203 protein-coding genes and 3 pseudogenes (1 of these 206 running past the window's edge) are annotated in these 224795 nt (G+C 73.4%); 99 read left to right on the top strand and 107 right to left on the bottom strand.

The annotated features are described in order from the left end of the window. From ACIRPX_RS01030 to ACIRPX_RS01010, 5 genes are all read left to right on the top strand, one after another. A protein-coding gene (locus tag ACIRPX_RS01030; RefSeq protein ID WP_404187142.1) for a hypothetical protein crosses the window boundary here: on the top strand, nt 1-454 show its 3' portion. It extends 131 nt beyond the left edge of the window; only the last 454 of its 585 coding nucleotides appear in the window; its start codon lies beyond the left edge, outside the window; its stop codon occupies nt 452-454. Nucleotides 455-560: 106 nt separating this feature from the next. Next, a complete protein-coding gene (locus tag ACIRPX_RS01025) occupies nt 561-1529 on the top strand; it encodes an acetylxylan esterase (protein ID WP_404187141.1) in 969 nt (322 codons plus the stop codon). A 12-nt stretch (nt 1530-1541) separates the two neighbouring features. Further along, on the top strand, nt 1542-1946 hold the full coding sequence (locus ACIRPX_RS01020; RefSeq protein ID WP_404187140.1) for a nuclear transport factor 2 family protein: 405 nt from the start codon (nt 1542-1544) through the stop codon (nt 1944-1946). 90 nt (nt 1947-2036) lie between these two features. Then, nucleotides 2037-3203 carry a serine hydrolase domain-containing protein gene (locus ACIRPX_RS01015; protein ID WP_404187139.1) on the top strand — a complete coding sequence of 389 codons (1167 nt, stop codon included), beginning with the start codon at nt 2037-2039 and terminating at the stop codon, nt 3201-3203. Nucleotides 3204-3333: 130 nt separating this feature from the next. Further along, nucleotides 3334-4077, top strand: a complete 744-nt coding sequence (locus ACIRPX_RS01010; RefSeq protein ID WP_404187138.1) for a GntR family transcriptional regulator — start codon at nt 3334-3336, stop codon at nt 4075-4077. Here the strand turns inward: ACIRPX_RS01010 and ACIRPX_RS01005 are convergent. After that, on the bottom strand, nt 4047-5012 hold the full coding sequence (locus ACIRPX_RS01005) for an anti-sigma factor RsbA family regulatory protein (protein ID WP_404187137.1): 966 nt from the start codon (nt 5010-5012) through the stop codon (nt 4047-4049). The two genes, ACIRPX_RS01010 and ACIRPX_RS01005, sit on opposite strands and share 31 nt — an antisense overlap. Continuing rightward, nucleotides 5009-5914, bottom strand: a complete 906-nt coding sequence (locus ACIRPX_RS01000) for an MEDS domain-containing protein (RefSeq protein ID WP_404187136.1) — start codon at nt 5912-5914, stop codon at nt 5009-5011. The genes ACIRPX_RS01005 and ACIRPX_RS01000 overlap by 4 nt, the downstream gene beginning before the upstream one ends. A gap of 105 nt (nt 5915-6019) precedes the next feature. Between ACIRPX_RS01000 and ACIRPX_RS00995 the strand changes: the two genes are divergently transcribed. Next, nucleotides 6020-8095 (top strand): ATP-binding protein, encoded by a 2076-nt coding sequence (locus ACIRPX_RS00995; RefSeq protein WP_404187135.1) that lies wholly within the window; start codon nt 6020-6022, stop codon nt 8093-8095. A gap of 131 nt (nt 8096-8226) precedes the next feature. On the opposite strand, the gene ACIRPX_RS00990 is transcribed toward ACIRPX_RS00995, so the two are convergent. Beyond that, complete coding sequence (locus ACIRPX_RS00990) at nt 8227-8973, bottom strand: methyltransferase domain-containing protein (RefSeq protein ID WP_404187134.1); 747 nt, start codon at nt 8971-8973, stop codon at nt 8227-8229. Between the two features lie 106 nt (nt 8974-9079). Between ACIRPX_RS00990 and ACIRPX_RS00985 the strand changes: the two genes are divergently transcribed. Continuing rightward, complete coding sequence (locus ACIRPX_RS00985; RefSeq protein WP_404187133.1) at nt 9080-9487, top strand: nuclear transport factor 2 family protein; 408 nt, start codon at nt 9080-9082, stop codon at nt 9485-9487. 31 nt (nt 9488-9518) lie between these two features. Here the strand turns inward: ACIRPX_RS00985 and ACIRPX_RS00980 are convergent, their stop codons facing one another. From ACIRPX_RS00980 to ACIRPX_RS00960, 5 genes are all read right to left on the bottom strand, one after another. Beyond that, nucleotides 9519-11438 carry a hypothetical protein gene (locus ACIRPX_RS00980; protein ID WP_404187132.1) on the bottom strand — a complete coding sequence of 640 codons (1920 nt, stop codon included), beginning with the start codon at nt 11436-11438 and terminating at the stop codon, nt 9519-9521. Between the two features lie 281 nt (nt 11439-11719). Beyond that, on the bottom strand, nt 11720-12481 hold the full coding sequence (locus ACIRPX_RS00975; RefSeq protein ID WP_404187131.1) for an SDR family NAD(P)-dependent oxidoreductase: 762 nt from the start codon (nt 12479-12481) through the stop codon (nt 11720-11722). Further along, the gene (gene hisD / locus ACIRPX_RS00970; RefSeq protein ID WP_404187130.1) at nt 12478-13779 is read right to left on the bottom strand and encodes a histidinol dehydrogenase; all 1302 of its coding nucleotides are present in this window, start codon (nt 13777-13779) and stop codon (nt 12478-12480) included. Before hisD ends, ACIRPX_RS00975 begins: the two co-directional genes overlap by 4 nt. A 28-nt stretch (nt 13780-13807) precedes the next feature. Continuing rightward, a complete protein-coding gene (locus ACIRPX_RS00965) occupies nt 13808-14743 on the bottom strand; it encodes a VOC family protein (protein ID WP_404187129.1) in 936 nt (311 codons plus the stop codon). Further along, nucleotides 14740-15705 (bottom strand): fumarylacetoacetate hydrolase family protein, encoded by a 966-nt coding sequence (locus ACIRPX_RS00960; RefSeq protein WP_404187128.1) that lies wholly within the window; start codon nt 15703-15705, stop codon nt 14740-14742. Before ACIRPX_RS00960 ends, ACIRPX_RS00965 begins: the two co-directional genes overlap by 4 nt. Nucleotides 15706-15960: 255 nt before the next feature. On the opposite strand from ACIRPX_RS00960, the gene ACIRPX_RS00955 reads away from it, so the two are divergent. The 8 genes from ACIRPX_RS00955 (at nt 15961) to ACIRPX_RS00920 (ending at nt 23723) form a co-directional block, all read left to right on the top strand. Beyond that, complete coding sequence (locus ACIRPX_RS00955) at nt 15961-16266, top strand: antibiotic biosynthesis monooxygenase family protein (protein WP_404187127.1); 306 nt, start codon at nt 15961-15963, stop codon at nt 16264-16266. A 78-nt stretch (nt 16267-16344) separates the two neighbouring features. Continuing rightward, nucleotides 16345-17469, top strand: a complete 1125-nt coding sequence (locus ACIRPX_RS00950; protein ID WP_404187126.1) for an FAD-dependent monooxygenase — start codon at nt 16345-16347, stop codon at nt 17467-17469. After that, nucleotides 17466-18470 (top strand): amidohydrolase family protein, encoded by a 1005-nt coding sequence (locus ACIRPX_RS00945; RefSeq protein ID WP_404187125.1) that lies wholly within the window; start codon nt 17466-17468, stop codon nt 18468-18470. Before ACIRPX_RS00950 ends, ACIRPX_RS00945 begins: the two co-directional genes overlap by 4 nt. Further along, nucleotides 18467-19435 (top strand): cyclase family protein, encoded by a 969-nt coding sequence (locus tag ACIRPX_RS00940; protein ID WP_404187124.1) that lies wholly within the window; start codon nt 18467-18469, stop codon nt 19433-19435. Before ACIRPX_RS00945 ends, ACIRPX_RS00940 begins: the two co-directional genes overlap by 4 nt. A gap of 11 nt (nt 19436-19446) precedes the next feature. Next, complete coding sequence (locus ACIRPX_RS00935; protein WP_404187489.1) at nt 19447-20817, top strand: FAD-binding oxidoreductase; 1371 nt, start codon at nt 19447-19449, stop codon at nt 20815-20817. Between the two features lie 3 nt (nt 20818-20820). After that, complete coding sequence (locus ACIRPX_RS00930; RefSeq protein ID WP_404187123.1) at nt 20821-21777, top strand: fumarylacetoacetate hydrolase family protein; 957 nt, start codon at nt 20821-20823, stop codon at nt 21775-21777. A gap of 153 nt (nt 21778-21930) precedes the next feature. Beyond that, nucleotides 21931-22911: a LysR family transcriptional regulator gene (locus tag ACIRPX_RS00925; protein ID WP_404187122.1), complete on the top strand. Its 981-nt coding sequence runs from the start codon at nt 21931-21933 to the stop codon at nt 22909-22911. Between the two features lie 38 nt (nt 22912-22949). Beyond that, entirely contained in the window at nt 22950-23723 is a 774-nt protein-coding gene (locus ACIRPX_RS00920) for an SDR family NAD(P)-dependent oxidoreductase (protein WP_404187121.1), read from the top strand. On the opposite strand, the gene ACIRPX_RS00915 is transcribed toward ACIRPX_RS00920, so the two are convergent. The 9 genes from ACIRPX_RS00915 to ACIRPX_RS00875 all read right to left on the bottom strand — a co-directional run bounded on the left by ACIRPX_RS00915 (nt 23695) and on the right by ACIRPX_RS00875 (nt 30589). Next, complete coding sequence (locus ACIRPX_RS00915; protein ID WP_404187120.1) at nt 23695-25179, bottom strand: MFS transporter; 1485 nt, start codon at nt 25177-25179, stop codon at nt 23695-23697. The genes ACIRPX_RS00920 and ACIRPX_RS00915 overlap by 29 nt on opposite strands. 2 nt (nt 25180-25181) lie before the next feature. Further along, nucleotides 25182-25307 carry a hypothetical protein gene (locus tag ACIRPX_RS00910; protein ID WP_404187119.1) on the bottom strand — a complete coding sequence of 42 codons (126 nt, stop codon included), beginning with the start codon at nt 25305-25307 and terminating at the stop codon, nt 25182-25184. A gap of 51 nt (nt 25308-25358) precedes the next feature. Beyond that, nucleotides 25359-26615 carry an RNA polymerase sigma factor gene (locus ACIRPX_RS00905; protein WP_404187118.1) on the bottom strand — a complete coding sequence of 419 codons (1257 nt, stop codon included), beginning with the start codon at nt 26613-26615 and terminating at the stop codon, nt 25359-25361. Then, nucleotides 26612-26950 (bottom strand): YciI family protein, encoded by a 339-nt coding sequence (locus ACIRPX_RS00900; protein ID WP_404187117.1) that lies wholly within the window; start codon nt 26948-26950, stop codon nt 26612-26614. The genes ACIRPX_RS00905 and ACIRPX_RS00900 overlap by 4 nt, the downstream gene beginning before the upstream one ends. Further along, nucleotides 26950-27672, bottom strand: coding sequence for a YciI family protein (locus ACIRPX_RS00895; RefSeq protein ID WP_404187116.1), 723 nt, complete (start codon nt 27670-27672; stop codon nt 26950-26952). The genes ACIRPX_RS00900 and ACIRPX_RS00895 overlap by 1 nt, the downstream gene beginning before the upstream one ends. A 93-nt stretch (nt 27673-27765) precedes the next feature. Continuing rightward, nucleotides 27766-28824 carry an LLM class flavin-dependent oxidoreductase gene (locus ACIRPX_RS00890; RefSeq protein ID WP_404187115.1) on the bottom strand — a complete coding sequence of 353 codons (1059 nt, stop codon included), beginning with the start codon at nt 28822-28824 and terminating at the stop codon, nt 27766-27768. Continuing rightward, the gene (locus ACIRPX_RS00885) at nt 28824-29333 is read right to left on the bottom strand and encodes an SRPBCC family protein (protein ID WP_404187114.1); all 510 of its coding nucleotides are present in this window, start codon (nt 29331-29333) and stop codon (nt 28824-28826) included. The genes ACIRPX_RS00890 and ACIRPX_RS00885 overlap by 1 nt, the downstream gene beginning before the upstream one ends. 94 nt (nt 29334-29427) lie before the next feature. After that, on the bottom strand, nt 29428-29928 hold the full coding sequence (locus ACIRPX_RS00880; RefSeq protein WP_404187113.1) for a winged helix-turn-helix transcriptional regulator: 501 nt from the start codon (nt 29926-29928) through the stop codon (nt 29428-29430). A 73-nt stretch (nt 29929-30001) separates the two neighbouring features. Then, the gene (locus ACIRPX_RS00875; RefSeq protein WP_404187112.1) at nt 30002-30589 is read right to left on the bottom strand and encodes an RNA polymerase sigma factor; all 588 of its coding nucleotides are present in this window, start codon (nt 30587-30589) and stop codon (nt 30002-30004) included. A 258-nt stretch (nt 30590-30847) separates the two neighbouring features. Between ACIRPX_RS00875 and ACIRPX_RS00870 the strand changes: the two genes are divergently transcribed. Together ACIRPX_RS00870 and ACIRPX_RS00865 are read left to right on the top strand one after the other, a co-directional pair. Then, nucleotides 30848-31315 carry an SRPBCC family protein gene (locus ACIRPX_RS00870; RefSeq protein WP_404187111.1) on the top strand — a complete coding sequence of 156 codons (468 nt, stop codon included), beginning with the start codon at nt 30848-30850 and terminating at the stop codon, nt 31313-31315. Nucleotides 31316-31391: 76 nt separating this feature from the next. Further along, nucleotides 31392-32468 carry a MerR family transcriptional regulator gene (locus ACIRPX_RS00865; RefSeq protein WP_404187488.1) on the top strand — a complete coding sequence of 359 codons (1077 nt, stop codon included), beginning with the start codon at nt 31392-31394 and terminating at the stop codon, nt 32466-32468. 119 nt (nt 32469-32587) lie between these two features. Here the strand turns inward: ACIRPX_RS00865 and ACIRPX_RS00860 are convergent, their stop codons facing one another. The 5 genes from ACIRPX_RS00860 to ACIRPX_RS00840 all read right to left on the bottom strand — a co-directional run bounded on the left by ACIRPX_RS00860 (nt 32588) and on the right by ACIRPX_RS00840 (nt 37042). Beyond that, nucleotides 32588-33166: a DUF4383 domain-containing protein gene (locus ACIRPX_RS00860; protein WP_404187110.1), complete on the bottom strand. Its 579-nt coding sequence runs from the start codon at nt 33164-33166 to the stop codon at nt 32588-32590. Nucleotides 33167-33278: 112 nt separating this feature from the next. Further along, complete coding sequence (locus tag ACIRPX_RS00855; protein WP_404187109.1) at nt 33279-34178, bottom strand: AfsA-related hotdog domain-containing protein; 900 nt, start codon at nt 34176-34178, stop codon at nt 33279-33281. A 130-nt stretch (nt 34179-34308) separates the two neighbouring features. Next, nucleotides 34309-35808 carry an MFS transporter gene (locus ACIRPX_RS00850; protein WP_404187108.1) on the bottom strand — a complete coding sequence of 500 codons (1500 nt, stop codon included), beginning with the start codon at nt 35806-35808 and terminating at the stop codon, nt 34309-34311. A gap of 44 nt (nt 35809-35852) precedes the next feature. Further along, complete coding sequence (locus tag ACIRPX_RS00845; RefSeq protein WP_404187107.1) at nt 35853-36266, bottom strand: VOC family protein; 414 nt, start codon at nt 36264-36266, stop codon at nt 35853-35855. Between the two features lie 5 nt (nt 36267-36271). Further along, entirely contained in the window at nt 36272-37042 is a 771-nt protein-coding gene (locus ACIRPX_RS00840; RefSeq protein ID WP_404187106.1) for an SDR family NAD(P)-dependent oxidoreductase, read from the bottom strand. A 325-nt stretch (nt 37043-37367) separates the two neighbouring features. On the opposite strand from ACIRPX_RS00840, the gene ACIRPX_RS00835 reads away from it, so the two are divergent. The 3 genes from ACIRPX_RS00835 to ACIRPX_RS00825 all read left to right on the top strand — a co-directional run bounded on the left by ACIRPX_RS00835 (nt 37368) and on the right by ACIRPX_RS00825 (nt 40152). Continuing rightward, nucleotides 37368-38195, top strand: coding sequence for a class I SAM-dependent methyltransferase (locus tag ACIRPX_RS00835; protein ID WP_404187105.1), 828 nt, complete (start codon nt 37368-37370; stop codon nt 38193-38195). Between the two features lie 277 nt (nt 38196-38472). Further along, complete coding sequence (gene rho / locus ACIRPX_RS00830) at nt 38473-39615, top strand: transcription termination factor Rho (protein WP_404187104.1); 1143 nt, start codon at nt 38473-38475, stop codon at nt 39613-39615. 102 nt (nt 39616-39717) lie between these two features. Continuing rightward, nucleotides 39718-40152, top strand: coding sequence for a PaaI family thioesterase (locus ACIRPX_RS00825; protein WP_404187103.1), 435 nt, complete (start codon nt 39718-39720; stop codon nt 40150-40152). 302 nt (nt 40153-40454) lie between these two features. On the opposite strand, the gene ACIRPX_RS00820 is transcribed toward ACIRPX_RS00825, so the two are convergent. Then, nucleotides 40455-40907 (bottom strand): CGNR zinc finger domain-containing protein, encoded by a 453-nt coding sequence (locus tag ACIRPX_RS00820; protein WP_404187102.1) that lies wholly within the window; start codon nt 40905-40907, stop codon nt 40455-40457. A 100-nt stretch (nt 40908-41007) separates the two neighbouring features. Between ACIRPX_RS00820 and ACIRPX_RS00815 the strand changes: the two genes are divergently transcribed. The 3 genes from ACIRPX_RS00815 to ACIRPX_RS00805 are packed head-to-tail and all read left to right on the top strand — an operon-like array spanning nt 41008 to nt 44745. Continuing rightward, entirely contained in the window at nt 41008-42924 is a 1917-nt protein-coding gene (locus tag ACIRPX_RS00815) for a Na+/H+ antiporter NhaA (protein ID WP_404187101.1), read from the top strand. 58 nt (nt 42925-42982) lie between these two features. Continuing rightward, a complete protein-coding gene (locus ACIRPX_RS00810; RefSeq protein WP_404187100.1) occupies nt 42983-43855 on the top strand; it encodes an alpha/beta fold hydrolase in 873 nt (290 codons plus the stop codon). 29 nt (nt 43856-43884) lie between these two features. Next, nucleotides 43885-44745: a DUF427 domain-containing protein gene (locus ACIRPX_RS00805; protein WP_404187099.1), complete on the top strand. Its 861-nt coding sequence runs from the start codon at nt 43885-43887 to the stop codon at nt 44743-44745. Nucleotides 44746-44835: 90 nt separating this feature from the next. On the opposite strand, the gene ACIRPX_RS00800 is transcribed toward ACIRPX_RS00805, so the two are convergent. Beyond that, nucleotides 44836-46590, bottom strand: a complete 1755-nt coding sequence (locus tag ACIRPX_RS00800; protein ID WP_404187098.1) for an MOSC domain-containing protein — start codon at nt 46588-46590, stop codon at nt 44836-44838. A gap of 226 nt (nt 46591-46816) precedes the next feature. Beyond that, nucleotides 46817-47683 carry an alpha/beta fold hydrolase gene (locus ACIRPX_RS00795; RefSeq protein ID WP_404187097.1) on the bottom strand — a complete coding sequence of 289 codons (867 nt, stop codon included), beginning with the start codon at nt 47681-47683 and terminating at the stop codon, nt 46817-46819. A gap of 134 nt (nt 47684-47817) precedes the next feature. Here ACIRPX_RS00795 and ACIRPX_RS00790 point away from each other — a divergent pair, with 134 nt between their 5' ends. Beyond that, complete coding sequence (locus ACIRPX_RS00790; protein ID WP_404187096.1) at nt 47818-50595, top strand: AAA family ATPase; 2778 nt, start codon at nt 47818-47820, stop codon at nt 50593-50595. A 137-nt stretch (nt 50596-50732) separates the two neighbouring features. Next, nucleotides 50733-51563: pseudogene (locus ACIRPX_RS00785) on the top strand (D-alanyl-D-alanine carboxypeptidase family protein); the annotation flags it as partial. A gap of 83 nt (nt 51564-51646) precedes the next feature. Here the strand turns inward: ACIRPX_RS00785 and ACIRPX_RS00780 are convergent. Next, on the bottom strand, nt 51647-53017 hold the full coding sequence (locus ACIRPX_RS00780) for a glycosyltransferase 87 family protein (RefSeq protein ID WP_404187095.1): 1371 nt from the start codon (nt 53015-53017) through the stop codon (nt 51647-51649). Then, a complete protein-coding gene (gene mptB, locus ACIRPX_RS00775; RefSeq protein WP_404187094.1) occupies nt 53014-54408 on the bottom strand; it encodes a polyprenol phosphomannose-dependent alpha 1,6 mannosyltransferase MptB in 1395 nt (464 codons plus the stop codon). The genes ACIRPX_RS00780 and mptB overlap by 4 nt, the downstream gene beginning before the upstream one ends. A gap of 196 nt (nt 54409-54604) precedes the next feature. On the opposite strand from mptB, the gene ACIRPX_RS00770 reads away from it, so the two are divergent. Beyond that, on the top strand, nt 54605-55369 hold the full coding sequence (locus ACIRPX_RS00770) for an alpha/beta fold hydrolase (protein ID WP_404187487.1): 765 nt from the start codon (nt 54605-54607) through the stop codon (nt 55367-55369). A gap of 19 nt (nt 55370-55388) precedes the next feature. On the opposite strand, the gene ACIRPX_RS00765 is transcribed toward ACIRPX_RS00770, so the two are convergent. The 7 genes from ACIRPX_RS00765 to ACIRPX_RS00735 form a co-directional block, all read right to left on the bottom strand. Next, a complete protein-coding gene (locus tag ACIRPX_RS00765) occupies nt 55389-56327 on the bottom strand; it encodes a glutaminase (RefSeq protein WP_404187093.1) in 939 nt (312 codons plus the stop codon). A 195-nt stretch (nt 56328-56522) separates the two neighbouring features. Continuing rightward, nucleotides 56523-57539, bottom strand: a complete 1017-nt coding sequence (locus ACIRPX_RS00760; protein WP_404187092.1) for an asparaginase — start codon at nt 57537-57539, stop codon at nt 56523-56525. A gap of 201 nt (nt 57540-57740) precedes the next feature. Beyond that, nucleotides 57741-58418: a FadR/GntR family transcriptional regulator gene (locus ACIRPX_RS00755; protein ID WP_404187091.1), complete on the bottom strand. Its 678-nt coding sequence runs from the start codon at nt 58416-58418 to the stop codon at nt 57741-57743. A 299-nt stretch (nt 58419-58717) separates the two neighbouring features. Then, nucleotides 58718-59554, bottom strand: a complete 837-nt coding sequence (locus ACIRPX_RS00750) for an undecaprenyl-diphosphate phosphatase (RefSeq protein ID WP_404187090.1) — start codon at nt 59552-59554, stop codon at nt 58718-58720. 199 nt (nt 59555-59753) lie between these two features. Further along, the gene (locus ACIRPX_RS00745; protein ID WP_404187089.1) at nt 59754-60128 is read right to left on the bottom strand and encodes a DUF190 domain-containing protein; all 375 of its coding nucleotides are present in this window, start codon (nt 60126-60128) and stop codon (nt 59754-59756) included. Then, the gene (locus ACIRPX_RS00740; protein ID WP_404187088.1) at nt 60125-60361 is read right to left on the bottom strand and encodes a hypothetical protein; all 237 of its coding nucleotides are present in this window, start codon (nt 60359-60361) and stop codon (nt 60125-60127) included. The genes ACIRPX_RS00745 and ACIRPX_RS00740 overlap by 4 nt, the downstream gene beginning before the upstream one ends. A 170-nt stretch (nt 60362-60531) precedes the next feature. Next, complete coding sequence (locus ACIRPX_RS00735; protein WP_404187087.1) at nt 60532-61494, bottom strand: SMP-30/gluconolactonase/LRE family protein; 963 nt, start codon at nt 61492-61494, stop codon at nt 60532-60534. Between the two features lie 155 nt (nt 61495-61649). Between ACIRPX_RS00735 and ACIRPX_RS00730 the strand changes: the two genes are divergently transcribed. The 3 genes from ACIRPX_RS00730 (at nt 61650) to ACIRPX_RS00720 (ending at nt 63814) form a co-directional block, all read left to right on the top strand. After that, the gene (locus ACIRPX_RS00730) at nt 61650-62546 is read left to right on the top strand and encodes a ribonuclease BN (RefSeq protein WP_404187086.1); all 897 of its coding nucleotides are present in this window, start codon (nt 61650-61652) and stop codon (nt 62544-62546) included. A 427-nt stretch (nt 62547-62973) separates the two neighbouring features. Next, entirely contained in the window at nt 62974-63324 is a 351-nt protein-coding gene (locus ACIRPX_RS00725; RefSeq protein ID WP_404187085.1) for a VOC family protein, read from the top strand. A 76-nt stretch (nt 63325-63400) separates the two neighbouring features. Continuing rightward, complete coding sequence (locus ACIRPX_RS00720) at nt 63401-63814, top strand: MarR family winged helix-turn-helix transcriptional regulator (RefSeq protein ID WP_404187084.1); 414 nt, start codon at nt 63401-63403, stop codon at nt 63812-63814. A 55-nt stretch (nt 63815-63869) separates the two neighbouring features. Here the strand turns inward: ACIRPX_RS00720 and ACIRPX_RS00715 are convergent, their stop codons facing one another. Together ACIRPX_RS00715 and ACIRPX_RS00710 are read right to left on the bottom strand one after the other, a co-directional pair. After that, complete coding sequence (locus ACIRPX_RS00715) at nt 63870-64634, bottom strand: alpha/beta hydrolase (RefSeq protein ID WP_404187083.1); 765 nt, start codon at nt 64632-64634, stop codon at nt 63870-63872. A gap of 211 nt (nt 64635-64845) precedes the next feature. Next, a complete protein-coding gene (locus tag ACIRPX_RS00710; protein WP_404187082.1) occupies nt 64846-65442 on the bottom strand; it encodes a TetR/AcrR family transcriptional regulator in 597 nt (198 codons plus the stop codon). A 100-nt stretch (nt 65443-65542) separates the two neighbouring features. Here ACIRPX_RS00710 and ACIRPX_RS00705 point away from each other — a divergent pair, with 100 nt between their 5' ends. Beyond that, nucleotides 65543-66460, top strand: a complete 918-nt coding sequence (locus ACIRPX_RS00705; RefSeq protein WP_404187081.1) for an oxidoreductase — start codon at nt 65543-65545, stop codon at nt 66458-66460. A 152-nt stretch (nt 66461-66612) separates the two neighbouring features. Here ACIRPX_RS00705 and ACIRPX_RS00700 read toward each other — a convergent pair whose 3' ends face one another. From ACIRPX_RS00700 to gndA, 7 genes are all read right to left on the bottom strand, one after another. Next, nucleotides 66613-67026, bottom strand: coding sequence for a nitroreductase family deazaflavin-dependent oxidoreductase (locus ACIRPX_RS00700; RefSeq protein ID WP_404187080.1), 414 nt, complete (start codon nt 67024-67026; stop codon nt 66613-66615). Between the two features lie 241 nt (nt 67027-67267). After that, on the bottom strand, nt 67268-67702 hold the full coding sequence (locus ACIRPX_RS00695) for a VOC family protein (protein ID WP_404187079.1): 435 nt from the start codon (nt 67700-67702) through the stop codon (nt 67268-67270). Between the two features lie 278 nt (nt 67703-67980). Further along, nucleotides 67981-68382: an SseB family protein gene (locus tag ACIRPX_RS00690; RefSeq protein ID WP_404187078.1), complete on the bottom strand. Its 402-nt coding sequence runs from the start codon at nt 68380-68382 to the stop codon at nt 67981-67983. Nucleotides 68383-68622: 240 nt separating this feature from the next. Continuing rightward, complete coding sequence (locus ACIRPX_RS00685) at nt 68623-69171, bottom strand: cysteine hydrolase family protein (protein ID WP_404187077.1); 549 nt, start codon at nt 69169-69171, stop codon at nt 68623-68625. After that, nucleotides 69168-70667, bottom strand: a complete 1500-nt coding sequence (locus tag ACIRPX_RS00680) for a purine-cytosine permease family protein (RefSeq protein WP_404187076.1) — start codon at nt 70665-70667, stop codon at nt 69168-69170. Before ACIRPX_RS00680 ends, ACIRPX_RS00685 begins: the two co-directional genes overlap by 4 nt. Nucleotides 70668-70739: 72 nt before the next feature. After that, nucleotides 70740-71024, bottom strand: a complete 285-nt coding sequence (locus ACIRPX_RS00675; protein WP_404187075.1) for a hypothetical protein — start codon at nt 71022-71024, stop codon at nt 70740-70742. Nucleotides 71025-71074: 50 nt separating this feature from the next. Then, nucleotides 71075-72514 (bottom strand): NADP-dependent phosphogluconate dehydrogenase, encoded by a 1440-nt coding sequence (gndA, locus tag ACIRPX_RS00670; protein ID WP_404187074.1) that lies wholly within the window; start codon nt 72512-72514, stop codon nt 71075-71077. Nucleotides 72515-72692: 178 nt separating this feature from the next. Here gndA and ACIRPX_RS00665 point away from each other — a divergent pair, with 178 nt between their 5' ends. The 5 genes from ACIRPX_RS00665 (at nt 72693) to ACIRPX_RS00645 (ending at nt 77025) form a co-directional block, all read left to right on the top strand. Then, on the top strand, nt 72693-74147 hold the full coding sequence (locus ACIRPX_RS00665; RefSeq protein WP_404187073.1) for a glyceraldehyde-3-phosphate dehydrogenase: 1455 nt from the start codon (nt 72693-72695) through the stop codon (nt 74145-74147). 111 nt (nt 74148-74258) lie between these two features. Next, nucleotides 74259-74597: a hypothetical protein gene (locus tag ACIRPX_RS00660; protein WP_404187072.1), complete on the top strand. Its 339-nt coding sequence runs from the start codon at nt 74259-74261 to the stop codon at nt 74595-74597. Next, the gene (locus ACIRPX_RS00655) at nt 74594-75073 is read left to right on the top strand and encodes a hypothetical protein (protein ID WP_404187071.1); all 480 of its coding nucleotides are present in this window, start codon (nt 74594-74596) and stop codon (nt 75071-75073) included. Before ACIRPX_RS00660 ends, ACIRPX_RS00655 begins: the two co-directional genes overlap by 4 nt. A 155-nt stretch (nt 75074-75228) precedes the next feature. Then, complete coding sequence (locus tag ACIRPX_RS00650; RefSeq protein ID WP_404187070.1) at nt 75229-75927, top strand: LuxR C-terminal-related transcriptional regulator; 699 nt, start codon at nt 75229-75231, stop codon at nt 75925-75927. Nucleotides 75928-76251: 324 nt separating this feature from the next. After that, on the top strand, nt 76252-77025 hold the full coding sequence (locus ACIRPX_RS00645; protein ID WP_404187069.1) for a polysaccharide deacetylase family protein: 774 nt from the start codon (nt 76252-76254) through the stop codon (nt 77023-77025). 13 nt (nt 77026-77038) lie between these two features. Here ACIRPX_RS00645 and ACIRPX_RS00640 read toward each other — a convergent pair whose 3' ends face one another. From ACIRPX_RS00640 to ACIRPX_RS00605, 8 genes are all read right to left on the bottom strand, one after another. Continuing rightward, a complete protein-coding gene (locus ACIRPX_RS00640) occupies nt 77039-77650 on the bottom strand; it encodes a TetR/AcrR family transcriptional regulator (protein WP_404187068.1) in 612 nt (203 codons plus the stop codon). A gap of 47 nt (nt 77651-77697) precedes the next feature. Continuing rightward, complete coding sequence (locus tag ACIRPX_RS00635; protein ID WP_404187067.1) at nt 77698-78600, bottom strand: 3-hydroxybutyryl-CoA dehydrogenase; 903 nt, start codon at nt 78598-78600, stop codon at nt 77698-77700. A gap of 24 nt (nt 78601-78624) precedes the next feature. Continuing rightward, complete coding sequence (locus ACIRPX_RS00630) at nt 78625-79809, bottom strand: acyl-CoA dehydrogenase family protein (protein WP_404187066.1); 1185 nt, start codon at nt 79807-79809, stop codon at nt 78625-78627. Nucleotides 79810-79870: 61 nt separating this feature from the next. Then, nucleotides 79871-81043, bottom strand: a complete 1173-nt coding sequence (locus ACIRPX_RS00625; protein ID WP_404187065.1) for an acyl-CoA dehydrogenase family protein — start codon at nt 81041-81043, stop codon at nt 79871-79873. Nucleotides 81044-81079: 36 nt separating this feature from the next. Continuing rightward, a complete protein-coding gene (locus ACIRPX_RS00620; RefSeq protein ID WP_404187064.1) occupies nt 81080-83137 on the bottom strand; it encodes an acetate--CoA ligase family protein in 2058 nt (685 codons plus the stop codon). A gap of 1 nt (nt 83138) precedes the next feature. Further along, on the bottom strand, nt 83139-83330 hold the full coding sequence (locus ACIRPX_RS00615) for a ferredoxin (protein WP_404187063.1): 192 nt from the start codon (nt 83328-83330) through the stop codon (nt 83139-83141). 34 nt (nt 83331-83364) lie between these two features. Then, nucleotides 83365-84582 carry an NADH-ubiquinone oxidoreductase-F iron-sulfur binding region domain-containing protein gene (locus ACIRPX_RS00610; RefSeq protein WP_404187062.1) on the bottom strand — a complete coding sequence of 406 codons (1218 nt, stop codon included), beginning with the start codon at nt 84580-84582 and terminating at the stop codon, nt 83365-83367. Further along, complete coding sequence (locus tag ACIRPX_RS00605) at nt 84579-85001, bottom strand: hypothetical protein (RefSeq protein ID WP_404187061.1); 423 nt, start codon at nt 84999-85001, stop codon at nt 84579-84581. The genes ACIRPX_RS00610 and ACIRPX_RS00605 overlap by 4 nt, the downstream gene beginning before the upstream one ends. Before the next feature lie 319 nt (nt 85002-85320). Here ACIRPX_RS00605 and ACIRPX_RS00600 point away from each other — a divergent pair, with 319 nt between their 5' ends. The 7 genes from ACIRPX_RS00600 (at nt 85321) to ACIRPX_RS00570 (ending at nt 93429) form a co-directional block, all read left to right on the top strand. Beyond that, nucleotides 85321-86520: an aromatic ring-hydroxylating dioxygenase subunit alpha gene (locus ACIRPX_RS00600; protein WP_404187060.1), complete on the top strand. Its 1200-nt coding sequence runs from the start codon at nt 85321-85323 to the stop codon at nt 86518-86520. A gap of 173 nt (nt 86521-86693) precedes the next feature. Continuing rightward, entirely contained in the window at nt 86694-87818 is a 1125-nt protein-coding gene (locus tag ACIRPX_RS00595; RefSeq protein ID WP_404187059.1) for a spermidine/putrescine ABC transporter substrate-binding protein, read from the top strand. Nucleotides 87819-87821: 3 nt separating this feature from the next. Then, nucleotides 87822-88715, top strand: a complete 894-nt coding sequence (locus tag ACIRPX_RS00590; RefSeq protein ID WP_404187058.1) for an ABC transporter permease — start codon at nt 87822-87824, stop codon at nt 88713-88715. Next, nucleotides 88712-89593 (top strand): ABC transporter permease, encoded by an 882-nt coding sequence (locus ACIRPX_RS00585; RefSeq protein ID WP_404187057.1) that lies wholly within the window; start codon nt 88712-88714, stop codon nt 89591-89593. Before ACIRPX_RS00590 ends, ACIRPX_RS00585 begins: the two co-directional genes overlap by 4 nt. 5 nt (nt 89594-89598) lie before the next feature. Then, nucleotides 89599-90669 (top strand): ABC transporter ATP-binding protein, encoded by a 1071-nt coding sequence (locus ACIRPX_RS00580; RefSeq protein WP_404187056.1) that lies wholly within the window; start codon nt 89599-89601, stop codon nt 90667-90669. Nucleotides 90670-90701: 32 nt separating this feature from the next. Further along, nucleotides 90702-92021, top strand: a complete 1320-nt coding sequence (locus ACIRPX_RS00575) for a flavin monoamine oxidase family protein (protein WP_404187055.1) — start codon at nt 90702-90704, stop codon at nt 92019-92021. After that, nucleotides 92014-93429, top strand: a complete 1416-nt coding sequence (locus ACIRPX_RS00570) for an aminobutyraldehyde dehydrogenase (RefSeq protein ID WP_404187054.1) — start codon at nt 92014-92016, stop codon at nt 93427-93429. The genes ACIRPX_RS00575 and ACIRPX_RS00570 overlap by 8 nt, the downstream gene beginning before the upstream one ends. 64 nt (nt 93430-93493) lie before the next feature. On the opposite strand, the gene ACIRPX_RS00565 is transcribed toward ACIRPX_RS00570, so the two are convergent. The 10 genes and pseudogenes from ACIRPX_RS00565 to ACIRPX_RS00520 form a co-directional block, all read right to left on the bottom strand. Continuing rightward, nucleotides 93494-95131, bottom strand: coding sequence for a sigma-70 family RNA polymerase sigma factor (locus ACIRPX_RS00565; protein ID WP_404187053.1), 1638 nt, complete (start codon nt 95129-95131; stop codon nt 93494-93496). A 236-nt stretch (nt 95132-95367) separates the two neighbouring features. Next, nucleotides 95368-95522, bottom strand: a pseudogene (locus ACIRPX_RS00560) (diguanylate cyclase); the annotation flags it as partial. A 113-nt stretch (nt 95523-95635) separates the two neighbouring features. Continuing rightward, nucleotides 95636-95971: pseudogene (locus ACIRPX_RS00555) on the bottom strand (glutamate dehydrogenase); the annotation flags it as partial. A gap of 109 nt (nt 95972-96080) precedes the next feature. After that, nucleotides 96081-96878: a maleylpyruvate isomerase family mycothiol-dependent enzyme gene (locus ACIRPX_RS00550; protein WP_404187052.1), complete on the bottom strand. Its 798-nt coding sequence runs from the start codon at nt 96876-96878 to the stop codon at nt 96081-96083. Between the two features lie 66 nt (nt 96879-96944). After that, nucleotides 96945-97952 (bottom strand): NADP-dependent oxidoreductase, encoded by a 1008-nt coding sequence (locus ACIRPX_RS00545; protein WP_404187051.1) that lies wholly within the window; start codon nt 97950-97952, stop codon nt 96945-96947. A gap of 154 nt (nt 97953-98106) precedes the next feature. Then, entirely contained in the window at nt 98107-99384 is a 1278-nt protein-coding gene (locus ACIRPX_RS00540; RefSeq protein WP_404187050.1) for an ABC transporter substrate-binding protein, read from the bottom strand. 5 nt (nt 99385-99389) lie between these two features. Then, a complete protein-coding gene (locus ACIRPX_RS00535) occupies nt 99390-100574 on the bottom strand; it encodes a branched-chain amino acid ABC transporter permease (protein WP_404187049.1) in 1185 nt (394 codons plus the stop codon). Continuing rightward, nucleotides 100571-101452, bottom strand: a complete 882-nt coding sequence (locus ACIRPX_RS00530; RefSeq protein WP_404187048.1) for a branched-chain amino acid ABC transporter permease — start codon at nt 101450-101452, stop codon at nt 100571-100573. The genes ACIRPX_RS00535 and ACIRPX_RS00530 overlap by 4 nt, the downstream gene beginning before the upstream one ends. Before the next feature lie 5 nt (nt 101453-101457). Beyond that, entirely contained in the window at nt 101458-102243 is a 786-nt protein-coding gene (locus ACIRPX_RS00525; protein WP_404187047.1) for an ABC transporter ATP-binding protein, read from the bottom strand. Further along, entirely contained in the window at nt 102240-102998 is a 759-nt protein-coding gene (locus ACIRPX_RS00520) for an ABC transporter ATP-binding protein (protein ID WP_404187046.1), read from the bottom strand. The genes ACIRPX_RS00525 and ACIRPX_RS00520 overlap by 4 nt, the downstream gene beginning before the upstream one ends. A 188-nt stretch (nt 102999-103186) precedes the next feature. Between ACIRPX_RS00520 and ACIRPX_RS00515 the strand changes: the two genes are divergently transcribed. The 4 genes from ACIRPX_RS00515 (at nt 103187) to ACIRPX_RS00500 (ending at nt 107081) form a co-directional block, all read left to right on the top strand. Then, nucleotides 103187-104482, top strand: coding sequence for a PucR family transcriptional regulator (locus tag ACIRPX_RS00515; RefSeq protein WP_404187045.1), 1296 nt, complete (start codon nt 103187-103189; stop codon nt 104480-104482). Next, nucleotides 104479-105144, top strand: a complete 666-nt coding sequence (locus tag ACIRPX_RS00510) for a TetR/AcrR family transcriptional regulator (protein ID WP_404187044.1) — start codon at nt 104479-104481, stop codon at nt 105142-105144. Before ACIRPX_RS00515 ends, ACIRPX_RS00510 begins: the two co-directional genes overlap by 4 nt. Before the next feature lie 188 nt (nt 105145-105332). Then, nucleotides 105333-106172, top strand: coding sequence for an alpha/beta fold hydrolase (locus tag ACIRPX_RS00505; RefSeq protein ID WP_404187043.1), 840 nt, complete (start codon nt 105333-105335; stop codon nt 106170-106172). Nucleotides 106173-106220: 48 nt separating this feature from the next. Continuing rightward, nucleotides 106221-107081 carry a hypothetical protein gene (locus tag ACIRPX_RS00500; protein WP_404187042.1) on the top strand — a complete coding sequence of 287 codons (861 nt, stop codon included), beginning with the start codon at nt 106221-106223 and terminating at the stop codon, nt 107079-107081. Between the two features lie 161 nt (nt 107082-107242). Here ACIRPX_RS00500 and ACIRPX_RS00495 read toward each other — a convergent pair whose 3' ends face one another. The 3 genes from ACIRPX_RS00495 to lnt form a co-directional block, all read right to left on the bottom strand. Continuing rightward, on the bottom strand, nt 107243-109195 hold the full coding sequence (locus tag ACIRPX_RS00495) for a helix-turn-helix domain-containing protein (RefSeq protein ID WP_404187041.1): 1953 nt from the start codon (nt 109193-109195) through the stop codon (nt 107243-107245). Between the two features lie 109 nt (nt 109196-109304). After that, nucleotides 109305-109784, bottom strand: a complete 480-nt coding sequence (locus tag ACIRPX_RS00490) for an NUDIX hydrolase (protein WP_404187040.1) — start codon at nt 109782-109784, stop codon at nt 109305-109307. A gap of 68 nt (nt 109785-109852) precedes the next feature. Then, the gene (gene lnt, locus ACIRPX_RS00485; protein WP_404187039.1) at nt 109853-111463 is read right to left on the bottom strand and encodes an apolipoprotein N-acyltransferase; all 1611 of its coding nucleotides are present in this window, start codon (nt 111461-111463) and stop codon (nt 109853-109855) included. A 247-nt stretch (nt 111464-111710) separates the two neighbouring features. Here lnt and ACIRPX_RS00480 point away from each other — a divergent pair, with 247 nt between their 5' ends. Next, a complete protein-coding gene (locus tag ACIRPX_RS00480) occupies nt 111711-112778 on the top strand; it encodes an O-antigen ligase family protein (protein ID WP_404187038.1) in 1068 nt (355 codons plus the stop codon). Nucleotides 112779-112786: 8 nt separating this feature from the next. Here ACIRPX_RS00480 and ACIRPX_RS00475 read toward each other — a convergent pair whose 3' ends face one another. Both ACIRPX_RS00475 and ACIRPX_RS00470 read right to left on the bottom strand, forming a co-directional pair. Then, complete coding sequence (locus tag ACIRPX_RS00475) at nt 112787-113323, bottom strand: hypothetical protein (protein ID WP_404187037.1); 537 nt, start codon at nt 113321-113323, stop codon at nt 112787-112789. A 105-nt stretch (nt 113324-113428) separates the two neighbouring features. Further along, nucleotides 113429-114214 (bottom strand): glutamate racemase, encoded by a 786-nt coding sequence (locus ACIRPX_RS00470; RefSeq protein WP_404187036.1) that lies wholly within the window; start codon nt 114212-114214, stop codon nt 113429-113431. Between the two features lie 66 nt (nt 114215-114280). Here ACIRPX_RS00470 and ACIRPX_RS00465 point away from each other — a divergent pair, with 66 nt between their 5' ends. After that, nucleotides 114281-115456 (top strand): glycosyltransferase, encoded by a 1176-nt coding sequence (locus ACIRPX_RS00465; protein WP_404187486.1) that lies wholly within the window; start codon nt 114281-114283, stop codon nt 115454-115456. A 19-nt stretch (nt 115457-115475) separates the two neighbouring features. Here ACIRPX_RS00465 and ACIRPX_RS00460 read toward each other — a convergent pair whose 3' ends face one another. Continuing rightward, nucleotides 115476-116810 (bottom strand): TerD family protein, encoded by a 1335-nt coding sequence (locus tag ACIRPX_RS00460; RefSeq protein WP_404187485.1) that lies wholly within the window; start codon nt 116808-116810, stop codon nt 115476-115478. A 298-nt stretch (nt 116811-117108) separates the two neighbouring features. On the opposite strand from ACIRPX_RS00460, the gene ACIRPX_RS00455 reads away from it, so the two are divergent. From ACIRPX_RS00455 to ACIRPX_RS00440, 4 genes are all read left to right on the top strand, one after another. Next, nucleotides 117109-117543: a DUF6643 family protein gene (locus ACIRPX_RS00455; RefSeq protein ID WP_404187035.1), complete on the top strand. Its 435-nt coding sequence runs from the start codon at nt 117109-117111 to the stop codon at nt 117541-117543. Nucleotides 117544-117594: 51 nt separating this feature from the next. After that, complete coding sequence (locus ACIRPX_RS00450; protein WP_404187034.1) at nt 117595-118434, top strand: MOSC domain-containing protein; 840 nt, start codon at nt 117595-117597, stop codon at nt 118432-118434. 172 nt (nt 118435-118606) lie between these two features. Continuing rightward, nucleotides 118607-119212, top strand: coding sequence for a hypothetical protein (locus ACIRPX_RS00445; protein WP_404187033.1), 606 nt, complete (start codon nt 118607-118609; stop codon nt 119210-119212). 108 nt (nt 119213-119320) lie between these two features. Then, nucleotides 119321-121753, top strand: a complete 2433-nt coding sequence (locus tag ACIRPX_RS00440; RefSeq protein ID WP_404187032.1) for a right-handed parallel beta-helix repeat-containing protein — start codon at nt 119321-119323, stop codon at nt 121751-121753. Here ACIRPX_RS00440 and ACIRPX_RS00435 read toward each other — a convergent pair. Next, nucleotides 121723-124077 (bottom strand): hypothetical protein, encoded by a 2355-nt coding sequence (locus ACIRPX_RS00435; protein WP_404187031.1) that lies wholly within the window; start codon nt 124075-124077, stop codon nt 121723-121725. The genes ACIRPX_RS00440 and ACIRPX_RS00435 overlap by 31 nt on opposite strands. 286 nt (nt 124078-124363) lie before the next feature. Here ACIRPX_RS00435 and ACIRPX_RS00430 point away from each other — a divergent pair, with 286 nt between their 5' ends. Further along, nucleotides 124364-125182 carry a DeoR/GlpR family DNA-binding transcription regulator gene (locus tag ACIRPX_RS00430; RefSeq protein ID WP_384253892.1) on the top strand — a complete coding sequence of 273 codons (819 nt, stop codon included), beginning with the start codon at nt 124364-124366 and terminating at the stop codon, nt 125180-125182. 87 nt (nt 125183-125269) lie between these two features. Then, the gene (locus ACIRPX_RS00425; RefSeq protein WP_404187030.1) at nt 125270-125740 is read left to right on the top strand and encodes an SRPBCC family protein; all 471 of its coding nucleotides are present in this window, start codon (nt 125270-125272) and stop codon (nt 125738-125740) included. A 125-nt stretch (nt 125741-125865) separates the two neighbouring features. Here ACIRPX_RS00425 and ACIRPX_RS00420 read toward each other — a convergent pair whose 3' ends face one another. After that, nucleotides 125866-127038: a PLP-dependent cysteine synthase family protein gene (locus ACIRPX_RS00420; protein ID WP_404187029.1), complete on the bottom strand. Its 1173-nt coding sequence runs from the start codon at nt 127036-127038 to the stop codon at nt 125866-125868. A 352-nt stretch (nt 127039-127390) separates the two neighbouring features. Here ACIRPX_RS00420 and ACIRPX_RS00415 point away from each other — a divergent pair, with 352 nt between their 5' ends. Further along, complete coding sequence (locus tag ACIRPX_RS00415) at nt 127391-127714, top strand: hypothetical protein (protein WP_404187028.1); 324 nt, start codon at nt 127391-127393, stop codon at nt 127712-127714. A 712-nt stretch (nt 127715-128426) separates the two neighbouring features. Then, nucleotides 128427-128957 carry an ATP-binding protein gene (locus ACIRPX_RS00410; RefSeq protein ID WP_404187027.1) on the top strand — a complete coding sequence of 177 codons (531 nt, stop codon included), beginning with the start codon at nt 128427-128429 and terminating at the stop codon, nt 128955-128957. Between the two features lie 107 nt (nt 128958-129064). On the opposite strand, the gene ACIRPX_RS00405 is transcribed toward ACIRPX_RS00410, so the two are convergent. From ACIRPX_RS00405 to ACIRPX_RS00395, 3 genes are read right to left on the bottom strand one after another with little or no spacing between them, the layout of a single operon-like run. After that, the gene (locus tag ACIRPX_RS00405; protein WP_404187026.1) at nt 129065-131626 is read right to left on the bottom strand and encodes an ABC transporter permease; all 2562 of its coding nucleotides are present in this window, start codon (nt 131624-131626) and stop codon (nt 129065-129067) included. Continuing rightward, nucleotides 131623-132372, bottom strand: a complete 750-nt coding sequence (locus ACIRPX_RS00400; RefSeq protein WP_404187025.1) for an ABC transporter ATP-binding protein — start codon at nt 132370-132372, stop codon at nt 131623-131625. The genes ACIRPX_RS00405 and ACIRPX_RS00400 overlap by 4 nt, the downstream gene beginning before the upstream one ends. Then, the gene (locus ACIRPX_RS00395) at nt 132369-132659 is read right to left on the bottom strand and encodes an SHOCT domain-containing protein (protein ID WP_404187024.1); all 291 of its coding nucleotides are present in this window, start codon (nt 132657-132659) and stop codon (nt 132369-132371) included. Before ACIRPX_RS00395 ends, ACIRPX_RS00400 begins: the two co-directional genes overlap by 4 nt. A gap of 208 nt (nt 132660-132867) precedes the next feature. Between ACIRPX_RS00395 and ACIRPX_RS00390 the strand changes: the two genes are divergently transcribed. From ACIRPX_RS00390 to ACIRPX_RS00375, 4 genes are all read left to right on the top strand, one after another. Then, entirely contained in the window at nt 132868-133452 is a 585-nt protein-coding gene (locus ACIRPX_RS00390) for a TetR/AcrR family transcriptional regulator (protein ID WP_404187023.1), read from the top strand. A gap of 62 nt (nt 133453-133514) precedes the next feature. Continuing rightward, entirely contained in the window at nt 133515-133934 is a 420-nt protein-coding gene (locus tag ACIRPX_RS00385; RefSeq protein ID WP_404187022.1) for a cupin domain-containing protein, read from the top strand. Between the two features lie 10 nt (nt 133935-133944). After that, entirely contained in the window at nt 133945-134529 is a 585-nt protein-coding gene (locus ACIRPX_RS00380) for a DUF4865 family protein (protein ID WP_404187021.1), read from the top strand. Next, nucleotides 134526-135452, top strand: a complete 927-nt coding sequence (locus ACIRPX_RS00375) for a phosphotriesterase (RefSeq protein ID WP_404187020.1) — start codon at nt 134526-134528, stop codon at nt 135450-135452. The genes ACIRPX_RS00380 and ACIRPX_RS00375 overlap by 4 nt, the downstream gene beginning before the upstream one ends. Nucleotides 135453-135677: 225 nt before the next feature. Here the strand turns inward: ACIRPX_RS00375 and ACIRPX_RS00370 are convergent, their stop codons facing one another. The 5 genes from ACIRPX_RS00370 to ACIRPX_RS00350 all read right to left on the bottom strand — a co-directional run bounded on the left by ACIRPX_RS00370 (nt 135678) and on the right by ACIRPX_RS00350 (nt 140492). Next, the gene (locus tag ACIRPX_RS00370) at nt 135678-136634 is read right to left on the bottom strand and encodes a pseudouridine-5'-phosphate glycosidase (protein WP_404187019.1); all 957 of its coding nucleotides are present in this window, start codon (nt 136632-136634) and stop codon (nt 135678-135680) included. 220 nt (nt 136635-136854) lie between these two features. After that, nucleotides 136855-137982, bottom strand: a complete 1128-nt coding sequence (locus ACIRPX_RS00365; protein WP_404187018.1) for a PfkB family carbohydrate kinase — start codon at nt 137980-137982, stop codon at nt 136855-136857. An 82-nt stretch (nt 137983-138064) separates the two neighbouring features. Next, nucleotides 138065-138520 (bottom strand): RpiB/LacA/LacB family sugar-phosphate isomerase, encoded by a 456-nt coding sequence (locus ACIRPX_RS00360; protein ID WP_404187017.1) that lies wholly within the window; start codon nt 138518-138520, stop codon nt 138065-138067. Nucleotides 138521-138570: 50 nt separating this feature from the next. Further along, a complete protein-coding gene (locus tag ACIRPX_RS00355) occupies nt 138571-139809 on the bottom strand; it encodes an ROK family protein (RefSeq protein ID WP_404187016.1) in 1239 nt (412 codons plus the stop codon). A gap of 35 nt (nt 139810-139844) precedes the next feature. Continuing rightward, nucleotides 139845-140492 carry an alpha-ketoglutarate-dependent dioxygenase AlkB family protein gene (locus tag ACIRPX_RS00350; protein WP_404187015.1) on the bottom strand — a complete coding sequence of 216 codons (648 nt, stop codon included), beginning with the start codon at nt 140490-140492 and terminating at the stop codon, nt 139845-139847. A 67-nt stretch (nt 140493-140559) separates the two neighbouring features. Here ACIRPX_RS00350 and ACIRPX_RS00345 point away from each other — a divergent pair, with 67 nt between their 5' ends. Then, nucleotides 140560-141726: a methyltransferase gene (locus ACIRPX_RS00345; protein WP_404187484.1), complete on the top strand. Its 1167-nt coding sequence runs from the start codon at nt 140560-140562 to the stop codon at nt 141724-141726. On the opposite strand, the gene ACIRPX_RS00340 is transcribed toward ACIRPX_RS00345, so the two are convergent. Beyond that, nucleotides 141683-142555, bottom strand: coding sequence for a ketose-bisphosphate aldolase (locus ACIRPX_RS00340; protein WP_404187014.1), 873 nt, complete (start codon nt 142553-142555; stop codon nt 141683-141685). The two genes, ACIRPX_RS00345 and ACIRPX_RS00340, sit on opposite strands and share 44 nt — an antisense overlap. Nucleotides 142556-142588: 33 nt before the next feature. Further along, nucleotides 142589-143470: an SIS domain-containing protein gene (locus ACIRPX_RS00335; RefSeq protein ID WP_404187013.1), complete on the bottom strand. Its 882-nt coding sequence runs from the start codon at nt 143468-143470 to the stop codon at nt 142589-142591. 146 nt (nt 143471-143616) lie between these two features. Here ACIRPX_RS00335 and ACIRPX_RS00330 point away from each other — a divergent pair, with 146 nt between their 5' ends. The 3 genes from ACIRPX_RS00330 (at nt 143617) to ACIRPX_RS00320 (ending at nt 147203) form a co-directional block, all read left to right on the top strand. Beyond that, complete coding sequence (locus ACIRPX_RS00330; protein ID WP_404187012.1) at nt 143617-144396, top strand: DeoR/GlpR family DNA-binding transcription regulator; 780 nt, start codon at nt 143617-143619, stop codon at nt 144394-144396. Between the two features lie 187 nt (nt 144397-144583). Next, the gene (locus ACIRPX_RS00325) at nt 144584-146422 is read left to right on the top strand and encodes a glycoside hydrolase family 15 protein (RefSeq protein ID WP_404187011.1); all 1839 of its coding nucleotides are present in this window, start codon (nt 144584-144586) and stop codon (nt 146420-146422) included. Nucleotides 146423-146552: 130 nt separating this feature from the next. Then, the gene (locus ACIRPX_RS00320; protein ID WP_404187010.1) at nt 146553-147203 is read left to right on the top strand and encodes a hypothetical protein; all 651 of its coding nucleotides are present in this window, start codon (nt 146553-146555) and stop codon (nt 147201-147203) included. A 71-nt stretch (nt 147204-147274) separates the two neighbouring features. Here ACIRPX_RS00320 and ACIRPX_RS00315 read toward each other — a convergent pair whose 3' ends face one another. The 6 genes from ACIRPX_RS00315 to ACIRPX_RS00290 form a co-directional block, all read right to left on the bottom strand. After that, nucleotides 147275-148258 (bottom strand): S1C family serine protease, encoded by a 984-nt coding sequence (locus ACIRPX_RS00315; protein WP_404187009.1) that lies wholly within the window; start codon nt 148256-148258, stop codon nt 147275-147277. 99 nt (nt 148259-148357) lie between these two features. Continuing rightward, nucleotides 148358-149473 carry a GNAT family N-acetyltransferase gene (locus tag ACIRPX_RS00310; RefSeq protein WP_404187008.1) on the bottom strand — a complete coding sequence of 372 codons (1116 nt, stop codon included), beginning with the start codon at nt 149471-149473 and terminating at the stop codon, nt 148358-148360. Nucleotides 149474-150154: 681 nt separating this feature from the next. Beyond that, nucleotides 150155-151435, bottom strand: coding sequence for an NAD(P)/FAD-dependent oxidoreductase (locus tag ACIRPX_RS00305; protein ID WP_404187007.1), 1281 nt, complete (start codon nt 151433-151435; stop codon nt 150155-150157). Next, entirely contained in the window at nt 151432-152226 is a 795-nt protein-coding gene (locus ACIRPX_RS00300; RefSeq protein ID WP_404187006.1) for an amino acid ABC transporter ATP-binding protein, read from the bottom strand. The genes ACIRPX_RS00305 and ACIRPX_RS00300 overlap by 4 nt, the downstream gene beginning before the upstream one ends. Then, nucleotides 152223-152984, bottom strand: coding sequence for an amino acid ABC transporter permease (locus ACIRPX_RS00295; protein WP_404187005.1), 762 nt, complete (start codon nt 152982-152984; stop codon nt 152223-152225). The genes ACIRPX_RS00300 and ACIRPX_RS00295 overlap by 4 nt, the downstream gene beginning before the upstream one ends. Nucleotides 152985-152995: 11 nt before the next feature. Then, nucleotides 152996-153934 (bottom strand): substrate-binding periplasmic protein, encoded by a 939-nt coding sequence (locus ACIRPX_RS00290; RefSeq protein WP_404187004.1) that lies wholly within the window; start codon nt 153932-153934, stop codon nt 152996-152998. Between the two features lie 196 nt (nt 153935-154130). Here ACIRPX_RS00290 and ACIRPX_RS00285 point away from each other — a divergent pair, with 196 nt between their 5' ends. Continuing rightward, complete coding sequence (locus ACIRPX_RS00285) at nt 154131-155309, top strand: CdaR family transcriptional regulator (RefSeq protein WP_404187003.1); 1179 nt, start codon at nt 154131-154133, stop codon at nt 155307-155309. Nucleotides 155310-155344: 35 nt separating this feature from the next. On the opposite strand, the gene ACIRPX_RS00280 is transcribed toward ACIRPX_RS00285, so the two are convergent. Beyond that, nucleotides 155345-156139 (bottom strand): SAM-dependent methyltransferase, encoded by a 795-nt coding sequence (locus tag ACIRPX_RS00280; RefSeq protein ID WP_404187483.1) that lies wholly within the window; start codon nt 156137-156139, stop codon nt 155345-155347. 44 nt (nt 156140-156183) lie between these two features. Here ACIRPX_RS00280 and ACIRPX_RS00275 point away from each other — a divergent pair, with 44 nt between their 5' ends. After that, nucleotides 156184-157644, top strand: coding sequence for a PP2C family protein-serine/threonine phosphatase (locus ACIRPX_RS00275; RefSeq protein ID WP_404187002.1), 1461 nt, complete (start codon nt 156184-156186; stop codon nt 157642-157644). 17 nt (nt 157645-157661) lie between these two features. Here the strand turns inward: ACIRPX_RS00275 and ACIRPX_RS00270 are convergent, their stop codons facing one another. Continuing rightward, nucleotides 157662-158090 carry an ATP-binding protein gene (locus ACIRPX_RS00270; RefSeq protein WP_404187482.1) on the bottom strand — a complete coding sequence of 143 codons (429 nt, stop codon included), beginning with the start codon at nt 158088-158090 and terminating at the stop codon, nt 157662-157664. A gap of 203 nt (nt 158091-158293) precedes the next feature. Here ACIRPX_RS00270 and ACIRPX_RS00265 point away from each other — a divergent pair, with 203 nt between their 5' ends. The 9 genes from ACIRPX_RS00265 to ACIRPX_RS00225 all read left to right on the top strand — a co-directional run bounded on the left by ACIRPX_RS00265 (nt 158294) and on the right by ACIRPX_RS00225 (nt 167107). Beyond that, a complete protein-coding gene (locus ACIRPX_RS00265) occupies nt 158294-159175 on the top strand; it encodes a helix-turn-helix domain-containing protein (RefSeq protein WP_404187001.1) in 882 nt (293 codons plus the stop codon). Continuing rightward, complete coding sequence (locus tag ACIRPX_RS00260) at nt 159172-159432, top strand: DUF397 domain-containing protein (RefSeq protein WP_404187000.1); 261 nt, start codon at nt 159172-159174, stop codon at nt 159430-159432. The genes ACIRPX_RS00265 and ACIRPX_RS00260 overlap by 4 nt, the downstream gene beginning before the upstream one ends. A gap of 92 nt (nt 159433-159524) precedes the next feature. Further along, a complete protein-coding gene (locus ACIRPX_RS00255; RefSeq protein WP_404186999.1) occupies nt 159525-160331 on the top strand; it encodes an SAM-dependent methyltransferase in 807 nt (268 codons plus the stop codon). Nucleotides 160332-160608: 277 nt separating this feature from the next. Continuing rightward, nucleotides 160609-160983 (top strand): hypothetical protein, encoded by a 375-nt coding sequence (locus ACIRPX_RS00250; protein ID WP_404186998.1) that lies wholly within the window; start codon nt 160609-160611, stop codon nt 160981-160983. Nucleotides 160984-161027: 44 nt separating this feature from the next. After that, the gene (locus ACIRPX_RS00245; RefSeq protein WP_404186997.1) at nt 161028-161789 is read left to right on the top strand and encodes a YqjF family protein; all 762 of its coding nucleotides are present in this window, start codon (nt 161028-161030) and stop codon (nt 161787-161789) included. Between the two features lie 9 nt (nt 161790-161798). After that, nucleotides 161799-163082, top strand: coding sequence for an MFS transporter (locus ACIRPX_RS00240; RefSeq protein ID WP_404186996.1), 1284 nt, complete (start codon nt 161799-161801; stop codon nt 163080-163082). 227 nt (nt 163083-163309) lie between these two features. Continuing rightward, entirely contained in the window at nt 163310-165691 is a 2382-nt protein-coding gene (locus ACIRPX_RS00235; RefSeq protein ID WP_404186995.1) for an ATP-binding cassette domain-containing protein, read from the top strand. A gap of 76 nt (nt 165692-165767) precedes the next feature. Then, nucleotides 165768-166622 carry a helix-turn-helix domain-containing protein gene (locus tag ACIRPX_RS00230; RefSeq protein WP_404186994.1) on the top strand — a complete coding sequence of 285 codons (855 nt, stop codon included), beginning with the start codon at nt 165768-165770 and terminating at the stop codon, nt 166620-166622. 59 nt (nt 166623-166681) lie between these two features. Beyond that, complete coding sequence (locus tag ACIRPX_RS00225; protein ID WP_404186993.1) at nt 166682-167107, top strand: VOC family protein; 426 nt, start codon at nt 166682-166684, stop codon at nt 167105-167107. Nucleotides 167108-167313: 206 nt separating this feature from the next. On the opposite strand, the gene ACIRPX_RS00220 is transcribed toward ACIRPX_RS00225, so the two are convergent. From ACIRPX_RS00220 to ACIRPX_RS00210, 3 genes are read right to left on the bottom strand one after another with little or no spacing between them, the layout of a single operon-like run. Next, nucleotides 167314-168075, bottom strand: a complete 762-nt coding sequence (locus ACIRPX_RS00220; protein WP_404186992.1) for a cupin — start codon at nt 168073-168075, stop codon at nt 167314-167316. Beyond that, nucleotides 168069-169007 (bottom strand): PmoA family protein, encoded by a 939-nt coding sequence (locus tag ACIRPX_RS00215; protein ID WP_404186991.1) that lies wholly within the window; start codon nt 169005-169007, stop codon nt 168069-168071. Before ACIRPX_RS00215 ends, ACIRPX_RS00220 begins: the two co-directional genes overlap by 7 nt. Continuing rightward, nucleotides 169004-170119 (bottom strand): Gfo/Idh/MocA family protein, encoded by a 1116-nt coding sequence (locus ACIRPX_RS00210; RefSeq protein ID WP_404186990.1) that lies wholly within the window; start codon nt 170117-170119, stop codon nt 169004-169006. The genes ACIRPX_RS00215 and ACIRPX_RS00210 overlap by 4 nt, the downstream gene beginning before the upstream one ends. 426 nt (nt 170120-170545) lie before the next feature. On the opposite strand from ACIRPX_RS00210, the gene ACIRPX_RS00205 reads away from it, so the two are divergent. Beyond that, a complete protein-coding gene (locus tag ACIRPX_RS00205; RefSeq protein WP_404187481.1) occupies nt 170546-171679 on the top strand; it encodes a S1 family peptidase in 1134 nt (377 codons plus the stop codon). A 90-nt stretch (nt 171680-171769) separates the two neighbouring features. Here ACIRPX_RS00205 and ACIRPX_RS00200 read toward each other — a convergent pair whose 3' ends face one another. After that, entirely contained in the window at nt 171770-172615 is an 846-nt protein-coding gene (locus tag ACIRPX_RS00200) for an SDR family oxidoreductase (protein ID WP_404186989.1), read from the bottom strand. A 159-nt stretch (nt 172616-172774) separates the two neighbouring features. On the opposite strand from ACIRPX_RS00200, the gene ACIRPX_RS00195 reads away from it, so the two are divergent. The 4 genes from ACIRPX_RS00195 to ACIRPX_RS00180 all read left to right on the top strand — a co-directional run bounded on the left by ACIRPX_RS00195 (nt 172775) and on the right by ACIRPX_RS00180 (nt 176181). Further along, entirely contained in the window at nt 172775-173164 is a 390-nt protein-coding gene (locus tag ACIRPX_RS00195) for a winged helix-turn-helix transcriptional regulator (protein WP_404186988.1), read from the top strand. Nucleotides 173165-173168: 4 nt separating this feature from the next. Then, on the top strand, nt 173169-174098 hold the full coding sequence (locus tag ACIRPX_RS00190) for a dienelactone hydrolase family protein (RefSeq protein WP_404186987.1): 930 nt from the start codon (nt 173169-173171) through the stop codon (nt 174096-174098). 287 nt (nt 174099-174385) lie between these two features. Then, nucleotides 174386-175096, top strand: a complete 711-nt coding sequence (locus tag ACIRPX_RS00185) for a ThuA domain-containing protein (RefSeq protein ID WP_404186986.1) — start codon at nt 174386-174388, stop codon at nt 175094-175096. Then, nucleotides 175066-176181, top strand: coding sequence for a Gfo/Idh/MocA family protein (locus ACIRPX_RS00180; protein WP_404186985.1), 1116 nt, complete (start codon nt 175066-175068; stop codon nt 176179-176181). The genes ACIRPX_RS00185 and ACIRPX_RS00180 overlap by 31 nt, the downstream gene beginning before the upstream one ends. A 69-nt stretch (nt 176182-176250) precedes the next feature. Here ACIRPX_RS00180 and ACIRPX_RS00175 read toward each other — a convergent pair whose 3' ends face one another. From ACIRPX_RS00175 to ACIRPX_RS00160, 4 genes are all read right to left on the bottom strand, one after another. Next, on the bottom strand, nt 176251-177444 hold the full coding sequence (locus ACIRPX_RS00175) for a PP2C family protein-serine/threonine phosphatase (protein WP_404186984.1): 1194 nt from the start codon (nt 177442-177444) through the stop codon (nt 176251-176253). 111 nt (nt 177445-177555) lie between these two features. Next, the gene (locus ACIRPX_RS00170; protein WP_404186983.1) at nt 177556-178314 is read right to left on the bottom strand and encodes an IclR family transcriptional regulator; all 759 of its coding nucleotides are present in this window, start codon (nt 178312-178314) and stop codon (nt 177556-177558) included. Between the two features lie 58 nt (nt 178315-178372). Further along, entirely contained in the window at nt 178373-180349 is a 1977-nt protein-coding gene (locus ACIRPX_RS00165; RefSeq protein ID WP_404186982.1) for a collagenase, read from the bottom strand. A gap of 171 nt (nt 180350-180520) precedes the next feature. Beyond that, on the bottom strand, nt 180521-181486 hold the full coding sequence (locus tag ACIRPX_RS00160; protein WP_404186981.1) for a LysR family transcriptional regulator: 966 nt from the start codon (nt 181484-181486) through the stop codon (nt 180521-180523). A gap of 318 nt (nt 181487-181804) precedes the next feature. Here ACIRPX_RS00160 and ACIRPX_RS00155 point away from each other — a divergent pair, with 318 nt between their 5' ends. Next, nucleotides 181805-182983: an FAD-dependent oxidoreductase gene (locus ACIRPX_RS00155; RefSeq protein WP_404186980.1), complete on the top strand. Its 1179-nt coding sequence runs from the start codon at nt 181805-181807 to the stop codon at nt 182981-182983. A 28-nt stretch (nt 182984-183011) separates the two neighbouring features. Here ACIRPX_RS00155 and ACIRPX_RS00150 read toward each other — a convergent pair whose 3' ends face one another. The 6 genes from ACIRPX_RS00150 to ACIRPX_RS00125 form a co-directional block, all read right to left on the bottom strand. Further along, entirely contained in the window at nt 183012-184280 is a 1269-nt protein-coding gene (locus tag ACIRPX_RS00150; protein ID WP_404186979.1) for a hypothetical protein, read from the bottom strand. Continuing rightward, the gene (locus ACIRPX_RS00145; protein WP_404187480.1) at nt 184277-185491 is read right to left on the bottom strand and encodes a glycosyltransferase; all 1215 of its coding nucleotides are present in this window, start codon (nt 185489-185491) and stop codon (nt 184277-184279) included. The genes ACIRPX_RS00150 and ACIRPX_RS00145 overlap by 4 nt, the downstream gene beginning before the upstream one ends. A 126-nt stretch (nt 185492-185617) precedes the next feature. Continuing rightward, the gene (locus ACIRPX_RS00140; protein WP_404186978.1) at nt 185618-186133 is read right to left on the bottom strand and encodes a hypothetical protein; all 516 of its coding nucleotides are present in this window, start codon (nt 186131-186133) and stop codon (nt 185618-185620) included. Nucleotides 186134-186143: 10 nt separating this feature from the next. Then, nucleotides 186144-186650, bottom strand: a complete 507-nt coding sequence (locus ACIRPX_RS00135; protein WP_404186977.1) for a SigE family RNA polymerase sigma factor — start codon at nt 186648-186650, stop codon at nt 186144-186146. 109 nt (nt 186651-186759) lie between these two features. Continuing rightward, a complete protein-coding gene (locus tag ACIRPX_RS00130) occupies nt 186760-188238 on the bottom strand; it encodes a glutamate--cysteine ligase (protein WP_404186976.1) in 1479 nt (492 codons plus the stop codon). Between the two features lie 141 nt (nt 188239-188379). Beyond that, on the bottom strand, nt 188380-190371 hold the full coding sequence (locus ACIRPX_RS00125) for a BTAD domain-containing putative transcriptional regulator (RefSeq protein ID WP_404186975.1): 1992 nt from the start codon (nt 190369-190371) through the stop codon (nt 188380-188382). A gap of 146 nt (nt 190372-190517) precedes the next feature. On the opposite strand from ACIRPX_RS00125, the gene ACIRPX_RS00120 reads away from it, so the two are divergent. Both ACIRPX_RS00120 and ACIRPX_RS00115 read left to right on the top strand, forming a co-directional pair. Continuing rightward, nucleotides 190518-191453 (top strand): alpha/beta fold hydrolase, encoded by a 936-nt coding sequence (locus ACIRPX_RS00120; protein ID WP_404187479.1) that lies wholly within the window; start codon nt 190518-190520, stop codon nt 191451-191453. A 110-nt stretch (nt 191454-191563) separates the two neighbouring features. Then, nucleotides 191564-192583 (top strand): LacI family DNA-binding transcriptional regulator, encoded by a 1020-nt coding sequence (locus ACIRPX_RS00115; protein WP_404186974.1) that lies wholly within the window; start codon nt 191564-191566, stop codon nt 192581-192583. Here ACIRPX_RS00115 and ACIRPX_RS00110 read toward each other — a convergent pair. Beyond that, nucleotides 192566-196540: a glycosyl hydrolase gene (locus ACIRPX_RS00110; protein WP_404186973.1), complete on the bottom strand. Its 3975-nt coding sequence runs from the start codon at nt 196538-196540 to the stop codon at nt 192566-192568. The two genes, ACIRPX_RS00115 and ACIRPX_RS00110, sit on opposite strands and share 18 nt — an antisense overlap. A gap of 253 nt (nt 196541-196793) precedes the next feature. Here ACIRPX_RS00110 and ACIRPX_RS00105 point away from each other — a divergent pair, with 253 nt between their 5' ends. The 4 genes from ACIRPX_RS00105 to ACIRPX_RS00090 all read left to right on the top strand — a co-directional run bounded on the left by ACIRPX_RS00105 (nt 196794) and on the right by ACIRPX_RS00090 (nt 202654). Next, nucleotides 196794-198092 (top strand): MFS transporter, encoded by a 1299-nt coding sequence (locus ACIRPX_RS00105; protein WP_404186972.1) that lies wholly within the window; start codon nt 196794-196796, stop codon nt 198090-198092. 38 nt (nt 198093-198130) lie between these two features. Further along, a complete protein-coding gene (locus ACIRPX_RS00100; protein ID WP_404186971.1) occupies nt 198131-199579 on the top strand; it encodes an arabinose isomerase in 1449 nt (482 codons plus the stop codon). Nucleotides 199580-199781: 202 nt separating this feature from the next. Next, nucleotides 199782-201956, top strand: coding sequence for a GH92 family glycosyl hydrolase (locus ACIRPX_RS00095; RefSeq protein ID WP_404186970.1), 2175 nt, complete (start codon nt 199782-199784; stop codon nt 201954-201956). An 83-nt stretch (nt 201957-202039) separates the two neighbouring features. Next, nucleotides 202040-202654: a DJ-1/PfpI family protein gene (locus ACIRPX_RS00090; protein ID WP_404186969.1), complete on the top strand. Its 615-nt coding sequence runs from the start codon at nt 202040-202042 to the stop codon at nt 202652-202654. Nucleotides 202655-202900: 246 nt separating this feature from the next. Here ACIRPX_RS00090 and ACIRPX_RS00085 read toward each other — a convergent pair whose 3' ends face one another. Further along, a complete protein-coding gene (locus tag ACIRPX_RS00085; protein WP_404186968.1) occupies nt 202901-203290 on the bottom strand; it encodes a trypco2 family protein in 390 nt (129 codons plus the stop codon). A 91-nt stretch (nt 203291-203381) separates the two neighbouring features. On the opposite strand from ACIRPX_RS00085, the gene ACIRPX_RS00080 reads away from it, so the two are divergent. The 5 genes from ACIRPX_RS00080 to ACIRPX_RS00060 all read left to right on the top strand — a co-directional run bounded on the left by ACIRPX_RS00080 (nt 203382) and on the right by ACIRPX_RS00060 (nt 210863). After that, the gene (locus ACIRPX_RS00080; RefSeq protein ID WP_404186967.1) at nt 203382-204707 is read left to right on the top strand and encodes a serine protease; all 1326 of its coding nucleotides are present in this window, start codon (nt 203382-203384) and stop codon (nt 204705-204707) included. Between the two features lie 46 nt (nt 204708-204753). Beyond that, entirely contained in the window at nt 204754-207081 is a 2328-nt protein-coding gene (locus tag ACIRPX_RS00075) for a tetratricopeptide repeat protein (RefSeq protein WP_404186966.1), read from the top strand. 88 nt (nt 207082-207169) lie between these two features. Then, complete coding sequence (locus ACIRPX_RS00070; protein WP_404186965.1) at nt 207170-208552, top strand: hypothetical protein; 1383 nt, start codon at nt 207170-207172, stop codon at nt 208550-208552. Beyond that, nucleotides 208549-209592: a hypothetical protein gene (locus ACIRPX_RS00065; protein WP_404186964.1), complete on the top strand. Its 1044-nt coding sequence runs from the start codon at nt 208549-208551 to the stop codon at nt 209590-209592. Before ACIRPX_RS00070 ends, ACIRPX_RS00065 begins: the two co-directional genes overlap by 4 nt. Beyond that, nucleotides 209589-210863: a carbohydrate ABC transporter substrate-binding protein gene (locus ACIRPX_RS00060; RefSeq protein ID WP_404186963.1), complete on the top strand. Its 1275-nt coding sequence runs from the start codon at nt 209589-209591 to the stop codon at nt 210861-210863. The genes ACIRPX_RS00065 and ACIRPX_RS00060 overlap by 4 nt, the downstream gene beginning before the upstream one ends. Before the next feature lie 31 nt (nt 210864-210894). On the opposite strand, the gene ACIRPX_RS00055 is transcribed toward ACIRPX_RS00060, so the two are convergent. Further along, entirely contained in the window at nt 210895-212610 is a 1716-nt protein-coding gene (locus ACIRPX_RS00055) for an IlvD/Edd family dehydratase (protein WP_404186962.1), read from the bottom strand. Between the two features lie 129 nt (nt 212611-212739). Here ACIRPX_RS00055 and ACIRPX_RS00050 point away from each other — a divergent pair, with 129 nt between their 5' ends. Continuing rightward, nucleotides 212740-213771, top strand: coding sequence for a zinc-binding dehydrogenase (locus ACIRPX_RS00050; protein WP_404187478.1), 1032 nt, complete (start codon nt 212740-212742; stop codon nt 213769-213771). Nucleotides 213772-213804: 33 nt separating this feature from the next. Here ACIRPX_RS00050 and ACIRPX_RS00045 read toward each other — a convergent pair whose 3' ends face one another. Then, a complete protein-coding gene (locus ACIRPX_RS00045; RefSeq protein ID WP_404186961.1) occupies nt 213805-216285 on the bottom strand; it encodes a SpoIIE family protein phosphatase in 2481 nt (826 codons plus the stop codon). A gap of 257 nt (nt 216286-216542) precedes the next feature. Here ACIRPX_RS00045 and ACIRPX_RS00040 point away from each other — a divergent pair, with 257 nt between their 5' ends. The 3 genes from ACIRPX_RS00040 to ACIRPX_RS00030 are packed head-to-tail and all read left to right on the top strand — an operon-like array spanning nt 216543 to nt 219725. Continuing rightward, on the top strand, nt 216543-217631 hold the full coding sequence (locus ACIRPX_RS00040; RefSeq protein WP_404187477.1) for a sugar ABC transporter substrate-binding protein: 1089 nt from the start codon (nt 216543-216545) through the stop codon (nt 217629-217631). Nucleotides 217632-217668: 37 nt separating this feature from the next. After that, the gene (locus tag ACIRPX_RS00035; RefSeq protein ID WP_404186960.1) at nt 217669-218451 is read left to right on the top strand and encodes an ATP-binding cassette domain-containing protein; all 783 of its coding nucleotides are present in this window, start codon (nt 217669-217671) and stop codon (nt 218449-218451) included. Nucleotides 218452-218456: 5 nt separating this feature from the next. Beyond that, nucleotides 218457-219725 carry a sugar ABC transporter permease gene (locus ACIRPX_RS00030; protein ID WP_404186959.1) on the top strand — a complete coding sequence of 423 codons (1269 nt, stop codon included), beginning with the start codon at nt 218457-218459 and terminating at the stop codon, nt 219723-219725. A 60-nt stretch (nt 219726-219785) separates the two neighbouring features. Here the strand turns inward: ACIRPX_RS00030 and ACIRPX_RS00025 are convergent, their stop codons facing one another. After that, complete coding sequence (locus ACIRPX_RS00025; RefSeq protein WP_404186958.1) at nt 219786-220031, bottom strand: hypothetical protein; 246 nt, start codon at nt 220029-220031, stop codon at nt 219786-219788. A gap of 388 nt (nt 220032-220419) precedes the next feature. Continuing rightward, nucleotides 220420-221748, bottom strand: a complete 1329-nt coding sequence (locus tag ACIRPX_RS00020; RefSeq protein WP_404186957.1) for an enolase C-terminal domain-like protein — start codon at nt 221746-221748, stop codon at nt 220420-220422. Between the two features lie 476 nt (nt 221749-222224). On the opposite strand from ACIRPX_RS00020, the gene ACIRPX_RS00015 reads away from it, so the two are divergent. The 3 genes from ACIRPX_RS00015 to ACIRPX_RS00005 form a co-directional block, all read left to right on the top strand. Then, entirely contained in the window at nt 222225-223229 is a 1005-nt protein-coding gene (locus tag ACIRPX_RS00015; RefSeq protein WP_404186956.1) for a sugar ABC transporter substrate-binding protein, read from the top strand. Further along, nucleotides 223229-224305, top strand: a complete 1077-nt coding sequence (locus tag ACIRPX_RS00010) for an ABC transporter permease (RefSeq protein WP_404186955.1) — start codon at nt 223229-223231, stop codon at nt 224303-224305. Before ACIRPX_RS00015 ends, ACIRPX_RS00010 begins: the two co-directional genes overlap by 1 nt. Nucleotides 224306-224309: 4 nt before the next feature. Beyond that, on the top strand, nt 224310-224795 hold a 486-nt coding region (locus ACIRPX_RS00005), incomplete at its 3' end, for an ATP-binding cassette domain-containing protein (RefSeq protein WP_404186954.1).

Raw genomic sequence — 224795 nt, 5'->3', positions numbered from 1 at the left:
GGCGGGCTGGTGGGCGCACGGCGAGGCGCGGAGCGTCGCCGTGGCGCAGCGCGCCGCACGCCACCAGGTGCGGGCCGAGGTGGTCGGCACGGCACCCGACCAGCTGCCCACCGTGCAGGCCGGCCGGCAGCACTCGTACCGCGTGCGGGTGCGCTGGACGGACGCGGCCGCCCGGCCGCACACCACGACGGCCCGCGTTCCGGCCGGCACCCGGCACGGCGACCAGGTCGCCCTCTGGTTCGACACCCAGGGCCGAAACGTGCCCCCGCCGGCCGGCAGCACCGCGATCTGGCAGCACACCGTGACCGTCGGCACGATCGCCGCGGGCGCCGCCGCCGCGGCGGTGCTGCTCACGAACGCCGTCGTGCGCCGCGTCGCCGCCGGCCGGCGGCTGGCCGAGTGGGAGCGGGCGTGGGCGCGGATCGAGCCGGACTGGACGCGGCGCCGGGCGTGACCGATCGACCGCGGTGACACGAGCGTTCACGACGCCCTGGCGGGTAGTTGGACCACCCACGTACGGTGTGATCATCCGCACCGGCCCTTCACGAAGGCGGTTCCAGATGGCCCTGTTCGACCTCCCGCTCGACGAGCTCCACGCGTATCGCAGCGCGTCCGCGGAGCCCGAGGACTTCGACACGTTCTGGTCCAAGACCCTCGAGGAGGCCCGCGAGCACGACCTGGACGCCCGCTTCGAACCGGTCGACACGGGTCTGACGACGGTCCGGGTGTACGACGTGACGTTCGCGGGATTCGGCGGGCACCCGGTCAAGGGCTGGCTGACCCTGCCCGCCGGGGCCGGGGAACCGCTGCCGCTGGTGGTGGAGTTCATCGGCTACGGCGGCGGGCGCGGCCTGCCGCACGAGCATCTGCTGTGGGCGTCCACCGGCCGCGCGCACTTCGTGATGGACACCCGCGGTCAGGGCAGCGCGTGGGGCGGGGGCGGCGGCACCCCGGACCCGGTGGGCGGCGCGCCGGCCTACCCCGGCTTCATGACCCGCGGCATCGACGCCCCCGAGAACTACTACTACCGCCGGGTGTTCACGGACGCGGTGCGCGCCGTGGAGGCGGCCCGCTCGCACCCGCTGACCGACGCGTCCCGCACGGTCGCCCTCGGCGCCAGCCAGGGCGGCGGGATCACCATCGCGGTGGGCGGTCTGGTCCCGGACCTGACGGCGATCGCGCCGGACGTGCCGTTCCTGTGCGACTACCCGCGCGCCGCCACCCTGACGGACCGTCACCCCTACCGCGAGATCGGCCTGTTCCTCAAGACCCACCGCGGCCGCACCGGCGAAGCACTGCGCACCCTGTCCTACTTCGACGGTGTGCACTTCGCCGCCCGCGGCCGTTGCCCCGCGCTGTTCTCGGCGGCCCTGGAGGACCAGACGTGCCCGCCCTCCACCGTCTTCGCGGCCTACAACGCCTGGGCGCAGGGGGACAAGACGATCGAGGTCTACGACTTCAACGACCACGAGGGCGGCGGCCCCTTCCAGGACGCGGCCAAGCTCCGGTGGCTGCGGTCTTACGTCTGAGGGCGCGGGGGCATGGACACACGTGAGGCCGCCGAGCGCTTCGTCCGCGTCTGGGAGCGGGCCTGGGCCGTGCATGACGTGGCCGCGCTGCTGGAGCTGTACGCCGAGCGGTGCGTCCACCGCTCGATGCCGTTCCGGGAGCCGCACCGGGGGCGGGCCGAGCTGGCCGCCTACCTGCGCCGGTCGTTCGTCCACGAGCGGGTGACGGACGTGCGGTTCTCGCCACCGATCGTCGGCCCGGACGGCGTCGCCGTGGCCGAGTTCCGGGTGCTGGCCGAGGAGGACGGTGTCGCGTCCGCCCTGGCGGGCTGCGTGTTCGCGCGGTTCGACGACGCCGGTCTGGCGGTCGAGACACGGGACTACTGGCACACGGCCGACGGTCACCGCGAGCCCACCCAGAAGCTCTTCTTCCTCTGACCTTCCCTCCAGTCCGACCAGTCGGTACGTTCTCCGGAAACCTGGCCGCAGAGCCGCGGCCCGGGTTTCCGGCGGACGACGGAGGGCCCCATGGCGGAGCGCGAGCCAGAGCTGCACGGTTACTGCGACGAGCGGTTCACGGCGGTGCGGACGGCGCTGGAGGACAATTTCCGGGACCGCGAGGAGCTCGGCGCCGCGGTCGCCGTGAGCGTCGGCGGTGAGGTCGTGGTGGATCTGTGGGGCGGCTGGGCCGACGCGGCCCGCACCCGGCCCTGGGAACACGACACCCTGGTCAACGTCTGGTCGACGACGAAGGGGCCGGTCGCGCTGTGCGCGCACCTCCTCGCCGACCGGGGACTGCTCGACTTCGACGCACCGGTGGCCGCCTACTGGCCCGAGTTCGCCGCGGCCGGCAAGGACAAGATCCCGGTACGCCACCTGCTGTCGCACCGCGCGGGGCTGTCCGGCCTGCGCGAGCCGCACTCGCTCGAACAGCTCTACGACTGGGAGCTGACGACACGGCGGCTCGCGGCGACGGAGCCCTGGTGGGAGCCCGGGACGCGGTCCGGGTACCACGCGCTGACCTACGGTTTCCTGGTCGGGGAGGTCGTGCGGCGCATCTCGGGGCTGCGGCCGGGGGCCTTCCTGGAGCAGGAGGTGACCGGTCCACTCGGGATCGACTTCCGGATCGGGCTGCCCGAGAAGGAGTACGGGCGGGCCGCCGAGCTGGTGCACCCGCGGGCCGCCTCCGGCAGCGAACAGACGTCGACGTTCGGCCAGTTGACGCCGGCGGCACTGGCCGCCCTGGCCAACCCGCTGGTCGGCGCCTCCGAGGCCAACACGCCCGGGTGGCGGGCCGCCGAGATCCCGGCGGCGAACGGGCACGGCACGGCGCGGGCGGTCGCCGCGCTCTACGGGATCTTCGCGGGCCGCGGGTCCCTCGACGGCCACCGCGTCCTGTCGGCCGAGGCGGCCGAGCGGGTGCGTGAAGGCCAGGGCAGCTGCCGCGACCTGGTTCTCGGCGCCGGGTTCGAGGGCGAGACCGAGGTCGGGCTCGGACTGTGGCTGAGCGGCACCAACGGCTCCTACGGTCCCAACCCGCGCGCTTTCGGACACGACGGCTTCGGCGGCTCGTGCGGCCTCGCCGACCCGGAGGCAGGGGTGTCGCTGGGCTACGTCATGAACCGGATGGGGCCTCATATCGCCGACGACCCACGGAAGACGGCCCTGGTCGACGCCGTCTACGGCGCCCTGTGAACGGCCTTGCGCGCGGGCCGGTTTCGGCCGAACCCGCAGACCGCTCTTCCTTTCTGGTTTAGACCAATGCTAGATCTGGTGGCGCACTGAGTCCGCACGGCTACGGCATGTCACCTTCAGGAGGCGCGGCATGGCCCGCACCACCCCGCACGACCCTCCCCTGCCCGAGCAGGAGCCGCTGTACTGGCGTGTCGCGACGCGGCTGCTCGGCGAACTGCGCGACGGCGGCATCCCGCCCGGCGAGCGGCTGCCGGGCGAACGCCACCTGGCCGAGCGCTTCGCCGTCAGCAGGGAGACGATCCGGCAGGCGCTGGAGGTGCTGCGCCGCAACGGCGTGGTCGCCACCGACCGGCGCGGCAGCCACGCCACCCTTCCCGGACTGCCGGTGGAGAGCCCCTGCTCGCTGGCCTTCCCGGTCGGCGCGCGGGCGGCGGACCCGGGCGCCCTCGACCGGGCCCGGGTCTCCTGGGAGGCGCCCCCGCCGGAGCACGCCGCGGCCCTGGGGCTCGCCCCGCACCGGCCGACGCTCGTGCACCGCTACGAGTCGGCCGGCGCCGACGGCCGCGGAAGGCGCACGGCCATGACGTCGTTCTCGGCCGTGGCCCTGTCCGAGGTGGAGGAGCTGGGCCGCTACCGCGGCCGCGCCGACGGCGCCTGCGCGGCCCAGCTGCGCCGCGCCTACGACTGGATGCGCAGGGCGGGCCTGTCCCTGCACCACCGGGACACCATCACCCCCCTCGCGGACACCCCCTCGGTGCGGGTGACCCGGCGCGTGCACGACCAGTACGCGCGGCCGCTGGAGATCACCGACCTGGTCGTGGACGCCCATCCGGAGGCCCTGATCTACGAGTTCACGCTGCCCGCGGCGGGCTGAGCGCGCGCCGGGCGCCGGAAGTACAGCCACACGACGGAGCCCTCGGGGGCGAGGTCGCCGTCGACCAGATCGCTCAACTGCCGCACCAGCCACATGCCGTGGCCGCCGGCCGCACCCACCTCGGGCGGCAGGTGGCCGGGGAAGGGCGGCCAGGCCACCGGCGTGCGCGCGCCGAAGTCGGAGATCTCGCAGATCACATGGTCCCGGTCGCTGTGCAGACGTACCACACCCTGCCCACCGCCGTAGCGCACCGCGTTGACCATCGTCTCGTGCGCCGCCGCCACCAGGTCGTACGCCCGCTGCTCGGACAGGCCCAGGCGGCGGGCGTACGCCGTCAGGGCGCGGCGTACGGCGGCGGTCCGGCCCCGGGTGAAACGGATGCCGTCCGCTCCCCCGGGCAGCCGGGCGAGGCCCCGCCCGTCGCACTCCGCGGAGAAGGCCGCCGGATCGGCGTAGTCCACCGCGGCGCGTGACTCGTGGACGAGCTCGGGGTGGGTGCGGGCGGCGCCGCACACGACGCCCTCGGGCAGCGCGCGGACGTCGTAGGGACACAGGATCCAGTGGCCGGAGCCGGCGAAGGCGACGTTCACCAGGGACTCGTACCGCATCCACTCCCGGGTCTCCAGCTCCGTACGGCCCTCCCACACCGGCTCGCCGACGACGCGGACCCGGCGGCCCGCGCCCTGCCGGTCGCAGTAGGAGTGGTAGCGGCCCAGGGTGCGCGAGGGGCAGTCGTACCAGTCGAGCGCGTCGTGCGACTCCAGGTCACGGAAGCGGCTGCCGAGCGCCTCACCGAGCAGGGTGATGTTGCGGAGGCTCACCACCACCAGCAGCGTGTCACCCGCGTCGAGCCCGTCGCGGACGAAGCGGCCGACCGTGTCGAGGAACTGGTCCTCCGACCGGTAGCGCAGGGCCTGGTGGACGAATCCGGTCACACCGACCCTCCGTTCGGCGCGCCCGCGCCCGCGGCTTCGATGTGCAGGCCCGGCACCCGGTCCCAGCCGGTCACCCGCATCACCCGCTGCACATGCGGCGCGACTCCCGACAGTTCGAGGGTGCGGCCCGCCGCGTCCAGGCCGAGCGCGGTGAACACCAGCAGGCGCAGCGCCCCTACGTCGATGAAGCGCAGACCGCGCAGGTCGACATGGGTCCGGGAGGCGGCACGGCCCCGGGCGCGGTCGGTCTCGGCGCGCAGGGCCCGGGCCACGGCGGTGACGTTCGTGTCGTCCACCTCACCGGCCAGGGCGAGGCCCGGGGGCGCGAAGGTGCGGCTGATGACGAGGAGGTCGTCGCGCCACACGTCGTCGGCACCGACCCGGCCGTGGTGCAGGCCCGCGATCGGGCCGAGCTCGGTGTCGCCGAAGATCCGCCGGTCGTACTGGCAGATCCCCAGAACCGGCAGCGAGGAGAACACGGGGTCGAGCAGCAACTCGCTGTCGTGGAGCGTCTTCAGCTCCTTGCCGGCCAGCGAACGCAGGCTCTCCGTGCACACGCGCAGACCGAGGAACCCGTCACCGAGGGCCCGGCGGGCCTCGCGGCGGATCACCTCGTCCAGGTCCCACAGGCCCTCCGGGACGGCCAGGTGCGGGTCGACGCACAGCCGGCCGTCGGCGAGTTCCTTCTCGACCGGGCAGCCGTGCGCCTCCAGGAAGGACAGGGCGACTCCGCCGGGGACGTCGACGGGCGGCAGCAGCAGGCCGCGCTGCCCGCTGGCCAGACCGTCCAGCAGGAACACCGCGAGGACGGCCTCGCGCTCTTCGTCCGTGTCGTAGCCGAGGAGAAAGTGGTCTCCCTGGCGCATCTGTCCCACGGTTTTCTGGGTGGGTACGACGGCCATCCCCGTACCTCCCTCGGGTGGACGGGCCGCTTCCACGCTACGCCGCGAGCGGTCCCGCCGTGAGGGGTTATCGTGTGCGCCATCGGTTCCGGTGATGGGGGGACGATGGCGGCCTCTGTACCGGGCGGCAGGATCGGCAACCTTCCCGCCGAGGCGAACGTCTTCGTCGGCCGCAGGCACGAACTCGCCGGGATCGCGGGGCTGTTGGGAACCGAGCGACTGGTGACGCTGACGGGTCCGGGCGGGGTCGGCAAGTCCCGGCTGGCGCTGCGGGCCGCGCACGCCGGGACGGCCGGGTTCCCGGGTGGCACCTGGCTGGTGGAGCTGTCGGAGCTGCGGGACCCGGAGCTGCTGACGAACATCGTGGCCCAGGCGACCCGACTGACCGAGCAGACACTGCGGCCCCTCCTGCAGGCCGTCTGCGAACATCTCACGGGCGCGCCCGTCCTGCTGGTCCTGGACACCTGTGAGCACGTCCTGGACGCATGCGCACGCGTCGTGCAGGAACTCCTCGCGAACGTCCCGGACCTGCGCGTTCTGGCCACCAGCCGGCAACCCCTGGGCGTGCCCGGCGAGCAGTTGCTGACCGTGGCCCCGCTGCCGCTGGGCGAGCGCGACGACGCGGTGGCCCTGTTCGCGGCCCGGGCCGCGGCGGCACTGCCCACGTTCACGCTCACCGACGGCAACCGGGCCGACGTCGCCGCCGTCTGCGCCCGGCTGGACGGCATCCCGCTGGCCCTGGAGCTGGCCGCCGTACGGCTGCGCGGCTTCCCGCTGCACCGGCTGCTGGAGGGCCTCGACTCCCGTTTCGACCTGCTGGTCTCCCCCGCCCGGCCGCGCCTGGCCCGGCACCAGACACTGCGCACCGCGATCGGCTGGAGCCATGAGCTGTGCACCCCGCTGGAACGGCTGCTGTGGGCGCGGCTGTCGGTGTTCGCGGGCGGCTGGGACGTGGAGGCGGCCGAATTCGTCTGCCACGGCGGCCCCTTGGACCCGGAGGAGATCCTGGCCCTGCTCGCCTCCCTCACCGAGAAGTCCATCATCACCCGGGACGGCGAGGGCGCGGCGCTGCGCTACCGGATGCTGGACACCGTCCGCTCCTTCGGCGCCGAGTGGCTGACCGGGCTCGGCGAGGTGGAGGCGGTCCGCGTCCGCCACCGCGACTACTTCCGCTGGATCGCCCGCCAGGGCGAGGCGGAGTGGCTCGGGCCCGGCCAGTGGATGTGGTCCGAGCGGCTGACCGTGGAGCACGCCAATCTGCGGCTGGCGATCGAGGAGTGCCTGACCGCCGCGGAACCCGAGACGGCACTCGAACTCACCGGCTCGCTCTGGTTCTTCTGGTTCGCCTGCGGTTTCACGGAGGAGGGCCGCACCTACCTGGAGCGGGCCCTGCGCCGCACCCCGAAGCAGGGCGGGCCCGAGTACACCCTCGCCGTCTGGGCGCACCGGCTGGTCACCGTCGTCCCGGACGACCTGGAGGCGGCCGAGTCGGTGAGCGCCGCCTACGTGTGGCTCGCCGAGGAGCGCCGGCTGCCGGTGCCCGCGCTGCCGCTGACCGGCGCGAGTCTCGCCGTACGGGGTGAGTCGGCGCGGTCGGCGGTGCTGTACGGAAGCGTCCGGCAGGCACCTGCCGGGGACGGCGGAGCGGAGTTCTTCCAGCTCCTGACGCTCGCCGTGCAGGCGTATCTGCTGGCGAGCCAGGCCGCGTTCGAGCGGTGCGCGGCGGTCGCCGGGCGGTTGCGCGCCGAGTGCGCCAAGCGCGGTGAGCTGTGGATGCGGGCCTGGGGCGACTTCTTCGTGGCACTCGCCGGGATCGGTCTCGGCCACCCCGACGAGGCGCTCCGCCCGGCGCGCGAGGCGCTGTCCGCCAAGTGGCGGGTGCACGACCGGATCGGGGCCGCCGCGATCGCCGACCTCCTGGTGGCCGCGCAGGCCGCGCGGGGCGAGGACGAGCTGGCCGCGCGGCTGCTGGGCATCAGCAGACGCCTGTGGCACGCGGCCGGTCTGCCGCAGCTCGGCCGGCCGGACCGGACGATCTTTCACCGCGAGTACGAGCGCCGGCTGCGCGCCTGCCTCGGCGACGCCTGCTTCTCGGCGGCCGTGTCCGCGGGGCGGGAGCTGGAGCCGGAGGAGGCGATTGAACTGGCGTTGGGCGGGTCCCTGGACGGGTTCGAGGTCTGACCGGGCCGCGCGGCGCGTCCCGGCGGCGGGCGGGGTGGCGACCTCGCGGCCTCCGGCCGGATCGCACGGGTCCGGTTCCAGCCGGATCGCACGGGTCCGGTTCCGGCCGCATCGCGTCAGGCCGGACCGCGTCAGGCCGGAACCGGCCGGGCCTTCCGGCTCACGGCCACGACCATGCGCGCACGTGGGCTGCCGTCGCCGCGGCGCCCGAACTCCGGCAGCGTCGCGAGGTGCACGCCGAATCCCGCCCGCTCCAGCTCCCGCGCCACCTCGCCGAGCCGGAAAGCGCGGTAGTACATGACGAACGGGGGCCGCCATACGGCGTTGCGCACCCGCATGACCAGGTCGAAACCCAGCAGCGTCCAGTACGCGGGCGACGTGGGCCGGGGCGGGGCGAGCACGGGGAAGGCGAACCTGCCGCCCGGCCGGAGCACGGAGTTCACCTGCGCGAACAGGCCCGGCAGTTCGCGGGGCAGGAAGTGCCCGAACGCCCCGAAGCTCACCACCAGGTCGAAGGTGCCGGGCGCGAACGGCAGCGCCCGGACGTCGCCGCGGACCCAGGAGACCGCGGGCTCCGGCGGCCGTGCGGTCCGTCGTGCCACGTCGAGCATGCCCGCGCTGAAGTCGATCCCGGTGGCACTGCGCCGGCACATCCGCGCAAGGACGTCGACCCCCGCCCCGGTGCCGCAGGCCAGGTCGAGACCGGCGTCGAAGGGACCCGTGCGGGCCAGCGCCGAGGCGCAGGCGTCGAGCACCGGTCCCGGGGTCCGGAAGGGGGTGTGGTCGAACTTCGGGGCGAGCAGGTCGTAGCCGTGCTCGACGGACGAGAGCGCCTGGACGGCGAGCTCGCGCAGGCTGGGGCCTTCGGGACTGAACATCGCCGTCAGCTTAGCCAGCGCGCCGGTCCTCGGCGGTGGACACCCGGCCGTCCGCTGATTAGTCTCATCCACACCTACTCCACTAATTGACCAATGAGGTGATCCGATGCGAGCGTTCCGTGCGGCGGTCGAGGCCGGAGACATGGACGCCGTGGAGGCGCTGCTGGCCGAGGACGTCGTCTTCACCAGCCCGGTGGTCTTCAAGCCGTATCCGGGCAAGGCGATCACCGCCGCGATCCTGCGCGCGGTCTCGCAGGTGTTCCAGGACTTCCGCTACGAGCGTGAGCTCGCCGGGGACGACGGCCGCGACCACGCCCTGGTCTTCACCGCCCGGGTCGGCGGCCGCGAGCTGACGGGCTGCGACTTCATCCGCCTGAACGAGGACGGCCTGATCTGCGAACTCATGGTCATGGTCCGGCCGCTGTCGGGCGCGCAGGCGCTGGCCGCGGAGATGGGAGCGCGGTTCGACGAGATCGTCAAGGAGGCGGAGGCACGGTCCGCCTCCGCCTCCTGAACGTCACGCCCCGGACGTCACCTTCCTCGCCTCACGCCACGGTGAGGGTGATCGCGCCCGTGTAGCTCTCGCCGGGTGTGACGGCCGTCGGGCTGCCGTCCACGGTCATCGTCACCGACCTGCCGCGCGGCGCCCGTACGGCGGCGTCGGCGGCGAGGGTGAGGGCGGTCAGGTGCGAGGTGCCGGTGACCGTCCAGGCCGAGCCGCTCTTCAGCCTGACGACGGCGCCGTTGTTGACGGCGGCCTGAACCGTGTTGGTCACGATGCCCAGCTCGTAGAAGGTGGACGCGTCGATGCGGGGCACCCGGTGCTGGGTCCTCGTCGCGGAGATGACGCCCTCGACGGTGGAGTCCTCGAAGGTCAGCACCATGTTCCTGCCGGTGCGCATGCCGTTGTAGAAGTCGCCCCTGAGCACGATGGAGGTGAACGTGGCGGCGCCGTCGGTGGTGTGGACCGCCGTGGTGTCGAAGGAGGAGTCCTTCGTGGGGTCGGTGGTGGGCTCGGTGTAGACGCCGACGTTCATCATCCTGCCGTCGACGTCGACCGGCCCCGGGTCGTCGAGTTCGATCATCTGCAGGATGACGCCGTCGCGCGGGTCGAGGCGGGCGCCCTGGGAGCCGTCGACGCTGATCGTGGTCTGCTGGCCCTTGTTGAGGAAGGTGGCCCGCTCGGAGTTGACGACGGTGCCGCCGTCGAGGGTGAGTGTGCCGGCGCCGAAGAACATGTAGCCGAAGTGGCCCGAGTTCACGACCGTGCTGCGGACCGGGATGCTCCTCAGCTCGGCGTGCGACAGGCCGAGGTCCAGTTCGGTGCTGAGCGCGGCGACGGCGTCGCGGGTGCTGTCGCCGTAGTGCACGACGGCCGCCGGGCCGGCGATGATCGTGGCGTAGGAGCCGACGTCGAAGCGGGAGCCCAGCACCCGCACGGTGGCGTCGCCGATGGCGTAGGTGCCGTAGCCGTAGTCACCGGTGTTGCCGACGTGGCAGTTGACGGCGGACAGCTTCAGGCCGCTGCCGCCCTCGACCGACAGGGCTCCCCATGTCTCGGAGAAGACGGTGGAGTTGAGATAGGTGGCCGCGCTGTTCCTGCCGATGAGGTTGGTGGCGCGGACGTTGCCGTCGAGGCCGAGCATCCAGGGCACGGACTCCATGTACGGCGTCTCGACGGTGGCCTGGTAGTCGGAGGGCAGGACGCCGTTGCGGGCGCGCAGCACGGAGTCCTTGACGAGGACGTTGGCGCCGCCGCCGGCGATGACGGTGGTGCGTACGACACCCTTGTTGTCGATCCGGGCGCCGTCCACCACCAGCCTGGTCGAGGAGCCGTCGCCGACCACGGCCGCGCCGTAGCCCGCGAAGTCCGAACGGCCGTTGCCCGTCAGGGAGATGACAGGGGCCTGCAGGGTGTAGGCGCCGCTCTCGACGTAGACGCCGTTGAAGCACTCGCCGGTGGAGGTGATCGACACGTTCCGTGCGGAGGTGTCGGAGACCCTGCCGCCGCGCACGGCGCAGAGCACGGACCTGGCGGAGTCCACGCCGCCGGAGCCGACGTAGAGCGCCTGCCGGAAGGGGAAGGTGAGCGTCTCGTAGGTGACGTCGTGGGACTCGGCGACGGTGAGGACGACGTCCCCGCGGTAGGTGCCGGCCTGGATCAGGGTCGCGGTGGCGCCGGTCGCGGTGAGCGCCTGGCCGGTCTCCACGCCGTTCACGGTCAGGCTGATGTCGTGGCCGTCCGGTGCGACGATCCTGCCGCCGTCGGCGACGGTCAGTTCGCTCACCCTGGTGGTGGCGGCGAGTTCGTACGTCTCCCCCGCGCCGACCGCGATCCTCGTGGCGGAGGACGGGGCGGACGCCGATGCCGACGGGGTGGCGGTGGCGGAGGCGGCCGGCAGGAGCACGGCCGTCGCCGTGGCGGTACCGGCGATCAGGAACGAGCGTCGGGAAGTCAGCGTCATGGCAGGCCTTTCCACGGGTGGAGTGCGCGATCGCGCAGCGTCACGAGCCGCCCGCCCGGAGCGGGGCGGCGAAGGCACCTCAGGTGCGCAGACCGGAGTGAATCAGCCTTGGTCAACCCGGGACAGGCAGCGCACACACGCATCTCATGACCCGATGCCTCGGATCGGGCGGCCCACTTCATGGTGATCACACAGAGTGGTCACAGTGGGTGCCGCACCGTGCGCACGACGGCGGGGCGAACGGCCTGCGCGCCGTCCGCCCCGCCGTTCTCCCCGTGTGGCTACGCGGGCGCGATCATCCCCGCCGACAGGTCGATGTCCGCTCCGCACAGGGCCGGCATCGCGAGCATCGCGACGAGTGCCCGGGCGACCTCGTCCTCCTCCACCAGCCGGCCGAGGGCGGCCCGGGAGGCGAAGTCGCGTTCCGCCTGCTCGGCGGTGCAACCGGTCAGTTCGGCCGTCAGGCGGAAGTTGCGGTCCATGCGCGGCCCCCGCACCGGCCCGGGTGAAAGGGAGTTGACCGCGACGCCCCGCGGGCCGACCTCCCCGGCCAGTGTCCGGGTCAGACCGAGCAGCGCCATCTTGGAGGCGGTGTACGGCGTCCGGTCGAGCAGCGGTCGTTTGCCGCTGACCGAGGCGATGTTGACGACGTCGCCCCGGCCTGCCGCGATCATCGGGGGCAGAAAGGCCCGGCACATGAGGTAGACGCCGCGCACGTTGACGGCGAACACGTCGTCCCACTCGTCCGGTTCGACGTCCACGAGGGGCCGGACCGGTCCCGCGACGCCCGCGTTGTTGACCAGCAACGATACGTCCTCGTCGGCGAGTTCGGCGGCGAGCACCCGCACGGCCGCGGGATCGGAGACGTCGCAGACGGCCGTGTGTGCCGCGTCGCCCACCTTCGCCGCCGCCTCGGCGAGGGCCTGCCCGTTCCGGCCGACCAGGATCACCCGGGCCCCGGCCTTCGCGAGCGCCAGGGCGAAGGCGCTGCCCAGTGGTCCTCCGCCGCCGGTGACCAGCGCCGTGCGCCCCGCCAGGGTCACGCGGTGTTCCAGGGCAGCTCGTCACCGGCGGCCCTGGCCGCGCGGACGTCACCGGAGCGCGCGTGGCCCTCGAACAGCTCGACGCGTGCGGCCCGCCCGCACAGTCTGCCGAGCAGGGCCTGCGCGTCGGTGTCGGTGACCTCCTGGTAGGTGACGGTCTTGAGGTACTTGCCCACCCACAGGCCACCGGTGTAGCGGGCCGCGCCGCGCGTCGGCAGCACGTGATTGGTGCCGATCACCTTGTCGCCGAAGGAGACGCAGGTGCCCTCGCCCAGGAACAGGGCGCCGTACTGGGTCATCCGCTCCAGTGCCAGGCGCGGCTCGGCGGTCAGCACCTCCACGTGCTCGAAGGCGAACGCGTCGGCCAGCGCGTACAGTTCGTCGACCGTGTCGACGACGTGCACCTGGCCGTGGTCGCGCCAGGCGGGTTCCGCGAAGTCGCGGGTCGGCATCCCGGGCAGGATGCGCTCGACCTCGGCGAGGGTCTTCTCGGCGACCTCGCGGGAGGTGGTGATGAGCACGGCCGGCGAGTCGGGGCCGTGCTCGGCCTGGGAGAGCAGGTCGACGGCGCAGACGAAGGGGTCGGCGTCCTCGTCGGCGAGGACGAGGATCTCGGTGGGCCCGGCGAACAGGTCGATGCCGATCTCGCCGAACAACTGCCGCTTGGCCTCGGCGACATAGGCGTTGCCGGGCCCGGCGATCAGGTTCACCGGCCGCATGGAGCCGGTGCCGACGGCCATCGCCGCGACCGCCTGGACCCCGCCGAGCAGCCAGATCTCGTCGGCGCCCGCGAGATGCATCGCGGCGACCGTCGCGGCCGGGATCTCGCCGTGGATGGGCGGGGTGCAGGCGACCACCCGCGGCACGCCCGCCACCTTGGCGGTCACGATGGTCATATGGGCGGAGGCGGTGAGCGGGTAGCGCCCGCCCGGGATGTAGGCGCCCGCGGCCTGCACGGGGACGTGCTTCTGGCCGAGCTTCACGCCCGGCAGCGTCTCCACCTCGAACTCGCCCAGCGAGTCGAGCTGGTGGCGGGCGAAGGTACGCACCTGCTCCTGCACGAAGCGGATGTCGTCGAAGACCTGCTGGGGCACCGACGCGACGATCTTCCCGACCTCCTCGTCGCTCAGCCGGAAGGAGCCGGGGCTCCACCGGTCGAACTTCTCGGAGTACGCGCGCACGGCCACGTCGCCGCGCTCACGGATGTCCGCGATCACCTCCGCCACGGTGGAGCGGACCTGGTCGAGGGAGGCGGTCACCTCGGCCTTCGGCACGGCATGCTTCAGGATCTCTGCCACAACTGCGGCCTTTCTCGGGGGAGTCGGATCAGACGGGAGGCGCTTCGAAGACCACGTCGGGGTCGTTGAACTGCTCCTTGGCGACCGACTCGCTCATCGGGTCGGCGGTGCCCCACTGGTCCTGGGTGACCGGGTCGTCGACGTCGTGCCGGCCCGGGTGCCACACGTCCTCCTCCAGCACGGCGAGCTCGGTGGTGTACTCGACGGTGTTGCCGTGCGGATCGTGGAAGTAGGCGAAGGTGTTGTCCCCCGCCAGGTGCCGTCCGGGACCCCAGGTCAGGCGCGTCCCGGCTCGCAGCGCCCGGCCCGTGCCGCGCATGTACTCCTCCACACCGCGCATCTCGAAGGAGGCGTGGTGCAGGGAGGCATGGGGCCCGCGCGCGATGGCGAAGGAGTGGTGCAGCGGGCTGCACCGCAGGAAGTACATGAGGTCGCCCAGGTGCGTGGAGTACAGGGTGTCGGTCAGCCGGAGGCCGAGGTGCTCGACGTAGAAGTCCCGCAGCCCCTCCGGGTCCTGGGAGTTGACGACGCAGTGCGAGAGCCGCACGGGGACGGCCTCGCGCTCATCGATCCTGCGGTGCGTGCGGGTCCCGACGTCCGCCGACACCTCCACGACGCGCCCGTCCGGGTCGAAGAAGCGGAAGCCGTAGCCGCCGCCCGGGGTGTCCAGCGCCCTGGGTTCGTGGACGATGCGGATCGCCGCGCGGCCCAGCCGCACCGCCAGTTCGTCGACGGCGGCCGGTGAGACGGCCCCGAAGGCCACCAGGTCCATGCGCTTGCGCTCGTCCTGGCGGATGCGCACGACGTACTGCTCGGGACTGCCCTCGGCGGCGAAGAACGCGATGCCGCTGTCGTCGGCGACCTCGGTCAGGCCCCAGGTGGTGGAGAAGAAGGACCGCTGGGTGCCGAAGTCCGGTACGGCCAGGTCGACATGGCGCAGATGGGTGATGGGCTGGAAGCTCATGCAAGGCTCCTGACGGTGTTGCGCTGGTGGCCGAGGCCGGTGATCTCCGACTCGACGACGTCTCCGGGCTTCAGGAACAGGCCCCAGTGCGCGCCGTTGCCGGCCGGGGAGCCGGTGAGCAGGAGGTCCCCGGGGCGCAGGGTGGTGGTCGTGGAGGCGTAGGCGATGAGCCGCGGAATGCCGAAGATCATGTCCTTGGTGGACTCGTCCTGGCGTACGACTCCGTTGTGGCGCAGGGTGATCCGCAGGTCACCGGGGTCGCCGGCGAAGGCGGCCGGGACCAGGAAGGGCCCGGTCGGCAGGAAGGTGTCGGCGTTCTTGGCGGTGAACCAGTCGGTGCCGACGGCGTTCAGGTCGGGCCGGTAGAGGCGGTCACGGGTGGTGAGGTCGTTGCAGACGGTGTAGGCGGCGACGTACGCCATCGCCTCCCCGGCCGGAATGTTCCGGCCGGTCCTGCCGATGACGAGGGCGAGTTCGAGCTCCCAGTCGTGCTGTTCGCCGAGCTCGGGGAGCACGATGTCGTCGTACGGGCCGCACATCGCCCGCGGCGAGCCGAGGAAGACGTAGGGCACACCGCTGCGGATGCGCTCGTCCATCATCCGCTCGGCGTCGGCGCGTGCCTCCCTCGGGGTGGCCCCGTGCACGCTCTCCTTCTCGGCGGCCACCAGATCCACCACGTGCTTGCGGTAGTTGGCGCCGCTCTGCAGGATCTGCCCCGGCTCGACCGGGGCCAGGACGTGCAGCGCGGCCAGCTCGTGCCAGGTGCCGTCGGCCGAGGCCGCGAGGCCGTGCAGACGGGGCAGCCAGGTGTCCCAGTCGTCGACGAGGGCGCGGACGGACGGCACCTGGCCGGACAGGTCGCGCACACGGCTGCCGGCGACCAGGCCGGGGAAGACGCCCGCGCCGGTGCTGAAGGTGCCGAGGGCGAAGGGTCCGGCGTGGGTCGGTGGTGATGCGGGCACGGGCGGCTCTCCTCGTACGGATGGTGGGCTCACCGTCGACGCTAGGCAGCCGCGCGGGCCGGCGGAAATGGTCGTTGGCGATGCCTGCCATCGGCGGCCCGTCGCGGCGCTGACCTCGTCGAACGCGCGGCCCGGCCGGGTGGCGATGGCATCGCCGTACGGGATGGATGACGTCCCCCATGCCGATGCCTCGATCCGTTGACCGCGCACCGGCCGCCGATCAGGCTCGAAGGACCCCACCCCGAGGAGTACGACGTGGTAGTCGAGCACGCCCAGTTGACCGTGGCGGCCGGCCGGGAGGACGAGTTCCAGGAGGTCTTCGGCACGGCCCGCGAGGTGCTCGCCGAGGCCGACGGTTTCCGCTGGGCCGAGTTGCTGCGCTGCGAGGAGCGGCCGCGGGCCTTCCTGCTGCTGGTCGGCTGGGAGTCGGTCGAGGCGCACACGGCCCACTTCCGCGGGTCCGCGCGCTTCGGGCGCTGGCGGGAGCTGGTCGGGCCCTTCTTCGCCGAACCGCCGGCCGTGGAGCACTACCGCGAGCTCGGACCGCGCTTCCCCGGCTGACCTCCGGCCGCTGTCCGTCTCCTTCTCCCACGTTCTCCCACGTTCTTTCACGTTCTTCTACGTTCGCAAGGATCGCCCATGCCCGTACACAAGGTGCTCGTCGTCGGCGGCGGCATCACCGGAAGCGTGCTGTCCCTCGCGCTCGCCCAGCGCGGCGCCGAGGTCGACCTCGTCGAGATCTCCCCCCAGTGGTTCGGGGTGGGACATGGCATCACCCTCCAGGGAAACGCGCTGAAGGCGCTGCGCTCGGTGGGCGTGCTGGACCGGGTGCTGCACCGTGCCGTGCCGTTCGACCACATGCGGCTGCGCCACGCGGACGGCGGCCTGATCACGGACCTGCCCACTCCGCGCACCGGCGGCGCGGACCTGCCCGCCACGGCGGGGGCGCTCCGCTCGGACCTGCAGGACGCGCTCTGCGACGCGGTGCACGCGCACGGCGTCCGGGTCCGGCTCGGGCTGACCGTCGCCGGCCTCGACCAGTGGCCCGGGCACGTGGACGTGACCTTCACCGACGGAACCTCGGGACGCTACGACCTGGTGGCCGGCGCCGACGGCATCAACTCCGCGATGCGGGAGCTGATCGGCATCACCGCCCGGCCGAGCCCGGTCGGCATGTCGATCTTCCGGGTGGTGGGCGAGCGGCCGGCCGAGATGGACTGCGCCGAGGTCTACTACGGCGGCCCCCGCTACAAGGCCGGCTACAGCCCGATCTCCGCCGACCGGTGCTACGCCTATCTGCTCGACGAGAACCTCGACACCTCGCTGATCGGGCCGCGTGCCCCGCTGGAGCTGCTGCGCGAGCGGGGCGCCGGCTACCGGGGCAGCTGGGGCAAGATCATCGCCTCGCTGCCCGAGGACACCGCCGTCGACCACCGCTGGATCGAGACCGTGCTGATCGACGGACCCTGGCACCGCGGCCGCACGGTGGTCGTCGGCGACGCCGCCCACGCCTGCCCGCCGCTGATCGCGCAGGGCGCGGCGATGTGCCTGGAGGACGCGGTGCTGCTGGCCGAACTGGCCACCGGGAGCGATCCGTTGGAGCGGGCCCTGGAGCACTTCATGTCCCGGCGGCTGCCGCGGGTGCGCATGGTCCTGCGCAACTCCCTCCAGCTGGCCGAGTGGGAGATCCACCCGGGCACGCCCGGCGCGGACCCGGCCCGCATCATGTCGGAGACGCTCCAGTCGCTGACGGCGGCCGCATGAGCGCGCCCGTCGTCGACTTCCACGGCCACCTGGCCGTCCCGGCGGCCGACGCCCTGGTGGCCGGCACGCCGGGGTTCGCCGCGGAGCTGGCCGCCGAGCAGCGCGCCCACTCCCCCGCCTCGCTGGCCGCCAACCGGCTACAACTCCAGCGCCTCGCCGGGAAGTTGACGGACGTCGGCGAACGCCTGGCCGACCTCGACGCGATGGGCGTGGGTATCCAGGTGGTCGGCCCGATGCCGATGCACCACTACTGGGCGGAGCCGGACCTCGCCGTCCGCCTCGCCCGGACCGTCAACCAGGCGGTGGCCGCACACTGCGCCGAGGCGCCCGAGCGGCTGTACGGCCTGGGCACGGTGCCGCTGCAGCACCCCGACCTCGCGGTGGCCCTGCTGGAGCAGGCGGTCACCGAGCACGGGCTGTCCGGGATCAGCGTCTCGACGACCGTCGCCGGGCGGGAACTGGCCGATCCCCGCCACGACGAACTCTGGCTGAAGGCAGCGGAGTTGGGTGCGGTCGTCTTCGTCCACCCGTGGGGCTGCTCGCTCGGCGAGCGGCTGGCCGAGCACTACCTCGGCAACACCGTCGGCCAGCCGGTCGAGACGACCGTCGCGCTGTCCCGTCTCATCTTCGGCGGGGTCCTGGACCGCTGCCCGGACCTCAAGCTCGTGGCCGCGCACGGCGGCGGCTGCCTGCCCACCTGCATCGGCCGCTTGGACCACGCCTGGCGGATGCGCGAGGACGCGCGCGGCTGCGCACACCCGCCGAGCAGCTATCTGCGCCGGATGTGGTTCGACGCCCTCGTCTACACCCCGCGCGCCCTGCGCCACCTGGTCGAGGAGGTGGGCTCCGACCGGGTCGTGCTCGGCACCGACCACCCCTTCGACATGGGCGTCGACGACCCGGTGGCCCGGCTGGACGCCGCCGGGCTCGCCCCGGCCGACCGCGCCGCGATCGCCGGCGGCAACGCCCTCGACCTGCTCCGGAAAGGACGTGTCCGATGACCCTGGGTCCCATCGAGGAAGAGCTCGCCAAGGCCCGCGCCGCCTACCGCAACTGGGGCCGCTGGGGCGAGGACGACGTGCTCGGCACGCTCAACTTCATCGACGACGCGATACGGGCGCACGCGGCCGGGCTGGTCCGGCGGGGCCGGTCCTTCTCCCTGTCGCTGGAGTTCAACGAGTCGGGGCCGCAGCGCGGATTCCGCGGCCGCATCAACCCGGTGCACTACATGAAGGACACCGGCTCCGACGCGGCGGCCGGCACCCAGGGCTTCCCGCACGGCTTCGGCGGGGCGGACGACCACATCGTGATGCCGCTGCAGGCCTCCACCCAGTGGGACGGCCTGGGCCACATCTACGACAACAAGCAGGCGTGGAACGGCCGCCCGTGCACCATCGTGAACGGTGACGGCGACTCGGTCACCGGCATCGAGCACATGCGGGACGCCTTCACCGGCCGCGGCGTGCTGCTCGACGTGGGCCGCGCGGTCGGCGACGAGCACGGTGAACTCCCCGACGGATTCCCCGTCCTGGAGGAGCACCTGCGCGCCACGATCGAGGCGCAGGGCGCCACCTCCGGCGTCCGGCGCGGCGATCTCGTCCTGATCCGGACCGGCCAGATCGGCCGGGTACGGCGGTCGGGCGGGTGGGGCACGTACGCCGCCGGCGACGCGCCCGGGCTCTCCTTCACCACCCTGGACTGGCTGCACCGCACCGAGATCGCCGCGATTGCCTCCGACACCTGGGGGCTGGAGGTGCGGCCGTACGAGTTCGCCGAGCCCGCGATGTCCCCGCTCCACCAGATCGCGATCCCCAACATGGGCCTCCCGCTGGGCGAGATGTGGGACCTGGAGGCGCTGGCCGAGGACTGCGCGGCCGACGGCGTCCACGAGTTCCTGCTGGTCGCCGCCCCGCTCCCGGTCACCGGAGCGGTGGGCGCCCCCGTCAACCCCATCGCGATCAAGTGAGTACGGAACAGATGAACAGCAACCGCTTCCTCGGCACCCTCCATCTCCCCGGCGACGAGGACTTCGCGCAGGCGTGCTTCGGCCGGATCTTCAACGCCCGCCGCCCGTCGGACCGTTCACCGGCAGCCGTGCTGAAGGCACGCACGGAGCGGGACGTCGTCGAGGGCGTACGGCTGGCGCTGGAGCGGGGCTGGCAGGTCGCCGTCCGCTCCGGCGGGCACAGCTGGGCCGCCTGGTCGCTGCGGCGGGACGCGCTGCTGATCGACCTCGGCGACTTCCGCGAGATGGCCTACGACCCGCGGACCCGGATCGTCACGGCGACGCCGAGCATCAAGGGCGGGGACGAACTCAACCCGTATCTGGGCGAGTTCGGCCGGTTCTTCAACGGCGGGCACTGCCCCTCCGTGGGCATCGGCGGCTTCCTGCTCCAGGGCGGCCAGGGATGGAACGCGCGCGGCTGGGGCTGGGCGGCGGAGAACGTCGTGGCGATCGACGTCGTCACCGCCGAGGGCGAGCTGGTGCGCGCGGACGAGGGGCAGAACAGCGACCTGTTCTGGGCGGCGCGGGGCGCCGGGCCCGGCTTCTTCGGCGTGGTCACCCGCTTCCACCTGCGCACCCGCCCGCTGCCCGGGCATCTGGCGCACACGGTGCACGCGTATCCGCTCGGCCTCTTCGACGAGGTCATGACCTGGCTGCACGGTATGCACCACACGGTCTCGGACCTGGTGGAGATCGTCGCCCTCACCCAGACACCGCCCGGCCACGACGAGCCGGTCCTGCTGGTCACCGGAGTGTCGATGACGGACACGCCCGAACAGGCGGCCCGGGCGCTGGCACCGCTGCACGCCAACCCGTACGCGGACCGGGCCCTGTTCCGCATCGAGGCCGAACCCACCACGATCGCCGCCCAGTTGGCGGGCCAGCGCACCGCCAACCCGGAGGGTCACCGCTACCTGGTCGACAACGCCTGGCTGACCGGACCGGCCGAGCGGGTGGTACCGGCCATCCGCAAGGCGTTCACCGAGCACCCCACCCGGCAGACCTTCACCATCTGGTTCTCCATGGCCCCGCTGCGTGAACTGCCCGACATGGCCTTCTCGTTGCAGTCCGAGATCTACTGCGCCACCTACGTCGTGCACGACCGGCCCGGGCGCGACGCGGAACTGCGCGCCTGGCTGGACGAGGCGACGGCCGCGATGCAGCCGGTGACGGCCGGGCAGTACCTCGGGGACTCCGACTTCACCGTCCGGCAGCTGAGGTTCATGGGCGACGAGCAGTGGCGGCGGCTGGGGGAGATCCGCGCCGTCCGCGACCCCAAGGGCCTGTTCGCGGGCCATCTGAGCGCGGACACCGTCACCAACACCAACCACTGGGAGCAGTGAGCCATGCGTTTCGCGACATACGAGTTCGAGGGCGAGGAGCGCGCCGGGGCGGTGCGGGACGGCGTGATCCATCCGCTGCCCGAGGGGGTCACGCTGCTCGCGCTGGTCGAGCAGGAGGTGCTGTACGCGGCGGGGATCGACGCCCTCGACCGGTACAGCGACCTCACCGTGGACCGGGTTCGGCTGCTGCCGCCGCTCCGGCCGCCGTCCATCCGCGACTTCGTCGGCTTCGAGGCGCACATCGAGGGGGTGTCCAAGTCCCTCGACGGGCTGGAGCACGTGCCCGAGGAGTGGTACCGGGCACCCAACTTCTACTTCACCAACCCGCACGCGGCCTACGGCGCCCACGACGACGTGCCCGTCCCGGCGGGCTGCTCGGTGCTCGACTTCGAGCTGGAGGTGGGCGCCGTCGTCGGGCGGGCCGGGCGCGACCTCACGCCCGAGCAGGCCCGCGAGCACATCGCCGGCTACCTGGTCTTCAACGACTGGTCGGCCCGCGACCTGCAGAAGCCGGAGAAGACCCTCGGCCTCGGCTTCTCCAAGGGCAAGGACTTCGCCAACACGCTCGGCCCGTACCTGGTCACCGCGGACGAGGTGGAGGACCGGCGGGACGCCGACGGCTTCCTCGACCTGGAGATGACCGTCGCCCTCAACGGCGAGCCGATCGGCCGCGACACCCTCGCCAACATGTCCTGGACCTTCGAGGAGATGGTCGCCTACGCGGCGCGTGACGCCTGGGTGCGGCCCGGCGACATCCTCGGCTCGGGCACGTGCGGCTGGGGCGCCCTGGCGGAGTTCTGGGGCCGCCTCGGTGAGCGCACGCCGCCGCCGCTCACGCCGGGCGACGAGGTCACGCTGAGTGTGGAGCGCCTCGGCAGCCTCTGCAACCGGGTCGTGCCGGGCCGCTCGGACGTGTACCTGCCGCGGGCGCGCAAGCGCGGGCGGACACCGCGACCGTAGCCCCCTCACTCCTTCTGAAGTGCACACATCCAGCAGTCCGATGGTTGTCATCGGATCGCTGTGAGTTGCCACCGAGGCTCTTCCTCGGCGTGAAATCCGTCGTTACGCTCCGGTTTCACCGAGCTTCAACGACGCGGCCGGAAGGAAACACCCATGGGCCTCGGAGCCATCGACCTGAATCTTCTGGTGGCGCTGGAAGCTCTCCTGGAGGAGAAGAACGTCACGCACGCGGGCGTACGGCTGTCCACCAGCCAGTCCGCGATGAGCGGATCGCTGGCCCGGCTGCGCCGCCACTTCAACGACGAGCTGCTGGTGCGGGTCGGCCGGGAGTACGAGCTGACGCCGCTGGCGGAGCGGCTGCTGCCGGTCGTGCAGGCCTCGCTGCACAAGGCGGAGGAGGCGCTGTCGCTGACCCGGCACTTCGATCCGCGCCGCAGCCGGCAGCGATTCTCGGTGGTGATGTCCGACTACGTGATGACGGTCTTCGTGGAGCCGCTGCTGCGGATCATCGCCGAGGAGGCGCCCGGGGTCCGCATCGACTTCCACCCCATCGTGGAGGGCCAGCTGGAGAACGAGACGCATCTGCGCTGCCACGACCTGATGATCGTGCCCCTCGGCTACCAGCTGCCGGGCGTCAGCGAGGCCGTGATGCACGACCGGTTCGTATGTCTCGTCGACCCCGGCAACCCGCGCCTGGCCGACGGGCGGCTGGAACTGCGGGACCTCGCCGAGATGCCGCACGTCGCCTGCGCCATCGGCAAGCTCACGCCCGCCGACCGCCAGCTGGAGACCCTGGGCATCACGCCGCGGGTGCAGGTCAGCACCCCCGGCTTCAGCGTGATGCCGTTCCTGCTCAGCGGCACCGACATGGTCGCCCTGGTGCCCGAACGGCTCGCGCGGCGCTACGAGACGTTCGCGCGCTGCGCCGTGGTCCCGACACCGTTCCCCGACGTGCCGCTGGTCGAGGCCATGTACTGGCACCACAACCGGCACGCCGACCCCGCGCACCGCTGGCTGCGCGAGACCGTGCGCCGGGTGGGCGCGTCCCTGGGGGAACCCGCTCCCGCGGAGATCGCATCCGCGGATGCCTGCCATGAGGAACACGCGTTTCCGGAGCTGACCGCGGCTTCCTAGCGTGGAGGGGAGTCGTCCCCGCACCCCATGGAGGAACCGTGAGCCGTACGCGTCTGGCGGGCCGCACCGTCGTCGTCACCGGGGCCGCGCAGGGCCAGGGAGCCGCGGAGGTGACGGCGGCGGCGCGCGAGGGCGCGGCGGTCCTGGCGACCGACGTCCTGGACGAGGCGGGCGAGAAGCTCGCCGCCTCGCTGCGCGCCGACGGCCTCGACGTCACCTACCGGCACCTGGACGTGTCCTCGCCGGCCGACTGGGCGGGACTGGCGGCATCGCTGGAGGTCGTGCACGGGCTCGTCAACAACGCGGGCATCCCGATGCGGGCCCGCCTCGACGACGTCGAACTCGCCGACTGGAACCGGGCGTTCGCGGTGAACACCACCGGCGCCCTGCTCGGCGTCCAGGCCCTGACGCCGCTGATGCCGGCCGGTTCCTCGATCGTCAACGTCGGCTCCGTCGCGGGGCTGACCGCCCACCACGCCGTCGCGTACACGACGAGCAAATGGGCCCTGCGGGGTCTGTCGAAGGTGGCGGCGCTGGAGCTGGCGCCGCGCGGCATCCGTACGAACCTGATCCACCCCGGCTACATCGAGACGCCCCTGATGGCGGGCGCGAACCCGGTCTTCGTCGAGGCGCACGTGTCGATGACTCCCCAGGGCCGGGGCGGCACCGTCGACGAGGTGGCACCCCTGGTGGTCTACCTCCTGTCCGAGGAGGCGTCGTACGTCAACGGGGCGGAGATCACGGTCGACGGCGGGTACACCGCGCACGGCGGGGTGAAGGCGATCACCGACGCGCTCGACGCGGGTCGATAGACCTGTTCGGGGCGGCGCCGAATCGCCGGGGCAGACGGCCGCCGAGGTCGTGCCGGCCTTCTCCGGGTCCGTGTTTCCCGCCCGGGCGCAGCAGGAGCAGGGCGCAGGCCGGCCCCGTCGCGGCGAGGACGACGCACGCGCCGAAGCCCGCGCGGTAACCGGCCGTCAGCGCGGCCAGAGGGTCCGGGCCGCCCGTCCGGGAGAGCGCGACGGAGGTGACGACGGCGACCCCGAAGGCCCCGCCGATCTGGAAGGCCGCGGTGTTGATGCCGGAGGCCACGCCGGAGTCCTCCTCGCTCACCCCGGTCAGGGCGGCGACGGCACGGGCGACGGCGCAGGCGCCCAGTCCCGGGCCGAAGAGCAGCAGGCCGGGCAGCAGGTCCCGCAGGAATCCGCCGTCGGCCGGGACCCGGGCCAGCAGCGCGCTGCCCGCGCCGACCAGCACGAGACCGCCCGCGGCGACCGGGCGCGGGCCGAGCCGGGTCACCAGGGCCTGGCCGACCGAGGAGCCGACGACGGCGCCCACCGGCATCACGACGTTGCACAGGCCGAACCGCAGCGGTGAGTAGCCGAGGACGCCCTGGCCGTACCCGGACAGCGTGTACGACATCCCGAAGGCGCTCGCGCCGAGCAGGAACACGACGAGGTTGCCGCCGCTCACGGTCCGCGCGCGCAGCAGGCGCAGCGGAACGAGGGGGGCCGCGGCGCGGGCCTCGATGCGGACGAAGACCGCCGCGAGCAGCACGGAGGCCACCAGCAGGCCGGTCGTGCGCGCCGAGAGCCAGCCCGCGCGGGGTGCGTCCACGACGGCGTACACGCAGGCGACCAGCGCGGCGGTGACGGCGAGGGCGCCGGCCGGGTCGTAGGAGCGGGCCCGGCTCCGGGTGCGGCTCTCGCGCAGCAGGAGCGGGGTGAGCGCCAGCTGGGCCGCGGCGACGGGGACGTTGAGGAAGAAGACCCACTCCCAGCCGAACGCGTCGGTGAGGGGGCCGCCGATCAGGAGGGCGGCGGTGGCGCCGAAGCCGCCGCTGCCGGACCAGACGGCGAGGGCCTTGTTGCGTTCGCGGTCCTCCTCGAACGTGCTCACCAGCAGCGAGAGCGCGCTCGGGGCCATGAGCGCGGCCGACACGCCCTGCACGGCACGGGCCGCGACCAGCACGCCCGCCGTCCAGGCGAGTCCGCACAGCAGCGAGGACAGCCCGAACAGCAGCGTGCCGGCCATGAAGACACGGCGGCGGCCCAGCAGGTCGGCCGTCCGCCCGCCCAGGAGCAGCAGCCCGCCGAAGCTCAGCAGGTAGGCACTCATGACCCATGGGGCGCCGTCCGCGGACAGGCCGAGGCCGTCCGCGACGGAGGGCAGGGCGAGAAGGACGATCTGCGCGTCGAGGATCACCATGAACCCGGCGACGCAGAGCAGGGCGAGGGCGTACCAGCGGCGGGGGTCGGTGGCCGTCATCGTCAGCCTCCCAGCCGCAGGCCGGCCAGCCACACGTCCGGGCTCCCGGGGGCGCGGGGTTCACGCAGGAGCGCGACGAGGGCCCTGCGGAGCAGGGTGGCGGGGCGTGGGGGCTGGTGGGTGGTCATCGGGGCCTCCGGTGTCGTGCGGGGCGAAGTCACCCCACCGACGAACGGCCCCTACGCGGATCGACACTCCGCGAGCCGTTTCCGCAGGAACCCGCGTTCCGCGTCGTTCTCCACCAGTTCCAGCGCCCGTTCGTACGCCGCGGCCGCCTCGCTCGTGCGCCCGCTGCGGCGCAGCAGGTCGGCGCGGGTGGCGGGCAGCAGGTGGTAGCCGGTCAGATCCCCCTCCCGTTCCAGCTCCTCGACCAGGGCCAGCCCCGCTTCCGTGCCCTCGGACATGCCGACGGCCACCGCGCGGTTGAGGCGGACCACGGCCGAGGGCACGAAGCGGGTCAGCTCGCCGTAGAGGGCGGCGATGTCGGCCCAGTCGGTGTCCTCGGCGGTCGCCGCGGTGGTGTGGCAGGCGGCGATGGCGGCCTGGATCTGGTAGGCGCCGGGGCGGCCGCGCCGCAGTGCCCTCTCCAGCAGCGTCGCGCCCTCGTCGATCGCCGCGCGGTCCCACGCGCCGCGGTCCTGGTCCTCCAGGGTGATCAGTTCCCCGGCCGCGTCCACGCGCGTGTGCCGGCGCGCGTCGTGCAGGAGGAGCAGGGCGAGCAGGCCGAGCGTCTCGGGCTCGTCCGGCATCAGACGGGCCAGCAGCCGGGTGAGGCGGATGGCTTCCGCGCACAGGTCGGTGCGGACCAGATCGGCGCCGGACGTGGCGGCGTACCCCTCGTTGAAGAGCAGGTAGAGCACGCCGAGCACGCCCGTGGTGCGTTCGGGCAGGAGGTGCGCGGGCGGCACCCGGTAGGGGATGCCGGCGTTGCGGATCTTCTTCTTGGCGCGCACCAGGCGCTGCGCCATCGTCGCCTCGGGGACGAGGAAGGCGCGGGCGATCTCCGGCGTGGTCAGGCCCGCGAGGGTGCGCAGGGTGAGCGCGACCCGGGCCTCGATGGGCAGGGCGGGATGGCAGCAGGTGAAGATCAGCCGCAGCCGGTCGTCCTGGACGCCGCTGTCGTCGCCGTCGTACTCCGGGTCGCCGGGTCCCTCGTCGCGCGCCAGCACGGCCGCCTCCCGCAGTTTGGCCGCCCCGACCGCCTCCCGGCGCAGCACGTCGAGAGCGCGATGGCGGGCGGTCGTGGTCAGCCAGGCGCCGGGGCGGCGCGGGACGCCGTCGCGCCGCCACCGGTCCAGGGCCTGCGCGAAGGCGTCCTGCGCGCACTCCTCGGCCAGGTCCCAGTCGCCGGTCACCCGGATCAGGGTGGCGACAACCTGGCCCCACTCCTCCCGGAAGGCGGCGGCGACGGCGGCTTCGACGTCGTCGGCGCTCACTCCCAGACCGGCCGCACTTCGACCGAGCCGCCCTCGCGGGCGGCCGGATGCGTGGCGGCGAGGGCGATGGCCTCGTCGAGGTCGGCGACGTCGATGAAGGAGATGCCGGCCAGGTACTCCTTCGTGTCCGCGAACGGCCCGTCGCTGAGCAGGACTTCGTCGCCGCGCACCCGCACCGTGGTGGCGTCGCCGGGCGGCCGCAGCCGTGCCCCTCCGGTGACCCGGCCCTCCCGCGCCGCCGCGACGTACACGGCGAAGCGCGGGTCGTCGGCACGCTCCGCCGGGCTCTGCTCCTCGGCCCCGACCGGGGTGCAGAACAGCAGGGCGTACTTCATCACGCCTCCTTCAGGGACACGGCCTGCTCGTGGGTGATCACGCGGCGCAGGCCGATGTCGCGGTAGCCGGTGCTGACGCGCAGGGTGTCGTCGAGCCGGGTGCCGTCGGTGCGGGTGGCGGTCAGCCGGATCAGGGAGCGGGCGAAGCCGACGCCCTCGTCGACCTCGATCGTCAGCTCCCGCACCTCGCGTGTGACCGGGCCGCCGACCTGTGCGAACAGGTCCCGGACGGCCGTGCGGTGGGCGTCCAGGCCCTGCCGCTCGCGGCCGTCGGCGAAGTGGAAGATCTCCGCGTCGGGCGCGTAGCAGGCCAGCACGCGCCCGGCGTCGCGTTCCCGGTGGGCCTCGGTGAGTTCCGCGTCGACGGCCCGCAGGGCGGCCTCGGGGTCCTCTTCCTCCCCCATCGGCCAGAAGGGGCGGACCTCCATGGCGCCGATGGTGGCGACGGGGTGCCGGGCGGCGGCCTCGACGGCCTCCTGCAGGCTGTCGCACTCCAGGACGTCGAAGCCGGCGACGTACTCCTTGGTCTCGGCGAACGGCCCGTCGGTGCGCAGCACTTCACCGCCCCGCACGCGCACGGTGACCGCCTCGGAGGGCAGGGCCAGCCGGTGCCCGTGCAGCCGCACGCTCCGCTCGCCGAGGTCCTCCACCCAGGGTTCGACGGGCGCCATGCCCGAGGCGTCGTTGGTGTCGTCGCCGCAGACGAGCAGCATGTACTTCATGAGTCCTCCCGGTGGTGATGAGCTTCCTGCACCCCACCGACGAACGGGGGCCCGCCCGATCGACACTCTGCCGTACGAATCTCCGGTACGGGCCTACGACGCACTGCCGGCCTCCCGGACGAGTTCCACGGCCCGGCCGAGTGTGGCGAGCCGCTCGTCCAGGGTCCGCCCGGCCGGATACAGCCGTACGGTGTCCACGCCGGTGTCGCGCCACACCCGCAGCCGCTCCCGCACCATGGGCTCCGTGCCGATCAGCGTCGTCCCGAGCACCATCTCGTCGGTGACCAGTCCGGCCGCGCCGTCCCGGTCGCCCGCCTGCCAGCGCTCGCGGACCTCGGCGGCCACCTCGGCCCAGCCCTGGCGGCTGTAGGCGCTGTTGTAGAAGTTGGTCGAGGCGGAGCCCATGCCGCCGAGGCTGAAGGCCAGCTCCTTCCTGCGGCCCGCGACCATCGCGGCGAGCGCGTCCTCGTCGGCCGCGAAGGCGACTTCGGCACCCTGGCAGACGTCCAGTTCGCCGCGGCCGCGGCCGCCGCGGGCGAGTCCCTCGTCGAGGTGGGCGAAGTAGGCGCCGGCCGCCCCCTCGGGCACGAAGCTGGTGCCGAGCCAGCCGTCGGCGACCTCGCCGGTCAGCCGCAGCATGGCCGGCGACAGGGCGGCGAGGTAGAGGGGGATCGCGTGCTCCGCCTTGGCCGACAGCCGCATCGGGACGGCCTCGCCGCCGGGCAGCGGGATGGTGAACTCCTGTCCCGTGTAGGAGAGTTTGCCGCCGTCGAGCGCTCGGCGCACGATCTCCACGGTCTCCCTCACCCGGGCGAGCGGGCGGGCGAAGGGGACGCCGTGCAGGCCCTCCATCACCTGCGGGCCGGAGGCGCCGAGGCCCAGCAGGAACCGCCCGCCGGAGAGGTTGGACAGCGTGATCGCGGTCTGGGCGACGGCGACCGGGGTGCGGGTGCCGACCTGGATGATGCCTGATCCGAGCAGCATCCGGTCGGTGCGGGCCGCGTAGTAGCCGAGGGCGGAGGGCGCGTCGGAGCCCCAGGCCTCCGCGACCCAGCAGATGTCGAGGCCCAGTTTCTCGGCCTCCACGACGAAGTCGGCCGATTCCGGCCAGTGCTGGAGACCGGAGGCCTCGATCGTGGTCGCGGTGCGCATCACTCGGCCTCCGCCAGTCGCTTGATCCGCTCCAGGGTGGCCGTCATGTTCCGCTCGAACTCCCGCATCCGCACGAACACGATCTTCTGCTCCTTCTCCGGCATCCGGTCGATCGCCTGCGACAGCCCGGAGCGCCCGGGGCCCATCTGCATCCACTCCGACAGGTCGGTGCCGCCGTCACCCGCGTGGAGCCGGAAGCGCCAGACCGCCGACGGGTCGGCGGGGTCCGCCACCGCCCAGGCGAAGACACGGCCCGGTTCGCACTCGATGACGTACGAGGTGGTGGACCACTCGCCGAGCGCCTCGTGCCTGCTGCGGCCGACGAAGCGGGCGCCGACCGACGGCTCCGTGGCGCCGTCGAGCCATGCGGCCGACTGGAGCTCGTCGCTCAGGCTCGGCATCATCGCGACGTCCGAGACCAGCGCCCACACCCGTTCGGGCGGGGCGTCGATCCAGGTCCGCACCTCGACGGTGGGCTTGTCCGTGTAGCGTGCGCCGGTCCATCTCACCCTGGTCGGCCTCCTCGACGAAAAGGGGTCTGATCACCAGAGTTGCTTTATGAGACTCACCCTGTCAAGGGTTGCCGGCCCGCCACGGGGAGCCTCACGCCGCACCGAACCGGCGCCGCACGTCCGGCCGCAGCCTCAGCCGCTCCGGATAACCGGGACCCATCCGCATCGAGGTGTCCTCGGCCCGCAGCGGCTCCCGGCAGGCGACGCAGACCACCTCGGCCGCGGTGTCGTGTCCGCAGGGGCCGTGGTGGAAGACGACCGGGGCGCCCTCGTCCCCCGCCAGCCAGCGGTCACCCCACCGGGACACCGCGGCCAGCACGCCGAAGAAGTCGCGCCCCTTCTCGGTCAGCACGTAGTCGTAGCGCCGGGGTTCGTCCTGGTAGGGCTCCTTCTCCAGCAGTCCTTCGTCCACCAGGCGGCGCAGCCGGTCGGTGAGGGTGTTGCGGGCGATGCCCAGTTCCTGCTGGAACTCGTCGAAGCGGCGGATCCCGTAGAACGCCTCCCGCAGCACGAGCGGGGTCCAGGCGTCACCCAGAAGATCCATGGCCCTGGCGATGGAGCACGGCCAGTTCGAGAACGACGTCCGTTTCATGACGCCAGCCTAGTCAGTCTCGACATGAGACTGAGCGGGTGCGGCACCCTTCCGGGCGCGCGGTGCGGCCCTGTCACACGGCGTGCTCGACCGCGCCGCTCTCCCTGAGCCGGCTGGCCAGCCGGTGCAGTCCCCGGCGGGCATGGCTCTTGACGGTGCCCAGGGGCCAGCCGGTGAACTCGGCGATCTGGGTCTGGGTCAGGTCGTCGTAGAAGGCGAGGTTGAGCACGCGGCGCTGCGGCGCGGGGAGGCGGGACAGTTCGTCGGCGAGCAGGACGCGGTCGATGCTGGCGTCCGCCCCCGCGCCCCCGTCGGCGGGCTGCAGCAGCATCCTGGCGCCCGCGGCCGCGACGAGTTCGTTCCGCCGGGTGCGGGCGGACAGCGCGTCGGCGATCTTCCGGCGGGTGATGCCCACGAGCCAGCCCGACAGGGTCCCGCGCTCGGGCCTGAATCCGGCGCGCCCCCGCCACGCGGCGAGGAACACCAGCTGCGTGACGTCCTCCGCCTCCTTCGCATCCCCCAGCGAGCGCCACGCGAGCGCGTGGACGAGCGGTCGCCAGCGGCGGTGGGCGGCCTCCAGGCATGCCTCGTCACCGGCGAGGAAACCGGCGACGACCTCGGCCTCGTCGATGTCCGCCCCGGTGTGCTGTGCGGTGATCATCGCAACTCCTCAGCTGGGCCTGGTGGTCACACGGCGCGAACCGCAGTCCCACTGTGCAGATTCGATGCAACATGGACAACTCGCATCGACTGTGCATCGATAATCGGCATACGGGATCGACCCGCCGCGCAGGCCGCGGCGCGCTCGCGGGCGGGGCTTCCCCGAGGCGGCCGTCCGCCACGTGCATCCGTCTGCCGCGCGGCGCCGGAACAGAAGGTGCCGGGAGCTGTGGCAGACATCGCGAAAAAGGAGGCACCTGTGGTCGAGGTCGAACGCGTCATCACACTGGCCCACCCACTGCCCGACGTCGTGGGCTTTCTCGCGGACTTCTCGAACACGACGTTGTGGGATCCCGGAACCGTCTCCTGCGAGCGGATCGGCGGCGGAGCGCCGGCCGTCGGGTCGGAGTGGCACAACGTGTCGCAGTTCCGGGGGCGCCGTACCGAACTGCGCTACCGGCTGGTCCGCCTCGAGGCCGGCCACCTCACCTTCGAGGGACGCAACAAGACCGCCACCTCCACCGACGACATGCGCTTCGAGGAGGACGGCGGGCGGACGCGGCTGACCTACCGGGCGCGCATCGAGTTCCACGGCCTGGCCCGCCTGGCCGCTCCCCTGCTGAAGCGGGAGTTCGAGCGGCTCGGCGACGAGGTGTCCGAGCAGCTGCCCAAGGCCGTCGACCACGCCCTGGGCGTTCCGCCGACAGCGGGCGGGCGATCCCGGTGAGCGGGGGCACCCGCGCGGTCCATGCCCGGCCCGCCCCTGCCGTGGGGATTTCCCCGTGGACGTGAACGAACGGGACATGCGGCAACGGGACGCGACCGGGACGGACACGGACGACTCCCCCGAGGCCGGGGTGACCACCGGCTTCCTCGCCCGGCGCGTGGGCGTGTCGCCCACGACGCTGCGTTCCTGGGACCGCCGATACGGACTGGGCCCGGCGACCCGGCCGAAGGGGCACCACCGCAGGTGGACGCCGGACGATGTCGCCATGGTCGTCGAGATGTGCCGGCTGACGGCTGCGGGCATTCCCCCCGCGGAAGCGGCGAGAGCGGCGAAGGCGATCGCCCTGCAGGCGGCGAAGGAACGATCCGACGGGCGGACGGCGCCGGGTGCACAGGAGGAACGGCCGCGGCCGCCGGCCGGTGCCGCCCACGCCGCGGCCACCGCCCCGCCCCGCGCGACGGCTTCACGCTCGGGCAGCGGCCTGCCGTTGGGCAACGTCCGGCAGGAATGCAAGGGGCTCGCGCGCGCCGCCGTGCGGCTGGACTCCGTCGCCGTCCAGGAACAGCTCACCGAGTCCCTGCGCGTCCACGGGCTGGTCGTCACGTGGGAGGAGATCCTCGGCCCGGCCCTGCAGGCCGTAGGGCGCAAATGGCAGGCGGCCGGCGATCGCTACGTAGAGGTGGAGCACCTCCTGTCGTGGCACGTCTCGGCGACGATCCGGCACATCTACGTGTCGGCCGCGCTGACCCGGAAGGCGTCGGACTCCTCCCCCGTCATCCTTGCGTGCCTGCCGGAGGAGCAGCACACCCTCGCGCTCGAAGCGCTCAACGCCGCTCTGGCCGAGCGGGGCGTGCCCACGCTGATGCTGGGCAGCTCCGTCCCGGCGGAGGCCCTGCTGGCCGCGGTGCAGCGCGTCGGCCCGAGCGCCGTGGTCCTGTGGTCGCAGTCGCGCGCCACGGCGAGCACACCGCTGGCGCACCACGTCGCCGAGACCCGCTGGGGCATCCGGGGCGCGCGCACCCAGAGCCGCGTCCTGCTCGGCGGCCCCGGCTGGCGGCGGACGCAGCACCCTGGGCTGCTGCGTCCGCACGGTCTGCACGAGGCCCTGCTGATGCTGGACCCGCCCGAAACCACAGCACCTCTGACGGTGTGAAGGACTGAAAGGCTCAGGGGCTCAGGGGCTCAGCGGCGCAAGGCCGCTCACGAGCTCGCGACTTCACGAGTGCACGAACTGAGGCCGCCAGGGCCGAGGCCACGAGGGCTGGGCGGGTGTCACCCCTTGCGCTGCACGTCGGTCGCGGTGAGCGCTCGCGCCGGGGCGGAGCCACCAGCGGCCGGAAGCTCCCCGTGCCGCGCCCGGCGCCGGGCCGCGAGGGACTCGCGGGCCGCCTCGCGCGCGTGCCGGCGACGCCAGTACGGATTGTCGTGCGACAGCTTGCTGGAGACACGCCCGTACATCCCGAAGGTCAGAATGATCAGCCCCATGACGAAGCTGAACATCACGTTGGTCATGCCGAAATCGAGGACGTTCGCACCGCGGTCGAGGATGAAGATGTGCACGAAGCCGCTCAGCAGGAACAGCACGCCGACGACCATGTTGAGCGTCGACGCGACGTTCCCGCCGACCACGGCGCCGGCGATGAGGGCCAGGCCCACGAGGACCGAGACCAGGCTCAGCACACCGTTGGTGGACATGCCGGCGATGCGCTGCCCGTCGGTGCCGAACGGGCTCAGCTCGTCGGCGAACCCGAGGACGCCGAAGACGAGCAGGGTGAGCCCGCAGAAGGCGGCACCGTAGCGGTAGACCGTGGCCAGCTTGTGGTCGACGGGGAGTTCGTCGCTCAGTTTCATGGCGGTTCCTTTCCCGGTCCGTGAACGCGTGGCCGCGTCCCACGGAGCGGCACTGTGCGTCAGCCGCTTACGGCACCCTTCGGGACAAACGCCTCATACGGTTGCACTCGTCTCAGCTCCGTAGGAGGCTCACGGCACCCGTCGCCGCCACGCAGCCCTCCGTGGTGACGACGAAGCGCGCTCCCCTGTGGTCCGCCGCCACGTCGACGGCCGCCCCCTGGTCCGGCACGGGTGACCGGAGTGCCGTCTGCAGACCCACCACCGCGCCGGCGGTCATGCCGGAGGACAGCAGTACGGCCTGGCGGCCCGCTTCGAGTACGGCCACGGCGGGCAGCAGGCTCGGCCGGCCCGGCAGCAGAACGGGATGTGCCGGGTCACGCGGGACGATCACCAGCCGGCCCTGCGGGGCACGGGCGAGGAGCACGTCCGAGTCGGCGACCGCACCCACCGCCGCGGCGGCGGGGTGCAGCAGCCCGGCACCCGGCGCGGCGGCCGGGGCTCCCGCCGGGCGCCGCGCCGGGGCCGCGAACGTCATCGTGCAGGTCGCGAACTGCTGCCCCGCGTGCAGAAACTCGGCCGTGACGCGGAAGGCGTCGAGCCCGCCGGGCCCCGGCACGAGGTCGCTCAGCGTCACGCGCACCGGGACATGGGTGGCGCTTCCGCTCTCCGCCGGCTGCGCGCCGGGGCGCAGCCCGAGGCTCACCGACATCGCCTCGCATGCCGTCCCCCGTCGGGTGGCGGGAAGGTGGCGGTGCCGCACGGCCGCGGCGAGCTGGCGGGTGGACTCGACGATGATGAGCGGGTGGTGGGCCACGGTGGGAGTGCGTTCGTTGAGCGGGTGCATCCGCGGCCACTGGCACTGCGCCTCGAAGGAGCGGTTCCCCCTCCGTCGCAGCCACACCACCAGCATCGATGCCATCGCTTCGAGCCCCAGGCTGCGCCAGGACAGCGGGCCGTCGGCGGCGGCAGGCTCCTGGGCCGAGGTCGGCTCGTCCACTGCGCTGCCGAGCATGAAGCCTCCTCCGGGTCGCAGAGGCCGTCGTCGAGCGCCCCTGTACACGCCGTTCGCGTCGGACCCCGCCCTTGGATGCACCGCAAAGGGGCCGGGGCGGCAGGCACCCCGGCCCCTTCCGGTCCATGACCTAGGCCGACGCCGGCTGCACGCTCGCCTCGCCCGCCCCCATCTCGGAGCGCGCGGTGTTCCTGCGGACCAGCAGCAGGGTGACCAGGGCGCCGAGCAGCGAGGCGCAGCCGCAGATCACCACGCCGACGGCCATGCCGTGGCCGAGGGCGGTCCGGGCAGCGGCCCGGGCGCCGTCGCTGCCGGCGTTGACCACGGCGAGGGGGCCCGCCGCCGCCTCCATGCCGGCGTCCGCGCCGCTGAGCTTGCCGACCAGGACCGAGGAGGCGGCGCTCATCGCGACCGTGCTGATCACGGCGGGGCCGAGGGCCTGGCCGAACTCGCGGACCAGGCTGGTGGCGCCGCTGGCCATGCCGGTCATGTTGATCGGTACGGCGTTGACGGCGGCGGAGGTCAGCGAGGACACGACGCAGATGAAGCCGACACCGAGCAGCAGTACCGGGCCGATGAAGGCGGCGAGGGAGGTCGTGGTGACGGGGAGGGCCGCGATCCAGAACTGGCCCGCGGCCATGGGCAGCAGACCGCCCATCAGCAGCAGGCGCGGCTCGACCTTCGTCAGCATCCGGCTCAGGACGGGGGCGAGCAGCAGCGGGATGAGCTGGAGGATCACGAACGGCAGTCCCGCCCTGAGGGCGCTGAGGTGCATCACGGCGCCGAGCCGGATGGAGACGCAGTAGGCGGTGCCGATGAAGCCGAACATGCCGGCCAGGGCGACGACGGCCGCCGCCGAGAAGGACGGGATCCGCAGCAGGTCCAGGTTGAACATCGGGGCCGCGGACCGCTTCTCCGCGAGGATGAAGCCGACCAGGGCGACGGCGGCGAGCGTCAGGGAGCCGACGATCGCCGGGCTGCTCCAGCCCCGCTCGCCGCCCTCGATGATGCCCCACAGCAGGGCGGTCAGGCCGACGGCGATGGTGATCTGGCCCGGCCAGTCCAGCGAGCGGCCCTCGGGTGCCTTGGAGTCGGTGACCAGGACCCAGCAGGTGACGCCGACGGCCAGGCCGAGCACGACGGGCGGCACGAACGCCCAGCGGAAGTCGGCGACCGTGGCGAGGACGCCGGAGGACAGCGGGCCCACGGCCGAGGCCAGGGAGATGCTCAGCGCCCAGATCGAGACGGCCTTCGCCCGGGCCTTCGACTCGGGTGTGGCGGCCGCGATCACCGCGAGGGAGCTGGGGAAGAGGGCGGCGGCACCGACACCCGCCAGGGCCTGGCCGATCCAGAGCATGGTGATGTTCTGGGACGTGGCGTTGAGCAGCTCTCCGACGGCGAGGACGAATCCGCCGAGCACCAGGAGGCGCTTACGGCCGAACATGTCGCCCACCACGCCGAAATTCAGCTCGAGAATGGCCGTGGGAAGAATGAAGGCGGACGTCACCCAGGCGACCTGGGAGCCGGAGGCGCCGAATGCGGCCTGAATGTTGCCATTGATCGGAGAAGGCACCGTGATGCACAACTGTGCCGCCGCGACCGCGAGACAGCACGCTATGAGTGTCCCCATGTCGAGTTTCTTCAAGGAAATCGAATCCGTCATCGCGCGTGCCCTCACTCTGCGTTCTTCTCTATGAGTTCGATGAGATTTCCCTCGGGGTCGCTGACCCAGGCCATGCGTATTCCGGGCTCGGGAGAGGGCCCGGGGTCCATGACCTCGCCCGCTCCGTGCGCCACCAGGGCCGCGTAGACGGGGTCGAGCTCGGGGGTGGTGACCGCGAAGTGTCCGTATCCCTCGGTGAGGACGGCGGTCGTCGGGTCCGGCGCCCGGAGGCCGGGCGAGGATCCGGGGCGGGCCAGCAGCTCGATGCGCCAGCCGTGCGGGTGGGCCAGGACGACACCGGTGAGACCGGGGCCTTCGAGGTGGAAGTCGAAGACGGGCTTCAGGCCGAAGACGTCCCGGTACCAGGTGGTCTGTGCCGTGAGATCGCGGACGTTGAGGCCCACGTGGTCGAGTCGTGCCCGCACGCCGCTCAGCCCGCCATCGCGCTGTCGCCGCCGTCGACCATGAGGTTGGCGCCGTTGACGAAGGCGGCCTCGTCGGAGCAGAGGAAGGCCGCGGCACGCGCGATGTCCTCCGGCTCGCCGACCCGTCCGACCGGGATGCGTGCCTCGAGCTGGGCCCGCGGGCCGTCCGGATCGTCGAGGAAGGGGGCGGTGGCGGCGGTGCGGGTCATCCCCGGGGCGATGGTGTTGACGCGGATGCGGTGCAGGGCGCCGGCCGCGCACAGGTGCTTGCTCATCGCCAGCACCCCGCCCTTGGCCGCGCCGTGCGGGACCATCGGCATGAACGGCGCGCCGCGCACGGCGGCCACGGACGCGACGTTCAGCACGGCCCCGCCGCCGCGGGCGATCAGGTGGGGCCAGGCCGCCCGCGTGCAGAAGTAGGGGATGTCCAGCTCGTTCTTGATCGTGAAGTACCAGTCGTCGGCCGGCATCGTCTCGAAGGGCCCGTTCCGCAGTGCGGAGGCGTTGTTGTAGAGGACGTCGATGCCGCCGAAGGCCGTGATGCCCGCGTCGATCCACTCCCGGGCGCCCGCCTCGGTGGACAGGTCGACCGGGGCGAGGGACCGCATCACTCCGCCGGCCTTCCCGACCATTTCCACGGTTTCGGCAGCACTGTCCTCGTCGATGTCACAGCCGAATACGGTGGCGCCCTCCGCCGCGAATACCTGTGCCGCGGCCCGGCCTATTCCAGCCCCCGTTCCACTGATGAATGCGATTTTCCCGGCCAGTCGCCCCATGATTGCCCAAGTCCCTTGTCCCATGCCCGCCGGAGTGCGGTGGTGGCAGCGTAGGGAGGGGGTTGGGCCGGAACAAGAAATCGGTCAATCGGGCGTTCGTATGGCTGGTATGGGGGCGCCGGCCGGCATCGGTGATCACCTGATCTCCTTCCCGCGCAGGCTGCGCCCGCCGGGCCTCCACCGCGTCCGCGCTCCTCCCTCAGGGCCCGCACCGGCCGGTGCGGGTCCAGGGCCCCGCGCTCGGCGCCGGAGCCGCGCCACGCCGGACGTCCGGGTTCCGCCGCTCTTCCCTCCACCGGGAGCGCGTTCACGGTTGGATGGCGTCATGACCACCGACGAGCACGCGCGGCTCATGCGGGCCAACCAGGCGAACTGGGACGCCCGGACCCCCGTCCACCTCGCCAGCAGGTTCTACGGGCTCGACCAGGACCTCGATCCGGCCCGCTGGTTCGCGCCCTTCGAGTGGGAGGACCTCGGGGACCCGGCCGGGCGTGACGTGCTGCACCTGCAGTGCCACCTCGGGACCGAGACCCTCGCCTTCGCCCGGCGCGGGGCGCGTGCCACCGGGCTGGACTTCTCGGCGGCGTCGGTGGCCGCCGCGCGGGACATCGCGGCACGGGCGGGCCTGGACGTCGACTATGTGCAGGCCAATGTGTACGACGCCGAACAAGCCCTGGAAGGGCGGCAGTTCGACGTCGTCTACACCGGCAAGGGCGCGCTGTGCTACCTGCCGGACCTGAACCACTGGGCGGCCGTGGTCGCCCGACTGCTGCGGAACGGCGGGCAGTTGTACGTCGTCGAGTTCCACCCCCTGCTCAACTCGCTGGGCCCGAAGCCCGGCCCCGGCGAGGGACCCGAGCTGCTGCTGCGCCACGACTACCTGGCCGGCGACGGCGCCGTGCACCGGGACGCCACGCACACCTACACCGACGGCCCGGCCGTCGAGGGCGCCACGGACAGTTACGAGTGGATGCACGGAATAAGCGAGGTCGTCAACGCGTTGACCGGGGCAGGACTGACCATCAGGACCTTGCGGGAGAGCGACGAGCTGCCCTGGCGCCGCTGGCCGCAGATGGTCCCGGCACCGTCCGGCTGGTGGCGGTTGCCGCGGCCGCGGATCCCGCTCCTGTACGGCCTGCTCGCCACCCGCTGACCGGTTTGACACCGGGGTCGCTGTGGTAGCGTCCCCTTAGCACCTGTGTACGCCCCCCATTTCGAGGGCGCCGGTGCCAGTTCCTCATCAGCTCGCCGCGTCGCCACCGTGGTCCCGGTCGGCACACCGGCTTTCCAGCACCGCCTCGTGACCGGCGCGCTGCCGTACCCGAGGTGCTGTTCCTGCCGCCGAAGGCGTGTTCCGACCGCCTTCCGTCCGCGGCGTCCCCCTCCCCGCGCATGTCCCGTGCACACCGTCCGCGAAAGGACCGACCACCATGACCACCACACTCGAACACCCCCCGGTCAAGCAGCAACCCCAGACCCAGGCCGTCACCGGTGTCCTCGACATCGACACGAACGGGAAGGGGCACCTGCGCGCCGAGAGCCTGCTGCCCTCGTCCTCCGACCCCTCCGTCTCCCCCGCGCTCATCCGCCGTCACGGCCTGCGCAAGGGCGACCTCGTCGAGGGCGTACGGGACGGCCGGCGCGCCCTGACCGAGGTCGTACGGATCGACGGGCGCACGCCCCAGGAGCTGCGCGGCCGCCGCGACTTCCGTGATCTGACACCGCTGCACCCGCGCGACCGGCTCCGCGTCGAACACCCGGCGGCCGGCCTGACCGGACGCGTCGTCGACCTGATCGCCCCCGTCGGCAAGGGCCAGCGGGGTCTGCTCGTGGCCCCGCCCAAGACCGGCAAGACCGTGCTGCTGCAGCAGATCGCCGCCGCCGTGGCCGGCAACCACCCCGAGTGCCGCCTGATGGTGGTGCTGCTCGACGAGCGGCCCGAGGAGGTCACCGACATGCGGCGCTCCGTGCGCGGCGAGGTGTACGCCTCCACCTTCGACCGGCCCGCCAAGCAGCACATCGCGCTCGCCGAACTCGTCATCGAGCGGGCCAAGCGGCTCGTGGAGGCCGGCGAGGACGTCGTCATCCTGCTCGACTCGCTGACCCGGCTGTGCCGGGCCCACAACAACGCGGCCGCCGCCGGTGGCCGCACCCTGTCCGGCGGCGTCGACGCGACCGCGCTGCTCGGCCCCAAGCGCTTCTTCGGCGCGGCCCGTCTGGCCGAGGAGGGCGGCTCGCTCACGATCCTCGCGACCGCGCTGGTGGAGACCGGTTCCCGCGCCGACGACTACTTCTTCGAGGAGCTGAAGAGCACCGGCAACATGGAGCTGCGCCTCAACCGCGAGACCGCCGCCCGCCGTGTCTTCCCGGCCGTCGACATCAACCCCTCCGGCACCCGCCGCGAGGAACTCCTGCTCTCCCCGGCCGAGTTGACGGCCGTGCGCGGGCTGCGCCGGGCCCTGCAGAACCGGGACGGCCAGGCCGGCCTGGAGACCCTGCTGGAGCGGCTGCGGGCCACCCCCGACAACGCGGCGTTCGTCCGCCGCATCCAGCCGACGCTGCCCGCCGGATGACCGGCCGAGCCACGCGTTTCCCCTGTGCCGTCGCACCGGTGATGAGACCCTTCGGGCCAGCGGAACTCAACGGCCGCGCTCCCGCCCCCGAAAGGCAGCATCATGCCTCCTTCCGACACGACGTCCCCCGGCCCGGCCGCGCTCCTGGCGGCCATGCCCTTCGCGGCCGGTCTCGGCATCGAACTCCATGAGGCCGCGCCCGACCGGGTCGTGGGCAGCCTGGCCTGGTCCCCCGAGGCCTGCACGGCCGGTGGTGTGCTGCACGGCGGCGCGCTGATGACGCTGGCCGATTCCGTGGGCGCCGTCTGCGCCTATCTCAACATCCCGCCCGGCGCCGGGACTTCGACGGTCGAGTCCAAGACCAACTTCCTGCGCGGAGTGACCTCCGGCCGGGTCCACGCCACGGCCCGCACGCTGCACGTCGGCTTCACCCTCGTCGTCGTACAGACCGACCTGCGGGACGACGACGGCCGGCTCGTGGGACAGACCACCCAGACCCAGATCGTGCTCGGCGCGAACGGCCCCGGCGGGAGCTGACGGCGCCCGGCCCCGCCGCCCCCTGCGCCGTACGAGGCTGCCGAGAGCGTCGGGCGGCCAGGGGCGGGTTGACGCCCATGGAGAGCCCGAACGCCGGGGCGTTGCCCGGCGCAGCGTGACCAGGTCGGCGAGGTACGGGAGCGCCGAGGAGGAGAGCACACCGGCCGCACGCCCGGGACGCGGCGCCGGACGCCGAGGCCGAGCAGGCTGGACGGCGCCCGGTGGCAGGCGTCGGCGCCGACGGCCCCCGGAAGGCGGCGACCGGGGACGACCACCGCGCCACCGTCCGCGCCGGCGCGGCATCACTCCGCGGCGGCCTCGCGCGCCCGCTCGAGGTGGCGCCGCGCCTTCATGCGGTTGCCGCACACGGCCATGGAGCACCAGCGGGCCTTGTTGGCCTTGCTGCGGTCGAGGAGGAACAGGCCGCACTCCGGGTTGGCGCACGGCCGCAGCCGCCCGGGGAGCGCCTGCTGCACCGCGCTCCACGTCAGTACGGCCTCGACCGCCTCCCGGCGCCCCGCGGGCGCCTCCACCTGCCACGACACCCCCGTGGGCGAGACGTCGGGGTGCGAGGTCACGCCGTCGAGCAGCGGCGCCAGTGACGCGGCGGGCCGGTCGCCGCGCACCACGGCCCGGAGCGCGTCGCGCGCCTGCGTCAGGCTGCGTGGCTCGTCCGCGGCACCACCGACCCCGTCGACCGCCGGCGTGCTGTTCAGGAGTGCCAGCAGGGCGTCCTGCCGTTCACGGTCGGCCATCGCCACACCTTCTAACCTGATTGACTTACTTGACAGGTTACATCAAGGCCCTCCATTCTAACCATGCAAATCTCTTTCACTGGTTAGAGAGGATCGCGCCGTGATCGCGCACCACGACTCCGAAGCCCCGCGGCCACGGCATCGCGAAACGCGGTGGGCCGCAGAGACCGGCGGCGCCGTCGCGCTCGTGGGAGCTCTGCTGGCCGCATTGATCTGGTCCAACGCGTTCCCCGCCACGTACGAGGAGACCTGGCGGACCCAGCTGAGTCTCGGACTGGGGGACGGCCGGCTGGGACTGGACCTGCGCACCTGGATCGACAGCGGGCTGATGAGCTTCTTCTTCCTGCTGGTCGGCCTGGAGGCGCGCAGGGAGCTCGACCTGGGTGAGCTGCGCGAGCGGCGCCGCCTCCTGCTGCCCGTGGGAGCCGGGGTGGTGGCCATGGCCGTACCGGTCGGGATCTACCTCACGGTCAACCACGCGGGTCCCGCGGCTCACGGCTGGGGCGTGGCCATGTCCACCGACAGCGCCCTCGCGCTGGGCGTGTTCAGCGTCATGGGCAGGTCGCTTCCGGCGCGCATCCGCGCCTTCCTGCTCACGCTGTTCGTCGTCGACGACCTGGTCGCCCTGCTGGTGATCGCCACGTTCTACAGCCGCCACGTCCGGCCCGTCCCGCTGGCCGTCGCCGCGGCGTCGTTCGCGGCCCTCGTCGCGCTCGGGAGGGCACGGATGCACCGGCGCGGCGCCCCGGCCGCCGTGCTGGGGGTCGTGATGTGGGCGGGCCTGATGGCCGGCGGCGTGGATCCGGTCGTCGCGGGGCTCGCGATCGGCCTGGTCACCTCCGCCTACCGGCCCGTGCGCGGCGACCTGGAGCGGGCCACCGGTCTGGTGCGGCTCTTCCGTGAGCAGCCGAGCGCGCGCCGCGCCCGCTCCGCCGTGGCGGGACTGGCGTCCACCCTGTCGGAGAACGCCCGGCTGCAGCACCGCTTCCGCCCCTGGACGACGTACGCGATCATCCCGTTGTTCGCCCTGGCCAACGCGGGCATCACGCTCGACTCCGGTCTGCTGCCGCGCGCCGTGACCGCCCCGGTGACCGTCGGCGTCTTCCTCGCCTACGTGATCGGCAAGCCCGTCGCGGTCATCGCCACCTCGTGGGCCGTCGGGCGCCTCAGCGGCGGCCGGCTGCGGCCACCCGTCGGCTGGGCCGCCATCGCGGGCAGCGGCGCCCTGGCCGGCATCGGCTTCACCGTGTCCCTGCTGATCGCGAACCTCGCCTTCACCGGACGCCCGCTGCAGGAGGCGAAGGTCGGCATCCTGGCGGCGGTCGTGGCGTCCAGCGCGCTCGGCTGGGCGGTGTACCGCCTCGCCGCGCTCCTGCCCCGCGCGGCCCGCCACCACGCCCTGCTCGGGGCGGCACCGCCCCTCATCGACCTGACCGGCCGCGTCGATCCGGAGCTCGACCATGTCCGCGGACCGCGGGACGCGCCGGTCACCGTCGTCGAGTACGGCGACTACGAGTGCCCGTACTGCCGCGAGGCCGACCCCGTCACCCGCGACCTGCTCCTTTCCCGACCCGACGTGCGCTACGTCTGGCGGCACCTGCCCCTGAGCGACATCCATCCGCACGCCCGCCTGGCCGCGGAGGCGGCGGAGGCGGCAGCGGCGCAGGGCGCCTTCTGGCCCATGCACTCCCTGCTCCTCGCACACCAGGACCGGCTGGAGATGAGCGACCTGCTCGCCTACGCCGCCGAACTCGGCCTGGACGTCGGCACGTTCCGCCGGGATCTGGACCGCCGGGCGCACACCGGCCGCGTCGAGCGCGACATCGCCTCGGCCGACCGCAGCGGCGCCTCCGGGACACCCACCTTCTTCCTCAACGGCCGGCGCCACCAGGGCGCTCACGACCTCGCCGCGCTCACGCGGGCCATCGACGCGACGCGCGAGGTGACCGAGCACGCCGGCGCCTCGCTGTCGCCCACACATCGCCATCTAACCGTTGAGCACGTATTGACAGGTTAGCCAGACCCTGCTCGACTGAACCTGTAACCATCCACAACACATTGAAGGGTTAGATGAGATGAACCTCCCCGCCGTCCACCACCGCACGGCCACCGTCAACGGTCCCGAGGTCTTCTACCGGGAGGCCGGCGACCCCACGGCACCTGCCCTCGTCCTCCTCCACGGCTTCCCGACCAGCTCGCACATGTTCCGCCACCTGATCCCGGCGCTGGCCGACCGCTACCACGTGATCGCCCCCGACCACATCGGCTTCGGCCAGTCCGCGATGCCCGCCCTGCAGGACTTCCCGTACACCTTCGACGCCCTCACCGAGGTCACCTCCGCTCTGCTCCAGCAGCTGGGCGTCGAGCGGTTCGCGATGTACGTGCAGGACTACGGCGCCCCCATCGGCTGGCGTCTGGCCCTCCAGGACCCGGAGAGCGTCACCGCGATCATCACCCAGAACGGCAACGCCTACGAGGAGGGCTTCGTCAAGCCCTTCTGGGACGCCGTCTTCGCCTACACCGGCAACCCGGGTCCGGAGACCGAGGCACCCATGCGCGGCGCCCTGACCCTGGAGAGCACCCGCTGGCAGTACCTGAACGGCGTGGCGGACCCCAGCCTGGTCAGCCCCGACAACTGGATCCACGACCAGGCGCTGCTGGACCGCCCTGGCAACGCCGAGATCCAGCTCAAGCTCTTCCGGGACTACCCCACCAACGTGGACCTCTACCCGCAGGTCCACCAGTACTTCCGCGACTCCCGGGTCCCGCTGCTCGCGGTCTGGGGAGCCGGCGACGAGATCTTCGGCCCCGACGGCGCCGAGGCATTCCGCCAGGACCTCCCCGACGCCGAGATCCACCTGCTCGAGTCCGGCCACTTCGCCCTGGAGAGCCACCTCCAGACCATCACCGGTCACATCCGCGACTTCCTCGCCCGCGTCCTCGCCTGAGGCGCGAGCTCTTACGAAAGGAACCCGTCATGGGTCTGTCCTGGCAGCAAGGACCGCTCGCCGCAGGCGCGATCGGCCACTTCCTCACCCCGGAGCCCCTTCCCGAGCGCCTCCTGTTCGCCGAGCCCCTGCGCCGCCGTATGCGGGTGAGGTTCGGCGGCGAATGGATCGCCGACAGCGAGGACGTCGTCCTGCTGCACGAACCGGGCCGCTATCCCGTCGCCTACTTCCCCCGCGCCGACGTCGACGCGCGGGCCCTCGTCCCGAGCGGCAAGGTCACCCGGCACAAGGACCTCGGCGACACCAGCTGGTTCGCGGTGAGCGCCGGCGGGCGCACCACCGAACGCGCCGCCTGGGAGTTCACCGCCCTGCCCGGCCACGCCACCGAACTCCAGGGGCGCATCGCGTTCGCCTGGCGCGCGATGGACGCCTTCTACGAGGAGGACGAGCGGCTCCTCGGGCACGCCGCCGACAACTACCACCGCATCGACATCCGCGGCGCCTCCCGCACCCTCGAGGTCCGCCGCGGCGACACCGTGATCGCCCGGTCCGAACACCCCGTCGTGCTCTACGAGTCCGGGTTCGCGCCCCGCTGGTACGTGCCGCGCGCCGACATCGACGCGAGCGCGCTGACCCCCGTCGAGGGGCAGACCTTCTGCCCGTACAAGGGCCTGTGCGACTACTACGACGTCGGGGAGGCGCGGCGCGCCGCGTGGTCGTACCGCGACGCCTACCGGGAGGTCGACCGGATCGGCGACCTGGTGTCCTTCGAACCGGACCAGGTCGAGGTCTTCCTCGACGGCAGGCGTCTTTACCTGGAGCCGGGCCAGAAGGTCGTCCCGCACGGCGTCGACCGCGGCCTGGACGCCGCCGAGGTCCACGCCCGCTGACGTGGGCCCCCGCACACGTCACGCCGGGGGGCCGCATCCGGCACGGGCCGCCGGCGGACGACCTCCAGCCCGCGGTCCATCGGGCCCACCTCACATGTCGAGAACGATGTCGCCGCCGGGCCGGGCGCAGCAGATGAGGACCTCGCCGTCGGGCGGCGGTTCCAGCGGGGCCGGCCGGTAGGCGACGGTCCCCGTCAGCAGCGGCGTGACGCAGGTGTGGCAGACGCCGGTACGGCAGCTCCAGCGGGCGGGCACGTCGCAGGCGTCGGCGAGTTCGAGCAGGCTGCCGCCGCCGTCGGGGTAGCGCGTGGAAACGCCGCTGCGGGCGAACGTCACCATGGGGCCGGTTCCGGGCGGTCCGGGCGGCTGGTGCGGCGGCACGGCGGCTCGCTCGGTGAGGCCGGGGTTGACGGCGGGCAGGGCTCCGAAGAGTTCGGTGTGGATGCGGCCGGCGTCGACACCGGCCGCGGAGAGGGCCGCCGTCATGTCCGCCATGAACGACTCCGGGCCGCAGACGTAGGCGGTCGCGTCGGCCGGCACGTCCAGCGCGATCAGCTCGTCCCTGGTCAGGCGCCCGGCGCCGGCGTGGGCGAGGCGGAGCTCCTGCGGGGTGGCCGCGCTGTAGAAGACGTGCTCGCGGGCGTGCGGCAGTGCGTCGAGGAGGGCGTGTGCCTCGGCGACCAGGGGGTGCTCCCGTGGGCTGCGCGCCCCGTGGACCCACCACACCTCGCGCTCGCTCCGGGCGGCGGCGAGCTCGTGCAGCATCGACAGCACAGGGGTGAGCCCGATGCCGGCCGAGACGAGGAGGACGGGCCCCGCCCCCTCGGTGAGGACGAAATCACCACGGGGCGCGGCGACTTCGAGCACCGCCCCCGCTCGCAGCTCGGTGCTGATGTAGCCGCTCGCGACACCGTGCGGCTCGCGCTTGACGCTGATGCGGTAGCTGCCGCCGTCGGGCGCGGCGGACAGCGAGTAGCTGCGCACCGGGGCGGATCCGTCGGTCACGGGAAGCCGTAGCGTCAGGTACTGGCCCGCGCGGGCGGGCGGGAGCCGGCTTCCGTCGGGCGCGGCCAGGCGGATCGAGGTGACCGACGCGTTCTCGGGGATCACGTCGGCCACGCGCAGCGCCCGGAATCCGTCCCAGGCGGGGCGGTCGGCGCGGACCGGGCCGGCGTCGCCGGTCCCCGCCTCTGCCTCCGCCTCGGCCTCGGCGAGCAGGTCGCGGAACGAGCCCTGCCAACCGGGGCTCAGTGCGGGGATGTTCAGGGCGAGGCGCAGCGTGGCCGGGTCGCGGCCGGGGAGGTAGAGCAGCGCGTCGGTGTCGGCCACGGTGAGCGCGCCGGGGCCGGTGGCGGTCTTGACGATCTCGTCGCCCGCCTCGATGTGCCCCTCGCGCAGGACCCGCAGGTAGAAACCGGGCCGGTGGTGGCCGACCAGGAGGGCGGGCAGCTCCGGTTCGCCGAGACGCAGGCCCACGCGGTAGCAGGTCACCCGGGGCTGGGTGACCTCGAACTCGGCCTCGCCGATGCGGTAGCGGTCGCCGATGCAGACCTCGTCGTCGGGCAGTCCGTCGACGGTGAGATTCTCCCCGAACTGGCCGAACTCGAAGTCGTCCCGGCCGAAGTGCCGCTCCCAGTGGCGGTAGGAGCCGATCTGGTAGACGAGCACCGCCCGCTGCTCGCCGCCGTGGCCCTGGGTGTCGCCCTGCCCGTCGCCGTCGATGTTGAGCCGCCGTACCATCGCGGGCCCGGACACGGGGTACTTCCACACGCCGGTGTGGACGGTCCGGCCCTGCCACGGCACATCCTTGGGCATCCCGACGTTCACCGACAGCAGGGACGGCATGGCTCGCTCCTTCCTCACGGTCCCGCGACGCCGCTCCTGATGGTGACGGACAGACGCGGGCACGGGTCATGGCTGCCTGCGGGGTGCGTCCGGTCGAGGCGTTCGAAGGCCACCAGGCCGCCGATCCCCTCGACCTCCCGGTAGGCGTTACGGTACGGCCACGCGGCACCCCGCGCCTCCCCGACGCCGTGGTCACCGCACAGGCCCTCGCGCGGGCGCCCGCGCGTCAGGCGAGGACGCGGCCGAGGAAGCCGCGGACGCAGTCGGCCGCGGCGTCGAGGTGGCTTTCGAGCAGGAAGTGGCCGCCGTCGAGCAGATAGATCTCCGCGCCGGGCGCGTCGTCGGCGAAGGCGAGCGCGCCGGCGGGGACGAAGATCTCGTCGTTGCGCCCCCACACGGCCAGCAGCGGCACCCGGCTGTCGCGGAGATAGGCGTGCAGTTTCGGATAGAGGGGGAGGTTGCCGGCGTAGTCGGCGAACAGCCTGAGCTGTACCAGGTCGTTGCCGGGCCGGGACAGCAGGGCGAAGTCGTGGTACCAGGTGTCGGGGCTGACCAGGCTCTGGTCCGCCACACCGTGCAGGTACTGCCAGCGGGTGACCTCCAGGGTCAGCGCCTGGCGCAGCGCGGCCTCGTTCCCGGGGCTGCGGTCCTGCCAGTAGGCGCGCACCGGCTTCCAGAACTCGCCGGCGAACCCCGCCTCGTACGCGTTGCCGTTCTGGCTGACGATCGCCGTGACCGAGGCCGGGTCCGCCAGGGCGAGACGCCAGCCGACGGGCGCTCCGTAGTCCTGGACGTACAGCGCGAACCGGGTGACCCCGAGCTGTTCCAGGAGCCGCGCGGTCAGGTCCGCCAGGGTGTCGAAGCCGTAGTCGAACTCGTCGGCGGGCGGGGCGTCGGACAGGCCGAAGCCCAGGTGGTCGGGGGCGATCACGTGGTAGCGGTCGGCCAGCAGCGGAATCAGGTTGCGGAACATGAACGAGCTCGTCGGGAAGCCGTGCAGCAGCACGACGTCCGGTGCGCCGGGCGGCCCCGCCTCCCGGTAGAACAGGCGTTGTCCGCGGACGGTGGCGTAGCGGTGATGGATTGTCGTCATGTCGACTCCGTTCACGGCCCGTTGGAGGGCCGTCGCTCGCGTTGCACCGGCCATGCTCCGGCCGCGCGGACGGCCCGCGCATCCGCCACCGGCCTGCCGTCGCAGCCGGTGTGCCGGACGGGTAGCGTGGAGCCGTGCATGTGCCCGGGGATCTTCCTGCGTGGAGGCGCGCGGCGGAGCTGACGGGACGCCGGGTCGAGTGCGGGACGCTGGACCGGCTGGTCGGGGCGGTTCGCGCCGGTGAGAGCCGGGCCCTGTCGCTGCGCGGCGAAGCGGGCGTGGGCAAGACGGCGCTGCTGGAGTACCTGGCCGTGCAGGCGCTGGGCTGCCGCGTCGCACGGGCGACGGGTGTGCAGTCGGAGATGGAGCTCGCGTACGCCGGACTGCACCAGCTCTGCACACCCCTGCCGGCTCCGCTCGACCGCCTCCCGGCGCCCCAGCGCGACGCGCTGCGGACCGCGTTCGGCCTGCGCGAGGGACCGGCGCCGGACCTGTTCCTGGTCGGTCTGGCCGTCCTCGGCCTGCTGTCCGAGGCCGCGGCGGAGCAGCCGCTCATCTGCCTGGTCGACGACCGGCAGTGGCTCGACCGCGCCTCGGCGCAGGTCCTCGCGTTCGTCGCCCGGCGGCTGGGCGCGGAGTCGATCGGCCTGGTCTTCGCGGCCCGTACCGCGCACGGAGACCTCGCGGGCGTGCCGCAGCTGGTGGTCGAAGGGCTGCGGGAGCCCGACGCGCGCGCACTGCTGGACGCCGTGCTCGGCGGGCCCATCGACGCTCGGGTGCGGGACCAGATCGTCCTGGAGGCGCGGGGCAATCCGCTGGCACTGCTGGAGCTCACGCGGGGCCGGGCACCCGCCGAGCTGGCCGGCGGGTTCGGCCTGCCGGGCGCCGCAGGGGTCTCGGGCGACATGGAGGAGAACTTCCGGCGCCGGGTCGACGCCCTCCCGCGGGAGTCGAGGAGGCTGCTGCTGGTCGCGGCGGCCGATCCGTCCGGTGACCCGTCGCTGGTGCGGCGGGCCGCCGGACGGCTCGGGGTCGGCGGCGAGGCCGCGCTCGCCGTGGCCGAGGCGGGGCTCGCCGAGTTCGGCGCCCGGGTGCGGTTCCGGCATCCGCTGGCCCGGTCGGCGGCCTACCGGTCGGCGGCCGCCCGGGACCGGCAGGAAGCGCACCGGGCCCTGGCCGAGGCCACCGACCCGGCGCTCGATCCGGACCGGCGGGCCTGGCATCGTGCCCGGGCCGCCGCCGGGCCGGACGAGGACGTCGCCGCCGAGCTGGAGCAGTCGGCGGGCCGGGCACGGGCCCGTGGCGGCATCGCCGCGTCGGCCGCCTTCCTCGAACAGGCGGCGCTGCTCACCGTCGACCCGGCGCGGCGGGCCGGGCGGGCGCTGGCGGCCGCGCAGGCCGCGCTCCACGCGGGTCACTTCGACGGGGCGCGGGACCTGCTGGGCATGGCGGAGTCCGGACCTCTGACCGATGTGCGACGGGCGGGCCTCGACACGCTGCGCGCCCAGCTCGCGTTCAGCACCGACCGCGGCGGTGAGGTACCGACGCTGCTGCTGAAGGCGGCCGCGCAGTACGAGCCCGTCGACGCCGGCCTGTCCCGCGCGGCCTACCTGGACGCGGTCTCCGCCGCGATCTTCGCCGGACGCCTGGCGGGCCCCGGGGGCCATGTGCGGGAGGTGGCCCGCGCGGCGGTCTCCGCGCCGCCGCCGGCGCACGCCCCACGCGCGCCCGATCTCCTGCTCGACGGCACGGCTGCCGGACTGCATCAGGGGTACGCGGCGGGAGTCCCGGTCCTGCGCCGGGCCCTGGCCGCCTTCGGGGACGGGATGTCCGTCGAGGAGGAACTGCGCTGGATGTGGCTGGCGAACACCACCGCCATCCGGATCTGGGACGGGGAGCAGTGGGAGACGCTCTCGGCCCGCTATCTGCGTCTCGCCCGGGACGCCGGCGTGCTGGACGTGCTCCCGCTGGCCCTGACCTCCCGCGCCCATGTCCTGCTGTTCGCCGGCGACCTGACCTCGGCCGCGTCGCTGATCGAGGAGGTGCAGGCGGTCAAGGAGGCCACCGGGATCGGACTCGCGTCCTACGGCGCCATGGCCCTGGCCGCGCTGCGCGGCGACGAGAGCGTGGCGTCCGCGGTGATCGGCGCGACCCTGGAGGACGCGGCCGCGCGCGGGGAGGGCATCGGGGTCGTCTTCGCCGAGGGCGCGAGCGCCGTCCTCGCCAACGGCCTCGGCCGCTACGACGAGGCCATGGCCGCGGGCGAGCGGGCGAACGCGTACGACGCCGATCCGGCCGCGTTGTGCTGGACCCTGGCCGAGCTGGCCGAGGCCGCCGTGCGCTGCGGTGCGGCCGGCACGGCCGCCGCGGCCTGCGGGCGCCTCACCGAGATGGCCGCGGCCGCGGGCACCGACTGGGTGCTCGGGGTCGAGGCACGCACGCGCGCGTTGCTGAGCGAGGGCGAGGCGGCCGAACGGCTGTACCGCGAGGCGATCGACCGCCTCGGCAGGACGCGGATGCGCGTCGAACTCGCCCGGGCCCACCTGCTGCACGGGGAGTGGCTGCGCCGGGACCGGCGCCCCGGCGCGGCGCGTGAGCAACTGCGTACGGCGCACGGCATGTTCGAGGAGATGGGCGCGGCGGCGTTCGCCGACCGTGCCGCCCGGGAACTGCGGGCGGCCGGCGGGACGGCCCGTCGGCGCACCGCCCCGGCCGGGGACGTGGAGCTCACCGCCCAGGAGGCGCAGATCGCCCGCCTCGCGCGTGACGGTCTGTCGAATCCCGAGATCGGCACCCGCCTGTTCATCAGCGCCCGCACGGTCCAATACCACCTGCGCAAGGTCTTCACCAAGCTCGGCATCACCTCGCGCGGCCAGCTGGACCGCGTGCTGCCCGGCGGCCCGGCCGCCTGACGCCCGTTCCGCCGCCTGACGCCCGTTCCGCCATCGGGCGCGCCGGCCCGCTGCGGACTGCGGCATCCGGGTGCTGGTGCCGCTCCCCCGGCCCGGTCATCGCCGCGGGACGACCAGGCAATTCCTACGTTGATCATATGATCACCGATTTCCCCTCCCGGGCGGCCGTCACCACCTGCGCGTTCTGCGCCGCGGCGGTCATGTCTCTCTCGCCCGCCGCGGTCGCGGCCGGGGCCGAGCCCACGCCGCCCGCGCCGCTGCGGGCGGCCGTGCCGCAGTCCTCGTACCTGTATCGCGAGGGCACCCAGGTCAGGCCGCATCGCGCGGCGCCGGGGCTGCCCGACGTCTCCGCGCTGTCCTGGCTGGTGGCCGACGCCCGCACCGGCGAGGTGCTGGCCGCCCACGACGCGCACCGCCGGCTGCCGCCCGCCAGCACCCTCAAGACCCTGTTCGCCCTGACCGTGCTGCCGACGCTGCCGGCAGACCTCCGGCACACCGTGAGCGAGCAGGAGATGTCGGACATCGGGCCGGGCAGCAGCAGGGTCGGGGTCGCCGAGGGGAACACCTACCGGGTCTCCGACCTGTGGCGCGGGGTCTTCCTCAACTCCGGCAACGACGCCGTGGACGTACTGGCCTCGATGAACGGCGGCTGGCACCGGACCGCCGAGCAGATGCAGGCCAAGGCCCGCACCCTGGGCGCCCTCGACACCCAGGTGCGCTCGCCCGACGGGTACGACATGCCGGGCCAGGTCTCGTCGGCGTACGACCTGGCGGTGTTCGGCCGGGAGGGGCTGCGCAACGCGGACTTCGCGCGGTACTGCGGCACGGCCGAGGCGATGTTCCCGGGCGGGGCCGGCTGGTCGTACGGCATCCAGAACACCAACCGGCTGCTGACGGGTGCGAACGGTGTGCGGCCCTACCCGGGGCTGATCGGCGTCAAGAACGGCTACACCAGCAACGCCGGCAACACGCTCGTCGCCGCCGCCCGACGGGACGGGCGCACCCTCGTGGTCACCGTCATGAACCCCCAGGAGGGCGGCGGGTTCGCCGTCTACGAGGAGGCCCGCCGGCTGCTCGACTGGGGGTTCGAGTCCGCCGGGCGGGTCGAACCGGTGGGCACGCTGGACGCGCTGCGGTCCAGGCCGCGGCCGGGGCCGCACGCCACGCCCGTGGCGGCGCCGGGCCCCACGCCCGTGGCCGTCGCCCCGGACGGCGGGCCGGGGTGGCCGGCCGTGGGCATCGTCTCGGGTGCCGCCCTGCTCGGCGCGGGGGCCGTGGCGCTGCTGCTGCGCCGCAAGAGCAGGCCGTCCGGGCGGGGTTGACCGGCCGGCAGCCACAGCAGCAGACCCAGGGTGATCCAGGTGTAGGTGTTGCTGCCGAGGAAGCCGTCGACGCCGGACGCGTCGCGGAACCACAGCCACACCACGCTGGTGCACAGCACGGCGTACAGGGCGCCCGCCACGCGCGGGTGCCCGGCACGCACCAGCACGGCGAACGCCGGCAGCAGCCACACCAGGTGGTGCACCCAGGTGATGGGGCTGACCAGACACGCCGTCACGCCGGTCAGGGCGAAGCCGGCCGCCCAGTCGTCCGCGGCGAGGGCGCGGCGGGTGCGCCACGCCCAGACGCCGAGGACCACCAGGACCGCGGCGGTCCAGGCCGTGCGGCCGGTGTCCCCGAGCCGGGCCAGGATGCCCTGGAGCGACTGGTTGGAGACGTAGTCGAGGCGGCCCACCCGGCTCGTGTCCCACAGGGCCCGGGTCCAGTAGAAACGGGAGGCGTCCGGGGCCACCAGGGCGGCGCAGCCGGTCGCCGCGGCGGCGACCGCGCCCGCGACGGCGGCGGCCCGCCGGCGCCGGGCGAGCAGCAGCAGTCCGATGAAGACCGCGGGCGTGAGCTTGATCGCCGCCGCCAGGCCGATCCCGACGCCCGCCCGGTGCTCCCGGCCGGAGGACAGCAGCCGCGCGTCGGCGAGGACCAGCGCCAGCAGCAGCAGGTTGACCTGCCCGAAGCTGAAGGTGTCGCGCAGCGGTTCGAACAGGGCGAGCAGACAGGCGCCCAGGGCGCAGCCGAACCAGCCGTGGCGGCGCCATGCCCCGTCGGTGAGGAGGTGCACGATCAGCGCCAGGGCCGCGAGGTTGAGCAGCACGGAGACCACGATCGCGGCGCGCAGGCCGACGAGGGTCATCGGCAGCATGCTGACGGCCGCGAACGGCGGATAGGTGAAGCCGTACGCCGTCCCCGGCACCCGGTAGTCGTAGAGCCGGCCGCCGTGGTGGATCCAGGTGTTGACCGCGCCGTAGTAGACGCGGAGGTCGAACCAGTCGCGCAGCAGCGGGACCGTCGCGGTGAAGGCGGTGACGGCCGCGGCGAGGGCGAGCACCAGGAGCAGCCGGCCGCGGTCGGTGCGGGGCGGGTTCATGCCGTCCTTTCCAGAGCGGGCACCTGCGCCGCCTGATGGGCCTGCCACAGGACGGCGACGGCGAGCGAGCCGCCGGAGACCGCCAGCATCAGCTGCCCGCCGTCGACCGGTCCGCCGCTGGGCAGGGTGGCAAGGGCGAGCACTCCCGTGACGGCCGCAACCCGCTGCCGTACCGGCGTGGTGGGTGCCGCGGCGGCGATGAGGAACAGGCCCCACAGGGCGTACCAGGGGCGGATCGCCGGGCCGAACGCGGCCACCGCGGCGAGGCTGAGCCCGAGCGCGTAGACCGGCCGGGGGCGCAGCCGCCACCATATGGCGGCCACGACGACGGCGGTGATCGCGAGGCCGAACAGGTGCCAGGCGGGAAGGGCCAGGGGCGCCAGGCCGCTGCCGAAGCGCGCCAGCACCGCGCCGGTGGCGCGGCCGAGAAGGCTGGAGAGCGCCCAGTTCTGCGGGGAGACGGGGGTGCCGAGGGCGCCGATCCAGCCGTATCCCGTGCCGGCCACGGCCGTCGCGGCGGCCGTGGTGGCCGCGGTCGCGAGCACGGTCGTGCACAGGGCCCTGACCGGGTGCCGCCCGGCCCGCGCCTGGAGGACGACGACGGCGGCGAGTCCGAGCGCGGCGGGCGCCTTCACCAGCGCGGCCAGCGTGACGAGGACGGCGCCCAGGACGGGCCACCGGCCGAGCGCCGCGACCAGCCCGACGCCGAGCAGGCCGAGCATGATGGCGTCGTTGTGGGCGCCCGCCACCAGGTGGAGCAGCACCAGCGGATGGAGGGCGCCGAGCCAGAGCGCGGCGGCCGGGTCGGCGCCGCTGTGCCGGGCCAGGCGCGGCAGCGCGGCGGCCATCAGCGCCACCCCGAGCAGGGCCACCACCCGCATCCCGAAGAGGCCGGCCGGGATCTCGCCGCGGGTCAGCCCGGACAGCCCGGAGGCGACCGCGAGGAAGACCGGGCCGTACGGGGCGCCGGTGTGCTGCCACAGCGGCGCCACCTCGTCGGCGAGCGGGCCGCCGAGCTGGGCGGGCCCGTGGGCGTAGACGTCCATGTGGGCGTCGACCATGGCGCCCTGGGCGAGGTAGCTGTAGACGTCGCGGCTGAACAGCGGCGGGGCGAGCAGCAGTGGGGCGGCCCAGACGGCGAGCACGAGCAGCAGGTCGCGCGGGGCGGGCGGCTCGGCACCGCGCACCAGGCGGCCGAGCAGCAGCCAGGCCGCTATCAGCAGCACCAGGCCGAAGTAGGCGCCGACCAGGCCCAGCGCGGCGTGGACGTCGGCCGGCGCCAGGAGATCCCGTACGGGCAGGGCGCCGGCCGTCTCACCGCCCAGGGCGAGGAAGACGCTGCCGGCCAGGCCCAGCACCTGGCAGCGGCGGAGATCGAGGGGAAAGGCCATGGCCGACACCCGGCAAGCGTGTCAACGCCTGGTGGCGGGAACCTGACGCGCCGCCTGCCGGGCGGGGGCCTGCGTGTGACCGGCGCGTGTTCCCGTCCGCGCGGCGATGACTTTCCCGGGACCGGCCGGTCTCCCCTGCGTACGGACCCTGTTTCCCGCCTCGCGGCCCCACCCCCACGGAACGGACGTGACGACCATGCCGAGCAGCTCCGCCTACGCCGAGGTCGACGGCCTGGAGATGTACTACGAGACCCATGGCACCGACGACACGGGGCAGCGCCCGCTCGTCCTGCTGCACGGAGGGGTGCACACCGTCGGCCTGTCCTTCGCGGCGGTGCTGCCCACGCTCGCCGACGGCCGTCGTGTCGTGGCGCCCGAACTGCAGGGACACGGGCACACGGCCGACACCGAGCGCGAGATGTCGGTGGCGAACCTCGCCTCCGACGTCGTCGGGCTGCTCGACAAACTCGGCATCCGGCAGGCCGACTTCGTCGGCTTCAGCCTCGGCGGGCTGACCGCGCTGGAGATCGCGGTACGGCATCCCGAACGGGTCGGCCGGCTGGTGCTCGCCGCCACGCAGTACCGGCAGGACGGCTACCACGACGAGGTCCGCACCCCGGGCTTCAGCTCCCCGCGGCTGCCCAGCCGGGCGGACTTCCAGGAGATGGCCGAGGCCTACGCGGCCGTCGCGCCGCATCCCGAGCACTTCCAGGACTTCCTCGGCAAGGTCACCGGCGCCGCCCATGCCCCGCTGCAGTGGACCGACGACGACCTGCGCGGGCTGACCGCGCCCACGCTCCTGGTCGTCGGCGACACCGACTTCGTCCGGGTCGAGCACGCGGCGCGGATGCGGGAGCTGATCCCCGACGCGCGGCTGGCGGTCGTCCCGGCCACCACGCATGTGGCGCTGATGCGGCGCACCTCGGTGCTGCTGCCGCTGCTGACGGAGTTCCTGGAGTGAAATGTCCTGCCCCGCCGGGTCAGAACACCGACAGACCGGTCAGGGTCGTGAAGCGGTCGAGGGCCGCGACCCCGGCCACCGAGTTGCCGCGCTCGTCGAGCCCCGGACTCCACACGCACAGTGTGCAGTGCCCGGGCACGACCGCGATGATGCCGCCGCCGACACCGCTCTTGCCGGGCAGCCCTACCCGGTAGGCGAAGTCACCGGCCGCGTCGTACGTCCCGCAGGTCAGCATCACGGCGTTGACCTGCTTGGCCTGGCTCTGGCTGAGCAGGCGGGTGCCGTCGGCGCGTACGCCGTGGCGGGCCAGGAAGCCGGTGGCCAGGGCCAGGTCGGCGCAGGACGCCGTGACGGAGCACTGGCGGAAGTACTGCTCCAGCAGCACCGGCACCGGGTTGTCGATGTTGCCGTACGACGCCATGAAGTGGGCGAGGGCGGCGTTGCGGTCGCCGTGTGCTGCCTCGGAGGCGGCGACGTCGAGGTCGAAGTCCAGGTCCGGGTTGCCGCTCTCGGCACGCAGGAAGCCGAGCAGCTCGCCCGAGGCGTCTCCGGTGCGGGTCTGCAGGCGGTCGGTGACGACGAGCGCGCCCGCGTTGATGAACGGGTTGCGCGGGATGCCGTTCTCGTACTCCAGCTGGATCAGGGAGTTGAAGGGGTTGCCGGAGGGCTCGCGGCCCACGTGCTCCCACAGCTGGTCGCCCTCGCGGGCCAGGTCCAGGGCGAGGGTGAAGACCTTGGTGATGGACTGCGTCGAGAACGGCTCGCGCCAGTCCCCGACGCCGTACACCGTGCCGTCCGGCTCCGCGACGGCCATGCCGAAGCTGCGCGGGTCGCAGGCCGCGAGCGCCGGGATGTAGCCGGCGGGCCGGCCGCGCCCGGGCGTCCGCCCGATCTCCTCGGCGATGCGCGCCAGGACCGGTTCGAAGCTGGGGGCCGCCGTCGTCGTCATGATCACCATTGTGCCGCCGCCCCGGTCCCGTCGCGTAGTCCCGGTACGCGGGGAGCCGCGTGACCGGGGCGGAGGAGCAGGCGAGCGGCGGCCCGCGGCCCGCGAGGACCTGAGCACCCCTTCCTGGGACGCGGGGAACTGCGCGACCGGCCGCGAGAGGCCCGCGGCCGCGACCGGCCCGCAGTCCTCGTCGGAATCGGGGAACTACGCGCAGGCGGACAGCGCAACCGGGTCCAGGGCACGCACCGCACGCACGCGCCCCACCGGCCGACCACCACCGAGCAGGGGCTCCCCCGCGAAGTCCACGAGCAGCGAAGGGTCCACGCCCGCGCGCGCGAGCGCCGCCGCGGCGACGGGAATCCGTGCCCGGCCGGCCCCGTCCGCGATCTTCACGGCGACGGCCCGCCCGTCGGGGAGCGCGGCGACCTGGACGCCCTCGAAGCCGTCCTTGGCCAGCAGCCCCGGAACGGCGCGCATCAGCTCGGCCACGTCACGCCCCGCACCGGACGCCATCTCGGGGTGCTCACGCATGGCGTCGGCGACCCGCGCCTCGGGCGTACCGTCCGCCGCGGCGGTGATGCGGGCGCCCGCGCGCGCGAGCCCGTGCAGCGACACGCAGAACAGCGGGGCCCCGCACCCGTCGACGGTCACCCGCGCGACGCGCTGCCCGGTGAGGTCCTCGACGGTCTCCGCGATCGTCCGCTGGAGCGGGTGCGCGGGGTCGAGGTAGCCGTCCGGGGACCAGCCGTTGAGCGCGCAGGTGTAGAGCATCGCCGCGTGCTTGCCGGAGCAGTTCTGGGCGAGCCGGGAGGGTGTACGCCCGTCCCGTACCCAGGTGTCCCGGACGGCCGGGTCGAACGGCATGTCCGGCACGTTGCCCAGGTGGTCCTCGGTGAGCCCGGCGAGCTCCAGGATGCGCCGGGCGCCGGCGAGGTGGCGTTCCTCGCCGGAGTGGCTGGCCGCGGCGAGGGAGAGGAGCTCCCCGTCGAGCGGGAGCCCCGCCCGCACCATGGCGACCGCCTGGACGGGCTTGAGGGCCGAGCGGGGGTAGAAGGCGGCCTCGATGTCTCCGATCTGGAGCTGGACCGTGCCGTCGGCGCCGAGGACGACGACGGAGCCGTAGTGGAGGCCCTCGACGACCCCGCCGCGTATCAGGTGGGCGACGGGTGCGTGGAGGGGCTCGCGGATCAGGGGTGCGTCCGCGACGGTGCTGCTGAACATCACTGCCTCTTGTCGGGGAGCGGCGCGAGGGTCATGCGCCGGTTCCGGTCGTGGATGGGGTCTCGGTGGACGGGTGCGCGACGCGCCGGCGGATGGCGATCGTGTGGACGTGCCGGGACTTCCCGGACCTGCTCCGACCGGCGTCGACGGCGTCGACGTGAGGGGCGGGGGCGCGCGTCCCGTCCTCGAGGTGCTGCTCGCTCACGCCTCCGGTCCGCCTTCCGTGGCGCTGTCCGTGCGCGCCGGGCGCACGATGTCGGTGAGGCTCGTCCTGACGCGGTCGAGGTGGTGGGCCATGGCCTCCTCGGCGTCGGCTCCGGAGCCGTCGGTCAGCGCCTCGACGATCGCCCGGTGCTCGCGGTTGGACTGCTCGCGGCGCCCGCCCAGCTCGTTGAGGAAGGCCGACTGGCGTGCCAGCGCGTCCCGGATCTCCTCGATCACCCGGCGGAAGACGGGGTTCTGCGAGGCCTGCGCGACGGCCAGGTGGAACAGCGTGTCGAGGGCGACCCACGAGGTGGTGTCGGTCTCCCGCTCCATGCGCTCCAGCAGGTGCGCCAGGTGGTCGAGGTCCTCGGCGGTGCGGCGCGCGGCCGCGTAGCCCGCCACCGGGATCTCGACGTGCCGGCGCACCTCCAGCAGGTCGCTGGCCGCGTAGTCGCCGAAGGTGGGGTCCTCCACCGTATGGGCGACGACGAACGTGCCCTTGCCCGTCCGGGAGACGGTCAGGCCCATCGTCTGCAGGGCCCTGAGGGCCTCCCGCAGGACGGGACGGCTCACCTCCAGGGTGCGGCAGAGCTCGGCCTCCGAGGGCAGCTTGTCCCCCACCGCGTACTCGCCGCGTTCCACGGCGGCGCGCAGGTGCCCGAGCACCGCTTCCATGGCACTGACACGCCGGGGGCCCCGACTGGCTGTCTGGCTGTCTGACAGGTTCACGGGAGCGATCCTGCGGGTGACGGGCGCCGGCTGTCAAGCGGCCGGCGTCAGGAAGCGCGAAGGGCCGGCGGCAGGGGCTCAGCGCGCCCGGGCCCCGCAGCCCCAGCCGCCGGCCGCCGGCGCTGATCCCGGCAGATCCGACGAGCGTCCGGGGCGGGGGCGGCCGGGGGGCGGGGGGGGGGGGGCGGGGGGGGGGCGCGCCCCCCCCCCCCCCCCCACGCCCCGGGGTGCGCGAAGGGCCGCCGTCAGGTGCTCAGCGCGCCCGTGCCCAGCAGACCCAGCAGCAGGACGCCGACGATGATCCGGTAGACCACGAAGGCGTTGAAGGAGTGCTTGGCGACGAACTTCAGCAGCCAGGCGATGGAGGCGTAGGCGACGATGAAGGACACGACCGTGCCGACGATCAGCGGAGCGGCACCCACTCCCGTCCCCAGGGCGTCCTTGAGCTCGTACAGGCCGGCGCCGGTCAGGGCCGGGATGCCGAGGAAGAACGACAGCCGGGTGGCCGCCACCCGGTCCAGGTCCAGGATCAGCGCGGTGGACATCGTCGCACCGGAGCGGGAGAAGCCCGGGAAGAGCAGCGCCAGGATCTGCGAAGAGCCCACCAGCATCGCGTCCTTGAAGGTGGTGTCGTCCTCACCGCGCTTGTGCCGGCCCATCTGGTCGGCCGCCCACATCACGCCCGACCCCACGATCAGCGAGGCCGCCACCACCCACAGCGAGGCCAGCGGCCCCTCGATCAGCGGCTTGGCCGCCAGACCCACGATCACGATCGGGATCGTGGCGTAGATGACCCACCAGGCGAACTTGTAGTCGTGGTGGTAGCGCTCCTCCTTGTCGGCGAGGCCCCGGCCCCAGGCGGAGACGATCCGCACGATGTCCTTGAAGAAGTACACGAGCACGGCGGCGATCGCACCGACCTGGATGACGGCGGAGAAGCCGACCACGGCGTCGTCGTCCACGGGGATGCCCATCAGCCCCTCGGTGATCTTCAGATGCCCGGTCGAGGACACGGGCAGGAACTCGGTCACCCCCTCGACGACGCCGAGGACGACGGCCTGACCGATGCTGATGGCACTCATGTGATCCAGTTCTGAGGAGGTGGGTCGACAGTGTTGTGGACAGTCTTACTACGGGCGGGTGGGCGGTCTTACCGCGGGCCGGGGAAGAGCCGGCCGCGCACCCCCACAGGCCCTGGGCGATCGACACCCCGGCGGACGCCGCACCGGTCGGTGGGGCGGCGCGGCGAGGCGCCCCCGGCGACCAGCGGCCGGTTCACCACTACTTCTTACCCTTCGTGTCCGCGCGGCCGGGACCCGCTTCGCCGCCGACGTACCGGATGACCTCGCAGTCGTCCAGGATGACGAGACCCGAGCCGACGAGTTCGTCGAGCTGCGGGAGGAAGGCACGGACGCGTTCCTCGGTGTCGACGATCACGATCGCGACCGGCAGGTCCTCGCTCATGGACAGCAGCCGGGAGGTGTGGATCAGCGAGGAGGCGCCGAAGCCCTCGATGCCGCGGAAGACGCTGGCGCCGGCCAGTCCGGTTGCGTGCGCGCGGTGCACGATCTCGGAGTAGAGCGGCTTGTGGTGCCAGGTGTCGTTCTCGCCGATGAAGACGGTCACGCGCAGGGCACTGCCGGTCAGCCTGGTCATGGCTGCCTCCACTTCAGGACGCGGCGGACCGCGGTCGTCGCGCGCCACACCGCCGTGAGGGCCGCGAGCAGGGTCGCGGCGAGGTGGGCCGGCCCGGTGCCGGGGCGGGCGCCGCCGACGAGCCGGTGGATGTCGGCGGCGCAGGCGGAGAGGGGCTCGGAGCCGCCCGGCGCGCCGCTGCCGGAGAACGGGCCCGCCATGCGGTGGGCGGCGCGGACGCCGGTGATGATCACGTCGTACCTCTCCTACTCGCCGTGGCCCTGGAGGTGCGGGCGCCGTGGTTCGGCAAAGTAGGGACCGTTGGCGGCACCACCGCCGCGGTTCGGGTACGGCGGGCCCCACCACCGCGCCGCGAGGGGTGCTCACGGCCGGGGAACAGGGTATCGCCCGGGGCGCGCCGGGGTCACTTCGGCAGCGGCGGCTCGCACACCGCGATGCCCCGCTCCCACACGCTGCCCAGGATCAGGTGGCCGGCGGCCTCGCAGACGCTGGTCACCATGCGGTAGCCGGAGCGGCGGCGGACGAGGTGGTGCACGATCCCGCCCAGGTCGTCCACCGCGAGGACGCCGGCCATGCCGGTGGGGCGGTAGGGGGCGCGGACGGCGATCCGGGCGGCGGCGCCGCGGACGGCCGGGGCGGCGCGGTGCAGCAGGTCGAGCGGCGGGACACGGGGGCCGGCCAGCGACACCCAGATCGGGCCGTCCGGCGTGCCGCGCCAGATGTTGTCCGGCATGCCCGGGAGATCCTCGGCGAAGGGCTCGCTCCTGCCCGCTTCGGGGCCGGTGAGCCAGTAGCGGGTGAGGCGGCAGGCGCCCGTCTCGGCGACGACCAGGAAGGACTCGTCCGCGCTGAGCGCGAGGCCGTTGGCGAACTGGAGCCCTTCGAGCAGCACTTCCGGGGTCTCGCTGCCGGGGGCCAGGCGCAGCAGCCGGCCGGTTCCGGTGTGCGCGACGATGTCGCCGATCCACCGGTCCAGGGGGTAGACCTGGCTGGAGACGGTGAAGCAGAAGCTCCCGTCGGCCAGCGCGACGACGTTGCTGCAGAACCGCAGCCGCTCCCCCGCCACCGAGTCGGCGAGGATGCGGACGATGCCCTCGCGCAGGTCGACGCGCAGCAGCCCGAGTTCGGCGTCGCACACCAACAGGGCGTCGTCGGCGAGGAGTTCGAGGCCGAGCGGGCGGCCGCCGGTCTCGGCGAGCACCTCGACGCGGGCGGCTGCAGGCTCCGCCAGGCCATCGACGCGCAGGATGCGGCCGTCCTCCACGCCGGTCAGCACACGGCCGCGGGAGTCCGCGACGACGTCCTCCGGGCCGCGGCCGCCGATGGCCACGTACCGGAGCGGGACGAGTTCACTGGGACGGTCCATGAAAACCTCCTCGTCGAGGTCGGGACGGTTCATGCTGGCATGTAGGGGCACTGCCGCCGGGTGCCGTGTCACTCGTTCAGGTTTACCTGGAGGCATTCCTGGCCACTCTGCACACCACCACGGGTGGCCCCGGGCCGGAGGAAGGGGTGGTCCTCATGTCACGGTGGGCCGCGTGGCACCGGCTGGGACTCGCCGAACTGCACCGCCGCGGTTCCGAGCTGGAGTTGCTGCACCGGGCGATGGGGTTCGCGACGCTCGCCCTGGTCACGCTGGCACCGCTGCTGATCGTGGTCGCCGCCGCGGATCCCTTCGGGCACGGCGGGTTCGCGCTGTGGCTGGTGGACGGCATGGCGCTGTCCGGGAAGTCCGCCGCCGCGCTCGCCCATGTCTTCGGCCCGACCCGCGAGGTCATCAGCACCACCAGCGCGCTGAGCATGGCCCTGCTCGCGCTGTTCGGCATCTCCTTCGCCTCCAGCGTGCAGAACGGCTACGAGCGGATCTGGCAGGCCGCCTCCGTCCCCTGGCACCGCAACTGGCGGCAGGTGGTCTGGCTCGTCATGCTCATGGTCTACCTGTACGCCCAGGTGCAGACCCGCCATGTGCTGGAGGGCACGCCCCGCATCCTGCTCAGCATGGGTGTCGGGGTGCTGTTCTTCTGGTGGGGACCGCACTTCCTGCTCAGCCGCCAGGTGCCCTGGCGGTATCTGCTGCCGGGCGCGATCGCGACGATGGCGGGCCTGGTCGGCCTGCGCGGCTTCTCCTATCTGGTGTTCACCCCGCTCCTGGTCACCAACGCGATCAGCTACGGCCCGGTCGGCACGGTCCTGGTCGTGGAGTCGTGGCTCGTCGGCGTCGGATTCGTCGTCTACGGGGGTGCGCTGCTGGGCAGGCTGGTGTGCGAGTGGCTCGGGCACGTCGATGTCCCCGGGAACACGCCCGAGCGGGCCGCACGGGAACCGGCGGACCGCGGTGGGCGCAGGCCGCCGCCGGACCGCGACGCGGGGCCGCGCCCCACGGACCGTGGTCCGGGATCGACCGCCATGCGCACCTAGGACGTGTTCCACAGTCCCGCCTGCCCGGCGGGCGGACGACGCCACTTCCGCAACACGCCCCGGGGCTGCGTCGTCGGTCACGGGCGTTCGTGCTCGCTGCTCCGAGGTGCCGCGCCGAGTGAAGACTCCACCGTCTCGTCCCCCTCCACCGGCCGGACCGCCGCGCTCCGTGTCCCCCCACTGTGCCGCACTCCGGGCCGCCGCGCGGCTCGTTCCACCGGCCTTGACCGGGAACGTACCGGCGCTTCCGCGCGGCGCGGGGTCCCACCGGCGCCCGGAGAAGGGGCACCGACCGGGCCGGGTGCCGATCGCCGAGGGGTGAGCGCGCCCAACCGGTCAGGATCCGAGAAGCCGCACCCCGCTCCCCCGGCCTAGCGTGAGGGCACCGACGAAATCCGTCGGCCCCCCTTCCGCCGAGGAGCATGCCATGACCGCCGGCCTCAAGACCGTCATCTACCCCGTCAAGGACCTCACCAGGGCGAAGGCGCTGTTCAGCGCACTGCTCGAGGTGGAGCCGTATGCCGACGAGCCGTACTACGTCGGCTTCAAGGACGCCGGCCAGGACGTGGGTCTCGACCCCAACGGGCACGCGAAGGGCATGACCGGCCCGGTGCCCTACTGGCACGTCTCCGACATCCGCGCGCGGCTGGCCGCGCTGGTGGACGCGGGCGCCGAGCTGATGCAGGACGTGCAGGACGTCGGCGGCGGCCGGCTGATCGCCTTCGTCAAGGACGCGGACGGCAACCTCGTCGGACTGCTCCAGGACCCCGCCTCCTGACACCACCGGCCATGCTGTATGCACCCGCATTGGTTGCGCCATCAACAAATGGCTGATTCGGTGTTACCGTGCGGGTATGGCAGTCAAGACGGCCGACGCCCGGCTCGAGGAGAAGTGGCGGGACATCCTCTCCGTGCACGCGCGCACGATGTGCGAGATCGATCGCGTCCTGCACCCGCGCGGCCTGGGCGCGAGCGACTTCGAGGTGCTCGACATCCTCGCCTCCGAGTCCCTCGGCGAGGGCGAGCACTGCCGGGTGCAGAACCTCGCCGGGCGGGTCCATCTCAGCCAGAGCGCGCTGTCCCGGCTCATCGGCCGCCTGGAGAAGGACGGGCTGGTGGAGCGTTCCGTCTGCGTGGAGGACCGGCGCGGGGTGTGGGTCGCGCTCACCGGCAAGGGGCGCGCCCTGCACGCCGAGGTGCAGCCGCTGCAGCGCGAGGTGCTGGCCCGGCTGCTGGGCGGCGGGGCCACGGATTCCTCCGGACGCTGAGCGTCGTGCGGTGCCGGGGGCCCGGTCGGCGACCGGGCCCCCGGCGCTTGCCGCATCAGACCTGTGACGCGACCGTCCGGCCGAGGTGCCGGGCGAAGAACCGCACCGCACTGTCGGCTTCGAACCTGGGCAGTTCCTTGTGCGCGCCCGCGTTGACGTGCAGCGACTTCTCCGTCGAGGCGAAGGCGTCGAACAGCGCGAGACCGGCGGCGCGCGGGATGTGCTCGTCGTCCCACTGCATGTCGAACTCGATCGGGACGGTGATCCGCTTCGCCGTCTCGGCCAGGACGTCGGGCCAGTGGAGTCCGAACACCGCGGCCGTGATCCGGGGTTCGGCCGCCACGAACGGCACTCCGATCGCGGTGGCCATGTTCAGGCCGTAGTAGCCGACCGGCCCGCCGGTGCCGATCTCCGGCAGTTCCTGGAGGGCGTCCAGGGTCGCCCGCCACTCGGGTACGGCGCGCTCGGCCAGCTCGGCGTTGTAGCGGACGACGATCGGGCCTTCCGGCTCGCCTGCCGCCCTGGCCGCGAACAGCGCGGCGATCTCCTGCTCGTCGTACGGCGTGCGCGGCCGGCCGCCGTGGCCGGGTGCGTCGATGACGGCGACGTGGAATCCGCCGTCCTGGACCAGGCGTTCGGCCCGGCCCACCATGGCCGGCCACTTCTTGTGGGTGCCACCGCCGTGGCCCATCAGGACCAGGGGCGCGCGGCCGGTGGCGGGTGCGGGCGACCAGAGGACGCCGGTGACCTCGCCGAGGGTGAAGTCGCGTACGAGGACGCCGTCCTTCTCCGCCTCGGCGGTGAAGTGCACTGCATACATGGGGAGTTGCCTTTCGGGAGGACCTTCTGTCGAGGCGCTCCCGGCGACTCCTGCGTCAGTCGCCGACCGTGATCCCCAGGGGGAGCACCCACACAGCTTCAGCGTTCATGGGTCTCACCTCCTCGGTCGGTGTCACGGCGATACGCACACTACCGGCCGTTCCGGCTCCCGCCCAACTCTTTTTCCCACCGGCGGACTTCACGCGCCGCGATCACGGCCGTACGCCGCGCAGGATGAACGCGACCACGTCGTCCAGGCCGTGCTCGTCCATCTCCTGGGGCAGCATGCCGGACACCGCGAGGTCGGCGTAGCCGTGCAGGGTGGCGAAGACGGGGAGGGCGACCTGCTCCAGGGATCCGTCCCGGACCTCTTTCCGGGCCTGCCCCTCGGCGACCATCTTCAGGACCAGGTCGGACCAGTGCCGCGTCGCCTCCAGCAGCGCGTCGGACGCCGACGGGTCGTGCTTGATGGAGTACATGAGGTCGAGCAGCGCGGCGTTGTCCCGGGCGAAGCCCACGTAGGCGCGGACCACGGCGTCGACCTGCTCCGTGATCTTCTCCGGGACACCGTCCTGCGAGGCCCCGAGGACGGCCGTCAGCCGCTCGAATCCGTTCAGCGCCAGCGCGTCCAGGAGGGCCTGCTTGTCCTTGAAGTGGCGGCTGGGCGCGGCATGGCTGACGCCGAGGTCGCGGGCGAGTTCGCGCAGCGACAGGGCGGCCGGCCCCTTCTCGCGGAGCGTCTCCTCGGCCCGGGTCAGCAGGGCGGCGCGCAGGTCTCCGTGGTGATAGCTGCGGGTGCGGGTGTGCATACGCGTCAGTGTATCGGTCATGTTTGTGCCGGCTACATTGTTGGCACCGTCACCATTGTTGTCATTGACAGCATTGTAGTCACCGCCTACATTGAGGGGCATGACCACACGAACCAGCACGTGGAACATCACCGACATCCCCGACCAGACCGGCCGCACCGCCGTGGTGACGGGCGCCAACAGCGGGCTCGGCATCGCCACCGTCGAGGCACTGGCCGGCGCGGGCGCGCACGTGGTGCTCGCCGTGCGCGACCCCCGGCGCGGCGAGGCCGCCGCCTCGGGCGTGCGCGGCAGCGTGGAGGTGCGCCGGCTCGACCTCGCCGACCTCGCCTCGGTGCGCGAGTTCGCCGCCGGCTGGCACGGCGGCCTGGATCTGCTCGTCAACAACGCCGGCGTCATGAACATCCCGGAGTCCGCCACCGAGGACGGCTTCGAGATGCAGTTCGGCACCAACCACCTGGGGCACTTCGCCCTGACGAACCTGCTGCTGCCCCACATCACCGACCGGGTGGTGACCGTGTCGTCCGGCGCGCACCGGATGCCGGGCAGCCCCCGCATCCACTTCGACAACCTCAACCTCGCCGGCGAGTACGCGCCCATGAAGGCCTACAGCCAGTCCAAGCTCGCCAACCTGCTCTTCACCCTCGAACTCCAGCGCAGGCTCGCCGAGTCGGGCTCGTCCGTACGCGCCCTGGCCGCGCACCCCGGCTACGCGGCCACCAACCTCCAGAGCCACGACGGCAGTTCACTGCGGCGCGCCCTCATGAAGGTCGGCAACCGAATCGTCGCCCAGGACAACAGGGCCGGTGCGCTGCCGACGTTGTACGCCGCCGTCCAGGACCTGCCCGGTGCGAGCTACGTCGGCCCGGACGGCCTCGGCGAGATGCGCGGCGCCCCGGCCCTGGTCGGCCGCTCGCGGGCGGCCAGCGACCCCGTCGCCGCCCGCCGGCTGTGGACCGCCTCCGAGGAGCTGACCGGCGTGACCTTCCCGGACCCGGCTCCGCTCGCGGCGGCGTGAGCCTGCCCCTGCCCGGCCCCCGGGGGGCGGCACGCGGGTGCGCAGGCGCACGGCGGACGGGACCGCCGGGAGCAACCCGCCCGCCACGCCGGAGATCCGTTCCGGGCGGACCGTCGCGGAGGGCCCGCGGGAACGGTGATCAGGTGCGGCGATCAGCCACGGCCGCGCAGCCGGAACACCGGATGGTCGGCCGGGTCAGGCAGCGCGCTCAGCACCGAGGAGACCGTGGGCATGCTGCCGTACTTCTCCCGGTACGCCGCCATGATCGGCGGGCGCTCGGCCGCCGGCACCTCCTCCGTGGTGAGGTCCTCGGTACGCCCGCGCACGGTCAGCCGGCACTCGGGCGAGGCGCGCAGGTTCAGCGCCCAGTCGCTCACGCCCCGGTAGGAGACCAGATAGCGCTCGCCGTCGTGGTCCAGGACGGCGACGGGCACCGTCCGCCAGCGCCCGCTGGTGCGCCCGCGCACCGACAGCTTGGACACCATGGAGCGTCCGAACAGCGGCGCGAGCCGGTTGCCGACGTGCTGCTGCATCCAGGGCGGCTTGAGATAGGTGCGTTCTGCCATCGGTGTCCACTCCTTCCGGCGGGACGGTTCGGCGTGCCGCGGCCACCGGGGCGCGCGGTCGCGCACCCTGTGGATCCTGCTCCGTGACGGCGCGGTCCACCAGTCCTGCGGGGCCGCGCGGACGGACGGGCTGCCCACGGAAACGGACGAACTCCCCTCACCGGGCGAGGCGCCGCACGCGGCGGCGCTCACGACCGCCCTCGTCCGCCCGGACGAGGGCACGCCTCGGCCGGGCCGGGCCTCAGGCGCCGCCGAAGTCGGGGATCGTGACCGAGCCGTCCTCGGCGAGCGGGAAGCCGGGGTTGCAGGCGACCTCCCAGGCATGGCCGTCCGGGTCGGTGAAGGCGCTGGAGAAGAAGCCGAGGGCGTTGACGGCCGCGGGCCTGGTGATGGTGCCGCCGGCCCGCTCCACGGCCGCGAGCAGTGCGTCGACCTCGGCATCGGTGCGCACGTTGTGTGCGAGGACCGTCCCGCCGAAGCCGCTCGCGGGCCCGGGCTCAAGACCGCAGTCCCGGGCGAGCCTGTCCCGGCCCCACAGGACCAGCCCCAGACCACCCGCCTGGAAGAAGACGGTCTCCTCGACCTCCTGGCCCCGCCAGCCCAGCGCCTCGTAGAAGCTCTTGGCGCGCGCCAGATCGGAGACGCCCAGCGTGATCAGTGTGATGCGCTGTTCCATGCGCTCACGGTACGCCGCCGCGGCGGGCGCGGGCCGGGGACGCGGACGCTCCGGGCGGGCGCGAGGGGGGCTGCGCGTGAATGCCACGATCCGCCATGCGCCGGGGAGCGGCGCGGGGACCGCGGCGGTCGTATCGTCGGGCGCGGCGACCGCGGGCGCCCACGATGAGCGGGGTCGGCGCCGTTCATCGCCCTGCCGCGCGAGAGCCGGGGGGCGGGAGCGGGAGAGACACCCGCCCCCTTCCCGGGCCCTTGACGTCGGGGCCCGTCAGGCGCTCGTCACGGCCGCGCGAGCAGCGTCCTCACGCCCTCGGACGTCAGCGTCAGCGGGTGCTCGGACCCGGCGTCTATGGTCAGCGACAGGTCGTCGGCCGGCCACTGCGAGGCGAGCGCGCCCAGCGGCACCAGACGGTAGCGGGAGACGTACGGCAGCAGCCCGGCCATCTCGCCCTCGGAGGTGAACACGGGCACCACCGGGTCGCCGCCCGGCTGCTCCAGGACGGGCAGCGCCACCGCGCCCGGGTCCGCGGCGTCCCCCTGGTTCGCGTCGTCGGGGACGGGGACGAGCACCTCGCTGCCGGCGAGCGTGTCCAGCGCCGTCGTGTCCTCGGTGTTCACGGCCAGCGCGTCCAGCGCCTGCCGGGCCGGTGTGGCGTTGTGGTCGTTGGCAGGTGTCTCCATGACAGATCCCCTGGTAGCGGCGGTGGTACAGGCCACCCGGGGCAAGATCGCCCTCGGGTACGGTCCTGCTCGCGTACCCGATCCGGACGAGCCCATTCCCCCTTTTTCAGAGCTTCGCAGCGGACACATGTCCGCGGTGGACGTCCCGGGGGATCGCCGGTGGAGATGTCCGGAAGGCCGCCGGTGTCACCGCTGAGGCGCCCTGCGGGCGGGGCCGGGCGGCGGCGTGCGGACCCGCGCTCACTCCCCCTCCCCCAGCAGCTCCGCCACGGAGGTCACGTGGATCAGGGGGCGGTACAGGTCCATGATCTGCAGCGCCCGTGCGTGCGAGTCGTCGTCCGCTCCCGCGCACGCGTCCGCGGCGACCAGGACCTCGGCTCCCGCGTCGGCGGCGGCCAGTGCCGTGGACAGCACGCAGCAGTCGGTGCTGACGCCCGCCAGGATCAGGCGGTTGTCGGGTCCGAGGAGGCGGGCCAGTTCCGGGGTCCACTTGCCGAAGGTCGTGGCATCGACGACATGCCGCGCGTGCGGCGCGAAACCGTCGGCCAGGGACCAGAGGCGGTCGTCCGGCGGCCGGCGGGCGAACGGCCACTGCGCGTAGTACGCGCGCCAGGCTCCCTCGGGTTTCGCCGGGGCCAGGAAGCGGGTGAAGGCGACCCGGTCGCCGAAGGCCGGCAGCAGCCGACGTACGCCTTCCGCCGCGTCGGCGAAGCGGGGAGCCGCCCAGGGGCTGGAGGGGTCGGCGAAGACGTGCTGCAGGTCGATGACGGCGAGCAGACCCGTCGTCATACGGCCGCCCCCGCGTCCGTGGGACTCGCCGCCCGCGTCTCCTGCGCGCGGACGCGGGGACGGCTCAGCACCAAGGTGCCGAGGAAGCCGAGGGCGAGGGCGGCGAGCACGCCGAGGTTGGCGTAGGCCCAGGCGCCGGACGGGCCGCCCAGGCCGAGCGGTCCGAGGAGGTAGCCCTGCCAGTCCAGCCAGCCCGCCGCCGAGTTGGTGACCAGGCCCCAGCCGAGCGCGGTGGCGGCGAGAGTGAGCAGCAGCGGGACGGGCGGTACGTCGCCGTAGCGGCCGGCCGGGCGGTAGAGGTCGGCCTCGTCGTAGTCGCCGCGGCGCAGCGCCAGGTCGGCGAGCAGGACGCCGCACCAGGCCGCGATGGGGACGCCGAGCGTGGTCAGGAAGCCCATGAACTGGCCGAGGAAGTCGTCGGCGAGGAAGACGATGTAGATCGAGCCGGCGATCATCAGCACGCCGTCGACGAACGCGGCGAGGTAGCGCGGAATCCTGATCCCCGCGGACAGCAGGGCGAGGCCGGAGGAGTAGATGTCGAGGACCGCTCCGCCCACCAGTCCTAGGACGGCGACCACGGCGAAGGGCACCAGGAACCACGTCGGCAGGATGGTGGTGAGGGCGCCGATCGGGTCGGCGGCGATCGCCGCGCTGAGCTTGGCCGAGGAGCCCGCCAGCAGCAGTCCGAAGACCAGCAGGAGCAGCGGGGCCAGGGACGCGCCGAACGTGGTCCAGCCGATCACGCCCCGGCCGGACGCGCCGCGCGGCAGATAGCGGGAGTAGTCCGCGGCGGCGTTGACCCAGCCGAGACCGAACCCGGTCATCATGAACACCAGCGCGCCGACGAACTCCTGGACGGAGCCCGACGGGAGGGAGCCGACGGTGCCCCAGTGGATGTGGTCGGCGACCAGCGCGACGTAGACGACGGTGAGCACGCCGGTGACGACCGTGATCACGGTCTGCAGCCGCATGATCAGGTCGAAGCCCATCACCCCGCCGACGACGGTCAGCGCGCCGACCAGGACCAGCGCCACCACCTTCGTCCCGGTGCCACCGCCCCAGCCGAGGCGGCCGAAGACGGTCGCGGTGGCCATGGTGGCGAGCGCGCACAGCACGGTCTCCCAGCCGACGGTCAGCACCCAGGAGACGACCGAGGGAAGCCGGTTGCCGCGCACGCCGTACGCCGCGCGGCTGAGGACCATCGTCGGCGCCGAGCCGCGCTTGCCGGCCACCGCGACGAAGCCGCAGAGCAGGAAGGAGAAGACGATGCCGATGACGCCCGCCGTCAGCGACTGGCGGAAGGAGGTGCCGAAGCCGAGCGCGAAGGAGCCGTAACTCAGCCCGAGCACGGACACGTTGGCCCCGAACCAGGGCCAGAACAGCGTCCGCGGGCTGCCCTTGCGCTCGGCGTCGGTGATGACGTCCAGGCCGTGCGTCTCCACCTGGAGCTGCCGCGCCGTGGGTCTGCTGACGGGGGTGTCCGGGGACTGCGCCATCGTCGACCTACCTGTCCAGGTGTGCTCCGCCGAAGCCCGAGGCCTGAAGCCTGGTCCGCGCCGGTCGGAGCGTCAAGAGCCACCAGGGTCGCCGGGGGCCCGGACGGGCGCGCACCGGGCATCAGCGGGCCGGCGTCGTCCTCGTCGCCGCAGCCGCCCGCGGCAGACCTCGGGGACCGGGCACCGGCGCCCGTGGTCCGCCGTGGTGCCGGCCCACCAGTGGTTCTCGGCGGAGCCGTCGCGGAAGGTCCGGCCCTGCATCTCGGTGACGAACCAGTGGGCGGCGCCGCCCTGTTCGAGGTGGCCCACCACGGCGGCGCCGGGCGGGCGGGTGGCGTGGCCGCCGGAGAGGGGCACGGCGCCGCGTCCGTCCGGACGGTGCCGGTCGCACGCGGTCCGGGAGCGGGTCAGGCGCTGGTCTCGTGGCGCTCCGGCGCGGCCCACTGGGTGTGGAAGACGCCGGGACGGTCGGTACGGCGGTAGGTGTGGGCGCCGAAGTAGTCCCGCTGGCCCTGCAGCAGAGCGGCGGGCAGCCGGCCGGCGCGCAGGGTGTCGTAGTGCGCGAGGGCGGCGGAGAAGGCCGGGACGGGGATGCCGCGGCGGGCGGCGGCGGCGACCGTCTCCCGCCAGGGCACCTGCGCGTCGGTGATCTCCATGGCGAACTCCATCTCGCCGAGCAGGCTCACCAGGTCGTGGTCGGCGGCGTAGGCGGCGCGGATGCGGTCGAGGAAGGAGGCGCGGATGATGCAGCCGCCGCGCCAGATCCGGGCGACGGTGCCGAGGTCGATCTTCCAGCCGTACTCGGCGGCCGCGTCCTGGATCATCTTCCAGCCCTGGTCGTAGGCGATCACCTTCGAGGCGTACAGGGCGTGCTCGACCTGCGAGGTGAACCGGTCGGCCTCGGTGCGGCTGAGCAGGGGGCGGGTGCCGCCGGGCAGGCCCGCGTAGGCGGCGCGCAGGTCGCGCTGGCCCGAGGCGGCGCGGGCGAAGGTGGCCTGGGCGATGGCGGTGACCGGGGAGGCGAGGTCCAGCGCGGTCTGCACGGTCCAGCGGCCGGTGCCCTTCTGGCCGGCGGCGTCCTCGACGACGTCGACGAAGGGCGCGCCGGTGTCCGGGTCGGTGTGGGCCAGCACCTCGGCGGTGATCTCGACCAGGTAGGAGCCGAGCCGGCCCCGGTTCCAGCGCCGGAAGACGTCCGCGATCTCGGCCGGGGTGTAGCCGCCGACCTGGCGCAGCAGGTCGTAGGCCTCGGCGATGAGCTGCATGTCGGCGTACTCGATGCCGTTGTGGACCATCTTCACGAAGTGCCCGGCGCCGTCGCTGCCGATGTGGGCGGCGCACGGCTCGCCGTCGACGTCGGCGCTGATCCGTTCGAACATCGGGCCGAGGACGTCGTACGCCTCGGCCGAACCGCCGACCATGATCGACGGCCCTTCGAGGGCGCCCTCCTCGCCGCCGGAGACGCCGGCGCCGACGAAGTGGATGCCCAGCTCGCGCAGGGCGGCCTCGCGGCGGCGGGTGTCGGCGAAGTGGGCGTTGCCGCCGTCGATGATCATGTCGCCGGGTTCGAGCAGCGCGGCGAACTCCTCGATGACCGCGTCGGTGGCCGGACCCGCCTGCACCATGATCATCAGGCGGCGGGGGCGCTCGAGGGCCGCCACGAACTCCTCGACCGTCTCCGCGGCGACGAACGCGCCCTCGTCGCCGTACACCTCCATCAGCGCGCGCGTGCGGCCCACCGTGCGGTTGTGGACGGCGACCGTATAGCCGTTGCGGGCGAAGTTGCGCGCCAGGTTGCGGCCCATCACGCCCAGGCCGGTCACGCCGATGGCTGCGGTTGCGTTCATGGTGTACGTCCTCGATCCGTCCGGCGGCGGTCCCCGTGCGGGGCCCCATGCCCGTCAGGTACGGACGGGCGGCCGGATCGTCTCGATGACGGCGCGGGGCAGTGTGACGAACCCCGCCCGAACGATCGATCACACAGGGTTTAACATATGAGCGCCGCCTAGCTCGAAAGATGGATCTGTGACTGTCAACGACGACTCGTTCACCAACTGGAAGACCCGCGAGGAGACCGCGGAGTCGATGATCCCGATCATCGGGAAGCTGCACCGCGAGCGGGACGTCACCGTCCTGCTGCACAGCCGCTCCCTGGTGAACAAGTCGGTGGTCAGCATCCTCAAGACGCACCGTTTCGCCCGGCAGATAGCCGGCGAGGAGCTCTCGGTCACCGAGACCCTGCCGTTCCTGCAGGCGCTCACCGCGCTCGACCTGGGCCCCTCGCAGATCGACCTCGGCATGCTCGCGGCGACGTACAAGAGCGACGACCGCGGCCTGACGGTGGAGGCGTTCACCGCCGAGGCCGTCGCGGGCGCCACGGGCGCCAACAAGATCGAGCGCGGCGAGGGCCGGGACGTCGTCCTCTACGGCTTCGGCCGCATCGGCCGGCTGGTGGCCCGGCTGCTGGTCGAGAAGGCCGGGTCCGGAAACGGCCTGCGGCTGCGCGCCATCGTCGTCCGGGGCGGCGGCGGGCAGGCCTCCGGGGATCTCGTCAAGCGGGCCTCGCTGCTGCGCCGCGACTCCATCCACGGCCAGTTCCAGGGCACGATCACCGTCGACGAGGCGAGCAGCACCATCTTCGCCAACGGCAACGCGATCAAGGTGATCCACGCCAACGACCCGTCCGAGGTCGACTACACCGCGTACGGCATCAGCAACGCCATCCTGATCGACAACACCGGCAAGTGGCGTGACCGCGAAGGGCTTTCGCAGCACCTGCGCCCCGGCATCGACAAGGTCGTGCTGACCGCGCCGGGCAAGGGCGACGTCCCGAACATCGTGCACGGCGTCAACCACGACACCGTCAAGCCGGACGAGCAGATCCTGTCCTGCGCGTCGTGCACCACCAACGCGATCGTGCCGCCGCTGAAGGCGATGGACGACGCCTTCGGTGTCGAGCGCGGTCACGTGGAGACCGTGCACTCCTTCACCAACGACCAGAACCTGCTGGACAATTACCACAAGGCCGAGCGCCGCGGCCGCTCCGCGCCGCTCAACATGGTCATCACCGAGACCGGCGCCGCCTCCGCCGTCGCCAAGGCGCTGCCGGACCTCAAGGCGCGCATCACGGGCAGCTCGATCCGCGTCCCCGTGCCGGACGTCTCGATCGCGATCCTCAACCTCCAGCTCTCGCGCGAGACGTCGCGCGAGGAGGTCCTCGACCACCTGCGCGATGTCTCGCTGACCTCCCCGCTCCGGCGCCAGATCGACTTCACCACGGCGCCCGACGCCGTCTCGAGCGACTTCATCGGCTCCCGCCACGCCTCGATCGTCGACGCCGGCGCCACGAAGGTGGAGGGAGACAACGCCATCCTCTACCTCTGGTACGACAACGAGTTCGGCTACTCCTGCCAGGTCATCCGGGTGGTGCAGTACGTCTCCGGGGTGGAGTACCCGACCTTCCCGAGCCCGGCGGTCTGACGCCGTCCCGCCGCGGGCGGGTGACGAGGGCCGCCATCCGGATACGGGTGGCGGCCCCTCCCGTGCAGGACCGCTGCATCCGAAACGCCTCCCGCGGCGGTATGTAGCGGCATGAGCAGTACCACCGACGAAATCCCCGCCGCCGTGCTGGACATACTGGCGCCACCGGCGCCCGACGAACTGAGCGGTGATCAGGTGCGGGGGCGGGCCTGTGTGTGGTGCGGCGTTCCGCTGAACGCCGAGACCTCCGTGGCCTTGGGCGCGCGGGTGGCTCGCGGCGACGGGGCCGCCCCGGCCGCGGGCGGGTGCCGCCGCTGTGTCGCCGCCCGCGCCCACCGCGGCCTGTTCTCGCACGGTTCGGCCTGCGAGCTCTGCGCGGACGAGGAGTCCGCCAAGGCCTGCGCGGTCGGCAGGGGCCTGTACCGGCTCGTGAGGAAGCATCGGCGATGACCGCGGAGTGCGCTCTCGCCGCGGCCCTCCTCGTCTACGCGGTTCCCTCTCGGACCGCCCTCACGCCCGGGCAGAACGCGGGAGCCGACTGCGTGTGGTGCGCCGCCCCGGTGCCTCCCGACGCGGGCCGGGATCTCGGCGGACACGGCGGATGGAGTCCGCACGGCTGCCCCGCCTGCCACCGGGCGCAGCGCGCCTGGGTGCGGACGTACATGGAGTGGGCCGGCCACGTCCGCGCCTGCCCGACCTGCCGGGCCGGCTGCTCGTGCGGGACCGGCACCGCCTTCCAGGGACGTCTCACCGAGTTCCCCCGAAGGGCGGACCTGCCGCCCGTCGTGTGTGCGCGCTGCGAGCAGGAGATCGGGGCCGGCGAACGCTTCGAGCCCCACGTCCGGGCAGGCGGCCGCCGTCCGCGCCTCGGTTACGTGCACGCCGCCGTGTGCCCCGGGGACGAGCGACGGTGGCCGGGCCGGTGAAGGCGGCCGCCCGGCCGCGGGAGCGGCGCGTCCCGGCCCGCCGGGCGGTGTGAGCGAAGCCATAAGAAGAACGACGTCGTTTCGCTAGCCGGCAGGAGTACTGTACTCACCAAGCGAACGAAACAGTTTCGTTTAGAGTGTGGGGAAGGACAGACATGGTCTCCGTGCTCCTCGTCAACGACCAGTCCCTGCAGCGACTGGGCCTGCGGATGCTGCTCACCGCCGAACCCGACCTGACCGTCGTCGGCGAAGCGGCGACCAGCGAGGAGGCCGTGGGCATGAGCGCGGCGCTGCGTCCCGACGTCGTCCTGATGGACGTCCGCCTCGCCGACGCGGCCGACATCGAGGCCGTCCGGCGCATCGCCCGGCCCGCCCGCTTCCGCCCGCCCGGCGAGTCGGTGGCGGCCGGCCAGACCCCTCCCCGCGTGCTCGTGCTCACGTCGGCCGTCGACGAGGACCACGCCTACGCCGCCCTGCGCGCCGGAGCCGACGGGTTCCTCCTGACGGACGCCTCCCCGCGGGAACTGGCCGCGGCCGTACGGATCGTGGCCGCCGGAGACGCCGTGATCACCCCGCCCCTCACCCGCACCCTCATCGACACCGTCCGCGCGGAACCCGCCGCCCGCCCCCTCCGGCCCGGTGCCGAACTGGCCGCCCTCACCCAGCGCGAGCGCGACGTCCTCACCGCCGTCGCCTCGGGGTGGTCCAACAGCGAGATCGCGCTCCGGCTGTCGATCGCCCCGACCACCGTCAAGTCCCACGTCAGCCACATCCTCAGCAAGATCGGCGCCCGCGCCCGCGTCCAGGCGGTGGCCTTCGCCTACGAGTCCGGGCTGATCCGACCCGCCGCCTGACGCACCGGACCCGCGCGGCAGGGTGCCCGCGGGTGCGGTTCCGGCGGGTGCCCGCGGGATGCGGGGGTCGCCGGCGCAACTCCCGGCCGCAGAGACCGGCTTGGAAGTCCGTCGCCGTCGGATCTCCGGGCCGAGGGTCTCGCGCCGGTCGCGAAGGCCCCGCACGGCACCGCCGGGGCGCTCCGCTCCCGGGTGTGCGCCCCCCGTGCGTCCCGGTACTTCCGCGGAATTGTCCGTGATCGGTAACAGAGGGATCCCGCCCCGCCCTTGTTCCGTCCTGACAGGTGCACGAGCGGCACGGGAACGACAAGGGGCGGGGCGGACATGGCGCGGCATGGCGGGCGGGGATGGCACGGCCGGGTACTCGCGGCGGCGGTCGGGGTGACGGCGCTGGCGGCGGCCACCTCGGTGTGGACCGCGCAGGCCGGGCCCGCCGACGGGCGGCGCCCCGGAGCCGCCAGGCCCTCGGCGGCTGCCGGTTCGGTCCGGAAGCCGGTGGCGATCGCCATCGCGCACGCCTCGGACCACGGCCCTCGGGGCGTCAACATCACCATCGACGACGGCCCGGACCCGACCTGGACGCCGCAGGTGCTCCAGGTGCTGAAGGAGAACGGCGTGAAGGCCACCTTCTGCATGGTCGGCACGCAGGCACAGGCTCACCCGGACCTGGTCAAGGCCGTGGTGGCGGCGGGGCACCGGCTCTGCGACCACTCGGTGTCGCACGACACCACCATGGACAAGAAGGCCGATTCGTACCAGTCGAAGGAGATCCTGGACGCCGCGGACATGATCACCAAGGCGTCCGGGGGCGTCCGCCCCATGTACTACCGGGCCCCGGGCGGCGCGTTCACTCCGTACAGCCGGAAGCTCGCCGCCTCCCGGGGGATGCGGCCGCTCGGCTGGAACGTGGACACCAAGGACTTCGAGCGTCCGGGTACCGAGGCGATCGTCGCCACCGTCAGGAGCGAGGTGCCCAACGGTCCGACGATCCTGTTCCACGATGCGGGCGGGGATCGTTCGCAGACCGTGGCAGCGCTGCGCGAGTGCCTGCCGTGGCTCAAGCAGCAGGGCTACTCCTTCGGCTTCCCGGTGCGCTGACGCCCGCGGTGGTTCAGTCCGCCGGCATCGCGTCGGGCAGGCCGAGGGCCGCCGCCACGTGGCGCCAGACGGAGGCGAGCGCCATGTCCAGGGTGACGGTCGGATCGCGCAGCATGATGCGGATGCCGTAGCCGTCGCTGAGGGAGAGCACGAGGGTGGCGAGGGCGTCCACGTCGGTCGGGGTGAACTCGCCCGACTCGACGCCCCGCCGTACCGCTCCGGTCACCCAGGCGTGCAGCTGCGCGTACAGGTCCACGGCGAAGACGCGGGTCGTCTCGTCGCGCAGGGCCCGCACCCACAGCTCCTGCCACAGCCGCCAGTCCTGGTGCAGTTCGGGGTCGGTCGGCAGCAGGTTGCGCAGGATGCGGGCCAGGATCACGGCCGCGGGCGCCGTCTCCGCGTCGCGTTCGACGTCCACGGCGGTGTGGGCGAAGGAGTGCGTCATCGCCTCGGTGAACAGCTTCTCGCGCGTGTCGAAGTGGTAGTGCAGCAGCGCCGTCGAGACCCCGGCCCGCTCCGCGACCATCCGCATACGGATCTTCTCGAAACCGATCTCGGCGATGGCCTCGCACGCCGCCGTGAGGATGCGCTCACGCGTGTCTGCCGTGCGCACCTTGGTGCTCACCCTGCGGCTCCCCTCGTTCGCCGGTCGTACGCCATGACCATCTTCCCTCACGGCCGCACCGCCGGTGCCGCCTCCCCGCGCCGCGGCCCGGCGTCGTAGGCGTGGAAGCCCCGCCCGGACTTGCGCCCCAGCAGTCCGGCCTCCACCATCCGCTTCAGCAGCGGTGGCGGAGAGTACTGCGGCTCGCGGAACTCGGCGTACAGCGACTCGGCGATGGCCCGGGTGGTGTCCAGTCCGATCAGGTCCGCCAGGGCCAGCGGGCCGAGCGGGTGCGCGCAGCCGTGGACCATGGCCCGGTCGACGTCCTCGGCGGTGGCGCCGCCCGACTCGACCATGCGGACCGCTGCCAGCAGGTACGGCACGAGCAGCGCGTTGACCACGAATCCCGCCTTGTCCCGGGTCCGTACGACCTCCTTGCCGAGGGTGTCCGTCACGAAGGTCTCGGCACGTGCCGCCGTGGCCGGGGAGGTGAGCAGCGACGGCACGAGTTCGACCAGCGGCAGCACCGGTACGGGGTTGAAGAAGTGCACGCCGACGACGCGCTCGGGGCGGCCGGTCGCGGCGGCCAGCCGGACGATGGGGAGCGAGGAGGTGTTGGTCGCCAGGACGGCGTGCTCGCCGGTGACCACGGCGTCGAGGCGGCTGAACACGTCGCGCTTCAGCGCCTCGTCCTCCGCGACGGCCTCGATCACCAGATCGTGCTCGTGCAGGGCCTCGATCCGGTCCACCACCGTGATCAGCGCAGCGGCACCCGCGTGCTGCTCGGCGGTGAGCCTGCCGCGGGCGGTGGCCCGGTCGAGTGAGCGGCCGATGCGCAGCCGGCCCGCCTCGGCCGCCCGCGCATCGCGTTCCACCACCGTCACCGGCACGCCGGCCCGTGCGCAGACCTCGGCGATTCCCGCGCCCATGAGGCCGCAGCCGACGACCCCGACGCGTTCGATGCCGGTCATGGGTGTTCCTCCCGGTGCGACGGGTCAGGCGAGGGGCGAGGACGTGGGCAGGTCCAGGACCCCGGTCCCGCGCTTGATCAGTTCGTTGGCGATGATCAGGCGCTGGATCTCGGAGGTGCCCTCCCAGATCCGGTCCACGCGCAGCTCGCGGTACATGCGCTCGACGGCGTACGTACGGTCGTAGCCACGGCCGCCGTGGATCTGCAGGCAGCGGTCGATGACCCGGCCCGAGGCCTCGCTCGCGGAGAGCTTGGCGATGGCCGCCTTGGCGTGCAGCGTCTTGCGGTCCCCGGGCGAGGCCTGGTCGATCTCCCAGGCGACCTGGTGGGTGTAGGCGCGGTTGACGGCGATGTCCACGGCGCAGTCGGCGAGCATGCCCTGGATCAGCTGGTACGAGGCGATCGGCGCCCCGAACTGCTCCCGCTCCACGGCCCAGTCGCGGGCCAGCTCCAGCGCCCGCTCCGCCGCGCCCGTGGTCCGTGCCGCGATCATCAGGCGCTCCTCGGTGAACCAGGAGCGGGTGATGTCGTAGCCCTCGCCGATGCCGCCGAGCACGGCGTCCTCGTCGACCTGGACGTCGGTGAAGGTGAACTCGGGGTGTTCGTAGACGAAGGTGTGCATGAAGCGGGGCACGCGCGTCATCTCGATGCCGGGTGTGTCCTTGTCGACGAGGAAGAGCGTGGGCGCGCGCTCCGGGCCGGCCGCGGCGAGCACGATCATGAAGTCGGCGTGGTCGCCCACGGTGACGAACCACTTCTCGCCGTCGAGGACCCAGCCGCGGTCGTTCCTGGTCGCGGTGGTGGCGAGGTGCTGCGGGTCCGAGCCGGCGCCGGGCTCGGTGACGGCGTAGCAGTCGCGCCGTTCGCCCTTGATCACCGGGATCAGGAAGCGCTCGCGCTGGGCGGGGGTGCAGAACCTCAGCGCGTTGGCGGGCCGCCACACCATGTCCCAGAGTGCACCGGTGAGGCGTCCCAACTCCTCCTGCACGGTGGCCTGTTCGGCGATGGTGAGGCCGGCTCCGCCCCACTCGGCGGGCATGTTGACGGCCTGCAGCCCCGCGTCGAGGACCGCGTCGCGGACCTTGGCGTGGACGTCGGCGGTCAGGCCGTTGTCCTCCTCGCACCGGAGCTCGTAGCCGGCGATGAAGTCGGTGAGGGCGCGGGCGTCGGCCTTGAGCCGTGCCTGGCGCGGGGTGAGACGGAAGTCCATGGAGGTCCTCGAGGTGGCTGCTGGACGGGCGGGTTCGGGGATGCGCGGGCGGGGCGCGGAGTCAGGGGGTGGGCAGGGCCAGGGCACGGGTGCCGCGCTTGATCAGTTCGTTGGCGATGATCAGGCGCTGGATCTCGGAGGTGCCCTCCCAGATCCGGTCCACGCGCAGCTCGCGGTACATGCGCTCGACGGGGTAGGTGCGGTCGTAGCCGCGTCCGCCGAAGATCTGCAGGCACCGGTCGGCGACCCGGCCCGCCGCCTCGCTGGCGGAGAGCTTGGCCGTGGACGCCTTCGCGTGCAGCGTCTTGCGGTCGGTGCCCGGCTGGTCGGCCTCCCAGGCGACCTGGCGGGTGTAGGCGCGGTTGACGGCGATGTCCACGGCGCAGTCGGCGAGCATGCCTTGGATCAGCTGGTACGAGGCGATCGGCGCCCCGAACTGCTCCCGCTGCACGGCCCAGTCGCGCGCCAGTTGCAGCGCGCGCTCGGCGGCGCCGACCGTGCGGGCCGCGATCATGAGGCGTTCGTCGGTGAACCATTCCTTGGTCAGCTCGTAGCCGTTGCCGACGCCGCCGAGCACGTCCTCGTCGGCCACGAAGACGTCGGTGAAGGTGAATTCGGGGTGGCCGTTGACCGCGGAGTGCATGAAGTGCGGCAGCCGGGTCAGCCGCACGCCGGGCGCGGACTTGTCCACGAAGAACAGCGTGGGCAGCCGGTCCGGTCCCGCGTCCGCCTGCACCAGCAGGAAGTCGGCGATGTCGCCGCAGGTGACGAACCACTTCTCGCCGTTGAGCAGCCAGCCGCCGTCGGTACGGACGGCGGTGGAGGTGCCGGAGGAGGGGTCGGAGCCGGCGCCCGGCTCGGTGACGGCGAAGGCGTCGAAGCGCTCCCCGCGGATCACGGGCAGCAGGTACTTCTCGCGCTGCCGCTCGTCGCCGTGGGCGAGGACGTTGGCGGGCCTCCAGGGGATGTCCCAGAGGCAGTTGGTGACCTTGCCGAACTCCTCCTCCACGATGACCTGGTCCAGGAGGCCGAGCCCGGCACCGCCCCACTCCGCGGGCATGTTGATGGCGTAGACACCGGCGTCCATGGCGGCGCGGGTCAGTTCGGTCACCAGGTGCTGGGGCAGGGGGCCGCCGGCCTGCTCGGACCGGTCCTCGTAGCGCATGAGCAGCCGGGCGTACGCGGCGGCACGACGTTTCAGGTCGGCCTGTTCGGGGGTGTGGCGCAAGTCCATGGAAGCCTCCGGGGGCGGGCGGGCTGGGCTGGGGCGTCAGGCGAGTACGGCCCGGGAGTCCAGGGCGAGGACCCCGTCCGGGCGTACGAGAAGCGGGTTGACCTCGAGCTCGGCGATCTCGGGGTGGGCGGCGGCGAACGCGGTGACGGTCTCGACGGCCGCCGCGGCCGCCGCGACGTCGACGGGCGGGCGGCCGCGCACGCCGTCCAGGAGCGCGGCGGTGCGCAGTCCGCGCAGCAGGCGCTGCGCGTGGGCGGCGGGCACGGGAGCGAGCGTGAAGGCGACGTCGTGCAGTGTCTCGGCCAGGACGCCGCCGAGACCCACCATGGCGACCGGGCCGAACCGCGGGTCGCGGTTGACGCCGACGATGAGCTCGATGCCGTCGGTGAGGTCCGCCATGACCTCGACGGAGCAGGCGGTCACGCCGAGCCGGGCGCGCATCTCCCGGTAGGCGGCGAGGAGTTCGGCGGGCCCCGCCAGGCCGAGCGCGACTCCGCCCGCGTCGGACTTGTGCAGGAGGTGGAGGGCCTTGAGGGCGTACGGTCCGGTCAGCTCCCGTGCCGCGATGAGCAGATCGGTCTCGTCGTGGATCGCACGGGCGGCGGGGAAGGCGAGTCCGGCGGCCTCCAGGGCGCCGCGGGTCTCCAGGTAGCCCACCTCGGCGAGCGGTGCGGCCGCCGGCGGCGGCAGCGGGGTGATGCCGGGGTGCGGGGCGCGCGGTGCCGTCGCGGCGAGGGCACGGGCGGCGTCCTCGGTGGCGCCGAAGACCGGGACGCCGGCGGCGGCGAGCGTACGGCAGCTGGGCGACTCGGGATACATCGACTGCACCACGAGGGGCTTCGCGGTGGCGCGGTGCCGGGCGGCGATGCGGCGCGCGGCCTCCTGCTCCCCCTCGGCGAGCGGTGTGCCGCCTCCGCCGAGCCCGCCCTCGGTGGCGGTGTAGCCGCCGAAGTAGCCGGTCATCAGGACGGCGTCGACCTCCTCGGCGGCCAGCAGCGCGTCCACGGCCGCCGCGTACGAGCCGGGGTCCTGCTCGCCCCTGCCGGCGAGGTCCACCGGGTTGGCGACGGCCGACTGTTCCCACAGGGTCTCCCGCAGCCGCCGGCGGGTGGGTGCGGGGAGTTCGGGCACCGCGAGGCCGGCGCTCTCCACGGCGTCGGCGGCCACGGCGCCGTGCCCGCCGCCGTCCGTGAGCACGGCGACCCGGCGGCCGGGTGCGCGCCGCCCCCCGCTCAACGCGGCCAGGGCCACGGCGAGTTCGCGTGGAGTCGCGGCCAGTTCGACACCGGCGTCGCGGCAGGCGGCGCCCACCACGTCGGCCGAGGTGGTCAGCGCGCCGGTATGGGACAGGGCGCTGCGCGCGGAGGCGTCGCCGCGGCCCGCGGTGAGCAGCACCACCGGTTTTCCCGCCGCGGCGGCCGCCTCGGCGAACGCCCGTCCGTCGGCGAAGTCCTCCGCGTAGACGGCGATGGCGCGGGTGCCCTCGTGCCGGGCGCAGTCGGCGAGCAGGTCGACGAGGGTGACGTCGGCCTGGTTGCCGAGCGAGACGAAGCGGGAGAAGCCCACACCGTGCGGGGCGAAGCGGAGCTGGAGTTCGAGCGCGAGGTTGCCGCTCTGGCTGAGCAGGGCGACGGCGCCGGGGGCGAAGGTGCCCGAGGCCAGGAACAGGTCGGTCGTGTTGTCGGCCAGGCCGAGGCAGTTGGGCCCGACCATCACGGCACCGGCGGCGCGCACCCGCTCGGCGACGGCGGCCTGGCGCGCCCTGCCCGCGTCGCCGGTCTCGGCGAAGCCTGCGGTGATCGCGACGATCGCCCGGGCGCCGCAGCCCAGGGCCTCGTCGACGGCGTCCTCGAAACCGCGGGCGGGCACGGAGATCACCGCGAGGTCGACGGGTGCACCGATCGCACTCAGGCTGGGCGCGGCGGTACGGCCGAGCACGGTGCCGCCGCGGCGGTTGACCAGGTGCACGGGGCGGCGATCGCCGGCGCGGACGGCCTGCGCGGCGATGGCATGGCCGTACTTGGCCGGGTCGTCGCTGGCGCCGACGACGGCGACGGAGACGGGGTCGAAGAGAGCCGACAGGTCGCGTCCCATCTCACTTCACCAGCCGCAGCGCGGAGTTGGGGCAGGCGGCGACCGCGGCGGCGGCGATCTCCTCGCCCTCGGCGGACACCTCGGCGACCCTCACCTGCGCATAGCCCCACTCGTCGAGGTCGATCAGCTCGGGCGCGGGTTCCTGGCAGAGGCCGTAGCCCTGGCAGCGGGTGGAGTCCAGCAGGAGTTTCATGGGGGCGGTCCTTTCGGGCGAGCGGACTTGCGGGTCAGGGCACGCGGACCGCGAAGCGGCGTCCGTCGTGCGGCAGGGGGAGCGCGCAGGCGCGGCACGGGGAGCCGCGGTGGGCGTCGACGCGGTCCGGGAAGTGGGCGAGCAGGGTGGCGACGGTCCGGGCGGCGGCGTCGAGCAGTCCGCAGGCGCCGCGGCCGGGCAACTGACTGGACCAGCGCAGGAGGTGAGCGGAGGCGTCGTCGCTCGCGGCACCTCGGGCGACGGCGGTGAGGGTACGGGCGAGCGCCCCGGTGCCGGACACGCACACCCCGCACTGCCGGGCGCTCTGTGCCGCCAGGTAGGTGACGGCCTCGGTGGTGACGGCGACCGGGCAGTCCTCGGGGTGCAGGAAGTGCAGCGCGCCGCAGCCGGGAGCGCCGCCCGCCGCCGGGCCGTCGTGGCCGAGCGGCAGGTCGCGCCACCCCGCACCGTGCAGGCCGCCGAACAGCCCGCCCAGCAGGACCGCTTCGGCCCTGCCGTGCCCGCGCAGATCGGCGAGGACCTTGAGGTGGGTACCGGCGGGCGCTTCCACGAGCGCGGCACCCGCCGCTCCGGAGAGCGTCACGAGATGCGCGCCGGCGATCCCGGCGGCCTCGTCCGGCCACGCGTGGATCAGCGCGACACGGGCCAGCGTCTCCACGTTGGCGACGAGGGTCGGCGCGCCGCCGACGCCGCGTTCGAACGGACGCGGGGGCTTCGCCGTGGGCAGGGCCGGTCCCCCGTCGATGCGCCGGACGACCGCGGTCTCCTCCCCCGCGACATAGGTGTGCTCGGTCCGTACGACCTCGACGGGCACGTCCGCGGGACGCTCGGCGAGGGCCCGCCGGACGGCCTGTTCGGCCTGTTCGTCGGAGAGATAGACGTACCCGCGTGCGGCACCGGTGACGGACGCGGCCAGCCGCAGCCCGTCCAGGACGACGTGCGGACGGTGCCGCAGCAGCCAGCGGTCCTTGACCGAACCGGGCTCGCCCTCCTCGCCGTTGGCGACGACGACGGGCCGCCCGCCCGCGTCCCGCACGGCGCGCAGTTTGACGGCGGCGGGGAATCCGGCACCGCCGCGGCCCCGCAGTCCGGCGGCCGCGATCCGGTCGAGCAGCCGGCCGGGTCCGGTCAGGGGCGTGCGGCCACCGGCGGCGCGATACGACGAGCCGTCCGCGGGTGCGGCCAGCAGGCCGGGCCGTCCTTCGGGCAGGAGGGAGAGGACGCCGGTCATGCGACGCTCCGCCGCCCGGAACGGAGTGTGCCGTGCGGGCGGGACCTGAGGCGCGCCAGCGCTCCCTCCAGGGCACGCCGTTGGCCGGCGGTGCGGTCGTGGCCGGGGCCGGGCAGGCCGATCAGCATGCGGTGGTGGTCGAGGACGACCTCGCCGGCCAGGAGCGCCGGCCGGGGGTCGGCGGGCGCGGGCAGCGCCGCCGCCTCGACGACCAGGTCGGTGACCTCGCCGAGGTAGCGCAGCCAGCCGCGCTGGGTGCCGCGCAGCACCAGCCGCTCGACGCGCCGCCGCTCGGCGGCGACGAGGGCCGTCGGCGGGCGGCGGGCGGCCCGGGCCCGCAGGGCGGCCACCGCGGCGGGCAGTTCCTGTTCGGGCTCGGGTGTGAGACCGAGCCATACGAGACTTCGGCGAGCGTTCATGGTGCCTCCGGAGGCGCACCGGCTCCGGGTGTCCGGAGTCGGGTGGCGGTGGCGTGGACCGTCGCAGATTCGCGGTCCGGCGGACGGCGCCGGGGAGCCGTCCAGGGGCTCGGGCGATCCGTCTCACCACGAGACTAACTAATCAATTAGTCAGGCCACAAGTCTTGACTTGCCCCTCCCGCCCCCTCACTCTGACTAATCAATCAGTCAGCCGGACTGCGGCAGGTCAGCACCCCCGCACCTGTCGCGCACCGGGTCCGGCTACGTCCCCAGCCTCACCGCCCATCGCCGCCGCCGCGGCGCGGAGGAGGACCACCCCATGCACCCCTCGACCACCCGGGCAGCCGCTCCGTCCCCGGCTCCGCCGAAGACGCCCCCCGAACCGGCCGGGCCCCCGGCCCAGGGGCACCCCGGGGAAGCGCTCGCCGCCCGCCACTACACCGACCCGGCCGTCGCCGCGGCCGAGACCGAGCGCATCTTCGCCCGGTCCTGGCAGCTGGTCTGCCACGAATCGGACCTGCCCGGCCCGGGCGCACGCCTCGCCGCCACCGCGGCCGGGCGGGAGGTCCTCGTCGTACGCACCGAGGACGGCACGCTCACCGCCCACCTCAACGTCTGCCGGCACCGCGGCACCCGCCTGGTCACCGCGCCCGAGCCGTCGGGCAAGGCGATCCGCTGCCCGTACCACGGCTGGACGTACAAGCTGGACGGACGGCTGGTCGGCGCCCCCGAAGCGCGCCGGATTCCCTGCCTGGACAAGCCACGGCTCGGCCTGCACCCGGTCAACGTCGAGTCCTTCCTCGGCTTCGTCTTCGTCAACCTCGACCTGGAGGCCACCCCGCTCGCCGAGAGCTGCGCCGGGCTCGCCGAGGCCGTCGGCCACTACGCCGGGCCCGGCCTGGTCCCCGTGGGCAGGCACCGCATCCACGACCTGGCCGGCGGCGAGGAGCAGCCCGCCAACTGGAAGGTGATCGTCGACAACTACCTCGAGGGCTACCACGTCCCCGTGGCGCACCCCTCCCTGATGCGGCTGCTCGACTACCAGGCGTACACGGCCGACGTGCGGGAGAACTACGTCCTGTTCGAGTCGCCGCTGCGCGACAAGCCCTCGTCGAACTGGACCGAGCGGCTCTACCAGCGCCTCGCGACGCCGATGCCGGGCCTGACCGAGGCGGACCGGCGGGTGTGGCGGTACGCCGTGATCTATCCGAACACGCTCATCGACTTCTACCCTGACCACGTGCTCGCGTGGACCGCCCTGCCCACCGCCCAGGACCGGGCGGCGACCCCGGCCGCCTTCTACACCCGGCACGGCGAGAGCGTCCGCACCCGGCTGGCCCGCCGGCTGAACATCCACATCGGCTGGGGCACCAACGACGAGGACGTGGAGCTGGTCAAGCGCGTGCAGGACGGCCTGACCACGCCCGGTTACGAGCCGGGCCCGCTCTCGCAGCGCGAGGCGGCCGTGGGCTGGTTCGCCCGCCGCGTCCGCGACGATCTGGAGGGGGCCACGCCGTGACGACCTCCCGCGCGCCCTTCGCCGTATGCCCGCGGACGGGCTTATCCCTCCCCCGCTGACGCACGCCCGCACCCTTACCAGACCGGTCCCTTCCACGGAGTCAGGGCCTCCGTCGAGCCGACCAGCCGGTCCAGCCCTGGAGCACTGCCGTTCCTCGACGGAGAGGACGTTCGATGCCCCCCGAGGTACCCCCACCGACCCGACGTGCCGTACTGCGGGCAGGCGCCTGCGGCCTGCTCGGCGCCGCGGCCGGCGGCTGCGGGTTCATGCCCGCGAAAAGACCCGACGCGCAGCAGCTCGCACCCGTCAAGGCGCGCGTCGACGGCGATCTCATCTACTTCAACTGGGCCGACTTCGTCGACCCGTCCGTGTTCAAGGGCTTCGAGAAGGAGTACGGCGTCAAGGTCGTCCAGTCGAACTTCGACTCGATGGAGGGCATGGTCGCCAAGCTCAACGCCGGCAACCGCTACGACATCGTCTTCCCCACCGCCAAATGGGCCCAGCGCCTGGTCCGCGGGGGCCGCCTGCGCCGTATCGACCACGCTCAGCTGTCCAACGCCCCGGCCGTGTTCGGCAGGCACTCGTACTTCACCGATCCCTGGTACGACCCCGGCTCCGCGCACACCGTCCCCTTCACGGCGTACAAGACCGGCATCGGCTGGCGCCGGGACCGGATCGGTGAACTGACCGACTCCTGGAAGGACCTGTGGAACGACAAGGCCAAGGGGAAGGTCTTCCTGCTGGACGACCGCGACGAGGTGCTCGGCATGGGCGCCCTCGAACTCGGCCTGGGCGTCAGCACCGGCGACCGGGGCGACCTGGACCGCATCACCGCCCTGCTGAGCAGCCTGCGCCCGCGGCTGCGCGGCTTCTCCAGCGACAGCTACAACAACCTCCTCAACGGCAACGCCCTGATGACGCAGGCGTGGAGCGGCGACATGGCCGCCATGCTCAACCAGGCCAAGGACCCCTCGGTGTTCGGCTTCCAGGCCCCCAGGGAGGGGACGCCGATCAACTCCGACTGCTACGCCATCCCGTGGAACGCCCCCCACCCCGGCACCGCGATGCTCTTCATCGACTACATGCTGCGGCCGGAGAACGTGAAGAAGAACATCGAGTACATCGGCTACCCGATGCCGGTGGCCGGCTCCGAGAAGGTCTACGCCGAGCTGGTCAAGCCCTTCCCCGAGTGCCTGGTCACCGAGGACGAACTGAAGGCGGACCTGTTCTTCCGCAACGGCACCCGCGCCGCGGAGGACGCCCGCGACACCGCCTGGACCCATGTGAAGGCGGGCTGACCCATGACCCTGATCCGACCTTCCGCACGCACCCGCCGCCGCGACACCTCGGGCCACCGGATGTGGGTCTGGTTCATGCTGCCGGGCACGCTGTGGATGACCGCCTTCCTGATCGCGTCACTTGCCCTGGTGGCCGTCCTCGCGGTCGGCACCACCGACGAACTCGGCAACCCCCGCTTCGGCTTCGACCTGTCCGGCGTGCGCGCCCTCGCCGACCCCGCCTACACCGAGGTCCTCGCCCGCTCCCTCGGCTACGCCCTGCTGACCTGCGCGATCTGCCTGCTGATCGCCTACCCGGTGGCGTACACGATCGCCCTGTACGGCGGCCGCTACAAGCACGCGCTGATCGCCGCGATCGTCGTGCCGTTCTTCGCCAACTACCTGGTGCGGATGTACGGCTGGTCGGTGGTCCTGTCCGACGACGGGCCGGTGCTGCGCACCCTGCGCGCCGTGGGACTCGCCGGTTCCGGCACGAAGATCCTCAACACCGGTGTCGGCGTGGTCGCGGGACTCGTCTACGGCTTCGTCGTCTTCATGGTCATCCCGCTGTACGCGGCCCTGGAGCGCCTCGACGTCTCCCTCATCGAGGCCGGCCGCGACCTGTACGGCGGCCCGGTGCGCACCTTCCTCTTCGTCACCCTGCCCGCCACCCGGCAGGGCGCGGCGGCCGGCCTCGTCCTCGTCTTCCTGCCCGCCATGGGCGACTTCGTCAGCGCGCAACTCATGGGAGGGCCGGACCAGATCATGATCGGCAACCTCATCCAGGACAAGTTCTTCCAGGGCCAGAACTGGCCGCTGGGCTCGGCGCTCACCATGCTCCTGATGCTGGTGCTGCTGATCGGGATGTTCGGCTATCTGCGGCGCACCCGCAAGGACGAGGCGGAGGCCCGCCGATGACCATGGTCAAGCAACCCGCCACCACCACGCAGGCCCGCCCGGCCGCCGGGTCGCGCACCCGCCGTGGCCGCGCCGATCGCAGGCCGCGCGTCCTCATCGCGGTCACGGCGCTCTTCTTCGCGCTGCTCTACCTGCCCATCGCCGTCGTGGCGCTGTTCTCCTTCAACTCCAAGAAGTCCCTGACCGTCTTCGGCGGATTCAGCCTGCGCTGGTACCGCGCCTTCGTCCACGACGACGTCCTCGTCGCGTCGCTCACCACCAGCCTGCGCATCTCCCTGGTGGCGATGGCCGGTTCGGTCGTCCTCGGCGTGGCCCTCGCCCTCGGCCTGGTCCGCTGCCGCACCCGGCTCGGCTCGCTCGCCGGCCTGATCATGCTGGTGCCGCTGATCACACCCGAGATCGTCACCGGCGTCGCCTCGATGCTGCTGTTCAAGGGCCTGGGCATCACCCTGTCCACCGGCACGGTGATGCTCGCCGAGATCACCTTCTCCATCTCCTACGTCACCGTCGTCCTGCGCTCCCGGGTCGCCGCGCTGAACCCGGAGGTGGAGGAGGCCGCGATGGACCTGGGGGCCACCCGCTGGCAGGCGGTGCGCCTGGTGACCCTGCCGGCCCTGCTGCCCGCGATGCTCGCCTCGGCCGTACTGATCTTCGCGCTGGTCTTCGACGACTTCGTGCTCGCCTACTTCACCACCGGCGTCGACCCGCAGCCGCTGTCGGTGCGGATCTACTCGGCGATCCGCTTCGGGGTGCAGCCCACCATCAACGCGGTCGGCACCCTGATGCTCGCGGGCTCCATCGCCCTGATCGCCCTGGCCCTGTTCATCCCGCGCCTCTTCGGCCGCCGCGGCGGCCTCGACATCCTCTCCGGAGAGTGAACCCCATGGACGCGACCCCCGCTGTCCGGCTCGACGGCGTCTCCAAGCAGTTCGCGGACTCCTACGCCGTCCACCGTCTCGACCTCGACATCGAGGCCGGCCACTTCTTCTCGCTGCTGGGCCCCTCCGGCTGCGGCAAGACCACCTCGCTGCGCATGATCGGCGGGTTCACCGACCCCACCGAGGGCTCGGTGCTGCTGGCCGGCGAGGACGTGACCGACCTGCCGCCCAACCGGCGCAACGTCAACACCGTCTTCCAGAGCTACGCCCTCTTCGACCACCTCAGCGTCGCCGACAACGTCGGCTTCGGTCTCAAGCGCACGGGCGTGGCCAAGAGCGAGATACGCCAACGCGTCGGTGAGATGCTGGAGTTGGTGCAGCTCGACGGCCTCGCCGGCCGCAGGCCCCGCACCCTCTCCGGCGGCCAGCGCCAGCGCGTCGCGCTCGCCCGGGCCCTCGTCAACCGGCCCGCCGTGCTGCTGCTCGACGAGCCGCTGGCGGCCCTCGACCTGAAGCTGCGCCGCCAGATGCAGGTGGAGCTCAAGCAGATCCAGCGCGAGGTCGGCATCACCTTCGTCTTCGTCACCCACGACCAGGACGAGGCGCTGACCATGTCCGACCGCATCGCCGTGATGAACGAGGGCCGCATCGAACAGTGCGGCACCCCCGAGGACGTCTACGAGCACCCCGCCAGCCGCTTCGTCGCCTCCTTCATGGGCACCTCCAACCTGATGACCGGCACCTACCGCGACGGCCGGGTCGCCCTGGAGCAGGGCCCCGCGCTGGCCGTCGGCACCCGGTCCGGGATCGGCGACGGCACCGCGGTCAGCGTGTCCGTGCGCCCCGAGAAGATCTGGCTGTCCGACTTCGAACCGGGGATGTCGAAGCTGCGCGGTCAGCTCCGCGAGACCGTCTACAGCGGCCCGACCACGACGTATCTGATCGAACTCGCCCCCGGCGTGACGCTGTCGGTGCTGGAGCAGAACACGGACCGCGCGCGCATGGAGGACCGCTGGAGCGGCGGCGAGACCGTGGAGCTCGGCTGGCGTCCCGAGCACTGCCTGGTCCTGGCCTGAGCCCGCTCCCTCCCCGATCGAAAGCGACATCCATGCATCACGACGTGATCGTGCTCGGCGCCGGTCTCGCCGGGCTCTGCGCCGCCCGCGACCTGGCGGCCGCCGGCACCGACGTGCTCGTCCTGGAGGCCCGGGACCGCGTCGGCGGCCGGGTCGAGCAGACCCGCACGCCCGACGGCCGTACCGTCCAGCTCGGCGGCGAAGTGGTCGGCCGGGGACACACCGCCTATCTCGGCCTCGCCGAGGAGCTCGGCCTGGAGCTGACCCCCAGCTACGTCGCCGAGCCCGGCCGCATGACCCGGGCCACGCCGGAGGGGCTCTCGGCCGGTGAACCGCCGCACTGGTTCGGCCCCGGTGACACCGCCCAGCACGAGAAACTCAGCAGGGAGTTCGGCGCACTGGCCGCCACGGTCGACCCGGACGACCCCTGGTCGCACCCCGACGCGGCCGCCCTGGACCGCCTCTCCGTCGCGGGCTGGCTGCGCTCCCGGCAGGCCTCCCCCGCCGTGGTGCGCCTGTGGGACATCGGCCAACTCGCCCTGGCCGGCGGCTCCTACGAGCGCATCTCGCTGCTGGCGGCCCTGCGCAAGAGCGCCGCGGTGCCCGGTGCGGCCACGGGCGACTACGACTACGACGACTGGGAGGGACTGCGGCTGGCCGAGGGTTCCGCGACGCTCGCCGAGGTGATGGGCCGCGAACTGGGCCCGCGGGTCCGGCTCGGCGCGCCCGTCGCCGCGATCGGCATCCGCCCCGGCCGGTGCGGCGTGCGCCTGGCCACCGGGGAGATCCTCACCGCGCACGCCGTGGTGAGCGCCCTGCCGGTGGGACCGCTGCGGTCGGTCGCCGTCACCGGCGTCAGCGAGGCCCGCCTGGCCTCCCTGCACCGTCAGCGCCACGCCGTCGCCGCGAAGTTCGCCGCCGTCTACGACGACCCCTTCTGGCGCGCCGACGACCTCGACGGCCTCTCGGAGTCCGAAGGCGTCCTGGGCAGCACCTGGCCGCAGAGCGAGGGCATCCTGTCGGCACTCGTCCCTCCCGAGCGCTACGGCGTCCTGCTGGGCACCCCGGCGCACCTGCGCATCCCGGAACTCCTGGCCGAGGTGGGCGCCCTGTTCGGGGACAAGGCGCTCCATCCGGCCTCCTGCCATCTGCGCCTGTGGGGCACCACCCCCTGGACCCAGGGCTACGTCACCCAGTGGCCGCCGGGCGAGGTCATGGCGGTCGGCCCGCTGCACGGCACGCACGAACCGCCGTTCTACGTCTGCGGTTCCGACCAGTGGGTCGCCGGATACATGGAGGGTGCCGTCCGCACCGGCCGCGCCGCGGCGAAGGAGGCGCTGCGCCGTGGCTGACCGCCTCAACCACGTCGCCGGCGAGGAGGTGCCCGCCGCCTCCCACCGCACCCTGGCCCTCATCGACCCCGCCGCCGGCCTCCCGCACGGCACGGCTCCGCTCTCCGGTCCCGAGGACGTGGACGTGGCCTGCCGCGCGGCCCGGAGGGCGTTTCCCGGCTGGGCGGCCACGCCTCCGGGACACCGGCAGACCGCGCTGCTGCGCATCGCGGACGCCCTGGAGCGCGAGGCGGACGCGCTGGCGGACGCCGAGGTGACGGACACGGGGAAGCCGCGCGCCCTGTTCCTGGCGGACGAACTCCCCGCGGTCGTCGACGTGTTGCGGTACTTCGCGGGGGCCGCCCGCAACCTGCCGGGCGCGGCGGCCGCCGAGTACACACCGGGCCGTACCTCGGTCCTGCGCCGTGAGCCGGTCGGTGTCTGCGCGCAGATCACGCCGTGGAACTACCCGCTGATGATGGCGGTGTGGAAGATCGCGCCCGCGCTGGCCGCCGGCAACACGGTCGTCCTCAAACCGTCCGACACCACGCCGTCGTCGGCCGTGCTCCTGGCCCGGCTGGCCGCCGAGCACCTGCCGCCCGGTGTGCTGAACGTCGTGTGCGGCGACCGGGACACGGGCCGCTCGCTCGTCGCCCACCCGCTGGTCCGGCTGGTCGCCGTCACGGGCAGTGTCCGCGCCGGCCGGGAGATCGCCGCCGCCGCGGCGGCGGACCTCAAGCGGCTCCACCTCGAACTCGGCGGCAACGCCCCTGTGTTGATCCACGAGGACGCCGATCTCGACGACGCCGTGCAGCAGTTGTCGTCCCTGGCCTTCTACAACGCGGGCCAGGACTGCACGGCCGCCACCCGGATCCTGGTGCACCACCGGGTGCACGACACCTTCCTGTCCGCCTTCGCCGAACGGGCCGCCGGGCGGCGGCCCGGAGCGCCGGACGACGCGCACGCCGACTTCGGCCCGCTCGCCAACGCCGCGCAACTCGCCGCCGTGGGAAGAATGCTGGAGCGGCTGCCGGAGCATGCGGAGGTCGTCGCGGGAGGTGCGTCACTGCCCCGGCCCGGCTACTTCCACCAGGCCACGGTGGTGGCGGGGGTGCGGCAGCGGGACGAGATCGTGCAGGGCGAGGTGTTCGGGCCCGTCGTCACCGTCCAGCCCTTCGCCGACGAGTCCGAGGCGCTGCGTCTGGCCAACGACGTCCCGCAGGGGCTCGCGGCGAGCGTGTGGACGCGCGACCACGACCGTGCGATGCGGGCGGGCCGCGCCCTGGACACGGGCATCGTCTGGGTCAACACCCATGGCACGACGGTCTCGGAGATGCCGCACGGCGGGGTGCGCCACTCCGGCCACGGCAGCGACCTGTCCCTGACCGGCCTGCTGGACTACACCCAGGTCAAGCACGTCATGCTGTGACGGCCAGGTCACACCACCGGCGGCCGCCGTCGCCTCCCGCGGCTGCCGGCCGTGGAGCGCGGGCTCAGAGCTTCGCGCCGAAGTCCTGTGTCCACCACGGGCCGCCCGAGCCCCGGTGGACGCCCACGCCGATGTCCTTGAACGAGCAGTTGAGGATGTTGGCGCGGTGGCCGGGGCTGTTCATCCAGGACTCCATCACCGCCTGCGGGGTCTGCTGGCCCTGGGCGATGTTCTCGCCGTACGTCGACCACCGGTAGCCCGCGGCGGTGATGCGCTGCCCGGGGTCGGCGCCGTCCGGGTTGGTGTGGTCGAAGAAGTCGCGGGCGGCCATGTCGTCGGAGTGGCCCTGCGCGGCCTCCTCCAGCTGCGGGTCCTCGGTGAGCGCACCGCAGCCGGCCTTCGCCCGCTCCTGGTTCACCAGCGCGACGACCTGAGCGACGGTGTCGGACGGCGTGGACGACGCCTGCGGTGCGGCGAGCGGGCTCCGGGTGGGGGTGGCCGACGCCCGCGGGGTCGGCGCGGCCTTCTTCGCCGGGTGCGTGGTCGCGGGCGCGGTGGCCTTCCTGGTCCTGGACGGGGAGGGCGGCGCGGAGGCGGAGACGGACGGGGAGGGCTCGGCGGCGCTCGATTCCGAGAGATCCGCGACGGGCGCGTCCGCGGCCCGTTCCGCGGTCGTCCCCTCGGTGCCTCCGGTCCCGTTGTCCGTGCCGAAGTACCAGAGGCCGCCGCCCGCCACGCAGGCCGCTACGACCGCGCCGCCGACGGCCCGGCGCCGGTTGCGGCGGCGCCGGCGTGCCTCGCTGCGCGAAACGTTCCGGCGCCGGCCGGCGCGGTGTCCGCCGTGGCGTCGTGGGGCGGCCGCGCCGGCAGCCGGGCCCTCGACGGCCATCCCCGCCTCGGCCATCGCGCCGCACGCGACGCGCACGTTCTCCCGCAGCAGGGGGGCCACGGCGACCAGCGCCAGCCCGGCCAGGAGTCCCTCCGCGGGCATCAGCCCGCTCCACAGCCCGGAGCAGCGGACACAGCCGCGGGCGTGCCGGGCTATGCGCTTGCGCCACAGCGCCGAGGGCCGGCCGTCCCAGGCCCCGAGCATGCCACGCAGCTCCGGGCACGGCGGCTGCGCGTCGAGGGCCCGCACCACCACGCGGGCCGCCTCCAGCTGCGCCTTCATCCGCTGCACCCGTACGGCCGTGTGCTGCGCGGACAGTTCCAGCGCGGCGGCGACCTCGGTGCGGGTCAGCTCGCCGGCGCATTCCAGCCACCACAGGGAGAGCAGCCCCCGGTCGTCCGGCTCCAGCCAGCGGGTGGCGCGGGCGGTCTCCTGCCGCTGACCCGACAGCTGGAGCTGGACCAGGGTCAGGTCCACGAAGTCGGCACCCGGGTCCGCGAGTTCCACGGCCTCCTCCACCCCGCCCGCCGCCGGCCCGCGGTCGTGCCAGTGCTTGCGGACCTCGTTCATGGCGATCGCCACGAGCCAGGAGCGGAAGCTCTCCGGGGTGCGCAGTCCACCGAGTCCGTCCAGTGTCCGCAGCATGGTCTCCTGGACCACGTCGTCGACGTCGACCGAGCCGTTCAGGGCCCGGCCCACGATGTTGTAGACGAGCGGGAGATACGCACTGACCAGGGCGTCCTGAGCTTCCGGATCGCCCCCTCGGGCGGCGGCCACCAGGGCCGCCGGATCCACCGTGCGCTGTGTACTCATGAAAGGTTCCCGTCCTCGACGTCGAACGATCCTGCCCGATACCTGGGAGACCGTTCGGCCGGTCCCGGATAACAGTTCTTCGGACAGGTGCGCCAAGAGGCACGGGTGGGACGCGTGTTGTCCCAGCTCAGAGTGGGACACCACGGTGTGGGGGTGTGGCGAGGCTCACAGCATCGGGGGGCGGTGTCCGCGGCGCCGCCTTCGTGGGGCGCCCGGCCGCGCCCGCGCGCGGCCGGTCACTCCGGCCAGTCCGAGTCCTCGACGACCTCCACGAAGGCGCCGCGTACGAAGCCAGCACGAAGTGGGCCAGGACGTCCGCCTTGACGTTGCCGAACGTCCTGCCGGGACGGTCCTTGACGCCCTCGGTGAACGCCTCGAGGATACGGTTCTCTCGGCACCACCCCGACGCAGTACCGCAGGCGCTTCGCGACGACGCGCCCGCGGGAAGCACCGGGCTAGGACCTGGGCGCATCGGGGCATCGGGGCCCCGCCTTCGTGCGGCGGTCACACCAGCCCGAGGTCGAGCATCGTGTCGGCGACCTTGACGAAGCCCGCGATGTTCGCGCCGGCGACGTAGTTGCCCGGCGCCCCGTACTCCTCGGCCGTCGCCCGGCAGGTCGTGTGGATGCCGGCCATGATGGCGGCCAGCCTGCGGTCGGTTTTCTCGAAGGTCCACGCCTCGCGGGCGGCGTTCTGCCGCATCTCCAGGGCCGAGGTGGCCACGCCGCCGGCGTTGACGGCCTTGCCGGGGCCGAAGGCGACGCCCGCGTCCTGGAACCGCCGTACGGTCTCGGGGGTGGTGGGCATGTCGGCGCCCTCGGCGACCGCGATCACGCCATTGGCCGGACGGTCACGGACGTACCTCCTTGTACGGCGGGGCACGCTCATGTACGGAAGATCGCAGGGCCGGTACTCAGCGGACGCCGGGCCGCCGGCGCGGCCGGCGCCGTCAGAAGGCGGAGTTGGCGAACCAGTCGGCCAGCAGCCCCCCGTCCCCGTCGTGCGTGAAGGCGGCGCCTTCCCAGTTCAGGCGGCCGTAGACGAGCAGGAGCAGATCGGCCGCGGATCCCCGGACCGTCGCATCGGCGCTGCCCGCGGCCGCAGGGGCCGCGTCCAGTCCGAAGCCGTCGGGCCGCAGGCGGACGAGCCAGGCGTCGTCCCCGTCGGTCGTACGGAAGAGGAGTGCCCTGTCGGGAGCGCGCAGGTTGCTCACCTTGGGGGCGAAGAAGCCGGCGAAGGGCAGGTTGACGAGGAACTCGTCGATTGCGTCGACGGCGAGCGCGCGGTCGACGACGGGCCGGCGGCCGAGGGCGAGTTCGGCGTCGGCCCGGTGCAGCACCGTCTCGAAGAGCATGCGGCGCGCCCAGAAGCGGGCATGCTGGTCGGCGCCCCAGGCCCACATCGGCGTGTTCGGGTCGGTGGCCGCGAACGCGTCCTCGGCCACGGTCGCGCTCTGCGCCAGCCAGTCGGCATATCCGTCCTCCCGCTCGGGCAGGCGCAGATCCACCTCCCGCGTGCGCGGCGGTTCCTGGACACGCGCCTTCAACAGGACCGAGAACCAGCGCTGGACGCTGCCCGTGTGCTTGATCAGATCGGCCAGCGTCCAGCCGGGGCAGCCGGGAACCGCGGTGGCCGGGTCGGCGCCCTGGACCGCCGCGACGAACCGGGCGGTCTCCGCCGCGACCGCCCAGCGGTGATCGACCGGTGTGGCGACAGGGGGGTGGCCGGCGTGCTGGTGGGTGTTCATCGCGACGTGCCTTTCGGGGAAGCTGCGGGGGTCGGCCGTACGGCGGTGGCGGGCTGCGGACCGCCGTCAGGTCAGCTCAAGGACGAGCTTGCCGACGTTCTCGCCGCGGAAGAGCATGTTCAGTGTCTCGGGGAAGTCGTCCACGCTCCCCCGCACCACGTGCTCCTTGACCTTGACGCGGCCGTCGGCGATCCAGGCGGAGATGTCCTTGACGGCCTCGGGGTAGCGCTCGGCGTAGTCGAAGACGACGAAGCCCTCCATACGGGCGCGGCGCACCAGCAGGGTCAGATAGTTCGAAGGCCCCTTGACCGGGGTGGCGTTGTTGTACTGGCTGATCGCACCGCAGATCACGACGCGCGCGTGCATCGACAGGCGGGTCAGGACGGCGTCGAGGACGTCCCCTCCCACGTTGTCGAAGTAGACGTCGACGCCGTCGGGGGCGCATCGGCGCAGCGCCGTCCTGATGTCGTCGGCGCGGTGGTCGATCGCGGCGTCGAACCCGAGATCGTCGGTGAGCAGCGCGCACTTCTCCGGGCCGCCCGCGATGCCGACCACCCGGCAGCCCCTGGCCTTCGCGATCTGCCCCACGACGGTGCCGACGGCGCCGGCCGCGCCCGACACCACGACGGTCTCGCCGTCCTTGAGCGCGCCGACGTCCAGCAGCCCGAAGTAGGCGGTCATGCCGGGCATGCCCAGGGCGCCGAGAAAGTTCGACGGCGGGGCGAGCGAGGTGTCGATCTTCAGCACGCCCCGGCCGTCGGAGACCACGTGCTCCTGAACGCCGAACATGCCGACCACGTGGTCACCGGGCTGGAACTCGGGGTGGTGCGAAGCGGTGACCTCGACGACCGATCCGGCGCGCATCACCTCACCGATGCCCACGGGCGGCAGGTAGGAGGGGCGGTCGTCCAGCCAGCCCCGCATCGCCGGGTCCAGGGAGATGACGCGCGTCCGGCCTGCGAACTGCCCCGGGCCCGGTTCCTCCACGGGCCCGGAACAGTGCTGCCAGTCGTCTGGTTTCGCCTGTCCCACGGGGCGGGCTGCCAGACGGATCTGGCGGTTGGTCGCGGACATCGCGCCTCCTGTCGTTCAAAGCCTCGCAGCAGGGTACCGACCAGTCGGTATGAGTGGGTGGTGAGGTTGCCCACACACCTGGTTCGTCACGACGTGGATCTGTGGATCTGCTGCGAGGCCCGAGCGACGTCGCCGCGGAGCGCCCCCTGCCGGCCTACTTCGTCGGCGGGCCGAACTCCTTGCGGGTGTCGACCGGCCGGCCGAACAGCTGCCACCGCTCACCCTTGAACCGCATCAGCTGCATCGTCTCCAGCGGGAAGGCGTCGCCGTGTCCCGTGGACATGGTGATCCCGGGCAGCAGCAGGCCCACCCTCACGTTCTTCAGGTTGCGCACCGCGTCCCGCAGCCCCTCGCGGGTGGGGCACTTCATCGCGGACAGTGCCTTGTGCAGACTGGAGGCGACGGCCCAGCCGTAGGCGTTGAACTGGTTGCCCGGATCGGCGTCGGGCGCGTACTTGTGCAGCGCCTCCTTGTACGTCTTCATGTCGGCGTCGTCGGCCCACTGCGGGTCGGCGGGGTCCTTGAAGTAGGTCGCCGAGACCACGCCCTGCACGTTCTTGAGCCCGACGGGCCGCAGCACGGCGACCGACGAGGCCACGTTGTTCACGATGTGCAGCGGGTTCCACCGGGTGTTCCTGGCATCGGCGGCGAGGGCCTGGCTGGCGAACTTCGGCGTGGTGACGTCGAGCAGCACATCCGCCCCGGACCGGGCGAGCGTGGTCATCTGCGCCGACACGGAAGGGTCGGTGACCTCGTAGCTCTCCCGGGCGACCACCTTGACGCCGCTGCCGGCGACGGCCTTCTCGAACCCACCGAGCAGGTCCTTGCCGAAGTCGTCGTTCTGGTAGAGGACCGCGACCCTGGCCTTCGGCTTCTCGTCCTTGAGGTACTTGGCGTACACCCGCGCCTCGGCCACGTAGCTGGGCTGCCAGCCGATGGTCCAGGGGTGCTTGTCGTCCGTGCCCCAGGCGGAGGCGCCCGTGGCGACGAACGGCTGCGGCACCTTCTGCTGGTTCAGGTAGTCCCACACGGCCGCCGTGGACGGGGTGCCCAGGGTCTGGAAGACGGCGAAGACCTTCTCCTGCTCGACGAGTCTGCGCGCCTCCTCGACCGCCTTGGGCGGCTGGTAGCCGTCGTCGCGGACGACGAACTGCACCTTGCGGCCGTCTATGCCGCCCTTGCCGTTGACGTACTTGAAGTAGGCGGCCACGCCCTTGCTGATCGTGCCGTACGCCGAGGCGGGCCCCGACAGCGGGTAGATACCGCCCAGCTTGATGGTCTTGTCGGTGATGCCCGTGGTCTGCTGGCCCTTGCACGCGCCATCGGCGGCGGCGCCCTGGTCCGCCTGTCCACGCTGGCTGTTGCAGGCGGTCGCGGTGAGCAGGGCGGCGGTCGCGGCCGCGGCCGCCCGCAGAGCGGTCGTCTTGCGCATGTGCATCATTCCTTTTCCGTGCGGGGCGGTGCGCCCACGGGTTCGGCGTCGACAACTTCGGGGTCCGCAGGCGTGCCACCGGTCGCGGAAGGTCCGGACTCGGCGGGGGACGCCGGATGCGCGTCGGCTGCGGGTCCGGCCTCGAAGCCGGATTCGGCCCCGGGGCCGCGGCCGGCACCGGGTGTCCGGCCGAGGACGGCGGTGCGGGGGAAGCGGCGGCCCACCGCACCCAGGACACGGCCCGGCAGCCCGGCCAGTCCCGTCGGGGCCACGAACATCACGGTGATGATCAGCAGGCCGAACACCACTCCCGGCGCCGCCTCGCTGAGGTCCTGGGACACGCTCGGCACGTACATCACGAACGCCGCGCCCAGCAGCGGTCCGTACAGCGAGGCGAGCCCCCCGACCACCAGGCCGGCCAGCAGCGTGATGGACAGCACGAAACTGAAGGAGTCGGGCGAGACGAAGCCGATCACCCAGGTGTAGAGGCAGCCGGCGACGCCCGCGAACAGCGCGCTCCAGGCGAAGGCGAGGGTCTTGTGCAGCGACAGCCGCACGCCCATGACCTCGGCGGCGCTCTCGTTGTCCCGTACGGCGAGCAGCGCCCGGCCGACCCTGGACCGCAGCAGGTTGCGGGCGAGGAGCAGTGCCACCGCGGTCACGGCGAGGACGACGAAGTACGTCCACTGGTCCTCGGCCAGTCCGCTCCACGCGGGGGGCTGCAGCTTGTCGACGGTCAGCCCCATGGAGCCGCCCGTCAGCGGCTCTAGCCGCTTGAGCAGAGGGGGCAGGAACACGGCGAACGAGAGGGTGACCAGGGCCAGATACAGGCCGCGCAGCCGCAGGGCGGGGACTCCGAAGCCCAGGCCCAGCAGGAAGCATCCGGCGGCCGCGACCGGCAGGGTGGCCAGGTGACCGGTGTCGTACCGGTCGAGCATGACCGCCGCCGTGTAGGCCCCCGCCGCGAAGAAGGCGCCGTGGCCGAGCGAGATCTGACCGCCGAAGCCGACCAGCAGGTTCAGACCGGCCAGTGCGACGGCGTACAACAGCACCATGGTCAGCTGGAAGACCTGGAAGGGGGCGAAGTAGAACGGTGCGCCGACGGCCGCCGCCGCCGCGACCAGCACCGTGAGCGTGGCCCGCAGCCACCGGACCCGGTCGGTGCCGAGCGCCGCCGTGAGGGTGTTCATGCGCGCACCACCGCCGCCCGTCCGAACAGGCCCTGGGGCCGCACCAGCAGCACGCCCAGGATGATCACCAGAGGGACGCCCACCTTGAGGTCCGCGCCGACAACGTCGACGTATGCCCCGGTCAGCGTCTCGGCGACGCCCACGAACAGACCGCCGACGACCGCACCGACCGGGCTGTCGAAGCCTCCGAGGGTGGCCGCCGCGAACGCGTAGATCAGCACCCCGCCCATCATGTTCGGCTCCAGGAACAGCACCGGCGCGACGAGCACGCCGGACACCGCGCCCACCGTCGCGGCCAGTCCCCAGCCGAGCATCAGCACCCGGCCCACCCGGATGCCCGACAGCCGGGCGGAGGCCGGATTGCAGGCGACCGCCCGCATCACCAGGCCGACGGAGGTGTGCTGGAACAGCAGGTACAGCAGGCCCATCACGACCGCGACCACGCCCATGATCCCGAGCGTCGACCAGTCCAGCCGCACCCCGGCCAGGTCCAGCGCGCCGTCGGGGAACGGCTCGGGAAAGTCCTTCACGGTGAACGACCAGATGAGACCGGCCAGCGCGTTGACGAAGATGAACAGGCCGACCGTGACGATGACGACCGTGAGCTCGGGTGCGCCCTGCACGGGACGGATGACGATCCGCTCGACCAGCATGCCGCCGGCGAAGGACACCGCGAGAGTGACCGGCAGCGCCAGCCAGAACGGCATCCCGGAGGCCACCAACTGCCAGGCGACATACGTCGAGAGCATCGCCATCTCGCCCTGCGCGAAGTTGACGATCCCCGTGAACCGGTGGATCAGCACCAGGGCCAGCGCCAGACTGGCGTACACCGCGCCGGAGCCCAGCCCTTCCACCACCTGCTGGAGAAGATCGGTCACGGCGCTCACCCGGCCTTGCCGGTGCGGACGGAGACACCGAGGTAGACCTCGGCGACCTGCCGGTCCTCGCGGATCTGCGCGGCCGGCCCGGACAGCACCAGGCGACCGGCCTCCAGCACATGGGCCCGGTGCGCGATGCCCAGCGCGAGCTGTGCGTTCTGCTCGACTACGACCACGGTGGTGCGTTCCTCCTCGTTGACGGCACGGACGATCTCGAACAGTTCGCGGGTGACCAGCGGTGCGAGTCCCAGGGACGGCTCGTCCAGAAGCAGCAGCGAGGGCCGCATCATCAGCGCCCGGCCGATGGCGAGCATCTGCTGCTCGCCGCCGCTGAGGCTGCCGGCGTGCTGCCGGGAGCGCTGGCGCAGTCTGGGGAAGTAGCCGTAGATCCGTTCCAGGCCGGCTGTCACGGCCGCACGCCCGGCGCGGCCCCGCCGCCCGCGGCCGGTGCGCACATGGGCGCCGACGCGCAGGTTCTCCTCGACGGTGAGGTCGTTGAAGGTGCCCCGGCCCTCGGGCACGTGCGCCACGCCGAGCCTGGCGGCCTGCTCGGGCGAACGGCCCAGCAGTTCCGTACCGTCCAGGGTGACCGAGCCACGGCCGCGGACCACGCCGCACAGCGCCCGCAGTGTCGTGGTCTTGCCCGCGCCGTTGGGTCCGAGGACCGCGCACACCTCGCCTCGGGCGACAGAGAGGTCGAGACCCTGCAGCACACGGGCCTGGCCGTATCCGGCGTGCAGATCGCGGACCTTCAGGAACCCCGGCTCCGCACCGGCTGCGACCTCGCTCACGCGGGCACCCCCAGATACGCCTCGACGACGGCCGGGTCGCGCTGGATCTCCTCCGGCGAACCCTCGGCGATCGTGCGGCCGAAGTCGAGGCAGACCACCTTGTCGCACAGGCCCATCACGAATCCCATGTGGTGTTCGACCACCACGAGGGTGAGGTCGAAGTCCTCACGCACCGAGCGGACCAGATCCGCGAACTGGCCGACCTCGCCGTGACTGAGGCCGTTGACGGGTTCGTCGAGCAGCAGCAGGCGGGGCCGCACCGCGAGCGCCCGGGCGAGTTCCACGCGTTTGAGCGTGCCGAACGGCAGCCCGGCCGCGGGGTGGCCGGCGACGTCCGCCAGGCCGAGCCGCCGCAGCAAGTCGTCCGCCCGGTCACGCAGGTCCCTCTCCTCGCGCCGGACGCGGGGCAGCCGGAGCGCCGCGGCGAGATGTCCGGTGCGCCCCTGGCTGTGGGCACCGACCATGACGTTCTCCCGGACCGTGAGCCGGGGGAACAGTCCCAGGTTCTGGAAGGTGCGGGCGATGCCGCGCCCGGCCACGGCGTGCGGAGGCAGGGCGAGCAGGTCCTCGTCCTCGAACCGCATGCCTCCCTGGTCCGGAGTGCAGCGCCGGGTGAGGCAGTTGAACAAAGTGGTCTTGCCGGCTCCGTTCGGCCCGATGAGCCCCACGGCGGTGCCCGGCTCGACGGTGAAGGAGACACCGTCCAGCGCCGTGATCCCGCCGAAGCGCACGGTGATACCGTCCACCGCAAGCATGAGTGACGCCCCTTCCGACGTGCTGGGGGATGAGCGAGCGTCACAGTAGGTGGGGGTGTTCCGGGGACACATTGGTCGTGAGCACCCAACTTCGCGGTCGCCGAACTGTGCGCCGCGCACAGGTGTCGGAAGACGGCCCGCCCTCAGCCTGTTGACGGAGCACGAGCCGAGCGGTCACGATCTGCGCCATGCCTCGCGGTCCTGCCCTGGGCACTTCCCAGCTCTCCGAACACCTCCGCCGGGAGCGGTGGCGGATCCTGCATGCCGTCCAGGACCGGATCGAGCAGGTGGCGGCGACCGCCGTCGAGGTGATGCGTGCGGAGATCCCGTCGTACGCCCTGCAGGACGGACGGTTCTTCGACGACGTACGCGAGCAGGTGCTCGAGCACTACCGGATGCAGCTCGCGGCCCTGGCGGGCGACCGCGACATCGCCGCCGAGGACCTGCTCTTCAGCCGGGCGGCAGCCATGCGCCGAGCCCGTGCCGGGTTCGCCCTCGAGGACTGGATCAGCGCCTTCCGGGTGGGCCGGCAGGTGATGTGGGACGCGATGCTGGAGTGCGCGGGCACGTCGGCCGAGGCCCAGCAGGCCGCCCTGTCGCTCGTCACCCCGCTGATGCGGTACGTCGACTACGCGAGCACGCATGCCGCGCAGGCGTACGTCGAGTACCAGCAGCACGTGGTGGCGGACGCGGACCGCGAGCGCCGTGATCTCCTGGACCAGCTTCTGGCCGGCGTGGCACCCTCGCGTGGCCCGCTGTTCGCCCCGGCACAGGCCTACGGCATCGGACCGCGCTCGCCGATGATGGCGGTCGTGGCGGTGTGCGTCGGCGACACCCGCACCGGCGACCTCGCCTCGGCCGAGAGCGGCTACGCCGCCAGCGCGTCGATCAGCCTCGCCGGCCCCTGGGCGGGCAGGACGCTGGTCGTCGTACGCCACGGCGAGGTGGTGGCCGTACCTGTGGTCCGGGCCGGTATGGACGCCGAGGACATATGCACCCACTTCGAGGCGGTACGGCGCCGGCTCGCGCAGGAGGGGACCATGCTCTCCATGGGGATCAGTACGGTCGCACAGGGCGCGCACGAACTGCCGCGCGCCTACCAGGAGGCGCGGGCCGCGCTCGACCTGGTGCCGAGTGGGGGCGGAGTGGCGGCGCTGCCGCGGCTGTCCCCGTTCGACTACCTGGCGCTGCGTGCCGACGATCTCGCGCGCCAGCTGGTCGATCCACGAGTGCGGTTGCTGCTGGAGGAGGACCGACGACGTGGCGACACGCTGGCCGACACCATCAGGGCGTTCGCGGACGCGGACCTCAATCTGCGGCTGGCCGCCGAACGGCTGCGGGTGCACCACAACACGGCGCACTACCGGCTGCGCCGGATCGAGGAGCGCACCGGCCGCAATCCGCGCCGGCTCGCCGACCTCCTGGAACTACTGGTCGCCCTCGCCATCCGCGACGGGGCGGGGGAAGGCGGGGATGGCCGGTGAGCGGCATCGTGGAGTCCTCGGAGACCGACGCAGCACGTCAACTGCCCGGCGGACAGCAGGACATGGGACTGACGGAGGGGAACTCCGGGCATCACCGGTCGGTCCGGCCCGTGCTGCTGGACGCCGCGCTGGACGTGTTCCTGGAGCGCGGCTACGCCGATGCCGGTCTCTCCGAGATCGCGGCGCGCGGCGGAATCCCGGGCGGCAGCCTCTTCCAGCACTACGGCGGTAAGCGCGGGCTCTACCTCGCCCTGTGGGAGGAGTTCCGGGAGGAGCAGGAGCGCCGGACCGCGGCCACGCTGTCCGTCGAGCGCGGCCGGGGCGTGGACGATCCGATCGCCCTCTTCGTGGCCGGAGCCAGGGCGTATCTGCGGGGCGCCTGGGACAACCGGCGGCTCGGCAGGCTGCTCGCGCAGGACGACGCCCCGGCCGGTTTCGACGCGCTGCGACGCCAGTGGGACCGCGCATGGGTGCGGCGCAACGCCCGGCTCCTGGAGGTGGACGAGCGGCGGCGCGCCGGCCGGGTCCGGGTGAGCGTACTGACCACCGTCATCGGAGGAGCGGCGCGCGAGCTGGGCGACTGCGGGGACGAGACGGAGGCGCTGGAGATCGTGGACGAGGTGTGCGGCATCCTCGTCCACCTGTCGACTCCGCCCGGCTGAAACGCCCCCGGCCGCCTGGTCCGCACGCGTGGTCGGCCGGGAGGGTGCGCGCGCTCGTCCACGGTTCTCCCGGGGTGGGCCTGCCGCCCGTAGGAGGGTCGGGGCGCCGGGCCGGGGCCGAAACGGCGCCTTGACAGGCGGTTCCCCGACCGGGATGGTACCGACCAGTCGGTACGAAGAGGTGGATCGTGACGCTGCTGAGCATCCGCACGGACGCGGGCGTGTTCGACGCGAGGGCGGCGGGTCCGCCCGACGGCCGTCCCGTGCTGTTGCTGCACGGCTTCCCGCAGACCGGGCTGGTGTGGCGGCGGCAGATCGAGGCGTTGGCCGCCCAGGGCCACCGGGTGGTCGCACCCGACCAGCGCGGGTACTCCCCCGGCGCCCGCCCCGGGCGGCCGGAGGACTATCGCATGGGCCTTCTCGTCGAGGACGTGGTCGCGATCGGCGAGCAGCTCGGGTGGGCGGCGTTCGACCTGGTCGGCCACGACTGGGGCGGCGCGGTCGCCTGGTGGACCGCTCACGCCCACCCCGGCCGCGTGCGCACCCTGACGGTCGTCTCGACCCCGCACCCCGGCGCTCTGGCCACCACCCTGCGCACCGACGAGGACCAGCGCTCACGCTCCCGGTACATGATCGACTGGCGGGAGGCGCCCGCGACCGAGGAGCGCATGCTCGCCCACGACGCCCGGGACCTTCGCGGCTTCTTCACCGGAGCGGTCCCGGACGACAGCGCGGACACCTACGTGCGGCACCTGTCCGAGCCTGGCGCTCTCACCGCGGCACTGAACTGGTACCGGGCGGGTCGCCCCGACGGCGCGATCGGCGTCGTCCACGTGCCCACGTTGTACGTATGGAGCACGGGCGACAGCGCGTTCGGCGCGGCAGCCGCGCGGGAAACCAGGCGGTGGGTCGACGGGCCGTACCGGTTCGAGACGCTCCATGGCGTCGGCCACTGGGTCCCCGAGGAGGCGCCGGAGATCCTCGGCCGCCTTCTGCTCGCACATCTGCGTGCGCACGGCGAGCACTGAACCGCCGGCGTGTCCCTCCTTCGTCGAATCCCCTGAGAAGAGGCTCCCTTGAAGACAGCGCGCGCGGCCTGGCGTGGTCTCGAACCCCTGCACGGCATGATCTACTTCGTCCCCGAGGCGAAGCGCCGCTATGCCGACCTCGGCCTGAGCGGGCGCGCCGGCTACTTCACCTCGCGAAGTGCCGCGTTCGGCCGGACGTCCGCCGAACTGATCATCTCGACGTTCTACAACTTCAACCCCGATGTCGTACGGCAGGCGGTCGACGGGGCCTGGGACGCGACGACGCCGCGGCAGGTGCTGGACGCGCGGTACGCCGCGGCGGGGGAAGCCCTGCGGCGGGCGGGAATCCACGCACTGCCCGACCTGGCCGAGGTCCTGGCGCTGACCCGCCAGGCCGCCGAGGCGGCCTGCGAGCACGCCCAAGGGCGCCCGCTGTTCGCCGCGCATGCCGCACTGCCCTGGCCGCAGGAGCCGGTACAGCAGCTGTGGCACGCCCAGACGCTGCTCCGGGAGTTCCGCGGAGACGGCCATGTCGCATGTCTGCTGACCGAGGGCGTCGGGGGATTGGAGGCCCTGGTGCTGCACGCCGCCACCGGTGAGGTTCCCGTCGACTTCCTCAAGGCCAGCCGTGCATGGCCCGAGGAGGACTGGGCCGCCACCCAGGAACGTCTGCGCGAGCGAGGTCTCCTCGACGGCGACTCCCTCAGCCCCGAGGGCGTCATCCTGCGCCGGCACATCGAGGACCGCACCGACCGCCTGGCCCTTCCCGCCTACGCCGCCCTGGGAGACGCCTGCTGTGAGCGTCTCGCCGAACTCGCGGGCCTCTTCGGCCGGGCCGTCGTCGACGCCGGCCTCCTCACTCGCGGCCGGCCGGCGTCTCACGGATCACGTGCCGCAGGGCGGTCGTAGACGTCGCCCGCACACTTCACGAGCGTGCGGTCCCACCACATGTGCGCCTGTCCCAGGGCTTCCTGCCGTGTGACGACACGCACCGTCCCCGCCCCGCGCGAGGACGTGGCATACCCGGCCGCGCCGCCCGACCTGCCGCGGCCGGCCCCCGCCCGCCGTGCCTACGGGGGTGAGTGCTGTGCCGACAGCCGGTGCAGCCGCAGGGCGAGCTGGATCTCCAGCGTCCGGGCCGGGCTCTGCCAGTCGTCGCCCAGCAGACGGCCCACGCGCTCCAGGCGCTGCGCCACGGTGTTGACGTGGACGTGCAGGGCGTCCTTGGTGCGGGCCGGGCTCATGCCGCAGGTGAAGTAGGCGTCGAGGGTACGGACGAGGTCGGTGCCGCGTCGTGCGTCGTAGGCGACGACCTCGCCGATCGTGCGGTCCACGAAGCCGGCGATGTCCCGGTCGCCCGCCAGCAGCAGGCCGAGGAAGCCGAAGTCCTCGGCCGCGGCCCCGTCGCCGGAGCGCCCCAGCAGGCGCAGGGCCTCCAGGCACCGCCGGCCCTCCGCGTAGGCGGCGGCCACGGCGTCGGCCTGGGCGGCGAGGTCCCGGAGGGGGCCGGAGGCACCGACGGTGACCGCTTCGTGGACCGCCGTGCCCAGCTGGCGGGCGGTACGCCCGGCCAGCTCGGTGGCGCTGTCGCCCGCGGTCAGCGGCAGCACCAGGACGGTGCCGCCGTCACGGGCGGCGGCCAGGCCGTGCCGGGTGGCGGCGAGGTGCGAGGCGGCGGACCACAGCCGACGGCGGGCCTCCGCCTCCTGGTCGGCGTCCTGGGCCACCGCGTCGAGTCGCGCGGCGAGCACGACATGCGTGGCGTCGAGGTCCGCGTGCAGCCGCGAGGCACGCTCGCGCAACAGGCGCGGGTCGCGGTCACGGGCGTCGAGGAGGTCGTCCAGCAGCTCGCCGCGGACCCGCTGTTCGGCCTCCGCGGCGGAGCGTCTCGCCAGCAGCAGCAGCGAGGTGACCATCGCGGCCCGCTCCAGGGTGAGCTGGTCGACGGGGTCGAGCCCGGGGTGGCCGCGCAGCACGAGCGCGCCCAGCAGCTCGCCGCCGGCCGTCACGGCGGCGATCCAGTCGTCCTCGTGGCGCACCGCGTGGCCTTCGGCGCGGGACGTCTCCAGGGGGACCGGGGGTGCGTCGGCGGCTTCGGTGAACTCGACCGTGCCGTCGAGGACCTGGGAGACGGCGGCGGCCACGTCGTGGACCCCGCCGCCGCGCAGCACGAGCTCCGTGAGCCGGTCGTGCACGTCGGAGGCGCGCTCGATGACACCGCTGCGGTCGCGGATGATCTCGTTGGCCCGCTCCAGGCCGGCGAGGGCCGAGCGGGTCTCGGCGAGCATGTTCGCCGAGTCGATGGCGGCCGCGGCCAGCGCCGCGAACGAGCCGAGCAGCGCGATCTGCTCCCGCTCGAAGACCCGGGCGCGCCGGTCGGCCGCGAAGAGGACCCCGATGACGTGGTGGCCCAGCATCAGGGGAACGCCGAGGATGGCGACCAGTCCCTCGTCCCGCACGCCCGTGTCGATGGTGTTCGTGTGCTGGAAGCGGCCGTCCTCGAAGTAGTCGTCCGTGACGTACGGGCGGGCGGTCTGGGCGACGAGACCGCCCAGGCCCTCCCCCATGCCCAGCCGCAGCTGCTGGAAGCGGGCGGCGACCGATCCCTCGGTGACCCGCATGTAGGTGTCGCCGCGGTCCGGATCGTTCAGGCTGAGGTAGGCGACGTCCGTGCCCAGCAGGGACCGGGCGCGCTGCACGATGGCCTGCAGCACCGAGTCCAGGTCGCGCAGGCCCGCGAGGTCGTGGGCCGTCTCGAAGAGCGCGGAGAGCTCGGCCTCCCGGCGGCGGCGTCCCTCCAGCTCCGCCCGCACCCGCAGGGCGAGCAGCTTGGCGTGCTCGAGTGCGGCGATCGCCTCGGCCGGCCGGCCCTCGGCGCGGGCCAGCAGCACGGGCTGCTCGTAGGCGTCGGCGGACGCGCCCCTGGACAGCAGCTCCAGGAACGGCGCCTCGGCGCCGGTGAGCGCCGCACCGGCCGCTTCGGTGCCGGCACGCTCGGCGGACTGCACGTGATCACCAGACATGCTCACAGGATTCCTCATCGCACGGCCGCCCCGTCAGCCCTGTGGACAACTCTCGTCCACAGGGCCCGGCGGCGCCCTCGCCTCCCTGCCCGTGCGTGAAGCCCGTCCGTCAGTCGGACGTCGTGGGCTCGAACCACGCGGGGTCGTCGGACAGCGCCTGCTTGATCCGGAAGTGGTGGTACTCGGTCATGGCGGGCAGCGCCTCCGGCGCGAACCAGCCGACCTCCAGGGACTCGTCGTCGTTCACGCGCGCCTCGCCGCCCACGGCCCGGGCCCGGAAGCAGATGTCCATGAACTGGCAGACGTCGCCGTTGGGGTAGGTGACCTGCCTCCCGGACCGGACCGCGACCATGCGCTCGACGACGCACTCGACGCCCGTCTCCTCCTGCACCTCCCGCACGATCGCCGCCGCGGGCTGCTCTCCCGGGTCGGGGATGCCGGAGATCAGCGCCCACTGGAGATTGTCCGCGCGCTGCCCCAGCAGCACTCTGCCCCGGTCGTCGAAGACGACGGCGCTGACGCCGGGAAGCCACAGCAGCTGGTGGCCGGCGGTGGCCCGGATGTCGCGAATGAAGTCAGGAGTCGGCATGCCACCGACCCTAATCGGCCGGTGCCCCGGACCCGGCGCGCGCCCGCGGGCGTACCCACGGCGTACGGCTACACGTCCTGGGCGCGCCGCCCGCGCACTCCGGCGCCGATCGCCCAGCCCAGGCCGCCCGCGGCGATGAGCACCAGGGCCGTCTCCGGCAGCGTGCCCAGCCGCGTGGCGGGCGTCTCGGACGACCGCAGCGGCACCTTCTGCACCAGGTGGCCGGGCACGAACATGCCGGTCTTCTGCGTGATCTTCCCGTCCGGCATGATGATCGCGCTGACGCCGCTGGTCACCGGCACCGTGACGGTCCGGCTGTGCTCGACGGCGCGCACCCGGGACATGGCGAGCTGCTGGTAGGTCATCTCGCTGCGGTCGAAGGTCGCGTTGTTGCTCGGCACGGAGATCATCTGCGCGCCGTCGGTGACCTCGGAGCGCACCGCCCAGTCGAAGGCGGCCTCGTAGCAGGTGACGAGCCCGACCTTGGCGTGGTCCATCGTGAACACGCCCGGCTCGGTGCCCCGGCTGAAGTCCTGGCGGACCATCGAGGTCCAGTTGCTGTTGATGGCGCCGATCAGCGAGCGCAGCGGCAGGTACTCGCCGAAGGGCTGGATCTGCCGCTTGTCGTAGGTGTCGACGGGGCCCTTCTTCGGGTCCCACAGGATCTGCTCGTTGTAGAGCTTGCCGTGCCGCTCGACGACCCCGCCGACCGAGATCGGCACGCCGATCGCCTTGGCCGCGCCGTCGATGACGGCGTACGCGTCGGCGTTGGCGAAGGGGTCGACGTCGGAGGAGTTCTCCGGCCACAGCACGAAGTCGGGCCTCGGCGTCGTGCCGGCCTTGACCTCGGCGGCCAGCCGCAGCGTCTCGCGCGCGTGGTAGTCGAGCACGGCCCGCCGCTGGGCGTTGAACTCCAGCCCGGAGCGGGGCACGTTGCCCTGGATCACCGCGACGGTGGCATGGCCGTTCTCGGCCTTGTCGCTCACCAGGGGCCGCGCGGCCACCGCACCGGCCACCGGCACGGCCACACTGAGCAGCGCAACGGCCGCGGCCGACCGCCGCACGGCCCGGGTGCGCCGTCCTTCGAGGACGAGGCGTACGACCTCGTGGAGGCCGAAGCCGCACAGCGCGACCGCGAAGCCGAGCACCGGGGTGCCGCCCACGGCGGCCAGCGGCAGGAAGACGCCGTCGGCCTGGCCGAAGGCGACCTTGCCCCAGGGGAAGCCGTTGAACGGCACGCGCGCGCGTGCCGCCTCGCCCGCGATCCACACCGCGGCGGCCCACAGCGGCCACGCCGGAAGCTTCGAGACCGCCGCGACGCCCGCGCCGACCAGCGCGATGAAGAGCGCCTCGATCGCCACCAGCGCGAGCCAGGGCCCGGGGCCCACCTCGACGCCGGTCCACACCAGCAGCGGCAGCAGGAAACCGAGACCGAAGAGGTAGCCGAGGCCCAGGCCCGCCTTCCAGCTCCGGCCGCGCAGCACCCAGCCGAAGCCGGCGAAGGCCGGCAGGGCCAGCCACCACACGGTGCGTGGCGGGAAACTGACGTAGAGCAGCACTCCGCAGAGTGCGGCGGCGAGGGCCGGAACGAGGCGTACCAGACGCGCCGCGCGCGATGCGGGCGCGGGCTGCGGCTGCAACTGGTCCGACTCGTCCACGGAGGTTGCGGTGACGGTCACCCGGGGAGTGTACGGCGGGTGACCTTGGCACCGACAGCTCGGCCCGGACGGCGGGCACTGCCGTCCCGGGCGCCCCGGGCGTCGCACCGCTCCTGCGTAACTCGGCCCAACTCATCCACAAACCGGCCATCAGCCGTTACGGTGTGCCCAGCGAGTCGCCCGGCCGGTCACGGCCTCGGCGGCCTGGGTCGTACGAGGTCGGGGGGCCTTTCGGTCGGGGTCTGGGGGCGGGGTGGGTTCCACGGGGATGACGTCTGACGCAGGTCCTGGGGAGATCAGCGAAAGACGAAACGTTTCTGACGCGGCGGGCGTGGTGGTGCTCGGGGCGTGTGCCGCCTGGTCGCTGATCACGGCGACCGTGCGGGAGGGCCGTCCGGAGGGCGTGCTGCTCGCCGTGCTCGCGGTGGCCGCCGGCTACGCGGCCGGCCGGATCTGCGGGGCGCTGCTGCCGGTGGCGACGCCGTGCGCCGGGGCTCTGGCCGGGCTCGGCCTGGCCGTGGCCGTTCCGCACCTGGCGCCGGGGCCCCAGATCGTCGCACCGCTCGGGCACTCGGGTGCCACGGCCGCGCTGCTGACCCTGTGCGTGGGCGCGGCGTGCTGTGCGGCCTGGTCCGCAGGGTCGCCCACCCTGCGCCACGTCCTGGTCGCGCTGGCGGCCGGCATCACGGTGGCCGCGGCCTTCCTGAGCTCGACCAGCGGGTTCGTGACCTGCACGGCGGTCCTGCTGTGCTCCCTGGCCGCCGGCCGGATGACCCACCGCGGCCTGGGCATCGCCGGCCTCGCCCTGGCCGCGGTCCTGGTGACCGGCATGACCTGGGCCGTCGCCGGGAACGCCCTGCCCGACGGGCTGACGGCGTCGCTGGAGGGCCAGCTCACCCCGCACCGGATCGGGCTGTGGCGGGACGCCCTGCACCTGGCGCACCGCAACGCCGCCCTCGGGGTCGGCCCGGAGCGCTTCGGGGAACTGAGCTCGACGGCGAACCGGACCCTGCTGTCGGACGGCAAACCGCACTCGGCGCTGCTGCAGCAGGCGGCCGAACAGGGTGTCGTCGGCGTGGTCCTGCTCGCGGCGTCCTTCTGCTGGGTGCTGCACGCGCTGTGGCGCTCACCGCGGCCCACACCGGTCGTGCTCACCGCGGGAGCGGCCCTGACGGCGCTGGCGGCGATCGCCACGGTCGGCAACGCGCTGAGCTTCACCGCCGTGTCGGTGGGGGCCGGGCTCCTGGCCGGCCTGGCGACGGCCCGGCCGCTTCCCGGAGAGTCACCGCGGCCGGAGGCGGACGTACGCCCGCGGGGTGACCGGCTGACGCCGTGAGCCGGTGATCAGAGCGACGGACCCGGGCGCAGCCGGTCCCGGATGACGCGCACGGCGGTCTCCGCGTTGTCCACGGTGATCGTGAACGTATGGCCGTCCCACAGGCGCAGGACGACGCCCTCACCGCGCCGCACGACGACCGCGGTGCCCTTCTCGGGGCGCCAGCGGTAGCCCCAGCCGCCCCACTGGCGGGGAGTGACGTGCTCGGCGAACTCGGCTCCCGCGACGTGCGAGAGGGGGATGCGGCGGCGCGGCACGCCGATGTGGCCGCAGCGCACCTCGACGCACTCCTTGTCGAGCTTCATGTCGACGTGCACGAACGCGAGCGTGCCGAAGAGGACCAGCAGTCCGGCGGCGATGCAGCCGACCACGGACATGGCGAGCGGGGCGATGCCGGACGTCCAGGCGGAGTCGACCGCCAGCTCGACGCCGAGCGCCATGAAGGCCGCGCCGCCGAGCGCCAGCACCCACTGGACCTTGTTGGTGGCGCGTCCGGTCCAGACCTCGGGATGCGTGGCGTTCTCGCCGTGGGGGTGGTCCCTCATGCATACGAGGTTACTCATGTTCCGCTGTGCGGGCACCGAGTCGCACCGTGTGACTCCGCCGACCGGACGACCCTGAACCGATCCGTCCGTTTCGCGGCCTCTCGGTCAGCCCGCGGGGCTGACGGCCTGAAGGAGGCGGCCTTCCGCGTAGGCCAGGGCGGGCGGCACGAGAGCGCCCTCGCGTCCGCTCAGCAGGACCGTGAGCCTTCCGGTGGCCGGTGCCTCCGGAGCCGGCTGCGCCCCGATGCGGCGCAGCGCCTGGGCGGCCACGGCGCCCGCGGAGCCGTGCAGCACGAGCGGCGGCATCCCGCGCTGCTGGACGGCGGCCCGGATGCGGTCGGCGACCAGCTCGTAATGGGTGCAGCCCAGGACGACGGTCGTCACGTCGGGCGGGGTCAGCGCGGCGGCCGCGGCGACGGCGGCGCCGACGGCCGCCTCGTCCGCGTGCTCCACCGCCTCGGCGAGACCGTGGCAGGGCACCTCCGTCACCGGGACGCCGTCCGCGAACTCCGCGATCAGGTTGCGCTGGTAGGGGCTGCCGGTGGTGGCGGGAGTGGCCCAGATCGCGAGGGGGCCGCCGCCCGCCGCGGCGGGCTTGATCGCCGGGACCGTGCCGATGACCGGCACACCGGGTTCGAGGCGGGCGCGCAGGGCGGGCAGGGCGTGCACACTCGCCGTGTTGCAGCCGACGATCAAGGCGTCGGGCCCGTGTGCCGCGGCCGCCTCGGCCACCACGAGGGCGCGCCCGGTGAGGTCCTCGGGGGTCCTGGGGCCCCAGGGCATGCCGTCGGGGTCCAGGGAGAGCACCAGATCTGCGTCGGGCCGCAGCCGCCGCACCGCGGCGGTGGCCGCGAGCAGTCCGATTCCGGAGTCCATGAGCGCGATCTTCACCCGGCCACGATAGACGATGGCTCTCGTCGGGCCGGTGGAGTGGGGCACACTGCGCGGGTGAGCGCCATGTCGTGGATTGCCGCCGTATCCCTCGCCGCCTGGCTGTGGCTGTTGCTCTGTCAGGGCTTCTTCTGGCGGACGGACGTCCGGCTGCCGCCCCGGCGGGAGCCGGCCGTATGGCCGTCGGTCTGCGTGGTCGTGCCCGCGCGCGACGAGGCCGACGTGCTGCCCGCGACCCTGCCGTCCCTGCTCGCCCAGGAGTATCCGGGACGGGCGGAGATCTTCCTCGTCGACGACGGGAGCTCGGACGGCACCGGGGCGCTCGCCCGCGCGCTGGCCGACACGCACGGCGGTCTGCCCCTGACGGTCGGCTCGCCGGGCGAGCCGCCCGCCGGCTGGACGGGCAAGCTGTGGGCCGTACGGCACGGCATCGCTCTCGCACGGGCGCGTGCGCCCGAGTATCTGCTGCTGACGGACGCGGACATCGCGCACGCGCCGGACAGCCTGCGCGAGTTGGTCGCCGCCGCGCACGGCGGCGGCTTCGACGTGGTCTCGCAGATGGCCAGGCTGCGGGTGGAGAGTCTGTGGGAGCGGCTCGTGGTGCCGGCCTTCGTCTATTTCTTCGCGCAGCTGTATCCGTTCCGCCGGATCGGCGCGAAGGGCACGCGGACGGCGGCCGCGGCGGGCGGCTGCGTGCTGCTGCGCGCGGAGGCCGCCGAGCGGGCGCGTATCCCGGACGCCATCCGCCACGCCGTCATCGACGACGTGGCGCTGGCGCGCGCGGTCAAGGGCGGTGGCGGGCGCGTGTGGCTGGGCCTGGCCGAGCGGGTGGACAGCGTGCGCCCCTATCCGCTGCTGCACGACCTGTGGCGGATGGTGTCCCGCAGCGCGTACGCGCAGCTGCGGCACAGCCCGCCGGTGCTGCTCGGAACGGTGGCCGGGCTGGCCCTGGTGTACCTGGTGCCGCCCGCGGCCCTGGTCGCGGGTGGTGTCACCGGGGACACGGCGGCCTGGGTGCTCGGCGGCCTCGCGTGGCTGGTGATGACGGGGACGTACGTCCCGATGCTCCGTCACTACCGCCAGCCGTTGTGGCTCGCTCCCCTGCTGCCGTTCACCGCGTTCCTCTACCTGCTGATGACGGTCGACTCCGCCGTGCAGCACTACCGGGGACGCGGCGCGGCCTGGAAGGGCCGCACCTACGCGCGCCCGGACGCGGTCACCGACGAGCACCCGCTCCGGTGACGGGCGCGCTCCGCGGGGGTCACTTCCGGCCGGGGGTCCAGTTCATGCCCCACCCGTAGGCGTGGTCGATGGTCCGCTGGGGGCTGACCCCGCGTTCGGGCACCAGGTAGCGGGCCTCGCGCTGGACCATCAGGTCCCCGCCCGTGTTGGTGATCAGGGCGAGGGCGCACACCGTCGAGGGGACGGTGCACTCGTCGAGCGAGAAGTCGATCGGGGCGCCGAACTGCGGCTGGAGGGTGACCGTCGCGTGCAGGTCCGCGAAGGAGCGGGCGCCTTCGTAGATGGTCACGAAGACCAGGATCCGCCGGAAGTCCTGCTTGTGGTCGAGGTTGATGGTGAGGTTCTCACCGCTCTCGACGGCACCGGTGCGGTCGTCGCCGTCGAGGTGGATGTACGGGGGCTGGTGCAGGGCTCCGAAGGCGTTGCCGAGGGCCTGGATGACACCCTTCCTGCCGTCGCCGAGTTCGTACAGGGCGCACAGGTCCAGGTCGAGGTCGCGGTGCATGGCGACCGCGCGGCCGCGCTTGCCGCCCCAGCCGGAGAACTGCTTGCGCACCTGCCAGTTGAGGTTCACGCGCATGGCGCCCGAGGTGCCGCCCTGCTTGGCCAGCGAGACCGCGGGCGCAGCCTTGGTGAGCGTCACCTTGCTGAGCCGGACCGGCTGACCGGGGGGTGCCTGCGGCGGGGGCGGCTGCACCGCGGCGGGGGGCGTCATGGGCGGGGGCATGTTCACGGGCGGCGCGGTCGGCGGGGGCATGGTCACCGGGGGCGCGGCGGGTGGCGGCATGGTCACCGGCGGTGCGGCCGGCGGCGGAGTGGAGGGCGCGGCGTGCTGCGGTTCGTCCACCGTGATGCCGAAGTCCGTGGCCAGACCCTCGAGTCCGCTGCTGTACCCCTGGCCGACGGCACGGAACTTCCAGGCGCCCTGGCGGCGGTAGAACTCGCCGAGCACGAACGCGGTCTCGACCGTGGCGCCCGTGCTGTCGAAGCGGGCCACCACGTCGTTCCGGGCGGCGTCGCGCACCTCGATGTAGAGGTCGGGGACCTGGCCGAAGCTGCCGCCGTCCGAGGAGGCGGCGAGGACGACGGTCTCGATCGCGGGCTCCACGCGCGCGAGGTCGACCAGCAGGGTGTCGACGGTCCGGCCGCCGCTGTCCCGCTTGCCCTCGTGCCGGACCGCGCCGGAGGAGTGCACCGCCTGGTTGTAGAAGACGAAGTCGCCGTCGGAGCGGACCTTGCCGCTCACGAGCAGAAGTGCCGAGGCGTCCGCGTCCGGCACACCGGGTCCGGAACGCCAGCCCAATTCCACCCGCAGCGCCGTCGTCGGCACCGGCGTATTCGAACCTTTCGACATTGACATGTCCGCCCCCATCGCGTCTCACCGCACCAGTCGGTGTCCCGGCAGCCCTCCGGGTCGTCTACCCGCACAACCTATTCGCTGGGGCGGCGAACTCCCACGAGCGGCACAGGAACACCTGCGTCCGACCCGCCGGTAACCCTCCGCGAACTGGCCTTTACAGGATTCAGACATCGATCGACGCCCCTTTTTGCCAAGTTCGCTCGCATTGGGGATCCCGCATCACTGCGGACACGGAAAACAACCCTCTTATCGGTCTCCCCAACTAGCACATCGAGGGCTTAACTTATGAGCCATGACCTCCCCCCGCTCCACCTTTGGCGGCGGCTACTACTCCGCCTTCCCGGACACCCCGATCTACGACCGGCTGGTCGCCGAGCGGGGCACCCCTCAGATCGCCCCGATCCGGGTCCCCGCCGCGTACGATGCGCCGGGCAGCTATCTGCCGGCCCTGCCGTCGGCCCTGCCCGCCCTTCCGGCGGGTCCCTCGTCCCAGCCCTCCTACGGCCATCCGCAGGCGCAGCAGCCGGCACCGCTGCAGCAGGCGCCCGCGGCCTACATCCCGCCACAGGCGACCGCTCCGCGCGGATACCCCGGCCAGCAGCAGCCGCAGCGGCCGATGGCGTCCGGCATGGGCTACGAGGCCATGCGCCCCGCGGCTCCCCGGCCCGCCCCGGCCCAGTACCAGGATCCGTACAACGGCCAGCAGCAGTACCGCGGCGGCTACTGAGCCGTCCGAGGTCCTCCCTCGGCCATCGTTGTCACCTGGCACGATGGCCTCATGGGGAATGCGCTGCTGCAGTCGGTACACATCCACCCGGTGAAGGCCTTCCGGGGTCTCGCGCCCCGGGAGGCCGTCGTGGAGCCCTGGGGGCTGGCCGGAGACAGGCGCTGGACGCTGATCGACGACGGGGGAAAGGTCGTCACCCAACGCCAGCAGCCGCGCCTGGCGCTTGCCGCCGCCGAGCCGGCGCCCGGCGGCGGTGTTCGTCTGTCCGCGCCGGGCATGCCACCGCTGACCGTGCCGGCACCGCGGCCGGCCGGCACCGTACCGGTGGACATCTTCGGCGACAAGGTCGAGGGGGTGCCGGCCGAGGACGCGGCGGCCCACGCCTGGTGCAGCGGCTATCTCGGCGCCGAGGTCCGCCTGGTGCACATGGACGATCCGGCCACGCGCCGGCCCGTCGACCCCGCGTACGCCCGCCCGGGCGAGACGGTCGCCTTCGCGGACGGCTACCCGCTGCTGCTCACCGCCCGAGCCTCCCTCGATGCCCTCAACTCCCTGATCGCGCGGGGCCCGCGCGCGGCCGAGGGCCCGCTTCCGATGAACCGGTTCCGGCCGAACGTCGTGGTGGAGGGCACCGCCGCGTGGGCGGAGGACGGCTGGTCCCGCATCGCCGTCGGCGAGGTCACCTTCCGCGTCGCCAAGCCCTGCGGGCGGTGCGTGGTGACCACCACCGACCAGGACACCGCCGTACGGGGCAAGGAGCCGCTGGCCACGCTGGGCCGCCACCGCCGCATCGACGGCAAGCTGGCCTTCGGCCAGAACCTGGTGCCCCTGACCACCGGCACGATCCGGGTCGGTGACGCGGTGACCGTCCTCGCCCGACGGGAAGCCTGACGGGAAACCCGCTCCCCGGTGCGGGAACCCCGGCCGGGGGCCCGCGCGTTGAGCTTCGTGAGAAGTTCATGAGAGGCCGTGCGGGCGCGTGATGTCGCTCTCTCTTCGACCATGCCGGCACATGAACCGCTCACCCGGGGGTCAAGACGGAGCGGGAAGGGGGTGCGGGTCGGTGCGGACCATCAGCGGACTCTGGCGCTGGCGGCACAATCCGCTGCGTCGCACCAGCGATCTGGCCGAGGCCTGGCTGGCCTTGGTGGTGCTGCTGCTCATCCTCGTCGCCGCGCCCTTGATCGGCTCCGTCGTCGGCGACATCGCCCAGGGGGCCCTCCAGCAGTCGGTCCGGGACCAGCGCGCGGCCCGCCATCCGGTGACGGCCACGGTGGTGCGCACGCTGGACCGCGCCACGCTGGACACCGATCCGGAGACGTCCTCGGCGCGCGACCTGCGCAGCCGGGTGGTCGCCGACTGGACCGCGCCGGACGGCTCCGGTCACCACGGCCCGGCCATGGCGGAGCTCAAGTCCCCGCACCGCGGCGACCACTTCGAGATATGGACGGACCTGCACGGCCGGATAGTGACCCGGCCGCTGGACCCCGCGACGGCGACGACCCATGCGGTGCTCGCCGGGTTCGGCGCCGCCCTGCTGGCCGCGGGCACCCTCGAGGGCGGCCGCCGGCTGATCGTCTGGCGCATGACCCGTCGCCGGTACGCCCGTTGGGACCAGGCCTGGGACAAGGCGGGCCCGGACTGGGGCAGGACCGGCACCGGCAGCTGACGGCCTTACGGCTCTGGTCAACCCACCGCCCGCGCGCACGCTACGGTGGAGCGGCCGATCCCTTCGGCATCGACCCGCGTATCACGAGGTGGGGGGCACAGCAGCGCCATGGCACAGGGCACGGTCCAGGTGACGCACACCGGCACATCGCGGTGGCGGCGCCGCACGGGTGAGTACACATCGCTCGCCGCCGCCCTGGAGGCCGCCGCGGACGGTGATGTCCTCACCGTCGCCCCCGGCACCTACCGGGAAAACCTCGTGGTGGAGCGGTCGGTGACGCTGCGCGGGCCCGAGGGCTCCCCCGGTTCGGTGCGCATCGCGCCCGTGGACGGGGTGCCGCTGACGGTGCGCGCCTCGGCGGTCGTCCAGGACCTGCACGTGGAGGGCCAGGACGGGGCGGCGCCCGCCCTGCTGGTCGAGGAGGGGACGCCCGAGCTGCTGGACATCCGGGTCGTCACCCGGTCCGCGGCCGGCATCGAGGTGCGCGCGGGCGCGCGGCCCACCGTGCGGCGGTGCACCGTCGACAACCCGGCCGGCATCGGGGTGGCCGTCCTCGACGGCGGGGGCGGGGTGTTCGAGGAGTGCGAGGTCGTGGCCGCCGGGCAGGCGGGCGTCGCGGTCCGCGGCGGCGCCCACCCGCGGCTGGAGCGCTGCCGGATCCACCACGCCTCGGGCGCGGGCCTGTCCGTGACCGGCGAGAACACCGCCGTGGAAGCGCTGGGCTGTGAGATCTACGAGGTCCGGGGCAGCGGCGTCCAGGTCACCGGCCGGGCCACCGCGCACCTCACGGACTGCGATGTGCACCGCACCTCGGCGGACGGAGTCACCCTGGACACGGACGCGGTGCTCACCCTGGCCGACTGCCGTATCCACGACATCCCGGAGAACGCGGTCGACCTGCGCTCGCGCTCGGTCCTCACCCTGACCCGCACGACGGTGCGTCAGTTCGGGCGCAACGGCCTGTCGGTGTGGGATCCGGGCACGCGCGTGGACGCCAACCAGTGCGAGATCTTCGACAGCACCGGCGACTACCCGGCGGTGTGGGTCAGCGACGGCGCCACGGCCGTGCTCGACTCCTGCCGGGTGCACGACGTGCCCGACGCCCTGTTCGTGCTCGACCGGGGCTCGCGCGCGGACGTCGTCGACAGCGACCTGTCGCAGGTGCGCAACACGGCCGTGTCGGTGAGTGACGGCGCCACCGCGCAGCTGGACGACTGCCGCATCCGGGACGCCGCGACGGGCGCGTGGTTCCGCGACCACGGCAGCGGCGGCACCCTCAGCAACTGCACCGTCGACGGCACCCAGACCGGCGTGATCGTCACCAAGGGCGCCGACCCCACCGTCGAGCGCTGCACGGTCGAGTCCCCCGCGGAGGCCGGGTTCTACGTGTCGGCGGGCGGCCGCGGCACCTTCCTCGGCTGCCGGGTGACCGGCAGCGGCGGTTACGGCTTCCATGTGATCGACGGCAGCCGTACGACGCTGAGGAAGTGCCGTACGGAGCGGTGCGCGCGCGGTGGCTACGAGTTCGCGGAGGGCGGCGACGCGGCGCCGGGGACCGGCCCCGTCGTCGAGGAGTGCACCAGCGACGAGAGCGCGGGGCTCGCCCCGCCCGCGGCCCTCGAGACCGCGGTGCAGACGGCCGACCGCTCGCCCGGTCTGCTGGGCGCCATCCCCGGGCAGCGCACCACCGAGCAGGAGCCGCTGCTCACCGCCCCGCCCGAGGCGCCGGCGCGGACGTCGAAGGCCGTGCTCGGTGAACTCGATGCGCTGGTGGGCCTGGAGAGCGTCAAGCGGGAGGTCCGGGCGCTGACCGACATGATCGAGGTGGGCCGGCGCCGGCAGGAGGCGGGCCTGAAGGCGGCCTCGGTCAAGCGGCACCTCGTCTTCACGGGCTCCCCCGGCACCGGCAAGACCACGGTGGCCCGGCTCTACGGCGAGATCCTCGCCTCGCTCGGCGTGCTGGAGAAGGGCCACCTGGTCGAGGTCTCCCGCGTCGACCTGGTCGGCGAGCACATCGGCTCGACGGCGATCCGCACCCAGGAGGCCTTCGACCGGGCGCGCGGGGGTGTGCTGTTCATCGACGAGGCGTACGCCCTCTCGCCGGAGGACTCGGGCCGCGACTTCGGCCGGGAGGCCATCGACACGCTGGTGAAGCTGATGGAGGACCACCGCGACGCGGTCGTGGTGATCGTCGCGGGCTACACGGCCGAGATGGAGCGGTTCCTTTCGGTCAACCCCGGTGTGGCGTCCCGTTTCTCACGGACCATCACCTTCAGCGACTACGACCCCGACGAACTGCTGCGGATCGTCGGACAGCAGGCCGACGAACACGAGTACCGGCTGGCGCCGGGCACGGCCGAGGCCCTGCTGAAGTACTTCACGGCGATCCCGAAGGGCCCGGCGTTCGGCAACGGCCGCACCGCCCGCCAGACCTTCGAGGCGATGGTGGAGCGGCACGCGAGCCGGGTCGCCCAGTTCGAGGAGCCCACCACCGACGACCTGACCCTGCTCTACGCCGAGGATCTGCCCGAGTCGTCCTGAGCGGCCACCGCGGGACGCGGGATCGGCACCTCGGGCCGCAGCCGGGCCAGCAGTCGCTCGCGTTCCTCGGCGAAGGCGGGGTCGGCCTGGTAGTCGGAGTGGCCCAGGATCGGTGCGGGCAGGGGGTGCGCCGCGGTGCGGCCGTAGGCGAGGGGGTCCTTCAGCGGCGGGCGGTCCACCTCGGGGCCGCAGTCGCCGGGCAGACGGACCGGGCCGCCGATGGGGTCGGTGAGCCGGTGCAGGTTGCGCCAGCAGTCGACGTCGTGGTGGAGCGAGGTCAGCGCGGCGGGGCCGAAGTGGGCCGGGAACCAGCGGCCGTAGAGGCGCTCCAGCGGGCAGCCGTAGGTGAGCAGGGCGACGCGCCTGCGGTCGGCGGGTTCGAGCTGCCAGGCCGCGGCGGCCGCGAGCACGCTGCCCTGCGAGTGGCCGGAGATGACGAGCCGGCCGCCGGTGGCGCGCGTCCAGGTCGCCATCCGCCAGGTGAGGTCGGGGACCGCGCGTTCGGCGTAGCAGGGCGGGGCGAAGGGGTGGGCGGCGCGCGGCCAGAAGGTGCCGACGTCCCACAGGATGCCGATGGTGCGCCGGGCGGAGGCGTCCTTGTAGGCGCGCCGGCCCCAGGTGACCAGGAGTATGAAGCCCAGCCCGATCAGCCAGGAGCCCAGGGCCTGCGCGGTCTGCGCGGTGCCGTGCACGACGGCGTACGCGTCCCGTGCGGCCGCTGCGGGGGCCTCGTCGGTCGTGCGGGCTCCGGCGATGGCGCCGGCGCCCAGCACAAGGGTCGCGCCGGCGACGACGGCGATCAGCTGGGGAGCGCGGTCGGTGAGCGTGGCCAGGGCGCGCGTGGCGGCGATACGGCCGGTGCGGGCGGCGTCCCTGGACTCCGAGGGGTAGTCCAGCCGCACCTCGCCCAGCTCGACGCGGCGCAGCAGCCACACCCGCCGGCCCAGCCAGCCGCAGAACGCGAGCAGGACGACGAGCAGGACGGGGATGACGGATGCCTGCCAGGTCAGCAGGACCGGCGGGCCGACGAGGGAGGTGCCCGTGCCGTCCAGCCAGTCCGACACCCGCTGGGCGACCCCGCCGGACATCACACCGCCCAGGGCGCAGGCGAGCGTGGTCACGGCCGGGCCCGCCAGCCCGTGCAGGGCGGCCCGCCAGTCGGGGCGGGTGCGGTACAGGACGCGGGCGACCACGGCGAGGGCGACGACAAGGGCGCCCTGGACCAGCGCGATCCCGCCGAAGGTCATGCCGCCGCCGAGCAGCCGGCCCGTCGACCGCCATCCCGGCCGCTCCCATCCCGCGTGGAGCGCGGCGAGCAGCAGCAGCGCGAGCGCGGCGAGCGGCAGACGTCGTACGAGGTGTTCGTCGAGTTCCTGGTCGAGGCGGTTCTCGCTGCGGCCGCGGCGGCAGACCACCCACAGCACGCCGGCGGCGGTGGCGAGGATCCCCGCGAGGAGGAGCCGGCCGAGGGTGTCGAGGACGGCGGAACCGCCGGGCAGGCGGTCGTGGCGCGCCGCGGACGAGGCGACGGCCGCGGCGACCGTCAGCAGGCCCGCCGCGGTGTGGGCGGCCCGCAGCCGCGCGCCCAGCCGGCGGCCGTACCAGAAGCCGGGGCTGCCCAGGCCGCTGCGGCTGGTGTCCCCGTCCGGTTCGGTCCGGTGGGGCATCGGCCGTACCGACTCGTAGGCGCTCCAGGTGCGGCGGGAGAGGTACCACAGCAGTCCGGTCAGCGAGGCGGGTACCACGGCCGCGACGGCCAGGCGGCGGCCCGGCGCGCTCCACCAGCCCTGGTGCGACACGTCGGGCGACAGGAAGCCGAGCCAGGAGCGCCGCTCGGCGCACGCGCGCGTGCCCGCGCACTGCCAGGCCGCCAGGTCCAGCGCCACCTCGCAGGCGGCCGCGACCAGCAGCACCGTCAGGGTCAGCCCGGCGAGCCGCACCAGCAGCCCGTACAGCCGGACCGTCCGGTCGCGGCCGCGGGCGTCGGGGCGCATCCAGTGGGCGAGGTTGACGACCATGAACGGCAGGAGCAGCAGCCACAGGGCGCGTGCGCTGTTGCCGGAGGTGAGGTTGCACCAGACGTACGCCTCCGGCACCGGCCTGCCCCGGTAGTCCCCGGGCCTGCTCTCGGCGTCGACGTCCTCGGCACGCCGGAAGACGGCCGCCGTGTCGTCACCGCTGATCCGCACCGTGCTCGGATCGTTGAGCATCTTCTGGGGCGTCGCGCCGCCCACGCCGTGGACCAGGAGTTCCAGGGCGATCGCGGGTGTCCCGGCGCTTTGGGCGGGGCCGTCCGCCGGGTCCCGTTCCTGTGCACGTTCCACTGTTCGCACTTCCCCCGTGAGGCACCGTCGGCTTGTGTCCGTGCGGGCACCAGGATCTCCGCTCCGGGCCGGGCTCACACCTGTGCCCACGGAATCTCCCCGATCCGGGTGACATACGGGGAACAGATGTGGCCACGGTGACATGCGCGCGTCGGGTCAGTGGCGTGATGGGTGCCCACCCGTGCAAGGATGGGACATCCGCACACGGGGGCTTGGGTGTATGCCCTTGTCGGAGCAGGTGTGCGCGGTGTGTCGGACGGCTTGAGGCGAAAGGACCGGAGCGTACGTGAGTGAGAATCAGAACCTCCTCGCGGAGCAGCGGCGCTCCCTGATCCTGGAGGAGGTCCGGCGCCGCGGCGGGGTCCGGGTCAACGAGCTCACCCGCAAGCTCGGCGTGTCGGACATGACCGTGCGCCGCGACCTCGACGCGCTGGCCCGCCAGGGCGTGCTGGAGAAGGTGCACGGCGGTGCCGTACCGGTCGTGGAGGCGAGCACGCACGAGCCGGGCTTCGAGGCCAAGTCGGGCCTGGAGCTGACGGCCAAGGAGGACATCGCGCGCTCGGCGGCCCAGCTGGTCGCGCCCGGCACCGCGATCGCGCTCTCGGGCGGTACGACGACGTACGCGCTGGCGCATCAGCTGCTGGACGTGCCGGACCTGACGGTCGTGACCAACTCGGTGCGGGTGGCCGACGTCTTCCACGCGGCGCAGCGGACCTCGGGACCCCGGCAGGGCGCGGCCACCGTCGTGCTGACGGGCGGTGTGCGCACGCCCTCCGACTCACTGGTGGGACCGGTGGCCGACCAGGCGATCGCGGCGCTCCACTTCGACGTGCTCTTCCTCGGTGTGCACGGCATATCGGTCGAGGCGGGCCTGTCGACGCCGAACCTCGCGGAGGCCGAGACCAATCGGCGTCTGGTGCAGTCGGCACGGCGCGTCGTGGTGGTCGCCGACCACACCAAGTGGGGCGTGGTGGGCCTGAGTTCGTTCGCGGCGCTGGAGCAGGTCGACACGCTGGTGACGGACGCGGGACTGCCGGGGGACGCCCGCGAGGAGATCTCCGAGCACCTGCCCCAGCTGGTGGTGGCGGGCGAGCCGGAGAACTGAAGCCGGTCGCAGGGCAGACAACTGACGAGCCGTCAATTACGGTGAGGAACCGGTCCGTCACCCGCCTGCGCCGAGGAGTTCGCGTCCATGGCTCGCCGTCTGCGCCCCGTCGGGCTCGACTTCGTCGAGACCGCGCCCGTACGTCTCGTCTTCGCACGGGAGATCGAGGCCGCGCCGGAGGCGGTGTTCCGCGCGCTGGCCGACGACGTGCCCGGCTGGGCGGAGTGGTTCGCGGCCGTGACGCTGGCCCGGCCTCTCGACGGCGGCGCCCGGCGCGAGGTGCGGCTCAAGGGCGGTACGCGCTTCGAGGAGACGGTGCTCGCCGCGAAGGAGGCGGAGCTGTACGCCTACCGCGTCGACGTCACCAACGCGCCGGGCATGCGGGCCCTGGCCGAGGAGTGGCGCCTCGCCCCGGCCGGTACGGGCACGCGCGTGCGCTGGACCTTCGCGGCCGACGGCTCGGCGCCGATGCGACTCGTCCTGAGGGCGGCCCGTGCGGGCCTGGGCCGGTCCTTCCGGGACGCGACAGCCGCTCTGGACCGGCGCATCGCCTCCTAGGCTCTCTCAGGGTCGGCGCCGGCCGCTCAGCCCCGGCGCCGCGGCCGCGAGCCTCAGCGGAGCCCGGCCGCCCGCCCTCGGTCGAGCCCGGCCGCGAGCCCTCAGCCGAGCCCGGCCACGTACCCTCAGCCGAGCCCGGCCGCCCGCCCTCGGTCGAGCCCGGCCGCATGCCCTCGGTCGGGCCAGACGCCCGTCTCCAGCAGGGAACGGATCGCCGCCGTGTACGGCTCGATGTCCAGGCCCTGCCCGGCGAGCCAGGCGTCCGAGTAGTACTTGTCGAGATACCGGTCGCCCGGGTCGCACAGCAGCGTCACCACGCTCCCCTGCCGCCCCTGCGCCACCATCTCGGCGACGATCTTCAGCGCGCTCCACAGCCCGGTGCCCGTGGAGCCTCCCGCCTTGCGCCCGATGGCCCGCTCCAGGGCCCGTACGGCGGCGACGCTCGCCGCGTCGGGCACCTTCATCATCCGGTCGACGGCGCCCGGCACGAAACTCGGCTCCATCCGGGGACGGCCGATGCCCTCGATACGGGAGCCGCAGTCGCAGGTGACGTCCGGATCGCCGGTGGTCCAGCCCTCGAAGAAGCAGGAATTCTCCGGATCGGCCACACAGATACGGGTGTCGCGCTGGGTGTAGTGGACGTAGCGCGCGATGGTCGCCGAGGTGCCGCCGGTGCCGGCCGTCGCCACGATCCACGCGGGCTCGGGGAAACGCTCCAGTTCCAGCTGGCGGAAGATGGATTCGGCGATGTTGTTGTTGCCGCGCCAGTCCGTGGCCCGTTCCGCGTAGGTGAACTGGTCCATGTAGTGGCCGCCGCTCTCCACCGCCAGGCGGGCCGACTCCTCGTACATCCTGCGTGAGTCGTCCACGAAGTGGCACTGCCCGCCCTGGAACTCGATCAGGCGGATCTTCTCGGCGCTCGTCGTGCGGGGCATGACGGCGATGAAGGGGACGCCGATCAGCCCCGCGAAGTACGCCTCGGAGACGGCTGTCGAGCCGCTGGACGCCTCGATCACCGGGCGGCCCGGACGGATCCAGCCATTGCACAGGCCGTAGAGGAAGAGCGAGCGGGCGAGCCGGTGCTTGAGGCTTCCGGTCGGGTGGGTCGACTCGTCCTTGAGGTACAGGTCGATCCCCCATTTCTCGGGCAGCGGGAAGCGCAGGAGGTGCGTGTCGGCCGAGCGGTTGGCATCGGCCTGGACCTTGCGGACGGCCTCTTTCAGCCAGGCGCGGTAGGCCGCGTCGCTGTGGTCGACGTCGAGGGTCTCGCCGGACCGGGTCTGCTGGGGGGTGCTCACGACGGGGTGCTCCTTACGCTCGGCGCCAGCGGCGCGTCGCGCGGCCGACGCACCGATCATAAGCACCTTCCACACGCTTCTCACCTGCATAAACGCACCTTTGGGCGCCCCAAAGGACCACCTGGGGTCCAGGGCCGGCGGACATGGGGGGCGCATTCGCGCGAGTGCTCCGGGCGCTTCGTCCGAGCGTGACGTGCGTACTGGTGCTCGACGCCGGGTGCGTGCAGACTGCACCGCGGGTGCGGGCAAACCGCATCGAACGGGGGCGCACACTGGACCTCGACACCAGCTGGATCATGGCCCACGCAGGCACACGGTCCAGCGCACCGGACGCGCACAAGGGGGCAGCGGCATGGCGGAGCCGGAGTTCACGGCCACGGGGGTGCGGATCGACAAACGGCTGCGTTCGCTCACCCGGGCCGGGCAGGTCCGGATCAGCGACGGCAGGCTCGCGTTGCTCACCAGCTACGGCACCGAGATCGACAGTGCTCCGGTGCAGGCGGTGCGGGCCTCCAAACCCTGGTTCGCCGCGGAGGACCGGGCGCTCGCGGACCTCAACGGCAAGCGTTACCTGCTGACCCTGGGCGACCACGACCCGGCCCCCGGCGAGGTGGGGCCGCCCGCGGCGCGCCGCTTCATCGAGGCCGTACGGAAGGCCGCGGGGCGCGGAACCTGAGGGTCCTTCCGGACCGGACCGGGCCGAGCCGGGCCGGGCCGAGCCGGGCCTCGGTTCGGAGGCCCGGTCCGGAGGCCGGGTTCGGAGGCCGGGTTCGGAGGCCGGGTTCGGAGGCCGGGTTCGGAGGCCGGGTCCGGACCAAGGTTCGGGACGAAGGCTCGGGACCGCAGACCGGGGACTTGGCTCGGGGACTTGGCTCGGGGGCTCGGCTTAGGGGCCCGGCGCGGGGGCCCGGCGCGGGGGCCCGGCGCGGGGGCCCGGCGCGGGGGCTCACTCCGGAGCCTTCGTTCGGGACCTCGGTGCGGAGCCCCGATCCGGAGCCTTGGCTCGGAGCCCGATCCGGAGCCTTGGCTCGGAGCCCGGTCCGGAGCCTTGGTTTGCTGCTTCGGTTCGGGACCGTGACTCCCGGCCCCGGTTCTGAGTCTCGGTTCGGGACCAGGACTTGGGGCCAGGGCTCGGGGCCAGGACTTGGGACCAGGGCCAGGACCAGGGCCCGGGGCCGCGGCGGCGGGGGGCCTCCGACCGGCTCGGCCGACGGCGAGTTGCGGGGCCGCGCCCCCTGCGTCACTCTGGTCTCACGTCACTCTGGGTTTACCGGCGATAACGCTGCGAACCAGCCGCCGGGCACGACAGCAGGCAGCCGTTCCACTCAGGCCCTGCTGGATCCGCATTCCGTGTTCTTCCGGACCTCTTCAGTCGGGGAGTCGCAGCCGTGATCACTCACCCAAGCAGGCACTGCACGGTAGAGCTGCAAGCCCTGCCGTCGCGGATCGGCCAGGTCCGCAGAATCGTCTCTGCGCAATTGCGCTACTGGCATATGGACTCGCTCATCGACCGGGCCGCGCTCGGCGTGACGGAGCTGCTGACCAACGTCCACCTGCATGCCCGGCCCGACAAACTGTGCACCGTGGAGATAGAGCTCCTGCTGGACCGCCTCATGGTCTCGGTGCGCGACCACGATCCCCGGCTGCCCGAGGTCCGGGACGTGGAGACGTCCGCCACCACCGGCCGCGGGCTCGCCATGGTGGCCGCGGTGAGCGAGAGCTGGGGCGTGCGCCCGGACGGCGCGTCGGGCAAGGTCGTCTGGTTCACGCTGCCCACCGCCCCGGCACCGGTGACGCCGCCGTCCCGCCCCCAGCGCGGCACGGCCGAGAAGCCGGCTCGCCGCTTCGTGGAGGTCGAGCACGCCGTCGACGCCCACAGGCCCACACACGCTCCCGCCCGGTCCGCCGTTGCCGGCTGACCGGGCGGTGACCGTCCTCGACGGCCGTTCGCCTCCGGGAGTGCCTCAGCCTCGACCCAGCGGGCGGTCGCGCTCAGGGCTTCGCGCCTCCGCAAGGCCGGCGGACGTCACTCCGTCGCGATGGCGCGCAACACGTCCAGCCGTGCCGCCCGCCGGGCCGGGCGCCAGCCCGCGAGGGCGCCCGCCACCAGACCCACCAGGGCCACGATCGCGAGCTGGACGGGCGGGATCGCGAAGGCGAAGGCGCTGTCGCTCGCACTGTCGGAGGCCTTCACCAGCACCCAGCCGAGGAACGCGCCGAGTCCGAGACCGCCGACCGTGCCGAACGCGGCGACGAGCACCGACTCCCAGCGGACCATGGCACGCAGCTGCGAACGTGTCTGGCCGACCGCCCTGAGCAGGCCCAGTTCGCGGGTGCGCTCGTGGATCGCCAGGGTCAGGGTGTTGGCGATACCCAGCAGGGCGATGAGGACCGCGAGGGCGAGCAGGGCGTAGACCAGGGTGAGCATCATGTCGATGCCGCCGGCCGAGGACTGCGCGTAGTCGTCGCGGGTCTGCACCTCGGGACTGCCGTAGTGCGCGGCGACCTTCTGCACGGCCGCCTTGCCCGCGTCCGTGCTCACGCCGTCCTCGAAGGAGACGGCGACGAGCGTGTCGGAGTCCTGGATGCGGTGCGGGGCCCAGGCTGCCCGGGTGATGACGTAGTCGCCGGCGAGCTCGGACTGTCCGTAGACCGCGCGGACGGTGAAGGTCTGCCGCCTGCCGTCGGTGAAGGTGAGTTGCGCCTTGCCGCCGGTGGTGAGGTGCTGCCTGTCGGCCTCCGCCTTGGTGACGGCGATACCGTCGGTGCCGAGGTGGCGCAGGGAGCCGTCGACCGTGCCCAGGTCGAAGGTGCGCTCCAGGGCGACGGGGTCGGTGACGGTCAACGCCCGTCCCTTGCCGTCGACTTGGGCGACTCCGCGACCCAGCCCCACGGCCGTGTCGACCTCGGGAAGGCGCTGGATCGCGCCGGCGAGGCGTGGGCTGAGCCCGCTGCCGCCCGCGCCGAACGAGGGGGTGCTGACGGCGACGTCGCCGGCGAAGGACCGGGAGACGGTCCGGTCCATGGTCGCCTTCAGCGAGGCACCGAAGACGGTGAAGAGCGAGACGACCGCGACTCCGATCATCAGGGCGCTCGCGGTGGCGGCGGTCCGTTTGGGGCTGCGCAGGGCGTTGCGCCGGGCGAGGCCGCCGGTGACACCGCGGAGCCGGTCGAGGGGGCCGCCGAGGATGCGTACGGCTGTGTTCGACGCGACCGGGCCGAGGACCACGAACGACGCCAGGGCGAGCACGGCGCCAAGTCCCGCCGTCCACAGGGACGGTGACACGAGGACTCCGCCGAGGGTGCAGGCGACGGCCAGGGCGGCCAGACCGATGCCGGTGACCGCGCGGGGACGGGAGGCGCCGGAGGCGTCGACGGCCGTATCACGCAGCGCGGCCAGCGGCGCGGTGCGGCCTGCGCGTGCGGCGGGCATCAGCGCGGAGCCGAGGCAGACCACGATGCCGACCGCGAGCGGCAGCGTCATGGACAGGACGCTGATCACCAGATCGCCGTCGGGGAAGGGGAATCCGATCGCCGGGAACAGCGCCTGAAGGCCGGCGGCGATGCCGATGCCACCCGCCAGACCGGCCGCCGAGGCGGTCACGGCGACCACGGTGGCCTCGACCAGGGTGGTGGCGGTGACCTGGCGGCGGGAGGCCCCCAGAGCCCGCAACAGGGCGTTCTCACGGGTGCGTTGGGCGACGACGATCGCGAAGGTGTTGTGGATGGAGAAGGTCGCGACCAGCAGGGCGATGCCGGAGAACACCAGCAGGAACGTGGTGAAGACGGTCAGGAACTGGCTGGAGATCATGTCGGTGTTCTCCTGGGCCGAGCGCTGACCGGTGATGGCCTCGACTCCCTTGGGCAGTACGGGAGTCAGCCGGTCGACGAGTTCCTGCTCACTCACCCCCGGTCCGGCCCGCACCTTGATGCTCGCCGCCTCGCCGGGCCGTGCGGTGAGGTACTTCTCGGCGTCGGCGCGGGTCATGCCGGTGAAGGTCACCTGCGCCATGCCGTCCTCGCCGCCGAAGGTCGCGAGGCCGACGACGGTCACCTCGACCGGGTCGGGGGTGCGCAGCGTCGTCATGTCGCCGATCTTCAGGCCCCCCTTCTTCGCGGCGCCGCGGTTGACGACGACCTCGCCGGACGTGCGCGGGGCGCGGCCCTCGGCGAGCCGGTACGGGTTGAGCTCGGGGTCGGTGATCCAGTTGCCGGCGAGGGTGGGCGGGCCCTGGCCGCCGACGGCTTTGCCGTCCCTGCCCACGAGTTGGCCGGCGCCCTCGATGTCGGGTGCGGCCGCCGCCACGCCCGGCACGTTCTCGAGCGTGCTCACCAGGCCGGTGGGCACGGGCCGGCGTACGCCCTGGCTGTCGCCGGGCGTGGTGATGGCGTCGGCGCCGCGCACCACGGCGTCGGTACCGCTGGTGGCGCTGCCGAACATCGAGTCGAAGCCGGCGCGCAGCGTGTCGCCCATGACGAGCGTGCCGGCGAGAAAGGCGACGCCGAGGAACACGGCCAGGAAGGTCCCGGCGAAGCGCCGCCGGTGGGCGCGCAGGGAGGACACGCTCAGGCGTACGGCGGCGTTCACGAGGGCACCTCGAAGGCTTTCATACGGTCCAGGACCTGGTCGGCGGTCGGGGATTCCATCCGGTCGACCAGGCGTCCGTCGGCGAGGAAGACGACCTCGTCGGCGTGGGCGGCGGCCACGGGGTCGTGCGTGACCATGACGACCGTGCGGGAGGTCTGCCGGACGGCCCGGCCGAGCAGGCCCAGAACCTCTCCGCCGGAGCGGGAGTCGAGGTTTCCGGTGGGCTCGTCCGCGAAGACGACGTCCGGCTGTCCGGCGAACGCCCGTGCCACGGCGACGCGTTGCTGCTGGCCGCCGGAGAGCTCGGCGGGCCGGTGGTGCAGGCGGTCGCGCAGGCCGACGGCGTCGGTCAGCGCGTCGATCCACTCCGGGTCGCCCTTCCCGCCCGCCAGGTCCAGCGGCAGTGTGATGTTCTCGGCGACGGTCAGGGTGGGCACCAGGTTGAACGCCTGGAAGACGAAGCCGACGCGGTCGCGGCGCAGGAGGGTGAGGCGGCGGTCGTCGAGGCCGCCGAGATCGGTGTCGCCGACGAAGGCGGCGCCCGAGGTGAGCGTGTCGAGGCCGGCCGCGCAGTGCATCAGGGTGGACTTGCCGGAGCCCGAGGGCCCCATGATCGCGGTGAAGCGGCCGGCCGGGAAGCCGACGCTCACCCCGTCCAGGGCCCTCACCTCGGTGTCGCCGCGGCCGTAGACCTTCACGGCGTCGACGACCCGGGCGGCCGTGCGGGTCGCGGTCGTGGCGGTCACGCCGCACCGCCCTTCGTACGGCCGAACTGCTCGTCCAGGACGGACAGCCGGCGCCAGTACTCGTCCTCGTCGATCTCGCCGGACGCGAAGCGGCGGCCGAGCACGGCGACGGGCGAGTCGCCGGAGGGGCGTCCGTCCGCCATGACCCGCCACGGGCCTCCGCGGCCGCGCCACACGGTGCGGCGCAGCAGCGTCACGACGCCGACCACGACGGCCGCCCAGATCAGCGGGAAGAAGAGGATCCAGGGGCCGGGGCCGCCGCCGTTCCAGTGCGCGAGTGTCTGCATCTCGAGTCATCTCCCAGAGGGGTGTTCCGGTGTCCGGTGGTCCGGTGGTCCGGTGGTCCGGTGGTCCGGTGGTCCGGTGTTGTCTCGAGGCTCCCGCCGGGGAGGGGTCCGGGTCGTCGTACGGCCAGCGGCACCGCGCGTACCTCCCTGGGAGTACGCGGGGCCCGCGCTCCTGCTCCCCAGGGGCTCGACGTCTGTACCTACTAGTATGTACAGTGCTCGCGTGACCATCTCGGAGAGCACGTCGGAGCGGTTGATCGAGTCCACGCGTGAACTGCTGTGGGAGCGCGGCTACGTGGGCACCAGCCCCAAGGCGATCCTGGAGCGCTCGGGCGCGGGCCAGGGCAGCATGTACCACCACTTCAGGGGCAAGCCGGATCTCGCGCTGACCGCGATCCGGCGGACGGCCGAGGAGCTGCGGGCCACCGCCGAGGGAGTACTCCGCGGTCCGGGGACGCCGTACGAGCGCATCGAGGCGTATCTGCTTCGTGAGCGCGACGTGCTGCGCGGCTGCCCGGTCGGGCGGCTGACGATGGATCCGGACGTGATCGCCAGCGACGAGCTCCGGGCGCCGGTCGACGCGACGCTCGACGCCATCCGCGAGCTGATCGCGGGGATCGTCGAGGAGGGCAAGGAGCAGGGGCAGTTCGCGCCCTCGCTGGACGGCGAGGAGATCGCCGCGACCGTCCTCGCGACCGTCCAGGGCGGGTACGTCCTCGCCCGCGCCGCCGGCTCGCCCACCGCCTTCGACGCCGGCGTCCGGGGCCTGCTGTCCCTGCTCGCCTCCCGATAGGACGCGCCCCGATTCGACAGCACGGGTCCCGTCCGACCCGCCGACGAGAGGAACGCCCGCACGTGGACATCACCAGGAACCGTCCCGCCACCCGGCAGGGCCCGGCGGAGAACTTCACCGGTTCGGTGTGGCTCGACGAGATCGCCGCCCCCGCGCCCCCGTCCCGGCTGCGCATGTTCAGCGTCCACTTCACGCCCGGTGCGCACACCGCCTGGCACCGCCATCCGCACGGCCAGGTGCTGCACGTCCTGGAGGGCGAGGGGCTGGTGCAGCGCAGAGGCGGTGCCGTTGAGGCCGTCCGCGCGGGGGACACGGTGTGGATCGAGCCCGGCGAGTGGCACTGGCACGGCGCCGGGCCGCGCACGTTCATGACGCATCTCGCGGTCGACGAGGCCGCCGAGGACGGCACCACCGCGGAGTGGGGCACGCACGTCGGCCGCGAGGAGTACTCCGCGGGCGGCGCGCCGGACACCCCGGCCTGAGGAGGCATCGATGCACGCCATGCAGTACGAACTGACCCTGCCCGCCGACTACGACATGGGCGTCGTCCGCGCCCGCGTCGCCCGCGTCGGGCACCTGCTCGACGACTGGGACGGCCTCGGCTTCAAGACCTACCTGCTGCGCGAGCGCGGGGTGAACGGCTCGCCGGTCAACCAGTACGCGCCCTTCTACCTCTGGAACACCATGGAGGGCATGAACGCCTTCCTGTGGGGCGGCGCCTTCCAGGGCCTCTGCGACGACTTCGGACGGCCCTCCGTCCGGCAGTGGAGCGGTCTCGCCTACGAGGAGGGCGGCGCCGCGCGGTCACCGGCGCGGTGCGCCGTACGACGGCGTCAACCCGTCCCCGACGGAGCGGAGCCCGCCGAGGTGGCGGCGGAGGCGGCGGCCGAGGCCGCGCGGCTGGCCGGTGAGGAGGGGGCCGTGGCGTCGGCCGCCGCCGTGGACACCGGCCGCTGGGAGCTCGTCCACTTCTCGCTCTGGGAGCACGACACACCCAAGACCGACGGGGACGTCTTCGAGGTGCTGCACCTGTCGGCACCGGGGCGTGACCGGCTGCCGCGAGGGAGGCAGTGGTGAACGCTGTCCGTACGGTTCTGGGCGACATCCGGCCCGAGGAACTGGGCGTGTGCGACGCGCACGACCACCTCTTCGTCAGCAGCCCGCGGCTGCCCGGCCAGGAGTTGAACGACGCCCGCGCCGCGCGCGCCGAGCTGGAGGCGTTCGGTTCGGCGGGCGGGGCGGCGGTCGTGCAGTGGACGCCGTACGGGATGGGGCGGCGGGCCGCCGACCTGCCCGCGCTGTCACGGGCGACCGGTGTGCACGTGGTGTGCGCGACCGGACTGCACCAAGCGGCCCACTACGCAGCGGAGTTGCTCACGGAGGTGCGGGGCGGCCTCGCGGAGGTGTTCGTCTCCGAACTCACCGAGGGCATCGGCACCTCGGGGGTCCGCGCCGGCCTCGTGAAGGTCGCGGGCGGCTTCCACGTGCTGGACACGCACGCCCGCTGGACGATGACCGCAGCGGCCGAGGCCCACCGCGCGACGGGCGCGCCGATCGCCGTCCACCTGGAGATGGGCACGGGCGCACTCGACGTACTGGACCTGCTGTGCGGCGAGCTGGGCGTCCCGCCGCAGCGCGTGATCCTCGGTCACCTCAACCGCTCCCCCGACCTCACGGTGCATCGGCAGGCCGCGGGGGCCGGCTGCTGGCTGGCGTTCGACGGCCCGTCGCGCGCGCATCACGCCACCGACTGGCGGATGCCGGACGCCGTGCACGCCCTGGCGGAGGCCGGGTTCGGGCACCGGGTGCTGCTCGGCGGCGACACCGTCGTCGCCGCGGCGCGATCGGTCGACGGCGGGCCCGGGATGCCGTATCTGCTGCGGCGGGTGCGGCCGCGGCTGGAGGCCACGCTGGGCAAGGAGGCGGTGGACCGCATCCTCACCGACAATCCGGCCCGGGCCTTCGCCGCGGACTGGCACCGAGAGGCCGGGCCGGCCTGACGAGAGGCCCGGCCCGCCTGAAGGGGCTCGGTGGCACAGGGCGCCGACGCCGTCCGAGAAGGGCGGAAACCCGGCCCGGGCGCCGTCTCGGCTGCCACGTACGTGCTCGCGGCCGATCCGCCGCAGGGGCCGTTTCCGATCGGGCTGTGCGTCCGGCGGGCCGATCTGCGGCGGCCCCTGGTGGCGGCGCTGTGGAGCCGGTGACGCGCCGGCGGCCCGGGACGGTCAGCCGAGCCTGGCGTACTCGACCGCGACCCGTGCGCCCAGCCGGGCGTTGTTCTTGACCAGCGCGATGTTGGTCCGGAGGCTCTCGCCCCCGGTGAGTTCGACGATCCGGCCCAGGAGGTACGGCGTGGTGTCCTTGCCGGTGATGCCGGCCTTGTCCATCTCGGCCAGGGCCTGCGCGATGACGCCGTCCATGCGCTCGGCCGGGACCTCCTCGTCCTCGGGCACGGGGTTGGCGATGGTGACGCCCCCGAGGATGCCGAGGTCCCAGCGGGCGTGCATCACGGCGGCGATCTCGGCGGCCGAGTCCACGCGCAGGGGTGAGGTGAAGCCGCTGCGGCGCGAGTAGAACGCCGGGAACTCCTCCGTGCCGTAGGTGAGGACCGGGACGCCGAGGGTTTCGAGGGTCTCCAGGGTGAGGCCGATGTCGAGGATGCTCTTGACGCCCGCGCTGATCACCGCGACACCGGTCGTGGCCAGTTCGGTCAGGTCGGCGCTGATGTCGAACGTCGTCGGCGCGCCTCGGTGCACGCCGCCGATACCGCCGGTGACGAAGGTGCGGATGCCGGCGAGGGCGGCCAGCCGCATGGTCGCGGCGACGGTCGTCGCGCCGTGGGCGCCGCGTGCCATCACGTACGCGAGGTCGCGGACGCTGGCCTTGGTGACGTCCGGCGCGGTCGCGAGGAGCTCCAGGTCCTCGGGGGTCAGCCCGATGCGCGGGCGGCCGTGCAGGACGGCGATCGTCGCGGGGACGGCGCCGCCGTCGCGGATGATCTGCTCGACCTCCACGGCCATCCCGACGTTCTGCGGATACGGCATGCCGTGGCTGATGATCGTCGACTCCAGGGCCACGACGGGACGCCCGTCGCTCAGCGCGTCGCGGACCTCGTCGGTCAGCACCAGGCGCGGGTGCGGCACGGGCGTCGCGGGGGTCGGGGCGGGGGCGGGGGTGATCATCTCGGGCTCCGGATCGGGTTGTTCAGGCGAACAGGCGGGTCGGTCAGGCGGGTCGGTCGGACGGGTTGCCCACGCCATGGGCGGACAGGCCAGCGGGGCGGTCAGGCTGCTCGGTCGATCTGGTCGGTCAGGCTGCTCGGTCGGTCTGGTCGGTCAGGCTGCTCGGTCGATCTGGTCGGTCAGGCTGCTCGGTCGATCTGGTCGGTCGCGGGCGAGTCGGTCAGGCGTTCGCAGGGGCTTCGCCGGCGTCGAGCAGGTCCTCGATCAGACGGGGCGTCAGGTCCGGTCTCACGGTCGCCGGGCTCGCGACCGTGAGGGCGGCGGCGGCATGCCCGAAGCGGGCGGCGTCCACCGGACCGGCGCCGGCCAGCAGGGCGTGGACGAACGCGGCGAGCATCGCGTCGCCCGCTCCGGTGACGTCGGCGACCTCGGCGGGCGGGGCGGCCAGGAACCGCGCGTCCTCGCCCACGGAGCTCAGCACGCTGCCGCGGGCGCCGAGCCGGACCCACACGTGGCGCACCCCGCGGGCGTGCAGCGCACCGGCCGCCGCCACGACCTCGGCCTCGCTGTCGCCGACGAAATCGCCGAGCAGGGAACGGAGTTCGTCGAGGTTGGGGGTCAGGGCGAAGACCGGGCGCCGGTTGCCGAGCAGCGGCGCCAGGAAGGCCGCCTTGGGGGCGCTCACCGGGTCGATCACCACGGGCACCTCGGCGGGGTGCGCGACGTCCATCGCGTGGGCGAGCACATCGGCCGGCAGGTTGCCGTCCAGGACCAGCATGTCCGCGTGGGCGATGAGTTCGCGCGCCGGGTGCAGGTCCTCCGGGGCCAGGGACTCGGTGGCCGCCATGTCGGCGACCGCCACGACCAGGTCTCCGTCGGCGTCCAGCACGGCCGTGTACGTCCCCGTCGGATGCGCGCCGCGATGCACATGGTCGAGGCGCACGCCCGCCGCCGCGGTCTCCGCGAGCAGCCGCTCGCCCGCGGCGTCCCGGCCGACGGCGGCGACCAGGTGGGTCGGGGTGCCGAGCCGCGCCAGGTTCTCCGCGATGTTGCGGCCGACGCCGCCCGCGGTGGTGCCGGCCCGGCCCGGGTTGCTCGTCCGCTGCCTGATGGGCGCGAGGCTGCGCACCTTGACGTCGGTGTTGGCCCCGCCCACGACCACGACCGCGTTCTCCGCGCGGAGGATGTAGCCGCGGCCGAGGATGGCGCCCTTCTTGCCCAGGTTGGACAGGTGCACGTTGACCGAGGCCCGGGTGCTGCCGAGGGCGTCGGCGATCGCCTGCGGGCCCGCCAGCGGGTCGCGGCGCAACAGGGCGATGATCTCGCGCTCCCGCCGGGTCAGCATCATGCTTACCAAGCTAAAGGGGCTTTATCCGAGTAAGCAAGGGGTGGCCGTGCGGGTTTCGGGGCCGCGACGGGCGGCACCGCCGTCAGCCCGTGGCTCTCCCGGCGTCCAGCCGCCCCACCCGCTCCACGTTCTCCCGGTCCTCCGCGTCCGCGCTCGGCGCGGCGGCGAACCACGCGTCGAGGATCTCCTTGAGCAGCGGCTCGGACGTCAGACGCAGGCTCAGGGCCAGCGCGTTCGCGTCGTTCCAGCGGCGGGCGCCGTCCGCGGTGTACGCGTCCGTGCACAGGGCCGCCCGTACGCCCGGCACCTTGTTCGCCGCGATGGAGGCGCCCGTGCCGGTCCAGCAGCACACGACCGCCTGGTCCGCGGCGCCCTCGGCGACCTCGCGGGCCGCGGCCTCCGAGCACGCGGCCCACTGGGCGTCGTCGCCGGGGCTCAGTGCTCCGTGGGGCACGACCTGGTGGCCGCGCCGTCGCAGTTCCGCGACGAGCAGGTGCGCCACGGGTTCGTCCATGTCCGAGGAGACGGAGATCCGCATGCCTGGAGACTAACGCCGTGCGACGCCTGCTCCCAGTGCACGGCCGGCGCTCAGGTCAGCGCCCCCAGCGGGTCGTCCAGCACCGGCTGCCACGCCAACTCCGCGGCGCCCACCAGGCTGTTGTGGTCGAGGGTGCAGGGCAGGATGGGGACTCCGCCGCTCTGGCCCCACAGGCTGCGGTCGGCGACCACCGCGCGCAGGCGCCCGGGGTCGGCGTCGAGGAGTGTGCGGTGCAGGCCGCCGAGGATGATGCGGTCGGGGTTGAGGATGTTGACCAGTCCGGCGAGCCCGAGGCCGAGGCGGTCGATGAGGGCCTCGGTGGCGGTGCGGATGGCCGGGTCGTCGTAGTGGTTGCGGATCAGGTCGATGGCCTGCTGGAGGAGCGAGACCTCGGGGCCGGGTTCGCGGCCGGCCGCGGTGAGGAAGGCCAGCGGGTCGGCCTCGACGTCGAGGCAGCCGCGGCTGCCGCAGTGGCACGGCCGGCCCTCGGGGTTGACGGTGAGGTGGCCGACCTCGAGCGCCAGGCCCGAACTGCCCGTGTGCAGACGGCCGTCCAGCACGAGCGCACCGCCCACACCGCGGTGACCGGTGGCCACGCACAGCAGGTCCCGGGCGCCGCGCCCGGCCCCGTGCCGGTGCTCGGCGAGCGCGGCGAGGTTGACGTCGTTGCCCGCGAAGGCGGGTCCGTCGATCCCGGCCGTACGCACGCACTCCGAGAAGAGCCGCCGGACCGGCGCGCCCACGGGCCACGCCAGGTGCAGGGGGTTGAGGGCCAGTCCCTCCGGCTCGGCGACCGCGGACGGCACGGCGAGTCCGGCGCCCACACAGCGCCGCCCGGTCCTGCGCAGCAGCTCCGCGCCCGCCTCCACGACCGAGACGAGGACCTTCGCCGGGTCGGCGTCGACGGTCTCGCAGCCCGGCGCGGTGGCCACGATCCGGCCGCCGAGGCCGACGAGCGCGGCGCGGAAACCGTCGGCGTGCACCTGGGCCGCCAGCACGACCGGCCCGTCGCCGGCGACCGCGAGCCGGTGCGAGGGCCTGCCCTGCGACCCGGCCGCCGCCCCGGGCCGGGCGTCCACCTGGATCAGACCCAGCGCCTCCAGTTCGGCGGCGACCGCGCCCGCGGTGGCCCGGGTCACCCCGAGTTCGGCGGTGAGCACGGCCCGGGTGGGCGCGCGTCCGGTGTGCACGAGCTCCAACGCGGGCCCGAGCGCGCCGCGCCCCCGGTCCAGCCGCGCCCTCGAGGTGGTCCCTTCCCCCGCCGTCCGGGGGTCCGCCTTGCCGCTCATGAGGGCGAGTCTCCCATGATCCGCTGGTGCGCCGGCTACCGGCCGCTGACTCTCAGGGTGATGTTCAGACGTCCCGTCAGCCCCAGAGCGGGCGGTGCGGTGCCCGGCCGCACCTTCGGCACGCCGTGGTACGCGAGCCGCGACGGTCCGCCGAACACGAACAGGTCGCCGCTGCGCAGCTCCACGTCGGTGTAGGGCCGGGCGCGCGTCTCGGGGTTGCCGAAGCGGAAGACGCAGGTGTCGCCGAGGCTGAGCGACACCACCGGGGCGTCCGACCGCTCGTCGCCGTCACGGTGCATGCCCATGCGGGCGTCGCCGTCGTAGAAGTTGACGAGCGCGATGTCGTACGGCGGCGTCGGCCCGGGGTCGCCCAGGGCGTCCCGCACCGCGCGGCGGCCCAGTTCGCCCAGCCAGTCGGGGAACGGTTTCACGGGCGCGCCGTCGCCGTCGGCGACCGTGCGCGCGTAGCCGTACGGATACCAGTGCCAGCCCAGGCAGACCTGCCGGGCGGTCATCGTGCCGCCGCCGGGGGTGCGGACCGTGCGCAGGCCGGCCGGCGGCCGGGCCCACGCGCGGCAGGCCCCGAGCAGCGTGCGCTGTTCCCGCGCGTCCAGCCAGCCGGGCGCGTGCACCGCGCCCGGCGCGACCTCCGTACGCTCGCGGGGGAACAGTCCGGCGTCCATGCGTCCATCCTCCCCCACCGGCCGTGAGCTGCGGCTCGGCTAGCCTGGGCACACGATGAACGACCGTATGACGACGCCGTGGGGCGAGCCCGCCCTGACGCGATTCCCCGAGGACCCGCGCGACCGGCTGCGTGCCTGGGACGCCTCCGACGAGTACCTCCTGCGCCACCTCGCGGACGAGGACGTCCCGCTGTCCGGCACGGTCGTGGTCCTCGGCGACCGCTGGGGCGCGCTGGTCACGGCGCTCGCGGCGCACCGGCCGGTGCAGATCACCGATTCCTTCCTCGCGCAGGAGGCGACCCGGGCGAACCTGGAGCGGGCCGGTGTCCGCCCCGGTGCCGTCCGCCTGCTGACCACGCAGGACCCGCCGCCCGAGCGGATCGACGTCCTGCTGGTGCGGGTGCCGAAGACGCTGGCACTGCTGGAGGACCAGCTCCTGCGGCTGGCGCCCGCGGTGCACGAGGGCACGGTCGTCGTGGGCACCGGGATGGTCAAGGAGATCCACACCTCCACGCTCCAGCTCTTCGAGCGGATTCTGGGGCCGACCCGCACCTCGCTCGCCGAGCGGAAGGCGCGGCTGATCTTCTGCACGCCCCGGCCCTCGCTCGACCGGCCCGCCAATCCGTGGCCGTACGCCTACACGCTGCCCGACGGGGTCGGCGCGGTCTCGGGACGCACGGTCGTCAACCATGCGGGCGTCTTCTGCGCCGACCGCCTCGACATCGGCACCCGCTTCTTCCTTCGGCACCTGCCGGCCGGGCGCCCCGGGCTGCGGGTGGTGGACCTGGGCTGCGGCAACGGCGTGGTCGGTACGGCGGTGGCGCTGGCCGACCCGGCGGCCGAGGTGCTGTTCGTGGACGAGTCGTTCCAGGCCGTGGCCTCGGCGCAGGCGACGTACAGGGCGAACGGGGTGCCGGGGCACGCGGAGTTCCGGGTCGGCGACGGGCTGGCGGGGGTGCCTGCCGGGAGTGTCGACCTGGTGCTCAGCAATCCGCCCTTCCACTCGCACCAGGTGACGACCGACGCGACGGCGTGGCGGATGTTCACCGGGGCGCGGCGTGTGCTGCGCCCCGGCGGTGAGCTGTGGGTGATCGGCAACCGGCATCTGGGCTACCACGTGAAGCTGCGCAAGGTGTTCGGCAACAGCCGGCTGGTCGCCGGCGACCCGAAGTTCGTGGTGCTGAAGGCCGTCAGGCGTGAGCGGGCCGCGGGGGGCGGGCGAGGGTCGCGATGACCGCGGTCACCGCCCCCACCATCGCCTCCCTCGCCACGCCCAGGTACGTCCGTGAGTCGACCACGTCGGGGTGCTCGGCCAGGAACTCCCTGATCGCGCCCGTCATGGCCAGGTTGAGGGCGGTGCCGACGTTCACCTTGGCGACGCCGCCCGCGACCGCGGCGGCGAGTTCGCCGTCCGGTACTCCGGAGGAGCCGTGCAGGACGAGCGGCACGTCCAGGGCGGCGGCGAGCCGTCCGAGGAGGTCGTGGTCGAGGGTGGCGGTGCGGGTGGTCATGGCGTGCGTGCTGCCGACGGCGACCGCGAGGGCGTCCACGCCGGAGTCGGCGACGAAGGCGCGGGCCTCGGCCGGGTCGGTGCGGGCGCCGGGTGCGTGGGCGTCCAGCGGGGGCTCGCCCGTCTTGCCGCCGACCTGCCCCAACTCGGCCTCGATCCACAGGCCTTGGGCGTGCGCCCAGGTGGCGGCGGCCCGGGTCGCGGCGAGGTTCTGCGCGTAGGGCAGGCGGGCCGCGTCGTACATCACGGAGCTGAATCCGGCGTCCGCGGCCTCGCGCAGCAGGTCGTCGCTCTGGACGTGGTCGAGGTGCAGGGCGACCGGGACGGCGGCGCGTTCGGCGGCGGCGACGGCCGCGCGGGCGAGCGGGAGCAGGCGTCCGCAGCGGAACCTGACCGCGTTCTCGCTGACCTGGAGGACGACGGCGGCCCGCGCGGACTCGGCGCCGGCGACGACCGCCTCCACGTGCTCCAGGGTGATGACGTTGAAGGCGGCGACGGCGGAGCGCCCGGCGGCGGCGCGGGTGACGAGTTCACCGGTGGTGACGAGGGGCACGGCTTCTCCTTCGGACAGGCACCTCGGGGCGCGTCAGGGCGTGAGGATCACCGAGCGGGTGAGGTGGCGGGGCCGGTCGGGGTCGAGGCCGCGGGCCGCGGCGACGGCGACCGCGAGGCGGTGGACCCGGACCAGTTCGGCCAGCGGGTCGAGTCCGCCCGCGATCCACAGTCCGCCGGTGGCGCGCACCTGCTCGGCCAGGCCCTCGGGAGCGTCGCCGAGCATCCAGGTCGCCGTGCCCTCGGTGGTGATGCTGATCGGGCCGTGCCGGTACTCCATCGCCGGGTAGGACTCCGTCCAGGCGAGTGAGGCCTCGCGCATCTTCAGGCCGGCCTCGTTGGCCAGGCCCACCGTCCAGCCCCGGCCCAGGAAGGTGAACTGCGTACTGTCGACGAGCCGTTCGGGCAGCGGGTCCGCGAGGGCGGTGCGGCCGTCGTCGACCACGGCGTCGGTGTGCAGGCCGAGATGGGCGCGCAGCAGGGTGAGGGCGGTGGTGGCGAACCGCGTCTGCACGACCGACCGTTCGTCCGCGAAGTCGAGCACGACGACGTCGTCGGCCGCCCGCATGACGGGGGTCCGCGGGTCGGCGGTGATCGCGACCGTGCGGGTGTGTCCGGTCAACTGCCCCAGCAGGTCGAGGACTTCGGTGGTGGTGCCGGAGCGGGTGAGGGCGACCACGCGGTCGTACGGACGGCCGGCGGGGAACTCCGAGGCGGCGAAGGCGTCCGTCTCGCCCAGCCCCGCGCCCTCGCGCAGCACGGCGGCCGCCTGCGCCATGAAGTAGGAGGTGCCGCATCCGACGATCGCGACCCGCTCGCCGGGCGCCGGAAGCGCCTCGCGGTGCCGCTGCGCCTCCCCCGCGGCCCGTGTCCAGCACGCGGGCTGGCTGGTCAGCTCGTCCTCGACATGGGTCATGCCGGGCCCTCCCTCGATGTGAGCCGCCCCGTGCGGCCGCTTGCTTGTTTCTGCAAGATACAGCGCCATTTCGAGCACAATCAAGCATCGGGCCGGGGGCGGTGTGCGCTAGGGTCGCCGGGAGATCGAGGAACGGGAGGGTGGGCATGTCGCGGGACGCCCGCTGGAAGGCCCTGCTGGAGCTGCTCGTCGAGCGCGGCCGGCTGGACGTCGAGGAGGCCGCCGCCGAGCTGGAGGTCTCCTCCGCGACCATCCGGCGCGACTTCGACCAGCTCGCCGAGCAGCAGATGCTCGTCCGCACCCGGGGCGGCGCGGTCGTGCACGGGGTCTCGTACGAGCTGCCGCTGCGCTACAAGACCGCCCGGCACCCCTCCGAGAAGCAGCGGATCGCCAAGGCGGTGGCCGACCTCGTCGCCCCCGGTGAGGCGGTCGGGCTGACCGGCGGCACCACCACCACCGAGGTGGCACGCGCGCTGGCCGTGCGCAGTGATCTCGCCTCCGGCCCGCCGGCGCTCACCGTCGTCACGAACGCGCTCAACATCGCCAACGAGCTCGCCGTACGGCCCCAGTTCAAGATCGTGGTGACCGGCGGGGTGGCGCGTCCGCAGTCGTACGAGCTCATCGGGCCGCTCGCGGACGGCGTGCTCGGCCAGATCACCGTCGACGTGGCCGTGCTGGGCGTCGTCGCCTTCGACGCCGTGCACGGAGCCGCCGCGCACGACGAGGCGGAGGCCGCGATCAACCGGCTGCTGTGCGAGCGCGCCGAGCGCGTGATCGTCGCCGCCGACTCCAGCAAGCTGGGCCGGCGGGCCTTCGCGCGGATCTGCGGGGCCGGCGCGGTGGACACGCTCGTGACCGACTCGGGGGCCGGCGCGGAGGAGGTGCGCCGGTTCGAGGAGGCGGGCCTGACCGTCCTCACGGTCTGACACCAGCGCCGCCACGGTCCGGCGCGGGCCGCCCCACCTGCCGCGTTCCCCGCGCTCCCCGGCCCGGATCCGCCCGGTGCCGTGGCCGGAAGGGTCTGCCGGCAAGCTCGCGGCGTCCGGCGAACGCTGCCGGTCGCAACACGCCCTAGGCTGAGGGCGGGATGCGCGGCGGGTCAGGGAGGCTGTGATGGGTGCAGGAACGACCGACGAGGACGCTGCCGGGTCCGGCCCGCGCTATCTGCCGATCGCGGAACACGGACTGATCGGTGATCTGCGCAGCGTGGCCCTGGTGGGCACGGACGGCACGATCGACTGGTACTGCTGCCCCGCCTTCGACGCGCCGAGCATCTTCGGGGCGATCCTGGACGCGGAGCGCGGCGGGTCCTTCGAACTGGCGGCCTCCGTCCCGGCGCGGACCAAGCAGTTCTACTTCCCGGACACGAACGTGCTGATCACCCGGTTCTTCACCGAGGACGGCGTCGGTGAGGTGCAGGACTTCATGCCGGTCGACGGCGGGGACGTGGAGGCGGATCGGCACCGCCTGATCCGGCGGGTGATGTGCGTACGCGGCTCCCTCCCCTTCCGCACCCGCGTCGCCCCGCGGTTCGACTACGGCACCCGCACGCACACCGTGCGCATGGCCGGCGAGGTGGCCGTCTTCGAGGCCGACGGACTGTCCCTCGCACTGACCTCGACCGTGCCCCTGGAGGTCCAAGGGCCGGACGTGCGGGCCGACTTCAAGCTCTCCGAGGGCGAGACGGCGGTGTTCGCGCTGGACCAGGTCGGCGGCGACCTGGAGCCGCGCCGGTGCGCTAAGGCGGAGGCCGAGGAGCAGTTCGGGACCACGGTGGCGTACTGGCGCCGCTGGCTGTCCGCCTCCAAGTACCGTGGCCGGTGGCGGGAGATGGTGCACCGCTCCGCCCTCACGCTGAAACTGCTCACCTACGCGCCCACGGGCGCGATCGTGGCGGCGCCGACGACCAGCCTGCCCGAGCAGCTGGGCGGCGAACGCAACTGGGACTACCGCTACGTGTGGGTGCGCGACGCGGCCTTCTGCGTCTACGCGCTGCTGCGGCTCGGGTTCTCCGACGAGGCCGAGGCGTTCATGAAGTTCGTGACCCGGCACGTCAGCCCGGGTGACGGCAGGCCCTCCGGTCCGCTGCAGATCATGTACGGCATCGACGGCCGCACCGACCTCACGGAGACCGAACTCGGCCATCTGGAGGGGCATCAGGGTTCCGCCCCGGTCCGGGTCGGCAACGCCGCCGCCGACCAGCTCCAGCTGGACATCTACGGCGCGCTCATCGACTCGATCTACCTGTACGACAAGTGGGCCAAGCCCGTCTCCAGCGCCCAGTGGGACGACGTGTGCGCACTGGTGGAGTGGGTGTGCGCCCACTGGGACCAGCCCGACGAGGGGATCTGGGAGACGCGCGGCGGGCGCAAGAACTTCCTGTACTCGCGGCTGATGTGCTGGGTGGCCATCGAGCGGGCCATCCGTATGGCCAACCGGCGCGGCCTGCCCGCCGACGTGCCCCGCTGGCGCGCGTGCCGCGACACGATCTACCGGCGGATCATGACGAAGGGCTGGTCCGAGACCCGGCAGGCGTTCGTCCAGCACGAGGACGGTGACGTCCTGGACGCGGCCGTGCTGATGATGCCCCTGACGAAGTTCATCGCACCCACCGACCCCAAGTGGCTGTCCACCCTCGACGCCCTCACCCACGACCTGGTGTCCGACTCCCTGGTCTACCGCTACGACCCGCTCACCAGCCCCGACGGGCTGCGCGGCGACGAAGGCACCTTCTCCATCTGCTCGTTCTGGTACGTCGAGGCCATGGTGCACGCCGGGCGCGTCGACGAGGCGCGGCTCGCCTTCGAGAAGATGCTCACCTACGCCAACCATCTCGGCCTGTACGCCGAGGAGATCAGCCACACCGGTGAGCAGCAGGGCAACTTCCCGCAGGCGTTCACCCATCTCGCGCTCATCAGCGCCGCGTTCAATCTGGACAAGGCCCTGGGCTGAGGGGGTGTCGCCGGGTACACCCGGCATCCGGTGCCCAGGCCCAGCGACGCCGGACCCCTGAGCCGGAAGGATTCCCGGTGTCGGCGAACGCCGGCACGGACATCCACCTCACCGACTCGGGGGACCACCCATGAACGAGATCTTCGCCCGGCGCCTGACAGGTGCGGCCGGCATCGCCGGCGCGGCCGCGCTCATCGTCGAAGTGCCGTTGTACTTCGTCTACTCGGGCCCGCCGACGGACGCGAACGTGCTCGCCCGGCTGCTGATCGGCATCGTCGCCCTCGCCTTCCTGGTCGTGTTCGTGACGGCCTTCCGCGAACTGGTCAGGCACGCGAGCCCCGCCTGCGAATGGGCCGGTTCGATCGCCTTCGCCACCGGACTCGTCTACGCCACGATCACCCTCGTCTCCTCCGGGCTGGAGGCGGGCGCGGTCATCGCCACCGACCACCGGATCGACCCGACCATCGCGGTGAACGGCACGTACATCCTCTACGGTTCGATCTCCCGGCTGATGCTGGCGTTCTTCCTGACGGCGGTGGGCGTCGCCGTCAGCCGCGCGAACCTGCTGCCGCGCTGGGTGGGACGGTCGGCCTACGTGCTCGCGGCCGTCAACCTCGTCTTCGTGCCGTCCCTGTTCTTCGGCAACACCCCCGCGCACTTCTACGCGGCGAACGGCTGGGGCACCACGGCCCTGATGGGCGCGATCCTCAGCTACTGGCTGCTGGCCGTGAGCATCTCCACGTACCGCAGCGCGAGCCGCCGGGTGCCGGCCGGCGCGTAGTGCGGATGCGGGTCACCGGGTGGGCGGGGCGGCCGAGGGCCGTCCCGCCCACCGGCGCGCCCGCTTCGGTCTCACTCGTCCGCGACCAGCTCCACGGGCACCGCGACGACGTCCACGAGCGCGCCGGAGCGCAGGGCCGTCAGGGACAGCGGCCGCCCGATGGCGTCCTCGAGCATCAGCCGCTGCAGTGCCTGGGCACCGGTCACCGGGGTGCCGCCGGCGGTGAGCAGCAGATCGCCGTCCCGCAGACCGGCGCGGGCCGCGGGCGAGCCGGGCACGACCTCGATGATCCTGAGTCCCGTGGACCGGCCGGTGCGGGCCTGGAGCGGCGGCGGCAGCGGTGCGGGGATGCCGGCGAGACCGAGATGGGCGCGACGGACCCGGCCGTCGGAGAGCAGGGCCGCGATGATCTGCCGGCTGGTGCCGTTGACCGGGATGGCCAGGCCCAGGCCGACGTCGGCGATGGCCGTGCTGATGCCGACGACCCTGCCGTCGGCCGTGGCGAGCGCACCGCCCGAGCTGCCCGGGTGGAGGGTGGCGTCGGTCTGGACGACGTCGTCGATGACGCGCGTGGCCCGGCCCGCACTGGCCGGCAGCGACCGGCCCAGCGCGCTGACGACACCGGCGGTGACACTGCCGGCCAGCCCGAGCGGGTTGCCCACCGCCACGACCAGCTGCCCCACCCGCAGCGTGTCGGCCTCGCCGAGCGCGGCCGGGGGTGGAGTGGGTCCGTCGGCGCGGACCACGGCGAGATCGGAGAGCGGGTCGGCGCCGATCACGTGGAAGGGGGTGGTCGTGCCGTCGGCGAAGGATGCCGTCCCGGCGTCGGCGTGCCCGACGACATGGGCGTTCGTGAGGAGGAAGCCGTCGTCGGTGAAGACGACCGCGGAGCCGCTTCCCCTGACGAATCCTCCCCTGGAGCGGCGGTGCGCGACGTTCACCGCCGCCACTTTCGGCGTGAGCTCGGCGGCGACCGACGTGACGGTCTGCGAGTAGGAGTCGAGCGCGGCCTGCTCCCTGCCGGAGCGGTCGGGCCCGGAAAGTGTGGTGGCCACGAGTCGACCTTTCCGCTTGCCCAAGGGCGTGCATTACATGCTTACACCCTTGCGGGGCAGACGGAGAGGACTTCGCTGCGGGCTGACGGCGGCGCGCGGTCAGCGGGCGCGGGGCCCCTCGGCGCCGGGGTCCGGCCGTCTCGACGTACGCACCGCGCCGACCGTCTTCAGCAGCCGGTCGGCGGGTGCGCGCAGTCCGGGATGGGCGTTCACCGTGTTCCGCAGCCCCCGCACGGGTCTGCGCCACAGCTGGTGGGCGGCCGCGACCGGGTGGGGCCGGGTGGCGAATCCTTCCGCCACGCGCAGCTCCCGGGTCTTCAGCCAGTCCTTGTACTCCTTGTCGCCGCGTCCCAGGTCCAGCAGCGTCACGCCGTGCCGGGCCGCCGCCTCGGCGGTGCGCAGATGCATGATCAGTCCGGGTGAGTAGCGGTGGAACTCGGGGTCGTACGCGGTGAACCAGGCGGCCAGCACCGTGCGCGAGCGGGGCCCGAAGTGGGCCGCGACCGGGCGGTCACCGGCGTAGAGCACCGACAGGACGCCCGTGAAGTGCTCCTCGCGGACCTGGTGGAGATGGTGCACGAGGTCCACGATCCACGGCCGCGCGAACCGGTCCATCCGGCCCGTTCTGCGGTACTGCGCGGACTTCCACCGCATGAGCCGGCGCAGCATCCGCGGATCACGCTCGTCGAACTCGAAGCGCACCTCGCCCACGTCGCGCCCGAGGCGGCGCTCCTTCTTCAGCGTGGTCTTGGAGAGGCCCGGGTAGGCGCCGCGCAGCCAGGGCTCGTACCCGCTCTCGTCGGGCTTGAGATCGATGACGGGGGAGGCGAACAGGCCCGTGGCGTACCGGCCGAACGGCTTCTGCTCCTCGACGAGATGGTCGAACTCGAAGACGGACAGCCTGCATGCCTTCAGCAGGTCCTGGGCGTCCCAGGTGCATCCGGGGCGGTGCACGAGCGCCTGGCAGTCGGAGAGGCCGAGGCCGACGGCACGGCCGACGCCGAAGGCGTTGCGCTCGTAGGGGAGGAAGCCGACGGGCTCACCGCCCTCGCGCAGGACCGCGATCCGTGTCCCGGCGCGGTACCTGCCGATCCCGGTCGCGAACTCCGGCGCCAGAAAAGGATTGGCGTATTCCGGAGACTCGTCCATCGCCGTGTGCCATGCCGCCCGCAGTGCGGCGGTCAGCTCGTCGGCTCTGTGGATCGTGACGTCCACGTCAGATCATCCGCCCTTCCGCAGGCTCCGTGAGGGACGTCCCGACCGCGGCGCAGGCCGATTGAGCATATGGATCCCTGTTCGTCGATCGCATCGGCGATCGCTCCCCCCGTGACGTCCCCCCGCGGCGCGCTCTCCGCCGCGGATCAAACCTGGCGAAACAGTACGCATGTTGTCAAGAGTGCCTGCCTCAACAAAGACCGCACTGTGACGAGGGGCCTGGATCCGGCCGGATCGATGCCCCGTCGCGCGAGGGACGGGAAACCGTCGGCCGGGTGGGGCCGCCCGCCGCGGGTGCCCTCGTCCCCACCACCGCCCCTCCCCAATCCGCCCTGCGGAGGGGCGAGATGAGCGACGACGGGGCCAGGACCCGACGCGACCTCGGACCATGCGCCCGGCGCGAACCAGGAGAGCACTCCCGTCACCACGGCGCGCCCGGCGCGCGTCACGAGTGAATCCGCGTTGCCGCTGGGGGAGTTGATGAACGAGTCACCTTGACCACCCCCCTCCGCCCCAGCACGATGTGCGCCACCCGAGAGCCCTCTCACGCGAAGTGCCACCGACGCCGAGGAGACCGGACATGGCCGAGACCGGCCGTCGGACGATCACCGGGCCGGGCCGGGCCGGCCGCGGCCCACGGCCTGGTACCTGCCGGCGGCGGCCGGCGCGAACCCGCCGGGCTCACACCGAGGCGCCGCGCGGGTGCAGCCGGTCGAAGCGGAACGGCGCCAGGGCGCCGGGACGGCGGCCGGTGCGGACGTACTCGCCCAGTGTGCGGCCGGTGACCGGGCCGAGCGTGACACCGAGCATGCCGTGTCCGGTCGCCACGAAGGCGTTGGCGTGGCCGGGGACCCGGTCGATGACGGGGAGGCCGTCGGGCAGGAACGGCCGGCCGCCTACCCAGGGGTCGCGGATCAGACCGACCAGGTCGTCCGGGTCGTCGAACCAGCGCCCCAGGTAGTGGCGGCTGGCGAGGGCGACGGCGACGACGCGGCGCCAGTCGAGGCGGTTGTTGTTTCCGCTGAGTTCCATCGTCCCGCCGATCCGTGTCGTGCCGCCGATCGGCGAGGCGACCGCCCGGCGTTCGCCGAAGTACAGCGTGTGCCGGGGAGCGGGGTCGAGGTCGACCGAGAAGCTGTAGCCCTTGCCCGCCTGGAGCGGCAAGCGGTGCCCGAGGGCGCCGAGCAGGCCGGAGGAGCGCACGCCGGCCGCGATCACCACGGCGTCGCACGGCATCTCCCCCACGTCCGTGCGGACGGCGGTGACATGGTCCCGCGAGGTGCTGAACCCCACCGCCTCCGCGTTCTCGTGGACCTTCACCCCGGCCGCGGTGAGGGCCTGCCCGAGCGCGCGGGCGAACGCCTCCGGGTCGACGACCCCCTCCCCTTCGACGAGGTAGGCCGCGCGCACCCCGGACGACAGCGCGTCGTCCAGCAGCCTGGCCCCGTCCCCGGTGGTGACGTCGTCGGGCAGCGGGTAGCGGCCGTCGGCCATCTCCCGTTGCACGGCGAGATGGTGGCGGGCCTCGGCGGCGGAGAGGAAGGCGTGCACCATCCCGGGCCGGGTCAGCGTGGTGTCGACGCCCGCCTCCCGCAGGCCGTCGAAGAGGCCGAAGGTGGTGCGGTTCAGCTCGGCGATCGCCGCGTAGCCGCGCCGGAAGACGGCGGGCGTGCTGCTGCGCCAGAACCGCCACAGCCACCGTGCGAACGCCGGGTCGGGCAGCGGCCGCAGATACAGGGGCGAGTCCGGGCGGCCCAGTGAGCGCAGCGCGTACCGGACGACTCCGGGCGCCGGGACCGGTGTGGAGTGGCTCAGGCAGACCCAGCCGGCGTTGCCCCGGGACGCTCCGGAGCCCAGGCCGCGCCGTTCGACGACCTCCACCGCGACGCCTGCCTCGGCGAGGTAGTACGCGGTGCACAGGCCCACGACACCGCCGCCGAGCACCACCACGGGCGCGGTCATGAGGCCGGCCCGTACGCGGCGAGGAACTCCCGGGTGCGGGACTGTGCGGGGCGGTCGAGGACGTCCCGCGGTGTCCCCTCCTCCACGATCCGGCCCCCGTCGACGAAGACCACGTGGTCGGACACCTCGCGGGCGAAGGGGAGTTCATGGGTGACCAGCAGCATCGTCATCCCGTCGGCGGCGAGTTCGCGCATCACGCCGAGCACCTCGCGGGTCGCCTCCGGGTCGAGGGAGGAGGTGGGCTCGTCGAAGAGCAGCACCTCCGGGCGCAGCGCCAGCGCCCGTGCGATGGCGACGCGTTGCTGCTCCCCGCCGGAGAGCTGGTCCGGCCGCGCGAGAGCGCGGTGCGCCACCCGGACGCGGCGCAGCAGCGTGACGGCGCGCTCCAGTGCCTCCTGTTCCGGTACACCGGCTCTCCGCTGCGCCAGGACGACGTTCTCCACCGCCGTCAGATGCGGGAAGAGGTGGAAGCGCTGGAAGACCATGCCGACCGTGCGGCGCAGCCCGGGCAGGTCGCGGCAGACGGTCCGCCCGCCGCTGTGCACCACCTCGCCGGCCACCTCCACCGTTCCCCGGTCGGGGCTCTCGAGCAGGTTGACGCAGCGCATCAGGGTCGACTTGCCGCCACCGCTCTGCCCGATGACGCTGACGATGCGGCCGCGGCCGACCTCCAGGTCCAGGTGGTCGAGCACCAGGCGGCCGTCGAAGGACTTGCACAGTCCCTCGATGCGTACGACCGCCTCGGTGCGCGCCGGCCGGGCGGCTGCGGCCGTGAGGGCGGGCCCGGTCATACGGCCGCCTCCTTCGGGTCGGCCGGGGTACCGGCGCCGGGGTCGGCGGTGAGCAGTGCGCGGGCGGCGCGCATCCGGCGCCGCCGCCACGGGGACAGGGGGACGCCCGCGTGGACCTTCCGCTCCAGCAGCAGCAGGAGCTGGGAGAGCGGGTAGCACAGGGCGAAGTAGAGGGCCGCGATGACCAGGTACACCTCCAGGGCCCGGAAGGTGGCCGAGGTGATCAGCCGGCCCTCCGACATCAGCTCGGCGGCGGACACGGTGACCAGCAGCGAGGTGGACTTCAGCAGGTCCACCAGCATGGTGTTGGTGCCGGGCAGTGCCTGCCGGACGGCCTGCGGCAGGACGACGTGGGCGAAGATGCCCGCCCTGCCGAGCCCCAGTGCCTGGCCCGCCTCGGTCTGTCCGGCGGGCACACCGCTGATCGCGGCGCGGAAGATCTCGGAGAGGTAGGCGGCGTAGAAGACGATCAGGCTGAGGCTGCCGGCGGTGAACACGTCCAGCCGGACACCGGCCGAGGCCAGGCCGAAGTAGGTCAGGAAGATGATGGCGAGGAGCGGGACGTTCTTGAAGACCTCGGTGTAGAGGGCGGCGAGGGCCCGGGCGGGCCAGGCCCGGTTCAGCCGCAGCAGCGCCACGGCGAGGCCCAGCAGGACCGCGCCCACGAAGCCGACGAGCGTGTAGGAGAGGGTGCGCCACAACGCGTCGAGCAGGTCGGACCGGTAGTCGGACCAGGGGACTTGGAACAGGCCGGACATGGTCTCTCCTCTCACTCGGCGATGCTCGGCGGGGTCCAGTCGTCCGGCCGGTCCACGCCCCGGCGCGCGGCGGCGACGTCGGGGGACGGCCTGAGGAACTGGTCCGGATCACCGCCGTACTTCCGCACGAGCCTGGTCATCTCGCCGTTCGCGTACATGGCGTCGATCCGCGCGGAGATCGCCCGTTCCAGCGCGGTGGCCTTCCGGGGCAGGTAGAACCCGGTCTGGTAGGGCTGGAAGTACTGGTAGGCGGGCTTGGCCCTGACCTCGGCGGCGGTCGGCGGCGTCGGGTACTCGGTCCTGATCTTCAGCTCGGGGCGCTCCTTCTGCGCGGCGATGATGATCAGCGGGTCGAGGAAGCCGACGTCGACACGGCCGGCGCCGAGGTCGTCGAAGACTCCGGTGGCGTCCGGGTAGGCGTGCAGCGTGGCGCGGGGCACCGCCTGGATGGACTTGACCCAGACATAGCCCTCGACGGTGCCGAGGCTGAGGCCCTTGAGGTCCCCGACGGTCTTGTACGTCCTCGCGCCGCGCACCGCCATCGCCGGCGGCGAGTAGTAGGGCGGGTCGGTGAACAGCCCCTGCTTCTGCCGCTCGGCGGACCAGGCGACACCGCCGACGGTGATGTCCACACGGCGGGACTGCACTCCGGCGAGCATGCCGGCGAAGTCCGTGACCTCCGGTTCGATCCGCAGGCCCAGCTTCCTGGCGACGGCGGTGAGGATGTCGCCGTCCAGGCCGACGATCTTGCCGTCCCGCACGGTGGTGTAGGGCGCGTACGGCTGGACGGCGACCTTGATGACGCCCGGCGTCAGCGTGCCGAGCGCCGCGGTCTTCGCGGAGACGTTCTTCGGGCCGCCGTCGCCGTCCGCACCGCAGGCGGCCACGGTGGACATCAGCATCAGCGCGGACAGAGCGACGGCGAGCGAGCGCACACGGATCATGGGCATGGGCCTTCCGTATCGTCCTGAAGGAGCCCGCCGATCACCGCGATGTGCCCCCGGCGGGGTTCGATTGGGGCCATACGCTAGAGATCGCCCCGCGGTGCGTCATCGTTCACTTCGTACGAACTTGTGGCCGCCGTCGCGCCCGCGCCTGTACGGTGCGTCCATCCCCGGCCCGTACGTCCGAGGGGAGGAACCGCCCGTGCTGAGCCCCTCGCTCGCGCAGGAGATCGCCGGCGACACCACCGCCGTCATCGGCTTCAACGTGCTCATCACCGACGCGGAGGGCATGGTCATCGGCAGCGGCGACAGCAGCCGGGTCGGCAGCTTCCACGAGGCCTCGGTGGAGGTCGTACGCACCCAGGAACCCGCCACGCACGACGCCTCGCAGGCCCAGCGGCTGCGCGGGGTACGCCCGGGCATGACCCTGCCGCTCGTGGCGGGCGGCCAGGCGGTGGGCACGGTCGGGATCACCGGCACGCCCGCCCAGGTGCGCCGCTTCGGGCTGCTGGTGAAGCGCCAGACGGAGATCCTGCTGCGGGAGTCCGTGATGCTGCGCTCCCGGCTGCTCTCGGAGCGCGCGGCCGAGAAGCTCCTCGCCGACATCGCCTCCCACGACCCCCAGGTCGTCGAGGACGACTTCCTCCTCTTCCGTGCCACGGAACTCGGCTTCGACCTCAGGCTGCCGCGGGTGGCCGCCGTCGTCGAGGTGACCGTGCCCGAGGCCGCCGCGCGCCGCCGGGGCCTCCCCCCGCAGGACGTCGCGCTGGTCCGTACCGAACTCCTGCGCACCGTCCGCGAGATCTTCGCCGACCCGCAGGACATCGTCGCCGGCACGGTCCCGGGACGCATCGGCGTCCTGCACCGCTGCGGCGCGCGGCACCGGAGCGAATCCCTGGTCGCCGACTGCCGGCGGGTCGTCGACCTCATCGCCGCGCAGGACGGTCTCGCCGCCCGGGTGGGCGTCGGTGAACCGGCCGACACCGTCGTCGGTCTGCACGACTCGTACCAGGACGCCTGCGACGCGCTGCGGCTGGGCGGACATCCGGCAGGCGGTCCGCCCGTCCACCTCATCGCCGATCTACGGGTCCACCAGGTGCTGGCCGCGGCCGGCCAGTCGGCGCGCAACCGCCTGGTCGACCTGACCACGGCGGACCTGCGCGCCCAGCAGGACTGGCCGGCGCTGCGCGACACCATCACCGCCTGGTGCGAGAGCGGCTTCAACCTCGTGCGGGCCTCCGCCGCCCTGCACATCCACCGCAACACCGTGGTCTACCGCATGAACAAGATCGAGCAGATCACCGGACGGCCGCTGCGCGACCACCGGGCCACGACGGCCCTCTACCTCGCCTGTCTGGCGGAGCGGCTCGGCGGCGACTGACGGACCGGGCCCGGAGAGGCCCAACTCCCGTGCGGTCACGGGCCCTTGCGGCCGACTCCCGCGTAGACCCAGTACTCCGAGGGCCTGTCGGGGATCCGGTCGCCCGGGTCCGGGCGCCACAGGGGCACGTAGACCAGGCCCGGCTGCACCAGGTCGAAGCCGTTGAAGAGACCGTGGATCTCGTCGTGGGAGCGGGCGGTGACGGGCGAGGTGGCGCGGGAGCGGTAGAGCTTGCCGACGGCGTCGGCCGTGTCCGGGCGGTCCTCGTTGGTGGCGTGGGTCAGCGCGAGCCAGCTGCCGTCGGGCAGGGCGTCACGGAAGGCCGCCACGATGCCCGCCGGGTTCTCCTCGGGCGAGACGAAGTGCAGGATCGTGATCATCAGCACGGCGACGGGCCGGCCGAAGTCGATCAGCTTGCGCACCTGCGGCGAGGCCAGGATGTCGGCGGGCCGCCGGATGTCGCCGTCGACGATGTCCGCGTCCGGGTTGTCGGCGAGCAGGGAGGCGCTGTGGGCCACCGCCACGGGGTCGTTGTCCACGTAGACGACCCGGGCGCCGGGGCTGGCGGCCTGCGCCACCTCGTGGACGTTGCCCTGGGTGGGGATGCCCGAGCCGAGGTCGATGAACTGCCGCACCCCGGAGTCGACCAGGAAGCGCACCGCGCGGCCGAGGAAGGCGCGGTTGGCCCGGGCCAGGGTGCGCACCTGCGGATCGATGGCGGTGAAGGCCGCGACGGCCTCGCGGTCGATGGCGAAATTGTGGGAACCGCCCAGCATGGCGTCGTACATACGGGCGACACTCGCCTTGTCGGGATCGGTCCCGGGTGGCATTCCAGCGTTGTCCGGCACTGCAACTCCCTCTATGACCAGGGGCCTTGACGCGTCATCATATAGTTGCCGACGACGCCCGACGAGCCACCCTCCTCGCGGTGCGCCCGGACACCCCACCCGGAAAGGCACGACCCCTGCGGAACGAACCGCGCAGCCGCACCGGCGACGCCCCCGCCGCCCAGCCCCCGCCCAGGCGTTCGGCCTTCTCCCCGGCCGCCGACGTCATCGGCTCGGAGCTGGATCTGCGGCTGACCGGCAGCCACGTCGTGCACGCGCTCACGCCCGGATTCTGCGACGCGGCCTCGGTCTATCTGCTGGAGCGCTGGCTGCGCGAGGAGAACGCCTACCCGGCCGCGGATCCGCCCCAGATAGAGGCGCGCCGGCTGGCCCTGCGCGTGGGGACGGACGCGGTGGAGGACTGGGCGGGCCTGCTGCCGGACGGCGAGGTGATCGTCTTCCCGCGGGAGACGCCGTACGCCCGCGCTCTCGCCGACGGACAGGCGCAGTTGCTCGACGCCGTCGACGCCCACACCTCGGAGCGGCTGATCGCCTCGGGCAACGGCGACGCGCGCATCGACGCGCTGCTGCGCGCCTCGTCCTTCTTCGTGGTCCCGCTGCAGCTGAGCGGTACGGCGATCGGCTTCGTCGCGGGCATCCGCGGCCCCGGCCGGGCCCCCTTCAGCACCGGGGAGGTCGTGGCCGTGGAGGCGCTGGCCGCACGGGTCGCGACGGCCCTGGACAACGCGCGCCGCTACGAGCGGGAGCGCCGCACGGCCCTGGCCATCCGCAACAGCCTGCTGCCCGGCTCCGCCCACGAGTTCGAGGGCTGCCGCGTCGCGCACGCCGGTCTGCCCGCCGGACAGGGCAACATCATCGGCGGCGACTGGTTCGACGTGCTGCGGCGGCCGGGCGACCGGGTCAGCCTCGTCGTGGGGGACGCGATGGGGCACGGCCCGGAGTCCGCCGTGGCGATGATCCAACTGCGCACCGCCGTACGTACGTTGGCGGGTTTCGACATCCCGGCCGCCGATCTCGTACGGCGCCTCGACGCGCTTGCCTACGACACCCCGGGCGCCTCCTTCGCGACCTGCGTCTACGCCGAGTGGGACGCCCGCGCGCGCACCTGCACGCTGGTCGGCGCGGGCCACCCTCCACCCTTGCTGCGCGGTCCCGACGGCCGGACCGCGCCGGTGACGCTGGCCAGCCCGGGGCTGCCCCTGGGGCTGGGCACGGGCAGCTACGAGGCCACCGTGCTCACCGTGGACGAGCCGTCCCTGCTGGTGCTCTACAGCGACGGCCTGGTCGAGTCCCGCGACGCCGACATCGACCAGGAGATCGCCCGCCTCGCACGCGCCCTGGACACGGCCGCCGTCGAACCCGATCCGGGCGACGACGACCAGCGGCTCCAGTCCCTGTGCCGGCGGCTGCTGCGCTCCCCCACGGCCGCCGCGGGCGCGGACGACCGTACGCTGCTGCTGGCCGAACTCTCGCCCGGGAAGGACTGACCCCCTGCCGTGCGGGCTCAGACCGTCAGGCTGGCCCAGACGGCGTTGCCCCCGGTGAGTCTGGACCGGTCGACCCCCCACACGTCCGCGATCGCCTCGACCAGGAGCAGTCCGCGGCCGTTCTCGTCGTCGGGACCCGGCTCGCAGCGGGGCAGTCCGCGCCCGGTGCGGTCGTGGTCGTGCACCTCCAGGCGCAGGCAGTCGTCGGCGACGAGCCCGATGCCGCACAGGATGCGCGCGCTCAAAGTGTGCCGCAGGGCGTTGGTGGCGAGCTCGGAGACGAGCAGCACGGCGTCGGCGCACAGGTCGGCGGGCACCCGCCAGGCGCTCAGCCGTGCGCTCACGGAGCGGCGGGCGACCTTGATGCTGGAGCGCTGCGGCGGCAGTTCGAGCCAGTGCGTTCGTTCCTGGCTCGCGGCGTCTAACAGCTGCGGGGAGGACGTCATGTGGGGGGACACGGCAGTTGCCTTCCAGGGGAGAGCGGGCGCGCGCTGTGATCGTCGCGAGGACTCGCGCAAGTAACTATGCTCACAGGCCAGTTCAACCTGCAACCAGCTGCCTGTTATTTTCATCTAGCCGGTATCGTTCTGGTGGCTTCAACAAGTCGCTTGCGCACAAGCGTTCGTGACGGTTCCTCAGGAGGTAGGACGTGAACGAAGGCCGGTCGGGCGCGGGCAGCAACAGCCCCAGCGCTCCCACCGTTCTCCGCATGATCCTCGGCCGACGGCTCCAGGAGCGGCGCCAGGACGCCGGCTTCTCGCTGGACGCCGCCGCCAAGGCGCTGCGGGTGACGTCCCTGACCATCCGCCGGCTGGAGAAGGCCGAGGTCGCACTCAAGCCTCTCTACGTGGAGAAGCTGCTCGAGACCTACGGGGCCGACCGGCAGGAGATCGAGGAGTTCGTCCCCCTCGCGGAGCGGGCCAACGAGCCCGGCTGGTGGCACATGTACCGCGACGTGCTGCCGACCTGGTTCAGCGCCTACGTCAGCCTGGAGACCGGTGCGACGACGCTGCGCACCTACGAGCCGCACTACGCGACCGGCCTGCTGCAGACCCCTCGGTACGCGCGGGCCGTCCTGCGTGGCGGCCTGCCCAACGGCAGCGAGGAGGAGCTGGACCGCCGGGTGGACGTGCGGCTGCGCCGCCAGAGCCTGCTGGAGAAGAAGAACGCGCCCACGCTCTGGGTGGTGATGGAGGAGGCCGTGCTGCACCGGGTGGTGGGCGGCCCCGAGGTGATGCGGGAGCAGGTCGACCGGCTCCTGGAGGTCTCGGAGCTGGAGCACGTCAGCGTCGACGTCGTGCCGTTCACCGCCGGCGCCCACGTCGGCGCGTGCGCGCCCTTCACCTACTTCCGCTTCGAGGAGCCGGAACTGCCCGACATCGTCTACACCGAGGTCCTCACCGGCTCCATGTACCTGGACCAGCGTTCGGACGTGTCGGCCCACCTGGAAGCGCACAACCGCATGTCCCTGCTGACCTCGGACGCGGACAGCAAGGCGCTCCTGAACCGCATGCGAAAGGAGTACTCATGACCGTGACCGGAGGCCGTGGCTGCCATGTCTACAACGGGATGCCGGCGTCGGACCTCGGCGATCAGGGCTGGGAGTCTCCGTGGAGCGGTCCCAACGGGGGCCAGTGCGTGCAGACCAAGCAACTCGCCGACGGCCGTGTGGCGCTGAGGCAGTCGACCGATCCCGCAGGACCCGCGCTGATCTACACCCCGGAGGAGATCACCGCGTTCGTCGCGGGAGTCAAACGAGGCCTCGCCGATCATCTGACGGCCGGCTGACGCCACCGGACCGGCGGGAGGAACCGGGACCGCCCCGGCCACCGACTGCCCGACCCCACCACCCCCACCCGCACACCACCGAAAGGGACAGGATGACCAGCTCGCACGCCGCGCGGGACATCGACACCAGCAGGCCCCACTCCGCCCGGATGTACGACTATTACCTCGGCGGCAAGGACCACTTCGAGGTCGACAAGCAGGCCGCGGAGACCGTCGCCGAGGCCTACCCGGCCATCTTCGTGTGCGCGCGGGAGAACCGGGCGTTCATGCACCGCGCCACCCGGGTCCTCGCCCGGGAGCACGGCATCCGCCAGTGGCTGGACATCGGCACCGGCATCCCGACCGAGCCCAACCTGCACCAGGTGGCCCAGTCCGTGGTGCCCGAGGCGCGGGTGGTCTACGCCGACAACGACCCGCTCGTCCTCAAGTACGCCGAGCGCCTGATGCGCAGCACCGCGCAGGGCCGCACGACGTACATCGAGGCGGACGTCAACGACCCCTCCACGCTGCTCAACTCCCCGGAGCTGGCCGAGGTCCTGGACCTGGACCGGCCGGTTGCCCTGTCGCTGAACGCCCTGATGCACTTCGTGCCGGACGCGCAGGACCCGTACGGCATCGTGGAGCGGCTGCTGGCCGTCCTGCCCTCGGGCAGCGCGCTGGCCCTGAGCCACTGCACGCCCGACTTCGACCCGGCCACCTGGCAGAAGGTCACCGACATCTACAACAACGCCGGTACGCCGGTGCAGTTCCGCTCGCAGCACGACGTGGCCCGGTTCTTCAGCGGGCTGGATCTGCTCGAGCCGGGGATCTCGGTGGGCCACCGCTGGCGCCCGGACGGCGAGAACACGGCCACGGACGCCGAGGTCAGCCTGTGGACCGGGGTGGGCATCAAGCCGTAGAGGTGTGGCGGTGCCGTAGCGGTGTGGCGGTCGGGGGTGCCGCCGTACGGCCCGGGTCCCGCACGGGGCCGGGCCGGCCACCGGGTTCGTCCATCGGCCCGCAGCGGACGCCGGGGCAGCAGCGGTGCCGCGCGGGGGCACGCACCCGGGGAGGGTGGACGCCGCCCGCCTACGTACACTCGACGGCGCCGGGACCGTGGCATCCGTCCCAGGAACCGTCGAGGTGCCCACGCGTGACGTCCGGTGCGTCGATGAGCCGGGCGGAAGTGGTGCGGCGATGGATCCGAGCGGCCGGGAGCGTCAGGCGTCCGCTCCCGCGGACGGCACGCGGCGGGCCGGGGGCGGCGTGCCCGGCGGGCGCCGCGGGCAGCAGGTCTCCCCGGCCGACGCGGCCGGGCTCGCGGGCGTCTCCTCGCAGACGGTCCCCCGGGTCTCCGACAGCCGCCCTCGTGCGATGACTTCGCCCCGGGAGCACGGTCTCCCGGCGATGCGGGACCTGGACCGCCGGCCCGACAGCGCGGCCCACGGGCCGCACCTGCCCGCGGACATCGGTGCCGTCGGCCTCGGCGGCATCCCCGCCGCCGGACTCCTCGTGCCGCACCGCCTCGTGGTCCGGCACCGCACCGCCGCGCCACGCGGGAGCAGACGGTGAGGCCGGGCGACGCGGAGCCGGTCACCCCGTCCACGCCGCGGCCCGTGCGCCGACCGTCGCTGGTGCAGGGCTGGCACCGACTCACCTTCCTGCACTGGCCGGTCGAGCCGGAACGGGTGGCCGCGCTGCTGCCCGCCGGCACCCGCCCCGACATCCTCGACGGAGCGACCTACGTGGGCCTGGTGCCGTTCGTGATGCGCGGTGTGGGTCTCGGTCCGGGGCCGGGGCTGCCGTATCTCGGCACGTTCTGCGAGACGAACGTACGGCTGTACTCGGTGGACGAGCAGGGCCGCCGCGGCGTGGTGTTCCGCTCCCTGGACGCGAGCCGCCTGCTGCCCGTACTGGTGGGTCGATGGGGTGTACGGCTCCCCTACGTCTGGTCGGCGATGCGCCTGCGCCATGAGAGCGGCGTGCTCACCTACGTCTGCCGGCGCGGACGGACGACGGGCCGCGGCCCCACGAGCCGGGTGGTCGTACGACCGGGCGAGCCCCTCGCGCGTCCCACTCCCCTGGAGCACTTCCTCACCGCCCGCTGGGGCATGCACGTCCCCTGGCACGGCCGCACGGCGCACCTGCCCAACGACCACCCGCCGTGGCCGCTGCACCGGGCCGAACTCCTGCATATCGACGACGAGTTGATCGCCGCTGCCGGTCTGCCGCAGGTGCGGGGCGCGCCGGTCAGCGTGCTGTACTCGCCCGGTGTCCCGGTCCGGTTCGGGGCGCCCGGCCTCGTGCGGCCGCGATCAGGAACCCCGCGGCCGGAGAGGTCAGTAACGGAGAAGCGCCGAGCCCGGCGCCGCCCGTAGCGTGACCGTGTGATCCGACATCTCGTGCCCTCCGCCTACCGGCCCGTCCTCGCCGACCGCACCTTCCGGCGGCTGGCCCTGGGCCTCGGAGTCTCCGGTCTCGGCGACGGCATGAGCTTCGTCGCGGTGGCGTGGCTCGCCATCGAGCTCGCGCCTGAGGCGACGCAGGGGCTGTGGGTCGGCGGCGCGGTCGCCGCGTACACCTTGCCGGGTGTGCTCGGCGCGCTGCTGCTCGGACGCCGGCTGCGCCGGGTGCCGGCCAGACGGCTGCTGACGGCGGACAGCGTGGTGCGCGCCGTGTTCATCGGCGCCGTCCCTCTGGCCTGGTCGGCCGGACTGCTGACCCCGCCGCTCTACGTCGTGCTGCTCGCGGTCTCGTCCCTGCTGCACGCATGGGGCGGCGCGGGCAAGTACACGCTCCTCGCCGAGCTGCTGCCCGAGGAGCAGCGGCTTCCCGCGAACACCTTCGTCGGCTCGCTCACCTTCGCCGCCACCATCGCCGGACCCGCCGTCGCCGGTCTGCTGGTGACGTACGCGAGCTCCGCGCTGGTCCTCGGCCTGGACGCCCTGAGCTACGTGTTCCTCGCCGTGCTGGTCGCGCGCAGCCGGCTGCCGGAGCGGGCGGACGCCTCCCCGGTCGACCCCGTCGACCAGGCGGCCGCCCGCGGCGGCCTCGCCCTCCTGCGCTCCCGCCCCGAGCTGCTCGGACTGCTGACGCTCACCTGGTTCTTCAATTTCCTCTACGGCCCCGTGGAGGTGGCCCTGCCGCTGCACGTGACCGGCGACCTGCATGCACCGGGCACGCTGCTGGGCCTGTACTGGATGCTGTTCGGCGTCGGCGCGGTGCTCGGTTCGCTGGCGGTCGGCGCTCTGCGGCAGCTCCCGCTGTGGCCCGTGACGGTCTGCATCGTGATCGCCTGGGGACTCTCGCTGCTGCCGTTCGGCCTCGGAGCGCCGACGGGCGCCACCGTCGCGTGCTTCACCCTCGGTGGCCTGGTCTACGGGCCCTTCGTCGCCCTGTCGGTGACCCTGATGCAGGCGAAGTCGCCGCCGCGGCACCTGGCCGCGATGCTCGCCGCCAACAACGCGGTACTGCTCACGGCGTCACCGCTCGGCACGGCGCTCGGCGGCCCGCTCACCGCGGCGCTGGGCCCCCGGACGACGATCGGCGGGTCGGGACTGGCCACCGTGGTGCTCGGCGTCGCCGCCTGCGTCCTGCTCGCGGCCCGGCGCGGTGACCGGCGGCACGACCCGTCAGGAATCGAGAAGCGCCGGTCCCCGAGCCGCGGCTAACGTGACCGCAGAACCACGACGCCAGGAGTGACCATGACCGGCCCAGCCGCGCAGGGGAGCAGGACCGCTGCGCATCCCGTGCCCGGCCCCGCGTCGGCCGCCGTCTCCACCGGCCCCGACGGCAACGTCCTCGGGCCGCTCCGGGAACGCTGACCACCGACGCCCCGCCGCGCACAGCCGACCACCGACGCCCCGCACCCGCCCCGGGCCCGACAGATGGAGAGACGATGACCACGGCCAAGAGGACGGACTCGCGGTCGCCCGCGCCGCACGCCGCCGACAGCCACGACCTGATCCGCGTGCACGGCGCGCGCGAGAACAACCTCAAGGACGTCAGCATCGAGATCCCGAAGCGCCGGCTGACGGTGTTCACCGGTGTCTCGGGCTCGGGCAAGAGCTCCCTGGTGTTCGACACGATCGCCGCGGAGTCGCAGCGGCTGATCAACGAGACCTACAGCGCCTTCGTACAGGGCTTCATGCCGAACCTGTCGCGGCCCGAGGTGGACGTCCTCGACGGCCTGACCACCGCGATCAGCGTCGACCAGCAGCGGATGGGCGCCGACCCGCGCTCCACGGTCGGCACGGCGACCGACGCCAACGCGATGCTGCGCATCCTGTTCAGCCGCCTCGGCAAGCCCTACGTCGGCCCGCCCGGGGCCTTCGCCTTCAACGTGCCCTCGGTGTCGGCGGCCGGGGCGATCTCGGTGGGCGGCGGCGCCAAGCAGAAGGTCACCTTCAACAAGGTGGGCGGCATGTGCCCGCGCTGCGAGGGCCGCGGCACGGTCTCCGACCTCGACCTGGCCCAGCTCTACGACGCGAGCAAGTCGATCAACGAGGGCGCCTTCACCATCCCCGGCTACACCGGCGGCGGCTGGAACTCCCGGCTGTACGCGGAGTCCGGCTTCTTCGACCCGGACAAGCCGATCAGCAGGTTCACGAAGAAGGAGCTGCACGACCTCCTGCACCGGGAGCCGACCCGGATGAAGATCGCGGGCATCAACATGACCTACGAGGGTCTGATCCCGCGCATCCAGAAGTCGATGCTGTCCAAGGACAAGGAGGCGATGCAGCCGCACGTCAGGGCGTTCGTGGAACGTGCGGTCACCTTCGCCACCTGCCCCGACTGCGACGGCACCCGGCTCGCCGAGCACGCCCGCACCTCGAAGATCAAGAAGGTCTCCATCGCGGACGCCTGCCGGATGGAGATCAGGGACCTGGCCGACTGGGTGCGGCAGCTGACGGACCCGTCGGTGGCGCCGCTGCTCGGCGCCCTGCAGCAGACCCTCGACTCGTTCGTGGAGATCGGCCTCGGCTATCTCTCCCTCGACCGGCCCGCGGGCACGCTCTCGGGCGGCGAGGCGCAGCGCGTCAAGATGATCCGCCACCTCGGCTCGTCGCTCACCGACGTCACCTACGTCTTCGACGAGCCGACCGCCGGCCTGCACCCGCACGACATCCAGCGGATGAACGGCCTGCTCCTGCGGCTGCGGGACAAGGGCAACACCGTGCTCGTGGTGGAGCACAAGCCGGAGGTCATCGAGATCGCCGACCATGTCGTCGACCTCGGTCCCGGCGCCGGGACGGCGGGCGGCACCGTCTGCTTCGAGGGCAGTGTCGGCACGCTGCGCGGCAGCGACACCGTCACCGGGCGCCACCTCGGCGACCGCGCCTCGCTCAAGGACGAGGTGCGCGGGTTCGGCGAGGTCCTGGAGATCCGCGGCGCCTCCGCGAACAACCTGCGGGACGTCGACGTGGACGTACCGCTCGGCGTGCTCACCGTGATCACCGGCGTCGCCGGGTCCGGCAAGAGTTCGCTGGTGCACCGGTCGGTCCCGCGGGACCTCGGGGTCGTCTCGGTCGACCAGAGCCCGATCCGGGGTTCGCGGCGCAGCAACCCGGCGACGTACACGGGTCTTCTGGAGCCCATCCGGAAGACCTTCGCCAAGGCCAACGGCGTCAAGCCCGCGCTCTTCAGCGCCAATTCCGAGGGCGCGTGCCCGACCTGCAACGGCAACGGCGTCATCTACACCGATCTGGCCATGATGGCCGGGGTGGCCAGCACCTGCGAGGACTGCGAGGGCAAGCGTTTCGACGCCTCGGTCCTGGAGTACCACCTCGGTGGCCGGGACATCTCCGAGGTGCTGGCGATGCCGGTCTCGGAGGCCCTGGACTTCTTCGCCGGGGGCGAGGCGCGCACGCCGGCCGCGCACAAGATCCTCGAACGCCTCGCGGACGTCGGCCTCGGCTACCTCACCCTCGGCCAGCCGCTGACCACCCTCTCCGGCGGTGAGCGCCAGCGCCTGAAGCTGGCCACGCACATGGCGGACAAGGGCGGCGTCTACGTGCTCGACGAGCCGACCACGGGCCTGCACCTCGCCGACGTGGCCCAGCTCCTCGGCCTGCTGGACCGGCTGGTCGACTCCGGCAAGTCGGTCATCGTCATCGAGCACCACCAGGCGGTCATGGCGCACGCGGACTGGATCATCGACCTCGGTCCCGGCGCCGGCCACGACGGCGGCCGCGTCGTCTTCGAGGGCACCCCGGCCGACCTGGTCGCCGAGCGCTCCACGCTCACGGGCAAGCACCTGGCGGAGTACGTCGGCGTCTGACCGGAGCGGGCGGGCCGCCGGGGCGGCGCCCGCCGCCGCGGTGCCGTCCGTCCCCCGCGCGCGGGACAATGGCCGCATGGCAGGCGACATCGTGGACGAGGCGGTGCGGGCGGCCCCCGCACCGCCGCTGCAAGGGCTGGTCGGCTGGTACTCCGGCTACCGCCAGCGCGGCCTGCCGCCCGCCCGGCACCGGGGGCTGCCCTCCCCGTGGCTGACCCTGATCATCACCCTCGACGAACCGCTGGGCATCGCCGCCCACCCTGATCCGGGCGCGGCACCCGGCGACTACCCGACCCTCCTCGGCGGCCTGCACGTCTCACCCGCGCTGATCGAGATGCCCGGCCGGCAGTCCGGTGTCCAGATCGCGATCAGCCCGCTCGGCGCACGCGTGCTGCTGGGGCTGCCGGCGGGCGAGCTGGCCGGTACGGACCTCCACGCGGACGACGTGCTGGGAGCGGACGTACGGGAGGTCCACGACCGGGTGCGCGCGGCGTCCGGCTGGGCCGCCCGCTTCGCCGTCCTCGACGACTGGCTGCTGCGCCGCGCGAGCCGGCACGACGGCGTGCGGGCGGCCTCGGCCGCACCGGTCGCCGGTGCCTGGCGGCGGCTGCTGTCGACCGGCGGGCGCCTGCGCGTCGACCGGCTCGCCGCCGAGGCCGCCGTCAGCGAGCGGCACCTGCGCAACCGCTTCCGCGCGGAGATCGGCCTCACGCCCAAGGCGGCCGCCCGGGTCATCCGCTTCGACCTGGCGCGGCGCCGTCTGGCCGGCCGCCCCGGCACCCTCGACCTGGCGGGCCTGGCCGCCGACTGCGGCTACGCGGACCAGTCCCACCTGGACCGGGAGTTCGGCGCCCTGGCCGCCTGCACACCCAGCGACTGGCTGGCGCAGGAGTTCCGAAACATCCAATCCGGTCATTATCCGCCCGCGTGAAGCTGGTGAGGACAACCGGCCGAACCGGGCTGCGGCCCGCGACACGGAGGCTCCTCACCATGACCAACACGCCCGACCCCGCCAAGCAGCCGCCCGCCCCGCAGGTCTGGCCCACCCTGCGGGCCCACGACGCCCGGGCCCTGATCGGCTTCCTCGTCGACGCCTTCGGTTTCGAGGAGACCGTGGTCCACGGCGAGGGCGACCTGGTCCAACACGCCCAGCTCAGCTGGCCCGAGGGCGGCGGCATCATGCTGGGCTCCGTCCGCGAGGAAACGGAACCCGGCACCGGTCCGACACCCCCGGGTGCCTTCAGCGCCTACGTCGTGACCGCCGACCCGGACGCCGTCCACGCCCGCGCCAAGGCGGCGGGCGCCGAGATCACCACGGACCTCCACGTCACCGACTACGGCTCGCGCGACTTCGCGGCACGCGACCCGGAGGGCAACCGGTGGTACTTCGGCACCTACGCGGGGGAGCCGCGCTGAGCGCCACCGGGTGAGCGGGCGCTCCCCCGGAGCGGCGGGCGGTCCCGGCCGCCGAGAAAGCGGCAGCAGGCGACGGCACCGGCAGGGCGGCGGACACGAACGGCCGCCGGCCGCCTGCCCGTCGACGGCCGCCGCCTCGTACGGCTCCGCCGGAATCCGGGGCGGACCGGCCGGGAACATGACCGTCGGCACGCCCGGCTGCCGGACTACGCGCCCTCGTAGGGCAGTGTCGTGCCCGGCAGCGCGTACTCGTCACGGCGGCCGCACATGCCGAAGCCGCCCATCCGGGTGGGTCCGGTCCGGTGCGCGGTGGCGTCGGCGAGGTGGTCGTCGCCGCCCGCAGCGAGCGCGTCGAGCCGGGCGCCGGTGCGTGCGGCGGCGGCCAGCGCGCCGGCCCGCCACAACTCCCGCCAGCGCGGCACCTTGTCGCGCACCAGCCGGGCGGCGGCCCGCTGGAACTCCCGGTACGGTCCCTCGTCCCCCGCCACCAGCGCCTCGCGCAGGACGAGGTAGCCCTCGACCGCGAGGTCCCTGCGGCGGCGCGCCGCCGTCTCCGTGTCAGCTCCGGCACCGGGCGGCAGCGTTGCGGCGTCCGCGTACGCCTCGGGGTCGGCGAGCACCTGGGGCGGGAAGGTGAACACGGCGTCCCCGGCCTCGGGCAGGCCGCTGTTCTCCATCAGCACGGTGACGCGCAGCTCGCCGCCCTGCACCATGCGGTGCACGGTGCCCGGCGTGAACCAGGCGACCGAGCCCGCCTCCAGCGGGATGTCGCGGTAGCCGTCGGGGCTCAGCGTCTGCACCGCTCCGCGGCCACCGGTGACGACGTACGCCTCCGTGCACACCAGATGCAGATGCGGGCTGCCGCCGCACACGCCGTCGGCGGCCCGCCAGTCGTAGGCGCTGAGGTGGGACAGGCCGACCGCGCCGGGCAGCGGGTGCGGCAGGGCCGGCCCTGGGTCGCTCACCACGGCAGGCCCTGCAGGTGGGCGCCGACGCGGTCACGGTCCCAGGCTCCGTCGGCGACGACGACCCGGTAGCGGTAGCCGAAGGACGCGCCGGGCGCCAGCTCGAACTCCTCGAAGAACGCCCAGGAGAAGGCGACCGTCGGGATCGGCTCGGAGCGCACGAACCAGTGCGAGGCGTGGATCGCGGCCGATGCGTCGAGGTTCTCGGGCGCGTGCGCGAAGACGAGCGTGGAGTGCGCGTCGACGTCGTCGTGCTCGGTGCTGAAGGCCAGCCAGGGGCCCTGGGTGCCCATCAGCTTGCCCGCGTCCGCCCCCGCTCCCCCGTCGATGTCGGGGCCGAAGGCGGTGCCGCCGGTGAAGTCGCGCGGACCGCGCCACTGCAGTCCGGTGTAGCCGGCCAGCTCGCGCCCGTGGGTGGTGGGTGAGCCGAAGACCAGCGGCAGGTCACGGAGGTTGGTGAGGTCGATGGACCAGTCCAGGGCCCAGGCACCGGCCTCCTCGTCCACGGAGTGGACGGCGATCCGGCGCACCTCTCGGGCCCATGCGGCGCCGCCGTTCTCCACCCAGGTCAGCGCCTCGGTGAAGGCGAGCCGGTCGTCCTCGACCGTGAACTCGGGGAAGCCGTCGTGCCGCATCGAGCCGACGCGGCCGGGCAGCCGCAGATAGCCCTCGCCGTGGACGTAGGAGTTGCCGCCCCAGAAGTTCTGGCCGGACAGATGGCTCGCCGTCATCTGCAGGCCCTTGTGCCAGCGGTGGTCGCTCGGGCGGTATCCGGTCACGGTGCGCCCGCCGAGGGTGCGCACCGGGTGGGCGTAGGGCTTGCGCGACTCGAAGGCGTCGGGGTCGGGGCGGTAGACGTAGCGGAGGATCTCGGTGCCGTCCGGCCCCGCCACCGCGATGTGGTCGCCGTAGGCGTGACTGACGCGGATGCTCATGCGCGCTCCTTGGGGGCCCAGTCGGGGTGGTCGCCGTGCATGGCCGGGTAGAACGGGTCCCCCGGGCCGATCTCGCCCGCGAACACGGGCCGTCCGGTGAACGCGGACTTGTAGAGGGCGGCCGCGAACTCCAGCGTGGCGCGCGCCTCCGGGCCGCTGCCCGGCGGCCGTACGCCGCTGTCGTACGCGTCGAGGAGCGCGCCGAGCTGGGCGGCGTGCGAGCTGGGGACGTCCGCGGCGGGCGTGCGCCAGGCCGTGGCGCGCTCGGCGGGGACGTGCGGGGCGGGGGTGTAGACCCAGTCGTCGTTGGTGTGGCCGTACAGATGGGTCAGCTCGATCGTCGCGTCGGCGCAGTCGATGCGGATGCGGCTGACCTCGTCCGGGGAGAGCACGCTGTTGACGACGGTCGCGAGGGCGCCGTTCTCGAACCGGACCAGGGCCGTGGAGACGTCCTCGCTCTCGGTGTCGTGCACCAGCCGTGCCGCCATGGCCCGCACCTCGGCCCACGGGCCGAGCAGATGCAGCAGGAGGTCGTACTGGTGGATGCCGTGGCCCATGGTCGGGCCGCCGCCCTCGGTGGCCCAGCGCCCGCGCCACGGTACGGCGTAGTAGGCGGCGTCGCGGTGCCAGGTGGTCTGGCAGTGCGCGACCAGCGGGGCGCCGACCCGGCCGCCGGCGATCAGCTCGCGCGCGTGGACGGCGCCGGAGCCGTAGCGGTGCTGGAAGACGACGGCGGCGTAGGCCCCGGACGACTCCTCGGCCGCGGCGATCTCGTCGTACTCGGCGAGCGAGAGACACAGGGGCTTCTCGCACAGCACCCAGGCACCGGACCGGAGCGCGGCGGTCGTCTGCTCCCGGTGCAGGGACGGCGGCGTGCCGATGAGGACCAGGTCGGGACGGACGCCGTCCAGCATCGCGGCCATCGACGTGTAGCCGGCGACCTCGCCGCCCGCCAGCTCCCGGAAGGCCGCCAGCCGGCCTTCGTCCACGTCGACGGCGGCCACCAGTTCCACGCGGTCGGCGTGGGCTTTCAGCGCGGACAGGTGGCTCCCGCTGACGATGGCGCCGGTGCCGACGACGGCGACTGAGCGACGATGGGGGCGTGGGGGCATACAGCGCTCCTCGGACGTACGACGAACAGTCAAGCAGAAAGCGCTTGCACTCGGAGTGACCTTAGGTGCGAGCGCATGTCAGGACAACCCCCCTGCAGGAAGTTCCGACCCATGGAGGGGCAGGTCGCGGGGGTGAACGGGGATGAACGGGGGCGACGCCGGGGGCGGGGTGGCCGCCGCCGGGGAGTGCGGGCCGACTGCCGCGCGGGGGCCGGCCGCCGCACGGGAGGCGGCGGCCGCCGGGGGCGCGAGCAGCACCCCCAGGTCCCCCACCCCGGAGGGAACCCGCTGCATTGGCATGGACCTGTTCATGATCCCCGACTATGCTCGGCCCCGCACGCCTGAGAGCGCTCTCATCGTTCTGCTGTTCCACCCCCACCTTGCTGGAACAACGAAGGGGCCACTGCCTTGAGACGCACAACAGCGATGCGCGCAGCCCTGCCCGCACTCCTCCTGCTGGGCACCTGGGCGACCGCGAGCACCCAGCCGGCCACCGCCGCCGGCGCCCCCGCCCGGTCCACCGAAGCACCCGCCTCCGCCTCGCTCCTGTCCGCGATGCGGCACGACTTCGGTCTGACGAAGAGCCAGGCCGAGGCACGCCTGGCCGCGGAGAAGAAGGCCACGGCCGTCGAACGGAAGGCGAAGCACGCCGCCGGGGCCTCCTACGGCGGCTCCTGGTTCGACGCCGGGAGCGGCAAGCTGACCGTGGCCGTCACCCGCGGCGCGGACACCGGCGCCGTACGCGCGACCGGTGCGGCCGTACGTCTCGTCGAGCACAGCGCGCGGCAGCTCGACGCGGTGAAGGACCGCATCGACGCCCTGTCCGCACCCGCCGGCGTCAGCAACTGGTACGTCGACACCAAGGCGAACAAGGTCGTCGTGGACGTGGTCACCGCACACCGGAATGACAACGATGTCCGCACCTTCCTGGCGAAGGCGCGCAAGGCCGGCCCGGTCACCGTGGAGCACACGGCGAAGGCGCCCCGGACCTTGGCGGCGGGCACCGTCGGCGGAGACCCGTACTACACCGGCAACGTCCGCTGCTCCATCGGCTTCTCGGTGTACGGGGGTTTCGTCTCCGCCGGGCACTGCGACCAGCACACCGGCGCGGTCTACGGCTGGGACCACTCCTACGTCGGCAACTTCCAGGGCTCGTCGTTCCCGGACAACGACTACTCCTGGGTGAACGTCGGCAGCGGCTGGTGGACCGTACCGGTCGTACTCGGCTGGGGCACGGTGTCCGACCAGCTCGTCCGCGGTTCGGCCGAAGCCCCCGTCGGCGCGTCCATCTGCCGCTCCGGCTCCACCTCGCACTGGCACTGCGGCACCGTCCTGGCCAAGAACGAGACGGTCAACTACAGCCAGGGCGCCGTCCATCAGATGACGAAGACGAACGTCTGCGCCGAGCCCGGCGACTCCGGCGGCTCCTTCATCAGCGGCGACCAGGCCCAGGGCGTCACCTCCGGCGGCTGGGGCAACTGCACCTCCGGCGGCGAGACCTGGTACCAGCCCGTCAACGAGATCCTCAACCGCTACGGGCTGACGCTGCACACCGCCTGATCCGTGAGCGGTGATCCTGCACCACCGAGCCCGGACGGGCCTCGCCGGCCCTTGACCGGCGAGGCCCGTCCGGCACGGGTGGCCACAGGACTAGCGGAACGCGGTGACGTGGTCGTGCGCCCAGTCGGCGAACGTACGCGGCGGGCGGCCGAGGAGCTGTTCGGCCTCGGGGCTGACGCGCTGCTCGGCCGGGGTCGGTGTGCCGAGGATGTCGAGCGTGGTGTCGACCACGGGCCCGGGCATGAGCCCCAGCATCCGGGCGCGCGCCTCGGCGCGGGTCAGCTCCTCGAAGCGGACCGGTTCGCCGAGGGCGGCGCCGATGGCCCGGGCCGCTTGGCGGGGTGTGACGAGGGCCGGGCCGGTGAGTTCACGGATCTGCCCGCCGTGGCCGTCCTCGCGCAGCGTGACGGCGGCGACCTCGGCGATGTCGCCCGGATCGATCAGGGGCAGGCCGACGTCGGCGAAGGGCGCGGCGACGAGGCGCCGGGTGCGGACCGACTCGGCCCAGGCGTAGGCGTTGGAGTCGAATCCGCCGGGGCGCAGGATCGTCCAGTCCGCCCCCGACTGCGTCACGGCGTCCTCGATGGCGCGCGCCGTGCCCCCGTGGGAGGCGGACTCGGGCCGGGTCGCGGCCCCTTGGGAGGACAGCAGTACGACGCGCGTGATGCCGGCGGCCTTCGCGACGTCGAGGATGGCGTGCGGGTCGAGCTCGTGGGCGCTGGGGCCGCCGCTCTGGAGGAACAGCGCATCCGCGCCGCCGAAGACGGGCCGCAGGCTCTCCGGGTCGGTGAGGTCCGCCGGATGGTGGCGCACTCCCTGCGGTACGTCGGCGGCCGAGATGCCGCGGGACGTCCCGGTCACCCGCTCGCCGGCGTCCGCGAGGCACCGCACGAGCGATCGGCCCACGTTGCCGGTCGCCCCCGTCACTACGATCATGGACAACTCCCCTGTCGCGAAGCGTGGTCGGCCCGCGCCCGAAGAAGGTCCGGGCGGGCCGCGGCACCGCGAGGACGTGTCGTCCGGGTGCCCTGGGGACGCTAACACCGCCGGTATAGTAGGTACCTACAGGAAAGTGGCTATCCCGGAGGGACGCTCATGGCCGACGCGAGGACCCGGACGGCGGCCGCCACGTCCGATCCGGAAGGTGCCTGCCCGATCAGCCCGGTCGTGGACATCGTCTTCAGCCGCTGGACCACACCGGTCCTGTGGAGCCTCCACACCTACGGCCGGCAGCGCTTCGTCGAGCTGGAGCGGCGCATCGCGAGGATCACGCCCAAGGTGCTCACGCAGCGGCTGCGGCAGTTGGAGCGTGACGGTCTCGTCGTACGCACGTATCACCCGGAGGTGCCTCCCCGGGTCGAGTACGAGATCAGCGAACTCGGCCGCAGCCTCGCCCCGCTGTTCGCGCATCTCTCCGAGTGGGCCGCGGCCCATCTCGACGAGGTGGACCAGGCCCGGCAGGACTACGACGCCGGCTCGGCCTGATCCCGTGTCCGCGAGCGGCGCCCTCCCGATGGAGTGGGTCGACCTCCCTGCCGCGGAGGGTGGTCGGACGGAGCACGTCTTCCGCCTGCGCCGGGCCTCGGGCGCCGGGACGGTTCCGGGCGCAGTGTGGCTGCCACCTGCCCGGGCCGGAGCCTCGCCGCCTCCCCTGGTCCTGCTGGGCCACGGCGGCAGCGGCCACAAGCGCAGTGCGCGCAACTGCCGTTTGGGTCAGTGGTTCGCATCGCGGGCCGGCTGCGCCGCGCTCGCCGTCGACGGGCCGTATCACGGTGAGCGCGTCTCGGCTCCGTTGCCCGCGGCGGAGTATCAGGCCCTGATCGCCGCGGAGGGGATCGAGGCGGTTCTCGACCGGATGACGGGCGACTGGCAGGCATCGGTGGACGCGCTCCACACCGCCGGACTCGCGGACGGCGGTCGGCTCGCCTGTCTGGGGATGTCCATGGGGACGCGCTTCGGCATTCCGCTTGCGGCAGCTCTCGGCGATCGGCTGCGCTGCGTCGTGTTCGGAAAGTTCGGACTTCGGCAAGCGCCGGAGATGCACCGGGGGCTGGACGCCCCCGAGCGAGTGGCGGCGGACGCGGCGCGCATCACCGCCCCGGCCCTGTTCCACCTGCAGTGGCACGACGAGGTCTTCCCCAGGGACGGCCAACTCGCCCTCTTCGACGCACTGGGATCGCCGGAGAAGGAACTGATCGCCTACAGCGGCCCGCACACCGGGGACAAGGACCACGCCGTCGCCCGCCGGCGTGACTTCGTCCGTCGTCATCTCCTCAAGGCCGTTGCCGGCGAGGGCGACTCGGCGGCGCCGGCTCGTGAGGTCCGTTGGCCGTCGGAGGGATCGGCATCCGGCCGGCCGACGTGGAGTGCGTGCCCGAGGCGGGACCCGAGCGCTGCTTCACCCGGCTCGGGACGCTGAGCCGGGTGCCGGGCGACCTGGGCGGGCGGCCGCGCCGCGAGGTCGTCGAGACGGTCCGCAGGGTGTTCGACGCCTTCGGGCAGGGGCGGGGACGTCCGCTTCACCGCCGCCGTCCGCGGCATGGACGCGCGGGCGCCGGCCGGTGCCGTCAGCCCCGGGGCGGCCGGGTGGCGCGCGGCCCGCGAACGGGGCCCGGCCGCGAAACTTTTCGTTGATCCACAAGCCCTTCCCCCGGCCCCAGCCGCGGGCGCATAGTGAGGACTCCGTTGTCCGGGGTGAGGAACAAGATGACGCGCAAGAAGGCCCTGATCGTTCGCGGCGGATGGGAGGGACACCGCCCGGTCGAGGCGACGGAGCTGTTCCTGCCCTTCCTCGACGAGAGCGGTTTCACGGTGCGGATCGAGGAGTCGACCGAGGTCTACGCCGACGCCGCCGTGATGGCCGCGACGGACCTCGTGGTGCAGTGCGTCTCGATGTCGGAGATCACCGCCGGACAGCTGTCGGGGCTGGCCTCGGCGGTCGAGGCCGGTACCGGCCTGACCGGCTGGCACGGCGGCATCGTCGACTCCTTCCGCGCCTCCTCCGACTATCTCCACCTGGTGGGCGGCCAGTTCGCGACCCACCCGGGCAAGGAGCCCTGCGAGCGCCGGGGCGAGGCGGCGGACAACTTCCTGCCGCACGTCGTCGGCATCACCGACCTCGGCCGCGAGCACCCCGTCACCGCGGGCATCGAGGACTTCGAGCTGTGCACCGAGCAGTACTGGGTGCTGCACGACGACCTGATCGACGTCCTCGCCACCACCACGCACCCGGCCCGCCCGTGGCAGCCGTGGCACCGGCCCGTGACCGTACCCGCGATCTGGACCCGCCGCTGGGGTGCCGGGCGGATCGTGGTGACGACTCCCGGGCACAGCCTGGACGTCCTGGAGAACCCCAGCGTCCGCACCATCGTCGAGAGGGGCATGCTGTGGGCGACGCGCACCGCGTCGGCGTCGTAGGACTCGGCGTCATCTCGCGCGCGTACCTGGACACGCTGGCCGGTCATCCCGCCGTGCACGTCACCGCGGTCGCCGATCTCGACGCCACACGGTCGGCCTCCGTCGCCGGCGAGCTGCCCGGCGCGGCGGCGCTGACCGTCGGGGAGTTGCTGAGCAGCCCGGACGTGGACACGGTGCTCAACCTCACCGTCCCCGCCGCGCACGCCGAGATCGCCCTCGGTGCCGTCGCCCGCGGCAAGCACGTCTACGGGGAGAAGCCGCTGGCCGCGACGCTCGACGACGCGCGCGCCGTCCTGGCGGCGGCCGCGGCGGCGGGTGTCGGTGTGGGGTGCGCGCCGGACACCGTCCTCGGCACCGGGGTCCAGACGGCGCGGGCGGCCGTGGCGGCGGGGGCCGTCGGGCGCCCGCTGTTCGCCACCGCCGTGATGGTGACGCCGGGTCACGAACGCTGGCATCCCCAGCCGGACTTCTACTACGCCCCCGGCGGCGGCCCCCTGTTCGACATGGGGCCGTACTACCTGGCGTCGCTGGTCCATCTGCTGGGGCCGGTGCGAGCCGTGACCGGCGCGTCCAGCCGGCTGCGGGCCGAGCGCGTCATCGGTTCCGGTCCACGCGCGGGCGAGCGGATACCGGTGTCGGTGGACAGCCATGTCTCCGGTGTGCTGGAGCACGTGAGCGGGGCGCTGACGACGATCACCACGAGTTTCGACGGCGTCGCCACCACGGCCGCGCCGATCGAGGTCCACGGCGAGACGGGGACCCTCTCGGTGCCGGACCCGAACTGGTTCGACGGCGAGGTCCGGCTCTTCGAACTCGGCGCCACGCGGTGGCGCGCGCTGCCGCCGTCGGCGGGATACGCCGAGGGCGCACGGGGTGTCGGCCTGCTCGACTTCATCGCCGCCGACGCGTCGCGGGCGCCTCGGGCGAGCGGTGATCTCGCCCTGCACGTGCTGGAGGCGATGAGCGCTCTGCTGCGCTCGTCGTCCGAGGGCCGCCGCGTCGATCTGACGACGGCCCCCGCGCTCCCTGCCCCCGTCCCGCTCACGACCGCCGAGCAGTGGAGGGCGCGGCCCACGGCACCCTGACCACGGCGGGGAGGCCCACACCTCGCGGGGCTCCCCACGGCACCGGGACGGACTCCCGGCCGACGGACGTCACGCCGCCTCCGCCGTCACGTCCCTGCCGCCCGCCCCGGCCACCTGCGTCGCCTCGGACGGTGTCGGCTTGCGGATCAGGAGGAGGGCCGCGTCGTCGTGGAGACGGCCGCCCACGTGGTGCAGGAGTTCCTCGTGGAGCGCGTCGAGGGTGCGGGAGGGGTCGTCGCAGACGTGGCGGGCCAGCCCTTCGTCGAGCGGGTAGAACGCGCGGCCGCCGTCGCGGGCCTCGGTGACCCCGTCCGTGTAGAGCAGCAGCTGGTCCCCGTCCGTGAAGGGCAGCACCTGCAGGCCGGGAGCGTGATCGGTGAGGGCGCGCAGCCCGAGCGGCGGGGCCGGCCGCGTGGGCTCCACGGTCTCGACGTCTCCGCGGGCGCGCACCAGCAGGGGCGGCGCGTGCCCGCAGTTGACCATCTCCAGCTGCCCCCGCCCCGGGTGACCGGCGACGACGGCGGTCACGAAGTCGTCGCTGCCGAGGTTGCGCGCGAGACTCCGCTCGATCCGCTCCACGACCGCGAGGAGGTCGGGCTCGTCCCAGGCCGCCTCACGGAAGACACCGAGTACGAGCGCGGCGGTGGAGACGGCCGGCAGCCCCTTGCCCCGCACGTCGCCGACGATCATCCGCACCCCGTACGGCGTGGGGATCAGCGCGTACAGGTCGCCGCCGATCCGGGCCTCGGCCGCCGCCGCGCTGTAGCGGACGGCGACCTGGAAGGGGCCGACCGTCTGCGGCACGGGCTTGAGCAGTGCGTGCTGGGCGGTCTCCGCGACCGAGCGGACGGCCGCGAGCACCCGTTCGCGGCCGGCGCGCAGCCTGCTGGCCAGGGCGCTCGCCAGGGTGACGGCCACCAGCGCGGACAACAGGGCCGCCGGCGCCTGGTGCGGCCTGCCGTCCCAGGCGCTGAGGACCGCGCACAGCACCACGGCGAGCAGTCCGACGCACAGCACACCGCGCGGCCCGTTGGTGGTGGCGGCCAGGGCGGGCCCGGCCGCGAGCAGCGGCAGCCAGACGCCGGCGCCTCCGGCCAGGTCGACGAGGACGACCACGGTGACGACCAGGGCGGGCAGGATGGGCGCCGTCGCCGTCAGCTGGGCTACGGCGCGGCGGCGGGCCGACGCCCCCCGGCCGGCGGCTCGGTCCCCGCGCGCCCGTATGGGCCGGCGGCCGTCGTGACGCTGGCGGGCCTGGCTCATATGTCTTTCGCTGTCCTTGTCTGTGTGGGCGCACGGGGCTGGGGCGCGGTGACGAAATGCCTGGTTCATCCAGGAAACGGCCTCGGCCGAACCCTCACAAGAAGGGGATTTTCAGATAGTGAGCGACAGGCCCCTGGTCACGCGGTTCGCGATCGGGATCAGCCGCTCCCGGACCTCCGGCATCCGGTGCAGCCGCTCCACCGGCAGCGACACGCCGAGGGAGCCGAGCGTCTGCCCGCTGTAGACGGGGACGGCGACGCAGACCGTGCCCAGGGCGTACTCCTCCAGGTCGGTGACGGCCGGGGCCTCGGGCGCGGACTCCAGGCGCCGCAGCAGCTCGGGCATGCTGGTGATCGTCCGCGGGGTGAGGTCGGCGAGATGGTGCCGGGAGAGGTACTCCATGCGCGCGCCCTCGTCCAGTTCCCGCAGGACGGACTTGCCGAGGGCGGTGGCGTGCCCCGCGTCCTCGAAGCCCACCCAGAGGTCGACGCGGGGCGCCCGGGCGCTGTCGACGATCTCGGCGACCCGGATCTCGCCGTCCTCGTAGAAGGTGAGGTACGCGGCTGCCCCGAGCTCGTCCCGCAGCGCGGCCAGCGTGGGGCGGACCCGGCTGAGCAGCGCCTGGCCGCGGCCGCTGGCCTGCAGCGCCTGCATCCGGTCCCCGAGGACGAAACCGCCGTCGGTGAGCTTGCGCAGGTATCCGTCATGGACCAGGGTCCGCAGCAGGTGGTAGGCCGTGGCCAGGGGCAGCCCCGTCTCACGTGCCAGCTGCTTCGCCGGCGCGCCGTTCACGTGCGCGCTCACCGCCTCCAGCAGCCGGAAGGCCCGCTGGACGGAGGTGATCAGCGTGGGGCCGTCGTGCCCACCCATGCCTCAAGGGTGCGGCAGGCGACCGCGGGGGGCAACGTGAGGGGTGCGGGTGCGCGGGTCAGGGCGTACGGGCCCCGGGGGCGCCGGGTGCGGCGCAGGCACCCGCGGCGCAGGCCGTGAGCCACCGGTCGAAGTCGGCGTCGTAGCGGGTGCCGATGCCGGTGGCGTAGACGGCGTGCCCGCCCGGGTAGTCGCCGACGCGGAAGCGCGCGAGCATGCGGCGGATGTCGGCGGGGTGCCGCTCGGCCATGTACCGGACCGCCAGATAGCCCCAGGGGTAGGTGCGGGTCACGTCGCTGTTGGCGTACGTGTTCCCGAACAGCGTGCTCAGCCGGTAGGTGTGCCTGCCCGCCTCCGTGACCGCCTGCTCGTCGGTGAGGCCGCGGTAGCCGTAGGAGACGTATTCGGCCAGGCCCTCGATCCACCACACGTCGGGCACCGACGTCTGCCGCGCGAAGTCGCCCTTCATGTCGTAGCGGGCGTCGAGCAGATGCGTGTATTCGTGGTTGAGGTTCCAGACCCGGGCCGGGAATCCGTCGTCGGCCGGCTTCTGGTACATGATCGACAGGGGCTGGTCGGCGGGGTCGGACGGGTCTCCCGTCAGGGTGATGCCGCCGTTGTCCGTGCTGACGCCGAAGATCGCCCCGGCGTAGGTCCGGTAGTCCGCGCGGCTGCCGAAGACGACGAGTTCGACGGTCGACAGGTACTGGCCCGGTATGGGGCCGTCGTCGCTGACCACGTGGTGGAAGTACGGGTCCTGGCCGCGCAGGGAGGTGCACACGGCGTCGAGGTCGGCGGGCGTGAGCGCCTGGGCCCGGACCGTGTGGCCCGCGTCGCAGGAGTGGGTGACCGGCAGGGCGGCGTCGGCCAGCCGGGTGGGCAGGTCGCAGATGCCGTAGTACGCGCACGCGGCGCGGTCGTAGGCGTCGGCCTGGGTGGCCACCGCCACCCACAGCCCGGCGGTGGGACCGGTGATCTCGGAGGCGTCCAGCAGTTGCCTGGCGAGGGGCCGGACCAGGTGGCGCAGGCCGGAGTGCTCGACGTAACGGGCCACGTTCATCCCGGCGTTGGTGTCCAGGTAGGCGCGGTCGGTGCCGAGCAGGTCCAGGTGCGCGAGCGCGAAGCCGTGCAGGGTGAGCACGACGCCCGGGTCGGCGGTGACCGCGCGGACGTAGGCGGGGTTCCAGTTGCCGCGCCACAGCGGGGTGTAGACGTCGTTGACCGCGGCGACCATGCTGTCCACGGCGTCGTAGGAGCTGTCGTAGGCGTCGAGCAGCCGCTGGTACACGCCCAGATAGCGGGCCTGCTGGTCGGCGCTGTCGGACAGGACGACGGCCTCGCCCAGGACGTCTCCGTTGGCCGCCGTGACATCGCCGGAGTGCCGGTTGGCGAAGAAGGCGTCCAGGCCGGACGTGGTCGCGCGGGCGAGGCGCGGACCGTACGGGCCGACGTCGCCGGGGTGGTTGAACCGCACGTAGTAGCCGGCCCGCAGGAACAGCACGAGCTGCCGGATGCCGTGGGAGCCGTCGCCCCGGTAACGCCGCGCCTGCCGGGCGAAGGCGGTCGCCACGGTGACCATCTGCGCCTCGCGGAAGGCGCCGCCGGCATCGGTGCCGGCCACGGCGAACAGGCTGCCGACGCAGGCGGTGGTGGAGGCCTCGACGAAGGTGACGAGGGCCGGGCCGGTCCGGCCCGCGAAGTCGGCCGGGGTGCAGGAGGCCGCTCTCGGAGCCTTTCCCCGTCCATGGTCGCCGCTGTGCACGGCAGTTGGCGTCGCGGGGCGGGCGGGCGGCAGCTGGGCGGCGGCGAGGGGGCGGTCCTGTACGGCCGGACGGCCGAGGGTGTCGGCGGCATCGGCGGCTTCGGTGGTCGCGCCGGTCGGTGGAGGCGTGGCCGGCCGGGACGCGGTCGTGGGGGTGGCGCCGGGCCGTGGCGGGGGTGCCGCCAACGCCGGCGTGGAGAGCAGGCCGGTGAGGGTGGCGCAGACGGCGAGGGCGGCGGACATGCGTCCGGGCGGCGTGAAGCGGTGGCGCATCGCTGGCTCCTTCACGGGGGATGCGCCTCGATGCGGGGAGGGTGAGGCGCGTGAGGCACCTTGTCAGCGGCGACCCGCGCCGACAATGGCATGTGACATAGCACTCCGCGGCGACCAGCCATAACACCGGCCGCGGCGCGGCCACCGCGCCGGCCGCGCCCCGGAGCGGGGCTACGCGCCGCCCCCGGCCCCGCGCCAGGTCCGTGTCACCCAGTCCCTCAAGTGCGGCGAGCGCCCGGCGAGTTCGCGGTAGGCGGCGCAGGCGCACTGGAAGAGCGTGTCCGCCACCTCACCGGCCACCGCGTCACGCCGCCAGGCCAGCACGTACCGGCACCACAGCGGCGTCCCGGCCAGTGGCCTGATCACCACCTCCGGGATCGGGCGCAGCGTCGCCTGGACGACGGACACCCCCAGCCCGTCGGCGATCATCCCCTGCAACTGCATCTGGTCACCGAGGAATTCGTGTACGGCGACGGGTGAGAACCCGGCGGTCTCGCACGCCGTGTGGAACACGCCGGGCCAGCCCGCCCCGTCGTCCGGCGTCAGGAACCAGGCCTCGTCGGCCAGTTCGGCCAGCGGGATCTGCGGGCGGTGGGCCAGCCGGTGGCGGGCCGGCAGCGCGACGAAGGTGGGTTCGGTGACGATGCCGCGGTGCGTCACCGCGCCGGAGTGGGCGAGTTCCCTGCCCGGGTAGTCGGCGGCGACGGCCGCGTCGACCGCGCCGTCCTCCAGGAGTTCGACGATGCGCGAGGAGGCGTAGACACTGCTCACGGCCAGGGCGACGTCCGGCAGCCGGGCCCGGACCCGGGCGACCATGCCGGACAGCACCGGGGAGTTGGTGGCCGCCACCCGCACGGTTCTGCGCGCTCTCGCGCCGTCCGCGGACGGCCGGTGGCCGATCGCGGCGGCGCGGGTCAGGACGTCGCGCGCCTGGGCCACGACGTCGACGCAGTACGGCGTCGGCCTCACTCCCGTCCTGCCGCGCTCGAACAGCGGCTCGCCGAAATGGCGCTCGATCCGCCGCAGTTGGCTGCTCACGGCGGGTTGCGAATACCCCAGGTCCGCGGCGGCCCGGCCCACGCTTCCCGCGTCGGCGATCGCGCACAGCACCCGCAGATGCCGGAGCTCCAGCTCCATCCGCCCGCTCCCCCGCCGCCGTCGCGCCCCACGCCGGGCCCGTGTCCTTGCGCGGCCCTGGTCACGGCCGGCGGAAGGGAAGCGTTCCAGCGGGCCGGGGCGCGCGCAAGACGCCGGTCGGCCACTGCGGCACCGGCTCGCCGGCAGGGTGACGCAGGGGTCGAAGGTGGCCGGAAAGACCTTGTCCGGCAACGGAGTTGCGCTCGGTACCCTGTGGCCACCGGGCGAGGCCCGCCAGGGCCTGCCGTGAACGTCCCGTGCCCGCCGGGCGGACGGCGGGAGGTTCGCATCCCCCGTCCGTCGAAGTGAGGTCGTGCCGTGCGAGCGATCGTGGTGGGGGCGGGCATCGCAGGACTCGCCGCGGCTCTGAGCCTGCGCCGCGCCGGCCACGAGGTGACCGTGGTCGAGCAGGCACCGCGGCTCACGGAACTGGGCGCCGGGATCCAGCTCGCGCCGAACGCCACCCGCGAACTGCGCCGGCTGGGCCTGCTCGGCGCCGTCGCCGCACGGTCCGCCCACCCGGCCGGGGTGAGCTTCCGCACCTGGTCCGACGGGGCGGAGATCTGCGGCTACGCGCTGGGCCGCGAGGTCGAGGAGGAGTTCGGGGCGCCCTATCTGCAGATCCACCGGGCCGATCTGCGCGACGCCCTGGCCGCGGCGGTGCCGGCCGCGTCGGTGCGGCTGGACAGCCCTGTGGTGGGGATCGACCAGGACGAGACGTCCGCCCGGGTGCGGACGGCGGGCGGCGGGAGCCTGGTGGCGGACCTGGTCGTCGCCGCGGACGGCATCCGGTCCACGGCCCGCCAGTGGCTCTTCGGCCCGGACGAGGCGGTGTTCTCGCGGACCGCCGCCTACCGGGCGCTGCTGCCGGCCGGTGAGGTGGCGGATCTGGGCCTGCCGGACACCGGGATCTGGCTCGGCCCCGGCCGGCACTTCGTCCACTACTGGCTGCGCGGCGGTGAACTCCTCAACGTCGTCGCCGTGTTCGGTACGGACGCCGCGCAGGAGTCCTGGACCGCACGGGCCGAACCCGGGGAGCCGCTGCGCGCGTTCGACGGCTGGGACCCGCGCGTCCTCAGCGTCCTGGAACGCGCGGGCCGGGTCCTCCGCTACGGCATCCACACCCGCACCCCGCTCACCCGGTGGCACGTCGGACGGGTGACCCTGCTGGGGGACAGCGCGCACGCGATGGTGCCCTTCCAGGCCCAGGGCGCGGCGCAGGCGGTTCTGGACGCCGCCGTCCTCGGCCACTGCCTCGCGGACGCGACGGCGGACGACGTGCCCGCCGCGCTCGGCCGGTACGAGCGCCGGCGTCTGCCGCGCGCCACCAGCATGCAGGCCGCGTCCGCGCGGGCCGGCGAGGAGTTCCACCTGCCGGACGGGCCCGGGGCACGCGAGCGCAACGCCCGGATGGCGGCGCATGCGGCCGAGCACCGGTTCATGCCGGTGGCGGCCGCGTGGGGCGTCGACGTCCTCGACGAGCGGCCGGGACCGTGAACTCCGTCGCGGGAAGCGGCCACACGCGCTAGGGGACGCCCAGCTCGAAGAGCACGTACCCCGCGTACGAGCCCGACGCCACCGCCGTGACGGCGAGCAGTCCGCACAACAGCGGAAGCCCGACCGTGCGCAGGCGGACGGCGAGCGGGACGAACAGGGGGAAGGCGGGCAGCAGGTAGCGGGAGACGTTGCCGAAGATCTGCTGGCTGCCGAGGACCAGGACGAAGGTGAGGACCGTGTAGACGGTCAGCACACAGGGTGGGCGCAGCCGGATCAGGAGCGGGATCAGCAGCAGGCCCAGCAGTACGGTCAGCGCGCCGACGAGGTCCTCGACCGGGCACGGGAAGAGGTAGTCGGTGCGGCCCACGGCGAGCGACGTGAACACGTCGAGCGTCTGTCCGCCGTAGTCGAAGGTGTGGGCCCAGGCGCCCTTCTGGAGTCTGAAGTACCCGGTGAGGTCGCCCATCCGGTCGCCGACCCAGAGGAGGTAGCCGGCCAGACCGAGCGGCGCGACGAGGATCGCGGTCACCGGCCGGGCGGTGTCCCCCTGCCGTCGGTGCAGCGTCCGCAGGGCGGCGACGGTGAGGGCGGCGACGAGCGCGAGCGCGGTGGGGCGGCCGAGTCCCGCGGCGAAGGTGAGCACGCCCGCGGTCAGCCAGCGGTCGGTCAGTACGGCGTGGCAGGCCCAGACGGCGAGAGCGACGTAGAGGGACTCCGAGTAGCCGGACCACTCGGTTCCGGAACCGGGCCAGACCGCCCACAGCCCGGCCGCGGCGAGCCCCGCGCGCCGGCCGCCGAACCGGGCGGCGACGGCGTGGACGCCGAGTGCGGCGGCGAACGAGGCGAGGATCGAGACCAGCAGTCCGGCGCCGTAGAGGCCGAGGCCGGTGCAGTCGGAGACCAGCCGCATCGCCGCCGGGTAGAGCGGGAAGAACGCGGCCGAGTTGCCCTCCAGGGTGATCAGGCCGGAGGCGCCGGGAATCCGGACGAGGGCGGGATCGTAGCCGTGGGCGGCGATCTGCTGGTACCACCAGCCGTCCCAGCTGGCCAGCACGTCCCAGGCGTGGGCGCCGCCGCCGAAGCGCGGGTCCTTCCGGCGGAACTCCCCGGTGGAGTGCAGCAGTTGCAGGAAGACGGTGAAGCCGATGAGCTTGAGGACGCCGTACATGGCCAGCACGGGGCCGTGGTGCGAAAGAGCGCGGCGGACCTCCGCGGCAAGGCCGGGGAGGCGGTCCCTGCCGGTGCGCAGCAGCGCGCGGGCGCCGGGGCGAGGGGCCGGGTTCAGGGTGTCGTTCATGCGGCCGGGGATCCCGGCGCCGGGCGGCGGGCGGCGAACACCCAGGCGTGCAGCAGCACGAAGCGCAGGAGGGTCGTGGCCAGGTTGGCGGCGACGAGCACCGCGATCTCGGTGGAGCGGGCCGCAGCGGGGGCCAGCCGGTGCAGCACGGCGAGCGATCCGCCGGTCAGGGCCAGGCCGACGCCGAAGACCAGCAGGCCCTTGGCGTGGTGGCGCAGCACCCCGCCGCGGCCGCGCAGCCCGAAGGTGAGGCGCCGGTTGGCGGCCGTGTTGGCGACGGCGCACAGCAGCAGCGCGCCGGCGTTGGCGGCCTGGCCGCCGGCCGCGGGGCGCAGCGCGGCGTACAGCAGTACGTGTCCGACGGTGCTGACGGCTCCCACCGCGCCGAAGCGCAGCAGCCGGCCGGCCGGACCGCTCGGCGGCCCGTCGTCGCGGCGCAGTGCGGCCGTCGGCAGTGCGCCGCGGGCCAGCGCGCGGCCGATCCTGGCGATGCCGCACAGGTCGGCCACGGCGGTGGAGAGGATGTCGACCCGGCTGTCGGGGTCGTCGACCCAGTCGACCGGCACCTCGTGGATGCGCAGTCCGGCCCGCTCGGCGATCACCAGCAGCTCCGTGTCGAAGAACCACCCGGAGTCCTGCACCAGGGGCAGCAGCCGTTCGGCGACGTCGCGGCGCACCGCCTTGAAGCCGCACTGCGCGTCGGTGAATCCCACCGCGAGCGTGGAGCGCAACAGCGCGTTGTAGCAACGGGAGATGACCTCCCGCCGAGGTCCGCGCACCACCCGGGAGCCGCGGGCCAGCCGGGTGCCGATGGCGATGTCGGAGTGCCCGGAGATCAGCGGCGCGACCAGCGGCAGCAGCGCGGCCAGGTCGGTGGAGAGGTCCACGTCCAGATACGCGAGCACCGGTGCCCGCGAGCCCGACCACGCGGCGTGCAGCGCCCGGCCCCGTCCCTTCGCGGCCAGCCGCAGCCACTCCGTCTCGGGCAGTTCGGCGGCCAGTCGTGCCGCGATCCGCGGGGTCGCGTCGGTGCTGGCGTTGTCCGCGACGGTGATCCGGAAGGGGTACGGGAACGTCTCGCGCAGATGCCCGTGCAGCCGCCGTACGCACCGCTCCAGGTCCCTCTGCTCGTTGAACACGGGCACGACCACGTCCAGGACGGGCTCTCGCTGGTGCGCGGACAGCGGCGTACGGAGCGGGAGGTGGTCCATCAGATCTGTCACGTTCCATCCCGGTTCAGGTTCTGGCGTGGGGCATGCCGAGGGCACGCACGGCGGTGCCGCGGTGCGGCTGGCGAAGGAGGGTTGAGGAAGGGGGAGACGAACGGGTGGGGGGCGCTACCCGGAGTCCGCCGAGCCCGTCGCGGACGCCCGCACCGTCGACGGCGTGCCCGTGGGCGTCTGCGGTGCGGTGGGCGTCCCGGTGGCACCGGGCAGGGCCGTTTGCGTCCGGCTGGGAGGCGGGGCGAAGACCGACGCGTCCGAGGTGCCGGTAGGCGTCGGTGTCGTGGTGGGGGTGGCGGGCGGCCCGGTGGTCCCGGTGGGGCTCGCGGTCGCGGTCGCGCTCGGGGGCGCCGCCGTGTCCGTCGGCCTCGGGCTGGGGGACACCGGGCTCGTCGCGGGCCGCGGATGCGGCGCCTGCGGCCCGCTGCCGCCCGGTCCGTGGGGCAGCATGAAGAAGCCGAGGCCCAGTCCGGCGGCGGCCAGGAACGAACCGGCCGCCTTCCGCGCGGTGCGGACCCGGCGGCGCGCCCGCACGCCGGCCCGCAGCCGCGCGCCGTCCTCCGCCTCGAAGGGGGTGTACTCCTGGGAGTCGCGCATCATCCGCGCCAGCTCCCGCTCGAAGTGCTCCATCGGCTCCCCTTCACCCCACCGGCTCGATGACGTCGGACAGGATGCGGCGCAGCCGGGCCACGCCGCGCGAGGCGTGCGAGCGGGCCGTGCCCACGGGGCATCCGAGCACCTCGGCGACCTGCCTCTCGGGCAGGTCCTGGTAGTACCGCAGCACCACCGCGGCCCGCTGCCGCGGCGGCAGTTGGGCCAGCGCGGACTCCAGCCGCGAGCGCTCCGCCACGCAGGCGGACACATCGCCGGCGGCGGGCAGGTCCGGCAGCTGCTCGACCGGGCGCTCGCCCCACCAGCGCCGCCGTGCCGAGCGCGCCGCGGCCCGCGCCAGCACCTTGCGCACATAGGCCTCGGGTGCCTCGTCGGCGATCTTGGGCCAGACGAACCAGAGCTTGACCAGGGCTTCCTGAAGCAGATCCTCGGCCCGGTGCCGATCGCCACCCACGAGCAGACGGGCGAGGTGGAACAGCGCAGACCAGCGAGCCGCCACGAACCCGTCGAACCCCTCGGCCCGACTCTGTTCCACACGCACCGTCCCTGTTCCGGCCAGCCCCCTACACCCAGGGAAAGACGTTGGGCACCCCGCCACGATGCACTTCGTCCGTGTGATCCGGGTTACACCGGACGGCGGCAGGTCAGTCCACGGGCCAGGTGTGCGCGGGCGCGTTGAGATGCATGTAGTCCATGTACGTCCTGGTCATCTGCCGCAGCGCCTCCCGGCGGTCGGAGGTGACGGACTTCTCCAGGTGGTGGACGGTCTCGGCCTGCCACAGGGCGCCGTTGCGGGCGGTGACGCAGCGCTGCTCGACGATGCCCAGCAGGGGTTCGCGCCAGGCCGCGTCCATGCCGGCCAGTTCGAGTCCTCGGTGGGCCTCGGGCAGCAGCCGTCGCAGCACCAGTTCGGTGACCGGCACTTCGCCGCTGCCGGGCCAGTACAGCCGGGCGTCGATTCCGTCGCGGGCCGCGGCGTGCAGGTTCTCCTCGGCGACCGCGAAGGACATCCGCGTCCACACCGGCCGGTCGTCGTCGACCAGGGCGCGTGTCAGGCCGTAGTAGAAGGCGCCGTTGGCGATGATGTCGGCCACGGTGGGTCCGGCGGGCAGCACGCGGTTCTCGATGCGCAGGTGCGGTCCGCTGTCGGTGACGGCGTAGACGGGCCGGTTCCAGCGGTAGATCGTGCCGTTGTGCAGGGTCAGTTCGGCGAGGTCCGGAACGCCGCCGGCGTCGAGCGTGCGCTGCGGGTCCTCGTCGTCGCACAGCGGCAGCAGCGCCGGGAAGTAGCGCACGTTCTCCTCGAACAGGTCGAAGACGCTGGTGATCCACCGCTCCCCGAACCAGACGCGGGGCCGTACGCCCTGGGCCTTGATCTCCTGCGGCCGGGTGTCGGTGGCCTGCTCGAAGAGGGGGACACGGGTCTCCCGCCACAGCTCCCTGCCGAACAGGAAGGGGGAGTTGGCGGCCAGGGCGACCTGGACGCCCGCGACGGCCTGGGCCGCGTTCCAGTAGTCCGCGAACTCCTTCGGCGCGACCTGGAGATGGAACTGGGTGCTGGTGCAGGCGGCCTCCGGGGTGATGGCGTCGGCGTACATCGACAGGTGCTCCACGCCGTCCACCCGGATACGCAGGTCCTCGCCGCGTGCCGCGAAGATCTGCTCGTTGAGCAGCCGGTAGCGCGGATCGCCGGACAGGGCGGTCTCCCCCACGTCGTCCTCGCCGAGGGTCGGCAGGATGCCGATCATGATCATGTGGGCGCCCAGGGACGCCGCGCGTTCCTCGGCGTGGTTGAGGGCGTCGCGGATCTCCTGCTCCCAGGCGCCGGGTCCGCCCGCGGTCAGCCGCCGGGGCGGGATGTTGATCTCCAGGTTGAAGCGGCCCAGCTCGCTCGACCAGGCCGGGTCGGCGATCGCCTGGAGAACCTCGGTGTTGCGCATCGCCGGCCGTCCGTCGGCGTCGACCAGGTTGAGCTCGATCTCCAGCCCCACCTGCGGGCGCTCGCTCTCGAAGCCGGACTCGCGCAGCATCTGCGCCAGCACGTCGAGACACGTGTGCATCTTGTCCCGGTACCGACGGCGGTCCTCGCGCGTGAACACCAGGGCGGGTACGTCACGTCCCATGGGGCCCTCCCGAGTCCCCTCGGCGGATACCTCTCGTCCCAGAGTCGCACTTCGCACGGTTCCCGCACAGGTGTCGAGCCCCCGGGTGACCCCGCGCCGCCGGGCGGGCGGCGCGCCGATGACAGGGTGCGAGCGCGTCCGCTACGCGGAGTGAGCGGCCGCCTCCAGTGCCGTGAGCCAGCGGTCCACCGGGCCGAGGCTGAGCAGTCCGCTGCCCGCTCCCGCGAGTTCACCCGCGGCGGGGGCCAGGCGGCTGTGCAGCAGCGCGGACGTCGTGCGGTCGCCGAGTTCCATGGCGACCGCCGCCTGAAGGCAGCACAGTGCCTCCTGGAGGAGGTCGGCGGGCGGTTCGGGTGCGGCGCGCAGCAGGTCCGCCGCGTCCTTGCGGGCGCCGGCGCGCAGCCGGACGTAGGGCTCGATCCACGGGCGGTACGGGCCCCAGTCGTCGTCCGGGTCGACGTGTTCGGCCGCCTGCAGCGCCGATGTGCGCCCGTCCGCCAGGCGCAGGCAGAGCCGGGTGAGGGGGACGAGACCACGCTCCAGGCCCGGCATGCCGCAGCCCCGCAGCCGCCGCGCGGCGGCCTCGTAGGCGGCCCCGGCCTCGGGGGCCCGTCCGGCGGCGGCGAGCCGCAGCGCGCCGTACCACCGGGTGAAGACGCCGACCAGCGGACGCTCGTGGCGCTCGGCCAGCCGGTCCGCGGCGGCGGCGTGCCCGTCCGCCGCCGGGAAGTCGCCGAGCGCGCCGCGGGCCTGCATGCGGACGAGCCGGCCCAGCACCTCGAAGTTCTCCAGGCCGTGCCGTGCGGCCAGGTCGACCAGCCGCGCGCCGATGGCATCGCGCCGCGCCGCGAGCCCCGCGCGGGTGCAGGACTGCATGAACGCGCCGTTGAGGGCGAACGCCAGCAGCGTGGGGTCGTCCAGGCTGCGGGCGATGCCCTCCGCCTCGCGAGCGGCCTGCGGACCCCGCGGGGAGCGGGTGCCACGCGTCTCCATCGCGACCGTGGCCAGCAGCCGGCCGCGCGCCGCCGCGTGCGGACCGGCCTCCGGCAGGGCGGCCAGGGTGCGCTCGGCGGCCGCCACGATCTGCCGCGCCTGGTCGGGGTCGTCGCCGCGGGTCCAGATCGCGGGAACGTCGTAGGCACCGATCACCCGGGCGGTCAGGACCGGGTCCCCGAACTCCTCCGCCGCGGTGACGGCCGCGAGGCGGTGCTCCTGGGCCGCCCGCAGGCCGCCGCCTCCGGTCACCGCGAGGGTGCGGACCAGCTGGACGGTGGACTCCAGCCGGGCCCGGGCACCCGCCGCGACCGCGCGGTCGTAGTCCGCCGCCACCCGGGTCCACAGGCGGGCCGCCGTGCCCGACGGTCCGGCCGGGCCGGACAGGCGCGGTTCCTGCGTGAGGATGTCCGTCTCCAGGCGCCGCAGCGCGGGCCCGGGATCCACGCCCAGCTCCTCGGCCAGCAGGGTCCGGGCCCGGCGCAGCACGGCCAGCGCGTCCGCCTGGCGGCCGGTGCGGTACAGCGCGAGGGCCAGCAGCCGCCAGCCCTCCTCACGCCAGGGGTGCTCGGCCACATGGGCGTGCAGGCCGGCCACGGCCTCGGCCGCCGGGCCCAGGTCCAGCCGGGCGCGGGCCCGTTGCTCCACCGCGCCCAGCCGCAGTTCGGCCAGCCGGGACCGCTCGGCCCGGGCCCAGTCCTCGCGGGTGAACCCGGCGTAGGCGGGACCACGCCACAACTCCATTGCCTCGTCCAGCCGTTGGAGCGCCCGCCCGGCCGGCAGCCCGGCCGCGTCGGTGATGGCCGCCTCGAACCGCCAGGCGTCCACGGCGTCCGGCGCGGCCCGCAAGGCGTACCCGGGGCCCTCCGTCACCAGCAGCCGGGCCGGCGCGCGGGGCGGCCGGTCCGGCTCCAGGGCGCGGCGCAGATCGGCGACGAAGGTCTGCACGGCCCCGGCGGAGCCCGCTCCGGGCTCGTCCCACAGGTCCGCGACGAGCCGGGCGACCGGCACCATGCGCCGGCGCGCCGTGATCAGCCGGGCCAGCACCGCCCGGTGCCGCGGGCCCTTCAGCGCCAGCGCCCCGCCGGCGCCGTCCCAGGCCGTCACCGGCCCGAGCACACCGAAGGTGATCGGCTCCATCCCCGCCTCCCGCGCCTGCCTCACCCGCCACAGTACGTGCTGATCGGATGCTGATCCGTGCGCGGGAGGCTCGTCGTGTCCGCCCGCCGGCGGGCTCCCCTCCGCACCGACGAAAGCAGCCCACCGTGACGATCGACCCGCACGCCGTGACACCGCCCGCACCCGACGTGGCCGCCGCCGCACCTGCCGCGCCGCCCACGGGCGCGGCCCCCGCCATTCCCGGTTTCGACCGGCGCCGCGTCCGGGTGGCCGACGGGGTCGCGCTGCACGCCGCCGTCGGCGGCGCGGGCAGCCCGGTCGTGCTGCTGCACGGCTTCCCGCAGACCCACCTGATGTGGCGGCACGTCGCCGCCGACCTCGCGGCCGACCACACCGTGATCTGCCCGGACCTGCGCGGCTATGGCGCCAGCGACAAGCCGGCCGACACCGACGGGACCGTCTACGGCAAGCGCGCCATGGCCGCCGACGTCGTGGAACTGGCCCGCGCGCTCGGGCACGAGCGGTTCGCGCTGGCCGGGCACGACCGCGGAGCCCTGGTCGCCTTCCGCGCCGGGCTCGACCATCCAGCCGCCGTCACCCACCTGGCCTGCCTCGACGTGCTCCCGACTTCGGACATGTGGCAGGTGATGCACGGCGTGGACGCGGCGGTGGGTTTCCACCTCTATCTGATGGCTCAGCCGCCGGGCCTGCCGGAGCGGATGATCGCCGCCGAACCGGATCTCTTCTTCGGCCACTTCCTGGATCTGTGGGGCGGCGACCGCGCGACCATCCCGGACTCCGTGCGCACCGCGTACCTGGACGCCTGCCGCGCCGCCGTGCCGTCGATCGTCGCCGACTACCGCGCCTCGGCCCGGATCGACCTGAAGCACGACCGGGCCGACCGGGCGGCGGGCCACGTGCTGACGATGCCGGTGACCGTGCTCCAGCAGGACTGGGGCGCCGCCCTCGGCTTCGACGCCCGCGAGCTGTGGTCGGCGTGGGCGCCGCGGCTGGACCACCGCACCGTCGGCCTCGGCCACTTCATGGCCGAGGAGGCACCCGAGCAGGTCGCCGGCGAACTCCGGAAGCTGCTCGCGCGCTGAGCCCGGTCCCGGGCACGACGGCGTAAAACGTTACAGGCACCACCGGGGTAGACTGACCTCGCCTTTGAGGACCACGTCGTGCCAGGTCGCACGGCCGCCACAGCGAGGGGGTGGACGCCATTCCGGCTCGCCCCGCCCGCATCCAGGACGTCGCGGCCGCCGCCGGCGTCTCGGTGTCGACGGTCTCGAACGTGCTCAACCGCCCCGAGCGCGTCAACGCGCGCACTGCCGAGCGGGTCCGCGACGCGGTCGCGGCACTCGACTACGTGCCGCATCCGGGCGCCGCCGGCCTGCGCACCGGGCACTCGTCGTCGATCGGCCTGGTCCTGCCCGACGTCACCAACTCCTTCTACGCGCGCATCGCCAGGGGTGCCGCCGACGCGGCCTACGACCACGGCTACGCGCTCGTGCTGTGCCACAGCGGGGACGCGCCGGAGCGCGAGCAGGGCTACTTCACCATGCTGGCCGAGCAGCGGGCGGTCGGCGCCGTGGTCGTCCCGCTCAGCGCCGACCCCACCCGGCTGTCCCGGCTGCGCGAGCGCGGCATCCCGCTGGTGCTGGCGGACCGCGCGATGCCGGCCCAGGACGGCTGCTCCGTCTCCGTCGACGACATCGGCGGCGGCCGGATGGCCGTGCAGCACCTGCTGGACTGCGGGGCGCGCGACATCCTCGTGGTGAACGGCGAACGTTCGATACGGCAGTGCGCCGACCGCTACCAGGGCGCCCGTCAGGCCGTGCGCAGCCGGCGCACCGCGCGGCTGGGCCAGCTGGTCGCCGAGGAGATGACGGTGGCGTACGGACTGGAGATCGCCCGCGGTCTGGCGAGCCTGCCCGACGGGGTGTTCTGCACCAACGACTTCCTCGCCGCCGGGCTGTGCCGCGGTCTGGCCGAGCGCGAGGTGAAGGTCCCCGAGGACGTGCAGGTGGTGGGCTACGGCGACCTGGACATCGCGAGCTTCGTCGGCACGACCCTCACCACGGTCCGCCAGCCCGTCGAGGACCTCGGCAGGGCCGCCGTGGAGATGCTGCTCGACGAGGTGGAGGCCCGCGCCGAACACACCCATGAGACAAGGGTGTTCGCGCCCGACCTGGTCCTGCGGGACTCCACCCGGTCAGTGCCCGGCGTCTGAGTCCCGCACCTGGAGCGTCACCGGCCCCAGCAGCCCGGCGCCCCGCTCGGAGGGGAACGCCCAGGCGGTCGGGGTGGCTTCGGCCAGGTACGGGGCCAGGGTGCCGTGCACGGTCACCTCGATCCGCACGGTGCGCCCGGCGGCGCCCGGCAGCCCGAAGCGGTACGGGGCACAGAACGCCTCGCCGGCCGGTGCGCCGTCGACGGTGACCGCGACGCTGCCGTGCACCCGTCCCAGGTCGAGCACGGGGTCCGGACCGTCGGGCACCTCCACCTCGCGGGCGTAGGCGACGCCTCCGCTCCAGCTGCCCAGTCCCAGCGACCGCCACTCCCCCAGCGGCAGCGGCGCGGGGACGGTACGGACGCGCACGGGTCCGCGCCAGGCGCAGCCACCGCGCAGGACGGCCGTGGGCGCGGTGACGACCTCGATCTCCGTCGGCCGCGCCAGAGGGTGACGAAGCGTCAGTACCGCTGCGTCGAGCGGCTGTTCGGCGCCCTCGGCGATCCTCGCCCGGGCCGGCAGCTCCAGCGGCAGGTCGAGGGCGCAGGTGCCGGGCGGCACGGTGAAGCGGAAACGCTGCCCGCGCTCGCGGACGTCGTCGGTGGAGCGCAGCGGCAGGACGGGGGCGCCCAGCGCCGGGGCGCCGGCGAGCCACGCCGCGTCCGGCAGCGGGTGCGGCCGTACGGCGGCGTGGCAGTGCTGCAACTCCCCCCACCTGCCCTCGTGTTCGACGGTACGGCCGCGCCACTGCCCCGTCGCGGCCTCCCAGCCCGCCCCGCTGACGAGCGCGCTCGTCCGGGACTCCGCGAAGGCCACGAGGTCGACGTACACCGCGTCCCGTGCGCGGGCGCTGTCGGCCACGACGTCGAGCACGTGCTCGCCCGCCGCCAGGGCCAGTTCGTGCCGGAAGAACATCGGCACCGCGCCCCAGTCGGACTCGTAGTACTCGGCCTTCTCCTGCCGTGCCACGACGGTGCCGTCCAGCAGCACGGTGAGCCCGGCCGCGGCACCGACCACGAGCACCGCCCGCGCGTCCCCGTCCGCCACGCCCAGCCGGCCCCGGTAGGTCACGCCGCCGTCCGCCCGTACGCCGCCGGGCAGACACATGAACCGGGGGCGCGGCTCGAACCCCTCCGGGAGGGTCAGGCAGAAGAAGCTGCCCAGTGGGGCACGGGACTTGGCCGAGATGGCGCGCGGGCGGTCCTCGGCGTCGGACAGCTCGTACTCCAGGACGTTGTACCGCTGCTCCACCTCGATCCGGGCGGTCGCCAGGTAGCCGGTGCCGGTGGTGTGCCGCTCGCCGTTCCACCACACACGCTTGGCCGCCTCGGCGCCGACGTGCAGGTCGGCGGGTCCGCGGTGGCCGGTCTCGACGACGGCGCGGACCCGGGCGACGGTGCCGGGGCCCGGCACCGGGACCCGGACGAACTCCTCCGGCACCAGGCCCTTGTTGCCGAGCAGCCCTTCGGGGTCCGGGGTGCCGCGGCTCGACGAGAACAGCGCCACGGTCCAGCCCTCGTCCCAGGGGGTCAGGGGCAGCTCCCCGGCCAGGACGCGTGCGGCGGACGCGCGGTCCAGCGGTTTCGGGGCCTTCGCGGCGGGCAGCGGAGACAGGACGCGCACCCGGTTGCCGTAGGTCGCGCGTGTCTGCTGCCAGCCGGCGTCGGGTGCGCCGGACTCGGTCCAGCGCATGGTCCAGATCTGCGGCTCGTCGACGGACGTTCCGGCGGGCAGCGCGAGGTCCCCCCAGGTGTTGTCCATGGTGGGTACCAGGCGGCCCTCCCAGCCGGCCGACAGGTCGACCGTGCGGGCCGGTTCGGTGACGGGGGCCGGCGGCGGGGGCGGCGGGGTGCCTTCGCGCCAGACGAGAAGGGCGGCGGGGGCCCCGTCCAGCGGCACCTCGACGGTCGACACGCCGTCGGCGACGGTGACGGCGGCGGGGCGCCGGGTGCCGGTCGCCGGGTTCCAGACCTCGGCCTCGGCCACCGGGGCGCGCACGGTGACGGACCGGGTGCGGGCGTAGCGCGCGGGGTCGACGGCGTGGCGGCCCCTGGGCGGATGGGTACGGGCGTCGGGGAAGGCGCCCGTGACCAGGGCGATCGCCGACTCGCCCTGCCGCCTGACGAGGAGCGGCACGTCGCCGGTCGCGTATCCGGCGGCGCCGGCCACGGCGCGTGCCGCGGCCTCGGCGGCGCTCACCCGCTCCAGCCTCGGGTGCGCGCTCAGCACCGCCACGACACGGTCGTCTCCGGCGCGTCCGGCAGCGGTCGTGGGCGGCCGGCCCACCGCCAGCACCCGTCCGCCCGCGTCGAGCAGTTCGGTCAGCCGGCGTGCCGTGCCCTCCTCCAGGACGCCCGCCGCGGGCAGCACTACGGCGGTGTAGGCCGCCGGCCCGATCCGGAGGGCGCCTTCGGCGGCCGTGCCGCGCTGCACCGAGGCGTCGTCGACGATGTCGAAGCAGACGCCGTGCCGGTCCAGGGAACCGGCGTGCGGCCGCAGCCAGTTGTTGGTGCCGCACAGGTCCAGGTAGTGCCGCTGCGTCTCGTCGACGTCGGCGTGGGCCTCACCGAGGCGGCCGTCGCCGAAGTGCCGGACGGGGGCGTCCAGCGGGATGAGGGCCTGCATGGTGGCGGTGGGGTGCAGGACCGCCACGTCGGCGCTGTAGGTGCCCCAGGACATCAGGGAGCAGATCCGGGCGACGGCGCGGGAGAAGGCCGGGTACTGCCGCCAGTAGGGCTGACGCCAGTCGGTGGAGGGCGGCGCCCACTCGAACCAGCCGCCCGCGGTGCCGAAGTAACTGGCGTGCGGGTTGTAGAGGTTGGCGCCGCTGCGCAGGAACGGCAGCAGCCAGTCGTAGGTGTCCTCCAGGGTGCCGCCCCAGCCGGAGGAGTGGAACGCCTCGATCCAGACCCGCTCGTGCCCGTAGAGATGGGCCATGGAGGAGTGGACCTTGGAGTCGCCGTGATGGTCGCTGCCCGCGGCTCCGTACCAGCGGTGGGTGCGGAAGTAGTCGGAGTAGATCTGGGTGGACTGGGCCGGGAAGCCCGAGCGCGCGGGGTGGCTCTGGTCGCAGCCCAGGAGCATGCCGCGCTCCTCGTGCCAGGCGGCGAGGGGCTGGAACAGGGCCTCTTCGGTGAGTTCGGCGCGGACCGCGTGGTAGTCGGCGCGGATCCCGGCCGCCCGCGCGTCGTCCGCGCTCCCGCGGGACGCGTGGAACAGGGCGGGCAGATGGTCCAGCAGGTCATAGCCGCGACGGGCGCGGAAGGCGTCCAGGAAGCCGCGGCCGAAGGCGTTGGTGCCGGGCAGTTCGTCCTGGAAGCTGCCGGCGACGACGGTGCCGAGGTGGTCGGGGACGCGGCGGTCGAACTCGTGGTGGACGGTGTCCATCAGCAGGCCGACGGCTTGCGGGTCCAGGTAGTCGAAGGCCGTGGGGACGGCGGTGACGAGCTCGACCTCGCTGCCGTCGGCCGCCTCGATCCGCGTACCGCCGGCGGGCAGGCGCCGGCCCTCCGTGGTGTACGCGCCCACGAGGGTCTCCGAACCGCCCAGCCGGGCGGTGCCGTTGGCGATCGTCGCCCTGCGGAAGCGCAGGGCGAGCCCGGTGGCCTCGGGGTGACGGCGGGTGACGGCGCCCTGGACGTTGGCGCCGGAGAAACCGATCTGGTCGTAGAACCACAGACGGGTGCCCAGGTCCCGGGCGATCTCGCAGGCGTCGGTGAAGCGTGCCCACCACTCCTCGCCGAACCAGGCCGGTTCGTCGGCCCGGGCGCCGAAACCCGGTCCGGCGGGCGCCAGGTTGATCACGACGAGGTTGTGGACGCCGCCCTCGGCGAACCGGCGCATCTGCCAGGCGATCCGCTCGCGGGTGACGCGCGCACCCGACCACCACCACAGCGGGGTGGGGCCGAAGTCCCGAGGCGGGTCGTCGAACAGCTGCTGCAGCGCGGAGGAGATCACGATTACGGCCCTTCCGAGTACGGCTGAGGCACCCTCACGGATCAAAAACGTTTTACACACGCCAGGTCTTCGACCACCTGGAATGGTGGCACCGGTTCCGGGGGGCGGGAAGGAGGCTGTCGCATCTTCCTGCAAATGGGCGTATGAGGGGTTGTTGGAACGTTTTTCTGACCCTATATTCACTGCGCATCGGCCTCAGCGCCGCGACGCCCCCCTCTCCGCTCGGCCCCTCCCCAGACGACGGAGTCGCATCATGGCCCGAACCCCGACCGCTCCAGCCCGCTCGGAACACCCCATCCCCTGGCGCCTGTGGAAGGTCGCGGCCCTGTCGGGCATGGCCTCCTACCTCGATGCCGCCCTCATCGTCAGCATCGCCGTCAACCTGGCCCTCTACCGCGACGACTACGACATGGGCGTGTGGATGGCGGGGGCGATCAGCGCGATCGTCACGGGCTGCATCGCCGTCGGCTCCCTCGTCGGCGGCCGGCTGGCCGACATGTTCGGGCGCCGCCGGGTCTACAACTGGGACATCTTCTGCTTCGCGGTGGGTGCCGTCGTCATCACACTGGCGCCGAACGACATCGTGCTGTTCGCCGGCGTGCTGACCGCGGGACTCGCCGCCGGCGCCGACCTGCCGACCTCGCTGGCCGTGGTCTCGGACGCCGCACCCGCCGAAGGCCGGGCGCGTCTGATCTCGTTCACGCAGGTCATGTGGGTGGCCGGCATCGTCGTCGTCATCTTCCTCGGCTACCTGCTGTCGGACACGGGCATGACCGGGGCGCGGATCATCACCGGCCATCTGGCCGTCGCCGCGCTGGTCACCTGGCAGCTCCGCTCCCGTCTCGAACTGGCCGAGGAGCCCTCCGGCACGGAGGCGGCCGAGGAGGCGGCCGCGCCGGCCGCCCCGCGCGGCATCGAGCTGAAGAACCTGCTCGACCGGGCCGCGCTGCTGCCGATGGCCGCCACCTTCGCCTACTACGTCACCTGGGGCATCGGCGCCAACACCTTCGGCCAGTTCGGCACGTATCTGCTGGTCACGGTCAGCGGCGCCTCGCAGAGCCTGGCCACCGGGATCAACCTGGCCTTCCTGCCGATCGCGCTGGTGCTGACCTTCGTCTTCGTCCGGATCGCCGACACCCCCTGGCGCGACCGGCTGTTCCACGTCTTCACGGTCGTGCAGATCCTCGCCTTCTGCGTCGCCTCCCTCACGGCCGGCGCCCTGGCGGGCATGCTCGTCTTCTTCGTGCTCTACCAGATCTCCAACCCCTTCGCGGGGGAGGCCAGTTACAAGGTGTGGTCGCAGCTCACGCTGCCTCCCGACACCCGCGGCACCACCCAGGGCCTCACCTACGCCCTCTCGCGCGGTGTCTTCGCGGGCGTCGCGTTCGTCACGCCCGCCCTCATGGAGTACAGCGCGTCCGCGCTGCTCTGGTCGATCACCGCCTGCATGGCGGCGTCGGCGGTCGCGGGCGTCTACATCGTCCGTGTCCTCCTCCGGCGCACCGCCGGCGTCCCGCACACCCCGACCGACCTGCGGGTGGCCCCGACCTGAAGCACGGCAGACCCCGCGACCCACGAGGAGCACCGACCATGACGTTCGCCGAACACCGCACGCCCGTAGCGGAGTTGCTGCCCCCGGTGCGCCGCCGCCGTACCCGGATCGGCCTGGTCGCCGGCGGCCTCGGCACCTACTGGCCCCAGTTCCCGCACCTGCTGCCGCAACTGCGGGAGTCGGCCCGGTACGTCGCCGGGCGGATCGGGGCCATGGACACGGAGGTGACGGACGTCGGCTTCGTCTCCGACGCCGAGGAGGGGGCGGCCGCCGCCGAGGAGCTGCGCAAGGCCGACTGCGATCTGATCGTGCTGTTCCTGACGACGTATCTGACCTCCTCGATGGTGCTGCCGATCGCCCACCGCACGCACACGCCCGTGCTGGTCGTCGACCTGCAGCCGTCCGAGCGGATGGACCACGCCTCCTTCGACACCGGGGCCTGGCTGGCCTACTGCGGACAGTGCCCGGTGCCCGAGGTCGGCAACGTCTTCCGCCGTGCCGGCATCCCCTTCCGGTCGGTCTCGGGCTGGCTGCGCCAGGAGACGGCCTGGCGGCGCATCGAGCAGTGGATCCGCGCCGCGCGCGTCCGCGCCGCGCTCCGGCACGCCCGGCACGGCCTGATGGGCCATCTGTATCCCGGCATGCTCGACGTCTCGACCGATCCGACACTGCTGCCCACGACGTTCGGCTCGCACGTGGAGGTGCTGGAGTTCGACGACCTGCGGCACCGGGTGGAGCAGGTGGCCGAGGCGGAGACCCGCGACCGGATGGCGCTCGCCCGGCAGGTCTTCACCCTCGACGACAGCGTGGCCGACGAGGACTTCGCATGGGGAGCGACCGTCTCCGTCGCCCTCGACCGGCTGGTCGAGGACTTCGGCCTCGACACGCTCGCCTACTACCACCGCGGACTCGACGGCGAACTGCACGAGCGGCTCGGCGCCGGCCTGGTCCTGGGCGCCTCGCTGCTCACCGCACGGGGCGTGCCGGCGGCCGGCGAGTACGAACTGCGCACCAGCGTCGCCCAGTTGGTGTCGCAGAGCGTCGGAGCCGGAGGGTCCTTCACCGAGATCCAGGCGCTGGACTTCGAGGACGGCGTGGTGGAGATGGGCCACGACGGCCCGGCCCACCTGGCGGTGAGCGCCCGCGACCCGCTGCTGCGCGGGCTGGGCGTCTACCACGGCAAACGCGGCTGGGGTGTCGGCGTGGAGTTCGACGTACGGCACGGCCCGGTCACCCTCCTGGGGCTCGGCCAGGACGCCGACGGCAGCCTGTCCTTCATCACGTCCGAGGGCACCGTCGTGCCCGGCCCGCTGCTGGAGATCGGCAACACCACCAGCCGGGTCGACTTCGGCCGTGACCCCGGCGAGTGGGTGGACGCGTGGAGCGCGACGGGCGTGGGCCACCACTGGTCGCTCGCCGTCGGCAGCCACGCGGCCGACTTCCGGGCCGCGGCCGGCCTGCTCGGGATCGACCACCGGGAGGTGTGAACGGGCGGGCCCCCGGGTGACCCGTCGCCCGGTGCTCCGGACAGCGGTGAGGTCCCCTCCGCCGCTCCCCCGCGTTCCGCCGTGAGCCTGATCCGCGGCACGTGCCACGGCAAGGCGCCGCGTCCGCACGCGCTCCGGTCGGGAAGGTGGGCAGTCCGTCGCCGTACGACGGGCGGCGGCCCACCGTCCCGAGGAGAGCTTCGTGCGCCTGCACCCCGTCGCGGCCGCCCTGGCCTCGTCCGTCCTGCTGGCCTCGCCGGTCCGGGCGGATTCCGCCGCCCCGTCCGTGGCCGAGGCCGCGCGGGCCGTGGCCGATCCCGCCGCCTACGTCAATCCGTTCGTCGGTACGGCGCCGGGCGGCACCGACTTCGGACACGGCGGAGGGGCCGGGAACACCTTCCCGGGAGCGTCCGCCGCACTGGGCGGCGTCCAGTGGAGCCCCGACACCGTCACCCACCAGCACGGCGGCTACGCGTACCAGGACGACCGGATCCGCGGCTTCAGCCTCACCCACATCTCCGGCGCGGGCTGCGACGACTACGGCAACGTGCCGTTCATGCCGCTCACCGGCCGCCCCGACCCGGACCCCGCGGCCCGCCACGCCACCTTCTCCCACGCCAACGAGCAGGCTTCGCCGGGCAGTTACGGTGTCACCTTCGACAACGGCATCCGTACGCGGATCGCCGCCACCCAGCGCTCCGGCATCGCGCGCTTCACCTATCCCGCCGACGGCGCGCGGCCCGCCGGCCTGACGGTGGACGCCGGACGGGCCTTCAACCGGGCCACCGGAGACATCACCATCGGTACGCGCACCCTGTCCGGCTACACCGACAGCGGCGCCTTCTGCGGCTCCACGAACCGCTACCGCCTCTACTTCCACGCCGTCTTCGACCGGCCGTTCGCCCACACCGAGCACCTGGACGGCGGGGCGTCCGGCGCGTACGTCTCCTTCGCGCCCGGCACCCGTACGGTCACCGCCCGGGTGGGGGTGTCCTTCGTCGACCTCGACGGCGCCCGCCGCAACGCCACCGTGGAACTGGGCAGCAGCTCCTTCGGCGCCGTCCGGCAGGCCGCCCGCGACCGGTGGAACGCGTGGCTGGGCCGGATCGAGATCACCGGCGGCACCGAGACGCAGCGCCGGGTCTTCTACACCGCGCTCTACCACGCGCTGCTGCACCCCAGCGCCTTCAGCGACACCGACGGCCGCTACCGGGGCATGGACGGCCGGGTCCACCGCACCCGGGCCGGTCATGTGCAGTACGCGAACTTCTCCGGCTGGGACGTCTACCGCTCCCAGGTCCAGCTGCTCGCCCTGCTCGCACCGCACGAGGCCTCCGACGTCGCCCGGTCGATCCTCGAACAGGGGCGCCAGGCCGGGTACTTCGACCGGTGGACACTGGCCAACGGCGGCACCCGCGTCATGGTCGGCGACCCGCTGCCCGCGATGGCCGCCGCCATCCACGCCTTCGGCGGCACGGACTTCGACGCCGCGGCGCTGCTGCGCACGGCCGTGGCGGGCCGCTCCGACGACCGGCAGCGGCCGGGGCACGAGCTCTACGACACCCTGGGCTACGTCCCGGCCGGCACCAAGGGCGTGTGGGGCACCGCGTCCACCACGCTCGAGTACGCGGTCGCCGACGGCGCCCTCGCCCGCCTGGCCGGACGGCTCGGCGACACCCGCACCGAGGCCGCCCTCACCCGCGCCGCCGGAAACTGGCGTCACCTGTTCAACCCCGCGAGCGGCTACCTCCAGCCCCGTGCCGCCGACGGCACCTGGCCGGCCTTCACACCCGTACGGCGCACCGACTACGTCGAGGGCAACGCGGCCCAGTACACCTGGATGGTCCCGCAGGACCTGCCCGCGCTGTTCACCGCCATGGGCGGGAACGCCGCGGTCACCGCTCGCCTGGACACCTTCTTCACCGAACTCAACGCGGGCGCCGCGAAGCCGTACGCCTACCTCGGCAACGAGCCGTCCTTCGGCACCCCTTGGGCCTACGACTACGCCGGGCGCCCCGACCGCACCCAGGACACCGTGCGCCGCGCCCTCACCACCCTGTTCACCGACCGTCCCGACGGCCTGGTCGGCAACGACGACCTGGGCGCCATGTCCTCGTGGGCGGTCTGGGCCGGCCTGGGCATGTATCCCGAGATTCCCGGAAGCCCTCAACTCGCCCTGGCCAGCCCGCTGTTCCCCGCGATCACGGTGCACCGCGGCAACGGCGTCACCCTCTCCGTCGTCGCCCCCGGCGCGTCGGCGGCGCGCTCCCGCGTACGCTCGCTGCACCTCGACGGACGCCCCGTCGGCACCGCCGTCCTCCCGTCCGCCTTCGTGGCCGAGGGCGGTGTCCTGCGCTACCGCCTGACCGCCCCGTGAGCGGGCCACCGGCCGCGGATTGGCCCGCGACCGGGACACGGACCGCCTGAGAGGCTACGGCTCCCGTGCCGTGAGGAGTCGCCATGCAGGTAGCCGTCGTCACCTTCGACGGATTCAACGAGCTCGACAGCTTCATCGCCTCCGCGCTGATCAACCGGTGCCGGGGGAAGGGGCTGGAGGCGTTCATCACGACGCCCGCGCCGGTGGTGACGTCGATGAACGGCGTCGAGGTGACCGGGCAGCGCCCGCTGGAGTTCGTGACCGGGGCGGACGTCGTCCTCATCGGCAGCGGCGTCAGCACCCGCGAGGTCGTCGCCGACGACCGGCTGCTCTCCCGGCTGCCGCTGGACCCGGCTCGGCAGCTGATCGGCGCGCAGTGCTCCGGCGCGCTGGTGCTCGCCCGTCTCGGCCTGCTGGGCGCGATGCCCGCCTGCACGGACGTCAAGAGCCGGCCCTACGTCGAGGCCTGCGGTGTCACCGTGCTGGACGCGCCGTTCCACGCCGAGGGCGACATCGCCACGGCGGGCGGCTGTCTGTCCTCGCAGTACCTCGCCACCTGGGTCATCACCCGGACCCTGGGCGAGGCCGCGGCCCGCGGCGTCCTCGACTACGTCGCTCCGGTCGGCGAGAACGAGGAGACGGTCGAGCGGGCGTTGCGCGCCGTGGGCGCGGGCGAGCGGGCCACGCCGAGCGGCTGAGCGCGGCGGCGCGCACCCTCGGCGGCGCGCGCCGGTGTCCTGGCGCGCCGATGGCGCGGGATGCCGGTGTGGCGGGATGCCGGTGTGGCGGGATGCCGGTGTGGCGGGATGCCGGTGGCGCGGGGCGCGGACGGCCGCGTGGGCTCCGCATCCGCCGTGGGCGCCGGTGGTCGTGCGGTGGGCCCGTCCGGGTCGCCTCGCCCGAGCCGGTGCCGCCGGGCCCGGACCCGACGACGGTCACCGTGGTCACGACGTGCCGCCGTTGCGGGCGGGACGTTCGCATCCGTCCTGCCGAGCGAGGCCGTGGTCATGCGGGCCCGCCTCCGGGCCGGCGGTGCCGCTCTCGCGGCTCACCTCGTGGTGCCGGCCGTCCGGGCGCGGCAGGGGCTTGAGATCGACCTGGATGCGATGCGTGTTGTCGCGGCTCACCGAGCCGCCCAGCCGGGCCTCGACCACGCCCAGCCGCAGCCCCGCACCGCCTTCGCCGGCCCGGTGGAACTGCACCGAGAACTCCAGGCTGACCTGCTCCACGCTGAACCGCCAGTCGCTCACGGCTCCCTCGGCCTCGGCCCGCGCCAACTCCGCACGCACCGTGCCGATGGCCTCCGCGAGACCGACAGGTTCCGTGTCCCCCATGTCAACACACCGCCGACTTCCGTGAATTGGCCGATCAAACCTGGTCACAAGTCTAGGGACCCACCCTGCTGCGCGCGTAGGGTGAGACGACATGGGGGAACTGCGTGCGGACTGGAGGCTCAGGCTGCGCCGCGGGGGCGCCGACGGCCCCATCTGCGGCGCGGGCGTGCTCCTCGACCAGCGCACCGCGCTGACCTGCGCCCATGTGGTGGGCGACGACCCCGGCGCCGTCATGTGGCTGGAGTTCGCCGAGAACGGCCGCCTCCGGCCGGTGGCCGCGCGGGTGATGCCCGGCGGCTGGCTGCGGGAGGGCGCAAGCGGCCAGGACATCGCCGTGCTGCGGCTGGACGACCCGCGCCCGCAGGCGCGCCCCGCCCCGCTCGGCACCGAGCTGTGGGGCGGCATGGAGGTGTACACGAGCGGCTATGCGGAGGGCTTCGACGAGGGCATGAACCTGTGGGGCCGCATCGGCGGCGCCAGCGGCGAGAGGGTGCAGCTCGACGCCGTCACCAAGACGGAGGTGGTGCGGGCCGGCTTCAGCGGCGCCGCCGTGTGCACCCGGCCGCAGGCAGGTTCTCCCACCCGTGTGGTCGGCATCGTCGTCAGCTGGCGCGGCGACCTGAGCCGGCCGCTGCCCGAGGACAACCGGGTGGCCTTCTCGTATCTGCTCCCCATCGACCGCATCGCGGAACTCTCACCGGTGGTCAAGGAGCTGAGCAGCCCGCATGCCTGGGACCACGCCTTCGAGGAGCGGCTGATCCGGTGGTTCGACGACCCGGACGAGGACCCGGTGAAGATCACCGTGGTGGCCCCGGACAGCGGCAAGGACCGCTCGCTGCGCCACCTGCTGCACCGGGCCGACGTCGTCCACCGCGGCGGTGGCAGCAGGCCGGACCTTGCCGACCACGCACTGGACCACATCGACCGCACGGCCGGTGAGTACCTGGCCTACTGGGACTGGCTGCGGGGCACCAGGCCCCGGCCCGAGCGGGCGGCCGAGCGCGCGCCCGCGCCACCGGCCACGGTCGTCGTCGACGGCCTGGACGAGGAACCCCAGCCCGGTCCGCTGATCGAACTCCTCGCCAGATTGAGGGTGTTGAACTTCCGGCTGCTGCTCGTCTTCCGTCGTGAGGGCGGCACCGGCTGGAGCGCGGCCCGGGACGAACTGCTGCGCCCCGCGCTGCTCCGCCACGCGGACACCCTGATCGGCCTGCTGGAGCGCGCGGAGTTCGGCGCCGCGGTCCGCCGCGACGTCGTCGACAGCGCCTCCCTCGGCTCCGTGACCGAGACGGCCGACCTGCGCCGGGCCGAGCGGCGCCGGATCGACGGCGTGCACGACCCCCACCAGCAACTCACCCGGCTGCGCAGGCTGCTGAGGACCTTGCGCACCGACCTGAGCCGCCACGGAGAGCTGTGACGAGGTGCCCGGTACGGCCCGGGCGAGGGAGGAGGACGACCGGAGGATGACCACCTGCCCCCACCGGCACTTCGACGGAGCCGCCTGCTCCGGCACGGTGCTGCCGACCGGCCACTGCGCCGTGTGCGGCCGCGCGGAGAACGCGGCCGGGCTGCCCGCCCTGCCCGCCGACCCGCGCGACCGCGGCCCCCGCGACCTGCTCGGCCTCCCCGAGCGTGCCCCGCGCCCCGCCGGGGAACGCCTCGTCCGTGCCGACGGACCGCTCCGCATCCGTATGGTCTGCTCGTCCGCCACCTGCGGCATCACCTTCGCCCCGCCCTACACCGAGGGCCCGGTGCCGATCAAGGGCTTCTGCCCGGCCTGCGGCGAGCGTTACTCGTACGAGCCCGAACTCGCCACGGGCGACCTGCTGCGCGACCAGTACCGGATCATGGGCCCGATCGCGCACGGCGGCCAGGGCTGGGTCTATCTCGCCGAGGACACCCATCTCGGTGACGTCGTCGCCGTCAAGGGGCTGCTCAACCGCTACGAGCACGACGGCGCCCGGCTCGCCGACGTCGAGCGGCGCAACCTCGTCGCCATCCGGCACCTCCGCATCGTCCAGATCCGCGACTTCGTCGCCCGGCGCGACGACCAGGGCGAGGTCACCGGCGGCTACATCGTCATGGACGACGTCGGCGACGGCACCCTGGCGAAGGTCGTCGAGGAGACCCGGCGCGGCGAGTCCGTCCTCGACATCGAGCACGTCGCGGCGTACGGCTGCCAGATCCTGGAGGCCTTCGTCCATCTGCACACCGGCGGTGAACGGGTCTTCGTCTACGGGGACATGAAGCCGTCGAACGTCGTGCACCACGGCGCCGGCGTCAAGGTCATCGACCTCGGCGGCACGCGCGAACAGGGGCAGAGCCTGCCGCCCGCCCATGTCACGCCGGACTACATGGCACCCGAGACCGGCTCCACCGCCATGCCGACCGTCGCCCACGACCTGCACACCGTCGGCGCCACCCTGCGCGAACTCGCCCGCTGGGCGGTCGACGAGGTCCCCGGCCTGGGCACCACCTCCTTCTGGTGGGTCGTCGAGCGCGCCGTGCGGACCGACCCGGGCCGCCGGTTCGCCGACGCCCGCGAGATGGCCGGCCAACTGCGCGGCGCCCTGCGGGAGATCCGCGCCCTGCGCGGCAAGAGCGACCCGCCCGAACCGTCCGACCACTTCCGGCCCTCCCCGCAGCTGCTCGGCGCCCGGCTCGGCACGGTGCCGGGCATCGAGCACTGGCTGGCGCGCCCGCGCCGCGACCGGTACGAGCCGCCCGTGGCCCCCGCCCTCGACCTCGGCGCCCCGACGCCCACCGAGATCGCCGGGGGCCTGCCGGTGCCGCGGCGGTTCCCGGGCGATCCGCAGACCGCGCGGTTCGAGGTGAGCAGCGGCTACGACCCGGGCCGCCTGCTGGACCAGCGGGACGAGAGGCCGCGCTCGGTGGAGATCTGCCTGCACAACGTACGTGTCCTGCTGGGCCGCAACACGCCGGCCGACCTGGAACGCGCCCAGGAGGAACTGGACATCGCGGACTCCATCCCCGGCCCGTCCGCCGTACGGCGGTGGCGGCTGGAGTGGCACCGCGCCCTGCTCGCGCTGCGCGGCGCCGGACTCGCGGACGACCCGCGGCAGGCCGCCCGGGCCCACCGCCATCTGATCCAGGCCAGGAACCACTTCCTGCAGGTCCACTTCGAGCTGCCCGGCGAGTACGCCCCCAAGCTGGCTCTCGCCTACTGCGGGGAGCTCCTCGGCGACGACACGGCCGGGCCGACCGCCAAGGAGCTGTACGAGGCCGTGTTCGCCCGCAACCGCGCGCACGGCGGCGCCGCGCTCGGGCTGGCCAGGCTCGCGCTGCGCGCGGGCGACCGGCGGGCGGCGCTCGACGTGCTCGCCCGGGTCGGGCCCGGCACGCTGGACCACACCGTCACCCGGATCGCCTCGGTGCGCATCCGCGCGGCCCGGCTGCCCGGGGACGGCGACCCGCTGCCCGCCCCCGGCGAGGCCGACGCGGCGCTGGAGGAACTGCGCGGTCTGGTCGGCCGGAGTCCCGGCGCCGGCGAGCCGAGTCTGTCCGAGGACGAGGCGCTGCGCCTGGGCACCGAACTGCACGAGTGGAAGCTGGACGCGCTGCACAGCCTGGGCGACCGGCCCGGCCCGCCCGGAGGTGCCGGACGGCTCGACGCCCGCCGGCTGCGACGCCTGGCCGGCCCGGAGCGCGAACTGCGCAGGCAGCTGGAGTCCCGCTACCGGCAACTGGCCGAACATCACCGGGAGTCGGCCGCCGCCCATGACCACCTCGTGGACCTGCTGCACGCGGTACGGCCGCAGACCGTGTTCTGACCGCACGGCAGACCGCACGGCACGCACGACGGTCCGCGCGGCAGGCGCGCGGTACGGCGACGAAGGGGAAGGAGCCGTGACGTAGGGGATGAGCAGTCACACCCGGCCGCAGCCGGGCATCCGCCTGCACGTGGAGCTGGGCGGCGAGCTGCGCCCGCACCGCAACGTGAGGATCGAGGCCCATCTGCGGGTCGACGTGGCCGCCCACGGGGCCCCCGTCGATCTGCCCGCCGTCGAGCTCGCGGTGATCATCGCGCTCGACGTCGCCGACTCCCACCGGGCGGCGGTGCACGCCCTGGCCGCCGCCCTGCGCGCCCTGCCCGACGGCATCTCCTTCACCCTGCTCGGCGGCGGCCCGGAACCGAGGCGGTGCTATCCGCTGGGTGAGGACGAGTGGGCCGTGGCCGACCAGTACGAACGGCGCCGGGCCGCCTTCGTCGCCGGCTCGCTCCCGCTGCACAAGGACGGTCCCCGTCCTGCCGGTTACGCCGCCTGGGCGGCCGCCTCGCGTGCCCTGCTCGCCGGGCGCCCGCTGTCCGTGCAGCATCTGGTGCTGATCACCGACGGCAGCAGTGCCGCGGGCGAGACGCGGCTGGAGGAGGAACTGGACTCCTGCGCCGGGCAGTTCACCTGCGACGTGTTCGCCGTGGGCACGGACTGGCCCCCCGATCCGCTGCTGACCCTCGCCGAACGGCTGCACGGCACCGCCGAGTTCGTGGACGACGGCCTCGACCAGGCGATCGGCGGCGCGATCCGGCGCCTGCGCCGGGTGCACACGCCGCAGCTGCCGATCGAGGTGACCGTGCGCCCCTCCGTCCGCCAGGTCTCACTGACCGAGAAGGCCCCCCGGGCACACCGCCTCGGCGGGCTGCCGCAGTCCGGCCGGCCGCACCGCTGGAGCTTTCCGACCTACCAGTGGGAGCAGGGCCGCCGTGACTACCTGCTCACGCTGGTCGCCGACGCGGACGCGGATCCGCTGGAGACGGAGCTGCAGTTCGCCATGGTCTCCATCGGCGAGGTCCACGCCCCCGTCGTCGCCCGCTGGCATCTGCCCGACCGGTCGCCGCCGCGGGCCCCGGCGGGCGGCGACAGCGTGCGCAGCCTCGACGTCACCGCCCGGATGCGAAGTGCCCTCAGGCAAGGGCTCGTCGCTCTGGAGGCGCGGCAGCGGGACACCGCCGAGGACCGCCTGGGCCAGGCCGCCCGGCTGGCGGCAGAGCTGGGCAAGGAGTGGGTGCTGGACGAGATCCGCGCCGTCGCCGACGTCGAGGACGCGGCCGCGGGCCGGATCCGGCTGCGCCCCGTGGACGCCGGCACCCTGGCCCCGCTGATCCTGCGCGCCGGATCCCGGCCCGGCGGGCCGCTGACCGAGGCCGTCGGAGGGCGGCCGGGCCCGCGGTGCCGCGTCTGCCGCACCCCGGCCGGCAGCGAGGCCCGGTACTGCATCACCTGTGGAAGGAAGCTGCTGTGACGACCGGACGCGCCGTCTCCCGGCGCCGCCGCTCACCGGCCTCCCTGTGGCGCGGGCTGCTGGGTCCCTGGCGGACCCGCCGGCTGCTGGAGGCACACCTGCTGATCCTGGTCGCGTGCGCCGCGGTGGCGGCGACCGCGCTGTGCTTCTCCTACCGGCAGACCCAGCGCGGCGCCGACGCGCTCGCCTCCCGGGAGGCGCCCGCCGTCCAAGGGCTCGCCGGTACCCGGCTCGCGGCGCTGCGCTCGTACCAGGAGGCCGACGCCCTGCTGGAGGACGGTCTCGTCGACGTCGCGGGCTCGGGCGAGGCCTACCGGTCCCAGCTCTCCGCCGCCGACCAGGGCCTGTCCCGTATCGCCGACCGCACGGACCAGGACCTCGGCACGGTCAACGGCCTGCTCGCCACCTACGGCAACTCGCTCAACCTCGGCACGTCGATGTACCGGGCCGAGCCCCTCATGCGGCAGTTGAAGTTCCACGAGGCGCACTCGCTGCTCGTACGCGACAAGGTGGGACTCGCGCCCCGGCTGAAGAGCCTCCAGGCGACCCAGATGAGGCACGCCGAGGCCACGGCCGCCCTGGGGGCCTGGCGGCGCGCGGGCTGGTGGCTCGCCGAACTCGCGCTGGGCGCGCTGGCGTTGACCCTGCTCTCCGCGCTGTTCGTGCTGCGCGACCGCTGCGGCCGCGACGGGAACCCGTACCTGCTCGCGGCCTTCGCCCTCACGGTGGCGCTCGCGGTCGTCCCGCTGACGACGACCTCCACCACCGAGCACGGCCTCGGCGGGGCACTGGCGGATCTGCGGCAGATCACCAGGGTGTCCGGGCAGATCACCGACGTGCCCGGCACGGGCGACTCCCGGCTGGTCGACGCGCAGCAGACCGTCACCCGGACGTCGGAGCGGGTCCGGCAGCAACTCACCGACGGCACCTGGGCCGACCGTGTGTATCCGGGCACCGTCGTCGGCGGTCTGCTGATCGTCGTCCTGCCCGCGCTCGGCCTCGGCCTCCGGCTGGACGGCGACTACTGGAGGCGACGGTGACCCGCCGGTTCACGTTCCTGGTCCTGCTGGTGGTCATGCTGATGGTCGCGGCCGTCGGCGTGGTGGTGGTCTGGACGCAGCACGACGACGAGGAGCCGGTGACCATCCTCGGCACCTGGACCGGACAGCAGGAGCAGCAGTTCAAGACGGTGCTGCGCAGCCTCGGTGTCCCGTTCCGCTATCAGGGCACCGCGGCCCAGCGCGAGGTGCTGCTCTCCAAGGTGCAGTCGGGCGAGCCCCCGGACGTGGTGATCATGCCGGGCATCGGCGAGCTCGCCGAATACCGCGACCAGAACCGCCTCAAACCGCTGGACCATCTCTACGACCCCCAGCAGTACGGCGCCCCCTGGAACGCGGCCGGCACCGCCTCGGGCCACGTGTTCTGGGTCCCGGTCAAGGCCGATCTGAAGAGCATCGTCTGGTACCGCGAGGGCCACAGGCCGGCCGACACTCCCGCCCCGATGAGCAGTTGGTGCATGGGCATGGGCGACGACGGCGCCTCGGGCTGGCCGGGCACCGACTGGATCGAGGACCTCGTACTGCAACGCGCGGGCCCCGGCTTCTACGCACGGTGGGCACTGAACTCGGGCGGGCCGCGGCACCATTGGTGGACGAGCACCGAGGTGCGCTCCGCCTGGACGGCCTGGGCCCGGCTGCTCGAACAGGACAGGCCCGCGGCGAGGACGGCCCTGCTCACCGACCATCGCGGCGCCCCGGGCGGCCACGGGCTGCTGTTCGGCGGCGCGCACGGCTGCACCCTGGAGCACCAGGGCTCGTTCGCGCGTTCCTTCTACGGCCCGAAGGACACGGAGCACGCACGCCTGACGGACTCCGCCGCACTGCTGCCGGGAGGCGGCACCCGGGTCCGCGCCCACGAGGTGACCGGCGACTTCGCGGCCCTGTTCAGCGAGCGCGCCCCGGCCCGCGAACTGATCCGCCGGCTGTCCTCGAAGCGGGCCCAGCAGAAGTGGGCGGAGGTGGCCGGTGTCTTCTCCGCGAATCGCCAGGTGGTCCCGAAGGACCAGCCGGTCGAGCGCCAGATCGCCGAGCGGCTGCTCAAGGGACCTCGCTGTCTGGACGCCTCGGACGTCATGGCACCGGCGGTACGGGACGCGTTCTACGAGGCCGTCCTGCTGACCATGGCCAGGGTCGCCGCCAAGGATGACGACCCGCGTATCGGCGCGCTTCTCGAGAACGTGCAGCGGGTGCAGGACGTGTCCACGAAGAACACCCGGCACGCGGCGCTGCAGACGGTGTGCAGCACGCACTGATCCCCCGCGCGGGCACCGCGCCGTACGGCGGTCAGTGGGACTCGCGGGTCACCGCCGAGCCGCTGGAGCCGACCAGGAAGTCCAGGTCGGCTCCGGTGTCGGCCTGCAGGACGTGGTCGACGTAGAGGCGCTCCCAGCCGCGGCGGGGAGCGGCGAAGCCCGCGAGGGTGGCCCGGTTCGGGGTGCGGCGGGCCAGCTCGTCGGCCGGCACGTCGACGTCGATACGGCGGGCCTCGACGTCGAGGCTGATGACGTCCCCGGTGCGCACCAGGGCGAGGGGCCCGCCCGCCGCGGCCTCCGGGGCCACGTGCAGGACGACCGTGCCGTACGCGGTGCCGCTCATCCGGCCGTCGCAGACGCGGACCATGTCGCGCACGCCCTGTTCGAGGAGCTTCTTCGGCAGCGGCATGTTCGACACCTCGGGCATGCCCGGGTAGCCCCTGGGCCCGCAGCCGCGCAGGACGAGCACGCAGTCGGCGTCGACGTCGAGCTGGGGGTCGTCGACGCGTGCGTGGAAGTCCTCGATGCTGTCGAAGACGACGGCGCGGCCGCGGTGGCGCAGCAGGTGCGGCGAGGCGGCGGCCGGTTTGATCAGCGCGCCGTCGGGCGCGAGGTTGCCGCGCAGCACGGCGATACCGCCCTCGGCGACCAGCGGTTCGGCGCGGGTGCGGATGACCTCGCGGTCCCAGATCGGCGCGTCGTCGAGGTGGCCGGTGAGGGGTTCGCCGGTGACGGTCGTGGCGGCGGGGTCGAGGAGGTCGCGTACCTCGCGCAGGACGGCGAGCAGCCCGCCGGCCCGGTGGAAGTCCTCCATGAGGAAGCGGCCAGCCGGCAGCAGGTCCACCAGGAGCGGCACGCGGGAGCCGATGCGGTCGAAGTCGTCGATCGTCAGGCCGATGCCCAGCCGGCCCGCGAGGGCCAGGAGATGCACGACCGCGTTGGTCGAGCCGCCGATGGCGGCGAGCGCGACGATCGCGTTGTGGAAGGACGCCTCGGTGAGGAACGTCGCCGGTCTGCGGTCGGCGGCCACCATCTCCACCGCCAGCCGGCCGGTGCGGTGCGCGGCCTCCAGAAGCCGGCTGTCGGGGGCGGGAGTTCCGGCCGTGCCGGGCACGACCGTGCCGAGTGCCTCGGCGACCAGGGCCATCGTCGAGGCGGTGCCCATGGTGTTGCAGTGCCCGCGGCTGCGGATCATCGCCGACTCGGAGCGGGTGAACTGCTCCTGGGAGAGCGTGCCGGCCCGGACCTCCTCCGACAGCCGCCACACGTCGGTGCCGCAGCCCAGCGGGGTGCCGCGGAAGGTGCCGGTGAGCATGGGGCCGCCCGGCACGACGACCGCGGGCAGGTCCACGGAGGCGGCGGCCATCAGCAGCGCCGGGATGGTCTTGTCGCAGCCGCCCAGCAGGACCACGCCGTCGACCGGGTTGGCGCGCAGCATCTCCTCGGTGGCCATCGCGGCCATGTTGCGCCAGAGCATGGCGGTGGGCCGCATCTGGGTCTCGCCCAGCGACACCACGGGCAGCTCCAGCGGGATGCCCCCCGCCTCGTACACGCCGGCCCGCACCGAGGCCGCGACCTCGCGGAGGTGCGCGTTGCAGGGGGTCAGGTCCGAGGCGGTGTCGGCGACGGCGATCTGCGGCCGCCCGCGGAAGGCGTCGTCCGGGGCGCCCCGCCGCATCCACGCCCGGTGGATGTAGGCGTTGCGGTCCTGGCCCTCGTACCACTGCGCGCTGCGGAGCCCGGCCATGCGGTTCCTTCCGGCCGTCGGGTACGGCGGTCTACAGTCTGGATCGCCATGGAGCATACGCAGCCGTCCGAGGACCGCGGTATCCCGACGGCGCCGGCCCCTGCCCGGGCGCCCGCGGGGCGTGGCGTCATGCGCGCCTTCGTCCTGACCGCGCCGGGCGCGTACGCGGTCCAGGAGGTCGCGGTGCCCGTGGCCGGCCCCGGAGAGGTCGTCGTCGACGTCGAGCGGGCCGGCGTGTGCGGCACCGATGCCGAGTTCTTCACCGGCGAGATGGCCTACCTCCACCAGGGCCACTGCGCCTACCCGATGCGGCCCGGGCACGAGTGGGCCGGCCGTGTCTCGGCGGTCGGTGCGGGCGTCGATCCGGCGTGGACGGGCCGGCGTGTCACGGGCGACACGATGCTGGGCTGCGGCACCTGCCGCCGTTGCCTGCGCGGGCGTCAGCACGTGTGCGGGGAGCGGCAGGAGGTCGGCATCCGCGGGGCGCGGGCGGGCGCCCTGGCGGAGCGACTCGCGGTGCCCGCCTCGTCGTTGCACGCACTGCCCGACGCCGTCGATCCCGTGCTGGGCGCGCTGGTGGAGCCGGGCGGCAACGCGCTGCGGGCCGCGCGGGCCGCCGCGGCGGGTCCCGGGGACCGGGCCCTGGTCCTGGGGCCGGGCACGATCGGGCTGCTGGCCGCGATGTTCCTGCGGGCCGATGGTGCGGAGGTCCATCTGATGGGCTGCAGCGACAGCTCCCTCGCCTTCGCCCGTGAACTGGGCTTCGCGCACGTGTGGGCTCAGGGTGCCCTTCCCGGCCTGCCCTTCGACGCGGTCGTGGACGCCTCGAACGCCGCCCATCTGCCGGAGCTGGCCCTGGAGTTGATCGAACCGGGCGGCCGCCTCGTGTACATCGGGCTGGCGGGCGGACGCAGCGCGGTCGACACCCGTTCACTGGTCCTGAAGGACGTGACCGCGGTGGGCATCCTGTCCGCCTCCCCCGCCCTGGACGCCACCGTCCGGGCCTACGCGTCCGGTGCGGTCGACCCGAGACCGCTCGTCGCCGCCACGGTGGGCCTGGACGACGTGGGGCCGGTGCTGTCCGGTGCGCGTCCGCCCGGCGCCGGGCCCGGGCCCAAGATCCATGTCGACCCCACCGCCGGGTCACGGGCGCGGCCGTAGCCGGCCGCCGCCCGCGCGCGGCCCGGGACACGGTCAGCCGTCCGGCGGCCGCTCCTCCACCCGCGGTACGGCGATCTCGCTCCAGACCTGCTTGCCGCCGGCCACCGGCATGGAGCCGAAGGCCTCCGACATCGCCTCGACGAGCATCAGGCCGCGGCCGCCGGTCGCCTCCCAGTCCACGATCACCGGCTTGGCGGGCGCCCGCGGCTGGGAGTCGCTGACGCAGACGCGCACCCGGTCCCCGCGGAGGGTGAGGTCGAGGCGGACCGGGCCCTGGGTGTGCACCAGCGCGTTGGTGACCAGCTCGGACACCACCAGCAGCACCGCGTCGGCCATGTCGGCGACGTGCCAGGCGCGCAGCGTGCGCGCGGTGAAGCGGCGGGCGTGCATGACGGCGTCGGGCAGCCGCCACACGACCCACCCGGCGCGGATCGGCCGGGTCCGCATGCCGTCGTAGCGGAGCAGCAGCAACGCCACGTCGTCCTCGCGGCGGCCGTCCTCACCGAGCAGGCGGTCGGCCATCCGCCCCAGATCGCCCGGGTCGGCGGCGGCGAGGGCCGCGCGCGTGCGGTCCATGCCCTCGTCGACGGGGAGATCGGCCGCCTCCACCAGGCCGTCGGTGAGCAGGGCGAGCACCGTCCCGGGTGCCAGCTCGACCGCGGTCATGGGGAATTCGGCCTCCGCGTGGATGCCCAGCGGCAGTCCGCCCTCAACCTCTATCTCCTGTGTGCCGCCGTCGGGGCGGCGGACCAGCGGTGCGAGGTGGCCGGCCCGGACGAACAGGGTGTTGCCCTCCTCCAGGTCGAGTTCGGCGTAGCAGCAGGTGGCGAAGAGGTCGGTCTCCATGCCGACGAGGAGGCGGTTGGCGTGCGCGACGACCACGTCCGGCGGATGGCCCTCCACCGCGTAGGCCCGGACCGCCGTACGCATCTGGCCCATGATGGTCGCGGCCGCCGCGCTGTGCCCCTGGACGTCGCCGATGACCAGCGCCACCCGGTCCTCGGACAGGGCGATGACGTCGTACCAGTCGCCGCCCACCTGAAGTCCCCGCCGTGCGGGCAGATAGCGGGCCACGGCCTTCGCGCCGGGCAGTTCGGGCAGGCGGCGGGGCAGCAGGCTGCGCTGGAGCATCGTGGCGAGCTCCTGCTCGGCGTCGTGCTCGTGCGCGCGCTGGAGGGCCTGTCCGACCAGTGCCGCGGTGGCGGTCAGCAGGGACCGCTCGTCGGGCAGGAAGGCGTGCGGCCGGTCCCAGCCGACCAGGCACACGCCGGCGATGCGTCCCCGGGCGGGCAGCGGCAGGACGGCCAGCCCTCCCTCGCCGATGCCCGCGAGTCCGGCCTCGAAGGCGGATCCGGCCGGCCACAGGTCCAACCGGCCGTCGCGCAGGGCCAGCTGCAGGGTGGGCAGGGAACTGACCGGCGCGTCGGGCCACTCCGAGCGCCACTGGGCGCGCCAGCTCTCCGGCCAGCAGTCGGGCTGCGGCGGATCGAGCACGGTGACCGTCAGCCGGTCGCCCTGCAGTTCGGCCAGCGCCACCCGGTCGGCCCCCAGCGGCTCACGCAGCGCGGTGACCACCACGCGGCCCACGTCGGGGACCGTGGTGGCGTCGTCGAGCGCCGCGGTCAGCCACTGGATGCGGGAGACGTCGTCGGACCCGCGGCGCAGGACCCGGGTCGCCGTCACCACACCCAGGACGCGCTCCGGGCCGGCGTCGCCGCCGGCCACGACCCGGCAGCTCAGGCTCAGCCAGCGCATCTCGCCCGCGGGCCCGCGGACGCGGAACTCGAGCTCCCGACGGGCGGACGGCTGGGCGGCCGGTTCCAGCACCGAGACCAGGGCGTGCATGTCCTCCGGCACGGCGTGCGCGAGCAGCGTGTCCGCCTTGCCGTCGAAGTCGGCCTGTGCGATGCCGAGCAGGCCGAGGAGGGTCTCGTCCGCCTCGACCACGCCGGTGTCGGGCACCAGGACGAAGGAGCCGGCGTGCAGATTCCGCAGGGCGGGCCGCAGCACCGGTGACGGCACGGATCCGCGGGCACCGGCCGGCAGCACGCGGGCGACGGCGTCGGCGTACCGCTCCAGGAAGTGCCGCTGCTCGGCCTCGAAGCCGGTGCCGGAGACCCCCACCACGACGAGGCAGCCGAGCCGTACGCCGTCCGCGGTGAGCGGCAGCGCCCCGAGCGGGGCGTCGGCGCGCGGCTCGCCGTAGGTGGCCAGGTCCGCGGGGCTCAGCCACAGGGGCCGGCCGGTGCGGAAGGCGTGCGCCGCGGGCGAGCCCTCGGCCAGGGGGACACGCTCCGACAGCCGGTGGGCGGAGACCTGGCGGCACACCGTCTCCGCCTGGCGCAGCTCGTCCTCGCCGGGCACGTAGACGGCCGCCACGGCCACCCCGGCGAAGGCCAGCACCTGGTCCCCCGCCGCCTCGGACGGCGCAGGCACCACACCGGTGTCCGCGGCGTCGGCCCCGGATGCCCGCGGCGGAGAGACTCCCGCCCGGGCTCGGCCGTCGTGAGCCATGTCGGCAGCCACCTCCCGTCCGCGCCGCGGCTGAGATCGGGCATCTACTCCCCAGCGTCCCATACCCCGCCGTATCGCACCTGGACCCTGCGGCGGCCCGGCGGATCGGCCGATCCACCGGCGGCGCACAGCCGTTGCGCGGCCGTCGCCGCGTTCGCATGTCCTCGCGGCCGGTGCCACACTGACGACAGGTCGTCCCGCCACGCGCACGTGGGCGTCCCAGAAGGATCTCCGCCCCGGAGGGAGGTCCCCCGGTGATGAAGGTCTGCGTACGGGGCGCGGCGCTCGCCATGACGGCTGTCTCCACGGCCGTGGCCCTGGCCGCCTGCGGATCGGGCGCCGCGGACCGGCCCGGCGACGGCCGGACACCGAGGATCGCCGTGCTGCTTCCGGACGCCACCACGGCCCGCTGGGAGACGCGGGACAGGCCCCTGCTGGAGAAGAGGATCACGCAGTTGTGCCCCGACTGCAGCATCCAGCACGCCAACGCCCGGGGTGACGTGGCGATCCAGCAGGAGCAGATGGACTCCGTGATCACCTCGGGCGTCGACGCCATCGTGCTGGTGGCGGTGGACGCCCGCTCGCTGGGCACCGCGGTCACCAAGGCGGCCCAGGCCGGCATCCCGGTGATCTCCTACGACCGCCTCTCCGAGGGCCCGATCTCCGGCTACGTCTCCTTCGACGGCGAGGAGGTCGGCAGGCTCCAGGGCAGGGCGCTGCTGAAGGCCATGGGCCGGCACGCGACGAGCCCGCGGATCGTGATGATGAACGGCGATCCCACCGACCCCAACGCGGTGTCGTTCAAGAAGGGGGCCCTGTCCGTGCTCGACGGAAAGGTGAAGATCGGCAAGGCGTACGACACCCTGAAGTGGCGGACCGAGACCGCGTACTTGAACATGTCGGGCGCGATCGCCGCTCTCGGCGCCGACCGGATCCAGGGGGTCTACGCCGCCAACGACGGTCTCGCCGCCGGCAGCATCTCCTCCCTGAAGGCGAACAAGGTCGCCGCGCTGCCCCCCGTCACCGGGCAGGACGCCGAGCTGGGTGCCGTGCGGCGCATCGTCGCCGGCGAGCAGTACATGACCGTCTACAAGCCCTTCGATCCCGAGGCCTCCGCCGGCGCCGCCATGGCCGTGGCCGCGGCCCGCCGCAACCCGCTCGCCGAGGTGGGCAGGGACAAGGTACGCACCAGCCTGGGGACGTCGGTGCCGGCCGTCCTGCTGACACCCGTCCCGGTGACCGCCGGCACCATCAAGGACACCCTGGTCAAGGACGGCTTCTACACCGTCCGGCAGATCTGCGTCCCCAGGCTCCTGGCCGCCTGCGGCAAGGCCGGACTGCTCTGACACGCCCGCCTCGACCGGGCCGGGCCCCGGGAAGGAGATGGTTTCCGTGCCGGCTGCCCCCTTGCTGGCGCTGCGCGGGGTGTGCAAGCGCTTCGGTGTCGTCGAGGTGCTCAAGGACATCGAGCTGGAGATCCACGCGGGCCAGGTGCTCGCCCTGCTCGGCGACAACGGCGCCGGCAAGTCCACCCTCGTCAAAGTGATCTCCGGCGTCTCCCCCGCCGACAAGGGCGTCATCGAGTGGGAGGGCCGCACGGTGCAGATCAGGCGTCCGCACGACGCCCGGGACCTCGGCATCGCCACCGTCTACCAGGACCTCGCGCTGTGCGGGAACCTCGACGTCGTCGGCAATCTCTTCCTCGGCCGGGAGATCCGCAGGTTCGGCTTCCTCGACGAGATGGAGATGGAGAGCCGCACCATCGGCCTGCTGGAGCGCCTGACCCGGTCCGTGCCCGATCTGCGCGCCCCCGTCGTCTCCCTCTCCAGCGGCCAGCGCCAGGCGGTGGCCATCGCCCGCTCGCTCCTCGGCGACCCGCGGGTCCTGCTGCTGGACGAGCCGACCGCCGCGCTGGGCTTCGAGCAGACCAACGAGGTGCTGGATCTCGTCGACGCGCTGCGGGAGCGCGGCACGGGCGTCCTGCTCATCAGCCACAACATGGGCGACGTCAAGGCGCTCGCGGATCGCGCGGCGGTGCTGCGGCTCGGCCGCAACAACGGGTTCTTCAACGTGAACACCGCGTCCCAGGAACAGATCATCGCCTCGATCACCGGTGCCTCGGAGAACGTGCCGCGCCGGACGGCCTCCTACGAGACGAGGTGGTGACCGCGATGCGCGACACCGCGGAGAACCCGCGGGCCGACGGCGCCGAACCCGTCGCGGAGGGCCGGCCGGCGCGAGGCGGACCGGTGGCCCTCGCCCTGCGGAGCGGGGGCGCGGCCCTGGGGCGCCGGTTCCGCGCCGGCGAGCTGGGCTCGCTCCCCGTCGTCCTGGTGCTGGCCACGGTCTGGATCATCTTCCAGTCCCTGAACGCGAACTTCCTCTCGCCCCGGAACCTGTCGAACATCAGCGTCGACATCGTGGGCACGGGAATGATCGCGGTCGGCATCGTCTTCGTGTTGCTGCTCGGGGAGCTCGACCTGTCCGTCGGCTCGATCAGCGGACTGGCCGCGGCGATCTTCGCGGTCCTGAACGTGGACAACGGCGTGCCCGAATGGATCGCCCTGGTCGCCGCGGTGCTCGCGGGCACCGCGGCGGGTGCCGTCCAGGGCTACTCCTGCGCCAAGACGCGGGTGCCGGCCTTCGTCCTGACCCTCGCGGGGCTGCTGACCTGGAACGGCCTGATGCTCGCGGTGCTCGGTACGGACGGCACCGTCAACCTCGACGAGACCGGCCTGGTCGCCAAGCTGACCAGCTACTACTTCACGAACGACGCGGTCGCCTACGGCCTGGCGGCGGTCGGCGCGGGCGCGGTGTTCACGATCTCGTACCTGGACCGGCGCCGCCGCGTGGCCGCCGGCATGCGGCACCGTTCGATGCGGTACATCGCGGTGCGTACGGGCGCGATCGCGGTGACCGCGTTCGTGTCGGCCTATCTGCTCAACCGGTTCCAGGGCCTGCCGCTCGCCCTGCTGATCTTCCTCGTGGTGGTGGCCGGCCTCGACGTGGTCCTGCGCCACACGCGCTACGGCCGCCAGGTCTACGCCCTCGGCGGCGGCGTCGAGGCGGCCCGGCGCGCCAGCCTCAACGTGACGGGCATCCGGACCGCGGTGCTCGCGGTCTCGGGGACGATGGCCGCGGTCGGCGGCCTGTTCCTGGCCTCCCGGATCACCTCGGTGAGCCAGAGCTCGGGGTCGGGCCTGCTGCTGCTCAATGCCATCGCGGCGGCCGTCATCGGCGGTACCAGTCTGTTCGGCGGGCGCGGGACGACCTGGACCGCGGTGCTCGGCATGCTCGTCATCCAGTCGATCTCCTCCGGCATGGCGATCACGGACACGCCCACGGCCGTGCAGTTCGTGATCACGGGCGGGGTGCTCTTCGCCGCGGTGGTCATCGACGCACTGGCCCGCCGTTCGCAGGAGGCCCACGGGCGGGCCTGAACGGAATGCGGCCGTGGGCCCCGGATCGGGTGATCCGGGGCCCACGGCGAACTGCCCGTGTCAGGCCGACAGCGGGGTCTGCAGGCTCGCACCCGCGGTCAGGCCCTGCGGCGAACCCGAGGCGACGAGGCCGCCGGCGACCTCACCGAACGGCGTCTGCAGGTTGAGACCGCCGGAGCCGCCGACCGCGAGGCCACCGAGCGGGAGGCCGCCGAGCGGAAGGTCACCGAGCCCGAGACCGCCCGAGACGTTCTCCAGCTCGGCGTCGGACATCTCGGCCGTCTCGACCTGGGGGACAAGGTTCATGACGCGCGATTCCTTTCGAATGACCATGACGGAATGGCAGAGTTCGCCCGATTCCCGAAAAGGAGAACCTCTCCCGCGATCTGCACCACGCGGAGGATCAAAGCATGACCGCATGCGCGCAGCCACCCGGACGGGGCGCTCCGGGAGGCCGCTGCGACATGGGGCTTCGTCGGCGTGACCGCCGGGTGACCGAACCCTTCGACTCCTTCACAGAGTTCGCCGCCGTGCTGCACCCCCGGGTGTTGCCCCCGGTTTTCCCATCGGCGGCTTGTCCGGCATCGCCCGCGGGCTCCGGCGAGGACATCACGGCGTTCCGGATTCCCTGCGCCCCGCCCGTGAAAGGTGTGCAGGTTCACCGGAGTTTCGGTGACACGGGCCCGAGCCGGGCTCATCGCACCAGGCAGGGACGCTTGGCGTCGAAGGCCCAGTCCTCGATCAGATACCGCATCCCCACGGCGTCGTCGCGACTGCCCAGCGCCTTCTCCTCGTACAGCTCGTGGGCCGCGCGCAGCCGGTCGCGGTCCAGGCGGACGCCCAGGCCGGGGGTGTCCGGGACGGGGACCTCGCCGCCGGTGATCCGCGGGGGTTCCACGGTCAGGCGCTCCAGCCCCTCCTGCCAGATCCAGTGGGTGTCCAGGGCGTTGTACTCGCCGGGGGCCGCCGCCCCGCAGTGCGCCATCATGGCCAGGGAGATGTCGAAGTGGTTGTTGGAGTGGCAGCCCCACGTCAGTCCCATCGCCTGGCACAGCTGCGCGACCCGTACCGATCCCTGCATGGTCCAGAAGTGCGGGTCGGCGAGCGGGATGGAGACCGACTGCAGGGCGAGGGCGTGGGTGAGCTGGCGCCAGTCGGTGGCGATCATGTTGGTCGCCGTCGGCAGTCCGGTGGCACGGCGGAACTCGGCGAGGATCTCCCGGCCGGAGTAGCCGCCCTCCGCGCCGCACGGGTCCTCGGCGTAGGCGAGCGTGCCGAGGAGCGGACGGCACAGCTCCACCGCTTCCCGCAGCGACCAGGCGCCGTTGGGGTCCAGGGTGATCCGGGCCCCGGGGAACCGCTCCTTGAGCGCGACGACCGCCTTGACCTCCTCGCTTCCGGGCAGGACGCCGCCCTTGAGCTTGAAGTCCCGGAAGCCGTACAGCTCGTGACTGGCCTCGGCCTGGCGGACGATCGCCTCGGGGGTCAGCGCCTCCTCGTGCCGGATGCGGTACCACTCGACGTCCGCGCCGGGTTCGCGGACGTAGTCCAGATCCGTGCGGTCCGGGTCGCCGACGTGGAAGAGGTAGCCCAGGACCCGTACGGCGTCGCGCTGGCGGCCGTCGCCGAGCAGGGCCGCGACGGGGACCTCCAGGTGCTGGCCGAGCAGGTCCAGGAGGGCCGACTCGACGGCCGTGACCGCGTGCACCGCGGTGCGCAGGTCGAAGGTCTGGGTACCGCGTCCGCCCCGGTCGCGGTCGGCGAACGCGTCCTGGATTGTGCGCAGCACGCGTTTGTGGTCGCCGAGGCGGGCGCCGGTGACGAGGTGCTCGGCCGCGCGCAAGGTCCGCGTGATGGCCTCGCCGCCCGGCACCTCGCCCAGGCCGGTGCGCCCTTCGGAGTCCTCCAGGACGAGGACGTTGCGGGTGAAGTAGGGGGCGTGCGCGCCGGAGAGGTTGAGCAGCATGGAGTCCCGGCCGGCGACGGGATACACGGAGAACGCGGTGACGACGGGCTGGCTCATGACGGCGGCTCTGCTCTCGTGAGGACGGACGGGACGGCGGCGGAATCCGCGAGGACGCTCGGCGTGATCGGTCCCCGACTTGATCGCGTCGACGACGGACCGCCTCATCCTCCCCGCAGAGCGTCCCCCATGAAAGACGTCGTCTACATGGGGAGACGATCGGCGGCATCGCCACGCGGAGCCCCGGCCCGGCGGAGCGGACGCCTCCAGGCCGACGCCGGACACCTTGTCGATACGTCATGACAAAGCTATTGACATCACCTGTGGGTCACTTCATAGTACGAGCACCTAGCGCGCACTAGTAACGCGCTCTAGTCGCTCCGTACAGGCCTCCACCCACGGCCGTCGAGCACCACGTCTCCCCGCCGCACAAGGCGCTCCCGAGCCGTTCGCCCGTCTCCCCGGACCGGGCGATGACCTTCGGCAAGGCCGAAACCCCACTCCCCAACCGATCAGCACAGCGAGGTGCAAGGGACATGCACAGACTCCACCGAGCCGCCACTCTCACCGCCGCGATCGTCGTCGGCACCCTGGTGGCCACCGGCTGCTCCAGCAGCACCGGTGGGAAGAAGTCCGAGGAAGGCGACGCGGCGGCTTCCGCAGGCAAGGCCAACACGCCCCGCATGACGGTGGCCATGGTCACCCACGCCTCCCCCGGCGACACCTTCTGGGACCTCATCCGCAAGGGCGCCCAGGCAGCTGCCGCGAAGGACAACATCAAGCTCGTCTACTCCTCCGACCCCAACGCCGGCAACCAGGCCAACCTGGTGCAGAACGCGATCGACCAGAAGGTCGACGGCATCGCCCTGACCGCGGCCAAGCCCCAGGCCATGAAGGACGTCATCGCCAAGGCCGGTTCCGCCGGCATCCCCGTCGTCGGCTTCAACTCCGGCGTCAGCGACTGGAAGAAGCTCGGCATGCTCGAGTACTTCGGCCAGGACGAGAACATCGCCGGCCAGGCCTTCGGGCAGCGGCTCAACCAGCTCGGCGCCAAGCACGCCCTGTGCGTGATCCAGGAACAGGGCCAGGTCGCCCTCGAAGCCCGCTGCGCGGGCCTGAAGAAGGGGTTCGGCGGCAAGACCGACATCCTCTACGTCAACGGCACCGACATGCCGTCGGTGAAGTCGACGATCACCGCCAAGCTCAAGCAGGACTCCTCCATCGACCAGGTCGTCACGCTCGGCGCCCCCATCGCCCTGACCGCCGTGCAGTCGCTCTCCGACGCCGGCTCCAAGGCCAAGGTCGCCACCTTCGACCTCAACAAGGACCTGGTCTCCGCGATCCAGAAGGGGACCGTCGAATTCGCCGTGGACCAGCAGCCCTACCTGCAGGGCTACCTCGCCGTCGACGCGCTGTGGCTGTACCGGACCAACGGCAACTTCAGCGGCGGCGGCGCCGCACCCGTCCTGACCGGACCGGCCTTCATCACCAAGGACAACGTGGACGCCGTCGCCGAGTTCGCCGCGAAGGGCACCCGGTGATGAGCATGACCCAGCATGCCGAGCCGGCGGTGACCGCACCGCCGGCCCCCGGCCCCCGGCAGGCCGACGGCCGCACGGCCAGGCGATCGCCGCTGGCCAAGACGTTGGCCCGGCCCGAGGTGGGCGTCCTGCTCGGCGCCGCGGCGGTGTACGTGTTCTTCCTGATCGCGGCGCCGCCCGTGCGCGACGGCAGCTCGATGGCGACGGTCCTGTACCAGTCGTCGACCATCGGCATCATGACGCTCCCGGTCGCCCTGCTGATGATCGGCGGCGAGTTCGACCTGTCCGCCGGTGTCGCGGTCATCACCTCGGCGCTCACCGCCAGCATGACGAGCTATCAACTCACCATGAACGTATGGGTCGGTGTGGCCGTCGCGCTGGTCGTGTCGCTGGCGATCGGCTTCTTCAACGGCTGGATGGTCGTCAGGACCGGTCTGCCCAGCTTCCTGGTCACCCTGGGCACCTTCCTGATCCTGCAGGGCGTCAACCTCGCGGTGACCAAGACGGTCACCGGCAACGTCGCCACCGACGACATCAGCAACATGGCGGGCTTTGACCAGGCCAAGAAGGTCTTCGCGTCGTCGTTCGACATCGGCGGCGTCCAGGTGAAGATCACCGTGCTCTACTGGCTCGTCTTCGCCGCGCTGGCCACATGGTTGCTGATCCGCACCAGGTACGGCAACTGGATCTTCGCGGCCGGCGGCAACAAGGACAGCGCCCGCGCCGTCGGTGTGCCCGTGACGTTCACCAAGATCTCGCTGTTCATGCTGGTCGGCGTAGGTGCCTGGTTCGTCGGCATGCACCAGCTGTTCACCTTCAACACCGTGCAGTCCGGCGAGGGCGTCGGCCAGGAACTGATCTACATCGCGGCCGCGGTGATCGGCGGCTGCCTGCTGACCGGCGGCTACGGCTCGGCCGTCGGCCCGGTCTTCGGCGCCTTCATGTTCGGCATGGTGAACCAGGGCATCGTGTTCGCCGGGTGGAACCCGGACTGGTTCAAGGCGTTCCTCGGCGTCATGCTGCTCGGCGCCGTCCTGATCAATCTGTGGGTCCGCCAGTCGGCGACCAGGAGGTGACCTCATGACATCCACCGACCAGGCCGGCACGCACGGCGCGATCATCGCGGACGCCGGGCCGGAGCACGAGGACGTGGTCGTCGAGCTGCGCGACGCGGGCAAGTCCTACGGCAACATCCGCGCCCTGCACGGGGTCAGCCTCCAGGTCCGGCCCAGCCAGGTCACCTGCGTCCTCGGCGACAACGGCGCCGGCAAGTCCACCCTGATCAAAATCATCTCCGGCCTGCACCAGCACACCGAGGGCGAGTTCCTCGTCGACGGCCGCCCGGTGCGCTTCTCCACCCCGCGCGAGGCCCTCGACCAGGGCATCGCCACCGTCTACCAGGACCTGGCGACCGTCCCGCTGATGCCGGTGTGGCGCAACTTCTTCCTCGGCTCCGAGATGACCAAGGGCTCCTGGCCGCTGCGCCGCCTGGACATCGCACGGATGAAGCAGACCGCCGACCACGAACTGCGCGAGATGGGCATCGTCCTGGACGACCTGGAACAG

It is taken from the genome of Streptomyces sp. NPDC101225, assembly GCF_044767585.1.
Classification (GTDB): domain Bacteria; phylum Actinomycetota; class Actinomycetes; order Streptomycetales; family Streptomycetaceae; genus Streptomyces.
This window is presented reverse-complemented; position numbering and strand designations above follow the sequence as displayed.

What these genes read in the sequence shown, in the direction of transcription:
- ACIRPX_RS00610 (WP_404187062.1), bottom strand. Translation starts at nt 84,582, where the DNA reads ATGACCGGCGTCCTCTCCCTCCTGCCCGAAGGACGGCCCGGCCTGCTG.
- ACIRPX_RS00160 (WP_404186981.1), bottom strand. Translation starts at nt 181,486, where the DNA reads ATGGAGCTGGAGCTCCGGCATCTGCGGGTGCTGTGCGCGATCGCCGAC.
- ACIRPX_RS00105 (WP_404186972.1), top strand. Translation starts at nt 196,794, where the DNA reads ATGGCCCGAACCCCGACCGCTCCAGCCCGCTCGGAACACCCCATCCCC.
- ACIRPX_RS00460 (WP_404187485.1), bottom strand. Translation starts at nt 116,810, where the DNA reads ATGTCGAAAGGTTCGAATACGCCGGTGCCGACGACGGCGCTGCGGGTG.
- ACIRPX_RS01020 (WP_404187140.1), top strand. Translation starts at nt 1,542, where the DNA reads ATGGACACACGTGAGGCCGCCGAGCGCTTCGTCCGCGTCTGGGAGCGG.
- ACIRPX_RS00715 (WP_404187083.1), bottom strand. Translation starts at nt 64,634, where the DNA reads ATGTATGCAGTGCACTTCACCGCCGAGGCGGAGAAGGACGGCGTCCTC.
- ACIRPX_RS00585 (WP_404187057.1), top strand. Translation starts at nt 88,712, where the DNA reads ATGACCATGGTCAAGCAACCCGCCACCACCACGCAGGCCCGCCCGGCC.
- ACIRPX_RS00540 (WP_404187050.1), bottom strand. Translation starts at nt 99,384, where the DNA reads ATGCGCAAGACGACCGCTCTGCGGGCGGCCGCGGCCGCGACCGCCGCC.
- ACIRPX_RS00080 (WP_404186967.1), top strand. Translation starts at nt 203,382, where the DNA reads ATGGGGGAACTGCGTGCGGACTGGAGGCTCAGGCTGCGCCGCGGGGGC.
- ACIRPX_RS00085 (WP_404186968.1), bottom strand. Translation starts at nt 203,290, where the DNA reads ATGGGGGACACGGAACCTGTCGGTCTCGCGGAGGCCATCGGCACGGTG.
- ACIRPX_RS00495 (WP_404187041.1), bottom strand. Translation starts at nt 109,195, where the DNA reads ATGTCTGGTGATCACGTGCAGTCCGCCGAGCGTGCCGGCACCGAAGCG.
- ACIRPX_RS00680 (WP_404187076.1), bottom strand. Translation starts at nt 70,667, where the DNA reads ATGGCGCAGTCCCCGGACACCCCCGTCAGCAGACCCACGGCGCGGCAG.
- ACIRPX_RS00230 (WP_404186994.1), top strand. Translation starts at nt 165,768, where the DNA reads ATGGCAGGCGACATCGTGGACGAGGCGGTGCGGGCGGCCCCCGCACCG.
- ACIRPX_RS00655 (WP_404187071.1), top strand. Translation starts at nt 74,594, where the DNA reads ATGACCGCGGAGTGCGCTCTCGCCGCGGCCCTCCTCGTCTACGCGGTT.
- ACIRPX_RS00760 (WP_404187092.1), bottom strand. Translation starts at nt 57,539, where the DNA reads ATGTTCAGCAGCACCGTCGCGGACGCACCCCTGATCCGCGAGCCCCTC.
- ACIRPX_RS00165 (WP_404186982.1), bottom strand. Translation starts at nt 180,349, where the DNA reads ATGCGCCACCGCTTCACGCCGCCCGGACGCATGTCCGCCGCCCTCGCC.
- ACIRPX_RS00465 (WP_404187486.1), top strand. Translation starts at nt 114,281, where the DNA reads ATGTCGTGGATTGCCGCCGTATCCCTCGCCGCCTGGCTGTGGCTGTTG.
- ACIRPX_RS00860 (WP_404187110.1), bottom strand. Translation starts at nt 33,166, where the DNA reads ATGAAACTGAGCGACGAACTCCCCGTCGACCACAAGCTGGCCACGGTC.
- ACIRPX_RS00580 (WP_404187056.1), top strand. Translation starts at nt 89,599, where the DNA reads ATGGACGCGACCCCCGCTGTCCGGCTCGACGGCGTCTCCAAGCAGTTC.
- ACIRPX_RS00770 (WP_404187487.1), top strand. Translation starts at nt 54,605, where the DNA reads ATGCCGAGCAGCTCCGCCTACGCCGAGGTCGACGGCCTGGAGATGTAC.
- ACIRPX_RS00380 (WP_404187021.1), top strand. Translation starts at nt 133,945, where the DNA reads ATGCACGCCATGCAGTACGAACTGACCCTGCCCGCCGACTACGACATG.
- ACIRPX_RS00455 (WP_404187035.1), top strand. Translation starts at nt 117,109, where the DNA reads ATGACCTCCCCCCGCTCCACCTTTGGCGGCGGCTACTACTCCGCCTTC.
- ACIRPX_RS00930 (WP_404187123.1), top strand. Translation starts at nt 20,821, where the DNA reads ATGCGTTTCGCGACATACGAGTTCGAGGGCGAGGAGCGCGCCGGGGCG.
- ACIRPX_RS00450 (WP_404187034.1), top strand. Translation starts at nt 117,595, where the DNA reads ATGGGGAATGCGCTGCTGCAGTCGGTACACATCCACCCGGTGAAGGCC.
- ACIRPX_RS00615 (WP_404187063.1), bottom strand. Translation starts at nt 83,330, where the DNA reads ATGAAACTCCTGCTGGACTCCACCCGCTGCCAGGGCTACGGCCTCTGC.
- ACIRPX_RS00390 (WP_404187023.1), top strand. Translation starts at nt 132,868, where the DNA reads ATGTACAGTGCTCGCGTGACCATCTCGGAGAGCACGTCGGAGCGGTTG.
- ACIRPX_RS00195 (WP_404186988.1), top strand. Translation starts at nt 172,775, where the DNA reads ATGGCCGACGCGAGGACCCGGACGGCGGCCGCCACGTCCGATCCGGAA.
- ACIRPX_RS00800 (WP_404187098.1), bottom strand. Translation starts at nt 46,590, where the DNA reads ATGCCGTCCCTGCTGTCGGTGAACGTCGGGATGCCCAAGGATGTGCCG.
- ACIRPX_RS00250 (WP_404186998.1), top strand. Translation starts at nt 160,609, where the DNA reads ATGGATCCGAGCGGCCGGGAGCGTCAGGCGTCCGCTCCCGCGGACGGC.
- ACIRPX_RS00235 (WP_404186995.1), top strand. Translation starts at nt 163,310, where the DNA reads ATGACCACGGCCAAGAGGACGGACTCGCGGTCGCCCGCGCCGCACGCC.
- ACIRPX_RS00725 (WP_404187085.1), top strand. Translation starts at nt 62,974, where the DNA reads ATGACCGCCGGCCTCAAGACCGTCATCTACCCCGTCAAGGACCTCACC.
- ACIRPX_RS00650 (WP_404187070.1), top strand. Translation starts at nt 75,229, where the DNA reads ATGGTCTCCGTGCTCCTCGTCAACGACCAGTCCCTGCAGCGACTGGGC.
- ACIRPX_RS00945 (WP_404187125.1), top strand. Translation starts at nt 17,466, where the DNA reads ATGAGCGCGCCCGTCGTCGACTTCCACGGCCACCTGGCCGTCCCGGCG.
- ACIRPX_RS00590 (WP_404187058.1), top strand. Translation starts at nt 87,822, where the DNA reads ATGACCCTGATCCGACCTTCCGCACGCACCCGCCGCCGCGACACCTCG.
- ACIRPX_RS01015 (WP_404187139.1), top strand. Translation starts at nt 2,037, where the DNA reads ATGGCGGAGCGCGAGCCAGAGCTGCACGGTTACTGCGACGAGCGGTTC.
- ACIRPX_RS00075 (WP_404186966.1), top strand. Translation starts at nt 204,754, where the DNA reads ATGACCACCTGCCCCCACCGGCACTTCGACGGAGCCGCCTGCTCCGGC.
- ACIRPX_RS00370 (WP_404187019.1), bottom strand. Translation starts at nt 136,634, where the DNA reads ATGATCACCCCCGCCCCCGCCCCGACCCCCGCGACGCCCGTGCCGCAC.
- ACIRPX_RS00330 (WP_404187012.1), top strand. Translation starts at nt 143,617, where the DNA reads ATGTCGCGGGACGCCCGCTGGAAGGCCCTGCTGGAGCTGCTCGTCGAG.
- ACIRPX_RS00345 (WP_404187484.1), top strand. Translation starts at nt 140,560, where the DNA reads ATGACGACGCCGTGGGGCGAGCCCGCCCTGACGCGATTCCCCGAGGAC.
- ACIRPX_RS00205 (WP_404187481.1), top strand. Translation starts at nt 170,546, where the DNA reads ATGCGCGCAGCCCTGCCCGCACTCCTCCTGCTGGGCACCTGGGCGACC.
- ACIRPX_RS00215 (WP_404186991.1), bottom strand. Translation starts at nt 169,007, where the DNA reads ATGAGCATCCGCGTCAGTCACGCCTACGGCGACCACATCGCGGTGGCG.
- ACIRPX_RS00795 (WP_404187097.1), bottom strand. Translation starts at nt 47,683, where the DNA reads ATGACGACAATCCATCACCGCTACGCCACCGTCCGCGGACAACGCCTG.
- ACIRPX_RS00935 (WP_404187489.1), top strand. Translation starts at nt 19,447, where the DNA reads ATGAACAGCAACCGCTTCCTCGGCACCCTCCATCTCCCCGGCGACGAG.
- ACIRPX_RS00550 (WP_404187052.1), bottom strand. Translation starts at nt 96,878, where the DNA reads ATGAACACCCACCAGCACGCCGGCCACCCCCCTGTCGCCACACCGGTC.
- ACIRPX_RS00985 (WP_404187133.1), top strand. Translation starts at nt 9,080, where the DNA reads ATGCGAGCGTTCCGTGCGGCGGTCGAGGCCGGAGACATGGACGCCGTG.
- ACIRPX_RS00545 (WP_404187051.1), bottom strand. Translation starts at nt 97,952, where the DNA reads ATGTCCGCGACCAACCGCCAGATCCGTCTGGCAGCCCGCCCCGTGGGA.
- ACIRPX_RS00980 (WP_404187132.1), bottom strand. Translation starts at nt 11,438, where the DNA reads ATGACGCTGACTTCCCGACGCTCGTTCCTGATCGCCGGTACCGCCACG.
- ACIRPX_RS00915 (WP_404187120.1), bottom strand. Translation starts at nt 25,179, where the DNA reads ATGACGGCCACCGACCCCCGCCGCTGGTACGCCCTCGCCCTGCTCTGC.
- ACIRPX_RS00950 (WP_404187126.1), top strand. Translation starts at nt 16,345, where the DNA reads ATGCCCGTACACAAGGTGCTCGTCGTCGGCGGCGGCATCACCGGAAGC.
- ACIRPX_RS00635 (WP_404187067.1), bottom strand. Translation starts at nt 78,600, where the DNA reads ATGACCGGCATCGAACGCGTCGGGGTCGTCGGCTGCGGCCTCATGGGC.
- ACIRPX_RS00200 (WP_404186989.1), bottom strand. Translation starts at nt 172,615, where the DNA reads ATGATCGTAGTGACGGGGGCGACCGGCAACGTGGGCCGATCGCTCGTG.
- ACIRPX_RS01010 (WP_404187138.1), top strand. Translation starts at nt 3,334, where the DNA reads ATGGCCCGCACCACCCCGCACGACCCTCCCCTGCCCGAGCAGGAGCCG.
- ACIRPX_RS00620 (WP_404187064.1), bottom strand. Translation starts at nt 83,137, where the DNA reads ATGGGACGCGACCTGTCGGCTCTCTTCGACCCCGTCTCCGTCGCCGTC.
- gndA (WP_404187074.1), bottom strand. Translation starts at nt 72,514, where the DNA reads ATGAACGCAACCGCAGCCATCGGCGTGACCGGCCTGGGCGTGATGGGC.
- ACIRPX_RS00685 (WP_404187077.1), bottom strand. Translation starts at nt 69,171, where the DNA reads ATGACGACGGGTCTGCTCGCCGTCATCGACCTGCAGCACGTCTTCGCC.
- ACIRPX_RS00290 (WP_404187004.1), bottom strand. Translation starts at nt 153,934, where the DNA reads ATGCCCATGATCCGTGTGCGCTCGCTCGCCGTCGCTCTGTCCGCGCTG.
- ACIRPX_RS00710 (WP_404187082.1), bottom strand. Translation starts at nt 65,442, where the DNA reads ATGCACACCCGCACCCGCAGCTATCACCACGGAGACCTGCGCGCCGCC.
- ACIRPX_RS00875 (WP_404187112.1), bottom strand. Translation starts at nt 30,589, where the DNA reads ATGATCACCGCACAGCACACCGGGGCGGACATCGACGAGGCCGAGGTC.
- ACIRPX_RS00270 (WP_404187482.1), bottom strand. Translation starts at nt 158,090, where the DNA reads ATGACGTCCTCCCCGCAGCTGTTAGACGCCGCGAGCCAGGAACGAACG.
- ACIRPX_RS00295 (WP_404187005.1), bottom strand. Translation starts at nt 152,984, where the DNA reads ATGTCCGGCCTGTTCCAAGTCCCCTGGTCCGACTACCGGTCCGACCTG.
- ACIRPX_RS00735 (WP_404187087.1), bottom strand. Translation starts at nt 61,494, where the DNA reads ATGGACCGTCCCAGTGAACTCGTCCCGCTCCGGTACGTGGCCATCGGC.
- ACIRPX_RS00395 (WP_404187024.1), bottom strand. Translation starts at nt 132,659, where the DNA reads ATGCAGACACTCGCGCACTGGAACGGCGGCGGCCCCGGCCCCTGGATC.
- ACIRPX_RS00990 (WP_404187134.1), bottom strand. Translation starts at nt 8,973, where the DNA reads ATGTTCAGTCCCGAAGGCCCCAGCCTGCGCGAGCTCGCCGTCCAGGCG.
- ACIRPX_RS00425 (WP_404187030.1), top strand. Translation starts at nt 125,270, where the DNA reads ATGGCTCGCCGTCTGCGCCCCGTCGGGCTCGACTTCGTCGAGACCGCG.
- ACIRPX_RS00260 (WP_404187000.1), top strand. Translation starts at nt 159,172, where the DNA reads ATGACCGTGACCGGAGGCCGTGGCTGCCATGTCTACAACGGGATGCCG.
- ACIRPX_RS00515 (WP_404187045.1), top strand. Translation starts at nt 103,187, where the DNA reads ATGCCTCGCGGTCCTGCCCTGGGCACTTCCCAGCTCTCCGAACACCTC.
- ACIRPX_RS00090 (WP_404186969.1), top strand. Translation starts at nt 202,040, where the DNA reads ATGCAGGTAGCCGTCGTCACCTTCGACGGATTCAACGAGCTCGACAGC.
- ACIRPX_RS00535 (WP_404187049.1), bottom strand. Translation starts at nt 100,574, where the DNA reads ATGAACACCCTCACGGCGGCGCTCGGCACCGACCGGGTCCGGTGGCTG.
- ACIRPX_RS00745 (WP_404187089.1), bottom strand. Translation starts at nt 60,128, where the DNA reads ATGACCAGGCTGACCGGCAGTGCCCTGCGCGTGACCGTCTTCATCGGC.
- ACIRPX_RS00695 (WP_404187079.1), bottom strand. Translation starts at nt 67,702, where the DNA reads ATGGAACAGCGCATCACACTGATCACGCTGGGCGTCTCCGATCTGGCG.
- ACIRPX_RS00995 (WP_404187135.1), top strand. Translation starts at nt 6,020, where the DNA reads ATGGCGGCCTCTGTACCGGGCGGCAGGATCGGCAACCTTCCCGCCGAG.
- ACIRPX_RS00625 (WP_404187065.1), bottom strand. Translation starts at nt 81,043, where the DNA reads ATGGACTTGCGCCACACCCCCGAACAGGCCGACCTGAAACGTCGTGCC.
- ACIRPX_RS00780 (WP_404187095.1), bottom strand. Translation starts at nt 53,017, where the DNA reads ATGAACCCGCCCCGCACCGACCGCGGCCGGCTGCTCCTGGTGCTCGCC.
- ACIRPX_RS00030 (WP_404186959.1), top strand. Translation starts at nt 218,457, where the DNA reads ATGCGCGACACCGCGGAGAACCCGCGGGCCGACGGCGCCGAACCCGTC.
- rho (WP_404187104.1), top strand. Translation starts at nt 38,473, where the DNA reads ATGACCACCACACTCGAACACCCCCCGGTCAAGCAGCAACCCCAGACC.
- ACIRPX_RS00305 (WP_404187007.1), bottom strand. Translation starts at nt 151,435, where the DNA reads ATGACCGCGCCCGTGGTGGTGCTCGGCGGCGGTGTCGTGGGCCTGTGC.
- ACIRPX_RS00130 (WP_404186976.1), bottom strand. Translation starts at nt 188,238, where the DNA reads ATGGGACGTGACGTACCCGCCCTGGTGTTCACGCGCGAGGACCGCCGT.
- ACIRPX_RS00820 (WP_404187102.1), bottom strand. Translation starts at nt 40,907, where the DNA reads ATGGCCGACCGTGAACGGCAGGACGCCCTGCTGGCACTCCTGAACAGC.
- ACIRPX_RS00575 (WP_404187055.1), top strand. Translation starts at nt 90,702, where the DNA reads ATGCATCACGACGTGATCGTGCTCGGCGCCGGTCTCGCCGGGCTCTGC.
- ACIRPX_RS00965 (WP_404187129.1), bottom strand. Translation starts at nt 14,743, where the DNA reads ATGAGCTTCCAGCCCATCACCCATCTGCGCCATGTCGACCTGGCCGTA.
- ACIRPX_RS00520 (WP_404187046.1), bottom strand. Translation starts at nt 102,998, where the DNA reads ATGCTTGCGGTGGACGGTATCACCGTGCGCTTCGGCGGGATCACGGCG.
- ACIRPX_RS00700 (WP_404187080.1), bottom strand. Translation starts at nt 67,026, where the DNA reads ATGGCAGAACGCACCTATCTCAAGCCGCCCTGGATGCAGCAGCACGTC.
- ACIRPX_RS00865 (WP_404187488.1), top strand. Translation starts at nt 31,392, where the DNA reads ATGCGGCAACGGGACGCGACCGGGACGGACACGGACGACTCCCCCGAG.
- ACIRPX_RS00895 (WP_404187116.1), bottom strand. Translation starts at nt 27,672, where the DNA reads ATGAAGTACATGCTGCTCGTCTGCGGCGACGACACCAACGACGCCTCG.
- ACIRPX_RS00015 (WP_404186956.1), top strand. Translation starts at nt 222,225, where the DNA reads ATGCACAGACTCCACCGAGCCGCCACTCTCACCGCCGCGATCGTCGTC.
- ACIRPX_RS00170 (WP_404186983.1), bottom strand. Translation starts at nt 178,314, where the DNA reads ATGGGTGGGCACGACGGCCCCACGCTGATCACCTCCGTCCAGCGGGCC.
- ACIRPX_RS00045 (WP_404186961.1), bottom strand. Translation starts at nt 216,285, where the DNA reads ATGGCTCACGACGGCCGAGCCCGGGCGGGAGTCTCTCCGCCGCGGGCA.
- ACIRPX_RS00320 (WP_404187010.1), top strand. Translation starts at nt 146,553, where the DNA reads ATGAACGAGATCTTCGCCCGGCGCCTGACAGGTGCGGCCGGCATCGCC.
- ACIRPX_RS00720 (WP_404187084.1), top strand. Translation starts at nt 63,401, where the DNA reads ATGGCAGTCAAGACGGCCGACGCCCGGCTCGAGGAGAAGTGGCGGGAC.
- ACIRPX_RS00210 (WP_404186990.1), bottom strand. Translation starts at nt 170,119, where the DNA reads ATGCCCCCACGCCCCCATCGTCGCTCAGTCGCCGTCGTCGGCACCGGC.
- ACIRPX_RS00660 (WP_404187072.1), top strand. Translation starts at nt 74,259, where the DNA reads ATGAGCAGTACCACCGACGAAATCCCCGCCGCCGTGCTGGACATACTG.
- ACIRPX_RS00730 (WP_404187086.1), top strand. Translation starts at nt 61,650, where the DNA reads ATGTCACGGTGGGCCGCGTGGCACCGGCTGGGACTCGCCGAACTGCAC.
- ACIRPX_RS00100 (WP_404186971.1), top strand. Translation starts at nt 198,131, where the DNA reads ATGACGTTCGCCGAACACCGCACGCCCGTAGCGGAGTTGCTGCCCCCG.
- ACIRPX_RS00350 (WP_404187015.1), bottom strand. Translation starts at nt 140,492, where the DNA reads ATGGACGCCGGACTGTTCCCCCGCGAGCGTACGGAGGTCGCGCCGGGC.
- ACIRPX_RS00355 (WP_404187016.1), bottom strand. Translation starts at nt 139,809, where the DNA reads ATGAGCGGCAAGGCGGACCCCCGGACGGCGGGGGAAGGGACCACCTCG.
- ACIRPX_RS00255 (WP_404186999.1), top strand. Translation starts at nt 159,525, where the DNA reads ATGACCAGCTCGCACGCCGCGCGGGACATCGACACCAGCAGGCCCCAC.
- ACIRPX_RS00805 (WP_404187099.1), top strand. Translation starts at nt 43,885, where the DNA reads ATGGGTCTGTCCTGGCAGCAAGGACCGCTCGCCGCAGGCGCGATCGGC.
- ACIRPX_RS00475 (WP_404187037.1), bottom strand. Translation starts at nt 113,323, where the DNA reads ATGAGGGACCACCCCCACGGCGAGAACGCCACGCATCCCGAGGTCTGG.
- ACIRPX_RS00630 (WP_404187066.1), bottom strand. Translation starts at nt 79,809, where the DNA reads ATGGACTTCCGTCTCACCCCGCGCCAGGCACGGCTCAAGGCCGACGCC.
- ACIRPX_RS00910 (WP_404187119.1), bottom strand. Translation starts at nt 25,307, where the DNA reads ATGACCACCCACCAGCCCCCACGCCCCGCCACCCTGCTCCGCAGGGCC.
- ACIRPX_RS00040 (WP_404187477.1), top strand. Translation starts at nt 216,543, where the DNA reads ATGAAGGTCTGCGTACGGGGCGCGGCGCTCGCCATGACGGCTGTCTCC.
- ACIRPX_RS00025 (WP_404186958.1), bottom strand. Translation starts at nt 220,031, where the DNA reads ATGAACCTTGTCCCCCAGGTCGAGACGGCCGAGATGTCCGACGCCGAG.
- ACIRPX_RS00755 (WP_404187091.1), bottom strand. Translation starts at nt 58,418, where the DNA reads ATGGAAGCGGTGCTCGGGCACCTGCGCGCCGCCGTGGAACGCGGCGAG.
- ACIRPX_RS00150 (WP_404186979.1), bottom strand. Translation starts at nt 184,280, where the DNA reads ATGAACGACACCCTGAACCCGGCCCCTCGCCCCGGCGCCCGCGCGCTG.
- ACIRPX_RS00765 (WP_404187093.1), bottom strand. Translation starts at nt 56,327, where the DNA reads ATGGTGATCATGACGACGACGGCGGCCCCCAGCTTCGAACCGGTCCTG.
- ACIRPX_RS00600 (WP_404187060.1), top strand. Translation starts at nt 85,321, where the DNA reads ATGCACCCCTCGACCACCCGGGCAGCCGCTCCGTCCCCGGCTCCGCCG.
- ACIRPX_RS00810 (WP_404187100.1), top strand. Translation starts at nt 42,983, where the DNA reads ATGAACCTCCCCGCCGTCCACCACCGCACGGCCACCGTCAACGGTCCC.
- ACIRPX_RS00850 (WP_404187108.1), bottom strand. Translation starts at nt 35,808, where the DNA reads ATGGGGACACTCATAGCGTGCTGTCTCGCGGTCGCGGCGGCACAGTTG.
- ACIRPX_RS00300 (WP_404187006.1), bottom strand. Translation starts at nt 152,226, where the DNA reads ATGACCGGGCCCGCCCTCACGGCCGCAGCCGCCCGGCCGGCGCGCACC.
- ACIRPX_RS00335 (WP_404187013.1), bottom strand. Translation starts at nt 143,470, where the DNA reads ATGACCCATGTCGAGGACGAGCTGACCAGCCAGCCCGCGTGCTGGACA.
- ACIRPX_RS00280 (WP_404187483.1), bottom strand. Translation starts at nt 156,139, where the DNA reads ATGCCACCCGGGACCGATCCCGACAAGGCGAGTGTCGCCCGTATGTAC.
- ACIRPX_RS00175 (WP_404186984.1), bottom strand. Translation starts at nt 177,444, where the DNA reads ATGAGCCAGGCCCGCCAGCGTCACGACGGCCGCCGGCCCATACGGGCG.
- ACIRPX_RS00925 (WP_404187122.1), top strand. Translation starts at nt 21,931, where the DNA reads ATGGGCCTCGGAGCCATCGACCTGAATCTTCTGGTGGCGCTGGAAGCT.
- ACIRPX_RS01000 (WP_404187136.1), bottom strand. Translation starts at nt 5,914, where the DNA reads ATGGCCGTCGTACCCACCCAGAAAACCGTGGGACAGATGCGCCAGGGA.
- ACIRPX_RS00705 (WP_404187081.1), top strand. Translation starts at nt 65,543, where the DNA reads ATGACCACACGAACCAGCACGTGGAACATCACCGACATCCCCGACCAG.
- ACIRPX_RS00835 (WP_404187105.1), top strand. Translation starts at nt 37,368, where the DNA reads ATGACCACCGACGAGCACGCGCGGCTCATGCGGGCCAACCAGGCGAAC.
- ACIRPX_RS00565 (WP_404187053.1), bottom strand. Translation starts at nt 95,131, where the DNA reads ATGAGTACACAGCGCACGGTGGATCCGGCGGCCCTGGTGGCCGCCGCC.
- ACIRPX_RS00415 (WP_404187028.1), top strand. Translation starts at nt 127,391, where the DNA reads ATGGCGGAGCCGGAGTTCACGGCCACGGGGGTGCGGATCGACAAACGG.
- ACIRPX_RS00645 (WP_404187069.1), top strand. Translation starts at nt 76,252, where the DNA reads ATGGCGCGGCATGGCGGGCGGGGATGGCACGGCCGGGTACTCGCGGCG.
- ACIRPX_RS00145 (WP_404187480.1), bottom strand. Translation starts at nt 185,491, where the DNA reads ATGGACCACCTCCCGCTCCGTACGCCGCTGTCCGCGCACCAGCGAGAG.
- ACIRPX_RS00605 (WP_404187061.1), bottom strand. Translation starts at nt 85,001, where the DNA reads ATGAACGCTCGCCGAAGTCTCGTATGGCTCGGTCTCACACCCGAGCCC.
- ACIRPX_RS00010 (WP_404186955.1), top strand. Translation starts at nt 223,229, where the DNA reads ATGAGCATGACCCAGCATGCCGAGCCGGCGGTGACCGCACCGCCGGCC.
- ACIRPX_RS00690 (WP_404187078.1), bottom strand. Translation starts at nt 68,382, where the DNA reads ATGGAGACACCTGCCAACGACCACAACGCCACACCGGCCCGGCAGGCG.
- ACIRPX_RS00365 (WP_404187018.1), bottom strand. Translation starts at nt 137,982, where the DNA reads ATGATGCTGACCCGGCGGGAGCGCGAGATCATCGCCCTGTTGCGCCGC.
- mptB (WP_404187094.1), bottom strand. Translation starts at nt 54,408, where the DNA reads ATGGCCTTTCCCCTCGATCTCCGCCGCTGCCAGGTGCTGGGCCTGGCC.
- ACIRPX_RS00360 (WP_404187017.1), bottom strand. Translation starts at nt 138,520, where the DNA reads ATGCGGATCTCCGTCTCCTCGGACATGGACGAACCCGTGGCGCACCTG.
- ACIRPX_RS00490 (WP_404187040.1), bottom strand. Translation starts at nt 109,784, where the DNA reads ATGCCGACTCCTGACTTCATTCGCGACATCCGGGCCACCGCCGGCCAC.
- ACIRPX_RS01025 (WP_404187141.1), top strand. Translation starts at nt 561, where the DNA reads ATGGCCCTGTTCGACCTCCCGCTCGACGAGCTCCACGCGTATCGCAGC.
- ACIRPX_RS00185 (WP_404186986.1), top strand. Translation starts at nt 174,386, where the DNA reads ATGACGCGCAAGAAGGCCCTGATCGTTCGCGGCGGATGGGAGGGACAC.
- ACIRPX_RS00050 (WP_404187478.1), top strand. Translation starts at nt 212,740, where the DNA reads ATGCGCGCCTTCGTCCTGACCGCGCCGGGCGCGTACGCGGTCCAGGAG.
- ACIRPX_RS00020 (WP_404186957.1), bottom strand. Translation starts at nt 221,748, where the DNA reads ATGAGCCAGCCCGTCGTCACCGCGTTCTCCGTGTATCCCGTCGCCGGC.
- ACIRPX_RS00125 (WP_404186975.1), bottom strand. Translation starts at nt 190,371, where the DNA reads ATGGAGCCGATCACCTTCGGTGTGCTCGGGCCGGTGACGGCCTGGGAC.
- ACIRPX_RS00325 (WP_404187011.1), top strand. Translation starts at nt 144,584, where the DNA reads ATGGGTGCAGGAACGACCGACGAGGACGCTGCCGGGTCCGGCCCGCGC.
- ACIRPX_RS00070 (WP_404186965.1), top strand. Translation starts at nt 207,170, where the DNA reads ATGAGCAGTCACACCCGGCCGCAGCCGGGCATCCGCCTGCACGTGGAG.
- ACIRPX_RS00055 (WP_404186962.1), bottom strand. Translation starts at nt 212,610, where the DNA reads ATGGCCGGGCTCCGCAGCGCGCAGTGGTACGAGGGCCAGGACCGCAAC.
- ACIRPX_RS00035 (WP_404186960.1), top strand. Translation starts at nt 217,669, where the DNA reads ATGGTTTCCGTGCCGGCTGCCCCCTTGCTGGCGCTGCGCGGGGTGTGC.
- ACIRPX_RS00880 (WP_404187113.1), bottom strand. Translation starts at nt 29,928, where the DNA reads ATGAAACGGACGTCGTTCTCGAACTGGCCGTGCTCCATCGCCAGGGCC.
- ACIRPX_RS00750 (WP_404187090.1), bottom strand. Translation starts at nt 59,554, where the DNA reads ATGAGTGCCATCAGCATCGGTCAGGCCGTCGTCCTCGGCGTCGTCGAG.
- ACIRPX_RS00595 (WP_404187059.1), top strand. Translation starts at nt 86,694, where the DNA reads ATGCCCCCCGAGGTACCCCCACCGACCCGACGTGCCGTACTGCGGGCA.
- ACIRPX_RS00840 (WP_404187106.1), bottom strand. Translation starts at nt 37,042, where the DNA reads ATGGGGCGACTGGCCGGGAAAATCGCATTCATCAGTGGAACGGGGGCT.
- ACIRPX_RS00480 (WP_404187038.1), top strand. Translation starts at nt 111,711, where the DNA reads ATGACGTCTGACGCAGGTCCTGGGGAGATCAGCGAAAGACGAAACGTT.
- ACIRPX_RS00855 (WP_404187109.1), bottom strand. Translation starts at nt 34,178, where the DNA reads ATGCTCGGCAGCGCAGTGGACGAGCCGACCTCGGCCCAGGAGCCTGCC.
- ACIRPX_RS00825 (WP_404187103.1), top strand. Translation starts at nt 39,718, where the DNA reads ATGCCTCCTTCCGACACGACGTCCCCCGGCCCGGCCGCGCTCCTGGCG.
- ACIRPX_RS00940 (WP_404187124.1), top strand. Translation starts at nt 18,467, where the DNA reads ATGACCCTGGGTCCCATCGAGGAAGAGCTCGCCAAGGCCCGCGCCGCC.
- ACIRPX_RS00140 (WP_404186978.1), bottom strand. Translation starts at nt 186,133, where the DNA reads ATGGAGCACTTCGAGCGGGAGCTGGCGCGGATGATGCGCGACTCCCAG.
- ACIRPX_RS00900 (WP_404187117.1), bottom strand. Translation starts at nt 26,950, where the DNA reads ATGAAGTACGCCCTGCTGTTCTGCACCCCGGTCGGGGCCGAGGAGCAG.
- ACIRPX_RS00440 (WP_404187032.1), top strand. Translation starts at nt 119,321, where the DNA reads ATGGCACAGGGCACGGTCCAGGTGACGCACACCGGCACATCGCGGTGG.
- ACIRPX_RS00890 (WP_404187115.1), bottom strand. Translation starts at nt 28,824, where the DNA reads ATGCGCACCGCGACCACGATCGAGGCCTCCGGTCTCCAGCACTGGCCG.
- ACIRPX_RS00225 (WP_404186993.1), top strand. Translation starts at nt 166,682, where the DNA reads ATGACCAACACGCCCGACCCCGCCAAGCAGCCGCCCGCCCCGCAGGTC.